We start from the raw sequence: 214,575 nt of genomic DNA on the forward strand, positions 1-214,575 counted from the left end.
GAAGCCGGACTCGCCACCACCGCCACCGGCACCCTGCTTCCCATCCGGGACCTGATCGCGATGGCCGGTGACGTCCAGCCGTGGTTGGCGATCTTCAAAGACGCCACCACCGTCCCGCTGCACTTCGGGCGGGGTAAACGTCTGGCCACCCGCGAACAACGACTCGTCTCCTTCGCCCGCCCCGACGGGGAAGTGTGTTCGGCACCCGGCTGCGATCAGCACGCCACCCACATCGAGCTTCATCACGCCCACAAAGATTGGGCCAAGGGCGGTCTCACCGACATCGACGACCTCGCACCCGCCTGCCCGCGCCACAACCGGATGGTCGGCGACGCACCCGGCCAGTACACCACCCGGATCGTCCGGTCCGGACCCGACGAAGGCCGCTGCCTCTGGCGACTCAACGCCGAACCCGGCGCCCCACCCAACCCCGAACACATCAACCGCCGACCCGACATACCCAAGCGGTTGCAGGCACACCTCGAACAAGTGCGGCGAGAGATCCACGGACGCAACACGTCCGGCGATCAGACACGCCCCCAGCAACAACCCGTATGGCCGATCGTCGACTACTGGCCAGCGGCCCTCCCGCCACTGCGCCCGGGCCAGACCTATACGCCGGTCGAGGCGTGTCTCGCCGAACTTCTGGTACGAAACTGACCGCGCAACAACAGGACAGCACCCAAGAACTTCAAGCCCTACAGTGCGGGATTCGTATCGGTTCCCGTTACGAATCCCGCACTGGCGTGGAGTCAGACCGGGCGCGGGGTGAGGATACGGGGTCCGTCGGCGGTCACCGCGACGGTGTGTTCCCAATGGGCGGAACGCGAACCGTCGTCGGTGACGACTGTCCAGTCGTCGTCGAGGACGGTGGTGTCCGTGGTGCCCAGCGTCAGCATCGGCTCGATGGCCAGGGTGGAGCCGATCACGAGCGTCGGCCCCTTGCCGGGTTCACCCTCGTTCGCCAGGAACGGTTCCATGTGCATCTCGCGGCCGATGCCGTGGCCGCCGTAACCGTCGACGATGCCGAAGGGCCGGCCGAACTTCTTCTCCGCGGCGCGCGTGCCGAGTTCGATGGCGTGGGAGATGTCGGTGAGGCGAGCGCCGTCGACCATGGCCGCGATCCCCGCCTCCATCGACAGCCGCGTCGCCTCGGAGAGTTCCTCGTCGGCGGTGGACAGTTCCCCGACCCCGAAGGTCCAGGCCGAGTCCCCGTGCCAGCCGTCGAGGATGGCGCCGCAATCGATCGACACCAGATCGCCGTCGGCGAGAACGACGTCCGCGGACGGGATGCCGTGGACGACGACGTCGTTCACCGAGCTGCAGATGGATCCGGGAAAGCCGTGGTAGCCCTTGAACGAGGGCACCGCCCCGGCCCCCCGGATCACGGATTCGGCGACCTCGTCGAGATCGAGGGTGCTGACCCCCGGCTTCGCCGCATCGCGCACCGCGACGAGCGCGGCCCCGACGACCGCGCCCGCCGCGGCCATGGCATCGAGCTCGCCCGCACTGCGGAAGGGGACGACGCGCTTGCGCTTACGAAAACCCATGCCCTACAGCGATTCCTCGGTTGTCAAAGACTGTGCGGTCAGAACGCAGCGGGTCAGGAGACGCCGGCGCCGAGCGCGCTCAGGACGCGCTGGTGGACGCCCTGGATGTCACCGACCGCGTCGATCGTCTTGACCTGGTCGCCGTAGTACGCGAGCAGCGGCGCGGTCTCCCGGGTGTAGACGTCCATCCGGTTGCGGATGACCTCTTCGGTGTCGTCGGCGCGGCCACGGGCCAGCATGCGCTCCACGACGACGTCGGTGTCGACGACGAACGAGAGCACGGCGTCGAGCGAGGCGTCGAGATTCGCCAGGATGTCGTTCAGCGCGTCGGCCTGCTCGGTCGAGCGCGGGAAACCGTCGAGGATGAAACCCTTCGACGCATCCGGCTCGCCGACGCGGGCGCGGACCATGTCCACCGTGATCTCGGACGGGACGAGGTTGCCGGCGTCGAGGTACTTCTTGGCCTCCACACCCACGGCGGTGCCCTGGGAGATGTTCGCGCGGAAGAGGTCGCCGGTCGAGATGTGGGGGATCCCGAGTGCTTCGCTCAAAAGCTCCGCCTGGGTGCCTTTACCTGCTCCGGGCGGGCCGAGAATGACAAGTCTCACTTCAGGAATCCTTCGTACTTGCGTTGCATCAACTGACTGTTGATCTGCTTCATCGTGTCCAGACCCACGCCGACCATGATCAGTACGGCCGTACCACCGAACGGCAGGTTCTGGACGTTGCCGCTGTTACCGATCTCGAGGAACAGGTTCGGGAGTACCGCGATGATACCGAGGTAGATCGAGCCCGGCAGAGTGATACGACTGAGCACATACCCGAGGTACTCGGCCGTGGGCGCTCCCGGACGGATGCCCGGGATGAATCCACCGTACTTCTTCATCTCGTCGGCGCGCTCCTCCGGATTGAACGTCACCGCCACGTAGAAGTACGTGAAGAAGATGATCATCAGGAAGTAGACGGCGATGTAGACGCCGTTGCTCGGATCGGTCAGGTACCTGGTGACGTATTCCTGCCAGGTCGACTGCGTCCCATCGGGATTGCGCGTGAGTTCGACGATCAGCTGCGGCAGATACAGCAGCGACGAGGCGAAGATCACCGGGATGACGCCGGCCTGGTTGACTTTCAGCGGCAGGTAGGTCGACGACCCGCCGTACATCTTGCGGCCCACCATGCGCTTGGCGTACTGCACCGGGATGCGGCGCTGGCCCTGCTCGATGAACACGACGCCGGCGACGATGATCAGCGCGGCGACACAGACGAGGGCGAAGACGAGTCCGCCGCGGCTGTTGAGGATGGTGCGACCTTCGGCGGGGATACGCGCGGCGATACCGGCGAAGATCAGCAGCGACATTCCGTTGCCGATGCCGCGCTCGGTGATGAGCTCACCGAACCACATGACGACACAGGCGCCGGCGGTCATGACGAGCACGATGATCGACAGACCGAAGATGCTCTGGTCGTTGAGGACTTCACCGCTCTGCGCACAGGACTGCGGAAGGAGCTGGCCACGGTCGGCGAGGGCCACGATGCCCGTCGACTGCAGGAGTGCGAGGGCCACGGCCAGGTAGCGCGTGTACTGCGTCATCTTGGCCTGGCCGGCCTGGCCCTCCTTGCGGAGTTGCTCGAAGCGCGGGATGACCACGGTCAGCAGCTGCACGATGATGGCCGCCGTGATGTACGGCATGATGCCGATCGCGAACACCGACAGCTGCAGCAGCGCGCCGCCGGAGAACAGGTTGATCAGGGAGTAGACCGAGCTCGACTCACCGGACGAGACCTCGTCGAGACACGCCTGCACGGCCTGGTAGTCGACACCCGGCGACGGGACGGTCGCTCCCAGCCGATACAGGATGATGATGCCGAGAACGAAGAGGATCTTCTTCCTCAGATCCGGCGTCCGAATGGCCGCGAAGAGGGGGGAAAGCACTAACTCCTCCTAGTAACGACCACGCGAGGTCTACGTTCCGGGTCGGTGCGACCCGACCCCCGTGTGCTCGGCAATCGACGATGGTCTTTCGGGATGCGGCAGTCTTGGGCGTGTCCGGCAGGACAACCTCTGAGACTCTAACAGTCACACCGAAACGCCCCGGTCGGGCGGCAGCGATGCTGCCGCCCGACCGCGGTGTGTGTCCGTCAGAGTTCGGTGACGCTGCCACCGGCAGCGGCGATCTTCTCCTTGGCGGAGGCGGTGAACTTGTCGGCGGTGATGTCGACCTTGACCGACAGGTCACCGTCGCCGAGAACCTTCACCAGCTTGTTCTTGCGAACGGCCCCGGCCGCGACGAGCTCGTCGACGCCGATGGTGCCGCCCTGCGGGAACAGGCGGGCGATGTCGCCGACGTTGACGACCTGGTACTCGACCCGGTTGCGGTTGGTGAAGCCCTTGAGCTTCGGCAGCCGCATGTGGATCGGCATCTGGCCACCCTCGAAGCCGGCGGGCACGTTCTTGCGTGCCTTGGTGCCCTTGGTGCCGCGCCCGGCGGTCTTACCCTTGGACCCCTCACCGCGACCCACGCGGGTCTTGTCGGTCTTCGACCCCGGAGCGGGGCGAAGGTGATGGAGTTTGATGGTCATGCTTGAACCTCTTCGACTGTCACGAGGTGACGAACCGCGTTGATGAGGCCGCGGTTGATCGGCGTGTCCTCGCGGGTGACGGTCTGGCGGATGCCCTTCAGTCCGAGGGTCCGCAGGCTGTCACGCTGGTTGCTCTTGGTACCGATGGTGCCCTTGACCTGGGTGATCTTCAGCTGAGCCATGATCAGACCCCCTGTCCTGCGCGAGCGCGGAGCATACCGGCCGGAGCGACATCCTCGATCGGCAGACCGCGGCGGGCCGCGACCTCTTCGGGACGCTGCAGCATCTTGAGTGCCGCGACGGTGGCGTGCACGACGTTGATGGCGTTGTCCGAGCCGAGACTCTTGGCGAGGACGTCGTGGACGCCCGCGCACTCGAGTACGGCACGCACCGCGCCACCGGCGATCACACCGGTACCGGGGCTGGCCGGGCGGAGCATGACGACACCGGCGGCGGCCTCACCCTGGACCGGGTGGGTCACGGTGCCGGCGATCAGGGGCACGCGGAAGAAGTTCTTGCGAGCTTCCTCGACACCCTTCTGGATCGCGGCCGGGACTTCCTTGGCCTTGCCGTAGCCGACGCCGACCATGCCCTGGCCGTCGCCGACGACCACGAGAGCGGTGAACGAGAAACGACGTCCACCCTTGACCACCTTCGAGACGCGGTTGATGGTCACCACGCGCTCGAGCTGGTTGCGGTCCTGGTCGCGGCCGCCACGATCGCGACGGTCGCCGCGGCCACCGCCGCGACGGTCGTTGCCGCCGCCCTGGTTGTTCTGGTTGTTGTCGTTACCGGCGGGTCCGTTTCCGCCGTCACGCTGACGTCCGGGCATCAGAGGTTCCCTCCGGTCATGTGGGTGTAGCTGTTCGAGATGGTCATCAGAAGCTCAGGCCTCCCTCGCGGGCGGCGTCGGCGAGCGCGGCGATCCGGCCGTGGTAGTCCTTGCCACCACGGTCGAACACGACGGCGTCGACGCCGGCAGCCTTGGCGCGGGCGGCGATGAGCTCGCCGACCTTGCGGGCCTGCGCGGACTTGTCGCCGCCGGCCGCACGCACATCGGCCTCGATCGTCGATGCCGCGGCCAGCGTCTTGCCGGCCAGGTCGTCGATCAACTGCACGTGGATGTGGCGCGAGCTGCGCTTGACCGCGAGACGCGGACGGGCCGGGGTTCCGCTGACCTTCTTGCGGAGGCGGAAGTGACGGTTGCCGGTCGCCTTGCGACGACGCGTCGAGACGTCCTTGCCGATCGGTTTGCGCACTGTCTTGGTAGCTGAATCACTCATGGCTTACTTACCCGTCTTTCCGACCTTGCGACGGATCTGCTCACCCTCGTAGCGAATGCCCTTGCCCTTGTAGGGGTCCGGACGACGCAGGCGGCGGATGACCGCCGAGATCTCGCCGACTTGCTGCTTGTCGATACCCGAGACCGAGAACTTCGTCGGGGACTCCACGGCGAACGTGATGCCCGCCGGGGCCTCGATCGGCACGGGATGGCTGTAACCGAGCGCGAACTCGAGGTCGCTGCCCTTGGCCTGCACGCGGTAACCGACACCGAAGATCTCCATCTTCTTGGTGTAGCCCTGCGTGACGCCCACGACGAGGTTGTTCACGAGCGAACGGCTCAGGCCGTGCAGCGCGCGGCTGCGACGCTCGTCGTTGGGGCGGGTCACGACGATGGAGTTGTCCTCCTTGGCGACCGAGATGGGCTCGGAGACGGTGAGCGAGAGCTCACCCTTGGGGCCCTTCACGGTGACGTTCTGGCCGTCGATGGTGACGTCCACGCCCGCGGGGATCTCGATGGGGTTCTTTCCGATACGCGACATGTGTTGTTACCTCCCCTACCAGACGTAGGCGAGGACTTCGCCGCCCACGCCCTGGTTGGCTGCCTGGCGATCGGTGAGCAGGCCCGACGACGTGGAGATGATGGCCACGCCGAGGCCGCCCAGAACCTTGGGCAGGTTGGTGGACTTTGCATAGACCCGGAGGCCGGGCTTGGAGACGCGGCGCAGACCGGCGATGGAGCGCTCGCGACTCGGGCCGTACTTCAGGGAGACGACGAGGTTCTTCCCGACCTCCGCGTCTTCGGTGCGGTAGTCGGTGATGTAGCCCTCGCGCTTGAGGATCTCGGCGATGTTCACCTTGATCTTCGACGAGGGCAGTGTCACCTCGTCGTGGTACGCCGAGTTGGCGTTACGCAGACGCGTCAAGAAGTCTGCGATCGGGTCAGTCATGGTCATGGGTGACCGTCAACCTTTCTCGTAGCGGTTCCCATACAGCGCCGGTGGCCGGAAAAATCCCGGTGACCTGCGGTGGGCCTTCCACGAAGTGGATAGTTGTTTCTGAAGGTTCTCGCCGCCGATGCCCTTGGCTTTTCGCCGGCACCGGAGACTATTCAGTTGTGTCCCGGACACCTGAGGTGCACAGGCAACCGGTCTAGTGTAGGGAATCCGCAGCGTAGACCCAAATCGGTACCGGTCGGCAGTGGCGACCATCAGGCACCATCGAGGGTATGGATCGACGCAAACTCCTCAAAACGGGCCTGCTCGGGGCCGGGCTGCTCGGCATCACCGGTACGTCGCTGGTGACCGGGTGCGCCACCGACGATCCGCCGACGCGGGATCGATCCGGCTCGGGTCCGACGGGCACGTCCGCGGACGCCGCGTCGGTCGAGACCGTCGCATCCGGGCTGAACGTGCCGTGGGCGCTGGCCTTCCTCGGTGACGGCGGTGCCCTCGTCACCCAGCGTGACGACGCCACGGTCGTGCGGGTGTCCCCAGGGGGCGAGGTCCGGACCGTCGGCGAGTTCGCTGACGCCGCTCCGCGCGGCGAAGGCGGGTTGCAGGGCATCGCGGTGGCGCCGGGCGACGAGAGCGCGGTGTTCGTCTACTACACGACCGCCACCGACAACCGGCTGGTGCGCCTGGACTTCGACGGCGGCCGGCTCACCCGTCCCCGACCGCTGATCACCGGACTCGACGCGGCCTACAACCATCACGGCGGCGCCCTCGCCTTCGGTTCGGACGGAAGCCTGTTCGTCGCGGTCGGCGATGCCGCCGTACCCGAGGTCGCCCAGGACGTCACCGCGTTGAACGGCAAGATCCTGCGGGTGGACCGGGATGGCCGCCCGTGGCCGGGCAACCCGTTCGGCAACGAGGTCCACTCGTACGGGCACCGCAACGTCGAGGGCCTGGCCTTCGACGGCGCAGGCCGGCTGTGGGCCAGTGAGTTCGGACAGAACCGTCGTGACGAGCTCAATCTGATCCGACCGGGTGGCAACTATGGGTGGCCGGAGGTCGAAGGCGATTCCGATGATCCGCGGTTCGTCGCGCCGGCCGCCACCTGGACCACGCAGGAGGCGTCCCCGGCCGGGCTGGCGATCATCGGCGACCGCGCCTACATGGCCGCGCTCCGCGGCCGGCGGCTGTGGGAGATACCGCTCACGGAGTCGGCCGCCGGCGAGCCGGTGAGCAGGTACGCCGACGAGTTCGGCCGGCTGCGCGTCGTGGCCGCCGCGCCCGACGGCTCACTGTGGTTCGGCACGAGCAACACCGACGGACGCGGCCGGCCGGCCGACGGCGACGATCGTCTGCTCCGGATGCGGCTCGGCTGACCCCAGTTCGGCGCGCGGACCCGAAGCCATCCGACGGGCGCCGATCGGTTCTGTCCGGAATCGACAGTTCGATTCTCAAACCATTTCGCGGAACCATTTTCCGAAATCGTCTCATCGCCCGACTCTCATGGGTGCGAGCCCGTCATCACCGGGTGTTTTCGCAACGATTGTGTGGCCTATTCCAGGCGGCAGGATCACCGCGTCGGTCGACAGCGGAACAACGAACTGGCCTCGATCCGCCGAACATCACCTCGTCGCCGCGCCGCGATGTCATGGTGGAACACGTGGATTCGACTCATCTGCCCGAGCTCGTCGACGAGCTCCTGTCCTCGGCCCGCGAAGCATCGAGCCAGCGGGCCTCTCATACGTTGCACGGCAACTCTTCTCGCCACCTTCGACAAACGGTGATCGCACTGGTCGCGGGCGCGGCACTGTCGGATCACGACAGTCCCACCGAGGCCACGCTGCAGGTCCTGCGCGGGCATGTCGTCCTGACCTCGGCGGACGGCGACCCGGCCGGACGGTGGGAGGGCGCCACCGGCGACCTGGTGACCATTCCGTCGACGCGTCACGGCCTGACCGCACAAGAGGACTCGGCGATCCTGTTGACGGTTGCCACGCGTTGACCGAAGCGACCAAATTGTTTCCCGAATGACCGACGGGTGTATTTCCCACAAACGTTTTCGGCATATCTGATCGACTTTGCGATTCGGGAAGAAACAATTGCCGACCCTCCGTATGGTGTCGCTCATGGCCCGGTCAGAAGATGTACAGGGTTCTGCAGCCACCGCACTGTTGGACATCGGCAGGTTCTTCACCCGATGGGACGAGACCGACGATCGTCGTGTCGTCTTCCGGGACGGCGGTCGGGCGGGCGACGTCTTCTACCGGGATCGATGGAGCCACGACAAGATCGTGCGCTCGACACACGGCGTGAACTGCACGGGCTCCTGCTCGTGGAAGGTCTACGTCAAAGACGGGATCATCACCTGGGAGACCCAGGAGACCGACTACCCCTCGGTGGGCCCGGACCGGCCCGAGTACGAACCCCGCGGATGCCCGCGGGGCGCGGCCTTCTCCTGGTACACCTACTCCCCCACCCGGGTCCGACACCCGTACGCCCGGGGCGTGCTGGTGGAGATGTTCCGCGAGGCGAAGCGCCGGCTGGGCGATCCCGTGCTGGCGTGGGCCGACATCGTCGGCGACCCGCTGCGCCGACGCTCCTACCAGCGCGCACGGGGCAAGGGCGGGCTCGTTCGCGTCTCCTGGGACGAGGCCGTCGAGATGGCCGCGGCAGCGCACGTCCACACGATCAAGACCCACGGCCCGGACCGGTGCGCGGGTTTCTCCCCGATCCCGGCCATGTCGATGGTCAGCCACTGCGTCGGCACCCGGTTCATCCAGCTGATCGGCGGGGTGATGACCTCGTTCTACGACTGGTACGCCGATCTGCCGGTGGCCAGTCCCCAGGTGTTCGGCGACCAGACCGACGTCCCGGAGTCCGGGGACTGGTGGGACGCGACGTACCTGATGATGTGGGGTTCCAACGTCCCGGTGACGCGGACCCCGGACGCGCACTGGATGGCCGAGGTGCGCTACCGCGGCACCAAGGTGGTCTCGGTCAGCCCCGACTACGCCGACAACACCAAGTTCGCCGACGAATGGCTGCCCGCGCAGGCCGGCACCGACGGGGCGCTCGCGATGGCGATGGGACACGTCATCCTCACCGAGTTCTTCGTCCGGCGCTCGACCCGTTTCTTCGACGACTACGCGCGCCGCTACACCGACCTCCCGTTCCTGATCCACTTGGACGAGGAACCGGGCGGACCGGACGGCGACTCGACCGGCACCGACGTACCCGGGAAATTCGTTCCCGGGAAGTTCGTGACCGCCGACGAGTTGCCCGGCGCGGAACAAGTTGCCTCCGAGGACGTCTGGAAGACGGTGTGCTGGGACGAGGCACGCGATGAGCCGGTGGTGCCCAACGGCTCAATGGGGTTCCGGTACGCCGACTCCGGTGCGGGGCGATGGAATCTCGATCTCGACGACGCGCAACCCGCGCTGTCACTCATGAGCGATGCGGCCGAATTCGTCGAAGTCGCGTTCCCGGTCTTCGATGCCCCCGACGGCAGCGGCGCCGTGGTCCGCCGAGGTGTCCCCGCGCGGCGGATCGGGGGACGGCTCGTCACGACCGTCTTCGATCTGATGCTCGCGCAGTACGGCGTCACCCGGGACGGGCTCCCCGGCGAGTGGCCCACCGGCTACGACGACGCATCGGCGCCGTACACACCGGCGTGGCAGGCCGAGATCACCGGCGTGCCGGCCGCGGCGGCGATTCGCGTCGCGCGCGAATTCGCCGCCAACGCCGAAGAATCCGGCGGCCGCTCGATGATCATCATGGGCGCCGGGATCTGCCAGTGGTTTCACGGTGACGCGACCTATCGGGCGATCCTGTCCCTGCTCATCCTCACCGGATGCATGGGCCGCAACGGCGGCGGTTGGGCGCACTACGTCGGGCAGGAGAAGTGTCGTCCGATCACGGGCTGGATCTCGCTGGCGAACGCGCTGGACTGGACGCGCCCGCCGCGGACGATGACCGGGACCTCGTACTGGTACATGCACACCGGGCAATGGCGCAACGACGGATACTCGACATCCTCACTCGCCTCTCCGCTGTCGCGCGGCACGATGGACCACGAGCACACCGCCGACGCCATCGCCCAGTCGGCGCGGCTCGGCTGGATGCCCTTCTATCCCCAGTTCTCCACCAACCCTCTCGACGTCGCCGACGAGGCTACCGCTGCGGTCGACCGCGGTGACGCCGCCGATCCGGCGTCCTACGTCGCCGAGCGTCTGCAGAACGGCGAACTGACACCCGCGATCACCGACGTCGACGCACCGGAGAACTGGCCCCGGACCCTCGTGCTGTGGCGATCCAACCTGCTCGGTTCGTCGGCGAAGGGCAACGAGTACTTCCTCCGGACCCTGCTCGGCACCCACCACAACGTGCTCGGCGCCGAGAAACCCGAGACCCCGAGGCCTGCCGAGATCCGTTGGCACGACGACATTCCGGAGGGGAAGCTCGATCTGCTGCTGTCGGCGGATTTCCGGATGACCTCGACCACGCTGCTGTCGGACATCGTTCTGCCTGCTGCGACCTGGTACGAGAAGCACGACCTGTCCTCGACGGACATGCACCCGTTCGTCCACGCGTTCACGCCGGCGATCGACCCGCCGTGGGAGGCGAAGTCCGACTTCGACCTGTTCCACCGGCTCGCACGCAAGCTGTCGGACCTGGCACGCACCCACCTCGGTACACGGCGCGATCTCGTCAGCGTCCCCCTGCAGCACGACACCCCGGGTGAGGTTGCACAACCGCACGGCCGGGTTCTGGACTGGCGACACGACGGCGTTGTCGGACAGCCAGGCCGGAACATGCCGAACTTCACGGTGGTGGAACGGGATTACACCGCGATCGCGGACAAGCTGGCGTCCATCGGACCGCTCGCGGACACCCTCGGCTTCACCGTCAAGAACGTGACCTACCCGCTCGAGAAACAAACACGCACACTCGGCGAAACCAACGGCGTGATGCTCGGCGGCGCCGGCGACGGCCGACCGGCCATCGACACCGACGAGAAACTCGCCGAGGCGATCCTGACGTTGTCGGGGACCACGAACGGCGAACTCGCGGTGGCTGGCTTCGAACAGCTGCAGCAACGCGTCGGCTTCCGCCTCGACGACCTCGCGCGCGGTTCGGAGGAGAAGCGCATCCGCTTCGCCGACACCCAGAAGGCACCCGTGCCGGTGATCACGTCGCCGGAGTGGTCCGGGTCGGAGACCGGCGGCCGCCGGTACGCCCCGTTCACGGTGAACATCGAGCGGCTCAAGCCGTTTCACACGCTCACCGGACGGATGCACTTCTATCTGGACCACGACTGGATGATCGACATGGGCGAGTCGCTCCCGATCTACCGGCCGCCGCTGGACATGCACCGCCTGTTCGGCGAACCCAAGCTCGGCGCCGACGGGTCGCGGGAGATCACGGTGCGGTACCTGACGCCGCATTCCAAGTGGTCGATCCATTCCGAGTATCAGGACAACCTATTCATGTTGTCGCTTTCCCGCGGCGGGCCGATCGCCTGGCTGAGTCCCCAGGACGCCGCCTCGATCGACGTCGCCGACAACGACTGGATCGAATGCACCAACGTCAACGGCGTTTTCGTGTGCCGTGCAATCGTCAGCCATCGCATGCCGGCCGGGGTCTGCTACGTCCACCACGCCCAGGAACGCACGATCGACGTCCCGAAGTCGGAGGCGACGGGCCGCCGGGGCGGCATCCACAACTCGCCGACGCGGCTGCTGGTGAAACCGACCCACCTCATCGGCGGTTACGCCCAGTTGTCCTACGCCTTCAACTATCTCGGACCGACCGGCAATCAACGCGACATGGTCTCGACCATCCGCAAACGCAGCCAGGAGGTGACGTACTGATGCGGGTCATGGCCCAGGTCGGGATGGTGATGAACCTCGACAAGTGCATCGGGTGCCACACCTGCTCGGTGACCTGCAAGCAGGCGTGGACCAATCGGTCCGGCACCGAGTACGTGTGGTTCAACAACGTCGAAACCCGTCCCGGACAGGGGTATCCGCGACGGTACGACGACCAGGAGACCTGGCAGGGCGGCTGGGTCCTCAACCGCAACGGCAGGCTGCGCCTGCGCGCCGGCGGCCGCGTGCGGAAGCTGTTGACCCTGTTCGCGAGTCCGGTCCAGCCGACCATCGAGGACTATTACGAACCCTGGACCTACGACTACCAGACCCTCATCGACGCCCCGCTCGGCGACGATTTCCCGGTCGCCCGTCCCAAGTCCCTGCTCACCGGCAAGGACACCAAGGTCACCTGGTCGGCGAACTGGGACGACAACCTCGGCGGTGCACCGGAACTCGCCGAGCGCGACCCCATCGTCGAAAAGCTCCGGCGCGAGTCCGAGGACGCGGTGAAGTTCGGCTTCGAGCAGACCTTCATGTTCTATCTGCCGCGGATCTGCGAACACTGCCTCAATCCGTCATGCATGGCGTCGTGCCCCTCCGGTGCGATCTACAAACGCAGCGAGGACGGCATCGTGCTCGTCGACCAGGACCGCTGCCGCGGCTGGCGGCAGTGCATCACGGGCTGCCCGTACAAGAAGATCTACTTCAACCACAAATCCGGCAAGGCCGAGAAATGCACGCTGTGTTACCCGCGCATCGAGGTCGGGCAGCCGACGGTGTGTTCCGAGACGTGCGTCGGCCGGCTTCGCTACCTGGGCATCTTCCTCTACGACGCCGACGCCGTGACTGCGGCCGCCTCGGTCCCCGATGATCGCGATCTGTATGAGGCGCAACTCGATCTGATGCTCGACCCCGAGGATCCGGCGGTGATCGCCGCCGCTCGACGCGACGGCATCCCGGACGACTGGCTCGAGGCCGCGCGCCGATCGCCGGTCTACGCGCTGGCGAAGAAGTACCGTGTCGCGCTCCCGCTGCACCCGGAATACCGCACGATGCCGATGGTCTGGTACGTCCCACCGCTGTCGCCGATCGTCGACCTGCTCGCCGAGCAGGGTCACGACGCCGAGGGCGCGGGAACGCTGTTCGGCGCGATCGAGGCCCTTCGGATTCCGGTGGAGTACCTGGCCGAATTGTTCACCGCCGGTGACACGGTCGTCATCGACACGGTGTTGCGCCGCTTGGCCGCCATGCGCTCGTACATGCGCGACGTGACCCTGGGCCGTGAACCCGACGCCGGAATACCGGCCGCGGTGGGGATGACCGAGGAAGAGGTGTACGAGATGTACCGCCTGATGGCGATCGCGAAATATGAAGAGCGATACGTGATCCCCACGGCTCATCTCGAACAGGCCGAGAAACTGGACGAGATGGGGTGTTCGCTCGACTACGACGACGGGCCCGGCATGTTCGACTCGTCGCCGTTCGGCGAGGCCAGCGGTCGTCCCGCGCCGGTGTCGGTGGAGACGTTCCATGCGCTGCGTCAGCGTCAGACCACTGACACGGCGGCCGGCGAGCACACGATGGCGGGCCGGACCAACCTGCTCAACTGGGACGGCAACGGGGCCCCGCCGGGCCTGTTCCCCGAACGCGTACCCGGGCCGTCGACTCCCGACGAGGAAGCACGATGAGGGGACCACGGTTGTTCGCACGTCGCTCGCGGGCGACCGACGAGGGCACCGTCATACGGTTGATCGCGTCCTGGTGTCTGAGCTATCCCGACGACGAGGTCCTCGGCCGCGTCGATCTGATACGGGCCGCCCTCGCCGAACAGGACGACTCCCGCGCGACAGAATTGCTGCGACAGACCGTCGATCACCTCGGCGGTGGCGATCCGGCAGCGCTGCGCCGCGAGTACATCGAGCTCTTCGATCTCTCGAAACGGCACACGCTCTACCTGTCGTACTGGTCCGATGGCCACACCCGGCGTCGGGGCGCGTCGCTGGGCGAGTTCAAGCAGGCCTACCGCGACAGTGGATTTCTCGTGGACCTGCGCGGTGAACTGCCCGACCATCTGCCGATCGTGCTCGAGTTCAGCGCGCGGGCCGATCCGGGCCGCGGCGTCGAGCTGCTCGAGAAGCACCGTGCAGCACTGGAATTGATCCGGTTCGCCCTGCTCGGCGCGGAGTCGCCGTACGCCGGGGCGGTGGCGGCGGTGTGCGCCACCCTGCCCAGTCCCTCCCCACCCGACCGGGCCACGGCGCTCGCGATGTGCGCACCCGCACCGACGGAGACCGTGGGCCTGGAACCCTTCGACCCCCGCCTGCTGCCGATCAACCCGACCCGAGCGTGAGGTGACCCGTGGACATCTTCCTGTGGGGCGTGGTGCCCTACGCGACGCTAGGACTGCTCATCGGTGGAACCATCTGGCGCTATCGCTACGACAAGTTCGGGTGGACGACGCGGTCATCGGAGCTCTACGAGTCCCGCCTCCTGCGGATAGCGTCGCCGCTCTTCCACTACGGCGTGCTCGTGGTGATCATCGGCCACGCGATCGGATTGTTGATCCCGGAGTCGTGGACGGAGGCCATCGGCGTCTCGGAGACGCTGTACCACTGGGGTGCCGGGGGTTTCGGGATCCTGGCGGCCGTCGCCACCCTCGTCGGGGTCGCGATGCTGGTGTACCGCAGACGGACCGTCGGCCCGGTGTTCATGGCCACCACGCGTAACGACAAGGCGATGTACCTGGTGCTGGTCACGGCGCTGGTGGCAGGCACCTACATCACGCTGATCGGCACGCTCGACCCGCACGCGCCCGGCGTGAACTACCGCGAGACCGTCTCGCCCTGGTTCCGTTCACTGTTCGTGCTGCAACCGGACGTCACGGCGATGGCGGCGGCGCCCTTGCGTTTCCACGTGCACATCCTGATCGGGATGCTCCTCTTCGCGATGGTCCCCTTCACCCGGCTGGTGCACATCTTCACCGCGCCGGTGCACTACCTCTTCCGTCCCTACATCGTGTACCGAAGCCGCGACCGACGTGTCGCGCCGGGTAACCAGCCCCATCGGCCGGGGTGGGCGCCCGTCGGAGTGAAGGATCGTGATCGATGAGCACCGACACCACGACGCCCGCCATCAGCTCGCGTGCGCAGACCACGAACCTCGCTCTCGCGACACTCGCGTTCACGATCAGCTTCTGGGCCTGGAACCTCATCGGTCCGCTCGGGGTCGTCTACACCGACCAACTCGACCTGAGCGCCACCCAGAAGTCGATCCTCGTCGCCATCCCGATCCTGGTCGGCTCGCTCGGGCGAATCCTGACCGGCGCACTGACCGACCGCTTCGGCGGCCGCCTCATGTTCACCGTTCTGCTGGTCGCCACCATTCCGTTCGTCCTGCTGGTCGCCGCCGCCGGACATTTCGACAGCTACGCGTTGCTGCTCGTCGCCGGCTTCTTCCTCGGCGTCGGCGGGACGACGTTCGCCGTGGGCATCCCCTTCGTGAACGCCTGGTACGACAAGTCCCGGCGCGGGTTCGCGACCGGCGTCTTCGGAGCCGGGATGGGCGGGACGGCGTTGTCGGCCTTCTTCACCCCCCGGTTCGTGTCGTGGTTCGGATACATCGCGACGCACATCATCATCGCCGTCGCGCTCGCGGTGGTCGCCGTGGTCTGTTGGTTGTTCATGCGCGACTCACCCAGGTGGGCCGCGTCCCACGACTCGGTGGTCCCCAAACTGATCGGTGCGGCCAAACTGCCGATCACCTGGCAGCTCGGTTTTCTCTACGCTGCGGCGTTCGGCGGCTTCGTCGCCTTCAGCACCTACCTGCCGACCTACCTCAAGGACGTCTACGACTTCGACCTCCAGGCGGCCGGCACGCGCACCGCCGGTTTCGCGATCGCGGCCGTCATCGCCCGGCCCGTCGGCGGTGTCCTGTCCGATCGCTTCGGACCGCGCATCATCACCGTGATCTCCTGTGGCGGTGCCGCCGTGCTCGCCGTGTGGATGATCACCAAGCCGCCCCTCGAGATACCCGCCGGTCTCGACTTCGTCCTGATGGCGGTCTGCATGGGACTCGGTTCGGGGTCGGTCTTCAGCTGGGTCGCGCAGGCCGCGCCCGCCGAGCGGGTCGGTTCGGTCACCGGGATCGTGGGTGCCCTCGGCGGGCTCGGCGGCTTCTTCCCGCCCATGGTCATGGGGGCCACCTACGACGCGACCACCCACAGCTACACGATCGGGCTCGCACTGCTGGTCGTCTTCGCCACGTGCGCGGCCCTGTTCACCGTGTTCGGCATCCGACGCACGGCGAACACCTGACGCCCGCCTCCCCGGCTGCGGCGTCGGGAGAATTGTCGGGGCCTCGTGTTCTGATGTTCGCACCCGTCGAACAAAGGAGCGATCCATGTCAGACCACGCTGCCGCGATCCGAGGTCTGCCCCGGTGGCATCCCAATCCGCTCATCCGTTCCACCATCGAGACCATCCGGCGCTGCGGCTGGCAGGTGACCTCGGTCGGCGAGGCGGACGCCGAGTTCGACGCACCGCCTGCAGGTGCTCGAACCGAGTGCGGGTTCTCCTACACCTCCGGACTCTCGCTGCACTCGATCCCGGAGCTCTCGATCTACGGCGTCGATCCCCTGACCGCGACGCACGTGCTGAACGAACTGGGCGCCCTGCTCCACCAGGAGGACTGGCGTGATCTCGTCGCCGCGCAGTCCGACATCCCGTTGCAGACGGTCGCCGTGACCGTCCGACTCATCGAGCAACTCGACCACGACGAGCTGCTCCTGGCCAACCTGTTGTTCCCCGACCACCCGAAACTGCAGGTGGTCTGGCCCGACGACCACGGCCACCTCCCGTGGGAAGACGGCTACACCCTGCTCCCGATGCACCAGCCGGTGAAGGGGATGCCGCAACTCCTGGATCCCCCGCGCCCGCAACCACGCCTTCTCACAACCGAATCCGGGCCCGACCGAACCCGCCCGCGACGGGCACGTCGCATCTCGGGTCACTGACCTGCGGCCGGCGGCCTCCCGGCGTGTCCGGGGCGACATGTGTCCGTGTTGCCCCGGACAAACGGAGCCCGGAGATGCCACCATGGTTGGTCTGGGGGCTCGAACAGACCACGGGGGCACGTGGAAGGCAGGTCGGCGTGGCGCACCTCCCGGTCGTGGTCGCTGCACTCGTCGCCCTCGTCCTCGCGGTCGCCTTCGTCGCCGTCATCTACCGGCGTCCGCAACGCGGTCTCCTGGTCTTGGCCGCGCTCACCCCCCTCGACGGTCTCCTCGACATCGCCCCGTTGCCCGGCGTCGCCTCGGCGTGGAAGGAGGGCGTCCTCGCGCTGACGCTGATCTGCGCGGCCAATCGCCGGGTCCGGCCCGCCGACCGGACGGACCCGCCGTTGCAGCTGCCGTGGTGGCCGGCCGCGGCCGTGCTGGTCGCGTTCGGGGTCGTGTCGGCGCTCTACGTCTACGGCCCCATCGGGCTGTACGGCGTCAAGGTCACCTTCTTCTACCTCTTCGTGGTCCTCGCGCTCTGGCTGACGCCGTTCGACACGCTCGACCGCGACCGACTGGTCTCGATCATCATGGCGCTCGGGGTGCTCACCACCCTCGTGGGCATCGGCCAGCAGCTCCTGGGGCCGGCGCGGCTGGTCGAACTCGGCTACACCTTCGGCGAGCAGGTGCGGACGAGCGGTCCGCTGTTCCGGACGTTCAGCACGTTCAATCAGCCCTTCGGTTTCGGACTCTTCGTCATGCTGGCCCTGCTCGTCGGCGGAGCAGTGGCGCTGTCGGACACCGCCCGCCGGCGCAACCGGTTGTTCCTCGTCTGCTGGCCGGTCATGGCGATCACGATGGCCACGTCGGTGGTGCGGGCGGCGATCCTCGGCCTCATCGTCGGTGTGATCTGGCTTGCGGCCCTTCGCTTCCGCCGCCTCATCACCCCGCTGCTCGCAGTCGGGGTCGTCGCCGTCATCTCGCTGCCGTTCCTGCCGTCGAACATCACCAAGGTGTTCTTCTCGTCGAGCAGCCTGAGTCAGCGCGGCTCCGGGTGGGGTGAGATCTTCGCGAGCATCTGGGTGCACCCGCTCGGGACCGGCCTGGCGTCGAGCGGATCGGCGGCCGACGCGATGTCGGCGGCCCAGGGCGACACGACGCGGACGATCACCGCCGGCGCCGGCGGTACCGTGCAGCAGTTGTCGAAGAACTACCAGCCGGACAACTACTACGTGAAGCTGCTCATCGAACTCGGGCCGATCGGGTTGTGGTTGTTCCTGGCCCTGATCGTGACCGCGATCATCTGGTGCGTGCAGTACTCGCGCCGGATGCCCGACCCGGATGGAGCCCTCGTCCTGGGTGTCAGTGCGTCGATGGTCGCGGCGATGGTGGCCTGCCTGGTCGCCACCTACTTCGAGATCTTCCCGCTCGACTTCTACTTCTGGTTACTGTTGGGAGCTGCTGGATGCGCGACGGCACAACACGAATCACGTACGGTGCGCTTGCACTTCGTCCCGGAGGCAGCGGCGTCCAGACCTACATCCGCGAACTCCTGAGGGCACTGCCCGGCCACGTCGACGGCGCCGCCCTGTCCGCAGTCGTGCAGACCGACGCGGTCGGCGAACTGCCCCCGGCGATCACCCCGGTGGAGCGTCCCGTCGCCGACGGTGTCCGACGGGCGGTGTTCGGCGTACTCCCCACCCGCTCGGGCGGCGTGTTCCACGGTCTCGACGTCGACCTACCGGTCGCCGGCCCCGCCACCACGGTCGCGACCGTGCACGACCTGTCGGTGCTCGACATGCCGTCCGCGTCGAGCCGGTTTCGCGCCGCGGGCGAATCCGTACTCGTCCGCTCGACCCTCCGTCGGGCCGACGTGCTGATCGCCGTCTCCGACTTCACCGCCGAACGAATCCGCGAGACCTGCGGACGGGATGCCCACGTCACCGAACTCGCGCCCGCCGACTGGGCCCGCCCACCCGCGCCGGCCGATGTCGAACGGGTTCGGGCGAAATACGATCTGCCGGAACGCTTCGTGATGCAGATCGGCACCGTCGAACCCCGCAAGAACGTCGAACTCGTCGCGGCGGTCGCCCGGCGCCTCGACATTCCGTGCGTGCTCGGCGGCGCGGGTTCGACGGGCCCGGATGCCCCGTCGTCGGCGGTCGGGCTCGGTTACGTCGATGTCGGGGATCTGCCGGCGCTCTACGCCGCGGCGACCGTGACCGCCTACGCCTCGTTCTACGAGGGTTACGGCCTTCCGCCCGTCGAGGCGATGGCCTGTGGCGGTGCCGTCGTCGCGAGCGCGGTGGGCGCGCTGCCCCAGGTCGTGGGTGACGGCGCGACTTTGGTGCAGGGCCATGACGAGGACGACTGGGTCCGTGCCCTCGAACCCCTCGTGCGCGACGACTCGGCGCGCACCGAGCTCGTCGCCGCCGGCACCGCGGTCGCGTCCGCCCTCAGCTGGGACACCACGGCCCGCCGGACGGTCGAGGCCTACCGGGCCGGCGGCATCGACATTCCCGGTGCGGGGCGCCATGAGCCCTGACGTCACCGGCCCGCTGCCGTCCGATGCGATGGTGGATCAGCAGGCCGAAGCCGAGCTGCTGGCCCGCGCCACCGGCGCCGGGAGCGCAGCGAGCGGGCCGAGAATTACCGGCGCCGGGAGCGTAGCGAGCGGGCCGACGACTGCGCCGGCCGCCGAGCCCGGCGCGTACCCCGCCTCGGATGCGCGGGCCGCCACCCGTGCCACCATCGCGATGCTGACCAGTCGCGTGGTCATCGCCGCCCTCGGCTGGGCCGGGAGCGTCCTCATCGCGCGCACCCTGTCCCCGGAGGACTGGGGCACCTACTCCTTCGTGTTCGCGCTGCTCGGTCTGACCGCGATCTTCACCGACCTCGGGGTCGGCCGGGCGGTGATGGCCCGGCTCATCTCCGACGACCCCGACGATGTCGCGAAGACGTCCTCGGCGTTCATCGCCCTGCGGGTGGTGCTCGGCCTTCTCGGCTACCTGATCGCCGTCGCCTACGTGATCGTGCTGCAGTATCCCGGCGACGTGATCCGCGCGACCGCGATCGCCGGACTCGTCGTCGTGTTCGCCACGCCCGCACAGGCACTCACGGTCATCTTCCAGAGCCGGCACCGCCTCCTGCTCACCGCGATCGCCGAGAGCCTGGGCCAGGTTCTGCAGCTGGCGCTGACCATCGCCGCCGTGCTCGTAGCGCCGGCACTGCTGGTGTTCGTGCTCGCCCCGGTCGCGAACGAGATCCTGTCGCTGATCATCAAGGTCGTCGGGATCGCGCGCCGGTCGTCGGGACTGCGGCCGTCGCGGGTCGTCGAATGGTCGCGCTGGAAACCGATGCTCTCCGATGCCCTTCCGCTCGCACTGGGCCTCGCCCTGACCATCGCGCTGCAGAAGGTCGACGTCCTGCTGCTGAGTCTGCTCGATTCGCTCGACGCGGTCGGCATCTACAGCATCGGGTACAAGTTCTCCGACATCATGGACACCTTCATCCTGGCCGCGATCGGACCCGTCAGCACCCTGCTGGTCGCCGCCTGGCCCGACCAGTCGGCGGTCCTGCGCCAGCGGTGCCGGAGTGCGGCGGTGGTGTTCGCCGCGGGCGGTGCCGTGGCCGTGGCCGCCTTCTGGCCGAGCGCCGGCCCGATCATCGGACTCTTGTACGGCGACCGGTTCGTCGTCGGGGCCGACGCCGCGCGGCTGCTCGTTCTGGGCGCGGCGCTCACCGCCTTCATCGTGCTAGGCATCTTCCTGCTCGCGGCGACCGGTCGGGCGAATCGCTACCCGTGGATCGCGGTCGGCGGCCTGGCACTCAACGTGGTGCTCAACCTGATCCTGATCCCGCGGTACTCCTATGACGGGGCCGCCTTCTCCACCGTCATCACCTTCGCCCTCGCGGTGGTGGCACTGTGGGTCGTCATCGGTCGGACGCTGCCCATCACGGGTCTGCTCCCACTCGGCGCACTCACCACGTTGACCCTGTTGACGGTGGCGGCGTGCGCCATCGGGGTCTGGCTCGCAGATTCGGTTCCCTGGCCGGTCATCTCGGCCGGTACCGCACTGATCGTCGCCGGACCCGCGGTACTGCTCACCCGGGCGGTGACCACGCCGCCCGGACGACACACGAAGGTGGTCCGATGACCGATTCCGAGCACCCGTGCACGATCGTCTTCGTCGCGCACACCGGCCAGGTCTCCGGGGCGGAGAAGGTGATGCTCGATCTGATCGACGTCGCGCTCGAGCGCGGCCACCCGGTGCGGGTCGTCAGTCCCGACGGCCCCCTGGTGGGACGACTCCCGGTCCCGGTCGACCATGTGTCCATCCCGCCGCTCGGCCTGAGCGGCGAGCGCGGTGTGGCGCGCCTCGCGGGTGCCGGTCGCCTCCTGCTCGACTGGGTACGCGCTGGTCGCACCCTGCGCCGGGTGACACGTCGGTCCGACACCTCGACGATCGTCAACTCCTTGTTCGCACTCCCCGCCGCACGCGTCGCGCAACCGACGGGCCGCGTCTCCTGGCTCGTGCACGACACCCTGACGTCGGGGCGGCAGCGCGCCGTCATCCGCGTCAGCGCACCCGTGATCCGGCGCGCCGTGGCGGTGTCGGAGGCGACGTCGGTCCCCCTCGCGGACCTCGGTCTGCCGGTCGTCGTCGCCCACAACGGGGTCACCTGGCCGGTCCCCGCCCTGCCCACCGAACTCCACGACCCACCGGTCGTCGGGATGCTGGCTCTGCTCACGCCCTGGAAGGGGCACACCGTCGCGCTCGACGCGGTCGCCGGGTTGCCGGACGTCGAACTGGAGTTCGCCGGGGGCTCCTTCCCCGGGGACGCCGATCACGTTGCCGCACTGCATGCCCGGGCCGCCAGACCGGATCTCGCCGGACGCGTCCGGTTCCTCGGGCACACCGATCTCCGCGCCGCCCTGGAGCGGTGGGATGTCGTGCTCTCGGCGAGTGTGACGCCCGAGGCCGGACCGCTCTCGGTCCTCGAGGCGATGGCCTACGGCACACCGGTCATCGGCACGGATCACGGCGGCACCACCGAGTTCCTACGGGACGGCGCCGGAGTCCTCGTCCCGCCGTCGGATCCCGCCGCGCTGGCCGCGGCGATCAGCCGCGTCCTCGACGACGCCGACCTGCGCCGTTCGCTGACCGCGGAGGCGCGTCGTCGGATCGCGGACGGACACGACAAGTCGGCGACCCTACCGCGTATGCTCGACGAGTTGTTGTCCGGCTGAGGAGAAGTCCACCGCCGGCACCTGCCGCGCGCGATGCGCGTCTCGTCAGATAGGCACCATCCATGACACGGTCCCTGCACGGTCGGGCCACCCGGTCGGCCCTCGCATACGTGTGCATCCTCGTCGCAACCCTCGCCGCGATCGTATGGGTCCGCAGCGACGCGCATTCGGCGCCGGCTGCGTGCTCACTCGCCAACGGCGAGAACAAGGTCGCGGCGTCGCCGGGTGCCTCGTTGCTCGGTGCGTCCGATGAGGACCTCAATCGGGAGCTGTCGGTCGCCCAGGACCTCGGTATGTGGGCGGTGCGACTCGACGTGGACTGGTCGGTCGTCGAACCCCGGCGCGGACAACGGAACTGGGCGCCCATCGACCGGGTGGTCAACGCCGTGGTCGCCCACGGGATGTGTCCGCTGGGGCTGGTGACCTACACACCGCTGTGGGCGGCACGCGCGTCCGACTTCCCGCGCAACAGCCACTACCGGCCCGCCGACCCCAACGTCTTCGCATCCTTTGCCGCGGCCGCGGCGCAACGGTACGCCGAATCGATCGCGGTCTGGGAGATCTGGAACGAGCCCAACCTGGCGAACTACTGGCTGCCGAGGGCGAACTCGGCCGAGTACGGCCGCCTGCTCGCTGCGTCCTACGCGGCCGTCAAACGCGCGGTCCCCGGCGTCGCGGTGATCTCCGGAGGGCTCGCACCCGGCACCGACAACGGCCGCGACATCGCACCGCTGACCTTCGTGCGCAATCTGTATCAGGGCGGATTCAACCGCTCGCTGGACGCACTCGGCGTGCATCCCTACACCTATCCGGCTCTGCCCAACGACCCCGCCGCGGCATCGTGGAGCACCGCGGCACGGATGTGGGACATGCGCGACGTGATGGTCGCCGCGGGCGACGGCGACAAGAAGATCTGGATGACCGAGTTCGGCGCACCGACCGGAACCGGCACGAACGCCGTCACCGAGGAGGTCCAGGCACAGAGCATCGCGATAGCCATCGGCGCCCAGAGCGACGCGCCCTGGCTCGGACCGCTGTTCGTGTACTCGCTGCGAGACGCCGGCACCGACCCGAACAATCTCGAGCACAACTTCGGCCTGGTGCGCCGCGACTGGTCACCGAAGCAGGCGTACTCGATGCTCGCCTCGCGGTGACCTCCGAAATCGTTTCTCGCACACGCCACGCCCGCCGGTGCCGACCACGATTGCCCGCTTCCTTCGTTATGGTGAACTGACAGCTGATCGACACTGCAATGTCCGGGGATGGTCGGGGGGCATCCGACACCACAGGAGTTAGGCGTGACCTCCAGCTTCGATGCCGCCGGGCGACGTGATGCGCCGCCCTCGGTCGACCTGTTCGGGCACTTCGGTGATCTCGTCCGTGTCGCCGTCCCCGCGATCCTGATCGGCATCCTCGTCGGCGCCTCGGTGTTCGCGCTGCGGACCGCATTGGTCCCGAAGGAGTACTCGGCCACGGTCATCACCGAGATCACGCCGGCCGGCACGATCATTCCGGGCGACGCCTTCGTCGAACAGTTGCGTGCCCCGTTCGTGGCGCTGTCCACCGACGAGAACGTCCTGCAACAGGTGCTCACCCAGGTCGACACCGGATGGACGACAAGCGAGTTGAGCTCGCACGTCACCACGACTCCGGGAACGGCTCCCACACTGATGGACTTCACCGCCACGGCGCCGACGAGTACCCAGGCCGAAGACGTCGCCCGCGCGATGGTCACCGCCATCTCCGCCGCGTCGCTGTCCACCCATGCCCGCGACATCACCCGGCAGATCGATCAACTGCGTGCGCAGGTGACCGCCGAGCGCGTCCGCAACCGCGCACTGCCCGACCGCAGCGAGGCGAAGGTCGAATCCGATGCGACCCTCGCCGATCTCGACTCCCAGCTCACCCGGTTGCAGAACTCGTCGTCGGACACGCTCACCATCCTCGCGGCACCGTCGGCGAGCGAGGTGCCTGTCAGCCCCAAACCGGCCCAGGAGGGTGCGGTCGCCGGCATCGCCGCGACGATCATCGCGGCGGAGCTGCTCGCACTGCTCCGTGGGCGGGTCGGCCGGAAACCGAACCCGATCTGGGCCCGCCGCGCGGCGCACCGGTACGGCGCGGAGCTCACCTACGGACAGCGGGGCGAGCCGGCGCTGCCGGCGAATCTGCTGCCCGCGTTCGCGCAACGCCATCGCCGCGCCCAGGTCGCGCTGATCCTCACCGGCGACCACATCGACGCCGCTCGCGCGATCGACGACATCCGTCACCCGGAGGACGACGCGACCACCGGGCACCGTCTGCGCATCGTCCGGTTCCCTCTCACCGAGCCCTGGTGGCAGAGCGTCGATCCCGGGGACGTCGCGCTCGCGGCTGTGGTCGTCTCGTCTTCTGGACGTGATCGCAAGGCGGCCGACCGGGCGCTGTCCCAGCTCGCGACCATCGGGTCGACCCGTCATCTGATCGTGCAGCGCACGGGGAAGCAGCCTTCCGCGCCTGCCCTGTCCACCGCCGCGGACCCGGTCCCCGACAATCGTGCCGGGGGCGAAAGTGCCGGGGCCACAGCCGCATCGAGAGCCGAGGTTGCCACACCCATGACACCCCAGCCGCCGTCTGACGATCGACGAGGCGCGACACTCGATTCCGACCGGTTCCGCACCGCGCCGGGAGATGTGGGCAGCAATGCCCGGTGACCGCGTCGCCGTCGTCCACGAACGACTCACGGAGATCGCCGGGTCCGAGCACGTCGTCGAACAACTCGCCGCGACGTGGCCGACGGTCGAGGTACACGCGCCGATCTCACGGACCGAGGGGGTACCGGCCGGATTGGCCGAGCCGCCGATCACCTCGTCGCTCAATCGCGCCTACCGCCTGCTCGGCGAACGCAGCTACGCCCCGTTGCTCCCGCTGATGCCACTGGCGTTCCGGCGGATGCCGCTGCGGGATGCCGACGCGGTCGTCACCAGCCATCACGCCTTCGCCACCCAGGCGGTGCACGCGACCGACGCCCCGGTCATCGCCTACGTACACAGTCCGGCCCGCTGGGCATGGGATCCGTCGCTGCGCGCGGGCGAGGGCGGCGGGGCAGCCGGCGCCGCGATCCTGTCGGCGCTGTCGGTGGTCGCCCGGCGCTGCGAAGTCGGCGCCGCGCCCCGTCTGCACACCGTCGTCGCGAACTCCTCGGCCGTCGCCGAGCGCATCCGCGAGCACTGGGGACGTGAGTCGGTCGTCGTGCACCCGCCGGTGGACCTCGACGGCTTCACACCGGATCCCGCGGTGCCCCGTGAGGACTTCTACCTCCTCGCCGGACGACTCGTCCCCTACAAGCGACCCGACCTCGCGATCGCGGCGGCCGCCCGCGCCGACGTCCGGCTCGTGGTCGCGGGAGACGGACGGGCCATGCCGCAGTGTCGCGAGCTCGCCGGGCCGAAGACGACGTTCCTCGGCCGCGTCCCCCACGACACCCTGCTGAACCTGCATCGCAGCGCCCGCGCGGTCCTGATGCCCGGGATCGAGGACTTCGGCATCGTGCCCGTCGAGGCGATGGCCACCGGCACGCCCGTCATCGCGCTCGGTGAAGGCGGCGCCCTCGACACCGTCGTACCCGGATCGACCGGTCTGCTGATCGAACCGGGGACCGACGACGAGATCGTCGAGCGGCTGGCCGCGTCGTTGCGCGACTTCGCCGTCGACGACTACGACCGATCCGAGATCCGCGCCTGGGCCGAGCGCTTCCGGCGCGAACGGTTCCGCGACGAGATGCGCGAGGTCGTCGATGCCGCGCTCTGAGAACGCCGCGACAGCCGGGGCGCAGCGTGCCTCCGTCCTCGACCGCGCACTGGCCACGTCCCGCACGATCTCGGTGACCGGCCCGATGGCGCCGCTGGATCTCGAGGTCATCCGGACCCGGCTGACCCGGGCATGGACACCGACGTCGAGACTGAGTCTCGTCCCCGATCCGGCGTCGGCGAGCTGGGCCCACGACGTGGCGACCCTGCCGCGGGTCGTCGAGCGGCCCGACCTCGCCGACCTGCCGATCGGCGACATCATGACGCGCCTGCGGAACCGTCCCGAGCCGCTGCCCCGACTCGAGGTGCTCGTGTGTGGTCAGTGGCTGGTCATCGACCACACCCACGGCATGGGCGACGGCCGCCTCGGCATCGAGCAGATCGCCGGTCTGGCCAGCCACCACGAGTTCCCGATGACCGAGCGGTTCGAACGCTCGCTGCCGCCGGACGCCGCCTGGCAGGCGTTGCGTCGTCACGTCCTGCGACACCCCAGACGTCTGCGCGACATCATGCGCCTGCGCGCCGCGAACGTCTCGCCGCCGACCCACGGACCCACGCGCGTCATCGAGGACTGGCATGCCACCCGCTGCGCCGTCACCGCCGCGATGCGCCCGGGACAGACCGACGAACTCAAGCGTGCGATCGCCGACACCGGTGTCCGGATGTCCTCGGCGGCGGTGACCGTCGCGCTGTGGCGCGCCGCCCTGTCCGCGCAGGGCGTTCCCCTCGACGAGCGCACGCAGATCCTCTTCGACTGCCGCCGCTATCTCGACGCCGGGCACGCCGAGGACCATGGCAACTTCGCCGTGGGCATACCACTGCGCTTCCCACGCGACGCGACGCCGATGGAGATCGGGGACCGCATCCGTGCGGTCGCCGAATCCGGCTGGCCCGCGGCCGTTCTGGCCGCGGGAGAACTCCGGGCGCGCCTGCGTCGATCGTCACCCGAGGAGCCGCCCGTCCCGCGCCGGGTCGAGGTGCCCGACCGGTTACGACTGTCGGTCAGCGACCTCGGGCGGATCGGGATCTTCGGTGATCTGCCGTGGGATCTGGCGGCGGCCTCGCATCACCTGTTCGCCTATGTCGAGCCCGATGGCCCGGATGCGGCGAGCATGCTCGTCAGCGAGATCGACGGTTCGCGCAGTTTCACCGCGACGTTCTGCAGCGATTTCGTCGGTCGCCCGGTCATCGAGGCGGCCCTCGACCACCTCTGCGAAGATCCGGTGTCCCTGCTGGATCGGCTGCTCACGCGCTCATGAGGACGGTGTCGCGGCGCGTCAGGCGCCCGCCTGCGACCGTGCTCGTGGCCGTCCTGCTCGTCACAGCACTGCTGACCGCCGCATGTTCGGCCTCCGCCGGCCCGGCGTCTGACGATGCATCGCAGAGCTTTTCGGCACCGCCGGGGGCGTCGGCCGGCGATCTGGTGGGATCACCCATACCGACCGACGCCTACATCTCCCTGCGGCGCATCGTCGACCGCACCGTGCGGTTCCGCTACCTGTCCACCGACCCGGTCAGCGGTGCGCTGGTTCCCGTCTCGGCCGCGGTGTTCGTGCCGCGCGGCCGGACACCGGCGGGCGGATGGCAGATCCTGGCGGTCGGACACCCGACGACCGGCATCGCGGGCAACTGCGCCCCGTCGCTGCACGGCAACCTGCTGGGCACCGTCGGGCTCATCGCGTCGCTGCTCGAGCAGGGATTCGTCGTCGTACAGACGGACTATCGAGGACTCGGCACACCAGGACCCCACCGTTATCTCGACCCGGCGCCCGCCGCGAACGACATCATCGACTCGGTGCGTGCGACGCGGATGATCGTCGACGGCACCAGCGATCAGTGGTGGGGCTTCGGGGTGTCACAGGGCGGGCACGCGGTGTTCCACGCCAACGAGATCGCGCCGACCTACGGTCGCGGTCTGCGACTGCGCGGGACGGTGAGCATGAGTCCCGCGCTCGACGTCGCGCCGTTGGCCGACGCGATGGATGCCGGCACCCTCACCCCGGAGCAGATCGCGTTTCTCCCGCTGGTCCTGACGGGATTGAAGGCGATCCATCCCGAACTCGTCATCGACGACTACGTGCACGGACCGCTGCGTGAGGCGTTCGGCGTGTTCCTGGAGTGCAACGACGCCGCGATGGTGCAGAAGCAGGCCATCGTCGAGGAGGTGCGACCGGAGGACTATCGCCCGGTCGACGACGTGGCCACCGACCGACTCCGGACGTGGCTGCGCGAGGTGAGTCTGCCCCAGGGTCGGGCTTCGGCCCCGATGCTCGTCGCCTACAGCGACGCCGACGACGTCATCCCGGCCCCGTGGACGGCGGGAGCCATCGATCGGGGATGCCGGCTGGGCGATGCGATCACCGCGATCGAGGTCCGCGGTCAGCCGCACGGCATACTCGACATCGGCTCCGCGGCGACCGACTGGGTCCGGGCCGTGCGGTCAGGACAGCGTCCGCCGAACACCTGCGCGTGAGCTGTGTGCCGACCGGGTCGACCCGGGCAGCGAGAGGAGTGACGATGAGTTCGAACACCGAGGACGGTGCGAACACCGTGAACCCCGTCGACGACCCCACTCCGGATGGCGAGCCGACCACGGACCCAGCCCAGCTCGCCGCACTCTTCGACACGTCACCCGAGGCCGGCGTGCACGCCGTCCTCGAAGCGGTGCGCGGGCGCAACCCCGACATGGCCCGGTCGCTCAGCGCGATCCTGTCCGATCCGGAGCGGATGCGTGCGCTGAAGGACAGCGGCCTGCTCGACGACCCGCCGACCCACAGCCTCGACGAGACGATCCGGCTCACGATCGATGCCGTGGGCGTCCCGCACGTCGCCGTCAACCTCATCACACCGGACGAGCAGGCGACCGCCGCGATCGCCTTCCGGTCCGGGAGTCCCGACGGTCCCAGCACCCGGTCGCTGGTCAACTCCCTCTGCGTCCTCCCGGTGGTCAGCGGTTCACCCCTCATCATCGACGACATCGCCGACCACGCGCTCCTCGCCGACCACCCGACCGCCGTCAGCGGGGAGGTGACCGCCTACCTCGGCATCCCGCTCGCCGACGACGACGGACATGTCATCGGCACGTTCTGCGCCTGGGACTCGGAGGCGCATCACTGGTCCACCGCGGAGGTCCAGCTCATGTCCGATCTCTCGATCCTGGTCCAGGAGCTCATCTTCGGGCGTTGACACGGTCGCGTGCCCTCGTGACCTGGCGGTGAGCATTCGGTACCCAACACGTGGCCGGTAGGCGCACGCGGGACCGTCGTGTACACCTACAATCGTCGGGACGGGGGGCTGTTCTTTCGGATGGAGTGGACTTGTCGACCCGTGTATCGCAGGCCGAGTTCCCGCAGACCACGAGGCGCACCCCGGTGTACTCGTCGCCCAACGGTCGGCGCACCTTTCACGAGCTGATCCGCGACGATCCCCTGAGCACGATCGTGACCGTGTCGATCGACGTGTTGTCCGCGACGATCGCGGTGGCCGCCGGGATCTGGTGGGTGAGGAGTGGCAGCGGCGCGAACCCGCCGTTGTGGACACTCGCCACCTTCGTGCCGACCCTCGTGATCGTCTTCTCCTTGCGCGGGGTCTACCGTCGGGGGCTCAATCGCCGGTTCCTCGACGAGGTCGGCCGGGTCATGACCGGATGCACGATCACCGCGATGATCCTGCTGTGTTCTCTGCTCCTCTCCTACTCCGACGACAGACCCGGCGCCGCGGTCACCAAGGTGTGGGTGTCGGCGCTGTTCTGGGTTCCGTTCGGTCGTCTCATCCGCGACATCATCCAGCGGAGTCTGCGCAAGAACGGTCATCTGCTGTCCCCCACGCTGATCATCGGCGACGGGCCGATCACCGCACAGGTGGTCGGCCGCATGGTGGCCGCGCCGGAGCACGGTCTCCGGCCGGTCGGCATCCTGGCCGCCGGCGCGCCACCCCGCGCCGATCGGGACGAGGGACCCACCAACGAGATCGCGCAGCTCGGCGGGGTGGACGAACTCGACGACGCGATCCGGGCGACGAAGGCCGAGGTCCTGGTCGTGGCCTTCGCGGTCACCAATGTCGAAAGGCTCACCGCCGCCGTCCGTATCGCCCACCGGCACGGGGTCAAGGTGTGGATCGTGCCGCGCATGTTCGACGTCGTCGGACGCCGCAGCCGGGTCGACCACATCGGCGGGCTGCCCCTGATGTCGGTCCCGCACACCAACCCGCGCGGTTGGCAGTTCCGTACCAAGCACATCGGGGACCGGGTGGTCGGAGCCCTGATCCTCGCCGCGATCTCACCGCTGTTCCTCACGCTCATGCTGCTGGTCCGGCTGAGCTCGCCGGGCCCGATCTTCTTCGCCCAACCGCGGGTGGGTCGCGACGCGCGGGTGTTCAACTGCCTGAAGTTCCGCTCGATGCGGCCCGAGGACCCCGCCGCGGAGAAATTCCGGCCGACCGCGGGCAGCGCACCCGGCGGCGTCGAGGGCGTCGACCGCCGCACCAGGATCGGCAAGATCATGCGCTCGACGTCGATGGACGAACTACCCCAGTTACTCAACGTGATCCGCGGGGACATGAGTCTCGTGGGTCCACGCCCGGAGCGTCCCGAGTACGTCTCGCTGTTCGAGGTGCAGATCCGGCGATACGGCGAACGCCACCGGGTGAAGGCCGGGGTCACCGGCTGGGCGCAGGTGCACGGCCTGCGCGGTCAGACCTCCATCGCCGACCGCGCCGAGTGGGACAACTACTACATCGAGAACTGGTCACTCTGGCTCGACGTCAAGATCCTGCTCCTGACCGTGCTCGCGGTGCTCAAACGGGCGGAGTAGCCGCGGCCACCCACCCGCCTCGTCACATCGTCGGACGTCGGGTGTCGTACGCGGGGCGATACGGCACCCGTCCCCGCTCGTCGCGGATGGTGACGATCAACGTGCGGGCGATGACGACGAGCAGGATGATGCCGCTGACGATCGCGAGGAGCAGTGCGGTCATGACTACCTCCTGACGCCGGAACATGGTGTGCCGGCATTCAATCGCCGATCACGACCTGGTGGTAGATGCCAACCGCGCATCGTTGGACTCAACTGCCCGCCCATGGTGACGCGACTCCGCCGGGCGGCGCCACTGATTTTCTCCGGCGGGCCGGTGCGGGGGTCTGGCGACGGCATCGCCGACGGACAGCATCATCCGGCACACCGCCGAGAAGTGCGGTGCGGCAACGACACGCAGTCCGCGACGGTCTATATCTCTCACGCCGGGCGCGTCAACGCGTCCGGCGCCCCCGGGCGATCAAGTGATGCCCATACGTCCCGCAACACGTCGACGCCGGCGGCGAGGTCGTCGGCATCCTCGGTGAACGGAACGCGAATGTAGCGTTCGTGCGCCCCGTCGACGCCGAACTTCGGTCCGGCGCTGATCCGCACACCTCGGTTCAGGGCGGCGGCCGCGAGCGCGGAACTCAGCGGCGCCCCGAGCCCGACCCACATCGCCAACCCACCGTTGACGTCGGGACTCTCCCACTCCGGCAGGTGTTTTCGCAGAAGTCCGGTGAGCGTGTCCCGGCCGATACGAAGCTGCGCGGAACGAACGGCGAGCAGGTCGTCGTAACCGGCCAAGACCTCGGCGGCGATCTGCTGGTCGATGATCGGCGAACCGAGGTCACCGGCGGGTCTCCGTCGGACGATCCGGTCGACGATGTCCTCGTCGGCACGAATCCATCCCACCCGCAATCCACTCCACACCGTCTTGCCCAGCGATCCGATCGTCACCACCGGCACCGAGGACCTCACCGGCGCATGCGCGGCGAACGGGAAATGGTCCGTCCGACGATCGATGTCGAGCTCGGCAGTCGTCTCGTCGACGAGCAGCGCGGTCCCGGCCCGGCGCGCCGCGTCGGCGAGTCGCTCTCGATGGGCGGACGGCATCGAGGCGCCCGTCGGGTTCTGGAAATCCGGTATGCAATAAGCCATCTCGGGTCGCATCCGGTTGAGGATCTCGAGGAAGTGGTCCATGTCCCAACCGGCCGCGGTGACCGGCGTCGACACGAGCCGTCCACCGGCCTCGGCGATCGCCTCGTAGGCGTGCGGATAGGTCGGGGTCTCGACGACCACCCGGTCGGCTCGCCGGAGCAGGGTCCGCGCGACGAGTGCGATGGCGTGTTGCCCACCGAGGGTCACCACGATCTGCGCCGGGGTCGTGGGCAGTCCGCGGTCGGTGTATCGATCGGCGATTCGTCGGCGTAGCAGCGGATCGCCCACCAGGTCGAGTCCGGGCCGGCGCAGCAGGTCGGGCACATTGCCCGTGACCCGCTCGATGATCGCCTCGAGACCGGGCACCGGTTCGGGAACGGCGTGCGCGAAGTCGATCTCGGCAACCGCGCCCGGACCCCTCCGCGGGAGCATCGCGACGGAGCCGGATCCCCGGACGCTGACCAGATAGCCGGCCTCGCGCAGCGCTCCGTACGCCGACACCACCGTGGTCCGACTCCGCCCGAGCGCATCGGCGAGGATTCGCTCGGCGGGCAACCGCGTGTATGTCGCGATCCGGCCGTCGTCGATGAGGAGTCGGATGCGGGCGGCGAGGGCCGCGTAGGCCGCGTCGCCGCTCTCCCACTCACCGAGCAGCGTGACAAGTTGCTTCACCCCGAGGTTCGAGCGAGCCACCGGCCGGCCGATGGCTCGCGGTGCACCCACAGAATCCTCCTCACCGGTCGCCAGGGTCCAACGACGCCCTGCGGCCGTCGACGTCCAGTCAAACGCAGTGCCCGCGGGCACCACAAGGTCCAATCCGCGGTCGGTGGACTGCCGTCGAGCGGTGGTGGCGGTCCACAGATCACCCGTGACCACCGGGCGGCTGTCGGGTTCGGGCGATATCGTCGGCGTCGATGAACATCCGCCCGTCAGCTCTCGACGCGGCCGTGCGTCCCGGGCACGTGCTACGTGTCGATGACGTCGACGGCCTCGCCCTGGCCGACCTCGTCGACTCGGTCTCGGCTGACCTACCGGTGTTCCTGGACCATCGCGGGCCCGGCGATCGCACCGCCCGGGAGGTCGTCCGGGAGGTCCTCGACGCGCTCGAGGACATCGTCGTCGCCCTCTTCCCGGTCTGGCTCCCGGGCCATGAGCCGGGCCTGCCGGTCGACGCCGACGACGCCGAGGCCACGGCGCGCCTGCTGTGCCGGGACGCCGGCTTCCCCTCGCCCGCCGTCATCCATCTGGCCCGTGCGGCCGCCGGCGCGCGACGTCCCGGCCCCGGCCCCGCCGACGACGCCCGGGCGGCCGCGCTGACATTCCTCCTGCGACGGGGATACGGACGGGGTTCCGTGGTCCTGGCCGTGCGCGCGGACACCACATTGGCCGAGCGGGCCCAGCACGCGGCGGCCGCCGCGTACGAATGGCTGGCCGACCGCGCGGCCCTCACCGTGTGGCTCACCGCCGACGCCCTGCCCGCGGTCACCAGGGTGCCGGCCATCCGGATCGGGGTACCCGCGGGGCGGCGATTCCCGCCGTCCGGTCCGGTGGAGGCGCTGCACGATCCGTCATCGGCCTCGGCGAGACCCGTCCTCGTCGCCTCCCGTCCGTCGGGGAGACCGGCACCGCACAGCGATGCCGAGCAAACCCTCGAACGCGCCCTCGCGCGTGCACCGTGGGCTCGCGACCGACAGTGGAACCGGAGTCCGCGCGACCTCGATCCGCTCCACCCCGCGGTGATCGTCGACCTGCTGTGGCCGAGTGAACGCGTGGTCGTGGAGGTCGACGGCGCGGATCATCGCGGCCCGGTAAAGTACGCGCGAGATCGACGTCGCGACAACATGCTTCAGCGTGCCGGGTACCTCGTTCTGCGTTACACGAACGACCACGTTCTCGACGACACGTCCCTTGTCGTCGCAGAGCTGGCCGCCGTGATCGCCGAGCGCTCCCGACACCCGGCGCCGTCCCGACCGACGCCCGCCCGACCCCCTTCGACCCGCGAGGAGCATCCGTGGACCACGCCCAGCTGACGCCGATCCAGAGTGCGGCGCTGTTCGTCCTGCTGGCCGAGTCCCGAGAGCTCTCCAACCCAGAGTTGAAGGAGTTCGGTGCCGCGCTGGACAAGCCTGCTCGCAACCATCTCAACGCCCTCGGCCTCGTCGACTCTCGACTCGGCGCGCGCCGCGCGTACTTCCACACCCTGACCGACCGCGGGTGGGCCTGGTGCGCGGCCGAACTGACATCCGAGCCACCGAAGAGGTCGACCGCACCGACGAAGGCCATGTACGCGGTCCTCGCCGGCCTCGCCCGGTACCTCGACGACGAGGACCTCCGTCTCCACGAGGTGTTCGGCCGTCCCCGACGCCCCACCCACGAGGAGCCCGGGACCCCGATCGCAACGGCTACGTCCGACCCGGCGTCGTCCACCGTCGATCCCCGGGACCAGATCGCGGCCGCCTACCGCGCCCGGGCCGCCACAGCGGGCGACTTCGTCCTCGTCACCGATCTGCGCGCAGACCTGCCCGGGATGAGCGACGAGGTCTTCGACGCCACGATGGTGGAGTTCCAGCGCGCGCCGGGGGTCAGCCTCATCCCGCAGGAAGACCAGGCGTTGCTGACTCCGGCCGACCGGGCGGCCGCGGTGACGGTGGGCACGCAACCGTGCCATCTGTTCGCGATCGAGGAGAGCTGATCCGATGGACGCCGACGCCCGTCACGCACTGGAATCGATCCGCCTCAACTGGGCCGACACCCCCGACGACGTGTGGGGCACCGCCGACCCCTTCCACGTCGGGGGCCTGCACGAGGACACCATCGTCGACATCATCCGTTCGTTCGACGACGCCCGTCGTTCGCCGTCGGGGAGTCCGATCGGGGTCACGGTGCGCGGTCCGGCCGGATCCGGCAAGACCCATCTCCTGGGCCGGGTCCGGCATCGTGTCCAAGAGGAGGGCGGGTACTTCTTTCTCGTCAAGCTGCTCGACGCCACCGACTTCTGGCGTTCGGTGCTCGTGGCGATCATCGAGGACCTCGGCCGACCGACGCCCCGCCACCGCTCGCAGCTGAATCAGCTCCTCCACCGCCTCGCGATCGACGCCGGGGTCTCGGACGGGACACGTGACGCCGTGACCGGCGGCGCGTCGCTGACACCCGCCGCTCTCGATGACTTCGTCCACGGCGTCTACACCCGCCATTCGCGGCACCGACGCCGGTCGCAGCACATCCTGCGTGCGCTCGTACTGCTGGAGTCCGACGACTTCGCGGCCAAAGACCTCGGCGAGGCGTTTCTGCACCTGGACATCGACGACGCGGAGGAACTCGCCGCCTGGGGCATCCGCAATGCCCGCCTCGGTTATCAGGAGATCGTCGAGAACATCTCGCGGATCATCGCGTTCGACGATGCGGCGGTTCTCGCGATCGACCAGATCGACACCCTGATCGAGGCCGGCAAGACCGCCGAGCCGGGCGAGGAATCACAGGTGGAGAAACTGGCGCACGGCCTGATGTCGGTGCGCGACACCATGAGTCGGACCACATGTGTGGTCTCCTCGATCACCGCCGCGTGGGAGTACCTCGCCGGACACGTCATGCGATCAGCGGTTGATCGGTTCCGGTTGCCACCCACCCTGCAACGGCCCGCGAGTGCGGACTTCGGCCGGCTCCTGCTCGCCCGGCGTTTCGCGCCGGGTTTCGCCGGCGTCGGATTCACGCCGCCCCATCCCACCTGGCCGGTCACCGACACCGCACTGACGGCGGCCACCGATTACACCCCGCGCGAGCTGATGGTGACCGTGGACCGCCAGATCGCCGCGATGCTCCGCAGCGACACGTTCGCCGAGATCACCGACCTCTCCGGCGCGACGTCCACGAAGACCTCCGCCGGCCAGGGCACACTCCCCCTGATCAACCATTCCCGCACCACGACAGACGTTCCTGAAACGGGAGCGTCCGCTCGAGGGCGCTCGTCGTCTGCGGGATCGTCGTCTGCAGGGTCGTCGTCTGCGGGGTCGTCGTCTGCAGGGTCGTCGTCTGCGGGGTCGTCGTCTGCGGGGTCGTCGTCAACCGACTCGTCGTCGACGACCACCTCGCACAATCCCGCGTTCGCGAAGCTCGACCAGCGGTACGCGGAGTTGATCCGGCGTGCCGACCCGCTACCCGCATTGGTGCCCGACACCGAGGACCGGATCGTCCCCTCGCTGCTCCATGCCGGATTGGCGACGTGGATCCAGGCACTGTCCCGCGACGCCGACCGCTGGCAGCTCGATGCCCGGCCGGGACCGAAGAGTCCGCTGCACGGGCGGATCCGACAACTCGTCGACCCGAACCGGGACATCGAGCAGTCCTGGAGCTTCCGTGCCATCGCGGCATCGAACGCGCGTGCCGTCCAGACGCGCCTGTCGAGCGCGACGACGACCTCCGGTTTCACCCTCGGCGACATCGAACGCACCCTGGTGATCCTGCGGCGGGATCCCTGGCCCACGGGGCCCAAGACCCGGCAGATGGTCGAGGAACTGCACGATCGGGGCGGGCGGGTCGTCGCCTGGACCGAACAGGACATCAAACGGCTGAGCGCGCTGGCACAACTGCGGGCCGAACGGCCCTCGCATCTCCGGGAGTGGATCTCCGACCGCAACCCGGCTGCCGAGATCGCCTTTCTCACCGACATCCTGGGCTCCGCGCTCGAAGCGCCTGCGCCAGGCTCGCAGTCACCGGACTCACCCGCAACACCCTTGGTGACGCCTGTCAGACGCCACGAGCCCGGCACCGCGGACGAACGCTCGACCACGCCGCCACCCCGCGAGCCGACGACGGACGAGTTCCGGTCCACCGACCCTCGGTCGGGGTCGGCGGGGTCCGACACCGCCGAGTCGTCGTCGCGAACCACACCCGCCGACGAACAGTCGATCACCCTCGGGCGAAGTGTCGCCACCGGCGAGGCGGTGACCGTCTCGCTGCTCGCCCTGCGCAAGCACGTGGCGCTGTTCGCCGGATCCGGTTCGGGGAAGACGGTGTTGATTCGGCGCATCGTCGAAGAGGCTGCCTTGCAGGGAGTTTCGTCGATCATCCTCGACGTGAACAACGACCTCGCACGCCTGGGGACACCGTGGCCGGACGCCGACCCGCGTCCGTGGACGTCCGACGACCGCGAGCGCGCCAAGCGCTACCTGCACGACACCGAGGTCGCGGTCTTCACCCCGGGTCGGGCATCGGGGCGGCCATTGAGTTTCCAGCCGCTACCCGACTTCAGCACGGTGGTCGGCAACCCCGACGAGTTCCGTGCCGCGGTCGACTCCGCCGTCGGCGCCCTGATCCCGCATGCCCGGGCCATCGGGACCAGCGCGAAAGCCTATCGGCAGCAAGCAGTCCTGCAACAGTCCATGGAGGCCTTCGGACGACGCGGCGGCGGCGCCCTGCAGGCTTACGTCGGATTGCTGACCGAACTGCCCGACGACGCGAGCACTCTCGCCGACGCCCCGAAGCTCGCCGCCGAACTCGCGGAGAACCTCAAGGCCTCGATGGCGATCGATCCGGTCTTCGGGGGTGACGCCGCCCCGGCCGACCCCGGGTACCTGCTCACTCCCTCACCGGGTTTCCGGGCCCGGGTGTCGGTCGTCAACCTCGCCGGCCTCGGCACCGACGACCGGCGGGCCGGTTTCGTCAATCAGCTGCAGATGGCGCTGTTCGCCTGGATCAAGAAGAATCCGGCCGCCGACCGGCCACTCGGCGGACTGCTCGTCATGGACGAGGCGCAGAACTTCGCCCCGTCCGTCCGGATGACCGCGGCGTCGAAGAGCACGAGCGCATTGGCGTCGCAGGCTCGCAAGTACGGCCTCGGGCTCATCTTCGCGACCCAGTCGCCCACCGGCATCGACAACAAGATCTCGGCCAACTCCTCGACCCAGATCTTCGGCCTGCTCAATCATCCGACGCAGATCGAACGCGCCAAGGAACTCGCCGCCAACAAGGGCAGCAGGATTCCCGACATCGGCAAGCTCCCGGCGGGGACGTTCTACATCGCGAGCGAGGGCGGGCGGTTCGCCAAGGCCGAGACGCCGCTCTGCCTCACCTACCACCCGTCGAGTCCGCCGACCGAGGACGAGGTCGTCGAGCTGGCGCGCTCCACGACACCGCGCCCACGGTGACGGCCGGGCCCGACTTCGCCGACGGCCGAAGACGATGGTTGGCACAATGGACACCGTGCTCACGCTGACCGCCGGGGAGAACCGTCCGCTGCCGTCGACGGCCGTGACCGTCTCGGTGCGCTCGGCATCGCCGGTCAACACCTCGGCGATCCTGCTCACCGATGCCGGTCGCGTCCGCTCCGACGCGGACCTCGTCTTCTACAACCAGCCCAGCGGCCCCGGCGTCGGATACCGTTCTGCCGGCTCGGCCGACATCATCTCGGTCGACACCGCCGCGCTGCCTCGGGAGATCGCGACGGTCGTCGTCGCGGCGAGCCTCGACGGGACCGGACCCGCGAGTTTCGCGACCGCCGGCGCCCTCACCGCGACGCTGACCGGCGGCGGCACCGAACTCGTCTTCAGCCCCTCCGGTCTCACCAGCGAGGCGGCCGTCGTGTGCCTCGAGATCTACCGGCGCAACGACGTCTGGAAGGTTCGTGCCGTCGGCCAGGGATACGACGCCGGTCTCGCGGGCCTCGCCACCGCCTTCGGCATCGAGGTCGACGACGAGCCCGCGACGCCGCCTCCTGGTCTGCCTCCGCGAGTCACCGATCCGCAGCCCTGGCCGCCGGCCGCGTCGACGCCAACCGCGCCGCCGCCGACACCCGAACCACCGGCCCCGCAATGGAATACACCGTCCGCACCGCCGCCTCCGCCCCGGCCCCCGGTCACCGCCCAACCACAGGGAGTTCCCATGCACAGCGATCTGTTCGCGCCGTCCCACGCCGAGGTCACCGGGCAGGGCATCCAGAAGCAGGGCAGCAAGATGTGCCGGGTCGGCCTCGCCGGTGAGGTCATGGCCCGCACCGGCTCGATGGTGGCCTACCAGGGCAACCTGAAGTTCGAGGCGCTCGGCTCGGGCGGCCTCGGACGGATGATGCGTCAGGCGATGACCGGCGAGGGCGTTCCGCTGATGAAGGTCACCGGACAGGGCGACCTGTTCCTGGCCGATGCGGCGTCGGACGTGCACCTCATCGACCTCGACGGTTCCGACGGCCTCACCATCAACGGCGCCAACGTCCTCGCCTTCGACTCCTCGCTGTCCTACGACATCGCCCGTGTGCAGGGTGCCGGCGCGATGAGCAACGCCGGACTGTTCAACTGCGTCTTCACCGGGCGCGGCCGGATCGCCATCACCACCGACGGCACCCCGGTCGTCCTCAACGTCGACGCCGCGACCTATGCCGACCCGCAGGCCGCGGTCGCGTGGTCGTCGAGCCTGCGCACCTCGGTGAAGTCCAACGACTCGTTCAACCTCGGCACCCTGATGGGACGCAGCACCGGCGAGCGGTTCACCCTCGAGTTCTCCGGCCGCGGGTTCGTCGTCGTGCAGCCGTCCGAACTCCCGCCCGGCGGGTTCGTCGGCGGGACCGGCGGCGGCGGGTCGGCCGGGTCAGGGGCCGGCGGCGTGTTGGGTGGCATCCTCGGTCGCTGACGAGGCGGAACTCGGCACGTCTTCCGAAGTTGTCGGTGCCGACTGCTCTACTACGCTCCACCTTCGAACAACAGGAGCGAGCATGACCCACCACTTCTCCGATCTGCGGGGTCTGCCTCGCTGGCACCCCGACCCGCTGGTACGCGAGACGCTCGACCGCATCCGGCGCTGCGGCTGGGCGGTGACGGCCGTCAGTGACGAGTGCACGTGTCACTCTCCCGAATGTGAAGCACCTGACTGCTCTTTCGCGTACACCACCGGCCTGCGCTTACACGACCTCCCCGAGTTGGCGGTGTACGGACTGGATGCACGAACGAGTGCATCGGTTCTCAACGAGCTGGGCAGCGTGTTCCACACCTATGACTGGCACTCGATCGTGTCGAATTCGGTTCCCATACAACTGGATTCGCTTGAGGTTCCGGTCACCGTCATCGAAATGGTGGACAAATCCGATCTCATCGTCACCAACGTCCTCTACCCCGACGCTCCGGTCTTGCAGGCGGTGTGGCCTGACGATCTGGGCAGCTATCCGTGGGAAGAGGGTTACACCCTTGCACCGGAACACCAATTCGTGATGGGCGTGCACGACCAGCGAGCGACCGGTGGCGACAGTCCGCGCGTCATCTACCCGCACCCCGGAATGAACCGGGCCCAGCGGCGCAAGGCGGCCCGACGCCGACGCCGACGCTGAGCAGGCGAGCGGCCAGGTGATCAGCCTGAGTTGCGGGGGCCATCGACCGTTCTCTCCTTGTCGGTGCCCCCGGATACAGTGAGTTCCTAGAGGCCACAGATGAAAGACGCACATCGGCGAGCGGTTACGCCGGTGTCGAACCAACGATGACGAGAAGCCCTACCTCCAGTTCTGTCCTGCGATGTGGAAGGTCCGTCATGACAACAACACTCGCCACCACGCCGCTGTCGGAGCTGCCACGCTCGACCGTCTCGGTGTGGCCCGACAGGCAACCGGCAAGACGTCCACCCTGTTGATCACAATGGGCGCAGCACCCGCAATCGCGCACCGCTGGTTGCGGATCGGCAACGCACACGCGTGCCTATGTCGGTTCAACCGCCGCACCATGACTCTCGATGATCGGGCCGCAGCCTGATCGATCCACCTCGGTGATCGATGACCGGCTCGCCTACGCGAGCGGCCGGAGAAAACCCGGCGTCAACACTGCTGACGCAGGATCCCGACGAGGACGACGCCCTGCTCAACACCTTCGCGCACCGATCCATCGGGCCGCGCATGCCCTTTGAGAACTCCATAGTGTTCGCGACCGGCCTGTGGTGCGGGCGAAAAGCGATGTCATAGAACATACTTGGCTACCGAATCCGGCGGGCGGGTAACGTCGAGGCCATGCCCGAAGCCAGTGCGACCGTCCTCGTCCGACAACCCCTCACCACGGTGTGGGAGTACTGCCTCATCCCGGAGCACGTCGCGGCGCTGACGCCCGGCGTGATCGGCGTCGAGACCGTCACCGACGGGCCGGTCTCGGTCGGGACCGTCTGGCGCGGCCAGATGAAGGGGCTCGGCCGCGCCGTCGAGTGGACCGGCGAGTTCACGCGGGTGGATGCGCACACCGCCACCGAGTTCTCCTCCACGGAGTCACCGCTCGAGTTCGCCATCTCGGCCACGTTCGCGGAGGTTGGTCGCGGCGTCGAACTCACCTATCGCATCCGCAACGCCGGCGTCGGCGGGGCGGTCGGGAAGCTCGCCGACGCGCTGGCGATCCGCGCGTATCAGCGATCGCTCGCCGCGAACGCGAAGAAGCTGCCGCGCCTGGTCGACGAATGGGCCGCCACCCGCTGACGACGACGCGGTCCGAGGAGTGCGATGTCGGGCATCAGTCCACGAGCGATCGATCTCCGACGGAGAAATCCATGACGACGACGGTCATGAAAGTCTTTGTTAGACATACGTATCGGGGACAATTCGGACGTAGCCTTCGGGCCGACGGGGAGTACTCTGACCGGCGGATGCATCTCGTTCGGACCGTGCACCACCCGCCCCGAGACGGTGTGCGGCGTGGCTCCGGCCCTGCCGACCCACAATCGTTCGCACACAAAGGGTTCCGTCATGCCCGAATCCAGCGCATCCGTCACAGTCCAGCAACCACTCGACATCGTCTGGGAGTACATGTCCGCTCCCGAACACACCACCGCCTACCTACCGGGAACCGTCGAGGTCACTCCGCTGTCCGATGGGCCACTCGCCGTCGGCTCTCAGTGGAAGGGTAAGACGGCCGTCCTTGGTCGGACGGTGGACTGGCGGGGAGAGTTCACCCGCGTCGACACCTGTGAGGAGACGGAGTTCCAGACCGTCGAAGCGCCGTTCCCGTTCACCACGCACATCTCTTTGGAGGAGACCTCCGACGGCGTCCGGGTGACGTGTCGGATCACGTCCTCGACCGGTTTCGGCGGGGTGTTCGGCAAGATGGCCGATCCCATCGTCAACCGCATCTATCAGCGTTCGCTCACCGCGTCGATCGAGAGCGTCCCCGATCTCATCGACGAGTGGCTCGCTCAGCAGTGACACGACAACGGCCCCACCTCGCCGAAGCGAGATGGGGCCGCTGGGGAATCGGTAGTGCGAATGCGCTCCATGAGCGCATTCGTGCTACGAAATCCGTCGGGTGAGAGTCACCAGCTGGACTTCTGCACGCCCGGCAGCTCGCCGGCGTGTGCCATGTCGCGCAGGCAGATTCGGCACAGGCCGAACTTGCGGAACACCGAGTGCGGGCGGCCGCACTTGTTGCACCGGGTGTAGGCCCGCACGGCGAACTTGGGCTTCTTGTTGGCCTTGTTGACCAGAGCCTTCTTTGCCATGTCAGTTGTCCTTAACGTTGTTGTCCTTGAACGGGAAGCCCAGGGCACGCAGCAGCGCCCGGCCTTCGTCGTCCGTGGTGGCCGACGTCACGACGGTGATGTCCATACCGCGGGGCCGGTCGATGTTGTCGATGTTGATCTCGTGGAACATCGACTGCTCGTTCAGGCCGAACGTGTAGTTGCCGTTGCCGTCGAACTGACGGTCCGACAGGCCGCGGAAGTCGCGGATACGCGGGAGGGCGATGGACACGAGACGGTCCAGGAACTCCCACATGCGGTCGCCACGGAGGGTGACGCGCGCACCGATCGGCATGCCCTCGCGCAGCTTGAACTGTGCGATGGACTTGCGAGCGCGACGGATCTCCGGCTTCTGGCCGGTGATCTTGGCCAGATCCTCGACGGCGCCGTTGATCAGCTTCGCGTCACGGGCGGCGTCGCCGACGCCCATGTTCACGACGACCTTCACGACGCCCGGGATCAGCATCACGTTGGGGTATTCGAACTCTTTGTTCAGCGTGTCCTTGATCTCCTCGCGGTAGCGAGTCTTCAGGCGCGGCTGGATCTTGTCGGCGGAGCTTGCGGAGCCGCCGTTCACAGTTTCAGTAGAGGTCATGTCAGATGTCCTTCCCGCTCTTGCGCGAGATCCGGACCTTCTTGCCCGTTTCCTCGTCGACGCGGTAGCCGACGCGAGTCGGGTTGCCGTCGGAGTCCACGACCATCACGTTCGAGACGTGGATCGAGGCTTCCTGGGTCACGATGCCGCCGGAGGAGGCACCGCGCTCGTTGGCCGACGCGGCGGTGTGCTTCTTGATTCGGTTGACGCCCTCGACGAGGACACGCTGGGTCTTCGGGAAGGCCTGGATGACCTTGCCCTTGGCGCCCTTGTCCTTGCCCGAGATGACGATCACGGTGTCACCCTTGTGGACCTTCATGTCAGATCACCTCCGGTGCCAGCGACACGATCTTCATGAACTTCTTCTCACGCAGCTCGCGGCCGACCGGGCCGAAGATGCGGGTGCCGCGGGGGTCGCTCTCACCCTTGAGGATGACGGCGGCGTTCTCGTCGAAGCGGATGTAGCTTCCGTCCGCACGACGGCGCTCCTTGGTGGTGCGCACGATGACGGCCTTGACGACCTCACCCTTCTTGACGTTGCCGCCCGGGATGGCGTCCTTGACAGTGGCGACGATGACGTCGCCAATGCCGGCGTAGCGCCGCGAGGAACCGCCGAGCACGCGGATGCACAAGATCTCCTTGGCACCGGTGTTGTCGGCGACTCGCAGGCGGGATTCCTGCTGAATCACTCGTTAGTCTCCTTGACCTGGCTTCTTATGTACGGCGGATTTCCGACCCGACGCACACGGTCTGCTGCCATCGAACACACGCCTGCCTGGGGTTTTGACCAGGTTGTGACACCCGGGCCGTCCGCCCCAGTGGGTTCGTGAGCCGATTCGCGACACAGCGGTGCCGCAGGCAACCCCACAAGTGTAGGGGAATGCCCAGGTCCCGGCCAAATCGATGGTCCTGGCGACCGCCCGGGGTTTCGGAGGACGCCGGGCCGGGAAAGTTTTCCGCGCACTGACCCATCTGGGGTGCACCGCCACGCGAAGCACCCATGAGACGAGATCGACCAGACACAAGCCCGTCCGGCGAGCAATCAGTGCGAGCCGGAAGGGAGCGAAACACGGGGGGCGTGTCAGCGCCGGGGGTAATTCTCGGCTGCCGATCGTGAGCCGAACGGTCACCATGCTCCCCGGGCTCCGCAGTTCAGTCCGACAACCGCGGCCTGACGGCAAGTCCTCGACTCGGGGCCACCAGCCCCGTGAGCGATGACCGGAGTTCGAATCCCCCAGTCCGAGCCGGGTTCGACGCTGCCGTGCGGGCACGCACTCACAGGGGAGGCACGCGTGACCACAGACGACGCGGTCCGGAACACCGTTGCTACCGACATCGACACCGACCTGACGATCCCGATGACCGCCGCTCAGCGCGGCATCTTCTACGCCCAGCAGCTCGAGCCGGACGTGCCGATGACCATCGACGCGTTCGTCGAATTCCGCGGCGACACATCGGGTCCGCAGGGCGAGAGCGGTGACGACCCACTCGTCGACGTCGATCCGGACATCATGCAGCGTGCGGTCACCCTCACCGAGAGTGAGACCGAGGCCCCGCTGCTGCGGCTGATCCCGACCGACGACGGCGAACCGATGATGGTTCTCGACCGGTCGCAGCACGTGGTGCTGGGTCGACAGGACTTCTCTGACGCCGAGGACCCGCGCGCGGCCGCACTGGCCTGGATCGACCGCCGGCGCAGTGCCAGCTCCGACGTCTTCGCCGACAACATCCTCGAGACACACCTGCTCAAAGTGGGTCCCGGACACTCGATCTGGTATTGCCACGGTCACCACATCGGCTTCGACGGCTATGCCGCGATGTACATGATGCTTCGTGTCGCCTCGCATTACACGGCGATCGTGAACGGAACGCCGCCGCCGATCGCGGACACCGCGTCGATGGTCGACATCGCCGAGTTCGACCGCGAGTACCGTGCCTCCGCCAAGTTCGCCGAGGACCGCGAGCACTGGGCGTCCCATCTGGCCGATATGCCCGAGATGACCACTCTCACCAGCCTTTCCGCTCCGGCCGCGCCGTTGTCGGTCGTCCGATCGGCGGTCCTCGACGACACCCTCGTCGCCCGGATCCGCGAGCTCGGACACAGCCACCGGGTCCGGCCGGCGTCGGTCATCACCGCTGCGGTGGCCGCCTACGTCGCGCGCTACACCGACCGCGACGAGGCCATGCTGAGCCTGCCGGTCGCGGCCCGCGACCGCGACGTGCTGCGCACCTCGGCGGGTCTGACCTCCAACGTCGTCCCGTTGCGTATCGCGCTCCACGACGATTCCGCCACCGTGACCGATCTCCTGAAATCGGTCAACGCGGAGATCAAGGCCGCCGTCCGGCACCAGAAGTTCCGGCACGAGGACATCACCTCCCAGATCCTCGGGGCAGCGGGGGCGCGGCGTGGCTTCTTCGGCCCGCTCGTCAACGTCATGCTGTTCTTCCAGCACATCGACTTCGGCCCGCTCAAGGGCGAATTGCACGTCCTGTCCACCGGACCGATCGAGGACCTGTCGGTCAACGTGTACGACAGCCTCGACGGCGGGATGACCCTGGACCTCGAGGCGAATCCGAACATCTACCCGGACGACGACATCACCACCCACCACCGTCGTCTCGTCGACTTCGTGACCGCCTTCGTCGGTGCGCCCGGCGACACGAGGATGTCGGACCTGCACCTCCTGACCGACGCCGAACGCGAAGCGCTACCCGAGCGCATGACCGGGGAACGGGTCGACCACGGCACCACCACCCTCGTCGACCTGCTCGACGACGCGACCCGGGCCCACCCTGACGACACCGCGCTCACCGACGCGCAGGACGGGCGATCACTCACCCATCGCGAATTCACCGACGCGGCAACACAGCTCGCGGCGGCACTCACCCGGCGCGGGATCGGTCCGGAGAGCGTCGTCGGCGTTCAGCTGCCCCGCAGCACGGACCAGATCCTGGCGCTGCACTCGGTGATCCGTGCCGGCGGCGCATTCCTGCCGATCGACCCGGCCGAGCCGGCGGACCGGCTCGGGCACATCCTCGAGGTGGCCGCCCCCGACCTCGTCATCACCGACACGGTGCTGGCCGAACTGCGTGCCGACGAAGGGGTCGCCGCGGCGACAACGCCCCCGGGCCCCGACACGGCCGCGTACGTGCTGTTCACCTCCGGTTCCACCGGCAAGCCGAAGGGCGTGGTCATCACCCACCGCGCCATCGTCAACCGCCTCGCGTGGATGCAGGCCCGCTACGAGCTCGCACCGGACGACCGGGTGCTGCAGAAGACCCCGTCCACCTTCGACGTGTCGGTCTGGGAGTTCTTCTGGCCGTTCACCACCGGCGCGGCACTGGTCGTACCGACTGCCGACGGTCATCGCGACCCCTGGTATCTGCGTGACGTGATCGCCGAACACCGCGTCACGACACTGCATTTCGTGCCCTCGATGCTCGCCGCCTTCACCGCGGCACTCGACGCCGACGATGCATCGGAGCTGACGAGCCTGCGCCGCATCTTCACCAGCGGTGAGGCTCTGACTCCCGCGACGGTCGGTGCCGCCGCGATGCTGACGTCCGCTCCGATCCACAACCTCTATGGCCCCACCGAGGCCGCGATCGACGTCACCCACCACGACCACTGCCGCGCCGACGTCCCGGTGATCCCGATCGGCTCCCCGGTGTGGAACACCGGTGTCCACGTGCTCGACCACCGCCTGCGGCCGCAACCGCCCGGCGCGATCGGCGAACTCTATCTCGGCGGCATCCAGCTGGCCCGCGGCTATCGCTCCCGCGCGGACCTGACCGCATCACGGTTCGTCGCCTCGCCGGCCGTGCCGGGCGAACGGCTCTACCGCACCGGCGATCTCGTCCGTCTGAACGCCTCCGGCGAGCTGGAGTACCTCGGTCGCACCGACTCACAGGTCAAGATCCGCGGCCAGCGGGTCGAACTCGGCGAGATCGAGTCGACCCTCAGCCGGCTGCACGGCGTGACCGCCGCGGGCGTGGTCATCCGGGACGATCTGGTCGCCGGTGAGCCCACGATCGTCGGTTACGTCACCGGCACCGGACTCACCGACAAGGACCTGCGAGCCGAACTCCGAACCGCGCTACCGGATCACATGATCCCCACCGCGATCATGGTCCTCGACGCACTGCCCACCACCGCCAACGGCAAGCTCGACCGCCGTGCGCTGCCGCGGCCCGACCTGCGGACCCACCGCGAGTTCGTCCCCGCGCGTACCGCGCTCGAACGCTTCGTCGTGGCGTCCGTCGCCGATGTGCTCGACCTGCGCGACGGCATGTCCGACGAGGTGGCGAACGAGGCTCCCGCCACGGCTCCGGCGTCGGTGTCGCTGAGCGACAACTTCTTCGAGATCGGCGGGACGTCACTGTCGGCGACACGGCTGGCCTCGCGGCTGTCTCGCGCCACCGGCCATCGGATCGGGATCCGTACGGTGTTCGACGCCGACGACCTCGCCGGCCTAGTAGCGGCCCTCTCCGACCTGGGCGTCGACACCTATGAGCCGGCCGTCGGCTCCGCCTCGGTCCCCTCCGACGACACCGCCGGGCGGACCGTCTCCGGAGCCGTGCCGCTGTCCCCGGCCCAGCATCGGCTGTGGCTCGCGACACGGTTGGACTCCGCGTCCTCGGCGACCTACAACATGCCGTTCACCGTCCGCTTCGTCGGCGCACTCGACACCGACGCACTCCGGACGGCCCTGGTCGACGTCGTCCGCCGACACGAGCCGCTGCGCAGCGTCGTCGCCGAGATCGACGGTGTGGCATGCATCTCCGCGATCGACCCGGACGCGGTCGACGTCGACCTGCCGGTCCTCGCGACCGGTGACGTCGCCCAGTGCCCGGACCGCGACTTCGCCTCGCTCCCCTTCGATCTGGCCGCCGAGATCCCCGTCCGTGCGCGCCTCGTCCGTACCGCCGACGACGATCATCGACTCACGATGGTCGTCCATCACATCGCGGCCGACGGCTGGTCGCTGGCCCCCCTCGCCGGCGACCTGGCCACGGCCTACCGCGCCCGCCGCGACGGCATCGAGCCCGAATGGTCGCAGCTGCCGGTCTCCTACTCGCAGACCAGCGCCGCACGTCACGCATGGCTCGACGAGAGTCCGCATGCCGCGGCCGAACTCGAGTTCTGGCGGGACACCCTCGACGGGGCGCCGGGCGAGACCGAGCTGCCCCTGGACCGTCCCCGAGGCCGGGATTCGGAGGTGACCGGTCGGTCCGGATCGTCGGTGACCTCGACCATCGACCCCGACACCTACGGCGCGATCCGGACCATCGCGACCGAGGCCGACGCCACTGTCTTCATGGTGCTCCACGCCTCGGTGGCGCTCCTGCTCCGTTCCCTCGCGCAGTCCTCGGACGTCATCATCGGCACACCGGTGTCCGGACGCGGCGACGCCGACCTCGACGACCTCGTGGGCATGTTCGTCAACACGCTGGCGTTGCGCACCGTCGTCGACAAGGACCTGCCGTTCGCCGACCTGGTGGCACATGTCCGGGACACCGATCTGAACGCGTTCGACAACGCCGACATGCCGTTCGACCGACTGGTGACCGAACTGAACCCGGCCCGTTCGGGCAATGTCCACCCGTACTTCCAGGTGTCGATGGCCCTGGAGGACCGTTCCGCCATCCGGCTCGACTTCGCCGGGCTCTCGGCGACCGCATCCCGCGTGGACACCGGTCGCACCACCTTCGATCTGCAGTTCACGTTCACCGAGGTGCGCGGGGCGACCGGCGAGCCCGCCGGCCTCACCCTCGAGATCGGTTACGCCACCGCTCTCTTCGACCGGGACACGGTGGCCGGACTCGGTTCGCGCCTGGTCCGCATGCTGGAGGCGGCGACCGCGGACCCGAGCGCCCCGATCGGCGACCTGCCGGTGCTCGACCTGCACGAGCGTCTCGATCTCGTCCCGGCAGTCGGCGAAGGCCGCCGTCCGGTCGAACACCTCACCCGGCTGCTGTCGGCGGCCGCGGAGTCCTCGCCACACCGCGTCGCGGTCACCGACGGCACCCGGTCGCTGACCTACCGCGAACTCGACGCGGCGTCGAACCAGCTGGCGCGGGCGCTCATCGACGGTGGCGCCGGGCCTGAAAACCATGTGGCCGTGGCACTTCCGCGCAGTGTCGAGTGGATTGTCGCGATGTGGGCGATCGCCCGCACCGGAGCCGCCTGGCTCCCGGTCGATCCCGCGTATCCGTCCGGCCGCATCGAACACATGCTGACCGACTCGGGCGCACGACTGCTCGTCACCGATCGGTCGTCCGATCCCGGCGCCGGGCCCGCTCTGAGCACAGTCGTCCTCGACGACCCCGCGATCCGCGAATGGGTCGAAGCCGAATCAACGGAGCCCATCGCGGACTCGGAGCGACGAGGCGTCCTCGACGTCGACCAGCCCGCCTACCTGATCTACACATCGGGGACCACCGGCACGCCCAAGGGCGTCGTCGTCAGCCACCGCGGACTCGCCGACTTCGGCGCGCAACAGGTCACGCAGTACGGGATCACGCCCACCAGTCGGACGATGCACATGGCGTCGCCGAGTTTCGATGCGTCGGTACTCGAGATCCTGATGGCGATCTCCGCCGGGTCGACCATGCACATCGTGCCGCCGGGGATCGTCGGCGGCACCGAACTCGCCGAGCTGATGCGCGATGCGCGGATCACGCACGCGTTCCTGACCCCGTCGGTGCTGACGACCATGTCCCCGGACGACGTCCCCGATCTCGAGGCACTCGTCATCGGCGGCGAGCACCCGAACTCCGAGGTGGTCCGCACCTGGTCGACCGGCCCGAAGCTGTTCAACGCGTACGGTCCCACCGAGACCACCGTGGTGGCCGCGGTGTCGGCGCCGATCAGTCCCGACTACACGACGCTGACCATCGGCCGGCCCATCCGCGGCATCTCCGCGCTGGTCCTGGATGAGCGCCTGCGTCCGGTCGCCCCCGGCGCGATCGGCGAGTTGTACATCGCCGGTGAGCATCTCGCCCGCGGGTACCACGGCGTCCGACCGCTGACATCCAAACGCTTCATCGCCAACCCCTATGGCGATCCCGGCGAGCGCATGTACCGAACCGGCGACCTCGTCCGGTGGACCTCCGATCACGAACTCGAGTTCCGCGGGCGGGCCGACCATCAGACCAAGATCCGCGGGCATCGCATCGAACTCGGTGAGATCGACGCCGCCCTGGTCGCCGACGAGTCGGTGCGGGCGGCGGTCACCACCACGCACGGCGAGGGCGACCGCGCCCATCTCGTGTCCTACGTGACCGTGACCGCGGGCGCCCACGGGCAGGCCGCTGCGGTGCGAGACCGATTGGCACAGCGCCTGCCGCGGCACATGATCCCGTCGACGATCATCGAGCTCGACGAGATCCCCACGACCCCGATCGGCAAGGTCGACCTCCGGGCACTGCCCGCGCCGGAGCCGGGATCGGTGGACGGCGACGTGGCGTTCGTCGCGCCGCGCAACCCCCTGGAGCAGGCAGTCGCCGATCTGATCGCCGAGCGTCTCGAGCTGGAGCCGGGCACCATCGGCCGCGATCATGACTTCTTCGATCTCGGCGGCAACTCGTTGCTGGCGACCCAGATCGTCGGCGCACTCGAGAGTCTCACCGGGCGACGAATCCCCGTCCGCGAGGTCTTCGACCACTCGACCGTCGCCGGCATCGCCCGGCTCGGCGGCGCCGACGAGGGTGACACCGCCCTCGTCGAGGCGCGGACGCTCGCCGACCTCCGGCACGATCCGGACAGCCCGGCGCGACCGGGACCCGCGCAGCAGCAGCTCTGGTTCCTCAACCAGCTCGCGGGCGGTGCCGAGGCCGATCCGGGTCTAGCCGACTCCGACAACGGTTCGTCGACAGCCGATTACGCCATCGCCTTCGCGCTGGATCTGCGTGGCGATCTCGACGTGGACGCCCTCTCCGGCGCGCTCCGATACGCCGTCGACCGCCACGAGATGCTGCGCACCGTCTATCCCGAGCACGACGGGCGCCCCGACCTGGACGTACGTCCCACCGACGAGGTGCAGACCGAACTCACCGTCGTCGAGACGACTTCGGCGGAGTGGCCGGCCCAGGCGCAGGCGCTGGCGCGTCGTCCGTTCGACCTGACCGTCGACGTACCGCTGCGCGTCGCGCTGCACCGGATCGACAGTGACACCGCGCATCACAAGCTGACCCTCGTCATCCACCACATCGCGGCCGACGGTTGGTCGATGGTGCCGCTGCACCGCGACATCACCACCGCCTACGCCGAACTGCGGACGGCGGCCGAGAACGGTACCGAAGCCGCGGTCACCGCCGCTCCGCCGGCCCTGGACTATCGCGACTACCTGCGCTGGCAGGCCGATCACCTCGAGACCCGGACCGATCTGGCCGACCGGTGGCGACAGGACCTGGACGGGATCGATGTCGGTCCGATCCTCGTGCCCGACGCGCCGAGCGGGTCCGCCCGCACCGCGGGCGTGGTCGAGGTCGACTTCGACGCCGAACTGCGCAGCCGCCTGTCCGCACTGGGCGGCGGCCGGGCGACCGAATTCATGTGCGTGCATGCGGTGTTCGCCGCGCTGCTGCATCGGCTGAACGCCGACCCGGAGGTTCATGTCGCCGGTTCGGCGTCGGACATCGTGATCGGCACCCCCGTCGCCGGACGCGCCGATCCCCGGCTCGCCGACATCGTCGGCATGTTCGTGAACTCGGTCGTCCTCCGGACCCCGGTCGACGGGAGCCAGGGGTTCGCGGCCCTGCTCGACTCCGTCCGCAGCCGCGATCTGGACGCGCTGGCGGGCGCCGACATGCCGTTCGAGCAGATCGTCTCGATGCTCAATCCGCCTCGCACGGACCGGCATCCGATATTCCAGATCGCGCTGGCGTTCGACGCCGGGGTCTCTGACACCCTCGAACCGGACCACACCAGGGTGGATCTGCCCGGCCTGCAGGTCGTCGCCGAGGAGATCGAGACCGCGGCCGCCCGGTTCGACCTCGAACTGCGAATCCGCAATGGGCGCGCGCGGTTCACCTATGCGACCGATGTCCACACGCACGAGCGCGTCAGCGAACTGGCCCGGATGTTCGTCGATCTCGCACGCGAGGTCGCCGCGGATCCGTCGACACCGCTCGACGACCTCGCCGGGGCCGCTGATCTCGCGGCCACCGCCGATCCGGCTGTGCGCGACCACCGCTCGATCGAGCCGCGGCATCTCGCCGACATTCTCGCCGACACCGTCATCGACCACTCCGATCGCGTGGCGGTCGAGGACGGAGACCGCACGCTCACCTACGCCGAGATCGATCGGATCTCCGCGCGCTGGGCACTCACCCTGCGCGATCTCGGGGTCGGAACCGAGGACGTGGTCGCGATCGCCGTCGATCGCAGCCTGGAATCGGTGATCGCCACGTGGGCCGTGACGAAGGCGGGCGCGGCCGCACTGCCGGTCGACATGCGTTATCCGGCCGAGCGGATCGCCCACATGATCGCCGATTCGGGCGCCATCCTCGGCATCAGCAGCGCCGACCACCGTCGCGATGTGCCGCACGACATCTGGTGGCTGACCCCGGAGGATCTGCGCACCGGCGAGCGCGCTGGCTTCCGGCCCCCGGCCCGGCACCCGGATTCGATCGCCTACATCGTCTACACCTCCGGCTCCACCGGAAAACCGAAGGGCGTCAGCGTGTCCCACCGCGGCCTGGCCGCATTCGCCCAGACCCAGCGGGAGCGGTACGAGGTCGGCCCCGGCGATCGCACCCTGCTGTTCGCCTCCCCCTCGTTCGACGCATCGATGCTGGAGTTCCTCCTCGCTGTCGAGTCCGGCGCGACGATGGTGGTGGCACCGACGACGATCTACGGCGGCGACGAACTCGTCGAGTTCCTCGACGAGCGCGAGGTCACCCACGCGTTCATCACGCCGTCGGCCCTCGCCGCCGCGGCACCCCATCCGCTCCCCCACCTTCGGACCCTCGGCGTGGGCGGCGAGGCCAGCACTCCGGAACTCGTGGCGCGCTGGGGAACCGGCCGTCGCTACATCAACTCCTACGGACCGACCGAGACGACCATCGTCGCGACGATGTCGGCGCCGCTGCACCCGGGTGAGCCGATCACCATCGGCACGCCGGTCCACGAATGCACCGCACTCGTCCTCGACCACCGGTTGCGCCCGCTGCCCGACCACGTCCCCGGCGAGCTCTACCTCACCGGGCCGGGAGTGGCACGGGGCTACCTGGGGCGGCGCAGCCTGACCGCCGGCCGGTTCGTGGCCTCCCCCGACGGAAACGGCGCCGTCATGTACCGCACCGGTGACATCGTGCACCGCGACGCCGACGGCGCGCTGACCTACCACGGTCGCAGTGACAACCAGGTGAAGGTCCGCGGTTTCCGCATCGAACTCGACGAGGTGAGTGCGGCACTGGCGGCCGTGGACGGAATCGACTTCGCCACCACCGTCGTCCGCGGCGAGAGCGCATCGGCCACCCTGGTCGGTTACGTGACGCGCTCCGCCGGGGCGGCCGGCGACCCCGAGTCCGCAGACGCCCCGGAAACAGTGGACACCGCACAGGTGTTGGAGTCGGTCCGCAGCCGCCTGCCGCGCCACATGATCCCGTCCGCGATCGTCGTGCTGGACGAGATCCCATTGACCGGCAACGGCAAGCTCGACCGGCGGGCACTGCCGGAGCCGTCGGCGAGCAGCATGTCGTCCGTCGGTCGCGCACCGCGCGGTGATGCCGAGACCGCGCTGGTCGGCATCGTCGCCGACGTGCTCGGCCTCGCTCGCGAGGAGATCGGTGCCACCGACGACTTCTTCCTGCTGGGTGGCACCTCGCTGCAGGCGACCACCCTGGTCAGTCGGATCAACCGGGTGTCGGCCGACGGCCGCCTCCGCGTCCGGGACGTCTTCGACCACCCGACCGCCGAAGCCCTCGCGGACCTGATCAGCCTGCCGGCCGACTGGGCACCGACCGCGGAGTCCGACGAGTCGTCGGGTCGCCCGGTCCGACGGGAGACATTCCCGCTCGCGCCGGTCCAGCGCCGCCTGTGGTCGCTGGCGGCGGCCGACCCCGCGTCGACCGAATACCTGATGCCCTTCGTCCTGCGACTGACCGGGGACATCGATCTCGCGGCCCTCCGCGGCGCACTCACCGATGTCGTCGCCCGGCACACCAGCCTGCGGACGGTCTTCGAGGCGGTCGACGGGACACCGACGGGCCGGGTGCTCGACGATCCCGCGGCCGTCGTCGGCTCGCTGACCCCCGTCCTCCCCGCGGACCCCGACGCACTGATGAGCGAGATCGCGCGCCTCGCGTCGACGCCCATCGACCCGACCACCGAGGCGCCGCTGCGTGCCGCGGTCGTCGCGGACCCCGGTGCGCGTGGCGAGACCGCGACGCACATCCTGCTGCTCGTCGTGCATCACATCGCCGCCGACGGCGCGTCGTTGCCGACCCTCGTCGGCGACCTGGCGCAGGCCTACCGAGAACGACGCGCCGGCCGCGCCGACACCTGGGATGCGGCCGCTCTCGACTACCGCGACCACGCCGTCGAAAGTGCGACAGCGCCCGCGGCGACCGACGAGCTGGGATTCTGGACCGAACACCTCGCGGGTGCGCCCGCCGAGAGCACGGTCGAACCGGTCGGCGGCGGCAGACGCGGTTCCGGTGCCCGGTCGGTGAGTCTGCCGCTCCCGGCACACACCCGGGCGGGACTGACCGCCTTCGCCCGCGAACAGTCGACGACGCCGTTCTCCGTCCTGCATACCGCACTGGCGATCCTGCTGCACCGTCTGGGCGTCGGCGACGACCTGGTCATCGGCAGTCCGGTCGACAACCGCACCGGTATGACCGGCGTCGACCGCGACTACAGCGGCGTGGTCGGCATGTTCGTCAACATGGTGCCGCTGCGCAGCCACCTGCGCAGCGCGGAGACCGTCGCCGCACTCGTCCGCCGGACCCGCGACACCGACATCGACGCCCTCGATCACCGCGGGGTGCCCTTCGACGACATCGTGACCGCGCTCAATCCCGAACGCGCGCACGGTCGACACCCGCTCTTCCAGGTGGCGTTGTCGGTGCACGACTTCGCCGGTGGCGCGCCGACCCCGGTGGGCGGTGCGGATTCCCTTGCCGGGACCGCCGTTCCGATGGACGACGACCTGATGGCCGAGGTGGCCGAATTCGAGTCCCTCGCAGCCAAGTTCGACCTGCAGTTCACCGTCACCGGCCTGGGCGCGACCGACTCCGACACCGACGCCGCCGTCCAGATCACCTACGACGCGGCGCGATACGGCCACGACGACGCCCAGATGCTGGGAACGCGGCTCATGCGCGTGTTGCGCGGCATGCTCGGCGACCCCGGACGCGCGATCGGCGACATCCGCATCACCGACCCCCTCGAGGTGGCCGAGCGCACCCCCGCTCTCGGACCGCGCGGCAACGCACCGACGACGCTGGACGTGCTGATCGCCGATGCGGTGCGGCGGCACCCCGACGGGCTCGCCGCGATCGGGCAGCCCACCGCGGACGGCGAGGGCCCTGAGACGCTCACCTACGCCGAACTCGACGCACGCTCGAACCGGCTGGCCCGGGTCCTCCTGGGCCGCGGGGTGGGGGCCTACTCGCGCTCGGACGACGAGCCGGGGACCGAGGGTCCCGACGTCCGGTCGTCCCGCGAACCGGTGGTCGCGATGGCGATCAGCCGTTCCATCGACTCCCTGGTGGCGATCTGGGCGATCGTGAAGGCCGGCGCCGCATACGTTCCCATCGACCCCGAGTATCCCGCCGACCGCATCGCGCACATGCTCGGCGACAGCGGCGCGCAGCTGGTCGTGACGACCTCGTCGTCGTGGGAACGCATCGCGGAGAGCTCGGCCGGGAGCGAGATACCGACCCTCGTCCTGGACGCCGCGTCGACCCGGACCCGCATGAAGCACTCCTCGCCGGCGCCGATCACCGACGCCGAGCGGGCGTCGACGATCCGCCCGGATCAGTTGGCGTACATCATCTACACGTCGGGATCGACCGGTAAGCCCAAGGGCGTCCTGGTCCCGCACAGCGGGTTGCGCGCGGTGCACGACGAACTCGCGGAACGGATGAACCCCGGACCCACGTCCCGCGTGTTGCACTTCGCCTCACCGAGTTTCGACGCCTCCCTGCTGGAGATGCTGCTCGCGCTGGCCGGTTCGTCGGCACTGACCATCGTCGAACCCCACGTCTACGGCGGCACCGCGCTCAGCGATGTGATCAGGGCGCGCCAGGCGACGCATGCGTTCATCACCCCCGCCGCGGTGGCCAGCATGGATCCCGCCGCCGTGCCGTCACTGCGCGCACTCGCGGTCGGTGGCGAGGCCTACGGAACCGACCTCGTGCGGCGCTGGTCGCCCGGTCGCACGATGATCAACGTCTACGGACCCACCGAGACGACGATCATCACGACCGGCAGCCGGTCGCTGACCCCGAACACGCCGCTGACGATCGGCACGCCGAACAACGGCGTCGGCGCGCTCGTCCTCGACGATCGGCTGCACCCGGTGCCGCCCGGCGTCACCGGCGACCTGTACCTGACCGGCGTGCAGCTCACGCGCGGTTATCACCGTCGGCCCGGCCTCACCGCGGTCCGGTTCGTCCCGGCTCCGATGGTCACCGGGCCCAGGTTCGCCGGCCAACGGATGTACCGCACCGGCGACCTGGTCCGCTGGACCGGTGACGGGCAGCTCGTCTACGTCGGCCGCAGCGATTCCCAGGTGCAGGTCCGCGGATTCCGCATCGAACTGGGTGAGATCGACGACGCGCTCGCCGCCGAACCCGACGTCGACTTCGCCGTGACACTCGTGGACGGCACCGGTGCCCAGGCGATCCTGCGCAGCTACGTGACCGCGACCGGCGGGCACCAACCCGATCCCGCCGACCTGCGGCGCCGGGTGGGACGACGGCTGCCGCGGCACATGGTGCCGGTGTCCGTCTCCGTGCTCGAGGACATTCCGCTGACCCCCACCGGCAAGCTCGACCGCGCGGCGCTGCCGACCCCGGCCGTCTCCGCCTCGGGCCGAGCGCCGGCCCCCGGGACCGAGACGACCATCGCCCGCGTCTTCGCGGAGGTACTCGAGGTCGACCTCGACGCCATCGGCGCCGACGACGGATTCTTCGACCTGGGTGGCAACTCCCTGATGGCCACCGCCGTGACCGGCAAGCTGAGCGAGCTCACCGGACAGCACCTGGCGGCGCAATCGCTGTTCGGGGCCCCGAGTCCCGCCGAACTCGCCGAGCTGCTCGACGGCGGGGCACACTCCGACGGGGACACCGGACCGTCGGCCTCCGGTCTCGACACCCTCCTGCCGTTGCGCCGCACCAGCAACGACGCCGGAAGCGATGCTCCCGCACCGTTGTTCGTGGTCCACCCGGCGATCGGACTGTCCTGGAGCTTCACCTCCCTGCTGCCCCACCTGCCCGCCGACCGCGCGGTCTACGGCCTACAGCACCCGGCGCTCGCCGGTGATCCGTGCCCGCAGACGATCGCCGACCTCGCCCAGGTGTACGTGGCGAAGCTGCGCACGGTGTCACCGGAGGGGCCGTACCATCTGCTCGGGTGGTCGCTGGGCGGGTTGATCGCCCACGAGATGGCCGTGCAACTCCAGGAGGCCGGCGAGACCGTCGAGCAACTCGTCGTGCTCGACAGTTACGTCGTCGCCGAACGGCCCGACCTCGACACCGAGGCGTCGATCGCAGAACTCATGCGCGAGTTCGGACTCGACGTCCCCGAGGGTGGCGAAGAGGGCACCGAGCCCTCGGTCGCGGACGCGTTCCGTGTCATCTCCGCGGCGGGCGGCGCGCTCGGCGGCTTGTCCGAGGAGACGCTCACGACCGTGCACGAGGTGTTCCGCCACGCCTCACCGCTGGCGCGGAACTGGCAACCCCGGGTCTTCGACGGCGACCTCACCTTCGTCACCGCGACCGTGGACGCGCACGACGGTCCGCCGGCGGTCGCCGACTGGCACAGCAAGGTCACCGGTCGCGTCGTCGAGGTCGAGGCGACCAGCACCCACGCACGCATGTTGCTGCCGGAGAACGTCTCCGAGTGGCTGACCGCAATCGAATCCGGCCCGATCGAATCAGACCCGGGCACACCGGGAATCGCAGCACAGGAGGAGGAATCATGACGAACCCGTTCGACGACACCGAGGGGACCTTCCACGTCCTCGTCAATCACGAGAACCAGCATTCCTTGTGGCCGGACTTCGCCCCCGTCCCCGACGGTTGGACCGTCGTGTTCGGTCCGTCGGGTCACGACGAGTGCCTCGAGTACGTCGAGGAGAACTGGCGAGACATGCGGCCCGCCAGCCTGATCCGCGCGATGGAACGTTCGCAGAACAGTGAAAGGGAGGTCACACATGGGGCGGCACAGTATGGCTGACACCACGTCGGCCGAAACCACTCCGGGGACCACAGCGTCGCCGTCCGGTCCGGTCACGACTCCCGGCGAGACGTCCACCGATGGCGTCTCCCCCGCCCGCAACGCCCTCGAGCTGCGCGGCCTGCGAAAGACGTTCCGCACCGGGCTGTTCGGCCGGGGTCGCCGCGTTCATGCCCTCAACGGCCTGGACCTGACCGTGCCCGCCGGCACCGTGCACGCGCTGCTCGGCCCCAACGGAGCCGGCAAGACCACCACCGTCCGCGCGGTGGCGACGCTGATGAAACCCGACGAGGGCAGCGTCGTGGTCGACGGTGTCGACGCACTCGCCGATCCCGGCGCAGCCCGCAAGATCATCGGCGTGTCCGGGCAGTACGCCGCCGTCGACGGGAACCTGACCGGTTTCGAGAACCTGCGGATGGTCGGTCAGCTGTACGGACTCTCCCGGGGCGAGGCCTCGGCACGGGCGCGCGAACTGATCGCCGACCTCGCCCTGCAGGACGCCGCCGACCGCCCGATGCGTACCTACTCCGGCGGCATGCGCCGGCGGCTCGATCTCGCCGGCGCCCTGATCAACCGACCGTCCCTGGTCATCCTCGACGAACCGACGACCGGGCTGGATCCCCGTGGGCGACGCCAGATGTGGGAGGTCATCACCGAACAGGTCGCGAACGGCGCGACGGTCCTGCTCACGACGCAGTACCTGGAAGAGGCCGACGCCCTGGCCGACGAGATCACCGTCATCGACCACGGGACGATCCGGGCCCAGGGCAGTGCCGCCGACCTCAAGGCCTCCACCGGTGCGTCGATCCTCACCATCGAGGTGCGTTCGGACGGGACCGCTCACGACGAGCTGGTCGCCACGACCCTCGCCGAGGTCGGACTCGGCATGCCCGAACGACTCGACGAGTCGGATCGCCCCGACCCGGCACACACCGACAACTCACGGTGGTCCCTGCCGGTCAGCGACGGGAGCCGCAGCGCGGTCGCCGCCGTCCGGGCGCTCGACGCCGCCGGGATCGTCGTCGTCGACGCCACCGTCGCGACGCCGACCCTCGACGATGTGTTCCTGGCCCTCACGGAGCGGGACACGCCGGACAACGATGGCGGCAGTGACCACGGCGGCGAGACATCGGCCACGGCCGATGCCGAGACCACCGTCATCCCGACGGTGGCCGACGCCGATCCCGATCTCTCCCACGCCCCGACGACCCGAACGGATCGACTCCATGCTCACTGACACCGCAGTGCTGGTCGAGCGAAACCTGCTCACCGTCAAGCGAATTCCCACCCTGCTGATCAGTGCCACCATCCAGCCGCTGATGTTCGTGTTCCTGTTCGCCTACGTCTTCGGCGCGACCTTCGGCGGGGGTTCCTACCGGGAATTCCTGATGGCCGGCATCTTCACGCAGACCGTCGTCTTCAACGCGGCCTTCACCACGGTCGGCCTGGCCAACGACACCTCCGACGGCATCGTCGACCGGCTGCGGTCGCTACCGATGTCCCGGTTGGGCGTCATCAGCGGCCGTGTCACCTCGGACATGCTCCTGGGCGTCGTCGGCCTCGCGGTGATGGTCGCGTGCGGGCTCGCCATCGGCTGGCGGGTCCAGGGCAGTGCCGGCGACGCCGCCCTCGCCTTCGGCATCATCGGATTGTTCGCGCTCGCCATGGCGTGGGTGGGTGCGGTGACCGGTCTCGCCGCGCCGAATGTCGAAGCCGCACAGAGCATCGGGTTCTTGTGGATGTTCCCGGTCACGTTCCTGTCGAGCGCGTTCATCTCCGCCCAGAGCCTGCCGGGTCCGCTGCGCGCGATCGCCGAGTGGAATCCGGTGACGGCAGTGGCGACCGCGTCCCGGCAGCTCTTCGGCAACGAGGCACCGCCGACCTTCCCCGAGGCCACCGGATGGGTCGCCGACCACGCGGTCGGATACTCGGTGGGATCGGCGCTGGTCATACTGGCGGTGTGCATACCCGCCTCGCTCATCCTGTACCGCCGCGCCGCCAACCGGTGATCTGCAGGTCAGTGATCCATGGATTCGCGATCGGTAGCCCCGGGATCGACGATCACCCGAGAAATCCCTACGTCTTCGTTACCGTGGAACCGTGACACCGGACGATGGCAGCGCGGCCACCGACGCGCACCACGGACGCGGGGGCGAAGCACAGATGCTGCGGGAGTTGCTGGCCGCAGCCGCGACAGGCGACCGGACCGCGTTCTCCACGCTGTACGACCGCACGAGTTCACGGATCTACGGACTCGCGTTCCGCGTCGTGCGGGACCGTCAGTACGCGGAGGAGATCGTCCAGGAGGCGTACCTGCAGTACTGGCAGAAGGCCGGCGAGTACCAGCCCGGGCGCGGTTCGGTCATCACATGGATGATGACCATCGCCCACCGGCGGGCCGTCGACCGCGTCCGATCCGAGGAGCTCCAGCAACAGCGCATGTCGCAGTACGGCGCGGTCTCGGTGGAGACACCGCGGAACATACCGCTCGAGGTCGTTGTGCAGACCGACGAGGCGCGTACGCTACGAACATGTCTCGGCACGCTCACGGAACTGCAACGGAGCTGCATCGAGATGTCGTATTTCGGGGGCCTGACCTATCCCGAGGTCGCCCGGCACACCGATACCCCCTTGCCCACCATCAAATCTCGGATTCGAGATGGCCTGCGTCGGTTGAGAACCTGCCTGAGGACGCACGAGGACGCCTGATCCCACAATGACCACATCCGATACGACCGGGGACCGCGGGGCCACCTGGCTCGACGACCACGTCGAATTGTTCGCCGTCGGCGCGCTGACCCCCGACGAGACCAGACGCGTCGAGTCAGAACTCGCCGCACTTCCACCGCACGAGCGGGCGGAACACGACGCCCAGATCGCCGACATCCAAGCGGCCATGGCGGGTTTCGCGACGACCTATGCGCTCGACGCACCGCCCGAACTCCGGGACCGGGTGCTGCAGCACGTCTTCGAGGGTGCGGCGCTGACCCCGGAGGCCTACCTACCCTCAGGCATCGAGCCGGGTCCGCAGAACCCGGCCGCCGCGGTCGATCCCGTCCCGCCGGTCGCACCCGCGGGAACGGGCCGATCCGGCGAGAGCGACCTCGCGCCGCCACCGCCGCCGGTCGAATTGCGGCCCCGCGACTCGCGCCACGGACAGCATCGATCGGGTGGGACCGCGCGGCGCCCGGCACGCGCAACGGCGATCCTGGCGGCCGCGGCGGTGACCGTGGCCGTGGCGCTCGGGGCAGGCGTGCTCATCGGTCGCACCACCGCCCCCGAGTCGTCCACCTCGTCGACGGCGCTCAGCGACTCCCAACGTGAGGTGCTCGGGGTACTCACCGCCGCGGACGCGTCCGTGAGCGTCGAGCCATTGGCCGACGACCGGGGCACCATCGCGGTGGTGACGTCCGAATCGGCCGACCAGGCGGTCGCGCTCCTGCGGGACCTGCGCACGCCCATCCCGGCCGACAGCACCTATCAGTTGTGGCTGGTGGGCGGCGCACCGCAGCCGGTGCCGGCCGGACTGATCCCCGGAGACGACACCGCACCGGTGGTGGTGGACGACGTGCGCGGGTCGAGCGTGCTCGCGGTCACCATCGAACCGGCCGGCGGTTCGCCGCAGCCGACGACACCGATCCTCGCCCAGGTCGCCCTCTAGGCCGGCGAGAATTCGATCCTTCGGGTGACAGCCCTGGCGATCTCCGCTCGTATTGTTCTTCTGTGTGCGGGCGATCCATAGACTGTGGGGCCGGCATGTCGGCGCGTCCGATCCGACGGGATCTCGAGAACGAGTGGGTGCGATGTGAACGGAATCGGTCGTCGGGAACAGCGGCAGCGACATCCCGGCGGGTGGAGAGTCCTCGCCGGGTTGCTGTCGGTGGCTGCGGTCATCGCGGGCCTCGCGACCGCTCCCGGGGCCCCGGCGATCGCCGCGCCGTCGTCCCCCGACGGTTCCCGCATCGTCGACTCCTACACCGATGACCCGCAGCAGGTGACGCTGCTCGTCCACTCCGCCTCGATGAACCGAACGGTCCCGGTCACGGTGCTCACGCCGCGGGATCGGACCCGGCCGGCGCCCACCCTGTACCTGCTCAACGGCGCCGGTGGCGGGGAGGACTCCGCGACCTGGGACGCACGGACCACCTACAAGCGGTACTTCGCCGACCGGCACGCTTATGTCGTCACCCCGATCGGTGGCGCCTACTCGTACTACACCGACTGGCAGCGCGACGATCCCGCTCTCGGGCGCAACAAATGGCAGACCTTCCTCACGAAGGAACTGCCGCCCCTCATCGACGACGAATTCGACACCACCGGCGTCAACGCGATCGCCGGGATCTCGATGGCGGGGACATCGGTGCTCAATCTCGCCATCGCCGCCCCCGGTTGTACCGATCCGTCGCCGCCTTCAGCGGGTGCGCTCGGACCAGCGACCCGGCCGGCCAGCAGTACATCCGGCTGGTCGTCGAGGACCGCGGTCAAGCGGACATGACCAACATGTGGGGCCCGCTCGACGGTCCCGGCTGGCGAGCCAACGATCCCTACCTGAACGCGGCGAAGCTGCGCGGCAGCAAGGTCTACATGACGACCGGGACGGGAGCACCGGGTGTCCACGAGCAGCTGACCGACCCGAGTATCGCGGGCGACGGTTTCACGCTGGCGAACCAGGCGATCGTGGGCGGCGGGATCGAGGTCGCCATCGACATCTGCACCCGGCAGATGGTCGAGCGTATGCGTGCGCTCGACGTCCCGGTTCAGGTGAACTTCCGCCCGACCGGTACCCACTCATGGGGTTATTGGCAGGACGACCTGTACCAGACCTGGCCGCGTATCGAACGCGACCTGCGCTGAGCGCTCACTATTCGAGGGCCGGGCCTCACCACTGGTCGAGACCGGTGTAACCGTCCTGGAGTGCTCGCGCGAAAAGGTGGGTTTTCGTCGGCGCACTTCGCCCGACCGCGGTGTACTTCGCCCGGATGCGCGCAAGGTGCGTGCTCACCGTGGACGCCGAGATGAAGAGTCGTGCGGCGGCATCTTCTTTGGACTCGGCGGCTAGCCAGGCGAGCAGAACCTCGACCTCCCGGTCCGACAGACTCGGACGTGTCACTGCCGCTGAGCGTTCGACGGGAACCAGGTAATCAACCGGCTTGGAACGTTGCCGTGGCACGACTCCGTGCCGCGGTGCGGCCGCCGTCCTGGCTCGGAAGATATCTGAAGTGACCGTCATTGTTCCCATCCCCTGTTCAGACCGGCGCTATCTCGTGTGTCCCCGACGCCCCAAATCAATCTGTTCCAACGTTAAGACGGCGTAGTAACTGTCGGTAGACCCAGAAATGGGGACTCGACTCCCGCTGCCATGCCGTCAGCCATGTTTCGTTCGCCCCCAGGCCCCGTCAGGTGTTGACCGTCCCTCGTGCCGGTACCGCTGCGGCACCGGGAGCCATCCGTCTTCGACGGCACGCTTGAAGAGATCCACCTTGGTGCGCGTCGGCCGCCCGGCGTCCGCATACTTCTGGCGAATCCGCTTGAGGTACTCGTTGACCGTCTCCGCGGAGACCCCGAGAGCAGCCCCGACTCGGGCCGACGTCTCGCCGGACGCGTACAGCGCCAACACTTTCTGCAACTGAGGCGACAGGTCGACAGTCGCCAGCTCGGGGTCGCCGTCTATGGCGGCAGCCCATTCTGTGGTGAGGACCGCCCGGCCGTCGGCGGCCGCCCGGATGGCGTCGATGATGACCGACTCGTCCGCCGACTTGAGCACCACGCCGAGCGCTCCGGCGCGCGCCGCCGATCTCAACAGCGCCGGATGCTCTCCAGAGGTGTACACGACGGTGGCCACTCCGGCCGCCGACAATGCGTTGACGTTCTCGCGAGGCGTGGTGCCGTCGTCGAGACGGAGGTCCAGCAGGACCACGTCGAGCTGCATGACACTGAGCACGCCGGCAACCGTCGTCGCCGAGCAGACCAACGAGATGTCCGAAACTGTGTCCAACACTCGTTCGATTCCCCAGATCGGGGACCGATGGTCGTCGACCATCCCAACCCGGATCGCCGCATGACCCTCCGACGAATCCTCGTCGATCGAGGTCGTCTGCTCGTCGTTCACCAACACCCCCACGAGGCACATGCGAGACTCTCAGCCTTTACTCAGCTTCACGTTACTGAAACCTCGATCAAAGCTACGTGTCGAGTCGGACATATCACCCGTCGGAGCGCGAAACTGCACCAACTGGTCCCGATCTGACAGCTGGCGTGTCCACATTCTTGGGGACACCACCCGGATGGGTCCCGCCGGGAGCGAAGGCATGCAAGACTAGAACATGTTCTAAAAAGGGTGATCGTGCCGGCGTCGGCCGGCGACAAACCGACCAGCCCCCGACCAGACCCGACCCGATCCGACCCGCAGGAGCAGAACAGGTGAGCGCACCTTCGACGCACGATGTACTCGGCACCCCGGTGACCATGCCGGTCGAGATCCGGCACGCACGGTGCTTCGTCGCCGGTTTCACCGCCGACACCCGGGCCGTGGCACGAGCGATCGACGTCGAATCGGCACAGCCCGGGACGCTTCGCCCGTTGCGCATCCGACCGGGTCGCACCATGTGCATGCTCGTGTTCGTCGACTACGTCGACGGCGACCTCGGACCGTACAACGAGTTCGGCGTGTGCTTCCTCGTCGAGGATCCGACCACCCCACCCGCCTCACCGATCCGCGCATTGCGCTCCCTGCTGAAGGGGGACGCGCGTGCGCTGGTGCACCGGCTCCCCGTCGATGGCGACTTCACCCTGGCCGCCGGGCGCGGCATCTGGGGATTCCCGAAGACACTCGCCGAGTTCGAGGTCGATCACTCCTCCGCCACCAGACGCGGCCGCCTCGTGTCCGACGGCGCACTCGTCGCCGACCTGAGTGTGAAGCCGGGGCTCAAGGTCCCGGACTCCACCGCCGACACCGTGTTGCACGCCTATTCGCAGCTGGACGGGATCACGCGGATGACACCGTGGCGGCTCACCTCGACCACCGGGACCCGCACCCGCATCGGCGGCGCGCGCCTGACCCTCGGCGACCACCCCATCGCCGACGAACTCCGATCCCTGCAGCTGGGGCGGCACGCCCTGATGTCGAGCTCGGTCGATCGGATCACGATGCGTTTCGAGAACCCCACGCTGGTCTGACCGCGATCTCCGCCGGGTTCGCGGACGTCCGTGCCGCGGTCGCGGACAATGGTTCCATGAGCAATCTCGAGACGGACCCGGTCGAGGTCGAGTGCCATGCCGATGCCGGCGTCGCCGCGGGCCCGGGCCTCCTCCACATGGACGTCCTGACCGCGCGCGACGTACCGCTCGGCGGCCCACGCGCGATGACGGTGCACCGGACCCTCCCGCAGCGGTCACGTTCGCTGATCGGAGCCTGGTGCTTCATCGACCACTACGGCCCCGATGACGTCGCGAGCAGCGGCGGGATGGACGTGCCACCACACCCGCACACCGGACTCCAGACGGTCAGCTGGCTGTTCACCGGCGAGGTCGAGCACCGCGACACGATGGGTAACCACGCGATGGTCCGCCCCGGCGAGATCAACCTCATGACCGCCGGGCACGGCATCGCGCACACCGAGGTCTCGACACCCGACACTACCACCCTGCACGGGGTGCAGCTGTGGGTCGCGTTGCCGGCCGAGAACGCCGACACCGCACGCGACTTCGCACACCACCGGCCCGATGCTCTCGACCTCGGCGGGGTCACCGCCAGGGTCTTTCTCGGCGAACTGTTCGGCACCCGTTCGCCGGTGCACACGTTCACGCCGTTGACCGGCGCCCAGCTCGACTTCGCACCCGGCGCCGCCGTCGACATCGACGTCGACCCGGAACACGAGCACGGCATTCTCGTCGACACCGGAAGCGTCGAGGTCGCCGGCGCCGACGCCGCACCGCTGGCCCGCACCGAGCTGGGCTACATCGGGTTGGGCGCAAGGCGGATCACGCTCACCAACGTCGCCGAGACCGACGCCCGGATGATCTTCCTCGGCGGCGCACCGCTGGCGGAGGACATCGTCATGTGGTGGAACTTCATCGGGCGCACACACGACGACATCGTCGGCTTCCGGGACCAGTGGGAGGCGCGCAGCGAACGCTTCGGGCAGGTGCAGGGTTACGTCGGTTCGACGCAGCACCTGCCCGCGCCGCCGCTGCCGCACTCACGGCTGCGCGCCCGGGCCAACACCCCGGGGCGCGCCGCCCCCGAGTGAGGGCGCATCACGCCGTTCCGAGCAACCTCGCGAAGTTCGCGATCCCCGCGGCCTCGACCGCCTGCTGCCTGCCGTCGGCCACGGGCGCGCGCGGCGGTTCCCCGTTGCCGCCGGCATTCCCCGGGCCCGTGCCACCCCTCGGTCCGAGGAGCGAGACGAGTTCGGCTGCGGCACGGCCGATCCGGTCGTTCAACGACGCGGTGTCCCCACCGGCGCCCGCCCAGTCCGCCGACGCGGCGTAGACGCCGGTCGGCAGGACGACGGCACGTAGGTAGGCGAACAACGGTCGCAGCGCGTGGTCGAGCACCATCGAGTGGCGCGGGCTGCCGCCGGTAGCCCCGATCAGCACCGGTTTGCCCGACATGGCGTCGATGTGGACGAGATCGAAGAACATCTTGAACAGGCCGCTGTACGACGCGTTGAAGACCGGGGTCGCCACGATCAGGGCATCGGCCCCCTCGACCGCGTCGAGTGCCGCGCGTGCCCGGCCCGAGGCGAAGCCGACCGTCATCGCCTGCCCCAGGTCGGCGGCGAGGTCACGCAGGTCGACGATCTCGACGTCCGCGCGGCCCGCCCCGAGTCCTTCGGTGACGGCGGCGACCATCCGGTCGACGAGCAGTCGCGTCGACGACGGTTCGGAGAGACCGGCGTTCACCGCGACGATCCGCAGGGCGGTCACGAGGACACCTCCACATCCTGATCGGCTTCCTGGCGGGCGGCGACGAGCGAGGCGTGCGTCGGCGCGTCGGGAACGTCGTCGGGACGTCCCTCCGCAAACCCGGCGCGCAGGTCCGGTAGCACCTCGCCCAGCAGGTCGAGCTGCTCCAGCACGGTCTTGAGCGGCAGTCCCGCATGATCGACGAGGAACAGCTGACGCTGGTAGTCGCCGAAGGTCTCCCGGAAGGTCAACGTCTTGTCGACGAACTCGGCCGGGCTGCCGACGGTCAGCGGCGTCTGCGAGGTGAAGTCCTCGAGCGACGGACCGTGTCCGTACACCGGCGCGTTGTCGAAGTACGGGCGGAACTCGCGCACCGCGTCCTGCGACTTCGGCCGGATGAAGAACTGTCCGCCGAGCCCGACGATGGCCTGGTGGGCCTTGCCGTGGCCGTAGTGCTCGTACCGTTCGCGGTAGAAGTTGATCAGCCGCTGGAAGTGCTCGTTGGGCCAGAAGATGTTGTTCGCGAAGAACCCGTCCCCGTAGTAGGCCGCCTGCTCGGCGATCTCGGGACTGCGAATCGAACCGTGCCAGACGAACGGTGCCACGCCGTCGAGCGGGCGGGGCGTCGAGGTGAAGGACGTCAGCGGGGTCCGGAACTGTCCTTCCCAATCCACCACATGCTCGGTCCACAACCTATGCAGGAGGTGGTAGTTCTCGATCGCCAGCGGGATCCCCTGGCGGATGTCCTGGCCGAACCACGGATAGACCGGACCGGTGTTGCCGCGCCCGAGCATCAGGTCGACACGCCCGTCCGCCAGATGCTGAAGCATCGCGAAGTCCTCGGCGATCTTGACCGGGTCGTTGGTCGTGATCAGCGTGGTCGCGGTACTCAGCTGCAGGCGCTCGGTCTGCGCCGCGATGTAGGCCAGGGTCGTGGTGGGAGACGACGAGAAGAAGGGCTCGTTGTGGTGCTCACCGAGCGCGAACACGTCGAGCCCGATGTCCTCGGCTTTCTTGGCGATCTGCACGATCGCCTTGATCCGCTCGTGTTCTGTGGGCGTCGTGCCCGTGGTCGGGTCGGTGGTGATGTCACTGACGCTGAAGAGTCCGAACTGCATGTCGCGCCTCCTTGCGATGGTTACATCGAGCATAACCGGACCGCGGTCCGATTAATTCCGGTGGCCGGTGAGTTAGTGTTGGCTCACTGCGGAGAAGCGCCGCGGATAGACAACTGCATCGAGGAGAGTCGCATGAAGATCCGGAAGTCCGTCGCTGCCGTCACCCTCGCCGGGGCCGCTTTGTTCGTCGCCACCGGTTGTTCGGAGTCCACCGACACCGTCGACGAGGCGACGAGCGCGGTGTCCACCGCCGTCGAGTCCGCGGCGAGCCAGGTCGAGACCGCCGCCAGCGACGCGGTCGACGAGGTCACCGGGCTCAGCAATGACGACGCACAGGAAACACTGCGCCAGGCCATCGACCCGAACACTTCCTCCGAGGAGCTCGACCAGGTCATCGACGTCACCAACCCGGCCACCAAACCGGCCGCGATGGCTTTCGCCAAGGGCGCCTCCGCCGCGGGATACACCCCGGACGCGTTCTCCGTGAAGGAGGTCACCGAGGACGGCGACAAGGCCACCGCGACCGTCGCGGTGAAGAGCCCGCATTCTTCGACGCCGGTCGACATCCAGCTCGGCTTCGTCAAGGTCGACGGCGACTGGAAGCTCAGTGGTGACGCCATTCAGCAGCTGATCAGCATGGGCAGCGGCCAGCAAGAGGGCAACTAGACCCACGGCGTACGTCGCCTCCTCGCCTACACTCGGACGGGTGCGGTTCCGACCCGGAGCCGGGCGGCGAGGAGGTGTACGTGCGTACCGATCAACCCACCCAACCGTTCGCTCCACCGGTGACCCAGCGGCACGCGCGGTGGCCGCTCGTCAACGATCTCGACGACACCGAGTTGCCGGCTGCGGCCGAACCGACCGGCACGCGGGTCGACGTGTGCGTCGCGGTACCCACGTCGCCGAAACTGCCGACCAAGGTCGAGCCCGCGGCGGAATCGTCACCGCGGATGGTGACGCGCAACGCCGGCCGGCTGCCGGCACGAGAGCATGCCGCATTGCCGCCGGTGGGCGACTACTGGGACCTGGAGAACGCCCGCCGGGCACCCCTTGCCGCGATGCCGCTGCCCGCGCGGACCTTTCCGGCGCGTCCGGCGCCGTACCTGACCAGGCCCGTCGGCGGCCGTTCCGTCGCACCGGCTGCCTCGCTGGCGCTCACCACGGGGCTGATCTCCATACCCCTGACTCTCCTGCTGGGACTGGGCGCGATCCTCGGACTGATCGCCGTCGTCGCCGGCGCGGTCGGAGTCAGGCAGGTTCGACGCGCCCCCGCGGACCGCAAGGGCACCGGTCGCGCGATCACGGGCATCGTGACCGGCGCCGGCAGCGTGATCGTCGGCGGCCCGATCCTCTTCCTCGTTCTGCTCCTCGCCGGACTGTAGCCGCGGGCGCATTCTTCGAGGCCTGTCGCCGCCACGCTTGTCGCCGCCACAGTCGCACGACCGCAGAAACAACGAGACCCGCCTGTCGGCGGGTCTCGTCGGGTATGTCGGTGCGGGTCTTTAGCTGACCGCGCGGAGTCGGGGCCGGACCGAGGCGACCTCGCCGCGCTCGCGGCCGAGCCAGGCCTGGATCTCGCCGATGACCTGCAACCGGGAATCGACCGGGTCGATGTCCACGAGAGACGGCATACAGTGCATCAGGGCGGCGTAGAACGCCGAGGTCGGCGACATACCGTACTCGGCCAGCACGCTGCCGTAGTCCTCGACGCGATCGGCGAGTTCACCGTAGGTGAGAGCGTCATCGCCCAGCCGAACAGCGGTCAGGTGGGGCGTGATCGCCCCTCGTGTCTGGATGTCATCCAGTAGTAGCTGGTCCATGATTACTGCCTTCCCGCCCGTGGAGCGTCGATCGCTGTGTCCCCGCCTCCCCTGACGTTGGTACTCATGCGATCCTTCAACCAAGTGTGCCCTACCTCATTCAACTAGTAGAACACTGACTCAACATGTGTGGGATATTCCACAACAATTTCGGTAACTGTGCTGCAATCCGATGTTACGGCTGTGACTGCAGTTGCGACAGGTCACCACTGGGTTGATTCTTTACCTGTTATCCACGTGCAACTGTCCCGACATTCGAGCACGACCGACTTTCGCGATCGCGAGTGTCGGGGCCCGTCACCGACTCAGGCGTCGCCGCTCTTGTCCGCCTCCATCGCCTCGATGAGGCTCTTGGGCCGGAGGTCGGTCCAGTTCTGCTCCACGTACTCCAGGCACGCGGCGCGGCTGTCCTCGCCGAAGACCTTGGTCCACCCGGCGGGGATGTCGGCGAACGTCGGCCACAGCGAGTGCTGGTTCTCGTCGTTCACGAGCACGTAGAAGCGGCCGTCCTCGTCGTCGAATGGGTTCGTCATGGGTGTCCTTTCTCCATCGGCACGGCGACTGTCGTCACCCGCCTGCTTTGTTGTTGTCGAACGTAGTGGCTCGCCGCCCGGATTCACGCGAGGTCAGGTCGATGATGTCACGCAAATCCCCTCATTCCGGTGTCCGCTCGCCGGCGCCGTCGACCTGCGACAGCTGGGCATCGAGCGCCGGTCCGACGACCGCTAGGGCGTCGGCGTTCGCCATCCCCAGGTGGTGGGTGGCCACGTCGACGTTGTCGACGGCGCCGGTGACGAACGGCCGCCAGGCCGCGGCCAGGGTCGACGGGTCGTCCTTGTCCTCGGTCGCGGTGAACACGTGTATGTCGCCGGCGAAGACATCGGGCCGGTAGTCGAGGACCACCTGGGTCGAGGACTCGAAGCTGTCCATGATGCGTTCCACCTGATCCTCCGCGAGCAGGCCCATGCCGGAGATCTGCTGCCGGATAATCGCGGTGACCTCCTCGGAGGTGGACGCCTGCACGTCGTCGCCGAGATCGAAGAGATCCCGCCAACCGCCGAGGACGTCGACCACGGTGGACGCGTCCGGCTCGATCGCCGGCCCGGGCTCCGCCGCGGCTGCCTCGACCGGCTCCCCGTGCTGCGGCACGTCGTGGACGATCACCGGTTCGTCCTCCGGCCGCGAGTCCATGATCCCCAGGTAGGCCACCTGCTCCCCGAGTTCGACGAGGTGTACGGCCATCGCGTGGGCGATCACGCCGCCGACCGACCAGCCGAGCAGATGGTAGGGGCCATGCGGCTGGACCCGCCGGATCTCCTCGACATAGCGCCGGGCCAGCACCCGCGCGTCGGTCACGCTCGGCTCTCCGGTCACCACATGCGGGTCCTGGAGTCCGTAGATGGGCCGATCCCGCAGGTGCGGTGCCAACCCGCCGTAGAACCACGCCAGGCCGCCGGCCGGGTGCACGCAGAACAGCGGCGGCCGCGAACCCTCGCCGCGGAGGCTGATCACCACGTCGTTGCTCACCGCGTTGTCCTCGGCCAGTCGGCGGGCCAGGCCACGCACCGTCGGATCGCTGAACAACCACGCGAGTTCGATGTCGAAGCCGTTGCGGTCGCGCAGCGCCGCCGCGACCCGGGTGGCCGAGAGGGAGTTGCCGCCGAGGTCGAAGAAGCTGTCGGTGGCACCGATCTGTTCGACGCCGAGGACCTCGGCGTAGGCATCGGCGATCGCCTGCTCGACCGGGGTGGCCGGGGCGACGAATTCGACGGAAGCCACCTCGGGAGCCGGCAGCGCCGCTCGATCCAGCTTGCCGACCGGGGTCAGCGGGAACTCGTCGAGCACCGTGATCGAGGCAGGCACCATGTGTCCGGGCAGCTGCGCGGCCAGCAGACCACGAAGAGCGTCCACCTCTACACCGTCACCGACGACATAGGCGGCGAGGCTCGACGCCACCGAACTCGGGGTCCCCGACGAGCCGATGCCGACGACGACCGCGGAACGCACCTCGGGCGCCGAGCGCAGCACCGCCTCGATCTCGCCGAGTTCGATGCGCAGGCCGCGGAGCTTCACCTGATCGTCGCTACGACCGGAGTACTCGAGGGTGAGGTCGCCCGACGGTGACTCGCGCCAGCGCACGACGTCGCCGGTCCGGTACATGCGGCGTCCGGGTCCGGCGAGGGGACTGGCGACGAACCGCGCGGCGGTCAGGCCGGGCTGGTCGAGATAGCCGCGCGAGAGTGCGGGGCCGAGGACGTAGAGCTCCCCCGCCACACCGACCGGCACCGGCCGCAGGTGGGCGTCGAGCACGAGGAACTCGAGGCCGGGCAGCGGACCACCGAGGCGGACCGGGTCGCCGGGCGTCGCCGCGTCGGAGACCGCGACCATGATCGTCGTCTCCGTCGGGCCGTATCCGTTGTGGATGCGCGTGTGCGGCGCCCAGGCGTCCATCACCGACTGCGGCACGGCCTCGCCGCCGACGGAGACCGCCTGCAGGCTGGGCAGCGCGGCCGGGTCGAGCGTCGACAGCACCGACGGCGTGAGGAAGGTCGTGGCGACTTCGTGTCGCTGCATGAACTCCTGCAGCTCCGCACCGCCGACCGCGGTCGACGGCCGGTAGACGAGCGTGCCGCCGTTGACCGTCGCGAGGAGGTACTCGAGCACCGAGGCGTCGAAGCTCGGGGACGCGAATCCCAGGACCACCGCCCCATCCTCGGTTCCCAGCGCCCTCGACTTCGCCACGGCGAAGTTGCGCAGTCCCGAATGCGACACCGCGACGCCCTTGGGGCGTCCCGTCGACCCCGAGGTGTAGATGACGTAGGCGACGTTGTCGGTTCTGACCGGACCGGTCTGCTCGGCCGGGTCCACCGGGGCATCCGACGTGGCGTCGAGTTCGGCGGACACCGCGGCGTCGTCGAGGCGGAGCCACTCGAAACCCTCGTCCGGCAACGCGCCGACGGCGTGGACCGACAGCCCCATCCGGGCGCCGGAGTCCTCCACCATCGTCGCGACCCGTTCGGCAGGGTAATCCGGATCGATGGGAACGTAACCGCCGCCGGTCTTCGCGACCGCCCAGATCGCGACCAACAGGTCGACGGACCGGGGAATCGCAAGCGCCACCAGTGTTTCCGCACCGACGCCGCGACCGATCAGCCAGCGCGCCAGGCGGTTGGACCGGGCGTGCAGCGCGGAGTACGACAGGGTGGCGCCCGAGGCGTCGACCACCGCGGTACGACGCCGGTACCGCGTGCCGGCCTCGGTGAACAGCTCGCCCAGCAACACGGCCTCGGCGGCCTGGCCGCCGTGTACCGGCACCAGCGACTCGGCCTCACCGGCCAGCAGGATGGGCGCCGCGGCGACCGGGGCGCTCGGGGTCGCGGTGAGCGCGCCGAGCAGGTTGACGAATCGGGCCGTGAAGCCGGTGGCGGTGGATTCCGCGAACAGATCGGTTGCGTATTGCAGTGCCGCCGACCAGGTCTCGCCCGCCTCCGCCTTCGCGATCGAGAACAGCAGATCGACCTTTGCCGGCACCTCGCCCGCATCGAGCGGGCTGACCGAGATGTCGCCGAGATCGGCCGACAGCGACTGTCCGGCGAGCTCGGGGACCACGCTGCGATCCAGGGTCAGCCACACCTGGGTGAGCGGGGCGAACGCCTCGGAACGAACCGGGTTGAGCCGGTCGACGAGGGTCTCGAACGGCAGATCGGCATGGGCGAAGGCATCGAGGTCGACGCGTCGGACGCGACCGAGAACGTCGACGAACGTGTCACCGGCCGCGTGGGCGGTACGCAGCACGAGCGTGTTCACGAACATGCCGACCAGCGGATCGAGTACCGCGGCACCACGTCCGGCGATCGGCGTGCCGATCGCCACGTCGTCGGTTCCCGACAGGTCGGCGAGCAGGACCGCCAGCGCCGCGTGCAGCACCATGAACGGGGTGACCCCGAACTCGTCGGCGACGGTGTCGATCCGGGTGGTGACGTCGGCCGGGATCGTGAACGGCACGCGGGCGCCACGCTGCGACGCGACTGCCGGGCGTGGTCGGTCGGTCGGCAACTCGAGCAGATCCGGCATGCCGGCCAGGTGCGCGCTCCAGTACTCCAGTTGCGCACCCATCACCGACGCCGCGTCGTCGACGTCGCCGAGGGCGCGGCTCTGCCAGATGGCGTAGTCGGCGTACTGGACGGGCAGCGGCTCGAACGACGGCTGTGTACCGGCGGCCCGTGCCAGGTAGGCGGCGGTGAGATCGGTGACCAGCGGCCCGAGGGATTCGCCATCGGACGCCACGTGGTGCAGGACCACCGCGAGAATGTACTCGGCTGCCCCGGAACCGGTGTCGATCTCGATCAGCCTGGTCCGCACCGGCCACTCGACGGCGAGGTCGAATCCGGTTGTGACGGCGGCCAGTACGACCTCTGCCCCGTCGCGCCCGGCTGCGGTCGGCACGAACTCGTGGTCGAGCCGGGTCGCGATGTCGGCCACCGGGGCGATCAGCTGTACCGGCTGACCGCCGGTCTCGGGATAGGTGGTGCGGAGGATGTCATGGCGCGCGACGACGTCGGCGATCGCGGCGCCGAGCGCGGCCGGATCGAGATCACCGGTCAGGCGCATCACCGCCGGGATGTTGTAGGCCGCCCGCGTCGGATCGAAGCGGTTGATGAACCACATCCGCTGTTGAGCGAAAGACAACGGAATCCGCTCCGGCCGCGGCGACACCGCGACGATGGGCGGGAGTCCGCCAGTACGGTCGCCGAGGCGTTCGGCCAGCAGGCGCGGAGTCGGCGCCTCGAAGACGTCACGCACCGTCACGTCGACACCGAGAGCGTCTCCGAGCCGGGCCGCCGCCCGCATCGCCGACAGCGAATTGCCACCGATGTCGAAGAAGTTCGTGGTGGCGCCGACATTCTCCGGCGACATCGACAGCAGCTCGGCGAAGACTGACGCCGCCGCCGCTTCCCGCGGGCCGGCGACCGGCACGATCGCGGCGGCGTCGATGGTCGGCGCGGGCAACTGCTGCCGCACGATCTTGCCCGCGCTGCTCAGCGGCATCTCGTCGATCAGCATCCACATCCCGGGACGCATGAACTCCGGGAGCGCCAGCGCCACCGAGTGCTTGACCGCGTCGAGGTCCGCCGAGGCCGGCGTCAGGTAGGCCACGAGCTGCTGACCCGCCGGGGTCTCGACGACGGCCGCCGCCGCGTACACGACGCCCGGCGCCGCCGCGAGGGCCGACTCGATCTCGCCGAGCTCGATCCGCTGGCCACGCAGCTTCACCTGGAAGTCCGTGCGGCCCTGGTACTCCAGCTCACCGTCGGCTCGCCAGCGAACCAGGTCACCGGTCCGGTACAGGCGAGACCCCGGCACGCCGTACGGGTTCGGCACGAAGCGTTCGGCCGTCAGCGCGGGTCGCGAGGTGTATCCCCGGGCCAGCTGGACACCGCCGAGGTACAGCTCGCCGGTGAATCCCGGTGCCACCGGGCGCAACCGATGGTCGAGCACCAGCGCGGTGGTGTTCGCGACGGGCCGCCCGATGGAGACCGCGTCGCCCGCGACCCGCGCGACGGTCGCGTAAATCGTCGCCTCGGTCGGTCCGTACTGGTTGTGGATCGGCGCGTGCGGGATCAGCTCCCGTACCGTCTCGGCGACGCTCTGCGGAAGCGCCTCGCCGCCTGTATGCAGGTAGCGCAGCCGTGAGAGACCGCGCAGCTGTTCGGGATCGGCGACCTCGGTGAGCACGGCGAGCATCGAGGGCACCAGCGTCGCCGACGTCACGCCGAAGTCCGCGAGGTAGCGCAGGACGGCGACCGGGTCACGATGCGCACCCGGCTCCATGACCACCAGACGGCCACCCGACAGCAGCGGACGGAGGATCTCGCCGACCGACGGATCGAAGGTGAGTTCCAACACCTGCAGGAAGACGTCGTCGGGGCCGAAATCGTAGGCGCCGCGGTCGTAATCGAGATGGGCGCGCAGGGTTTCGTGACTCACCGTGACGCCCTTGGGACGACCGGTCGAACCCGACGTGAAGATGGTGTACGCCGGATTCGCGCCGACGACTGCCGACGAACGCTCCGCCGGCGCGAAGAGCGACGCCGGCTCACCGGCGTCCGAGTCGTCGTCGACGGCCACGACGGTCACACCGGGGTCGAGGGCCTCGATGCCCGCCGGGACCCGTCCCGGACCGATCAGCACCGCCGCGACATCGGCGGTGCGCGCCAGATAGTCGATGCGGTCGGCCGGCGCGGCCGGGTCCATCGGCACGAATTGCCCACCGGCGGCGAGAATCGCGTGGACGGCGACGATCATCTCCGTCGACCGCGGGATGCACACGCCGACCGCGACCTCCGGTCCGACCCCCAGACCCACGAGCCGTCGGGCGAGAACGCTCACCCTGCTTCCCAACTCGGCATAGGTCGATTGCGCGCGGGTCGAGGCCCCGACCGGACTCTCCACCGCGATCGCGTCGGGCGACGCGGCGACGCGCTCGAGCAGGAGATCGGCGACATGGGTGCCGGACGGGACCAGCTCCGGGCCGGTCGACCACGTGTCGAGGCGGGCCTCGTCGTCCTTCGACATCGGTGGGATGTCGGCGATCCGGGTCTGTGCGTCGCCCGCGATGGCCTGCAGGATGCGCTCGAGGGACCGCGCGAAGACGGCGATCTCGTCGGTGGCGAAGGCGTCGGGAAGGTAGGTCAAGCGGACCGCGATGCCCGACGCGGTCGGCGAGGTCGCGAGGTTGAGCGGGTAGTGCGTGGCGTCGGAGACCTCGACGTCCCGGATCGCCAGTCCCACTGCCGCACTGGCGGCACCGCCGGCCAGTGAGTCGTTGTCGACGGGATAGGACTCGTGCACGGTCAGGGTGTCGAACAACTGCGGCCGTCCGACGGCGGTGAGGATCTCGGGCAAGCCGATGTGCTGGTGATCGAGCACGGCGGTCTTGTCCGACTGCAACCGGCCGAGGACCTCGGCGATCGTCGCATCCGGGTCGACGTCGACGACGGCGGGCAGCGTGTTGATGAACAGGCCGACCATCGACTCGACGCCGTCGAGTCCGGCGGGACGTCCGGACACGGTCTCGCCGAAGGTGACCACCCGGTTGTCGGTCAGCCGGGACAGCAGCACCGCCCAGGCGAGCTGCAACACCGTGGCCGTCGTCGAACCGGATTGCCGCGCCGTCCGCTCCAGGCCCGAGACCAGGTCGGGTTCGAGGACCCAGCGATGCTCGCGCGGCAGATGGTCTGCCGCGGAGTCGTTCTCGGCATCCTCGACGGCGTGGCCGGTGAGTCCGGGGGCGACCAGGGTCGGCTCCTCGACCGGTTCGAGGACTCGTCGCCACGCCGCGAGACCGGCGTCGAGGTCGGTGTCGGCGATGCGGGCCAGGTAGTCGGCGAAGTCGGTGCGTTCGGTCGTTCCCTGACCGGTGAACGGGGTCCCGGTCGCGTAGAGCGCCAGCAGGTCGGCCAACACGAGCGGCCCGGACCAGCCGTCGAACAGGATGTGATGGTTGGTGATGACCACGCTCGTGCCCTGTGCGTGGCGCACGACCACCGCTCGCAGCAGCGGCGGGTCGGCGAGGTCGAACGGTTCGGTGCGCTCGGCCGCCGACACCTCGTCGACGGCAGCCCGGACATCCACCTCGGCGGTGGTCGGCACGTCGAGCACGCGCCAGCGCAGCGGCACCGTCTCGGGCACGACGGTGACCACGTGCCCGCTGGGCACCCGGACGAACCCCGATTTGAGGGTGCGGTGGTGATCGAGCAGTGCGACCACCGCGGTGCGCAACCGCTCGAGGTCGACCTCGCCCTCGAGATGCAGAACCGCTTGCGTCACATACACATCGAGTTCGTCGGTGCCCGCGAGTTGGGACTGGAAGTACAGCCCGCGTTGCAGCGGCGACAGGGCCCAGACCTGCGCGCCGGGGAACCGCTGCGCCACGATGTCCAAGTCATGCTGGGTCACCTCGGCGCCCGGGACATCCGACGGCGAGCGGCCGACGTCGACGCCGTCGGTGACGAGGCGGACGACGTCGGCGAGTTCCGCGGTCCACCGTCGTGCGATGTCGCGGACATCCTCCGGCGACAGGATCGCCGCGGGGAACTGCAGATCGGCCGAGAGCACACGCCCCTTCGAAGACGCACCGGTGCTCGCGTTGACCGTCAGCACGCTCATGGCCGCCACCCCGTCGGACACCGTGGCCGGCAGGAACGGCGCGTCGGGTGCGGGCAGGAAGCCCGCGCCGACCGGTGCTGCGGTGTCGGACGACGGGGCGACCGACGAAAGGCGGTCGGCCCCGTCCGGGGTCGTCGGGTCCTCGCTCTGACCGGTCGTACCGCGGGTCCCGAGATAGTTGAACGCGATCGTCGGCAGCGGACGCGAATGCAGTTGCGCGGCCGGGTCGCCGGGGCCGCGGCCGTCGGCGGCGTAACGCAGCAGGCCGAAACCGATCCCGGAGTCGGGCATGCCGAGACGTTCTTCCTTGGCCGCCTTGACCGCGTGGACGACGTCGTCGGCCGGATCGAGTGCGAGCGGGGCGATCGAGGTGAACCAGCCGACCGTGCGCGACAGGTCGGCGCGCCGCGGGTCCGGGCCGGCGAGCAGGACGTCCTCGTATCGGCCGTGCCCCTCGGTGAGCACGGTGACGGGAGCGGCGTCGGCGATGCCGCGATCATGTTGCCAGGAGCGGACCGCGCGCGCGAGGGTGCCGAGCAGTACGTCGACCACCGACGCCGAGAAGGCGTCGGGCACAGTCGTCGTCAACGGGTCGACGATGGCCGGGTCGACGCGGTGGACGATCGAGGTAAGGGTGCCGTATCGGTCGCGGTCGGGGTCGAGCGGCGCGCCGAAGTCGGTCGGAAGGGCTGGGGACCGGTCGAGCCAGTACCCGATCTCGCCACGCCGGGCGTCGAGCTGCGCGGTGAGTGCCCGCTGCCACGCACGTTGCGAGGTCTCCTCGGCGCGGACCGTCACGGGCTGCCCGGAAACCAGCTGGGCGTGGACGGTGAGCAGATCCTCGATCAGGATCGGCCAGGACACCGCGTCGACGGCGAGGTGGTGCAGTACCAGCACTATTCGTACGGACCGATCCGCCTCGTCGGGAGAACCCTGCGGGGCGGCGCCGCTGACCACCGTCGCGGCGACCAGCCGCCCGGCGGTCGGGTCGAGGCGGCGCGCCGCCTGCGCATGCGCGTCGACCAGCGCATCGGCGAACCCGGCCTCGCCGGGTACGGTGTCCGTCGCCACCGACACGATCGAGGCGCCGGGATCGAAAGGTGTTCCGGTGGTGAGGGTCCAGGTGTCACCGGTCTGGGTGCCCCCGGTCTGGGTGTCCCCGGCGGACTCCAGGCGCGCACCCAGCATCGGATGCGCGTCGACGACCGCGCCGAGCACCGCGCCGAGGTGGGCGACGGTGAGTCCGGCCGGTGCCGTGAGCACCATCGACTGGTTGAAGTCGGCGAGGTCGGCCGGCGTCCGCGCGGCGTCGACGAGCCAGGACACGATCGGCGGGAGATCGACCCGTCCGGCCGGATCGTCGGTGGGCTCCGCGAGCATCGGGGCCCGGTCCCCACCTGCCGACGCCACCCGCGCCATCGCGCGAATGGTCTTCTGCTCGAAGATCTCTCGCGGCGACAGCGACAACCCGGCGGCCTTCGCGGCGGACGCGAGCTGGATGGACATGATCGAGTCGCCGCCGAGCGCGAAGAAGGACTCGGTGACCGAGACGGTGTCGAGACCCAGCAGCCCCGCGACGATCGCCGCGAGGGTCTCTTCGGCGGTCGTCGCCGGTGCGACGTATCCGTCGGCGGGCGTGGTGAACTCGGGCACCGGCAGTGCGCGCCGGTCGAGCTTGCCGCCCGGGGTCACGGGCAGCTCGTCGAGCACCATCGCCGAGTGCGGGATCATGTGTCCGGCAAGCCGATCCGCCGCCCCGGCCAGGACGGCGTCGGCGTCGAGGCGGTCGCCGGCGGTGTCGTCGCCCACGAGGTAGGCGACGAGCCGGGTGCGACCGTGGTCGTCGTCGACACCGGTCACGACGACCGAGCCGACGCCCGGCTGGTCACCGAGAACGGATTCGATCTCGCCGAGTTCGACTCGCTGGCCGTTGATCTTGACCTGGTGGTCGGCGCGCCCGGCGAACTCGATCGCGCCGGTCGCGGTGATCCGCACCAGGTCGCCGGTGGCATACATGCGGTGGCCCGCCTCGCGGGCGAACGGGTCGGCCACGAACGAAGACGCGGTGAGGCCGGGGCGGCCGAGGTATCCGCGCGCCAACGAGTCGCCGCTCGACAGGTAGAGCTCACCCACCACGCCCTGGGGTACCGGGTGCAGACGGCCGTCGAGCACGTAGGCGGCGAAGCCGCGGACCGGTCGTCCGATGGTCACGGGCGCGCCGGGCCCGGATCGTCCGGTGGTCGCCCAGACGGTGGCCTCCGACGGGCCGTAAAAATTGAACATCCGGCGGCCGGATTGCGGTGTGGCCCACCGCGCGATCAGCTCGGGCGGGCAGGCCTCGCCACCGGTAACGAGGTTGCGGACGGTGCGGCCCCGGCGGGGGTCGACGGTCGCCAGCACCGTGGGGGTGATGAGGGTGTCGGTGACCCGATCGCGCTCGAGGATGCGGCCCAGTGCATCGCCGGCGTACTCCGACGCGGGCGCCACGACGAGGGTGTGTCCGACCGCGATCGACCACATCATCTCCAGCACCGAGGCGTCGAAGCTCGGGGAGGCGACGTGCAGGACACGGGTGTCGGGGGCCTGCGCCGGCGTTCCGGTGACCTCGGTCAGCGCGGCGACGAAGTTCGCGATGCCGCGATGCGGAACCCCGACCGCCTTCGGCCGTCCGGTGGAACCGGAGGTGTAGACGAGGTAGGCCAGGTCGTCGAGAAGGACCGGCCGATGACGCTCGACGTCGGTGACGGGTCCACCGGCGACGGCCGGATCGTCGAGCGAGGCGAGTTCGAGCCATTCGCAGGATGATTCTCCCAACCGGTCCCGCGTCGGCGCATCGGTGATGCCGAGGCGCACACCGGAATCGGCCACCATGAACGCAATGCGGTCACTCGGGTAGGCGGGGTCGATCGGCACGTAGGCGGCACCCGCCTTGATGACACCGAACACGGCGACCACCGACCCGATCGACCGCTCGAGGCCGACGGCGACCACGTCGCCGGGCCCGACCCCACGGGAGATCAGCTGGCGTGCGAGACGATTGGTTCGTTCCTCGAACTCCGTGTACGAGATCTCGTTGCCGTCGTAGACCAGTGCCGGACGATGCGGGTCGAGGGCGCGCCGCGCGAGGAGTTCGGTGAGGGTCACCGGCTCGGTGACCCCGCCGTCGGCGGCCGGCGCCGTCTCGCCGATGGAGTTGCGGCTCGGCGCGCTGAGGGTGGCCGCGTCGATGCCGACGATGTCGACGTCTCCGACGGGCAGCGACGGGTCGGTGGCCATCGCGGCGATCACCTGCAGCCAGACCTCGGCGAAGCGGCGGATGGTCGCGGCATCGAACAACGAGGTGGCGTACAGGAAGTCGGCCCGCATCGGCGACGACCCGGTCCGCTCGGACACCGAGACGGTGAGGTCGAACTTGGCGATCGGGGCGGCGGCCCCGAGCGGTTCGGCACTCAGACCCGAGAGCTCCACCCGGTCGATCTCCTCCGGCTGTCCCCCGGCGGCGACGAGGGTGTAGGCGATCTGGACCAGCGGCGGATAGGCCGTGGACCGCTCGGGCGCGAGTTCCTCGATCAGATCATCGAATTGCACGTCGGCGTGCGCGAAGGCATCGAGGTCGGTGGCGCGGATCGTGGCGATGAGGTCGTCGACGGTCGATGCCGGGTCGACGTCGGTGCGCAGCACGAGCGTGTTGACGAACATGCCGACGAGGTCGTGGAGCGCGGCGTCGGGGCGGCCGGCGATGGGTGTGCCGATGACGACGTCCCGGGTCGAGGCGAGCCGCGCGACGGTGACGGCGAGTGCCGCGTGCAGCACCATGAACACCGTGACGTCGCGGTTGCGCGCCAGGTCTTCCAGGGCGGCGGCGAGCGCGTCGTCGACGGTCACGGACTCGACGGCGGCCGCGGTGTCGAGCACGGCCGGCCGCGGGCGATCCATCGGCAGGTCGGTCACTGCGGGCAGATCCGCGAGGACCTCGCGCCAGTGCGCGAGCTGACGCCCCATCGGTGCGCCGGGATCATCTGCGGCGCCCAGGTATTCGCGCTGCCACAGCGCGAAGTCCGCGTACTGGACCGCGGGCGCGGCGACCGGTGGTGCGGCGTTCGTCCGGGCCAGGTACGAACCGAGCAGGTCGCGCACGAAGATCGGGGTCGACTCACCGTCGAAGGCGATGTGGTGCACGGTGACGACGACGTCCACCGCCTCGGCATCGCGGCGCAGCACCCGGACCCGGAGGGGGAACTCGGCGGCGACGTCGAAACCGGTGGTCGCCGAGACGAACAGGTCCTCCTCGGTCTCCACCGCCTGCCAGTCGAGGCGGGCGCGGGCCGTGTCGGCATCGGTGATGAGCTGGAACGGCCCCTGCTCGTCGCTGGGGTAGGTGGTGCGCAAGATCTCGTGGTTGGCGACCACGTCGCCGACCGCGGCCTCGAGCGCGTCGAGGTCGAGAGTTCCGGTGAGACGCAGCGCCATCGGGATGTTGTAGGCCGCCGAGGCGGTGTCGAACTGGTTGATGAACCACATGCGACTCTGCGCCGTTGACAACGGCAACCGCGCAGGCCGCGGCATCGCGGAGACCCGCGGGACGCTCCGGCCGCGTCCGGACACCAGGCCGGCCAGATCCCGCACCGACGGCGCGTCGAACAGGTCGCCCACCGACACGTCGACGTCGAGCAGGTCGGCCACACGCGCCGCGACCCGCGCCGCGGACAGCGAGTTGCCGCCGAGGTCGAAGAACGACTGCGTCACGCTGACCCGGTCGGTGCCCAGCACATCGGCGACGATGGCCGCGATCGAGGTCTCGGCGTCGGACTCGGGTGCGGCGAATTCCTCGACGGTGAGTTCGGGGACCGGCAGCTTACGCCGGGCGACCTTGCCCGCACTGTTCAGCGGCAGCTGCTCGAGTGCCATCCACACCGTGGGCCGCATGTAGGCCGGCAGTGTCCGCGCGACAACCGATTTCACCGCGTCGATGTCGACCGACGCCGGCGAGACATAGGCGACGAGGTGTGATTGCCCGGACACCTTCGCCACGGTGGCGGCCGCGTGGAGGACACCCGGCGCCGACATGAGGACGGACTCGACCTCCCCCAGCTCGAGTCGCTGTCCGCGAAGCTTGACCTGGAAGTCCGTGCGGCCCAGGTATTCCAGCTGGCCACGCGCATTCCAGCGGACGAGATCGCCGGTGCGGTACAGACGTTCGCCGGGTTCACCGAAACCGTCGGTGGTGTCGGCCGCCTCGCCGCGCGCGGGAGCCGCGAAGGGACTGGCGACGAACCGTTCGGCGGTCAGGCCGGGCTGCGAGGCGTAACCGCGGGCGAGTTGCACGCCCCCCAGATACAGCTCCCCGGGCACGCCCGAGGGCACGAGCTGCAGTCGCGAGTCGAGGACGAAGGTGGTGGTGCTCGGCACCGGGACGCCGATCGGCACCGACGTCTCCCCCGCCCGCACCTGATGAGCGGTCACGTCCACCGCCGCCTCGGTCGGACCGTACAGATTGTGGACCTCGTTGCCCGGCAACGCCGCCACCAACGCCTGCGCCACCGGCGCGGTCAACGCCTCACCCGAGGTGAACGTCAACCGCAACGACGACAGCTCACCCACCCGATCGCCCAGGACATCCAGGAACACCGACAACATCGACGGCACGAAATGGATGACCGACACCCGCTCAGCCGTGATCAACTCCGCCAGATACCGCGGATCACCATGCCGCTCCGGCTCGGCCACCACCAGCGTCGCCCCCACCGCGAACGGCAGGAACAACTCCCACACCGACACATCGAACGTCACCGGCGTCTTCTGCACGAAGACATCCGAGTCCTTGATCGAATACCAGTCCCGCATCCACTCCAGACGGTTCACGATCGCCGCATGCGACACCGTCACACCCTTCGGCCGACCCGTCGACCCCGACGTGAACAACGTGTACGCAGCATCGGCGGGCTGCAGGGGCGCGAGCCGTTCGTCGTCGGTGACCGGTGCTGTGGCGAGATCGACCTCGGCGGTCGTGTCGACCACGACCGCGGTGACGTCCGCCGGCAGCTCGACGGCGGAATCGGCGGCGACGAGGACCAGCCGGGCGTCCGCGGTGTCGAGCATGTACCGGGTGCGGTCAGACGGCGCGTCGATGTCGAGCGGAACGTAGTGACCGCCCGCCGCGACGACGCCGTGGATGGCGACGAGAAGCTCGACCGACCGCGGGATGGCGACCGCGACGGCGACGTCGGGTCCGACACCGATGGAGATCAGATGACGAGCCAGTGAGTCGACCCGTGCACCGAACTCGGCGTAGCTGACGCGACGCGAACCGAACACGATGGCCGGTACGTCGGACCTCGTCGCCACATGCACCACATCGGTCACCGTTGGGCCTCCATCTCGCCTCGTCGCCTGCCGTCTCGTCCTGCGTTCCCCATTCCCCCCGTGTGTTCGCTGCGCCCCGGGTGTTCTCTCCGCTCAGTCATCCCCACCGGGACCACTGCCGTCGGAACCATCGTCACCGTAGCGACCCGCGTCCCCGTTCAGGCCGTTGTACCCGCCGCGACCGTTGTACCCGACCTCGCGGCCGGTCACACCGTTCTCGCCGACTCCCGGCTCCCCCGCGCCGGGCTGCCGGGATCCGATGATGCCCGGCAGGGTCGCACCGGTCGGCCGCGTCGCGGCACCCGCCGACCACGCCAGCACGCGATCACGTTCCGCGGGCGTCACGAGCGGACACTCCCCGACCGCGGCATCCGGTCGGGCGGTGAGCCCGTCGAGGAGCGTAACCAGGCGCTGCGCGAGCAGTTCGACGGTCCCCTCGTCGAACAGATCCGTCGCGTACACCATCGACGCCGACCAGGACCGGTCCGGCCGCGCGAGGACCGCGACCGTCAGGTCGAGCTGCGACGACGTGACCGGCGACTCGAGTGCCGCGACCCGCAGCCCCTCGGCCTCAAGCACCGGCGACCCGCTGCCCGCGTTGGTCAGCGTGAGCATGACCTGTGCGAGCGGCGAGAACGCCCTCGACCGCGTCGGGTTCAGACGTTCGACGAGCGTCTCGAACGGCACGTCGGCGTTCGTGAACGCATCGAGGTCGACGACCCGGGTCTCCTCGAGCAGTTCCGCGAAACTCATCGACGGGTCGACCTCGGCACGCAGGACCAGGGTGTTGACGAACATGCCGATCAGCTGGTCGATCTCGGCTCGTCCCCGGCCCGCGATCGGCGTCGCCACCGCGATGTCGTCGGTCGCGGTGACACGTGCCAGCAGTACTGCCAGGCCCGCGTGCACCACCATGAACGGCGTCATCCCGCGCTCACGCGCCAGGACCGAGATCCGCGTCGCGACCTCGTGCGGGATCTCGAAGTCCACCCGCGCGCCCCGCATCGAGGCCACGGTCGGGCGAGGCCGGTCGGCGGGTAGCTCCAGCACGTCGGGCACCCCGGCGAGCTGTCGCAGCCAGTACGACAGCTGCCGGCCGACCACCGAGGTGGGATCGTCGACCGCCCCGAGCTCGCGTTGCTGCCACAGCGCGTAGTCGGCGAACTGGACCGGCAGCGGCGGCAGGTCCGGTGTCCGGCCCGCGGCCCGGTCGCGGTAGGCGGTCACGACGTCGGCCATCAAGGGCCGCATGGACTCACCGTCACCGACGATGTGATGCAGTACCGCGAGCAGGACCCACGAACCCTCGCCGCGTTGCCACAACCGGATCCGGACGGGCACCTCGGTGGTGACGTCGAAACCGACCGACAGCGCGTCGAGAAGCTCGGCCTCCGAGGCACATTCGACGAGCCGGGGCAGCGCGGCCGGACCGTCGGCGTCGTGGACGACCTGCGTCGGCCGGCCGTCGACGGCGGGGAAGGTGGTCCGCAGGATCTCGTGCCGGGCGACGACGTCGCCGATCGCCGCGCTCAGGGCCTCGACGTCGAGCTCGCCGCCGAGTTCGACACCGATCGGCAGGTTGTACGCCGCCGACGCCGGGTCGAGGCGGTTGATGAACCAGATCCGCTGCTGCGCGAACGACAGCGGGATCTCGGCCGGTCTGGGCTCGACCCGGATCACGGGAGCGCGCAACCCGCCGCGGTGTTCTCCGAGAGCGGCCAGGGCCCGCGGGGTGGGCGACTCGAACACGTCCCGGACGCCGATGTCGGCGTTCAACGCGTCGCCGACGCGTGCGGCCAGTCGGGTCGCCGACAGCGAGTTGCCGCCGAGGGCGAAGAAGTCACCCGTCACTGACACCGCGTCGACGCCCAGCAGGTCGGCGAAGACGGCCACGACGCGCGCCTCGGCCGCGGTCTCCGGGGCCACGAGGTCGTCCGCCGCGATCTCCGGGGCGGGCAGGGCCTGCTTGTCCAGCTTGCCCGTCGGGGTGAGCGGCAGGGCGTCGAGGACCGTGATCGTCGCCGGGATCATGTACGTGGGCAACTGATCCGCGAGATGGTCGCGCAGCTCGCCGACGTCGACGGCAGGCGCCTCCGACGCCGACACCACGTAGGCGGCCAACGACGACGCGACCGACCCGCCGACCCCGAGCACCACCGCGGTCTTCACCGCAGGATGCGAGGTCAGCGCGTTCTCGATCTCGCCGAGTTCGATGCGCAGGCCGCGCAGCTTCACCTGGTCGTCCGACCGTCCGAGGTACTCGAGCACCAGCTCACCCGACGCCGAGCGCACCCACCGGACACGGTCGCCCGTGCGGTACATGCGATCGCCGGGCACCCCGAACGGGGACGCCACGAACCGTTCGGCGGTCAGTTGCGGGCGCCCGAGGTAACCGCGTGCCAGCGAGACGCCGGTGGCGTACAGCTCGCCGGCCATCCCGACGGGCACCGGCGCCAGGCGCTGGTCGAGGACCAGCAGACCGGTACCCGGCACGGGCGCGCCGATGGTCACCGGTCCGTCCGGATCGAGCGGACCGCTGATGGTGACCGCCACCGACGTCTCCGTCGGACCGTAGGCGTTGTGGAACGCGACCCGGTGCGACCACGCGCGGACGAGTGCGGCCGAGACCGCCTCGCCACCCGAGGCGAGCATCCGCAGTGCGGGCAGCTCGTCGGGTTCGACCGTCGCCAGCACACTCGGTGTCAGGAACACGTGCGTCAGCGCGTGCTCGCGGAGGAATCCGGTGAGCACCTCGCCGCCGACGGCCTCGTCCGGCCGGTAGACCAGCGTCGAACCCGAGGTCGAGGCGAGCAGCCACTCGAGCACCGAGGCGTCGAAACTCGGTGAGGCGTAACCGAGTACACGTGAACCCGGACGGATACCGAACCGCTGCGCCTCGGCGACCGCAAAGGCGTGTGCACCACGATGGGTGACCGCGACACCCTTGGGCACACCGGTCGAGCCGGAGGTGTAGATGACGTAGGCGAGCGCGTCGAGACGCGGGGCACCCGACACCTCACCCGGGGTGAGCGGACTGCCATCGACCTCGCGCACCGCCTCGGAGAGGGTGTGCACATCGATCGACTCGACGTCGCCCGGGACGTCGACGCCCGAATCCGGTCCTCGTCGATCGGACGTGATGACCAGTCGCACACCGGAATCGGTGATCATGTGCGCGATGCGATCGGCGGGCAGCGTCGGGTCGACGGACAGGTACGCCGCACCCAGCTTCGCCAAGGCCCACTGCCCGACCAGACGGTCGACGGAGCGTCCCGCCGCGAGCCCCACCACGTGATCGACGCCGATCCCCCGACCGGTCATCCACCGCGCGAGACGATTCGAGCGCTCGTCGAGCTCGGCGTAGGTGAGCGATGCGCCGGTGCCGTCGGTGACCGCGACGGTATCGGCATGCGTGGCCGCGATGTCGGCGAAGACCTCGCCCAGCAGTTGCGGCTCCGGCGCCGCCGGACCGTTCACCGGGGCGAGTTCGGCGGCTGCCGCCGCGTCGAGCAGGGCGATCGCCGAGGTCGGCCGATCCGCATCGTCGACGGTCGTCCGCAGGATCTCGCGCAGTGCCGCACCGAACACGCGCACCTGGTCGTCGGCGAAGGCCGACGGCAGGTACTTGAGCTTCAGCAGCAGGCGGTCTCCCGACGGTGACGACGCGAGGTTGAGCGGATAGTGCGTCGCGTCGTCGGCATCCACGCCGACGATCTGCAGACCGCCGGCCAGCGACGTGTCCGCCGTCGACAGCGAGTCGGAGTCCACGGGGAACGACTCGAACACGGTGAGGGTGTCGAAGAGGGCACCCATCCCGGCCAGCGCGGTGAGGTCGGCGAGGCCGACGTGCTGATGGTCGAGGACAGCGACCTTGTCGGCCTGCATCGCGGCGAGCACGTCACCGATGGCGGCGTTCGGGTCGACGTCGACGACGCTCGGGACCGTGTTGATGAACAGGCCGACCATGCCCTCGACACCGTCGAGGTCGGACGGGCGGCCCGACACGGTCTCACCGAAGGCGACGACCCGGTTACCGGTCATACGCGACAGCAGTACCGCCCACGCGAACTGCAGGATCGTGCTGACCGTGACGCCGCGCTCGCGGGCGACCCGGTTGATCGCGGCCGTCGTCTCGGCGTCGATCCACTCCTCGTGGTTGCGCGGCAACGAGGTGGTCGTGGCCTCCTCGACGCCGGACACCAGCGTCGGTTCCTCGAGCGGCGACAGCACCTCCCGCCACGCGGCGAGACCCGCGGCCCGGTCGGTGGCGGCGAGACGCCGGACGTGATCGCCGAAGTCGGTCTCCGCGGCGATGGTGGCCGTGTACGGGCCGACCCCGGCGTAGAGCGCGAGCAGGTCCGCGAGGACCAGCGGCCCGGACCAGCCGTCGAGCAGGATGTGGTGGTTGGTCACGATCAGGCTCAGTGTCGTCTCGGAACCGGCGGCGTGCTCGACACCGACGAACCGCATGAGCGGCGGTGCCTCGAGGTCGAACGGCGTGATCCGTTCGGCGTCGGCGATCTCACGCACCCGTCGTGCGACGTCGACGTCGTCGAGACCCGGGTCCAGGGACACCTCGGACCACGGCAGGTCGGCGCGCGGGGGCACGACGGTCACCAGCGCACCACCGGGGGTACGCACATATCCGCTGCGCAGCACGCGATGATGCGCCACCAGTTCCGCTGCGGCCGACCGCAATCGCGATCGGTCGACGTCGCCCCCGAGATGCAGGACGGCCTGGGTGACGTACACGTCCACGCTGCCGGCTCCCGCCGCGGGCACATCGTCGGCGCCCGACGGGTCGCGCGCCGCCATCTGCGACTGGAAGTACAGACCCGCCTGCAGCGGCGTGAGCGGCCAGACGTCCGCACCCGGGAAACGCACCGCGAGGGCGTCGAGTTCATCCTGCGTGACCGGCGTGCCCGGCACGTCCGCCGGCGACCGGCCCGGGTCGCCGACCGTCGCGACGTGCTCTGCGACAGCGGCGAGTTCGGCCGCCCACAGTTCGGCGAGTGCGGTGATGTCGTCGGTGCCGAACAGAGCCGACGGGAAGGTGAAGTTGGCAGTGAGACGACGGGCTTCGCCGTCGCTCCGCGTTCCGACGTTGACGCTCAACGGGTTCAGCGCGACCATCGCGCCCGACACCGACGGCGGCATCCCCGGTGCGCTCGGCGCGCCGGTGAATGGGATGACGTCGTGCGCGGGTTCGGCCGCGGGACGTCCGGCTCGGCCGGCGCCGAAGAAGTTGAACCCGATGCTCGGCAGCGGACGCTGGGCCAGCTCGGTGTCGGCGCCGTAGCGCAGCACACCGAATCCGAGCCCGCCGTCGGGTTGCCCGAGGCGTTCTTCCTTGGCCGACTTCACCGCATGGGTGACGTCGGCGGACGGATCGACGGCCACCGGGGCGATCGTGGTGAACCAGCCGACCGTGCGGGACAGGTCGACGGCGCGTTCGCCGTCGGCGGTGACGATCTCGTCCTTGCGACCGTGGCCCTCGACCAGGACCGTCACGGGTGCGACGTCGGCGATGCCGCGCGCGGCCTGCCACGACCGGACCGCCCGTGCGAACGTTCCCAACAGGACGTCGTTGGCGTTGCCGCGGAACGCTTCCGGCACCGAGGTCAGCGCGGCCTCGGTCACCTGCGCGTCGAACGAGTGGACCACCGACACCTCGGTGGCGAACCGGTCCCGCGACGCGTCGAAGTCGATCCCGAGATCAGTGGGCCGGGCCGGGAGCCGCTCGAGCCAGTACGGCAGCTCGGCGGCGCGCCGGTCGGCCTGTGCGCCGACCGCGTGGGCCCACGCCCGCTCGGACGTCGCCTCGGCACGCAGGGCGATCGGCTGACCCGCTGCCCGCTGCGCCCATCCGGTCACCAGGTCCTCGACGATGATCGGCCAGGACACCGCGTCGACACCGAAATGGTGGATCGCCAAGACGACTCGGCCGACGCCGTCGACGTCGGTGACGATGCCCGCCGCGACGAGTACACCGGTCGACGGATCGAGGTGTGCCAGCACCTCGCCATGCGCGGCGCGCACATCCTCGTCGTGGCCGGGGGTACCCACCGACGAGGCCGAGGACCGCGCGAACACGTACGGCGCTGCGCTCGGGCCATCGGTTCCCGAACCATCTGGGCTCACGCCGGAACCGGCGACGAGTCGCCAGCGGTCACCGTTGCGGGTGAGACGCGCGGACAGCATCGGGTGCACCGCGATGAGCTCGGACAGCAACTCCGACAACGCGTCCACGGTGAGCCCCGACGGTGCATGAAGCACCCGGTACTGCGAGAAGTCCGCGAAATCGCCCGGCTCCGAAGAGTGTTCGATCATCCACGACATCACCGGCAGCAGCGGCAGGTCGCCGTGCGCGCCGCCCGCGGGTTCGTCGAGCGCCGGCAGGCGGTGGGCCTCGCCGGCGACCACGCGGGCCATCGCCCGGATGGTCCGTTGCTCGAAAATGTCTCGCGGTGTCAGCGTGAACCCGGCCGCGCGAACCGCCGAGGCGAGCTGGATCGACATGATCGAGTCGCCGCCGAGCGCGAAGAACGACTGGGTGACCGAGACCCGCTCCAGTCCGAGCAGACCCGCCACGATGCTCGCCAGGGTCTCCTCCGTCGCGTTGGCGGGCGCGACGTGATCGGCGTCGAGCCCCGCGAAGTCGGGGGCGGGCAGGGCGCGGCGGTCGAGCTTGCCCGCGCTGTTCAGCACGACGTCGTCGATCGGCATCCACAGTGTCGGACGCATGTACTCCGGGAGTGCCTGTGTCACCGCGTCGCGCAGGACCTCGAGGTCCACGGTCGACGGCGCGACATAGGCGACCAGATGCTGTCCGCCCCCCGGCGCGTCGGCCACCGTCACCGCGGCGTGCACGACGCCGGGCGCGGCCGCGACGACGGACTCGATCTCGCCCAGTTCGATGCGCTGGCCGCGCAGCTTCACCTGGAAGTCGGTGCGGCCGAGGTACTCGATCTCCCCGTCGGTGTTCCACCGCACGAGATCACCGGTTCGGTAGAGCCGCGAGCCGGGCCGGCCGAACGGGTCGGCCACGAAGCGCTCGGCGGACAATCCCGGTTGCGCGGCATACCCGCGTGCCACCTGATCGCCACCGAGATAGAGCTCACCCGGGACTCCCGTCGGGACAGGATTCAGTCGCGCGTCGAGCACATGGGTGGTCGTGTTCCAGACCGGCACGCCGATCGGCACGACCGACGGTGCCCGGGTCACGTCGGCGTAGGCCACCTCGACCGCCGCCTCGGTGGGACCGAACAGGTTCACGATCCGCACGTGTGGCAGCAGCTCGTGGGCACGGGCCACCACCGCGGGCGGTAGCGCCTCACCGGAGGCGAACAGCCAGCGGAGCGTACCCAGGCGCGAGATCGTCTCGGCCGGTACGACATCGAGGAACACCGACAGCATCGACGGGACGAAGTGCACCGAGGTGGCACCGCTGGACGCGATCAGGTCGGCGATGTAGAGCGGGTCGGCGTGACCGCCCGGTTCGGCGATCACCATCGTCGCCCCGGTCAGCAACGGCGCGAACAACTCCGGCACCGAGACGTCGAAGGTGTACGGCGTCTTCTGGATGATGCGATCGCCCAGGGTCCAGGGGTACTCGTCGAGTCCCCACCACAACCGGTTGGCCACGGACGCGTGCGAGACGGTGACGCCCTTTGGCCGTCCCGTCGAACCCGAGGTGAACAGGGTGTACAGCGCGTCGTCACCGCGGATCGGCCGCACGCGCTCGGCGTCGGTGACCGGCGGAGTCGACGGATCGATGTCGCGGGTCGAATCGACGGTGACGCGCTGGATCCCGTCGTCGAGACCGGACAGGTCGGCCGCCACGGGCCGCGGTCCGACGAGGAGGACCCGCGCGCCCGCGGTCTCGACCATGTAGCGCACGCGGTCGCCCGGGGCCGCGGTGTCGATGGGCACGTACTGTCCACCCGCCGCGGTCACCGCGTGGACCGCCACGACCATCTCCACGCCGCGATCGATGCACACCGCCACCGCGACGTCGGGACCGACGCCCAGCGCCAGCAGCTCGCGCGCCAAATCTGCGACCCGGGCTCCGAATTCGCGATAAGACAGCTCACGGTCAGCGAAGGTCAGCGCGATCGTGTCGGGATGCCGGGTAGTGCCGGCCTCTACCCCGGCGACAACGGATTCCGCTGCGATGACGATCTCGGTGCCACGGGACCGACGCAGTATGTCCGCAACCTCGGCGGGTTCGAGGAGCGCCGCCTCGGCCACCGGCGCCTCGGTCCGCGCCGTCAGCTGATCGAGGATCGCGACGAACCTGCGGGCCAGCTGAGCCACGGTGTCCTCATCGAAGAGGTCCCGGGCAAACACGAATTCAAGCGGCCAGTCGCCGTCGCCCTCGGGGACGGTGACACCGACGGTGAGGTCGAGTTTCGCCGGCGGGTCCGCGGGCGACATCGGTTCGATGTCAAGACCGGCGACCGAGGCCGGCGCCGTGTCGGCTCCCATCTCAGGTATCGCGGTCTGGCCGAAGGTCAACATCACCTGTGCGAGGGGTGCGAACGCTTCGGATCGCACGGGGTTGAGTCGTTCGACGAGCGTCTCGAACGCGACGTCGGCGTTGGCGAACGCCTCGAGATCGGTCTCGCGCGCCTGCTCGAGGAGTTCGGCGAACGTCATCGACGGGGCGATCTGCGTGCGGAGGACGAGGGTGTTGACGAACATACCGACCAGCGGGTCGAGGACACGCTGGCCGCGTCCGGCCACCGGCGTCGCAATCGCCACGTCCTCCCCCGCCGACAGACGCGCCAGCAGAACCGCGAGCGCCGCATGTACCACGATGAACGGCGTCGCGTCGGCCTCGCGAGCGAGGTCGCGCACGCGGTCGCCGATCTCGGCCGGTATCACCGCACCGACCCGGCCGCCCCGCTGCGAGGCGACGAGCGGCCTCGGCCGATCGAACGGCAGCGTGAGCACCTCGGGCAGATCGGCGAGTTTGTCTGCCCAGTAGGACAACTGGGCGCCGATCACCGAGTCCGGGTCGGACCCGTCGCCGAGGACATCGTGCTGCCAGAGCGCGAAGTCGGCGAACTGGACCTCGAGCGGTTCGAAGTCGGGTGCCCGCCCGGCGACCCGCGCGTCGTAGGCGTTCATCACGTCGGCCAGGAGCGGATTCATCGATTCGCCGTCGGCTGCGATGTGATGGACGACCACTGCGACCACGGACCGCCCCGATTCGACCGGCCAGACCCGCACACGGACCGGCCAGTCGGCGCTCACGTCGAAGCCCGCGACGATCGCGCTCTCCAGTTCGTGCTGATCCGCCACGATGCCCCAGTCGAGGCGTTCGGCGATCTGCTCGCGCGGGTGGATCAGCTGATACGCCGCCCCCTCGACGGACGGGAAGGTGGTGCGCAGGACCTCATGGCGCCCCACCACGTCGGCCATCGCCTGATGCAGTGCGCCGGTGTCCAGAGGTCCGGTCACCTGCAACACCACCGGGATGTTGTAGGTCGGCAGCGACGGATCGAACTGGTTGATGAACCACATCCGCTGCTGCGCGAACGACAGCGGGACGAGTTCCGGCCGTTCGGCATTCGCGACGATCGGGGGCAGCGCCTCCGCGTGTCCGGACACCTCGCCCACCAGCGCACGCACAGTCGGCGCCTCGAACAGGTCGCGCACCGAGGTCTCGACGCCGAGCACCTCGCCCACCCGGGCGGCGACGCGCGTCGCCGACAGCGAGTTGCCACCGAGGTCGAAGAAGGACTCGGTCACGCTGACCTGGTCGATGCCCAGGACCTCGGCGAACACCGCGGCGACCGCGGCTTCCTGGTCGGTCTCCGGGGCCACGATCTCGCCGACCTCGATCACCGGTGCGGGGAGCGCCGCCTTGTCGAGCTTGCCGACCGGGGTGAGCGGGAGCTCGTCGAGCACCGCCACCGATGCCGGCACCATGTGCGCCGGAAGTCGTTCGCCGACGAATGCTCTCAGCTCGGCCGGATCGACGTCGGCGCCCGTGGCGACCACATAGGCGGCCAGCGCGGTGGCGACCGACCCGCCGACACCGACGACCACGGCCGAGCGGACTGCCGGGTGCTCGGCGAGAACTGCCTCGATCTCACCCAGTTCGATGCGCAGCCCGCGCAGCTTCACCTGGTCGTCGCTGCGCCCGGAGTACTCGATGACCGGGGCGCCGGTGGAATCCTGTTTCCACCGCACGATGTCACCGGTGCGATACATCCGGTCACCCGGGTGCCCGTGCGGGTTGGCCACGAACTTCTCGGCGGTCAGGCCAGGGCGGTCGAGGTATCCGCGCGACAGCGCACCGCCGTTGACATACAGCTCACCCGCGACCCCGATGGGGACCGGACGCAACTGCGCGTCGAGCACCATCAAGCCCACGCCGGCGAGCGGGCCGCCGAGCGAGACCGGCTCGCCCACCGCCATCGGCGCACTGATGGTGACGCCGATCGTGGTCTCGGTGGGGCCGTACAGGTTCTGGATCCGCCGGAACGGAGCCCAGCTGTCCTTGAGCGCCTGCGGCACGGCCTCGCCACCGGCATACACGACCCGGAGGGCCGGGACCGCCTGCGGTTCGATGGTCGCGAGCACGGTCGGCGTCAGGAACGTGTGGGTGATCGCCTGTCGCATCATCAGGTCCTGCAGCGGCGGGCCGCCGACCGCGTCGGCGGGGCGGTAGATCAACACGCCGCCGGACACGATCGCGAGCAGGTACTCGAGCACCGACGCGTCGAAGCTGGGCGAGGCGAAGCCGAGCACCCGCGAGTACTCGTCGGCGCCCGAGCGCCGGATCTCCTCCGCGGCGAAGTTCGCCAGACCCGAGTGGGTCACGGCGACACCCTTCGGTCGCCCGGTGGAGCCGGAGGTGTAGATCACGTAGGCGACGTTGTCCACCCGTACCGGCGCACGACGATCCGCAGCGGTGATCGGCGCATCGGACAGTGCCTCGATCTCGGCGGACAGGGTGGCGTCGTCGAGACTGAGCCACGAGAAGCGTTCCCCGGGCAGGGTTCCCGACGCCTGGACGGCCAGGCCCAGGATCGCGCCCGAGTCCTCGACCATGTTCGCCACCCGTTCGGCGGGATAGTCCGGGTCGATCGGCACATACCCACCACCGGTCTTGGCCACCGCCCAGATCGCGGTGAGCAGCTGCGCGGAGCGGCCGATCGCCAGTGCGACCAGCTTCTCCGGGCCGATGCCCTGACCGATCAGCCAGCGCGCCAGGCGGTTCGACCGCGCGTCGAGATCGGCGTAGGACAGCCAGACGTTGTCGGCGTCGACGACGGCCTGACGCGGACCCCACTTCGCGGCGGCCCGGGCGAACAGATCGCCCAGGACGACCGGCTCGGTTCCCGGTCCCCCGGTGACGACCGCGTCGGAGTCGGCGATCGACACCGTTGTGCGCTCCGGCTCGGGTTGCGCTGCGGCGCGGGCGAGTTCGGCCAGCGACATCGTGTCGCCGAGGGTGATCTGCCGCAGCGGGGTCCGGGGATCGTCGACGGCCTCGGTCAGCAGTCCGACGAGCTGCTCGCCCAGGCGGACCGCGGTCGACTCGTCGAACAGGTCCGTGGCGTAGGTGATGGTGCCCGCCCACTCCTCGCCGCGGCCCGGCTGGGTCATCCCGATGAGCAGGTCGACGCGCGCCGGGGTCTGACCGGTGTCCACCGCACTCACCTGGAGGCCGGCGACCTCTCCCACCGACAGGTCGGCGCCGGCGAGCTCCGGCAGGGTGGATTGGTCGAAGGTGAGCCAGACCTGGGTGAACGGAGCGAAGGCCGCCGACCGCTGGGCACCGGCGGCATCGACGACGATCTCGAAAGGCACATCGGCATTCGCGAACGCGCCGAGATCGGCCTCCCTGGTGGCCTCGAGCAGGTCGGCGAAGCCGCGGTCGAGGTCGACGCTGGTGCGCAGCACGAGCGTGTTGACGAACATGCCGATCAGCGGATCGAGCACGCGTTGACCTCGACCCGCGACCGGGGTGCCGATCGCGATGTCGTCGGTCGCCGACAGGCGCGAGAGCAGCGCGGCCAACGCCGCGTGCACGACCATGAAGGGCGTGGCGCCGGTGTCCTGCGCGACGCGCGCGATCCGGTCACCGACCTCGGCCGGCACGGTGAAGGAGACGCGTCCGCCGCGCTGGCTGGCACGAGCCGGGCGGGGCCGGTCGGTGGGCACGTCGATCACGTCCGGCAGACCGGCCAACCGCTCGACCCAGTAGGCGAGCTGGCGACCGACAACGGATTCCGGATCGTCGGGCGAGCCGAGCACGTCGTGCTGCCAGATCGCGAAGTCGGCGAACTGGACCTCGAGTTCTGCGAAATCCGGGTCGGCATCGGCGGTTTCGGCCAGATAAGCGGTGACGACATCGCTCACCAGGGGCATCATCGACTCACCGTCGGAGGCGATGTGGTGGGTGACGACCGCGAACACGTGCTCATCCGGCGCCACCTCCCAGATCCGGGCGCGGATCGGCCAGTCGCGCGAGACGTCGAAGCCGGCCGACACCGCGGCCTCGATCTCATCTTGCGAGGAGACCACATCCCAGTCCAGACGCGCGGCGACCGACGACGCCCGGTTGATCTTCTGATACGGCGTCCCCTCGACGGACGGGAACGTGGTCCGCAGCGACTCGTGTCGCGATACGACATCGATCAGAGCGGCGTGCAGGGCGTCTTCGTCGAGGGAACCGGACAGACGCAGCACCACCGGGATGTTGTAGGCCGGCGACGTGGTATCGGCTTGGTTGACGAACCACATCCGTTGCTGCGCAAAGGCCAGCGGGATGCGTTCCGGACGCGGACTGACCGCGACGATGGGCGCCCGGGCTGCGTCGAGATCGGCGCTGGCACGGGCCAGTTCCCGCACGCTCGGCGCGTCGAACAGGTCGCGGACCGAGATCTCGCTGCCGGTGACCTCACCGACGCGCGCGGCCAACCGCATCGCCGACAGCGAGTTGCCACCGAGGTCGAAGAAGGAGTCGGTGACGCTCACGCGGTCGAGGCCGAGGACGTCGGCGAACACGGCCGCCACCGCGGCCTCCGACTCATCGGCGGGCTCGACGTACTCACCGGCGGAGAACACCGGCTCAGGCAGTGCACGACGGTCGATCTTGCCTGCGGTGTTCAGCGCGATGTCCTCGACGGGCATCCACACGCTGGGCCGCATGTACTCCGGGAGCGACGCCGCGACAACGGACTTCACCGCGTCGATGTCGAGACGCTCGCCCGGGACCCCCGCCACGTAACCGACGAGGTGTTCGCCGCCACCGGGCGCCGTGGCCACCGTCGCCGCAGTGTGCACGACGCCGGGCGCCGACGCGATGACCGCTTCGATCTCACCGAGTTCGATGCGCTGTCCGCGCAGCTTGACCTGGAAGTCGGTGCGGCCGAGATACTCCAGCACGCCATCGGGACGGCGGCGCACCAGGTCGCCGGTGCGGTACAGACGCGAGCCCGGCTCGCCGTACGGGTCGGCGACGAATCTCTCGGCAGTGAGGTCCGGGCGGGCGGCGTAACCGCGGGCGAGTTGGACCCCGCCGAGGTAGAGCTCGCCGGGCACGCCGGGAGGGACGCGGCGCAACCGCGAATCCAACACCACTGCAGACGAATTCCAGACCGGAACGCCGATGGGCACCGTCGGATCATCCGCGGCGACGGAGTGAATCCGCTCGAACGTGATCTCCACCGCGGCCTCGGTCGGGCCGTACAGGTTGAAGAACCAGGCATCCGGCCACAGTTCGCGCACCGGTGCCGCGACCGCAGGCGGCAACGCCTCACCCGTGGTCGAGACGATCCGGAGGGTGTCGAGCGCGGCGAGCTGTTCGCGGTCGACGACCTCGAGGAACACCGAGAGCATGGACGGCACGAAGTGCACCATCGTCGTGCCGGTGCGGGCGATCTCGTCGGCCACCTGCCGCGGATTGAGGTGACCACCGTCGGCGAGGACGACCACGCGCGCGCCGATCGCCAACGGCGCGAACAGTTCCGGCACCGAGCAGTCGAAGGTGTACGGCGTCTTCTGCATCACGACGTCGTCGGGGCCGATCGGCAGCGCGTCCAGGCCCCACCACAGGCGGTTGAGCACGGCCGCGTGTGAGAGGGTCACACCCTTCGGACGCCCGGTCGACCCGGAGGTGAAGAGGGTGTATGCCGCATCGTCCGGGCGCAGCGGCGCGAGTCGCTCCTCGTCGGACACCGGGGCAGCGGACGCCGCGTCGACGTCCAGCAGTGCCGAGGCATCGACGGTCATGACACGGACCCCGGCCTCGTGCGCGGCGTTCACCGCGCCGGGTACCCCGTCCGCGTCGGCGACCAGCAGCACTCGCGCACCGGCGGTCTCGTACATGTAGCGAACGCGGTCCGCGGGTGCGGCCACGTCGACGGGTACGTACTGACCACCGGCGGCGACGACGGCATGGATGGCCACCATCATCTCGACCGATCGCGGAACACACAGCGCCACAGCGACATCGGGACCGACCCCGGCGGCGATCAGGGCACGGGCGAGCGTGTTGACCCGGGCCGAGAACTCCGCATAGGTCACCTCACGCTCACCGAAGACGAGCGCGGTCGCGTCGGGTGTGCGTCGGGCCTGCGCGGCCACGGCGTCACTGACCGTCTGCACGGCCGGCAACTCCACGGGATCGCCCCATTCGGCGGTCTCGATCTCGGCCACCGTCGCCGGCGCGACGAAGGGCGCGTCGCCCACTGCGGTTCCCGGAGCCGCGGTCAACGCGGCGAGCAAGCGGGTGAAGCGGTCGGCGAACTCGACGACGGTCGCTTCCTCGAAGAGGTCGGTGGCATAGGTGATCGACATCGGCCATACCTGGCCGACCGGGCGAGACGACACCGTGATCCACAGGTCGGTCTGCGCCATCGCGGCCACGTCATCGTACGGCGTGACCGTCAGTCCGCCGGCCTCGCCGAGAGCTTCGGTCACCGACGCGGCCGGGTCGAAGGAGAAGATCACCTGCGCCAGTGGCGAGAACGCCTCGGAGCGAACCGGGTTGAGTCGGTCGACGAGGGTCTCGAACGGGATGTCGGCGTGAGCGAAGGCGCTCAGGTCGGTCTCGCGAACATCCGCGAGGAATTCCTGGAACGACCGGCCACCGTCGACGCCGGTCCGCAGGACGAGCGTGTTGACGAACATGCCGACCAGCGGATCGAGCGCTTCCTGGCCTCGACCGGCGATCGGCGTGCCCACCGCGACGTCGTCCGTCGCCGAGAGTCGTGCGAGCAGCACTGCGAGGGCAGCATGCACGACCATGAAGGGAGTCACTCCACCCGCACGGGCGAGATCGGCGACAGCACTGGCGACATCGGCCGGGATGTCGACGCCGACGCGCGCACCACGACCGGATGCGACGGCGGGCCTCGGCCGATCAGCGGGTAGTTCGAGGACGTCGGGCAGGCCTGCGAGCTGAGTTGTCCAGTAGGCGAGTTGACGAGCAACCACGGATTCGGGATCGTCGACCGAGCCGAGCACCTCGTGCTGCCAGATCGCGTAATCAGCGAACTGCACTGGGAGCGGGGCGAATTCGGGCTGCTGACCGGCGGCCCGCGCGGTGTAGGCGGTGACCAGGTCGGACACCAGCGGCGACAGCGACTCGCCGTCCGCGCCGACGTGGTGCAGGACGATGGCGAGGATGTGCTCATCGTCGGCGACGGGGTACAGACGGGCACGGATCGGCCATTCGGAGGTGACGTCGAAGCCGGCGGTCGCCCCGTCGACCAGGTCGGCCTCGGAGTCGACGACAAGCCAATCGAGGTGCTCGACGACCGAGGACTCGGGATGGACGAGTTGATATGGCACACCGGCCTCGTCCGGGAACGTGGTTCGCAGCACCTCGTGACGAGAGACCACATCCACCAGTGCCGTACGCAGTGCCTCGACATCGAGGCCACCGCGCATCCGCAGGACCGCGGGGATGTTGTGCATCGCCTCACCCGGTTCGAACCGGTTGATGAACCAGAGCCGTTGCTGCGCAAAGGACAGCGGGATCCGATCCGGCCGCGGCGACACTGTCGTCACTGGTGGAAGATCTGCGCCGCGATCAGCCACTGCGGCGACGAGTTCCCGCACCGACGGCGCATCGAATACGTCGCGGACGGTCACTCGGGTACCCAACGCGGCCGCGACCCGTGACGCCAGGCGGGTCGCGGACAGCGAGTTACCACCCAGGTCGAAGAAGCTCGTCGTGACGCCGATCGCCTCGAGACCGAGGACCCCGGCGAACACCTCCGCCACCTCGGCCTCGAACTCATCCGCCGGTGCGACGAACTCGGCGGCCGATGCCGCGACGAGCTCGGGCTCGGGCAGTGCGCGTCGATCGATCTTGCCTGCGGTGTTGAGCACCATCTCCTCGACGGGAACCCAGATGGTGGGCCGCATGTACGCCGGAAGCGATCGGGCCACGACGTCCCTCACCGCATCGAGGTCTACCCGTGATCCGTAGGCCCCTGCCACGTAGGCGACGAGGTGTTCTCCGGTGTCCGGTGTCGAGTACACCGTCACGGCAGTGTGCACGACTCCAGGTGCGGTCGCGATGACCGACTCGATCTCGCCCAACTCTATGCGCTGTCCGCGCAACTTCACCTGGAAGTCGGTACGACCCAGATACTCCAGCTGCCCTTCTGTATTCCAACGCACCAGGTCACCGGTGCGATAGAGACGTTCTCCGGTCCAGCTGAACGGATTGGCGACAAAACGCTCGGCGGTCAGTCCCGGCCGTGCGGAGTACCCGCGCGCGAGTTGCACTCCGCCGAGGTACAACTCGCCCGGCACGCCCGCCGGTACGCGTTGCAGCCGCGCATCGAGAACGAATGTCGCGGTGTTAGGCACCGGTACGCCGATGGGCACGACATCCTCGCCCGGTTGCACGTGGTGGGCGGTCACGTCGACCGCAGCCTCCGTCGGACCGTAGAGGTTGTGCAACTCGTTGCCCGGTAGCGCGGCGAGCAGCGATCGGGCGGCCGCCACCGTGAGCGCCTCACCAGAGGTGAATGTCAGTCGCAGCGACGCGAGGTCACCCGTCCTGTCCCCGAGAACGTCGAGGAACACCGACAGCATCGACGGCACGAAATGAATGATCGTGACCCGTTGTGTTCCGATCAGATCGGCGAGGTACTCCGGGTCGCCGTGCCGGCCGGCATCAGCAATCACCAGGGTCGCTCCGACCTCGAACGGAAGGAACAGTTCCCACACCGAGACGTCGAAGGTGATCGGCGTCTTCTGCACGAAGACGTCTGCCTGTCCGATCGCGTACCAGTCGCGCATCCAGTCCAGGCGATTCACGATCGCGCGGTGCGAGACCGTCACGCCCTTCGGCCGACCGGTCGAACCGGAAGTGAAGAGGGTGTAAGCCGGGTCGTCGCCGCGGATCGGTCGGACCCGGTCGGCGTCGGTGATCGGCGCGATGTCCGACCCGGGGTCGCGAGCGGTGTCGACGGTGACAAAACGGACGTCGTCGAGGCCGGACAGATCGGTGTCCACCGGGCGCGGTCCGATGAGGACGATCCCGACGCCTGCGGTCTCGAGCATGTAGACGGCGCGATCACGCGGCGCGGCGGTGTCCACCGGCACGTAGTGCCCGCCGGCCGCAACAACGGCGTGAATAGCCACCAGCATGTCGAGTCCGCGGTCGATGCATACTGCCACCGGCACCTCGGGTCCGACACCGAGGCCTAGTAGTTCACGCGCGAGACCTGCTACGTGAGAGTCGAATTCGCGATAGGTAACCCGTCGGCCGCCATGAACCACCGCGATGCCCTCGCGGGCGGCCCGTCCGTGTCGGCCCAGGGCTTCGGTCAAGGATGTGACCGGCATCGCCAAGTCGATACCGCGCGAGCGCGCGAGTATCTCGGTGACTTCTTCCGGTTCGAGCAACGTGGCCGTAGCCACAGATGCCGAGATGTCGGTCACGAGCTGTCCCAGAAGGCCGACGAACCGTCGGACGAGCCTGGTCGCCGACTCCTCGCCGAACAGATCACGGGCATAGACGATCTCGAGCGGCCAGTCGCCCGCACCTTCCGGAGCCGTGACGCCGACGGTCAGGTCGACCTTGGCAGCTGGGTCGGGGTCGGTGACCGGTTCGATGAGCAGACCGGCAACGGAAGCGGAGGTGGTGTCGGTGGCCAGTTCCGGAATGGCGGTCTGTCCGAAGGTCAACATGACTTGTGCAAGCGGGGCGAAGGCCTCGGAGCGCACCGGGTCGAGTCGTTCGACCAAGGTCTCGAAGGTGACGTCGGAGTTGGCGAAGGCTTCGAGATCGGTCTCGCGGACCTGCTCGATCAGTTCGGCGAAGCTCATGTTCGGTCGGACCTCGGTACGCAACACCAGGGTGTTGACAAACATGCCCACGAGCGGGTCGAGCGCGCGCTGGCCGCGTCCGGCGATCGGCGTCGCGATCGCGATGTCCTCGGTCGCCGACAGGCGCGCCAGGAGGACCGCGAGCGCGGCATGCACGACCATGAACGGGGTGACGCCCGCGTCGTGAGCGAGAGCGCGAATTCGTTCGCCGACGACTGCGGGGATCGTCTCTCGCACGCGTCCGCCGTGCTGCGAGGCGACCAGCGGGCGGGGACGGTCGAAGGGCAGTTCCAGGACCTCGGGAAGGCCTGCGAGTTTGCCCGTCCAGTAGGTCAACTGCCGGCCCGTCACCGAGGTGGGATCGGACCCGTCGCCGAGAACCTCGTGCTGCCACAGGGCGAAGTCGGCGAACTGCACCTCGAGCGGCGCGAACGCGGGCTCGACTCCGTTTGCCCGGGCCTCATAGGCCGTCAGCACATCGGTCAGCAGAGGCCTTGTCGACTCCCCGTCGGAACCGATGTGGTGCAGCACAACGGCCAGGATGTGCTGGGTTTCTCCAGACTCCCACACGCGGACGCGGATCGGCCAGTCGACGGTGACATCGAAGCCGGACATGACCCGGACGAGTTCTTCTTCGGAATCAACTACGGCCCAGTCGAGTCCAGCGTCGACGCGTACCGCGGGCGAAACCCGCTGATAAGGCAGACCGTCGTACTCGGGGAACGTAGTCCGCAGGACCTCATGGCGCATCACGACATCGACGACGGCGGCACGCAGCGCAGTCACGTCCAGGTCGCCCGTCAGGCGGACAACCACGGGGATGTTGTAGGTGACGGAGTCCGGGTCGAGGCGATTCAGGAACCACATCCGCTGCTGAGCGAAAGACAACGGCACAAACTCCGGGCGATGCGCGCGGGCGACAATCGGCGGCAAACCCTGCACATGCCCGGACACCTCAGCCACAAGCGCACGCACCGAAGGCGCGTCGAACAAATCACGCACCGACGTCTCCACACCAAGCACCTGACCCACCCGAGCGGCAACCCTCATCGCAGATAGCGAATTACCACCCAGGTCAAAGAACGACTCGGCCACGCTGACCTGATCGACCCCCAACACGTCAGCGAACACTGAAGCAACGCGTTCTTCTTCCTCCGTCTCCGGCGCCACATACTCGGCGGCCGCGAACTCTGGTTCCGGCAACGCCTTTCGATCGATCTTGCCCGCGCTGTTGAGTGCGATGTCGTCGAGGACAACCCAGACGGTCGGACGCATGTACTCCGGCAACGCATCGGCCACGACAACCTTGACAGCGTCGAGATCGATACCCGAGACCCCGGCGGGCCCGGCGATGTAGGCAACCAGATGCTGGTCCCCGGTAGGTGCGTCGATGACCGTAGCCGCGGTGTGCACCACCCCGGGCGCAGTGGCGATCACCGCTTCGATCTCACCGAGCTCAATGCGCTGCCCACGCAACTTCACCTGGAAGTCGGTGCGGCCCAGATACTCGATCTCACCTTCGGTATTCCATCGCACAAGGTCGCCGGTGCGATACAGCCGAGACCCGGGGGGGCCGAAAGGACTGGCAACGAAACGCGCCGCAGTCAGATCCGATCTCGAGGCGTACCCGCGTGCCAGCTGGATACCACCTAGGTAAAGCTCACCTGGAACACCGACCGGTACCCGATTCAGACGCGAATCCAGGACCCAGGTCGCAGTGTTCCATGCCGGACGACCGATTGTTACCGATCTACCAGGCTCATTCTGCGCTGAAGTGAGGTCAACGGTGGTTTCCGTCGGACCGTAGTGGTTCAGCAGCCGCAAGTTCGGTTCTTGGTGGTGCACTTCCGCTGCTAGAACATCGGATAGAACCTCGCCGCCCGTGAAGAGATACCGCAAAGGGCTCGTTCCGGTCTCTTCGCTGTCGGCCAGTTCTATGAACAACGCAAGCATCGAAGGGACGAACTGAACAGCTGTGACAGCTTCCTGGGCGATCAACTTGCGTAGGTAACGCACATCCCTGTGCCCGTCTGGAGCTGCTACGACGATTCTTCCGCCAACCATCAACGGCCAGAACATCTCCCACACCGAGGCGTCGAATGTGTACGGAGCCTTCATCAGGATGACTTGCCGATCGGCTTCCATGAGAAGGGATCCCCGCCAAGCCATAAAACCCATGAGTGCCGTATGAGAGACCGTGACGCCCTTAGGCCGTCCGGTGGATCCCGAGGTGAACAGAGTGTATACAGCGTCATCACCACGGATCGGACGAACGCGTTCGGCGTCGATGATCGCCGGCGTATCCAAATCGACGTACCGGGAGCAATCCACAGTAATCAATCGGAGATGACCGTCGAGACCAGACAGATCGGCAGCCACGGCGTCGGACGTCAGAAGAACTATCCCTACCCTCGCCGTCTCGATCATGTACCGCACCCGGTCATTAGGGGCGCCGGTGTCAACGGGAACGTACTGCCCACCCGCCGCAACCACGGCATGGATAGCTACCACCATGTCGATACCACGTTCCATACACACAGCCACCGCAACGTCCGGGCCAACGCCCGATGCCAGCAACTCACGCGCGAGGCCGGCAACCCGGGCGCCGAACTCGCGGTAGGTGACTTCACGACCTGCGAAGGTCAGCGCAGTTCTGTCCGGAAAATGGTCGACACGAGACGACACAGCGTCGGCAACTGATCTCGTCGGAATCGCTACTTCTGGGCCCTCCGCCCATCGGAGCACCTCGTCGACTTCAGCAGGTTCGAGGAACGAGGCGTCGGCCACAGCCCCGTCGATACGACTTGTGAGCTCATCTAGCAGGCCAACGAATCGGCGCGCCAACTGAACGACGGTGCCCTCGTCGAAGAGGTCCCGCGCAAACACCAGTGAGAGCGGCCAGTCGTCTCCGTCCGCGATGGAGATGCCGACGGTGAGATCAAGCTTTGCCGGCGGGTCCGCCGGCTGCATAGGCTCTATCTGAAGACCTGCGACCGAGGCAGGCGCGGTCTCCGCTCCCATCTCGGGCAATGCGGTCTGGCCGAACGTGAGCATGATTTGTGCAAGCGGGGCGAACGCTTCAGATCGAATTGGGTTGAGGACCTCGACGAGATTCTCGAATGCCACGTCGGCGTTGGCGAACGCTTGCAGGTCAGTTTCTCGCGCCTGCTCCAGCAACTCGGCAAATGACATGGACGGGGCCACCCGGGTCCGCAGGACGAGCGTGTTGACAAACATGCCCACGAGCGGGTCCAGTACGCGCTGCCCGCGTCCAGCCACCGGAGTGGCGATTACCACGTCCTCGCTAGCCGACAACCGTGCGAGCAGCACGGCGAGCGCCGCATGCACGACGATGAATGGGGTCGCGTCGACCACACGTGCAAGCTCGCGGATCCGGTTTCCAATCTCGGCCGGGATCACGGCCTCGACGCGTCCGCCTCGCTGTGAAGCCACGAGCGGCCGGGGCCGGTCGAACGGCAGGTTGAGCACCTCGGGCAGATCGGCGAGTTTGTCTGTCCAGTAGGCCAACTGAGTGCCTATGACCGAAGTCGAATCCGACCCGTCACCTAGGACCTCGTGCTGCCAGAGGGCATAATCTGCGAACTGAACCTCGAGGGGCACGAAATCAGGTTCAGTTCCAGACACCCTGGCGTCGTACGCCGCAAGGACGTCGACTAGCAGCGGGTTCATCGACTCGCCGTCGGCGGCAATGTGATGGACAACGACCGCGACCACCGCTCGCTCCGCGTCGACCTCCCAGACCCGCACGCGGATCGGCCAATCAACAGCGACGTCGAACCCGGAGACCACCGCATCCTCAAGCCCGAGCTGGTCGGAGGCGATCCCCCAGTCCAGGCGGTCGGCGATCTGATCGACCGGATGCACTAGCTGAGAAGCGACTCCGTCGACCGACGGGAAGCTAGTCCGCAGGACCTCGTGGCGTTCCACCACGTCGACGATCGCCAGGCGCAGTGCCTCAATGTCGAGAGCGCCCCGCACCTGCAACACAATCGGAATGTTGTAGGTCGGCAGGGACGGATCGAACTGGTTGATGAACCACATCCGCTGCTGAGCGAAAGACAACGGCACAAACTCCGGGCGATGCGCGCGGGCGACAATCGGCGGCAAACCCTGCACATGCCCGGACACCTCAGCCACAAGCGCACGCACCGAAGGCGCGTCGAACAAATCACGCACCGACGTCTCCACACCAAGCACCTGACCCACCCGAGCGGCAACCCTCATCGCAGATAGCGAATTACCACCCAGGTCAAAGAACGACTCGGCCACGCTGACCTGATCGACCCCCAACACGTCAGCGAACACTGAAGCAACGCGTTCTTCTTCCTCCGTCTCCGGCGCCACATACTCGGCGGCCGCGAACTCTGGTTCCGGCAACGCCTTTCGATCGATCTTGCCCGCGCTGTTGAGTGCGATGTCGTCGAGGACAACCCAGACGGTCGGACGCATGTACTCCGGCAACGCATCGGCCACGACAACCTTGACAGCGTCGAGATCGATACCCGAGACCCCGGCGGGCCCGGCGATGTAGGCAACCAGATGCTGGTCCCCGGTAGGTGCGTCGATGACCGTAGCCGCGGTGTGCACCACCCCGGGCGCAGTGGCGATCACCGCTTCGATCTCACCGAGCTCAATGCGCTGCCCACGCAACTTCACCTGGAAGTCGGTGCGGCCCAGATACTCCAGGACCCCGTCGCGACGTCGACGAACGAGATCGCCGGTGCGGTAGAGACGTTCGCCACGACCGAAGGGACTGGCGACGAAACGCTCCGAGGTCAGATCCGGCCGGGCGGCGTAGCCGCGTGCCAGCTGGACGCCTCCGAGGTAGAGCTCACCCGGGACACCGGGCGGCACTCGCCGCAGTCGGGAATCGAGCACCACGGACGACGAGTTCCACATCGGAATGCCGATCGGCACCGACGGATCCTCGAAATGGACCGCCTCGATCCGCTCATAGGTGATCTCGACCGCAGCTTCGGTCGGGCCGTAGAGGTTGTAGAACAACACCTGCGGCAACCAGTCGCGCACCCGACCGGCCGACGCCGGTGGCAGAGCCTCGCCGGTTGTGGAGATGATGCGCACCGATTTCCAGGCCCGTACCCGCTCCTCGCCGGCGACCTCGAGGAAGACCGACAGCATCGACGGCACGAAGTGGACCATCGTCGCCCCGGTCCGACTGACCTCGTCGGCGACGTAGACCGGGTCCAGGTGGCCGTCAGCTTGAAGGATGACCATCGACGCGCCGACCATGAGGGGCGCGAACAACTCAGGCACCGACACATCGAACGTGTACGGGGTCTTCAGCACCACACGGTCGACGGTGCCGATGGGCAGTTCGTCCAGGCCCCACCAGAGGCGGTTCAGCACCGCGGCATGGGTAAGCGTGACACCCTTCGGACGTCCGGTGGACCCTGAGGTGAAGAGGGTGTAGATAGCGTCGTCGCCGCGGATGGGACGGACGCGTTCGGCATCGGTCAAGGGCGGCGTGGACAGGTCGACCGCCGCGTCGGCACTGATCGCGTGCATCGTCACGAGGTCGCCGAGTTCGGCGACGGCGGGCGGCGTCCGGTCCCCGCTGACGAGCACCACTGAGGCACCTGCTGTCTCGACCATGTACCGCACGCGTTCAGCGGGCGCCGACGTGTCGATCGGAACGTACTGCCCGCCTGCGGTGACCACCGCGTGAATCGCGACGACCATCTCGACCGAGCGCGGAATACACAGGCCCACTGCGGTATCCGGTCCGACGCCCAGGTCTCGCAGCGCCCGGGCGAGGGTGTTGACCCGCGCGCCGAACTCGACGTAGGACACCTCACGCTCGCCGGCGATGAGCGCGGTGCGACCGCTGTCCCGGATGACCGTCCGCATCACCGCGGCATCCACAGAGACGACATCCGGCAGCGTCACATCCGGGCCCTGCTCGAACCCGCGGACCGCGGCGACCTCGTCGGGCGACATCAGTTCGACGTCGAGGACTCCGATCGCCGGGTTCGCGATGACGTCCGAGAGGAGACGCAGGAACCGTTGCCGCAACAGGACTACAGTCGGCTCGTCGAACAAGTCGGTGGCGTAGACGATGGATCCGCGCCACGGCTGGCCGGCGGCCGCGGCCGCGAGCCCGATGGTCAGATCCACTTTCGCCGGGGTGACTTCGTTGTCCACGGCTTCGACGGTCAGACCGTCCACCACGACCGCGCCCAACTCTCCACCGAGTTCCGGCAGCGTCGCCTGGTTCAGGGTGAACAGGACTTGAGCCAATGGGGCGAAGGCCTCGGACCGGACCGGGTTGAGGTGGTCGACCAGACGCTCGAAGGGCAGGTCGGCATTGGCGAAGGCATCGAGGTCGGTGTCGCGGGTCTGCTCGAGGATGTCGAGGAAGGTCGCGGCGGGATCGACACGGGTACGCAACACCAAGGTGTTGACGAACATGCCGATGAGCGGATCGAGTTCGGGCTGACCGCGCCCGGCAATGGGCGTCGCGATGGCCACGTCGTCGACCAGCGACGTACGGCTCAACAACACCGCCAACGCTGCATGGATCACCATGAACGCTGTCACCCCGTGCTCGCGGGCCATCCCGTTGATCGCGTCGCCCAGCTCCCCGGGGACCTCGATCGGCAGGTGCGCACCGTGCTGACTCGCGACAGCCGGCCGCGGTCGGTCGGCGGGTAGATCAATGACCTCCGGAAGGCCGGCGAGCTGCTGTTCCCAGTATCGGAGTTGTTGCGACACCGGCGAAGTCGGATCATCGGCGTCGCCGAGCACTTCGTGCTGCCACAGCGCGACGTCAGCGACCTGCACGTCGAGAGTGGGAAATGCGGGCGTCTGTCCGACGCGCCGCGCGGAATAGGCGGTCATCAGGTCGCGGGCCAGGACCGGACGCGACTCACCATCGGACGCGATGTGGTGCAGGACGATCAGGAACACATGTTCGTGGTCACCGGTCCGCGTCAGTCGCGCACGCAGGGGCCAGTCCATGGCGACGTCGAACCCCGTTGCCGCCGCGGCGAGCAGATCGTCGGTGGTGCCGACCACAGCCCAATCGAGTCGGCCGTCGACCTCGTCGGCGGAGTGGACCACCTGGTGCGGCACCCCGTCCGCGGACGGGAAGGTCGTACGGAGAACTTCATGGCGACGTACGACGTCGGCGAGTGCACCGCGCAGCGCCGCGCTGTCCAGATCGCCACGCAGCGTAAGAGCGATCGGGATGTTGTAAGTCGCCTGCCCGGGGTCGAGTTGGTTGATGAACCACATCCGCTGTTGTGCGAAGGTGAGGGGCAGACTTTCCGGACGTGGACGGTACGCCGCCACCGGGGCCAACGCTCGTCCGCGTCCACCTGCACGACCCACGAGTTTCCGCACCGTCGGCGCGTCGAACACATCGCGCACCGAGACATCACGCCCCAACGCATCCGAGACACGCGAGGCCAACCGCATCGCCGACAGCGAGGTGCCGCCGATGGCGAAGAAGTCGTCGGTCGCGCCGACCCGCTCGACATCGAGCAGGCCGGCGAAGATCTCGGCCACCTCGGTCTCCTGGCCGTCGGCCGGCGGGACGTACTCGCCCGCGGTGAACTCGGGCGCCGGGAGCGCACGACGATCGACCTTGCCCGAGGTGGTCAGCGGCATCTGGTCCAGGACCATCCACGTGGTCGGGACCATGAACTCCGGGAGTCCCCGCCGCGCAACGTCTTTCACCGTGTCGGCGTCGAGATCGACGCCCGGCCCGGCGGCCAGGTAGGCCACCAGCTGCTCGCCTCCCCCGGCGGGGGCGGCGACCACCACGGCGGTGTGCACGACACCGGGGGCCGATCCGAGCACCGACTCGATCTCGCCGAGTTCGATGCGCTGGCCGCGCAGCTTCACCTGGAAGTCGTTGCGGCCCAGGTATTCGAGTTCACCGGCGGCGTTCCAGCGTCCGCGGTCACCGGTGCGGTACAGGCGCGCGCCGGCCGGCCCGAACGGGTCGGCGACGAAGGTCTGGGCGGTCAGGCCGGGCCGCGAGGCGTACCCGCGTGCCAGCTGGACTCCGCCGAGGTACAGCTCACCGTCCACGCCGACGGGTACCGGACGCAGCCGCGCGTCGAGCACGCGCACCGACGAGTTCCAGACCGGGGTTCCGATCGGGATGTTCTGCGGCGGCGGCCCGGTGACGGCACCGTAGGTGATGTCGACGACGGCCTCGGTGGGACCGTACTGGTTGACCAGCAACGCATTCGGAAGTGCGGCGGCCAGTCCCGAGGCCAGACCCGGGAGCAGCGCCTCGCCGCCGGAGAAGATCCGGCGCAGGCTGGCGAGCCGCTCGATGCCGACACCGGTGGCGCCGTCGAGGAAGGCGGCGAGCATCGAGGGCACGAACTTCACCGTGGTCACGCCATGGCGCTCGATGAGCCCGGCGAGATGACGCGGATCGCGGTGGCCGCCCGGTTCGGCGACGACGACCGGCGACGCGTTGAACACCGGTCCGAAAAACTCCCAGACCGAGGCGTCGAAGGTGTACGGGGTCTTCAGCAGGAAGCGATGCGGCCCTTCGCCGTTGGATTCGCTGAACCACGCGAGGGTGTTGCGCAGCGCGCCGTGGGTGACGGTGACACCCTTCGGGCGTCCCGTCGATCCGGAGGTGAAGATCGTGTAGACGGCGTTGTCCGGGTGGACGACCCCGAGACGGTCGGCCTCGGTCACCGGCGGTACGGGCGCGTCCGGGAGCGGCGTCGAGGCGTCGACACGCACGATCCGGCCCCCGAACTCGTCGAGGACCGACGGGACCGTTCCGGGACCGACGACGACGGTGGCCACCTGTGCGGTGTCGAGGATGTACTGCCCGCGTTCGGCCGGGCTCTCCGGGTCGACGGGTACGTAATGCCCGCCGGCGGCGACGATTCCGTGTACCGCGACCATGATCTCGACCGACCGGTCGAGACAGACGCCGACCGCGACGTCCGGGCCCACCCCCGCGTCGATGAGCTCGCGCGCCAGCAGTGACACGCGGGCGGCGAACTCGGCCTGGTCGACCACACGGTCGGCGAAGATGACCGCAGGGGCTTCGGGAGCCGAGGCGGCGTTCGACGCCACGAGGTCGGCCACGGTGTGCGGCGATCCCACCTCGACCCGGGCGCCGGTCGCGAAGTCGTCGAGACGCGACGACTCGTCCGGCAGCACGAGCCCGGCGTCGCCGACGGGACGCGACGGCGCGCTCAGGACTCCGGTCAGCACGGCGACGAGTCGACGGGTGAGGGTGTCGATCGTGGATTCGTCGAACAGGTCGGTGGCATAGATGACCGATCCGGCCCATCGGCGCCCGTCGTCTCCCCGGTCGATCGCGAAGTTCAGGTCGACCTTCGCACCCGGTGCGGCCGGGGGAAGGGGCTCGAAGCCCAGGTCGCCGATGGAACTGCTCTGTTCGGCGTCGATCGCGAAGTCGGCCGAGGCCGACTGGTCGAAGGTGAGATTCACCTGGGCGAGCGGCGCGAAGGCCTCCGTCCGCACCGGGTTCAGCTTCTCCACGAGGGTCTCGAACGGCACGTCGGAGTTCGCGAACGCGTCCAGGTCGGTCGCCCGGACCCGGTCCAGCAGCGACTCGAAGGACTCGGCACCGTCGACCGGGACCCGGAGCACCAGCGTGTTGACGAACATGCCCACGAGCGGGTCGAGCGCGGCCTTGCCGCGCCCGGCGATCGGGGTACCGACGACGATGTCGCCGTCGGACGACAGGCGTGCGAGCAGGACCGCGAGGGCCGCGTGGACGACCATGAACGGGGTGACGCCCCGCTCGGCGGCCACGCGTTCGATCGCGGTCCCGATCTCGGCCGGGATGTCGAAGTCGAACCGAGCGCCGCGTTGCGACGCCACCGCCGGACGCGGCCGGTCGGTGGGCAGTTCGAGGACGTCCGGCGCTCCCGCGAGGCGCTGGACCCAGTGGTCCAGCTGCGCGGCGATGCGCGAGTTCGGGTCGCCGGCGGAGCCGAAGACCTCGTGCTGCCAGATCGCGTAGTCGGCGAACTCCACCTCGAGCGGCGCGAAGACCGGGTCCCAGCCCTCGGCGCGTGCACCGTAGGCGGTGATGAGGTCGGCGAGCATCGGCCTCATCGACTCGCCGTCGGCGGCGATGTGGTGGACGACCACCACGAAGACGAACTCTCCCGCGCTCACCGGCCACAGGCGTGCGCGGATTGGCCACTCGGCGGTCACGTCGAAGCCGTCGGTGACCGCGGCCTCGATCTCGGCCTGCGAGCCGACGACCGCCCAGTCCAGTCGGTCGACCTGGTCCGGACCGTCGATGCGCTGGTGGGGAACCCCGTCGACCTCGGGGAACGTGGTGCGCAGCACGGCTTGTCGTGCGACGAGGTCGGTCACCGCGGCGCGCAGCGCGTCGGTGTCGAGGTCGCCGCGCAAGCGCAGTGCGATCGGGATGTTGTAGGTCGACGACGCGGGTTCGAACCGGTTGATGAACCACAGGCGCTGCTGAGCGAACGACAGCGGGATGCGCTCCGGGCGGGGCGACACCGCCACCACGGGTGGCAGAGTGCTCCCGCGGCCGGACACGGCGTCCACCAGGTCCCGGACGGACGGTGCCTCGAAGACGTCTCGAACCGACACGTCGGTACCGAGTGCATCGGCGACGCGCGAGGCGAGGCGGGTCGCGGACAGCGAGTTGCCGCCGAGATCGAAGAAGCTTGTCGTGACCCCGATCTCGTCGACACCGAGGACCTCGGCGAAGACCTGGGCGACGGCGGTCTCCTGCGGGCCCGCGGGCGCGACGACCTCGTCGGCGACGGTCGCCGCGTCCGGAACCGGAAGCGCCTCCCGGTCGAGTTTGCCGTTCGCCGTGAGGGGCAGGACCTCGACGTCGACGATCTGGTCGGGGACCATGTACGACGGCACCGCACGTCCGGCGATGCGCCGGACCTCGGTCGCGTCGACCGCGTCCTGCTCGTCGCGGACCAGGTAACCGATGAGTTGCTCACCGCGACCGGGGATGTCGAGGACACGTGCCGCTGCCGCGCTCACACCCGGCACCGCCAGCAGCGCCGCCTCGATCTCGCCGAACTCGATCCGGTAGCCACGCAACTGGACCTGCGCGTCACCGCGCCCGAGGTACTCGATGTCGTCACCCACGCGACGGGCGAGGTCGCCGGTGCGGTACATGCGGGTTCCGGGCTCGCCGTAGGGTGACGCGACGAAACGCGTCGACGACAGCCCGGCGCGCTTCAGGTAACCCTGCGCCAGTTGCCCACCGGTGACGTACATCTCGCCCACGACACCCTCGGGGACCGGCCGCAGCCGGTCGTCGAGCACGTGGATGGCCAGCGACGACAGCGGCCGGCCGATGAAGCTCGCGTCGTCGGCCGCCACCGATTGCGGGTCGAGCGGCCGGAAACTGACGTGCACGGTCGTCTCGGTGATGCCGTACATGTTGACCAGCGTCGTGGTCTCGTCCGGATGGTCGTCGAACCAGCGCCGCACCTGCTCGAAGCTGAGCGCCTCGCCGCCGAACACGATGTAGCGCAATGACAGCGGGGTGTCGTGGCGTCGTCGGGTCTCGGCGAGCTGGTAGAACGCCGACGGCGTCTGGCTCAGCACGGTGACCCGTTCGCGGGCGAGCAGATCGAGGAACTCCTCCGGCGCCCGCGCGAGATCCCGGTCGACCAGGACCAAGCGGCCACCGGTCAGCAGCGGTCCCCACAGCTCCCAGACCGAGAAGTCGAACGCGTACGAGTGGAACATCGTCCACACGTCCGTCTCGTCGATGTCGAAATCATCTGCGGCGGTGTCCATCAGGGTCACCACGTCGCGGTGGGTGACCTCGACACCCTTGGGCCGGCCCGTGGAACCCGACGTGTAGATCACGTAGGCACGCGAATCGGGATGAACCGCAACCGGTTTCGGAGTCGCAGCGGCACCTTCAGCGATCAGCTGCGCGACCGGCACCACCGGCGTGGTGCCCAACTGGGACCACAGTTCGAAGTCCGCGGTCGTGTCGTCGATGATCACCGCGCTCGGCGCGGCATCGGAGACGATGAAACGCAGGCGGTCGACCGGATTGGTGGTGTCCAGCGGCAGATAGCCGGCGCCGGACCGCAACACACCCAGGATCGAGGAGACGAGATCGACGCCGCGGGAGGTCGCCACGGCGACGAGATCGCCGGTGGAGACTCCTCGCGCACTCAGGGCCGCGGCGACCGCGGCGGAACGTTCGTCGATCTCGCGGTAGTCGAGTGTGGACGTGGTGTCGGTGACGGCCGGACGATCGGCGTGGGTGCGCGCTGCCCGCGCGAACAACTCGGCGAGCGAGGCGTCGGTGTTGCGGGTCCGGGTCACCGGCGGCGTGAGCTCGCTCCGGTACTCGGCGTCGTCGAGCAGGGAGATGGCCCCGACCTCGGTGGCCGGGTCGGCGACGAGGGTCGTGAGGATGCGGATCAACGCATCCGAGTACACCTCCACCTGTCGCTCGTCGAAGGAGGCGGGCAGATACTTCAGTTTCAGCTCGATCTGGTCGCCGACCACGCCGGTCACCAGGTTGAGCGGGTAGTGGGTCGAGTCGGTGGCGTCGAGATCCTCGATCCCGATGCCGCCGGCGTCGGCCCCCTGCTTCAGGGACTGGGCGTCGACCGGGTAGGACTCGTGCACCGCGAGGGTGTCGAACAGCTGTCCGCGACCGACGAGTGCGGTCAGCGCGGGCAGTCCGAGGTGCTGGTGGTCGAGCACCGCGACCTTCGAAGCCTGCAGCGCGTCCAGGACGTCGGCGGCGCGGGCGCCCGGGTCGACGTCCGAGACCGCGGGCAGGGTGTTGATGAAGAGGCCGACCATCGTCTCGACGCCGTCCAGATCGGCCGGACGTCCGGAGACCGTCTCGCCGAAGACGACCGTGCGCTGACCGGTGATGCGCGAGAGCAGCACCGCCCAGGCGAACTGCATCACTGTCGAGACGGTCACTCCCCGTGCGCGCGTGAGGTCTTCGACGGCGGAGGTGATCTCGGCCGGGAGCAGCACGCTGTGATCGCGCGGAAGCTGATCGGAGGTCGCCTCGCGGCCGGAGCCGACGAGGGTCGGCTCGTCGACGGCGGACAGCACCGACCGCCAGGCCGCCAGTCCCGCTTCGGTGTCGGAGGCGGCGATGTACCGCAGGTAGTCGAAGTAGTCTCCCCGAGCCCCGGATTCGGCGGCGACGGTGCCGGTGTAGGTCTGACCGGTGGCGTACAGCGCGAACAGGTCGGCCATGATCAGCGGGCTCGACCAGCCGTCGATCAGGATGTGGTGGCTGGTGACGACCAACGTCGAGCGCGTGCCACTGCGGACGAGGACGAACCGCATGAGCGGGCCGGACTCGAGGTCGAACGCCGTCGCGCGTTCGACCTGCGCGACTGCGGCGATCGCATCGTCGCCGCTGTTGGCGTCCACTGTCCGCCAAGGGATCTCGACCGTCTCCGGAACCACCGCGACGACCTCGCCGCTGGGTACCCGGACGAAACTGGAGCGGAGTACCCGATGGCGGGCGAAGACCTCGCGCACGGCCTCGGCGAGACGGGTGGCGTCGACCTCGCCCTTGAGCGTGAGAACCGCCTGCGCGGTGTAGACGTCGACCGCCCCGGCTTCGCGGCCCGCCGCGGCGAGTTCGGCCTGGAACTGCAGGCCGCGCTGCAGCGGCGACAGCGGCCACACGTCGGCGCCCGGATACCGCCGGGCCAGGTGATCGAGATCGTCCTGGGTGACGCGCGCACCGAGGACATCCGACGGGGAGAGTCCCGGATCGCCGACGCGGGCGACCTCGTCGACGATGGTCGCGAGCTCGGCGTCCCAGCGCCGCGCGAGGTCGTCGACCGCCTCGGTGTCGATCGCGCCGCGCGGGAACGTGAATCCCGCGACGAACTCGCGACCGCTGTCGCCGATCGCGGTTCCCGCGTTGATGCTCAGCAGGTTCGGCACGACCATCGCGCCGGTGACCGTGCCGGGCAGGCGCGGTGCGGCGGGGTCGGGCAGGAACGGCATGCCCGACTCGCCCACGGCCGAGGCGTTCTCGCCGCCGGCCCCGGTTCCCGTGACGTTGCCGAGGTAGTTGAAGCCGATGCTCGGCAACGGTCGCCGGGACAGCTCGGTGTCGCCGTAGCGGAGGAGTCCGTAACCGATCCCGTTGTCGGGTTGGCCGACCCGCTCCTCCTTGGCGAGCTTGACCGTGTGGACAGCGTCACCGCGGACGTCGACGGCCATCGGCGCGATGGTCGTGAACCACCCGACGGTCCGGGACAGATCCACGGTCCGCGGATCGGTTCCGTGCAGGAGGGATTCCTCATATCGGCCGTGACCCTCGAGCAGGATGGTCACCGGCCGGTCGTCGGCGATGCCCCGGGCCTGCTGCCACGACCGGACGGCGCGCGCCAGAGCAGCCACGAGAGCGTCGTTGACGTTGCCGCGGAAGGCGGTCGGCACTGAAGTCAGCAGCGCCTCGGTCACCGACGAGCCGACCGAGTGCACCACGGTCTCAGTGGTCGACATGCGGTCACGCGCGCGGTCGACCTCCGCCCCGAGGTCGGTGACCCGTTCCGGCGACCGTTCGAGCCAATAGCGCAACTCGTCGGATCGCCCGGCCCGCTGGGCATCGAGCGCGGCGGTGAAGGCGCGCGCCGAGGTGACCTCCGGTCGCAACGAATACGCCTGACCGCCTTGATGTTGCGCCCACGCGGTCAGCAGGTCCTCGATGATGACCCGCCACGAGACGGCGTCGACGCCCAGGTGGTGGATCACGACGACGAGCCGTGCGGCGGCGTCTGGGGCGGTGACCAGAACGGCCGCGACGAGCTTCCCGCTGGTCGGGTCGAGGCGCCGGGAGGCGTCCTCGAAGGCCGCGACGACGGTGTCGGAGAAGCCGGGGTCGCCGACGAGCGCGGGAGAAGCGAGCGCGGTGACCGCACCGGGCACCAGTGGCGCGACACCGGTGCGCATGCGCCACTCACCATCCGGCCCCGATTCGACGGCCGCGGCGAGCATCGGATGAACGGACACGACCTGCCCGAGGAGTTCCTGCGCGATCTCGACGGTGAGTCCGGCCGGCGCGGTCAGCACCATGGACTGGGAGAAATCGGCGAAGTCGGTGACCACGTCGGTCTGATCGAGGATCCACGAGACCACCGGCGGCACGGCCATCGGGCCGATCCCGCCGCCGGCCGGTTCCTCGAGGGCGGGCACCCGCTCGCCACGGGCGCCGACGGCGCGGGCAATCGCCCGAACGGTCTTGTGCTCGAAGATGTCTCGAGGCGACACATCGATCCCGGCGGCCCGCGCGGCCGAAGCGACCTGAATGGACATGATGGAATCGCCGCCGAGGGCGAAGAAGGAGTCGCTGACGCTGACGCGTTCGAGACCCAGGAGTCCGGCGATGATCGTGGCGAGCTGCTGCTCGACCGGCGTCTCGGCGTCGACGTGATCGGAGTCGACCTCGATGGTCGGCGCGGGGAGTGCCCGACGATCGAGCTTGCCCACCGGGGTCAGCGGCAGTGCGTCGAGCACGACGATCCCGGCCGGCACCATGAACAACGGCAACCGGTCGGCGAGATGCTCACGCAGCGTGGCGATGTCGACTGCGTCGCGCAACACCACGTAGGCGGCGAGCGCCGAGACGACCGACTGTCCACTCGCGGCGAGCCCGCCGTCAGAGTCGACGCCGACGACGACCGCGGAGGCCACCGCGGGGTGACCGCCGAGCGCACTCTCGATCTCGCCGAGTTCGATACGCAGACCGCGAAGCTTGATCTGGTCGTCGCTACGACCGACATAGTCCACCGAGAGCGACCCGTCGCGGTCACGGGCCCAGCGGACGATGTCCCCGGTGCGATAGATCCGGTCGCCCGGCGCGCCGAAGGGGTTGGCGACGAAGCGCTCCGCGGTCAGACCGCGGCGCGCGAGGTAGCCGCGCGCCAGGGCCGGGCCGCTCACGTACAGTTCGCCCGCCACCCCGACCGGAACTGGGCGAAGCCGGGAGTCGAGCACCAGCAGGTCGACGCCGCCGATCGGCGGTCCGACGAGGACCGGTTCCTCGACCCGCATGGGCGGGCCGATCGCGACACCGATCGTGGTCTCGGTGGGTCCGTAGAGGTTCTGGAAGCGCACCAGTGGTGCCCAGCGGTCACGCAAGGTGTCCGGGACCGCCTCACCGCCCGCGTAGACGGTGTGCAGATCCGGGAGGTCGGCCGGATCGAGGGAGGCGAGCACTGTCGGGGTGAGGAATGTATGGGTCACGCGGTGCTCGCGCATGAAGTCCGCGAGCGGTGCACCGGCCACCGCGTCGCGGTGCCGGTACACGACGGAGGCACCCACGGTGAAGGCGAGCAGATACTCGAGTACGAAGGCGTCGAAACTGGGTGAGGCGAAACCCAGGACACGTGAGTCCGGGGTGATGCCGGATTTCTCCGCGGCCTCGACGCCGAAGTTGCGCAGGCCGCCCGCGGTGACCTCGACGCCCTTGGGCGTACCGGTCGATCCGGACGTGTAGATCACGTAGGCCGTGTCGTCGGCCCCGACCGCGCTCGGCCGGTCGGCGTCGGTCACAGGCGAATCACTGGCCGCCGCAACGGCTTCGATGAGCTCCGGCGCGTCCAGTTCCAGCCACTCGCTGCCGGGAATCCCGGGCCCGGCCACGTCGCCGAGCGTGAGCCCGAGCCGCGCACCGGAATCGGTGATCATGTGCGACACGCGATCCGCCGGGTAATCCGGGTCGATCGGTACGTACCCGGCCCCGGTCTTGGCCACCGCCCAGATCGCGACCATCAGTTCCGCCGACCGCGGGATGAGCAGCGCGACCAGGGTGCCGCGGCCGATGCCCCGATCCAGCAGGTGACGAGCCAGCCGGTTCGACGCGGCATCGAGCTCGCCGTACGTCAATGACCGCTCGGGGTCGACGACCGCGGTCCGGTCCGCTCCGCCGCGCCGGACCGCGGCGGCGAACAGCTCGGCCAGCGGCACGGCCGGCGTCGCGGGCTGACGGCCCACGGGGGTCAGCAGCTCGCGCTCGTCGGTGTCGAACAGGTCGGCGTCACCCACCGGCACGGTCGCGTCGGTGACCAGCTCGTGCAGCAACCGCGCGAATCGATCCATCATCCGCGCGACCGTCGCCTCGTCGAACAGGTCCGTGGCGTAGTTGACCCGGCCGATCCAGGACCCGGCGCGACCCCCGCGGAGTCCGACCGTCAGGTCCACCTTGGCCGAGTTCTCCTCAGTCTCCACCACTTCCACCGCGAGCTCGTCGATGTCGGCGACGAGAGTGGACGGATCCGCGGGAGTGGGGTCGACGGTCAGCAGGATCTGCGTCAGCGGCGCGAAGGCCTCCGAACGTGACGGCGCGAGTGCGTCCACGACCGCCTCGAAGGGGGCATCGGCGTGGGCGAAGGCGTCGAGATCGGTGACCCGCACGGCGTCGAGAAGGTCGGCGAACCGCTGCGCCGGGTCGACCACGGTCCGCAGAACCAGGGTGTTGACGAACATGCCGACCAGCGGATCCAGGGCGGCGTCGCCGCGTCCGGCGATCGGGGTGCCGATGGCGATGTCGTCGGTGGCCGAGAGTCGCGACAGCAGCACGGCCAGTGCCGCATGGATGACCATGAACTCGGTGACACCACGCTCGGTGGCGAGATTTCGGACGAGATCTGCTGTCGCCGAGTCGATCTCGAAACCGACTTCGGCGCCGGCCATCGACGCGACCTTCGGACGCGGACGGTCGGCGGGGAGTTCGAGCACCTCGGGAAGCCCGGCCAGCGCGGTGCGCCAGTAGTCGACCTGCGCCGAGACCCGCGAATCCGGGTCGTCGATCGAGCCGAGCTCACGACGTTGCCAGAGCGCGACGTCGGCGAACTGCACCTCCAGCTCCGCGAAGTCGGGCGAACGACCCTGGGAGCGCGCGACATACGCTGTCACCACGTCGGTGACGAGCGGGCGCATCGATTCGCCGTCGCCGGCGATGTGGTGGATCACGATGAGGACGATGTGTTCGAGGTCGTCGACGCGATGCACGCGGATGCGGATCGGTCGCTGCACGGCGACATCGAAACCCGTGCCGGCGGCGGCGAACAGGTCGGATTCCTCGTCGACGACAGCCCAGTCGAGTTCGGCGCCCACACCGGTGGCGTCCCCGATGACCTGTCGCGGTGCGCCGTCGATCGACGGGAACACCGTGCGGAGCACTTCCTGACGCTCGACGACGTCGACCATCGCGGCACGCAGCGCGGCGAGGTCGAGCTTGCCGCGCAGGCGCAGGGCGATCGGGATGTTGTAGGCCGCCGAGCTGGTGTCGAACTGGTTGATGAACCAGATGCGTTGCTGCGCATAGGACAGCGGGATCTCATCCGGGCGCGGGCGTACCGCGGTGACCGGCGGTAGGCCGGGTACGCGGTCGGCGACGCGTTGCGCGAGCTCGCGCACGCTCGGTGCGTCGAAGAGGTCGCGGACGCTGACCTCGACGCCGAGCGCCGCACCGGCGCGGGCCGCGACCCGCATCGCGGCCAGGGAGTTGCCGCCGAGATCGAAGAAGGAGTCGACGACCGAGACCCGCTCGACCCCGAGGACCTCGGCGACGACAGCGGCCAGGGCCTGCTCGGCCGGCGTCGTCGGCTCGACGATCTCGGACTCGGACACGGTGGGCGCCGGCAGCGCGCGCCGGTCGACCTTGCCGGAGGCGTTACGGGGCATCTCGTCGAGGACGACCCACAGTGTCGGGCGCAGGTGGGTGAGCAATCGTTCCGCGGCGAAGGCGCGGACCGTGTCGACGTCCACGGTGTCGCCCGGATGGCCCGTCAGGTAGGCGACGAGCGCATCGCCCGCGGAGGTGGTGGTCACCGCGGCAGCAGCAGCGACCACGCCCGGCGCGGCGGACAGGACTGCCTCTGTCTCGCCGAGTTCGATGCGCTGTCCGTGGATCTTGACCTGGAAGTCGGCGCGGCCGAGATACTCGAGTTCACCGTCGGCGCGCCAGCGTGCGAGGTCGCCGGTCCGGTACAGCCGCGAGCCCGCTGGGCCGGCCGGGTCGGCGACGAACGCCTGGGCGGTCAGCGCCGGCGCGCCGGCATACCCGCGGGCCATCTGCGCGCCACCCAGGTACAGCTCGCCGGGAACGCCGGGCGGCACCGGGCGGAGGCGGTTGTCGAGGACCCGGGCCGTCACGCCCGGTGCCGGGCGGCCGATGGTGACGACCTCGACCGGTTCGACCAGGGGCCGGATCGTCGCGTCCACCGTCATCTCGGTCGGCCCGTACTGGTTGACGACCACCGCGTATGGGGCGGCCGCAAGCGTCTGCTGCGTCACCGCGGGGGTGAGTGACTCACCGCCGGTGAAGATCTGACGCACCGAGGACAGACCGGTGGCGGGATCGAAGCTCTCGTCGAGGAACACCGCGAGCAGCGACGGCACGAACTGCACGGAGGTGACCCGCTCGTCGGCGATGACCCGGGCGAGATGCGCCGGATCACGGTGGCCGTCGGGTGCTGCGACCACGGCCGTGGCGCCCGCGACGAACGGCCAGAACAGCTCCCAGACCGAGGCGTCGAAGGTGTAGGGGGTCTTCACCAGCACCCGTTCGTCCGCCGGGTCACCGGTGTAGGCCCCGAACCAGGACAGCATGTCGTGCAGGCCCCGATGGGTGACCGTCACGCCCTTGGGCTGACCGGTCGAGCCCGAGGTGAACAGCGTGTAGACCGGGTGCCCGGCGCGCAGCGCCACCGGACGCTCCGCGGGCGTGACGGGAGCCGACGCAGCGGTCGCTAGCGCGTCGAGATCAACGGTGACGAAGGTTTCCGGAACGGTGGACGCGGCCTCGGCCCAGCTCGGACGTGCCCCGGCGACGACCACCGTCGACGCACCGGACAGCGCCAGCTGCCGGCGGACGACCTCGGCCGGCGCCTCCGGGTCGATCGGCACGTAGGTTCCGCCGGCGAGCACGATCCCGTGGATCGCGACGAGCATCTCGACCGACCGCGGAACGGCAACCGCGACTGCCACATCCGGCCCGACACCCTGCTCGAGCAGTCGTCGTGCGAACGCGTGGACCAGCGCCCCGTACTCGGCATGGTCGTAGGTGCGCCCGCCCGCGCGAACGGCGGGGCGGGACGCGTTGCGGGCGAACGAGTCCGCCAGCGCATCCGCGACCGTGACGACCTGCCCGGGACCGGCGTCGGTGTCAGCCGCACCGACCCATCGTTCGATCGCCTCGTGCTCGGCCGAGGTCATCAGCTCGGCGTCGCCGACAGGCGCACCCGGGTCCGCGGTCAGGGCGTCGAGAAGGCGTACGAACCGATCGGCGAACAGGCGCACCGATTCGGCGTCGTACAGGTCGGTCGCATAGAGCACCGAGCCCTGCCAGTTGTCGCCGTTGTCGGCGATGCCGACGGTCAGGTCGACGCGCGCGGAGAGTTCGTCCGGTTCGGCCGGGGTCACGGCCAGGCCGCCGGCCTCGCCGATCGTCCCCCCGCCGATCGTCAACGTCTGCGAGGCCAGGTCGGCGATGGCCGACTGGTCGAAGGCGAGCCACACCTGCGCGAGGGGCGCGTAGGCCTCGGTGCGCAGCGGGTTCACCCGTTCGACGACCGCCTCGAAGGGGATGTCCGCGTTCGCGAAGGCCTCGAGATCGGTGCGGCGGACGTCGTCGAGCAGTTGGTCGAAGCCGGCCGAGGAGTCGACGCCGGTCCGAAGGACCAACGTGTTGACGAACATCCCGACCATCGGGTCGAGGATCGACTGGCCACGACCGGCGATCGGCGTCCCGACGGCGATGTCCTCGGTCGCGGACAGACGCGACAGCAGGACCGCGAGCGCCGCATGCGCGACCATGAACGGGGTCAGCCCGCGATCGCGGGCCAGGCGCGCAACACGCTCCGAGACCTCCTGCGGCACACTGAATTCGACGCGCGCACCGCGCTGTGAGGCCACGGCCGGACGTGGGCGGTCGGTGGGCAGCTCGAGCACGTCGGGCGCGCCGTCGAGTTGCCGCGCCCAGTACTGGAGCTGTGCCCCGATGAGCGAGGAGTCGTCGGTGGCGGCGCCGAACACCCGACGCTGCCACAGGGCGACGTCGGCCATCTGGACCGGCAGCGGCCGGAAGTCGGGCGCGTTCCCGGCCACCCGTGCGGTGTACGCGGTGATCAGGTCGGTCACCAGCGGCGCCAGGGATTCGCCGTCGCACGAGATGTGGTGCACCACCATCCCGAGGACCGCCTCGGTGTCCGAGATCCGGGAGAAGCCGACGCGCACCGGCAGTTCCGCGACCAGGTCGAACCCGCCGAGCATCACCTGCGGCAGCGCCGCTTGCGGCACCTCGCGCCAGTCGAGCATCGCAGCCGCCGCCGAGGGGTCGTGGACGAGTTGGTAGGCGTCGCCGTCGGCTTCGGGATAGGTGGTCCGCAGGACCTCGTGGCGGGTCATGACGTCGAGCAACGCCGCACGCAGCGCGTCGGCGTCCACGTCGCCCGACAACCGCAGGACCATCGGGATGTTGTAGGCGGGCGAGGCCGGGTCGAACCGGTTGATGAACCACATGCGCTGCTGTGCAAGCGACAGCGGGATGCGGTCCGGACGGTCGGCGACGGGCTCGATCGGGGGCAACCCCGGGCGCTTCGACGCCGCGGCCAGTGCGAGGTCGCGAACCGTCGGGGCGTCGAAGAGGTCACGGACGGTGAGGTCGACGCCGAGCGTCTCCGCGGCGCGGCCGACGATGCGGGCGGCCAGCAGCGAGTTACCACCGACGTCGAACACCGACTCGACGACACTGATGTCCTCGAGACCCAGTACCTCCGCGAAGATGTCCCGCAGGGCCGCCTCGGTGTCGTTCTCGGGCGCGACGAACTCGGTCGTCGACGCCAGCACCGGCCGCGGCAGTGCGCCGCGATCGAGTTTGCCGTTCTGGGTCAGTGGCAGCCGCTCGACCGTCATGACGACGTCGGGGACCATGTACTCCGGAACCGTGGCCGCGACTCGGCGGCGCACGACCTGTTCGTCGACCTCGGCGCCCTGCTCGGGAACCACGTAGGCGGCGAGGATCTCACCCCGGTCGGGCAGATCCACGACGTTCGCCGCACCCGCCGCGATCCCGTCGACACCGACGAGTGCGGCCTCGATCTCGCCGTACTCGATACGGAATCCGCGGAGCTGGACCTGGGCGTCGCCCCGACCGAGGTACTCGATGTCGTCGCCGACGCGGCGCGCCAGATCGCCGGTCCGGTACATCCGGTCACCGGAACCGTTAGGCGCGAACGGGTTCGCGACGAAACGCGTGGCACTGAGGCCGGCCCGGCGGAGATAACCTTGCGCGAGTTGCGTTCCGGTGACGTACATCTCACCGATGACGCCCTCGGGCACCGGCCGCAGCCGCGAGTCGAGGATGTGGATGTCCAGCGACGACAGCGGCCGTCCGATGAACGACGCGTCACCCGCCGACACCGCGTCGCGGTCCAGCGCGCGATAGCTGACGTGCACCGTGGTCTCGGTGATGCCGTACATGTTGACCAGCTGCGCACCGTCGGCCGGGTTGTCGTCGAACCACCGCCGGACCTGTTCGAAACTCAGCGCCTCACCGCCGAACACGATGTAGCGCAGCGCAAACGAGGCCTGCTTCTGTCGCTGGGCGGTGATGAGCTGGTAGAAGGCCGACGGCGTCTGGCTCAGCACCGTGACCCGCTCGGACTCGAGCAGCTCGACGAAGGCGTCCGGATCGCGCGTGGTGTCCTGGTCGACCACGACGACGCGCCCGCCGGTGACCAGCGGTCCCCAGATCTCCCAGACCGAGAAGTCGAACGCGTAGGAGTGGAACAGCGTCCACACGTCGTCCGGACCGAACGAGAACTCCTCCGCCGCGGCCTTCATCAGCGCGACGACCTCGTGATGCGAGACGACGACGCCCTTCGGCTGGCCCGTCGAACCCGAGGTGTAGATCAGGTAGGCCGGCAGCCGCTCGTCGAGGGGTTCGGGCTGCGCTCTCACCGCTCCCTGAGGAGTCCCGGCTGCCAACTCCTCGGGCGCCGCGAACCGCACGTCGATGACGCCCCACGCCGCGGCCAGGTCTGCGTCGGCGAGCACCAGCAGCGGCGCGGCGTCGTCGATGATCGACTGCGCGCGCGCAACCGGCTGGGAGCGGTCGAGCGGCAGGTACGCCGCCCCGGTCTTGAGGACGGCGAGCAGGGCCACGATCAGCTCGGCACGGCGCGCGAGCGCGACTCCTACGAGGCGGCCCGGACCTGCGCCGGTGGCGCGGAGTGCGCCGGCCAGCACCTCGGACCGCTCGTCGAGCTCGCGATAGGACAGTACGGTGCCGGTCGCGTCGCTGACCGCGGGCCGGTCCGCGTGGCGGGCCACCGCGGAACGGACGAGACCGGGCAGTGAGCCGAGGTCGGTGCTGCCGATCAGCTCCAGGGCCCGCTCTCGGATCAGCGCGATCGCGCGCCGGGTGGCGTCGGCGATCTCCGCGGGTGCGCGGCCGGCGGCGGCCTCGGTCTGGGTGACCCCGGCGCCGACGGCCGCCTCGGTGTCGAGCCCCTGCGCGATGAAGATCTGGGCCGTTGCCGAGACCCGTGCGTACAGCTCACCGAAGGTGACCGGACCGGACGCCGCCTCGTAGGCGGTCTCGGAGGGTGCGACGCCGGCCGAGAAGGCGATCAGGTGCAGTGTCGAAGGCCGCGAGCCCCAGGTGAGAGAGATGTTGGAGGCCGTTGAATCGACATCGGTCACGTCTGAGTCATTCCTTTGGTCGACTGCACTGCTTCGTTCCCGCGGGACCCGCCTCCGGTCACGGCGCGCCATCCAGAACCCGGAGTGCGTTGGTGCGGAGCTCTCCCAGTACGTCACCGAGTGCGTCGGGCCCCGACACCGCGAGGCCGGGCAACAAGCTCATCAGCGCGGTGGTGAGGGCAGAGTCCGGGTCAGGGAGTGCGGCAGCCATCGCATCACTGATCGACGACAGCACCATGAACGTTACCTGCGAATCCTGATGTGCGGCCGCCACCGCATCCGGCTGTGCGGCCGTGGCACGGGCGACCAGATCGGGGAGCGAGACGGCGCGTTCGGCGTCGGCGATGTCACCGGCCGCCGCCTGTTCGGCCGCGGTGACGATGTCGATGTCGCCCACCAGCACCTGCGGGTTCTCCGACACCTCCTCGAGTACTCGCAGGTACCGCTGCGCATAGCTCTCGACCGTGTTCTTGGTGAAGATGTCGGTGGCATAGATCAACTGGCCCGTCATTGAATCAGCGTCCTTTGCTGCCGGTGCACCGAAGTCGTTCGGGAACAACGTGAGCTGGAGATCCACCTTGGCTGGGGTCAACTGCTCGGATACCGGTGCGATCGTCATCGAGTCCATGTCGAGCGAGGGGATGGTGAAGTTCTGGTAGGCGAACATCACCTGATAGATCGGGTTGTAACTGGTGGGCGGCGAGGAGAGAACAGATGAAACGATCGTATCGAACGGGATCTCGGCGTTCGCCATGTCCGCCAGGTCCTCGTCGCGGACCCGCTGCAGGAGCTCGGCGAACTTCTCCTCGTCCTGGAGCCGCGAGCGCAGGGCCAGGGTGTTGACGAACATGCCGACCATGCCGTCCAGTTCGGGCTGACCCCGCCCGGCGAACGGGGTGCCGATCACGATGTCGCGCTGGGTGGTCAGCCGGCTCAGGAGCACCACCAGTGCGGTCTGCATCACCATGAACAGTGTCGCGTTGTGCTGGCGCGCGACCGCCTCGAGCTTGTGCACCAGGCCGCCGTCGATGTCGAAGCGCACCTCCTCGCCGACGAAGGACGGCGTCCGCGGGCGGGGACGGTCGGTCGGCAACTCCAGCCGGGCCGGCGCGTTGTGGAGCCGGTCGGCCCAATAAATGAGCTGCCGGTCCGCCTCGGTCGTCCCGTCGGGCCCGGGGACGGCGAGTGCCTCCTGCTGCCACAGCGTGTAGTCCAGGTACTGGACCGCGAGCGGCTGCCACTCCGGCCGGCGGCCGGCCACCCTCGCCGAATAGGCGGTCATGACATCGGTGGCCAGTGGCAGCATCGAGGCGCCGTCCGCGGTGATGTGGTGGACGACGAAGACCAGGATGTGCTCGGACTCGGTGAGCCGCAGCAACATCATCCGCAGCGGCGGGGCGATCGTGACGTCGAAGCCACGGCCGGTGAACTCCGCGATGGCCGACACGGGATCGTCGTCGACGTCGACGACGCTGCGCTCCAGCAATTCGAGTGCCGCGTCCCGGTCGAGCACGAGTTGGATCGGCTCGCCGTCGACCAGCGGATAGCGCGTCCGCATCGACTCGTGGCGGTCGATGAGGTCCTCGATGGCGCCGCCGATGGCGCCGGTGTCCAACTGTCCCGACAGTCGCAGCGCCATCGCGACGTTGTAGGCCGGCGACGCCGGATCGGCCCGGTTGATCAACCACATGCCGCGTTGTACGGCGGACAACGGCGCGCGGTCCCCGTGCGTGCGAGCCACCAGACGTGGCCGGCGCGAGGGAGTTCCGTGGTCGCTGGCGAATGTCGCCATCGCGCGCACCGACGGCGCGTCGAACACCGCGGCGACGGGGATGTCGACCTCGAGGTCGGCCGACAACCGGGCCGCGACCTTGGTCGCGCTCAACGAGTTCCCGCCGAGGTCGAAGAACGACTCGGCCACGCTGATCCGGTCCACGCCCAGGACATCGGCGAACACCCGGGCGATGACCCGCTCGGTCGCGGTGCTCGCGGGCACGAATTCGGCGGTCTCGATCACCGGCGCGGGCAACGCTTTTCGATCGACCTTGCCCGCCGAGTTGAGCGGCATGTCCGACAGCGGTATCCAGATCGTCGGCACCATGAACTCCGGCACCGTCCCGGTCAGATGCGACTGGGCCTCGGCCGGGCGGACGGAGTCGGGCGAGTAGTAGGCCACCAGGCTCTGTCCGGCGGCGAGGTCGGCGACCGTCACCGCCGTGTGGACGATGCCCGGCACCGACATCAGCGCCGACTCGATCTCGCCGAGCTCGAGGCGCTGACCCCGAAGCTTGACCTGGAAGTCGTTGCGGCCCAAGTACTCGATCTCTCCGGCGGGGCTCCACTTGCCGAGATCCCCGGTGCGGTAGAGCCGCGACCCGGACGGCCCATACGGGTCGGCCACGAAGCGTTCGGCGGTGAGCCGGCCCTGCGAGACGTATCCACGCGCCAGTTGGACGCCGCCGAGATAGATCTCACCGGGCACTCCGACCGGGAGCGGACGCAACCGGTGGTCGAGGACGTGGACCGTCGTGTTGGGCACGGGTCGCCCGATCGGCACGACCGTCTCCGAACCGCGGACGTTGTGCTCGGTGACGTCGACCGCGGCCTCGGTGGGCCCGTACAGATTGTGCAACCCGACGGCGGGCAGCGCGGTGCGCAGGCCACTCGCGGTCGAGGTGGTCAATGCCTCCCCCGAGGTGAACACCTGACGCAACGAGCTCAGTTCGGCCAGCCGGTCCGCACCGACGACGTCGAGGAAGGTCGACAGCATGGACGGCACGAAATGCAGTGTGGTCACGTCCGCGTCCTGGATGATGTCCACGAGGTACGACGGATCCCCGTGCCCGCCGGGCTCGGCGACCACCAGCCGAGATCCGGAGATGAAGGGCCAGAACAATTCCCACACCGACACATCGAAGGTCACCGGCGTCTTCTGCAGAACCACGTCGCGCTGGGTGAGCGTGTAGTGCTCCTGCATCCAGTCGAGGCGGTTGACGATCGCGCGATGGGACACGACGACACCCTTGGGGCGTCCGGTCGACCCGGACGTGAAGATCGTGTACGCGGCGTTCTCCGGACCGAGCGGCCCGCGACGCTCGGTCGAGGCGAGCGGCGCCGCGTCCGAGTCGACCTCGGCCGCGGCGTCGACCACGGTGACCGTGACGCGGTCGGCGAGGTCGTCGACAACGGCGGGGCGGGGCCCCGGTCCGACGAGTACGCGCCGGGTACCGGCGGTCTCGAGCATGTAGTCGGCGCGGTCGACCGGCGCCTCGGTGTCGAGCGGCACGTACTGACCACCTGCCAGCACGATGGCGTGCACCGCGACGAGTAGTTCCACCGAGCGCGGAATGCACACGGCCACCGCGACATCCGGACCGACACCGTCGTCGATCAGCTGTCGTGCGAGCGCCGTTGCACGGGAAGCGAATTCGCCGTAGGTGACCTCGCGGCCGGCGAAGACCAACGCCACCGCGGCAGGATCCCGGCGATATCCGGTCAGCAGCGCAGCCGACAGATCAGGCGCGGAGAGTTCCCGTGCGGCGCCGCGGGACCAGCCCCGGACCGTGTGCACCTCGGCGTCGGGGAACGCGAAGAGATCATCGACGCGCAGCGCTGGTCCGGCATCGTCACGCCCGAGCGAGCCGGCGATCGTCCCCAACACATCGTGGAGGTAGCCGGCGAACCGTTCGATCGTGCTCTCGTCGAACAGGTCACGCGCATACCCGAACGCCACCGAGATCTGACCGGCGTGGTCGCCGGTATCGGCGTACTCGACGACACTGAGTGAGAGGTCGTACTTGGCGAACGGTGCCCGGGCGTCGATGAGGCTGATGCCGGCCTCGTCCTCGAAGAGCCGCTCGACCTGATCGCGCTGCATCACCAGCTCGACCTGGAAGAGCGGCGAATGCGCGGTGGAACGGCGCGCACCCACCGCGTCCACGACCTGCTCGAACGGCACATCGGCGTTGCTGAGGGCCTGCGCGCGAGTGTGATTGGCCTCGCGCAGCAGACTGTTGAGGTCGGTGTCGGGATGCACCCGGGTGCGGAGCACGAGGGTGTTGACGAACATGCCGATCAGGTCGGCGAGTTCCGGCTCTTCCCGCCCGGCGATCGCGGTCCCGATGGCGACGTCGTCGCTGCCGGACAGGCGCGACAACACGACTGCGAGCGCGGCGTGGAAGATCGCGAAGACGGTCACTCCGTGCTGTGCGGCCACCGCGTGCAGCCGGGCGACGGTGTCGGCGTCGAGGAGGGTGTCGACGTATCCGCCTGCGCCGGAGGGCCGGATGGGCCGCGCCCGGTCGATGGGCAGCGAGATGAGCTCGGGCATCCCCGCCAGTTCGGCGCGCCAGAAGTCGAGTTGCGCCGACATGAGCGAGGTGTCGTCGGCGGCCTCCCCCAGGACGTCGCGCTGCCACAGCGCGTAGTCGGCGTACTGCACCGGCAGCGGGCGCCATGCGGGCTGCTCGTGGGCGAGCCGCGCGGCGTAGGCCGTCAGGACGTCGGTGATCAAGGGTCCCAGCGAAGCACCGTCGCCAACGATGTGGTGCATGACGACGATCAGAACGTGATCGAGCGTTCCGTCGGGCGCCACGGAGCGGAAAAGTCGTGCGCGGACCGGATATTCGTAGTTCAGGTCGAAACCGGTCACCGCGAAGTCGGCGAGCCTGCGTTCGGTGTCCACGGGTGCCACGTCGACCACGTCGAACAACCGGGCCGCGGCCGCCGCCTGCGCCGAATGGATGAACTGGTAGGTCTCCCCGTCCTCGTCGGGGAACGTCGTCCGCAACGGCTCGTGTCGTGCGATGACATCATCGATCGCCGCGGCGAGCGCGGCGGCGTCGACGTCGGCGCCGAGCCGCACCGCCCCCGGGATGTTGTAGGCCGGCGAGGTCGGGTCCAGCCGGTTGATGAACCAGAGACGACGTTGGCTGAAGGCCAACGGAATCCGGTCCGGGCGCGGCTGCGGCACCAGCTCCGGCCGGCGCGCGGCGGCGTCGTCGGTCACCGGTGTCGCGACCCGGATGATGTCGCCGAGGCTCTGACTCTCGAAGACGTTGGCCAGCTTGATGTCGAGCCCGACGACGGTACGCAGGCGCGACGCCAGCCGGGCAGCGGTGAGCGAGTCCGCGCCGAGGGCGAAGATGTTGTCCTGCAGCCCGATCGGCTCGATGTCGAGCAACTCTTCGACGATGGCGACCACTTCGCGTTCCCGCGGAGTCGACGGCGCGACATAGGCGACCCGTTCGTCACGCGCGAACACCGGCGCGGGCAGCGCCTGCCGGTTCAGCTTGCCGTTCGCGGTGAGGGGCAGCTCGTCGATCAGCATGACGGTGTCGGGCACCATGTATCCGGGCACATGGGCGCGGACCTGCTCGCGGATTTCGGCTTCGTCGAGCTCGCAACCGTTTTCGGCGACCGCGTAGCCCACCAGTTTCGCCCCGCCGACCGATGCCGCGTCGGTGACGACCGCAGCGGCCGCGGCGACGCCGTCGACGGCACGCAGCGCCGTCTCGACCTCGCCCAGTTCCACACGGAATCCCCGCAACTGCACCTGGGTGTCGGCGCGCCCCAGATACTGGACATCGGTACCGATCCGCCGGCCGAGATCGCCGGACCGGTACATCCGCTCGCCGGTGCCGTACAGGTCGGCGACGAATCGGGTCGCCGTGAGGCCGTGGCGGTTGCGGTACCCGCGCGCGAGTTGTCCGCCGACGACGTAGATCTCGCCGACCGCACCCTCGGGCACCGGACGCAGGCGGTTGTCGAGGACCCGCAGGCCGAGCGAGTTCAACGGACGGCCGATGAGGCTCGCACTCTCATCGCGCACCAGATCGGGATCGAGCGGACGGTAGGTCACGTGGACCGTCGTCTCGGTGATGCCGTACATGTTGACGAGTTCGATCTCGTCACCGAACGCCTCGTACCAGTTGTGCACCTCGTCGAAGCGCAGCTCCTCGCCACCGAAGACGATGTAGCGCAACGCCAACGACGTTCCCGTCCGGCGCCGGACGTCGGCCACGATGCTGAACGCCGAAGGCGTCAGGGACGCCACGGTGATCTGCTCGTCGGCGAGCAACTGCAGGAACTCGGCGGGCGCGCGGGCGACCATTCGGTCCACGATCACGGCACGACCGCCCGTGAGCAGCGGGCCGAAGATCTCCCACACGGAGAAGTCGAAGGCATAGGAGTGGAAGACCGACCACACGTCCTCGGGCGTGAACTCGAAGTCGGCCGACGCCGCGTCGAGCAGCGTGGCGACGTTCCGATGAACGATCTCGACACCCTTGGGCGCCCCCGTCGATCCGGAGGTGTAGATGACGTAGGCCGTCGCCTCCGGGGTCCGCGGGCCGCGCGGTACCGGGACCGCGGCGACTTCCGGAGTCCCCGCCTCGTCGAGCAGTTCCCCGGCCTCGACGACCTCGCACTCCCCCGCCCACCCGGGCCGATCGCCGTCGGAGACGATCAGGCACGCCGGCGCGGCGTCGTCGACGATGTAGCGCAGACGCTCTTCCGGATTGCCGGTGTCGAGTGGCAGGTATCCCGCTCCCACCTTCAGAACGGCCAGCATCACGACGACGAGACTCGAGTCGCGCGCCGTCGCGACGCCGACCAGGTCGCCTGCTCCGATACCGCGAGCGTGCAACGCTCGCGCCATCGCGTCCGAGCGGCTCGCGAGTTCGGCGTAACTGAGGGTCGTGCCGCCGGCGTCGGAGACGGCGCCCCGGTGACGATGAGCGGTCGCGATCTCGTCGAACATCTCGACGAGGGTCGGCGTGGTCGCCCGCGGTCGTGGCTGTGGAAGAGCCTCGAGCAGACGGCGATCGGTGTCCACGAGCAGGCCGACGTCGGCGACGGGGGTGTCGAGTGCCTCCTCCGACAGGAACCGGTCCAGGAACGTCAGGAATCGCTGGTGCAGAGCGTCGAGTTCGGCCGGTGCGTACAGATGCGGGTTGCCGTGCAGGTCCACGACGAGCGGTGCGCCGGGGCTCGACTGGTACAGGTTGATCAGCAGATCCTCGAGGATGCCCGAGGTCAGGATCCGGTACTCCATCTCGGTGCCGTCGATGGCGACCTGCTCGTCGAAGAACACCATGTTGATGGTGGGTCCGAACGAGACCGAACTCTGATCGAGACCGGCGTCGCGGCGGATGTCGTCGGAGCGGTAGCGCTGGTGCCGCAGTGCGCCGGTCAGTTCGAGCTGCGCGGTCTGGATCAGCTCCCGCACCGACTTCGAGGCCACCCCACGCAACCGGATCGGCAGGATGTTGGACACCATGCCACCGGAGATCTTGATCTTCGCGGTGGCCCGGCCGGTGACCGGGAGGCTGAGGACGATGTCGTCGTGGTTGCTCATGCGCGCCAGGAACGCGCCGAACGCCGAGGTCATCAGGACGGCCAGCGAACTGTTCAGCTCACCGGCGAGGGCCTCGTACCGGCGTTGCCGGTCCGGGTCGAGAGCTGCACTGGCCACGACATTGTCGAACGACAGCGAACCGGTGGTGCCGACCTTGGACAGCGTCACCCGCTCCGGCAGGTCCGCGACGCGCTCGAGCCAGTGCGCGCGGTCGGTTTCGCGCCGGGTGCTGCCCTGGTACGCCTCCTCGTAGGCGACGATGTCGGCCATGGTGGCCGGCGACTTGTCGCGCGGTTCGTCTCCCCGGCGAAGAGCATTGTAGCGGTCGACGGTGCGCCGCATGATCGACAGCGCGGCATAGCCGTCGATGATGATGTGGTGGGCGCGGTTGTACCAGAACGTGCGATCGTCGGAGATCAGCAGGATCGAAACGATGATGAACTGGTCGGTGAGGAGATCCACCGGCTGTCGGTACTCGGCCTGCATCCACGCCATCGCCGCGGCGACCGGGTCGGCCTCGGAACGGAAGTCGAGAATGTCGACGGTCTGATCGAAGTCGACGTCGACGTACTGCATGGGGATGCCGTCGATCTCGGTCAGACGGACGAAGGGCGACTCGACGAGTTTCCCGACCTCTTCACAACAACGGGCGAAGAGGTCGATGTCCAGTCCACCCGGCGCGTGGCGGATGTCCACGTACTGAGCGATGTTGACCGAGTACTCGGACGACAGCGACTCGGCGAACCACATGCCGCGCTGCGCCGCGGTGAGCGGGAGGACCTGAATGGTCTCGTCCACGTCACCCGGCGTACCCGCACGGTAATCGGCGATTGCCACGTCCTCTGAACTCTCCCTCGCTAGTCCTGCAGTCGATTAGACCTCACGACACTGCCGTTGGTAATCGTTCAGACCCTCCACATCGGACGCCGACACAGAATCTCCATCCTATTTCACGCGAGGGGGTCTCATGAAACCGGGATGCGGGGCCAGCCTCTGAGAATGCCATCGCCGACGCCACCTTCCTTGTTACCTGCCGCGGCGTGTCCAGGCCCGGCGAGACAACCGCCCCCGACGGGCGTCGCGCTGGGCGCATAGGACTCTGACCAGCGTGGATGTGCGCGCGGCCGATGGTGGGGCGGTCCACGTCGGCGCGGCTGAAGCCATACCGAGCGTCATTCGTTACCCGGACGCCACTGGATCGGTTCGCGGTCATCGGTCCCTTGCGGCCTTTCGATAACCGCGAAGAGCTGGATAGATGGAAATGACCAGAATCACCACGGTCCAAACCGCGACTTTCACCAGATTCTCGGCGAGAGGACCGCCCGCGGCCAGCGCACGCATGGCTTCGATGGCCGGGGTCATCGGTTGATTAGCGACGATCGGCTGCAGCCAGGTGGGATAAGCGCTTATCGGCGAGAAACCGGAATTGAAGAACATCAGCAGACTCGATGCCAGTCCGAGATAGGGCACGATCGGCGCTCCCGGCCGGGCGCTGACGGCGAGTGCGAGGGTGAGGGTGGCGAACGCGGCGCCGTACGCGAGAGCCACCAGTACCAGTCCGATCGCCGATCCGAACCCCTGGGTGAACCGAAAACCGATCAGGTGGCCGGCGGCGAGCAGGATGAGCGTCGTCACGAGGATGCGGACCAGCTCGGACATCACCCGCGAGGTGAGGTCGGCCGCCCGATGGATCGGCAGGACGTACAGCCTGGCCAGCAGACCCGTGGCCCGTTCCCGGTTCAGCCGAGTCGCCGAGGCGATCGAACCGAACATCGCACCGACGAGGATCACCAGCGGCACCGTGCCATAGGCGCTGTTCTGGCCGGTTGCCGACCCGATGGTGTCGCCGAGTACGACCTTGAACATGATCATGCTCAGCGCTGGGAAGAGCAGCGCCTGCATCAGGGTAGGGACGTCGCGGACGAACACCACGATCTGTCGGCCGGCGAGCGGGAGACTCTGGTGCCACCACGCCCGGAACGACGACTCCCGCGGCACGTCGGTGGCTGCGGTCGTCAAGAATTGTCGCTGGACGCCCGGTTCCCCGACGGTCGCCGTGCTCACGTCGACGGCGCTCATCAGCGCGCCCTCCGCGTACTGATCGCCAGCAGAAGCAGCGCGGTCGCGGCCAGGCCGGCGCACCACCACAGCGACGGCTGCAGTTGGTGCCATGTGGCGGTCCCGGCGTCGAGAGCGCGCATCGAATCCGCGAACTGCGAGATCGGCTGGTTGCGCACGAACGGCTGAATCCACTCCGGGAACTGGGTCAGCGGCACGAACCCCGTGGACATCATGCCCAGGATCAGCGTCGGCAGCGCCAGCGCCTGACTGGTGGCCTCCGGACTTCCGGCCACCAGTCCCAGGCCGTCGGCCGCCCACGAGAACAGGGCGCCGATCAGGAACGCCAAACCGAACAGCCCGACGGTGCCCCACAGACCGCCGCCCGGACGCCACTCGATGATCAGGCAGGCCACCGCCGCGCAGACGAGCGAGATCACCAGCAGGACACCGTTGGTCGCGGTCCGCGCCAACATCGGGATCACCGGCGACATCGGCATCACCCGGAACCGGGTGTTGATCCCCTGGACGCCGTCGAAGGCCGCACGCATCGCCGCCGAGGACGCAGCGAAGTTCACCGACTGCAGCACGATGATCGGCATCAGGAACTGCCCGTAGTTGATCCCGGGCGTGACCTCGACGATGCTGCGCAGCGGTAGGTAGAAGCAGATCGCGAGGAAGGCCGGGGACACGAACGCGAAGATCACCTCGCCGCCCCGGAACACCTTCGAGATCCCGCGACCAGACAGCGCCCACCACTGCTGGACGGGCCGCACGCGCGGCTCGGTCAGCACGGTTGTGACCGAGCCCGACGACATCGCCCCCGATCGCAGTACGTCAGAAGTCGTCATGTCAGGTCGAACTCCGGTCCCGGCGCGGATCGGTCAGCGCCAGGAAGACCTCGTCGAGCGATGGCCGCCGCATCGCGACGTCGGACAGCGGGATGTCGGCCGCCGCCGTCCGGCGGATGACCTCGACGAGGGTCTCGGGGCCGTCCGGCGCCGGCACCGCGACGAAGTGGTCGTCATCGCCCTGGACGTGATCGGCGATGAGATCGGCGAGGGTGTCGCGGAGCCGGGCACGGTCGGCGGGGTCGGCGGGTGTGACCTCGCAGTAGGCCGCACCGGTCGACGCCTTCAGCTCGTCGGACGTTCCTTCGGCGATGACCCGCCCCTTGTCGATGACGACGATGTTGTCGGACAGGACGTCGGCCTCTTCGAGATACTGGGTGGTCAGCAGGATGGTGACACCGGAGTCGCGGAGCTTCTCCACGAGCGACCAGACCTCGAGGCGGCTGCGCGGATCGAGCCCGGTCGTGGGCTCGTCGAGAAAGACGATCCGCGGCGCGGTGACAAGTCCACAGGCGATGTCGATTCGTCGGCGCATACCGCCGGAATACTCGCGGACCCGCTTGCCGCCGACATCGGTCAGCGAGAAGGCGTCGAGCAGTTCGTCGGCGCGGGCGCGGGCAGCCGACTTGTCGAGGCCGAGGAGACGACCGAACAGAACCAGGTTCTCGCGGCCGGTCAGGGCCTCGTCGAGGGCGGCGAACTGCCCGGTCAGCATGATGGACTTCCGGACCGATGCCGCGTCGTGTGCGACATCGTGACCGTTAACGGTGGCGGTGCCGCCGTCGGGCTTCAACAGGGTGCAAAGCATGTTGACCGTCGTGGTCTTACCCGCGCCGTTGGGCCCGAGCAACGCGACGATGCTGCCGGCCGGGACGGTGAAGCTCACGTCCTCGACGGCGACCATGTCCTTGAATTTCTTGTGCAGGTTCCTGGCCTCGATCGCGAGCCCTGATGGGGCCGCGGTGGTCGGCGGGGGCGGCTCCGGCGACGGCACGTCAACTGTCGGCGATCCGGACCCATCGGCCGGAGGTCGATGCCACTGCGGAACCATCCGCGCCGGTGTATCGAACGGTGCCGTCTCGACGACGTGGCCGTTGTGATCCGGGGATGCGAAGTCTCGCTGGTCGGCCCGTTCATCGCCGCCGCCACGCACCCCATCAACAGGGCGCTCGCCGACGAGGGCCTCGTCCTCGGGCGGTGCGGCGCGATAGGGGGCCCGGGCGGCCGGGCCTGCGGTATGGCCGTTGGGTGAGGTGACGTCCGAATCCGCGTCGTCCGCGGTCGGCGTCGAGGGACTCTCCCGTTCGGCACGCCAGCGCCGAAGTTGCTCCGCTACCGGGTCCGGCAGTACGAACGGGTCCTCGGGCAGTGGCGGAAGGGGCGGGTCGTGCCGTTGATGACGCGGCTCGTAGGACGCGACTGAGGGTCGCTGACCACTGGCCTCGGACATGTCTTCCTCTACGCGTCGACGACAGGACAACACGGACAGCCCGCTCGTCAGCCGAGAGTCCGCAGGGCGGGGCACGACCATCTGAAGCTAGGCATCCACGACAACAAACTTACGCACGATTCGCCGTTTCGGACGAATTTGACCCGGTCCGTCATTCACGAATTTGTCGTCGGGCCGCGCGGAAAGGTTACGCGGGCGTTCGCGACCCGCCGCACGCCATCACCGCGGTCACCGGTCGTCGGCGCGGCGTTCACAGGTGACGAGGGCGCGGCGCCGTTCGAGCGGCATGAGCAGTCGGTGGGGGCGCCAGTTGTGCTTCTCGTCATCCCAAGGCCGGAACAACAACCACATCACGGTGAATCCCAAGAATCGGAACGGCCGATCGACCCGGAGCACCTTCACCGCCGCATCGTCGCCCCGCCGCGCGGCCGTGCGTACACCACCGGCGATGTAGGAGCGGTTCTGCCACGGTGAGTGACGTAACTGTCGGCACGAGGTGTCTACCTGGACGCGCGGGTCGAAATACATCATCAGGCCCCAGTCGGACAAAGCCAGACTCAGGTCGAGTTCCTCCCAGATGTCCGGGTCGGACCTCAGCGAATCCCGCACTTGTTTCCATGCGACCTGACGGATCGCGTAATTAGGGCCGCTGAGACCCCCGATCTTTCCCCCGTCGGCCAATGCGCCCAGCGTCAGGGTCACGAGACGATGCTGCAGTGCGCGCGACGGACCGTCCCAGGTGAGTACCACGCCCGTCAGACCGTCGTAAGCCTGTCCTTCCTCGGAATCGAAGAACGTCACGATCCGCTCGGCCCAGTCCTCCCGCACGAACGAGTCCGCATCGGTTTTTGCGATGATGTCCGACGTGGCGGAATCGAATCCACAATTGCGCGCCGGGATGACCCCGGGCCGAGGCTCGACGATGCGCCGGACGTTGTCGTTGTGTTCCGCGAACTCGTCGACGATGGCCGCGGTCGCGTCCGTCGACGAGTTGTCGACGACGATGATCTCGTCGACGTGCCTGGTCTGGGTGATCAGATGGTCCAGGCATCGTCTGATCGTGTCGGCCTCGTTATATGCCGGAACGATCACCGAAAGTGTACTCACAACGCCCCCACCACCAAATACGGACCGACACTGACCAACGTTCGTACACCTTGCGGGCATTCATGAAATCGTTTTTGCAAGTTGATTTGGTTGTGTTCTCCTAACACGACCGCAAGCGCCAGACAATGATGCTTGCTCGAGTACACATGGATCAACGATTGCAAATCGGCAAGAGCATCAGATTTGTGAAGCGCAGTATTCATTGGCCGCAATGATACCGAGAAATGCACGAACGTCTACATCAAATAGCGTGTTTCCGACATTCTTTTTCGTCGAGGTGAAAGGGAATAGCAGCAATTAACCGGTTCTTCACCGAAACCTTCGAGCCATATTCGCGCCCCGGTTCGCATCGCGTCCCCTCGGCGTAAGACCCGAGTCGGTGTGCCACTCGGCTCCCGGCGCCGCGGGCGCTCTGGAAGAGTGTCCCCATGACCACTCCATCTCCCGAGCGCGAAGTTCTCACCTGGGAGCTCAACGGCATAGCCTGCCGTGAACTCGCCGAACAGGTGGCCGCCGACGCGTTCGTCCCGGACATCATCCTCGGCATCGCCCGCGGCGGCCTGATCCCGGCCGGCGCGCTCGCCTACGCCCTGGACTGCAAGCTGATGATCTCGTTGAACGTCGAGTTCTACACCGGCGTCGGCGAGACATTGTCCGAACCGGTGATGCTGCCCTCGCTGCTGGAGTCGAGCGGTCTGACCGACCAGCGGGTGCTCGTCGTCGACGACGTGGCCGACACCGGCAAGACCCTCAAACTGGTCAACGATTTCTGCCAGGAGCAGGGCCGGGTCGCCGAGGTCCGCAACGCCGTGCTCTACAAGAAGCCGCACACCATCACGATCCCCGACTACAGCTGGCGGACCACCGACAAGTGGATCGACTTCCCCTGGTCCGTGCACGGCCCGATCGCGGCGGTGCAGTAATGACCGCGGACAAGACCGGCGCCGAGACCACGGTGCGCGACAACCCCGCCGAACACCGCTACGACATCCACGTCGACGCGCCCGGTGGTGTCGCACTGGCCGGCTTCGCCGAGTACCGCGACCGAGTCTCCGGGACCGACGACGCTCCGGCGACCGAGCGGGTGTTCTTCCACACCGAGGTCGACCCGGCATTCGGCGGCCGCGGTCTCGCGACGATCCTGGTGCGCGAAGCCCTCGACGACGCCCGCGCACGCAACCTCACGATTGTCGGCGTGTGCCCGCTGGTGGCCGCGTTCCTGAAGAAACACCCGGAATACGCCGACGCGACCGCTCCGGTGACGCCGGCCGTCCTCGAGTGGTTGCGCTCCTGATCCGGACTGATCCGAATCTCGTCCTCACGTGCCCGAGACGCTCCGCACCACCTCGCCCTCTGCGGTCATCTCGATCCGACGCGTGCAGTCTCGCGACGAGACGACCACGGACGCCGCCACCGGTCGGCCCGGCGGCATGATCCGGGCTGTCACCCGCTCGTTGTCGGCAGCCAACTCATCGAGCAACAGGCGCGCCATCCGATCGCGTGACGAAGCGCGGTCTTCTTCATCGAGCGATTGCAGCGCCCCGTCGTCGAGCAGGATCACCACCGCCCCGCGGGCTCGCGCCGCCCACACCGCATCCCGGATCGCGGGCGTGTCCCAGTCGGGTGCCCGGATGCCGTCGCGGAGCTGGGCCTCGAGCAGATGCACCTCGGCGATCTCCGACGACGAGAACTCGTCGTTTGCGGCGATGCGCTCCAGGACCGGGCGCGCACGCTGCTCGAAGTCCTCGAAATTGCGCCGGCGCTCGTCGGCGGCCGCCTCCGTCGATGCTGCGTCGAACGCCTCCCGGAGGGACCGGGCCCGCAGTTCGGCATTCTGATCGGCCATCGGCCGGAGGATGAGCAGGAACAGCGCCGACAGGACGAGAACCGGGTATGCCCACACGGTGATCGTCACGCCGGGAACGAAGCCGATGCCCCGGTCGAGACCCCACAGCCCGCACAGCACGCTCATCGCCACTGCGCCGGCCCACGCGATTCCCGGCTGCCCACGCACCGCGACGAGCGTCAGCACCACGATTCCTCCTGCGGTCGCCGGGCCGTTCTGCAGCGTCATGTACTGCTCGGCGGGCAGCGACCACCACGAAATCCCGGTCGCGGCGAGCACCGCGACGGCGGCCGCAACGGCCGACCGTCGATCACATCGGCCGTCCGGGAGTCGCACCACCCGTCGTGCCGTGACCACCAGCAGCCCGAATGCCACGATCAAGCCTGCCCATCGACGGGGTGAGGTGATGTGCAGGCCGGTTCCGACGGTCACTGTCACGTACGCGACCGCGAATCCGACGAGCGCGACAAGCACTGCGCGGGATCGAAACCCGAAGAAGTCGTCGTCCTGACCGCCGGTCCCGGCGGCCGCGCAGGCAGTTGCGGCGGACGCCTGGATGCCTGCGCCGCTCATCTCGGCGACCATGAGAGCCTCACCACCGTCCCGCGGCCGGGAGCGCTGCGCACCTCCGCGTCGCCGCCGATCGCGCGCATTCGACCGATGAGTCCGGCGTCGATGCCGAAGCGCGACGAGTCGAGATGTCCGGGGTCGAACCCCACTCCGTCGTCGGCGACGCCCACCCAGAGCGCGTCGGCCGCGAGTTCACCACCGACGACCCGCTCCGCGTGGTCCCCGGCATGGCGCACGCTGTTGCGCATCGCCTCCGACAGAGCGGCGAGCACGGCCTCGACGACCTCCGCTGGATAGGTCTGGCCGTTGTCGACGACGTGGACGGTGAATTCCACGTCGTCGTCGATCTGTGCGGTCGTCAGCCGGACTTTCCGGAGCAACTCTGTCGGGACGACGTCACCGCCCACATCGCGGTCGCCGCGACGCCAGGCGTCGATCTCGCCGAGAGCCTGTCGGGCCTGCTCGGCCACCCGCTGGTCCCGGGTCGACGGCCGCAGCGCGAGGAGGCAGGCGATCACATGATCGTGTATCAACGCGTCATAGCGGGAGCGTTCGGCTTCCCGTGCGACCGCCGACGCGGTCACCTCCGCCGCCCGCACCGCGGTGGAGCGCGTCTCCCCCAGCTTCTGAGCGGTTCGCATCGTCACAATCCCCACCGCCATGAACACCCCCGTCAGCCCGATGGTCAGGGCGGTACTCGTGTACATCGTCGCCCGGACACCACCGAACACGGCCAGCTGATTGGCGGTGTGCACCATCGCCGTCGCCACCACGAGATAGCCGATCGCCGAGCCGAACCGGAGCGCGATCACCAACGCGAGCCCGGGGACGCCGGGAAACTGCACCAGCCACACCGGCCACCGTCCGTACCCGCCCGCGGTGTCGGGGTTCCATGCGACGAACCACAATGCCGTCGCCAGGAGGTAACCGGCGGCGCTGCAGATGCCCGCCGGCAGTATCCATCCCGTCGTCGGACGGAAACTACCGACGAGCAGTGCGATCGCGGGTCCGACGATGAGTGCTGCACTGAGCGGCGGCCACCACGAAGCCGTCAGCGAGGCCGAACCGATCAGAACCGGCAGCATCGCCGCGGAGTAGGCGATCACGCCCGCTCCGACGAAGCGAGCCGCATAGTGTTGTGCGCGTACCAGATCGGCGTTGGTCTCGATGGGTTCCGCGTCGGTGGCGGCGCCGTCGTCGACCCTCCGTGCGCTAGGCGTTCTCAGCACGTGCCTCGCGCCCGATTTCGGTGCGGACCAGCACACGGGGGTGGAACTCGACCCGGTGAGAGACGTGGCTCGCGTCCACTCCGACCGACGCGAGCGCGTCGCGACCAGGTGGTTGGATGCGTACCGTCACGCGGCCGTCCTCGACCTCGTCCAGCAGCTCGGCGACCGCGTTCGCCAGCCGTTCGCGCGCCACGGCCGCGTGCGCGTCGTCGAGCGCGGCCAGCCCGCCGTCGTCGAGCAGAACGACGCGCACACCCCGCTGACGCGCCCGCCACGCCGCGTCCCGGACCATCGGGAGGTCGAGCCCGGAGGCACGGATGCCGTCGCGTAACTGCGCCTCGAGCAGTCGGGCCGTGGCCACCTCGTCGGCGGTGAAGGTCTCGCGGCGCGCCATGCGTGTGAGGACGGGGCGTGCGCGTTCGTCGAGGGCGGCGAGACGTCGGTCCCGCACCTCGGTGGCCGCAGCGGCGGCGGCGTCGAGCGCCGCCTGGCGTTCGTTGGCCGCGCGTAGTTCGTAGATGTTGCGGGCCATCGGGCGCAGCATGACGGAGAACAGCGACCCCATGATCATGATCGCGTATCCCGGCAGGGTGATCGACAGTCCCCAGACCGCTCCCGCGGTCGAGACGGCGCCCCACACGCCCGCGATGACGCTGATGCAACCGCTCGCGAGCCACGCCGCCAGGGGACGACCGCGCACCGCGACGAAGGCCAGGATGATCACCGAGGCCCCCATCGGCGGCCCGGTCTGCATCACGTGCGACGGCGGCGACGGCAACGAGAACAGCGTCACGGCCACGGCCGAGACGGTCATCGCGGCGATGCCGGAGGTCGTCGACCCGGGCAGCGGATCACCGGGCGAATCGAGGATCGTCATCCCGGCCACGACGAACAACACGAAACCGGCGAACACCCCGGTCCACTGCCACCACCCGGTGATGGACGAGTCGGCATAGAGCGTCACGGCGAAGTAGCCGCATGCGAACGCGCCCATCATCAGCCACAGGGGCCGCGACCCGATGCCGAACGCATTGACGACCTCGCCGCGTTCGGCGTCGTCGACGCCGCGAGAACACTCTCGTCTCACGGCCGCTCCCATCGGATCTGAACCGTGGTCCCCCGCCCGGCGCGACTGTGCACCCGCGCGTGGCCGCCGGGCAGCCTCGCGAGACGACCGCGGATGCTCACCGCGATTCCCAGCCGGCCGACCGCCACCGACTCCGGATCGAACCCGACGCCGTCGTCGACGACCGCCATGCTCAGGGCGTCGGATGCCAACTGCACGATGACGGCGCATTCGGCATCGTCCCCGGCGTGGCGCAGCACGTTCCGCAACGACTCCGACATCGCCTCGACCACCGCATCGAGGACCTCGACGGGATACGAGGCGGGCTCGGCACGCCGAACCTCCACGCCGTCCTGGTCACCGGGGTCCTGGTCACCGGGGTCCTGGTCACCGGGGTCCTGGTCATCGGCGTTCTGGCCACCCACGACCTCCACGTCGAATCGTTCGGAGATGTCGGCGGCGGCCGACCTGATGCGACGGACCACCTCGACATCCGGAACGGTGTCCGCATCCCCGGGTCCCGGCACCCGGGCGAGTTCGTCGAGGGCCGACGCGGCCTGGGCGGCGAGCCGCTCATCGGGACGCCCCGGCCGGACGGCCAGGAGTGAGGCGATGACCCGATCGTGCACGATGGCGTCGAACCGCTCCTTCTCCACCTCGCGGGCCGACGCCGCGGCCACGTTGGCCGCGGTGCGGTAGGTCTCCTCACGCGTCTCGTCGAGCTCACGGCCGGTGCGGGTCGCGACCAGCACGACCGCGAGGAAGACACCGGTGAACACCAGCGACCACAGGATTTCCACGGGCGCATCGGAAGTCACCTCACCGAATCGGCCGAGCTGCTGGGAGATGTGCGCGAGGGTCGACGACACGAGCAGACCCGCCACCGCGAGACGCGGCCGCACGAGCATCAGCACCATGCTCGGCATACCGCAGAAGGCGACCATCCACTGCGCCGAGTCGTCGGGATTCGTCAGGGTCGTCCCGTTCCAGGCCACGAACCACAGACCCAGGCCGAGGATGTACCCTGCCCAGGTCGTCAGGGCGAGCGGGGTGAGCCACGCCGTGCCCGGTCGAAAGGTCGCCGCGATCAACAGGATTCCCGGTCCGACCGACAGCAGGATGCTCAGCGGTGGCCACCAGGCGTCGGTCAGCGGCGCCGAGGCGAGAATCGACGCCGCGGAGACCACGGGGTAACCGATGAAACCCAGGCCCAGGAAGCGGGCGCCCACCCGGCGGACGCGGTCCAGATCCGGCTCCGCCGAATCCGATTCGAATGCGCGCCGCACCCACGCGGGTCGTGCGGGGGTGTCGCCGCTCGCGAGATCGGTGGTGGGCATCGCGTCTCAGCCTCACACTGTCCGGCTCGACCGGTCAATCCCCTGTTGAGACCAACCCTTCGTGACGCTCCTCCGCAAGCTCCGGAGCTCCTCAGGGATCGGAAGCAACACGCTCCTCCGCAAGCTCCGGAGCTCCTCAGGGATCGGAAAGCAACACGTCCTCCGCAAGCTCCGGAGCTCCTCAGGGATCGGATACACGAAACCGGCCCGCCCCCTGTGGGGAACGGGCCGGTGACGGTAGAACTCGTTGGGAGAGGGCCTACTTGGCCTTCTCCAGCACCTCGACGAGACGCCAGTGCTTGGTCGCCGACAGCGGGCGGGTCTCCATGATCCGCACGCGGTCACCGACGCCGGCATCGCCGTTCTCGTCGTGGGCCTTGACCTTGCTCGTGGTCCGGATGATCTTGCCGTAGAGCGGGTGGCTCTTACGATCTTCCAGCTCGACCACGATGGTCTTCTGCATCTTGTCGCTGACCACGTAGCCGATGCGCTCCTTGCGGCGTGCGCGCACCTCGGTCTGGGTTTCGGTCACCTTCTGGTCCTCACTCATGCGTCATCACCATCCGGTCCGGACGCCAGGCCCAGCTCCCGTTCGCGCATCACGGTGTAGATACGCGCGATCTCGCGACGCACGGTCCGCAGGCGACGGTTGTTGTCGAGCTGGCCGGTGGCCATCTGGAACCGAAGGTTGAACAGTTCTTCCTTCGACTCTTTCAGGCGATCGACCAGATCAGCGTCGTTGAGCTCACGAAGCTCGTTCGCAGCAACTCCGAGTGCCATCAGAACTGCTCCTCTCTGGTCACGATCCTGGTCTTGATGGGGAGCTTGTGCTGCGCGCGACGCAGGGCCTCGCGAGCGATCTCCTCATTCGGGTAGGTCATCTCGAACAGCACGCGACCCGGCTTGACCGGGGCGACCCACCACTCGGGCGAACCCTTACCCGAACCCATGCGGGTCTCGGCCGGCTTCTTGGTCAGCGGGCGGTCCGGGAAGATGTTGATCCAGACCTTGCCGCCACGCTTGATGTGCCGGTTGATCGCGATACGAGCGGACTCGATCTGACGGTTGGTGATGTACGCGCCTTCCAGAGCCTGGATGCCGTAATCGCCGAACGTCACCTTGGTGCCGCCCTTGGCCTGCCCCTTGAGGCTGGGGTGGTGCTGCTTGCGGTGCTTGACCCGACGTGGGATCAACATGGCCTAGCCCTCCTGCTTCTCAGCCGCACCAGCGGTGGCCTCGGCGGGAGCGGCCTCGGCCGCGCGAGCGGCGTCGGTGCTCGTCGCAGTGGTGCCCGAGGCACCGCTACGCCGGGGCCGGCTGGGCCGGCGCGGACGGCGATCCTCGGCTGCCGGAGCGGCCGCGGCCAGCTCACGACGTCCACCGACGATGTCGCCCTTGTAGATCCACACCTTCACGCCGATCCGGCCGAAGGTGGTCTTGGCTTCGTAGAGTCCGTAGTCGATGTCGGCGCGCAGCGTGTGCAGCGGCACGCGACCCTCGCGGTAGAACTCGCTGCGGCTCATCTCAGCGCCGCCCAGACGACCCGAGCACTGGACCCGGATGCCCTTCACGTTCGGCTGACGCATCGCCGACTGGATCGCCTTGCGCATCGCGCGGCGGAACGCCACCCGGTTGCTCAGCTGCTCGGCGACGCCCTGGGCCACCAGCTGGGCCTCGGACTCGGCGTTCTTGACCTCGAGGATGTTCAGCTGGACCTGCTTACCGGTCAGCTTCTCCAGGTCGCCGCGGATGCGATCGGCCTCGGCGCCACGGCGACCGATGACGATGCCCGGACGCGCGGTGTGGATGTCGACGCGAACCCGGTCACGGGTGCGCTCGATCTCCACCTTGGCGATGCCGGCCCGCTCGAGCCCCGTGGAGAGGAGCTTGCGGATGGCGACATCCTCTTTGACGTAGTCCGCGTACTGCTTGTCGGCGTACCACCGCGACTTCCAGTCGGTGGTGATGCCCAGACGGAAGCCGTGCGGGTTGATTTTCTGGCCCACTACTAGGCTCCCTTCTTCTTCGGCTGACGCGAACGGCCACGGCCGCCGGCTGCCTTCTCCGGCAGGCTCTCCACGACCACGGTGATGTGGCTGGTGCGCTTGCGGATACGGAACGCACGACCCTGCGCGCGCGGCTGGAAGCGCTTGAGGGTCGGGCCCTCGTCGGCGAACGCGGTGGCGACGACCAGGGTCCGGCGATCCAGATCCAGGTTGTTCTCCGCGTTGGCCACGGCACTCGCCAGGACCTTGTACACGGGCTCGGACGCCGACTGCGGTGCGAACCGCAGGATGTCGAGGGCCTCGTCCACGTTCTTGCCGCGGACCAGGTCCAGGACACGACGCGCCTTCATCGGCGTGACGCGCACGAACTTGGCGGTCGCCTTTGCTGTCGGATTATCGGTCTGCGTAGTCATTACCGGCGCTTCGCTTTCCGGTCATCCTTGATGTGACCCTTGAAGGTACGGGTGGGGGCGAACTCGCCCAGCTTGTGCCCGACCATCGAATCCGAGATGAACACCGGCACGTGCTTGCGGCCGTCGTGGACGGCAAAGGTGTGACCGATGAAGTCGGGAATGATGGTCGAACGACGGGACCAGGTCTTGATGACCTGCTTGGTGCCCTTCTCGTTCTGGACATCCACCTTCTTCAGGAGGTGGTCGTCGACGAACGGGCCCTTCTTGAGGCTGCGTGGCATTCTCTTACCTCCTCCTGTTATCGCTTGTTCTTGCCGGTACGACGGCGGCGGACGATCAGCTTGTCGCTGGCCTTGTTCTTGCGGGTACGTCCCTCGGGCTTGCCCCACGGGCTGACCGGGTGGCGACCACCGGAGGTCTTGCCCTCACCACCACCGTGCGGGTGGTCGACCGGGTTCATGACGACACCACGGACGGTCGGGCGCTTGCCCTTCCAGCGCATACGGCCGGCCTTGCCCCAGTTGATGTTGCTCTGCTCGGCGTTGCCCACCTCGCCGACGGTGGCGCGGCAGCGCACGTCGACGCGACGGATCTCGCCGGAGGGCATACGCAGGGTGGCGTAGGTGCCTTCCTTGCCCAGCAGCTGGATCGACGATCCCGCGCTGCGGGCCATCTTCGCGCCGCCACCCGGACGCAGCTCCACGGCGTGGACCTGGGTACCGGTCGGGATGTTGCGCAGCGGCAGGTTGTTGCCGGGCTTGATGTCGGCGGTCGAGCCGCTCTCGACGACGTCACCCTGCTTCAGGCCCTTGGGCGCGATGATGTAGCGCTTCTCGCCGTCGACGTAGTGCAGCAACGCGATCCGCGCGGTGCGGTTCGGGTCGTACTCGATGTGAGCGACCTTGGCGTTGATGCCGTCCTTGTCGTTGCGACGGAAGTCGATCAGACGGTAGGCGCGCTTGTGGCCGCCACCCTTGTGACGAGTGGTGATGCGGCCGTGAGCGTTTCGGCCACCACGCCCGTGCAGCGGACGCACCAGCGACTTCTCCGGGTGGTCACGGGTGACCTCGGCGAAGTCGGAGCCGCTGGCCCCACGACGACCCGGGGTCGTCGGCTTGTACTTACGAATAGCCATGAGTCTCTAGTCCTTCTCTGGGCGCCCCGGTCAGCTGACCGAGCCCCCGAAGATCTCGATGGGCTTGCTGTCTGCGGTCAGCGACACGATGGCGCGCTTGGTGGACTTGCGCTGGCCGTAGCCGGTGCGGGTCCGCTTGCGCTTGCCCTGTCGGTTCGCGGTGTTGACGCTGGCAACGCTGACACCGAAGATCTTCTCGATCGCGATCTTGATCTCGGTCTTGTTGGACTCCGGGTGCACCAGGAAGGTGTACACGTTGTCCTCCATGAGCCCGTAGGACTTCTCCGAGATCACGGGCGCCAGGATGATGTCGCGCGGGTCGGCAACGGTCGCCATGTCAGGCCTCCTCTGCTGTCTTCTCGACGGCAGCCTTGGCATCCGCCGTGTTCTGCTCGATGAAGGCATTGAGCGTCTCGACGCTGAACACCACCTCGTCCGAATCCAGGACGTCGTAGGTGTTGAGCTGATCCGGCGCGATCGGCAGCACGTTCTGCAGGTTCGCGACACTCAGCCACGCCGTCAGGTCCTCGCGGCCGAGGACGACCAGGAACTTGCGGCGATCGGAGAGGCTCTCCAGGAACTGACGCGCCGACTTGGTCGAGGGCTTCTGCCCGGAGACCAGTTCGGTGATCACGTGGATGCGCTCGTTACGAGCGCGATCACTCAGCGCACCGCGCAGTGCGGCCGCCTTCATCTTCTTGGGGGTGCGCTGGCTGTAGTCGCGCGGCTGCGGGCCGTGGACGGTGCCACCGCCGGCGTACTGCGGGGCGCGGGTCGAACCCTGACGCGCACGGCCGGTGCCCTTCTGGCGGTACGGCTTGGCGCCACCGCCGCGGACCTCGCCGCGGGTCTTGGTGGAGTGCGTGCCCTGGCGTGCCGCGGCCTGCTGGGCCACGACGACCTGGTGCATCAGCGCGATGTTGGCCGGGGCGTCGAAGAGCGCGGCGGGCAGGTCAACGGTTCCGTTGGTCTTGCCGTCGGCGGTCTTGACGTCCAGCGTCAGCTTGGTAGCCGTCTCGGTGCTCACTTGGCACCACCCTTCACTGCGTCGCGAACCATCACGATGCCGCCCTTGCGACCCGGGATCGCTCCCTTGATCAGCAGGAGACCGGCCTCGGCGTCCACCTTGTGGACGGTGAGGTTCTGCGTGGTCACCTTGTCGTTACCCATGCGGCCTGCCATGCGCATGCCCTTGAACACGCGACCCGGGGTGGCGCAGCCACCGATCGAACCCGGAGCGCGGTGAACGCGGTGGGCACCGTGGCTGGCGCCCAGACCGGCGAAGCCGTGGCGCTTCATGACGCCGGCGAAGCCCTTGCCCTTGGAGGTGCCGGTGACATCGACCAGCGCGCCGTCGGCGAAGATCTCGGCGGTCAGTTCCTGACCGACCTCGAAATCGGCGACGTCGTTGACGCGGATCTCGGCCAGGTGGCGGCGCGGGGTGACCCCGGCCTTGCCGAACTGACCGGCGACCGGCTTGGTCACCTTGCGGGGATCGACGGCGCCGTAGGCGAGCTGGACGGCGGTGTAGCCGTCACGGTCCGCGGTGCGGAGCTGGGTGATCACGTTCGGGCCGGCCTGGATGACAGTCACCGGGACGACGCGGTTGTTCTCGTCGAAGACCTGGGTCATGCCGAGCTTGGTGCCCAGGATGCCCTTGGTCGAACTCTGATTGCTCATGTGTTATCTCGCCCCCGTCCTACTGGATGTTGACGTCGACGCTGGCCGGCAGGTCGATGCGCATGAGCGCGTCGACCGTCTTCGGTGTCGGGTCGAGGATGTCGATGAGTCGCTTGTGGGTACGCATCTCGAAGTGTTCGCGGCTGTCCTTGTACTTGTGCGGCGAACGGATGACGCAGTACACGTTCTTCTCGGTGGGCAATGGCACCGGGCCGACGACGCGTGCCCCGGTACGGGTCACGGTCTCCACGATCTTGCGCGCCGAAGCGTCGATCGCCTCGTGGTCGTAGGCCTTGAGCCTGATGCGGATCTTTTGTCCCGCCACGCTGTGTCCTCTTCCGTCAGTTGTTCTCGACAGACAAACACCGCGTGATCTGGACCGACCTCTCGCCGGCTGAGCACATGACCACCGTGTGAGATACGGCAATCGACGCTGTTCATCTGTCGTTGTACGTTGGCTCGCACCTGGTACGAGCCGGTTTGCTCCGGCACCCGCGGTCGGGCGTGTCGGGACCGTGAACCGATATCGGGGCACGCGTTACACGCCCAGTCCCCGTAGACCGGGCCTGGGAGTCATTCACCTGATCGCGACCGCGGGTCTGGCACATGGCACAACCTGCGTCCGCCGGTCAAGGCAACCCGAACAGTATGCATCAGGTCGGGAGCACGATCAAATCAGCGCCGGCGACCGTCGGCAGAACCTTACCTGACCGATGAGTAAGATGCCGCCATGAGTTCCACGAACCCCACCTTCGCCCTGCGCAAGAAGCTGCCCGCCACTCCGCTGGGCAACGTCCTCTTCTCACTCGGCATGGTCGCGAAGGTCCCGTACTTCGGCACCGTCCTGCCTCTCGTGCAGGAGATGGAGCCCGGCTACTGCAAGGTCACCGCACCCAACTGGTTCGGCGTCCACAACCACATCGGCACCTTCCACGCGATCGCGGCGTGCAACCTCGCCGAGGCCGCGATGGGGATGCTGATGGAGGCCACCACGCCCACCACCCACCGTTGGATTCCCAAGGCGATGCAGACCAGCTATCTGACGAAGGCCACAACGCGCCTGACCGCCGAGGCGCGACTGGCCGACCCCGTCGACTTCGACGCGATCACCACCGGCACCGACGTCACCGTGTCGGTGAGCATCGTCGACACCGAGGGCGTCGAGGTCGTGCACTGCGACATCACCACCTGGGTGACGCCGAAGTAGTCGCCCCGCCCGGGGTGCCGTCCCGACCGGCTGCTCCTAGGGTGGGAGGATGCCTCCGCCCGGGGCACCAGGGCACCAGCGGCACCGGAGTACGACAGCTAACGAGGAGGACCACCGACCCATGTGCGGAATCTGCGGCGAGATCCGGTTCGACGGGACGGCTCCGGATGTCTCGGCGGTCGACGCCATGACCTGCGAGATGACGCGTCGCGGCCCTGACGGCTCGGGCGTCTTCTCGAAAGGCGCTGTGGCGCTCGGTCATCGGCGCCTGAAGATCATCGACCTGACCGAAAAGGGCAGTCAGCCGATGATCGACCCGGCACTCGGCCTGGCGTTGGTCTTCAACGGCTGCATCTACAACCACCACGAACTGCGCGCCGAACTCGAGGGCAAGGGCTACACGTTCTTCTCCCACGCCGACAGCGAGGTCATCCTCAAGGCGTTCCATGCCTGGGGCCCCGACTGCGTCGACCACTTCATGGGCATGTTCGCGTTCGCCGTCGTCGACACCGACACCGGCGTGGTCACCCTCGGACGGGACCGGCTCGGCATCAAACCGCTCTATTTCGCCGACACCCCCGGTCGACTCCGGTTCGCCTCGTCGGTGCAGGCACTCCTGCGCGCCGGCGACGTCGACACCTCCATCGATCGGGTGGCGTTGCACCACTACTTCAGCTTCCATGCCGTCGTCCCGGCACCGCACACCATCTACAACGGCATCCGGAAGCTGCCGCCGGCCACCGTCATGACCATCCAGCCCGACGGACGCCGCACCGAACGCCGTTACTGGGAACCGGCTTTCGAACCGCATCCCGACCGCCGGGACTGGGACGAGAAGCGATGGCAGCACGAACTGCTCGACTCGCTGCGGACGTCCGTGCGCCGGCGGATGGTCGCCGACGTCCCGGTCGGTGTGCTGCTGTCCGGGGGCGTCGACTCCTCGCTGGTCGTCGCGCTGCTCGCCGAGCAGGGTCAGACCGACCTCGCGACCTTCAGCATCGGATTCGATTCCGCGGCCGGGGAATCGGGGGACGAGTACGCCTACTCCGACCTCATCGCCGACACCTTCGGTACCGACCATCACAAGATCCACATCGGGACCGACCGGTTGCTGCCCGCGATCCCGGACACGGTCGCGGCGATGGGCGAACCGATGGTCAGCCACGACTGCGTCGCGTTCTATCTCCTGTCGCAGGAGGTCAGCAAGTCGATCAAGGTGGTCCAGTCCGGTCAGGGCGCCGACGAGATCCTCGGCGGGTACAGCTGGTACCCCCCGCTGCTGGACGTGACCCGGGAGAAGACGACGCGCGCGTACGCCGACGTGTTCTTCGACCGCGACGACGTCGACATCCGCGGCATCCTCGCCGACGACTACCTCACCGAGGCCGGTTACGACCCCAGCTTCGAGTTCGCCTGGGCCCACCAGTCCGCACCGGGCGCGGCCACCGCCGTCGACGCCGCCCTCCGCCTGGACACGACCGTCATGCTCGTCGACGACCCGGTCAAACGCGTCGACACCATGACGATGGCCTGGGGTCTGGAGGCCCGCGTCCCGTTCCTCGACCACGAGTTCGTCGAACTGGCCGCCACGTGTCCCCCCGATCTCAAACTCGCGCACGGCGGCAAGGGCGTCCTCAAGGAGGCGAGCCGGGCGCTGCTGCCGTCGGCGGTCATCGATCGCACGAAGGGGTACTTCCCGGTGCCGGGTATCCGCCATCTGACCGGCGGTGTCCTCGATCTCGTGTCGGACACCCTGCGGTCGAAGGCGGCCCGAGATCGCGGCCTGTACCGTCCCGAGGCCCTCGACCGACTGTTCGCCGATCCCAACGGGATTCGCACGAGACTCGACGGCAACGAACTGTGGCAGGTCGCCCTGCTGGAGATGTGGTTGCAGACGATGGAAGCGAACGCCCGACGGTGACCACACTCCGTTTCGACGACCGCGGCTGGAAGACCTACGGCGCCTCGCTCTCTCCCGACGGGAGCGCCTTCGCCTACATCGTCGACGAGGGCACCGGTTATCCGCGGGCCGCGCAGCGATCGCTCTCGCGGGACGGCGTCGGCGAGTTGCGCTGGGTGCAGCTCCGATCCACCGGTCCGGTCCGAAAGGTGGTGCACTCCACGGACGGTCGCTGGCTGGCGGTGGAGATCGCGCCGAGCGGCGGTGAGCACCACCAGGTGTGGGTCGTCACCACCGATCCCGACGACGACACCGCCCATCGCATCGCCGCGACGCGACCCGACGGGCGATCGTTCGGCACGGTGGGTCTGGTCGGCTGGGACACCGACTGGGTCCTGATCACCGCCATCGATCAGGACGGCACCTCCCACGCGCTCCGCGTGCATCCGGGGACCGGGACGACACTCACCCTCGATCAGCGCGTCGGCAGCGTGCTGATCGACTCGTGGAAGGGTGCCACCCTCGTCCGAGTAGGTCCGCGGGGCTATCACGACATGCTGCTGCTGCGCCGCCGCCCCGAGTCGGGTGACGACGAGATCACGATGACCCCGCTGCTGCCACAGGATCCGGGCGCGGTCACCGACCAGGGTTACCTCCTCGACCAGGGTTTCGACCACTCCTCCCTGGTGTTCGTCCCCGCCCCGAACGAACCGGCCCGCGACCTCGACAGCGTCCAGGCGCTGGTGCGCAGCGATTTCGACGCCAAGTTCCCGCGGCTTCTGGGAGTCGAGGTCAGCAAGTTCGGCGTGCGCTTCCGGGTGATGGCCCAGCGCGTCGACATCGGCCTCGACGAGTTCGCGGTCAGCCACGACCAGTCGACCGTCGCCCTGCTGTGGAATGTGCGGGGCTGCAGCGAGTTGCAGATCATGACCCTGCCCGATCAGACCCTGCACCCGCCCATCGACCTGCCCGGCGAGGTGGCCTCCGATCTCTCGATCAGTGCCGCCGGGTCGGTGGTGACGGTGACGGTGTCGAGCCCGCAGCACTCCCCCCTCGTTCATCTCGTGGATGTCGCCAACCGGCAGGTGTTCCCGGTCCGCGACGACGTCGTCGCCGGCGAGGGGCCGTCGTGTCTGCTCCGGCCCGAACTGATGGAGTTCTCGGCGCGCGACGGTATGCCGTTGTCCGGCTTCCTGTTCCGCGCCAAGCGGACCGCCGGCACGGCCGCGCCCGGCCCCACCCTGCTCTACTTCCACGGCGGACCCGAGGGGCAGTCGCGCCCGGACTACCAGTTCTTGTTCGGTCCCCTCGTCGACGCCGGGATCACGGTCTTCGCCGCGAACGTCCGCGGGTCGTCGGGATACGGCCGGTTGTTCGCGCACGCCGACGACCGTTACGGACGGTATGCCGGGATCGACGACGCCGCGGACTGTGCCGAGTTCCTGTGTCGACAGGGCATCGCCGACCCCGACGCGGTCTACTGCTCCGGCCGTTCGTACGGCGGTTATCTGACCCTGGCATGCCTGACATTCCATCCCGAGCTGTTCGCCGCCGGGATCGCCATCTGCGGCATGAGTGACCTGGAGTCGTTCTTCCGCAACACCGAACCGTGGATCGCGGTGGCGGCCTACACCAAGTACGGACATCCGGAGTTCGACCGTGAACTCCTCGCCGACCTGTCGCCGATCCACCGGATCGACGCGGTGCGCGCGCCGCTGCTCGTCGTCCACGGAGCGCACGACACCAACGTGCCGGTGAGCGAGTCGCAACAGATCGTCGCCGAACTCCAGGCACGCGGCGCCGTGGCCGAGATGCTGATGTTCGACGACGAGGGTCACGAGATCGTCAAGCGGCACAATCAACATCGGCTCACCGAGGCGGTCGCCGACTGGATCGCGCGTCACCCGTCCCGGAACCGGTCGTCGCGATGAACCGGCGGATGACCGACCGCCTGCTCGCCCAGCTCGCCGAGACGCGTTCGGCCAACACACGTGCGAATGTGCTCGAGGAACTACGTCGACTGATCCTGTCGGGTGGCGCGCCCCCGGGGACCCAACTCCCGCCGGCCGAGATCGCCGACGCCTTCGATGTCAGTCCGATCCCGGTCCGCGAAGCTCTGAAGACGCTGGTCGGCGAAGGCCTGGTGGTGCACCGTCCCGGAGCGGGGTACCGGGTGAGTCAGCTGTCCACCGAGGAGCTACGCGAGATCTACTTCGTCCGAGGCACTCTCGAACAAGCAGCACTCGCCCGGTCGGTCGGCTTGATCGACGAGTCCTCCCTGGAGACCGCACGCGCACACCACATTGAGCTGCTCGCGGCGGTGAAGTACAACGACGGCAAGGCTTTTCACGACATCTCCCGCGAGTTCCATCGCGCTCTCACCGAGCCGTGCGCGATGCCGCGGCTGCTCAACATGTTCGAGGCGACCTGGAATCTCACCGAGCCGTTCCAGGTGATGAGATCGGTGACCGCCGAGACCCAGCAGGCACTCAACACCGACCACGCCGACCTGCTCGCGGCGTTCGGCGACCGAGACACCACTTCGGTCCTCGACGTCGCGCACCGTCACCACCAGCGCCTAGAGAGCGCCGTCATCGAGACCGCCGCACTCCTCGACGTCCGCCACGACTGAGCCCCGGCGAAATATATCTGCCCGTTCATCGCGGGGTAACAATCCGTTCTTACATTTCTCCCATCAGCGTGCGCCCCGTACGACTTCCGACCCCGGCCGCTGACCAGGACCAGGAGAACGCAATGTCCACACCACCCTCCGGGACGCCCGGACCGCAGGCACCCGCGGCCACGTCTCACACCGGCGCCGCCGGTGAGAGCGTCATCAAGTCCACCTACGACGACCGGCTCACCAACACCGATCTCGCGCCACTGAAGGAACAGAAGTGGACGTGGTACAACATCTTCGCCTTCTGGATGTCCGACGTGCACAGCGTCGGCGGATACGTGTTCGCGGGCAGCCTCTTCGCGCTGGGCATCGCGGCCTGGCAGGTGCTGGTGGCGCTCGTGGTGGGCATCGTGGCCGTCAACATCCTGTGCAACCTGGTCGCGAAGCCCTCCCAGATGGCGGGCGTTCCCTACCCGGTGACGACCCGGGTCTCCTTCGGCGTCAAGGGCGCCAACATCCCGGCCATCATCCGCGGCGTGATCGCGGTCGTCTGGTACGGCATCCAGACCTACCTCGCCTCAGTCGCTTTCGGCCTCCTGGCGCTGAAGTTCTGGCCCGGACTCGAGCCCTGGGGCGAGGTCGAACAGCATGGTTTCCTCGGATTGTCCGCGCTCGGCTGGGCGGGTTTCATCCTGATGTGGATCCTGCAGGCGTTCGTGTTCTGGAACGGGATGGAGACCATCCGGAAGTTCATCGACTTCTGCGGTCCCGCAGTGTATGTCGTCATGATCGCGCTGGCGGCCTACCTGGTCGTCGAGGCCGGTTGGGACAACGTCAGTCTCGACCTGTCGGTCGGCGACGGACTCTCGGGATGGTCGTCGTTCACGATGATGATCAGCGCGATCGCACTCGTGATCTCCTATTTCTCCGGTCCGATGCTCAACTTCGGTGACTTCTCGCGTTACGGGCGCACTTTCGGCGAGGTCAAGAAGGGCAACTTCTGGGGCCTGCCGGTCAACTTCCTCTTCTTCTCACTCCTCGTGGTGTGCACGGTCTCCGCGGCGGTCACGGTCATCGGCACCGACGAGGACGGCAACATCATCACCGATCCGGTGCACATCGTCGATCGCATCGACAACACGACCGCCGCGGTGCTGGGCGTGCTCACCTTCGCCATCGCCACGATCGGGATCAACATCGTCGCGAACTTCGTCTCGCCGGCGTTCGACTTCTCGAATGTCGCGCCCACCAAGATCAGCTGGCGAACCGGCGGCATGATCGCGGCGGTCGGCTCGGTGCTCATCACGCCGTGGAACCTCTTCAACAATCCGACCGCGATCCACTACACGATGGACACCCTCGGCGCGGTCATCGGTCCGCTGTTCGGCATCCTCATCGCCGATTTCTACCTCGTCAAGAAGCAGAAGATCGAGGTGGACGAGCTCTTCACCATGAGGCCCGAGGGCGCCTACTGGTACCGCAACGGCTGGAACCCGGTTGCCGTCGGCGCCACCGCCATCGCGTCGATCCTCCCGATCGGTGTCGTCATCTTCGGCACCGTGTATCAGGCCAGCTTCACATGGTTCATCGGCGCGGGCATGGGCATGCTCCTCTACTGGCTCGGGATGAAGTTCGTGCCGACCCGCCTGATCTACGGACCCGCGGCGCTCGCTCGCATGACCGCTGACATCGAAGTGATGTCGGCGGAGCCCGAGACCGCGGGAACGCCGACCACAGAAGCCGCGTCCACCGTGCCCGGGGGCAGCACCCGGAACTGACGGGCGGTGAACCACCGGGCCGCGCGAGCATCTCGCGCGGCCCGGTCTGCTGTGTGTGCGGCTCCCGAACCCACCGCCCACCCCTGACGCATCCATTGTGCCATTGACAAATGGTACGGTTGCTGATGGTGTGAGTTGATGCACACCAGCACGACTCCGACCCCGCTGCCGACCCGCGCGTCGGCACGGGCCACCGTGACCGCCCATGCGACGAGGTGGGGGCTCGGCACGTTCACCGGCGCGATTCCACTGAATCCGCTGGGCATCCGACTCTCGCGCGGTCTCATCGCCGCGATCATGCGCACGCTCGGACGTACGCCATCCGGAACAACCGTGTATCCGGTCCGCGAGAACGGCATTCGCGGCGAGTGGGTTCTCGGACCGGATGTCCGACGGGGGCGCCGCGCGATCTACTACGTCCACGGCAGCGCGTACAGCATCTGCTCGGCTCGCACACATCGGTCGCTGGCCGCGCGGCTCTCTTTCGCGACCGGGATACCGGTGTTCGTCGTCGACTACCGTCTGGCGCCCGAGCACCGATTCCCCACCGCCGCCGAGGACGTCGCCGACGGCTTCGACTGGCTGCTCCGCCAGGGCTTCCTCCCTTCCGACATCGTGGTCGCCGGCGACTCCGCCGGCGGTCATCTGGCCTGCGATCTGACCCTCCGGCGCGCGGACGGCGGCGCCGCCCAACCCGCCGCGGTCGTCCTGTTCTCCCCGCTCATCGACCTCACCTTCGAGCTGGCGCGCACCCAGGAACGCATCCGGCGCGACCCGGCGATCACGGCTGCGGCGGCCGCCCGCCTGGTGGCGCTCTACACCCGCGACGTTGCCGCCGACGACCCGCGAGTCGCGTTTGATTTCGCTGCGGCACGGCACCTTCCACCGTTCCTCATCCAGGCGGGCGGCGCCGAGATGCTCAGCGCCGACGCCCGCCACCTGCACGAGCAACTCCGCGCGCACGGCGGTGACAGCCGGCTGGAGATCTGGCCGGGCCTGATGCACGTCTTCCAGGCCCTCCCTCGACTCGGCCCCGAGGCCGACGCCGCACTGCGGCGGGTGGCGCAGTTCCTGGGCGACCAGGCGGCGAACCGGCCGTCTCCGGCGACGGCCCCGGCTTCGCCCACCGAGGCGGACGCGTCATGATCACCGCGGTCGACGGAATCCGGCGCCGGTTCCTCCGGAATCCGTTGTCGCAGAATGCCCGCGCCCTCGTCACCGGTGCCGGCAGCGGGATCGGTCGCGCATTCGCGCTCGAACTCGGCCGACGCGGCGGCGAGGTGATCTGCGCGGACATCGACGAGACACGCGCCGACGAGACCGCGTCGCTGGTCACCTCCCGGACCGGGCGGGTGGCCCATGCGTTCACCTGCGATGTCGCCGACCGTGCCGCGATGACCTCGCTCGCGGCGTTCACCCGCGACACCTTCGACGGTCCACCGACTCTCGTCGTCAACAACGCCGGGGTCGGCATCGGGGGCCGCCCGGTCGGCGACATCGGGTTCGACGACTGGGACTGGACGCTCGGGATCAACCTCTGGGGTGTGGTGCACGGGTGCGAACTCTTCGCGCCGATGCTGCGCGAAGCGGGCCGCGGGGGGATCATCAACGTCGCGTCGGCCGCAGGGTTCGCCGCCGCGCCGGTGATGGCGCCCTACAACGTGTCGAAGGCCGGTGTGGTCTCGCTGAGCGAGACACTCGCCGCCGAGCTGGCCTCCGCCGGCGTCGGTGTCACGGTTCTGTGCCCCACGTTCGTCAAGACCAACGTGGCTCGCGACGGTCGGATCACCTCGGACGCACAGGATCTCGCCGGGACGCTGATGCGCTGGACCGGGGTGTCCCCGGCCGGCGTGGCCGCATCGACACTCGACGCCCACGATCTGGGGCGTCTCTACGTCCTGCCGCAACTGGACGCGCGCGTGATCTGGCATCTCAAACGACACTTCCCGGCGTCCTACGTCCGCGGACTCGGACTCCTCAACCGCCTCCTGCCGTCGTCCTGACCCGGCGACCTCAGCCCACCGACCACTCGAAAGGACCACTCTCATGGCCATCGACCTCGACAACATGCTGCAGAAGATCAAGGACCGTCAATGGGCCCTGATCGACATCGATTGGGACGCACCGGGCGCCGAGCTCATCGACCCCGACCTCCACGCCAAGCTCAAGCCCTTCATGAGTGACCTGATGTGGATCGAGAACGTCGGCGCACGGGGCTTCGCGGCCATGGCCAAGAAGGCGCCGACCCCGACGCTGAAGAGCATCTACGAGCACTTCCACGCCGAGGAACAGAAGCATGCCAACGCCGAACTGGCACTGATGCGCCGGTGGGGCATGCTCGACGGCGACGAGATCCCGTCACCGAATGTCAACGTGCAGCTGGTGATCAACTGGCTCGACCGACACTCCGACGACATGTCCCTGTCCTTTCTGGGAACTGTGATCCCGATGCTCGAGGTCGCGCTCGACGGCGCGCTGATCAAGTTCATCACCGACGAGGTCAAGGACCCGGTGGCCCAGGAGGTGTTCAGACGGATCAACTCCGATGAATCGCGGCACCTCGCAGTCGACTTCGAGGTGATGGAGATCCTCGGACACGCGGGGTTGCGCAAACGGACGATCGATTTCGTCGGCGGGTGGGTCAAGCCGACCTTCCTGATCGGAGCTCTCAGTTATGTACCGCTCCTGAACAAGATGCGCGACAACATCGTCGCGATGGGGGTCGACGAGGAACGGCTGTACAGCGCGATGAAGCGCTACCGGGCGGTGGGAGATCGAAGTGAGTACGTGCGGCGCCTGCCCATGTTCCAGGTGGTCGCGTACCACGGTGCGGCGGTGATCAATCGAGGCAACGTGCCCTACCACCTGTTCGCCGACTCGATGGTGAAGCTCACCGATCGCATCCCGTTCGGGCTGGTCCACCGAACACCCACGTGGTCGCAGGAACTCACCTACGAGCCGACGGCCTGAGGCGGCGGTGATGCACACCTCGGTGGCCATCATCGGAGCCGGATTCGCCGGTATCGGCGCGGCGATCCGTCTCCGGGAGCACGGAATCGACGACCTCGCGATCTTCGAACGCGACGACCGGGTCGGCGGCACGTGGCGCGACAACACCTATCCGGGTGCCGCGTGCGACATCCCGTCGCGCCTGTACTCCTACAGCTTCGCGCCCAACCCGGACTGGTCGCACACCTACTCGCGCAGTGCCGAGATCCTCGACTACATCCGGTCGATGGTCGACGACTCCGGGATCGGACCGCACATCCGGTTCGGCCACACGGTGACCGGGATGGAGTACAACGCCGACGACGGTCTGTGGACCATCACCTTCGACGAAGGGCACGAACCGGTACGGGCGCGCGCCGTCGTCCTGGCCTCGGGTCCGCTCGCGAACGCCTCCTTCCCCGACATCCCCGGCATCGAGGACTACGAGGGGCACAAGATCCACAGCGCACGTTGGGATCACGACTACGACTTCACCGGCAAGAAGGTCGCTGTCGTGGGCACCGGGGCGAGCGCGGTCCAGATCGTGCCGGAGCTGGTCGAGACCGCCGCGTCGGTGAAGGTCTTCCAGCGCACGCCCGGCTGGGTCCTGCCCCGCGCGAACGTGCGGACCCGTGCGACGACCAAGCGGCTCTATCGGGCGGTGCCCGGCACCCAGCGACTGGCGCGTTCACTCTGGTTCTGGGGTCACGAGACGGTGGCGCTGGGCGTCGTCTGGAACACTCCCCTGACCCGCGTCGTCGAGGCGGCCAGCAAAATGCACCTGCGGTCGCAGGTCGACGACCCGTGGCTGCGCCGGCAGCTCACCCCCGACTTCGCCGCGGGATGCAAACGACTGCTCATGACCAGTGACTACTACCCCGCGCTCCAGCGACCGAACTGCACACTGGTGACCTGGCCGATCGCCCGCATCGCCGAACGCGGCATCCGCACCGTCGAAGGTGTTGAGCACCAGTTCGATTGCATCGTGTTCGCGACCGGGTTCGACGTGTCCAAGACCGGGACGCCGATCCCGATCACCGGCCTCGACGGCCGCGACCTCGCGTCCGAGTGGGGCCGGGGCGCGTTCGCGTACCGCAGCGTCGCCGTGTCCGGCTATCCCAATCTGTTCTTCACGTTCGGACCCAACTCCGGCCCGGGCCACAGCTCCGCGCTGGTCTACATGGAGGCCCAGATCGACTACATCACCGAAGCGGTCACCCAGCTGCTCGAGAACGACTGGAAGGCTCTCGACGTGCGCGCCGAGGCGCAGGAGCGATACAACCAGGACATCCAGCGTCGACTGACCTCGACCACCTGGAACTCCGGATGCCAGAGCTGGTACCTGACCGACGACGGGTTCAACGCGACGATGTACCCCGGCTTCGCGACCCAGTACGTCAATCAGCTGCGCCGCGTCGAACTGCGCGACTACCGGATCCTCGTTCACCAGGACGCTCGGACTCCGGCCACCGCAGCGTTACAGTGAGGGGATGACCGAGTACCGGATCGACGACCTGGCGCGCGTGTCCGGGACCACGACCCGGAACATCCGCGGCTATCAGGAACGCGGGCTGCTCCCCCAGCCGCTGCGGCGCGGACGCGTCGCGATCTACACCGAGAAGCACCTGCGTAACCTCCGGGCCATCAACAAACTGCTCGGGAGCGGGTTCACCCTCAAGCACATCGCCACCTTCATGACGAACCCCGGCGCCCGCATCGGGGATGCGTTGGAGCTCAACGAGATCCTCGACGAGCACTGGTCGAGCACGTCACGCCCGGAGATCACCCGCGACGAGCTCGACGAGAGATTCGGTCCGCTGGACGATGCCCAGGTCGCGGCTCTCGTGCGAGCCGGTGTGATCTCCGAGACCCCGCGCGATGGGGTGTACGAGGCCATCGACCCGCGCATCATCGGAAACCTGGCGAAACTCGTGCGACGGGGCGTGCAGATCACCGCGCTGGCAGATGTCCACGAACGGTTCACCGCAAAGATCAACGAAGCCGCCGAGATCCTGCTCGCTGCCGCGCATGACGAGGTGGACCGACGCAAGGGCCCGGGCTGGCTGCCGGAGAACGACGACGACGTCGCCTGGGCGGTGAACCTGCTGGGGATGATGCGCCGAGTCGGAACCGAGAACGCCCACGCCGCACTCGACCGCGCCCTCGACACGGCGCTGGACCGGGAACTCTCGGCCCACCAGAGCGCCGTCGACGAGCGCGCGGACGCCGACGCGCCGCAGCCCGGCCGGGAATCCGTCGAGCCCTCAGCCGGACCCGTTGTGCCGCTTCAGCAGAACGACCAATGAGGCGAGGAAGAAGCAGATCGCTCCCACGAACGTACCGACCGTCGCGGCCACCGCGTCGGCGGTGACGCCACCCCTGGTCACGAATGCTCCGACGGCCGACACCCCGAATGCGACACACCCGATCCAGTTGATCAGCACCGACCACCAGTCCCGATCGCGGAGATCCCACCGGCGTCCGGTGGCGCGGGTGTAGCCGGCGAAGGCGACCGCGCCACTGATGAGGAAGGCGATGGACCCGCCCGCGTCCGGGGTCCAGACCAGGTGCCGGTCGCCCCAGATCGTATGCGCGACCAGAGCTCCCGTGGTCGACACGTTGAACAGGATCGTACCCACCGATTGCGTGGCTGCTGTGAGCCATTCGGCACGGATGACCGAACCGGGCGCCGACGACCGCAGTTCGGCCACGGTACCGCTGCGGATCAGCTGGATGAATCCGGCTGCGGTGAAGAACCAGGCGCCGACGAAGTAGCAGCTGTTGGCGAACCCGGCGCCCATCAAGTGGGCCAGCCCGGGGGCCGACCCCAGCGCGAACAGCGCCGACCCGATCATGAACCCCCAGCACTGCTTGGGCAGCGTCGGCGTCAGGAACGCATGTGTGCGGTCATGCAGTGACATCAAGGCTCGCGATGACCTTGCTCGGCTCGATCCAGATCCCCAGCTCGCCGGGGACCCCGTTGCGGGCTCCGAACTCCTCGGCCCGCTCGGCACCCATGTATCGCGCCCCGCACATCGTCGCGATGCGACGCACCTCGTCGAGGGCTTCGGTGACCCGCGCGATGCCTTGCACCTGCACGAACCCGAACGGCGGTTCGGGCAGGTCGACTGCCATCACGACACGTGGATCACGCAACAGCGCACGGCCTTTGGCAGTCGTGGCCCCGGTGTTGAACGCGATCCGGTCGCCGTCGAGGACGAACCACACCGGAACGACGAGCGGTCGACCATCGGCGGCGGTGTATCCGAGGTGCCCGGTCTTCGTGCCGCTGGTGAGGAATTCGCGGACGGCCGGGTCGGACAGCGTGGGCGCAGACATGCCTCTCACCCTAGAGAGACCCGGCCGCAACCGCGAGGTGTTCGGACCCGACCGCCTCACCGTTGCGCGAGGACATCACCGATCCGGCACGCCATCATCATGATCGTCGCGTGCGGGCCACTGCGCCCGCTGGTGGGCAGAATGGACCCGTCGACGATCCGGAGTCCGCGAACCCCGTACACCCCGCCGAGCCAATCGGTCCGGACGCCCATCGGCATCGTCCCCCACGCGTGCTGGGAGAACCCCGCCCGATCGGCGATCCGCACGCTCCCCGGGACGACGACGTCGGCGAACTCGGGCGCCCGCAGCATCTCCACGACTCCCGCGGCCGCCGTCCGCAACGCGATGGCGGTAGCCGGGTCGGGTTCGTCGAACTCCATCCGTACTGCGGCGCCGTCGGCGGCGATCCGTACCGCCGAATGCCTCATCGCGGTCACCTCGACGATTGGACCCCACGCGCGCAGACCACGAATGTACGAGGCGAAATCATCTCGATAACAACGTATTTCGAGACCGCTGTCGGTGTGCACCACGGTCGGCAACACCATGCCCGGCCCCGCCGGTGTCCGCCTGGCGTACGACACCGCCAGGCCTCGATGCTCCCCGGCACCCAGCGAACGGGCACCTGCGCGACCCTCGATGGCAAGTGCGGGCAACTCCGAACGCAACAGGATCCCCGCGGTGCCGAGGGTGCCCGCGGCGAGGATCACCTCGCCCGCGCCGACCGTGAGCGAGCCCGCGTGCACGCCCGTCACCGTCGTACCCCCGGCCGACGCCACACGGTCCACCGTGCAACCGGTCACGACCCGGAGGTTGGGTCGCGACAGCGCCGGGACGAGGTACGCGTCGGCCGCCGAGCGGCGCGCGAGCCCGCTCCGATTGATCGGCACCCGGTTGAGCCCGACCACCGGCCACCGCTGCGCGAGCGGACGGACCGGTGCCCGCGCCGTCCAGTAGCGCTCGAAAGCGGTTCCGGCGTCTCCGAGTTCGTCGTCGGCGACGGGTTCGACACCCATGGTGCCGCCGAGCGCGTCCAGTTCGTCGTACGCATCGGCGATGGCGTCAAGCCCCCACCCGGCCGGCCACGTTCCGAAGTCGTCGCGATGCCACCTGAGGAAGTACCCGCCGTTCACCGCCGACGAACCGCCGAGAGCCGACCCGCGGGCAGCCGACACCCCGAGGTTCGTGTCGTGGCGGACCGCGTGCGGGGCGGCGTCGTCGATCGGTAGCCGAGACAGCTCGAGGTCCGCGGGGGTCGGCAGGCCTCCCGGACCGCGTTCCAGCAGCACGACCGCACGGTCGGGGTTCCGCGAGAGCCGCTCGGCGAGCACGCATCCGGCGCTGCCGGCGCCGACGATGACGACGTCAGCGGTGAGCGACCGGTCGGTCGTCGTCATCGAGAGATGACCGGGCGCAACGCTTCCGGGTCTCGGTGGGTGATGACGCCTTGCCACAGGCCCGCACCGTAGGCCAGGTCGTCGAGCCGGTGCATGAGGATGTAGCGCAGCGGACCGAGCGTGGGCGGACTGGTCGGATCGGCGAGCAGATCCCGGACCCAGGACACCACCCCCTCGACGATCGCCACCTGCACGGCGAGGGTGCGGAAACGCTTCGACACGAGGGCGAGCAACACCGCCACCGGCCAATAGTGACGGCAGATGGCGTCCGCGGCCTGTAACAGTCCGAACCCGGCCGCTCGTCCGGTCATCTGCGCCGACACCAGCGGGGCCGACGGCAGATCGCCCAGCCGGCGCCGCATCCGAACCGCCAGATGGGTGAGAATGATCATCGCCAGGGCGGCACCGAACCGCGTCCGCGACAGCAACGCGACCACCGCGGCGGCCATCGGAACCGACATCTTCATCGGCGCCGCCCGGTCACCGTGCCGGGAGGCCAGGTGCGCGGCGCCGGTGCCGTAGAAACAGCGACGCGAGAGCACCGAGCGCAGGTCGGCGCGGTGCTCATGGGCCACACGAGCCACCGGGTCGTAACGGATCCGCCACCCCTCCGCGTGCATCCGCCAGCACGCGTCGACGTCCTCGGCCACCCGCAACGACTCGTCGAAACCGCAGAAAGCGCTGCGCCGCACCACCATCGCGGCGCTGGGCACATACGGGGTCCGGGTCGAGGGCGCCACCGCGGACTCCTCGGGTCCCATGTCCAGGGAGGACCACCCGTTCTCGTACCGCTCGGCCAGCGAGGACGCCACCGCCGCGTCGGACTGCAATCCGACGATGCGCGGCGCGACGAGCCCGACCGTGGGGTCGGAGAAGTGCGTCAGCAGGATGGTGAGCCAATCCGGGTCGGGTACGACGTCGGAGTCGAGGAATGCGACGAAGTCGGTCGTCGCGGCCTCCGCCCCCGCGTTGCGCGCCGCGGACGGACCACGGTTGTCGTCGAAGCGCAGGACCCGCGCCGTGGGCCGGTCCGCCACGATCGGGGTCGCGGAGCCGTCGTCCACGACGATGACCGTCAGCCCGTCGAGGGCATCGAGCAGGCGATCGATGCCAACCTGGTTGTCCCGGACCGGGACGACCACGGTCACGTCCTGCGGCTGCGGCCCGAACATGGGCCGGGGATTGGCGATCCCCGCGTCCAGCAGTGCGCGCGCCAGTCGTCGGGTCACGTTGTCGCACACCTCGATCCGACCGTCCTCGGAGGTCATCCCGAGTGCGGTGTCGGACATGCGCAGCAGCCGCGTCGGCGAACCGCCGACCAGATACCGGAAGTCGCCCGCCTTGGCACAGCGCAGGTCGATCTGCACCTGGAAGCCGTCGGGCAGATCGGTGCGCGGCCCCGGAGGCGCGTCGGCGTCCGAGTGCGCTCCGGGTTCGACGGACTCCGAGTCGTCCCGGGCGGAGGCGTCGTCCGCGTCCTGGTTCCCGGCCCAGCGTCGTGGGGCCGAGTCGTCGAGGGCCGTCATCCCAGGCGCCCCAGATCGTCGATCTGCCACGACTCCAGGGCGGCCCACAGGCGGTCGGTCACCCCGTCGACCAGACCCGCCCCCGTCTCGGCGCTCGCGCCCTCCGGGTCGCCGAGGACACCGTTGGGACTCACGGCGGCGACACCGCCCGACCGCATCGCCCCCATCAGCGCCCCCACCGGCTCCCGGTTGCCCGCCACGGCACGGTCGGGATCCACGACGGACGGCGAAACATGCAGCAGCACAGATGTTTCGGTGAATCCCGCGTGGGCGTCGGCGCCTTCGAAAGCGCACGGGAACCAGGCGACGTCCCGGCCCTCGTAGCGGAGTCGGGTCACCGCCTCGATCAGCGTCCGGGTGTTCCCGCCATGTCCGTTGACGAACACCACGCGCGCCGCCCATCGGCACGCACTGCGGCCGTACTCGACGAGGAGGCCGCGCAACGCCTCGTGTCCGATCGAGATGGTCCCGGCGAAGCCCTCGTGTTCGCCGCTGGCGCCGTAGTTCAGATCCGGTGCGCACAGGAGTCCGGAGGCCTTCGATCGCCCGCAGACGCGCTCGGCGATCGCCGACGCGATACGCGTGTCGGTGTCGAGCGGGAGGTGGGGCCCGTGCTGCTCGACCGAACCGAGGGGCACCAGCAGGGTGATCACCTGCCCATCGAGGTCTGGCCAGTTGCACTGCCCCAACGCCGATGGCACCGTCATTCGACCAATGCTAGCGACGGTGCCTGCGAGTGTGTCGGTCTCGCCCGAAAAACGGAGCGAAAAACGCGTCCAGATGTCGCGAACCACCACTCTGACGAGCGTTCGATCGGTTGTGGAATGCTGAGAGCATCCAGTGACACCTGACACAGTGCGCGAACAACGATCGGGAGGACGACACCCATGAGCAGTGCCACACCACACGACAGCGGCAAGCCCGGCCCTCTGAGTTCGATCCGGGTCATCGAGTTCGCCGGTATCGGCCCCGGTCCGCATGCCGCCATGCTGCTGGCCGATCTCGGCGCCGACGTCGTGCGCGTTCAGCGCCCGGGGTCGCTGCCCAAGCCCGGCCGCAATGCCGATGCTCTGCTCCGCGGCCGACGCGTCGTCGAGGCCAACCTCAAGGACGACAACGACCGGGAGACCATTCTCGGCCTCGTCGCCAAGGCCGATGTGATCCTCGAGGGTTTCCGTCCCGGCGTGATGGAACGGCTCGGACTCGGACCCGACGACCTCGAGAAGGTCAATCCCGGCCTCGTCTACGGGCGCATGACCGGCTGGGGACAGGACGGACCCCGTGCCAACCTCGCCGGCCACGACATCAACTACATCTCGCTCACGGGCATGCTGCACGCCATCGGACGCAAGGACGATCGTCCCGTGCCCCCGCTCAACCTGGCCGGTGACTTCGGCGGCGGTTCGATGTTCCTCGTCGTCGGTGTGCTCGCGGCACTGCTCGAGCGCGGGGTGTCCGGCCGGGGGCAGGTCGTCGACGCGGCCATGGTCGACGGCGCTTCCGTTCTCGGACAGATGATGTGGGCGTTCCGCGGCACCGGACTGTGGAGCGACACCCGGGGTGTGAACATGCTCGACACCGGCGCTCCGTACTACGAGGTCTACGAGACCTCGGACGGCAAGTACATGGCGGTCGGCGCGATCGAACCGCAGTTCTACGCCGAGCTGCTCAAGGGCCTCGAACTCACCGACGCCGACCTGCCGGACCAGAACGACATCGCCCAGTGGGGGAAGCTGAAGGAGATCTTCACCGAGACCTTCAAGTCGCGCACCCGCGACGAATGGGCCGCGGTCTTCGAGGGCACGGACGCCTGCACCTCGCCGGTCCTCACCTTCGCCGAGGCACCTGCCGACGCCCACATGGCCGCCCGCGCCAACCTCGTCGACATCGACGGCGTGACCCAGGCCCAGGTGGCACCGCGCTTCTCGCGCACCAAGCCGGAGACCCCCACGGGCCCGACCACCGAGGCGACCGATCCGTCGACGCTCTGGGCCGACTGAGGGTCCCGCCACCGCTTCTCCGTGCGGGAGAAGCGGTGGCGACCCGCCCATTGCTCCCCGAGGTTCCAGGAGCGAAAGCCGCCGGGCCGAGCAAGCGACGAAGGAGCGCGTCGAGGTCGACGAGCCACGAAGGGCGACAACTCACGTCGCCCTTCGTGGCTCGCTTCGCTCGCACCTCAGGGAGCAGATGAATCGGCCACTCGCCCTCGAACGCAAGGGTTCTTCCGCGGCCGCGCGGCGTCAGACCTTCGAATGCCCCATGTCGATCTGGAACTCGGCCGCGGTGATCCCCTTGGCACTGTCGGACGCGAGGTAGAGGACGGCGTCGGAGATCTCGTCGAGCGCGGCGACCGGATGGTAGTCGAGGATCGACGTGAAATGCGGGTTGACCCAGGGGATTCCGAAGATCCGGTGGGCCTCGGTGTCAGCCACACCCATCGGGGTGTCGACCGCGTACGGGTGCACGCTGTTCACCCGGATGCGATGGTGACCGAGCTCTTTCGCGGTCGTCTGGGTCAGTCCGACGAGTCCGTACTTCGACGCCGAGTACGACGCCTGCAGCGGCATCGCCTTCAGCCCCGCGACGGAACTGATGACGGTGATCGAGCCCCCGTTGCCCGCCTCGAGCATCTCCGGAATGGTGGCCTTCAGCGTCTTCCACGCGCCGACGAGGTTGATGTCGACGACGTCGGTGAACTGCTCTTCGCTGAGCTCCCAGACCTTGCCCCAGGTCAGCACCCCGGCGTTGGCGACGACGTGGTCGAGCCGACCGAACTGCTCGACGGCGTCGGCCACGAGCTGCTGCTGGAAAGCAAGATCGCGCGTATCTCCCTGCCGTGCAAGGATCTTGCCGCCGACGCCCTCGACGAGACGAATCGTCTCGGCGAGGTCGTCGGCCGTGGCCGCGGGGTAGGTCGCGTGGTCGATGATCGGACCCGCGATGTCGAGGCCGACGATCGCGGCCCCCTCACGGGCGAACCGGATCGCATGATTGCGACCTTGACCTCGGGCGATGCCGGTGATGTAGACGACCTTGCCGTCGAACTGTCCCATGGCAGAACTGTAACACGTTCTAGTTCTGCTCCCCAGTGTTCGCCGGGGCCCGACGAACGGTTCAGGCGTGCCCGAACGCGCGGGTGAAGCCGTCGGGTACGACGAGGTCGGCGGCCGAGAGCTCGTGCACGCTCTTGTGGCCGAGACCCATCAGCACGCCGTCGAGTCCCATGCGCATGAGGTCCAGCACGTTCTCGACACCGGCCTGGCCGTTGGCGGCTAGACCCCAGAGGTACGCACGGCCGATCATGACCGCGCGGGCACCGAGTGCGAGCGCTTTGGCGACGTCACTGCCGCGACGGATCCCGCCGTCGAGCAGGACCTCGATGTCGTTGCCCACCGCGGCCGCGATGTCGGGAAGGAGGCGGATCGTCGCCGGCGTGCCGTCGAGATTGTTGCCCCCGTGGTTGGACACCGACAGTGCCGTCGCGCCGATGTCCACTGCCCGCTTCGCGTCGTCGAGACGGGTGATGCCCTTGACCATGAAGGGGCCATCCCACTGCTCGCGCAACCACTTCAGGTCCTCCCAGGTGGGCGGCGGCGTGTTCATCCAGGACCCGTAGGCCCCGAAGAACGTCGGCCCGGGCACCCCCTGCGGTGTGAGGTTCGGCGCGGTCAGGTCGGGGATGTTGATCTTCCCGCCCTTGACCCAATCGAGTGCGTACCTCGGCTTGACCGCGATCTCCGGCCCCAGACGGAGAAGCGCCTTGAGGTCGACCTTCTCGGGGATCTCGGGGCTGCCCCAGTCGCGTCCGACGTTGAAGACCCAGTCGGTCGTGACGATCAGCCCCTTCGCGCCGGCCGCCTTCGCGCGCTCGGCTCGCGCGAGGATCTCCTCGCGGCTGCCCAGCCAGTAGATCTGGAAGAACACCTTGTCATTGACCGCGGTGACCTCCTCGACCGCGTGCGAGGCGAAGCTCGACAGCCCCATCGCCGTTCCGCGGGCCGCGGCGGCGCGGGCGACGGCGACTTCACCCTCCGGGTCGACGGCCTGCACGCCGGTCGGCGAGATCATCACCGGGAACGAGATCTCTTGCCCCATCACCGTTGTCGTCATCTCGCGGTCGGACTGCACACCGACGACGTGCGGCGCCCAGCCCAGTTCGGAGAACGCGCGGACGTTGTCGTCGACGGTGACACCGGCCTGCGTACCGGCGACCAGCGACGAGTACACCGATTTGGGCAGCCGCTTCTTGGCCCGGCGCTGCGCCTCGGTGACGGTCTCGAACCAGGGATTTCGGGCCCAGGGGTTGGCAGACATGTTCTTCCTACTCATTGATCCATCCATGGAGACCGGTTGGCTCTCATGGAGACGGGGCGCCGGTTCCGACGACGGCGCGCCCCGTGGTGTACCGCGGGCGATCTACCGCGCGGCGGGGGTGAACCCGGCGAGCGGGTTCTCGTCACAGGACTTGGTGGGACGCGAGGCCACCGGGGTCAGGTCGCCGTCGGGCCGCCGGGTCATCAGGGTCAGCGGCGTGCCGCGTGAATGGTCCTTGTTGGCGGTCGGTTTCGTGCGGTCGCCGGCGAGGAGTTCCTCACCGTAACCCTGCACGCACTCCGGGTCCGGGCCGGCGAGCGGGAGGCCGGTGAAGAACTTCGCGGCCATGCACCCGCCGCGGCAGGCGTCGAAATGCGCACACTTCGTGCAGGCGCCGGCGTTCTGCGGTTCGCGCAATTCGGTGAACAGGTCCGACCGCTGCCAGATCTCCTGGAAACCGCCGTCGGACAGGATGTTCCCGGCGAGGAAGTTCTCGTGGATCGCGAACGGGCACGCGTACACGTCACCGACCGGGTCGATGAGGCAGACCACGCGTCCCGCACCACACAGATTGAGGCCGGGGAGGCCGCCGCCGGAATCGGAACCGAACGCCGACAGATGGAAGAACGAGTCACCCGTCAGCACTCGATCACCGTGTGCGACAAGCCAGTCGTAGAGTTCGCGCTGCTGGTGCGGCAACGGATGCAGGTCATCCCACACGTCGGCGCCCCGGCCGGAGGGACGCAACCGGGTGATGCGCAGCGTGGCGTTGTAGCGGTCGGCGAGCGCCTTGAACTCGTCGAGTTGCGCGACGTTCTGTCGCGTCATGACGACGCTGATCTTGGCGTCGGCGAAACCCGCCTCTGCCAGGTTCTCCAGCGCACGGACGGCCATGTCGAACGAACCCGGACCGCGGACCGCGTCGTTGACCTCCGCGGTCGCCCCGTCCAGCGAGATCTGGACGTCGACATAATCCGACGCCGCGAGTCTCGCGGCCACCTTCTTGTCGATGCGCAGGCCGTTGGTGGAGAACTTCACCCCCACCTGATGGCTGGTGGCGTAGTCGACGAGCTCCCAGAAGTCCGGGCGAACGGTCGGTTCGCCGCCGCCGATGTTGACGTAGAAGACCTGCATCCGCTGCAACTCGTCGATGATCGCCTTGCACTGTTCGGTGGACAGCTCGCGGGGATCGCGTTTGCCCGACGACGACAGGCAGTGCACGCACGCGAGGTTGCACGCATAGGTCAGTTCCCAGGTGAGGCAGATGGGCGCGTCGAGACCCTTCTCGAACTGGTCGACGAGCCGGCCGACCTTCGGCACCTCGCCGGCGGTCGGTGCGGGCGCCCGGAGTGCACTCGCGAATTCGGTTGCTGTGGGCGGCATCTCGATGGTCGTCATCGTTGAGGTCCTTGCATTCGGGGCTGTCGGTTCGGGACTGGGACGTCCGGGCCGGGACGTCGGGCCTGATCGCTCAGGAGCGGGGCACGATCATGCCGCTGTCGGCGAGGGCGGTGAGCGCCTGCAGGTACAGGGGACGTTGGGCGGGCGAGATCCCGGCGGCGAGGAGGGCGGCCTCCGCCGAGTCGTGGTCGGCGAGTGATTGCACGATGCCGACGACGGTGAGGTTCTTGAGGAACGACAGCTTGCGCGTACCGAAGTGGTACAGCAGCGCGCCGAACGGTTCCGGCCGCAGAGCGACCTTCGGATTGAGCCGCCACGGCTCGAGCGTGTCGAAACCGGGCGCCTCGGCTGGGGTGTCGAACCGGACCCCGGCGACCGCGGAACGGTCGCCGGAGATCGGATTCGATGTCGGGGCTGACATCAGTAGACCCCGCACATCCCGTCGATCGAGACCTCTTCGACGAGTGACTCGGCGAGGAGTTCGGTGTCGTTCGAGCTGTGACTGGTCGCAGCGGACTGATCTGCCATGATCCATACCTCCTGGTTGGTGGGTTAGTGATGTGGATCACGACAGACTCTAGTGGCACTCGGTGCAGAAATCCAGCGTTCGCGAGCGAACTGCCCGAATGGCCAGGTGGACGGTTCTGTCGATCCGGACGACACCGGTCCCATAGGCTGAGGTCCCGATGACCACGAAGATGCGCGGTGACGAGCCCGCACGTACCCCGCCGGGCCGGCGCCCCATCACGTCGCGTGCGCAGATCAGCGCACTCGCGATCCGCCTCTTCACCACCCAGGGCTTCGAGGACACCAGCGTCGACGACATCGCCGAGGCGGCCGGGATAGCCCGGCGCACACTGTTCCGGTATTACTCGTCGAAGAACGAGATCCCCTGGGGCGAGTTCGACGACCATCTCCTCGAACTACGCACTCTCCTCGCCGGCATCCCGCCCGAGACGCCGATGGCGCAGGCCCTCGTCGACGCCCTCGTCTCGTTCAACCGGGTGCCCGCCGAGGAACTCGACAACCATCGCCGACGTATGTCCCTCCTCCTCGGGGTGCCTGCGCTGCAGGCACATTCGATGATCGTCTATGCCGACTGGCGTCAGGTCATCGCCGAGTTCTGCGCGACCCGGCTGGGCGTCGATGTCCGCGATCACCTGCCGCAGACCATCGGCTGGCTGTGCCTCGGTGCCGCCCTCGCCGCGTACGAGAAATGGCTCGACGACCCCGATGCCGACCTGGAGACGCTCATCGAGTCCGGCGCGCGCACCGTGGCCGACGGCGTGGCCGCCCTGGCGTGACTACGCTGGCAACGGCCGCAAGTGATCGACCGCAAGCCCCTCGTGGGAACACCGGTCGTTGCGCTAGGCTGAAGTAGAACGTGTTCTAATTTGGGCCGGGGTGCCGGTCCTCGACGGCGGAGACTGCGCACATGTCTGACCTGACCCCTCACGGTTCACGCAGCGTGATCCTCACGGTGTCCGAGGTGATCGACGAGACGGCCGAGGCCAAGTCCATCGCCTTCGAACTACCCGAGGCCTCGCCGAAGCCGTTCACCGATTACAAACCGGGGCAGTTCCTCACGCTACGGATTCCGAGCGAGCAGACTGGTTCGGTCGCGCGCTGCTACTCCCTCGCGTCGTCGCCGTTCACCGACCCGCAGCCCAAGGTGACCGTGAAGCGCACCGCCGACGGCTACGGATCCAACTGGGTGTGCGACAACCTCTCCCCCGGCACCCAGGTCGAGGTGCTGCCGCCATCGGGCGTGTTCACCCCGAAGTCCTATGACACCCCATTGCTGCTCATCGCGGCCGGCAGCGGTGTCACGCCGGTGATGTCGATCCTCAAGGCGGCCCTCGAGAAGGGCGACGCACCGATCGTCTTCTTCTATGCCAACCGGGACGTCGCCGACGTGATCTTCGCCGCCGAACTCCGAGAACTCCTGGCCGCCCACCCAAATCGGCTCACCCTCGTCCACTGGCTCGAATCACTCCAGGGTCTGCCGAGTGCGGCCGCTCTGGCAACGGCTTTCGCGCCCTACGCGACGTCGCACGTCGCCTACATGTGCGGACCGGGCCCGTTCATGGATGCCGTCCACAAGGGTCTGTCGGACGCGAACTTCCCGCACCACAACGTCCACACCGAGGTCTACAACTCGCTGTCCGGCGACCCGTTCGCCGACGTCGAACTCGGCGAGGTGAGTGAGGAGGAGCAGGCGGGTGCCGCCACCGTCGAGGTGGAGCTCGACGGTGAGACCCACACCCTGACCTGGCCTCGCTCACGAACTCTCGTCGACATCATGCTCGCCGCCGGACTCGATGCCCCGTATTCCTGCCAGGAGGGTGAGTGCGGTTCGTGCGCCTGCACTCTCACCGAGGGCAGCGTCGACATGGACAACGCCGGCGCGCTCGACCCCGAGGACATCGAGGACGGGTACATCCTCGGCTGTCAGGCGCATCCGACATCGGACACGCTGAAGGTCGAATTCTGAGAGAGTGGTTCGAGTTCGTGCAGTCACCGGTCCATCGAAGGAGAACGACGACGTGAGCACCATCCGCGGTTCCCGGCTCGACCCCGTCCAGCTCGCCCGTGGCCTCGCCGCGATGCTCATCAGCATCGGAGTGCTCCACTTCGTGGCACCCAAACCGTTCGACGAGATCATCCCGGAGGAGATCCCCGGCGACCCCCGCACGCTGACCTACGCTTCCGGTGTTGCCGAGATCGGTTTGGGCGCGGCACTTCTCGCTCCGAAGACCCGACGCGCCGCCGGCGCGGCGTCGGTGCTGCTGTTCCTCGCCGTCTACCCCGCCAACATCAACATGGTCCGGCTGTGGTGGGACCGGCCGCTGCCCTACAAGATCGTCGCGCTGGCCCGGTTGCCGTTCCAGTTCCCGATGATCTGGGCCGCTGCGAAGGTCGCACGCGAGGGCTGACCCTGTCGTCACAGATCCCGGAGGGCGCGGTAGTGGGCACGCTCCTCCGGGGTCCGGTGTTCGAGCGCGTATGACAGTGCGGTGCGGCCCATCCGGGCAGCGTTGTCGTCCAGGTAGCCGAGCAGGACGCTCTCGTCGACTCGTTTGCCGACCTCCCGCAGCATCCAGCCGAATGCCTTCTGGATGAGACCCCGTCGGTCGTCGCGGACGAGCGGCGCCACCGCGAGCAGTGCCGCCGGGTCGCCGTGCTTGATGAAGGCGAAGGTCGCGATCACCCCCACCCGGCGCCGCCACAGATCGTCGTCCCGCGCGTGTTGCAGGACGAGATCGAGTTCGCCGCTGCGCCGGCAGTATTCGCCGAGGACGGGATCGGCGGACGAGTCGACGAGATCCCAGTTGTTCACCCGGCCGCGGCGCACGGCGTCGAGGTAGAGGTCGACCCAACCCTTGCCGTCGCCGCCGCGGCGTAGCTCGCGTTCGAACTCCTCACGCAGGAGGAACAATGCGATCAGGCGATGCTCGTGGATCGGTGAGTCGAGCAAGTCGACGACCTGATCCGACGCGATGCCGCGGAACCCCTTCGCGAGCTTCCGTTGTACCGGTACACGGATTCCGAGGAATTCGTCACCCTCCCCGTATCCCCCCGGTCGGGCCTGGAAGAACGCAGCCTGGCCGAGCGCGAGCTGCGGGTCGGCCACCTCGGCCGCGGCGTCGCGCACCCGCGTAGCGGTGGGCGTATCCGTCACTGCGTCACTACAGCAGATCCGCCACGGGAGTGGGGGTCTGCAGCTTCGGCCGGGTCTTCATCACGGCACCCACCTTGCCGGCGCCCACCACCCCGGTGAGCACGCCGTCCCGGCTGTAGTAGGCAACGAACTTCTTCCCGTCGTCGTCGACGACGTGGACCTCGTCATCGGCGCGCGGGGAGCCGAGTACCTGGATCTTGACGTCGAACTGGTCGCTCCAGAAATAGGCGACCGACGCGGTGACCGCGTCGCCACCGGTGATCTGGTGCGCGACGACCGAGGCCTGCTCGACCGTGTGGTTCCAGTGCTCGACGCGTTTCGGCCGCCCGTCCTCGTCGAGCCAGTTCGCCACGTCACCGAGGGCGTAGACGCTCTCAGCGCTGGTGTGTCCGGTTGCATCACAGGCGATTCCGCCCCCCACCTCGCGTGCGGCGAACTCGATACCCGACCCGTCCAGGTACCCGGTCACCGGGGTCGAACCGATACCGACGACGACGATGTCGGCGGGCAGGGTGGTGCCGTCGGTGAGTTCGACCGCGCTGACCCGCCCGTCGGACACGTCGATCTTCGCGACCCCGACCCCGGTCCGCAGATCGATGCCGTTGGCCACGTGCAACCGCGACACCAGGGCGCCGATCCGCTCCCCCAGCGCCACGGCGAGCGGCGTCGGAGCCGGTTCGACGAGGCTGACCGCCAGTCCGCGGGCCGCGAGGCCGGCCGCCACCTCGCATCCGATGAAGCCGGCGCCGATGACGACTGCGGTGCTCGCGGAATCGATCTCGCGACGCAGCGCCACCGCGTCGTCGTAGGTGCGGAGCACGTGCGCGCCACGGACGTTCTCTGCGAGACCGGGAAACGGCCGCGGATCGAGCCCGGTCGCCAGTACGAGAGTGTCGTAGGCGACGGTGGCGCCGGAGGCCAGTGTGATCGTCCGGTCCGTCGGTGACACCGCGGTCACCGCTTCACCGAGTCGCAGCGTGATGTCGGAGTCCTCGTAGAACTCCGCGGGTTTGAGATCGACGCGGTCGTCCTTGCCCAGCAGCACCGACTTCGACAGCGGCGGACGGTCGTACGGTGGATGCGCTTCGGCTCCGACGAGGGTGATCGGATCGGTGAAGCCGTTGTTCCGCAGGTTCTCCGCGACCCGGATTCCGCCGAGTCCGGCTCCGACGATCACCACACCCGCGCTCGATGCACTCATCTCTGGTCCCCTTTTCGTCATCCCACCCCGCGAGCACCCGTCTGCGCCGGCGGTCGCGCGGACCGCCCGGGGCCGGGCATCTCGTGTCTCAACGGGTCACGTCGCCGACCGGTTGCAGGTCGGACAGCAGCCAATTCCCGTCGACCTTACGCATAAGTGCCCACCGGGCGATAGAGGTCGTCTCGGCCGGTGGACGACTCGCGGCACCCGGTGCCGGTGAACCGGACCCGGCTGTCACCCGCTGGTCGGCGAAGACGAGCACCCGGGCGCGTTCCGAGTCGCCCTCCTGCAGTCCGGCACCGACGACCTCGCCGGTCACCGACAACGCTGATGCACGGACGCCGGGAACCACGACGTCGGTACCGCGGTTCCGGTACTCCAGGCGTAGCGGGTCGGTCAGCAACGCGTCGGTCGCCTGCCGCCGGTCGGCGGGGTCGTCGGGCGAGTAGGTCAGAAGCGCACTCACGGCAGCCGCAGCCGCGCTGAGGATCTCGCTGCGTTGCGCCTCGGTCGGGTCGGGATCGGGGCGCAGGGTCGCGGCGCCCGCGATCGCCGCGACCACCAGGGATACCGCCGATGCGGCGATGAGAAGCCGCATGCGGATGCGTTGGGTTCGGGTCGGCCGTGCCGGTAGCAGGACCCGGTCGTGAGCGGTGGTCATGGACGCCTCGCCTCGGCGATCTTCCAGCCGCCGTCGGTGCGCGTCATGGTGATCAGCGCCGTGATCCGCTCCCCGGTGGTGTCGATCTCCGAACCGTCCCCCGACCCGCCCAGGAGCGCCGGGTTCGTCGCGTCGGCGACGACGAGCACGTCCACGCTTCCACCGATGTCGTCGGACGACGGATCGGTGACGAGCCCGGCCGAGATCACTTGCCCGACACTCGAACCCCGTTTCCCGCCCACCTCTGTCATCAGTGCCTCCCGGGCGGCGTCGATCCGTTTCAGCTGCGGTCCGGTGCTCACCTCCGCCACGCGTGTCACGTAGCCTTCGGGGTCGGCCGGGTCGGCGGTCAGCATGACGGTGACGGCGCCGCGGGCGGATGCGAGCACGTCGTCCTGCAACTCGGTCGCCGCCTGCTGGCCGCGGATCTGCCAGGCAAGAAAGCCGGCGACGCCAACGAGGACGACCACCGCGATCGCTGCTCCGACGAGAGTCCGGCGCACCGTCTGTGTCCGGCGTGCCGCACGCGCCCGGAGCGCCGGCGCGGCGACGATCCGGGCGGTGCGCGCCCGTCGGGTCGCCGCGTCGACCCGGGCGCGGGCGAGTTCGATTCGCGTGGTGATGGTCTCGGTCATCGTCGCACCCGCAGATTCCGATGGACGGTCATCCGATCACATCCGCCGCCGCGAGGAGCCATGTGTCGTCCGACCGCGCGTAGCGGGCCAGGACCGTGCGTTGAACGGTCGTCGCCGGCCCCGCGGCCGGACGTACTGTCACCACGACACGCAGCAGCGCCTCCCCCTCCGCGGCGTCGACCGCGACGATGCTGACGACCTCGGGGCGCCAGGTCACCGACGACGTCCCCTCGGGCGGGGGCCGATCGAGCTGGGCCCCGTAGCTGTCGGTGAACTCGTCGGCGACCCGCTCCCGCGCCCGCGTCCGGTCCTGCTGCCAGCGGTCCGCATCGACCGAGAAGACGTCCGCGACGATCGTTCCCGCCTGTGCTCGCAACTGGTCTCGGCTCTCCGCGACGTCGGAGCCGGTACGGTGCGAGTTCCACAGGGCGAGCACCACGACGAGCGTCGCGACCAGGACAACCGCCGCGATCGCGAGGCGGATGGCGGCACCTCGCACCCCGATGGGCCGGGTCGTTCCGCGTCCCGGGACCGGCTCGACGCCCGGGGTGTGAGTCGGTGGCGTCATGGAAGGTACTGCACCGCACTCAGTTTCAGCGTGTCGTCGGCCGGTGTGATGAGCACCCGCAACCGGAATCTGCGCGCCTGGTCGCCGGTCTCGGCCGGCGCCGCCCCACCGGTGAAGACGACGGTGGCCGCAATGAGGACCGTGGCGGTGTCGCCGGTCCGGACGGAGATCCCCGTGCCGTCGACAGAGGACTGCGCGACGGTGCCGTTGGCCCGGATGAATTCGGTGTAACTGTCGGCGGATTGGGCGAACTCGTCGTAGAAGGCGCCGGTGGCGCCGGCCAGGATGCGCTGGGCGCGCCGATCGTCTCGGCTGTCCGGGGCGATGAGCACCGCAACCCGGTCGGCCGCCGCGGACTGGAGTTCGGCATCGGAGTACCGCTCACGGTCTCGCTGCCACGCGGTCACCGCCACCCCCGCGAGCACGAGCGCGACGACGAGGACCACCACCGCGACGACCCACCGGAGCCGCGACAGGCGCCGACGGAGTCCGGCCTCGACCTCGAGGGCGTGCAGATCGTCCAGTGCCTCGCGCAGCTCGCGCCTCGCCGCCCGGTCGGCGGACACCTCCCGCACCCCCGACCGAGCACCCATGCCGTCCCTCTTCACGACGACAGGGGCGTGCTCTCCTGGGGCTGCGTCAGACTGTCGCCCGGCGCCCGGGTGTCGACCTTCTCACCGCGGATCCGGCTGGAATATGCCGCGCGCGCCTGCTGGTCGGGGCTCAGGAAGATCGAGTCCAGCTTGGTCAACCGGCGCGACCACCGCTTCATCGCCTGCGGGAACAACGCGCCCGACTCCGCCCACCGCATCGACCGGGGCGCGTAGACGCGGACCACCGGCCGCGCGATCGTCTGCACGACGATCGACGCCACCTCGCCGGGCTCGACGGTCTGGATGAACTTGTTGGTCTGCAGGCCGGAGATCAGGGCGGTTCGCGTGAACGTGGGGAGTACCGCGCTGACGGCGACGCCCTTCGGCTCCAGCTCGGCGCCCAGCGCCTCGGAGAACTCGATGACGGCTGCCTTGGCGCCGTTGTAGATGGTGAGGCCGGGGGTCGGTATGCGCCCGGCCGTCGATGCGATGTTCACGATGTGGCCGGTCCTGCGGGGCGCCATCCGGCGGGCCGCCTCCTGGCATCCGATGATCACGCCCAGGACGTCGATCTCGTAGGTCCGGCGGATGATCGTGTCGTCGTAGGAGAGGAACGGTCCGACCGGCATGATCCCGGCGTTGTTCACGAGCACGTCGATCGGTCCGAGCCGGTTTTCGACCTCGGTCAGGAACGCATCGAAGGACTCGCGTTTGGTCACGTCCACCTCGATGCCCTCGCAACCGAGGTCGGCGGCGGCCTTGCCCACCGCCTCGGAATCCACATCACCGATCGCGACCCTGGCCCCCGCCTCGGACAGCTGGGTCGCGGTCTCGAATCCGATGCCACGCGCGCCGCCGGTGATGACCACGACCTTGTCCCGTAGCGCGGCGCGGATCGCGTCGTGGTCGGGTGTGCGGGACAGCTTGTCACGCAGACTCATTGGATCTCCTTCGGTGGATGCGGACTTCAGACGAGAGGAACGGGGCCGGCGTGGCCCGTCATCTCCGGTGGGGTTTCACCAGATCATCGGTGAGAGGAACTTGGCGGCGAAATCCCGAACGCGCTGGGGTTCGTTGCGAGCAGGGTCCGACGGCGGCGTCTCCAGCAGTGAGATCACCAGTCGCACATGGATCTCGACGGCTTCCAGCAGATCCTCGACGGGCATCTGCGCACCCTCGTCGCGGAGTGTGGCCGCGACCCGGTCGGTGACCATGTCGATGAACAACGACGTCATCGTCGCCGTGACGCTCTTGATCTCGGAGTCGGTGAGGACGATCCGGCTCAGCAGCGGATCGGAGTTGACCCACTCGGCGCCGACGGCGAACGCCTCCACCAGCGCGGCCTTGGGTCCGAGCCCCTTCACCGAGGCCTCGAGTTTCTGCATGCCCGTCTCGTAGGCGTCGTTGGCCACCGCGTAGAGCAGCGCATCCTTGTTCGGAAAGCGCCGGTACAAGGTGCTGCGGCTCACTCCAGCCCGCGCGGCGACCTCGTCGATGTTCGCGCGGCGGACACCGACCTCGGCGAACTCCGCCCCGGCAGCCGCGAGGATCGCGGCTTCCTGGTCGGCCGGGCTGGCGGTGTTGCGGACCTTACGCGTCGAGGTCCGATTCCCGCTGTCGGCCTTGGTTCCGGTGCCTGCCACGGTCATCGCCGCCGACGGGTGGCGGGCAGCGAGTCCTCGGGTGCCGACCAGTGGTCTTCGTGCAGCCGGCGATGTCTGATCTCCGTGATCTCCATCTGGTCAAAATACAGCCCGGCGGTCCGGTGTCCGCGGGCACCGCGACCCCGGCCGACGTGCAACGGGGTTCCGTCGCGGTCGGGAGACGGGACGCCGACCGAATCGACTGCTGCCGGCACTGTCGCCAGAACCGAGGCCATGATCGTCTCCCTCCCGCAACGGCCGCCCCGGGTACGGACGGTCGGCATGTGACCCACATCGCATGATAGACCACGTTGAGACAGATCGGAGAATGCGTTCCTATCCTCGCCCGCGACCCGTGGGCGACCCGTCCATCGTCAGCAGGCGGTGACACCGCCGCAGACGCTCGCGCCACCAATGCTGACGCTCTTCTTCGACCGCGAGTCCGCGCACGTCGACCGAGGCGTCGGTGCCGAACCATCGCGTTCCCACCGAGCCGTCGACCATCTGGAAGGACGCGGCGACATCCGCGGCGAGCAACGACCCGGTGCCCAGCCCGCACGCAAGCTCCAGGCGCGGTAGCGCGGCCGCGGCAGCCACGCCGGCGGCCATCCCGATCGCGCTGTCGAGGGCACTCGAGACCACGATGTCGAGTCCCAGGTTCTCAGCGAGCTGGAGGGTTGCGCGCATGCCGCCGAGCGGCGCGACCTTGACCACCGCCACGTCAGCAGCGTCGGCCGCGACGACACGGTAGGGGTCCTCGGCCTTCCTGATGGATTCGTCGGCAGCGATCGGCACCTCGACCGCCCGACGCACGGCCGCCAGTTCTTCGACTGTGCGACAGGGCTGTTCGGCATACTCGACCTCACCGATGGCGCGCAGGGCGGCGATGGCCTCGTCGACGGTCCAGCCGCCGTTCGCATCGATGCGCACCCTGCCGATGAGCTCCCGCGTCGCCGCGACCCGGGCGACGTCGTCGTCGAGGGTCTGCCCCGGTTCGGCGACCTTGACCTTCGCGGTTCCCGCGCCGGGGTATCGCTGCAGCAATGCGTCGACCTCGTCGGCGGGGATGGCGGGCACGGTCGCGTTGACCGGGACGGTGTCGCGGACCGCGGCGGGAGGGCCGACCCAGGCGGCCTCGATGCCGGCCCGCAGCCACGAGGCCGCCTCCGGGTCGTCGTACTCGACGAACGGACCGAACTCCCCCCAACCCGCCGGCCCCGCGAAGACCATCGTCTCGCGCGTGGTCAGGCCGCGGAATCTCGTACGCATCGGCAGGCGCACCGCGACAGCGGAAGCGAGGACCTCCTCGACGTCGGGAAGCGCCCAGTCCGGTTGCCTGCCCCGCATCGTCCGTCCTCCCTCTCCGCATACAGATCACCCCGCGTCGTTGGAACAACCTTCCAAATTTGTTCCAAGTGCGATATTCTCGCCGCCATGTCAGTCAACCAGGGATTCGACGCCGGTATCCGCGAGGCAGAGCCGATGATCGTCGACGACACTCCGGACACCGCGGGCGAGGTCGCCTCGCCACGTCTGGGCGCCGACTCGCTCGTGTGGAAGTTCTACGGCGACAACCGCGGACTGCTGGGCTTCCAGCGTCTGGCCGGCACCGAGAACTGCATCGAACAACTCGGCCAGGCCGTGCTCGACCACTCGGTCATCTTCAGCGACTTCCTCGGCCGGGCCAAGCGGACCGGCCCCCCGGTCATGCGGACCGTGTACAGCACCGAGCCGGAGAAGTGGGGGCGCACGGTGCGCGACTTCCACCGCGACATCAAGGGCACCATCAGCGACGGATCGCGGTACCACGCACTCAATCCGGAGTTGTTCTACTGGGCGCACGCGACGTTCGTCGACCAGGTCCTCTACATCACCGACACCTTCATCCGACGCCTGAGTTACGCCGAGAAGGTCCAGATTTTCGAGGAGAGCAAGGTCTGGTATCAGCTCTACGGGGTGAGCGATCGCGGGCAGCCGCAGACCTACGAGGAGTTCGTCCAGTATTGGGAAGACATGCTCGACCGGTTCGTGCCGCACAAGACGATCGTCTACGCCACCGGTTACATCCGGCAGGGGCTCCCCCGCCCCAAGAAGATCCCCGCGCCCGTGTGGAAGATCCTGTCGCTTCCGTTGAACGCCTTCATCCGCACCGTTGTCGTCGGAACGCTGCCCCAGCAGATGCGTGACGTGTGCGACCTCGAGTGGAACGACAGGCGCGAGAAGAACTTCCAACGGTTCGCCGCCCTCATGCGGGCTGCCAACCCGTTGATCAACCGCCTGCCGCTCAAGTACCTCTACGTCCCCTGGGCCTACGACGCATGGCGCAAGGTCGGGATCGACCCGCGACCGCTGCACAACAAGCCCGCCTGACCCGCTCCGCTCTCTGAGCTGAGGAGCACCATCCCCCGCCCCCGGAGGAGCACCATCCCGCCCCGGACAAGCGCGATCCCCCGCTCCCTGAGGAGCACCATCCCGCCCCGGAGGAGCACCATCCCGCCCCGGACGAGCGCCATCCCCCGCTCCCTGAGGAGCGAGCTTGCGAGCGTCACGAAGGGTCTTGGTGACATTCGTGGCAGACCCTTCGTGACGCGCCCTCCGCAAGCTCCGGGCGCTCCTCAGGGAGCAGTGGTGGGCCAATGGTTTCGCGGTTCTCTCGGATCAGGAACCAGCGAGCCGGAGATGACGCCGGCAGGCGTCAGTGCCCGAGGAACCCGTCGACGTGGGTGACGAACTCCTCGGCGCGGTCGCGGTGAACGCTGTGCCCCGCCTCGATGGTGACGAACCGCGAGTTCGGCAGGGCGTCGCTGAGGGTCCGCAGGTGGCGCGGCGGCAGGAAGCTCTTCTCGCCACCGGAGATGACCATGGCGGTGGCCTGCACATCCGGCAGCTCCGACCACCAGTGCGGCGCGCAGACGTCGAATTCGGCGACGATCTGGTCGCCCATCCGGCCGTCGTAGCGGATGACCGGAAAGGGGTTGCGCGCGAGCGCGATCAGCCCACGAATCTGCTCGCCCAGGGTGGCGCGCATGGCGATGCCCTCGGACAGATCGGCCTCGTCGCGGGGCATCGGCGGCACCTCTTCGAGCACCAGGCGTCGGATCCTCGTCGGCTCACGCATGGCCACTCGCAGCGCGGTGTGGGCACCGAGCGAATGGCCGACCACGTCGGCGACCGCGATCCCGAGGGTGTCGAGGACATAGGCCAGGTCGTCGCGGAAGTCGTCGAGCCGGTAGACCTCACGGGCCCGGCCGCTGCGACCGTGTCCACGGAGGTCCACGCTGATCACCGCACGCCCGCGGGCGCGGAGTGCCGTCGCGAGCCGGCGCCAGGTCGAATGGTCCGATGCCATCCCGTGCACGAGGACGACCGGTACGCCCCGGTCGGCCTCCCCCGCGATCCGGACCGCGAGGTCGGGGTCGCCGCTTCGACGCAGAACACGCATGACCGTCAGCTTACGAACGTCGGCCGTGCGGGCGCCGTCACACTCCACCCGGCCGTCCGCGCAGACCGCACCTCACCGGTCGTCGTCACCGGTCGCGGAACCAGCCGCTGTTCTTGGCGCGCCACACCATGTCCTCCCAGTACCCCCAGGCGTGTGTCCCGACGGACGGAAAGTCCGTCGTGACCGGGATGCCCTGCAAAGCGGCCGCGACTTCGAACGACCGGGTCTGCGCGAGCGACACCACCTCCAGCGGTGTGCCCTTGACCGAGGCCACGGCGTCGGCGTTGTGCGGACCCCACGTCGCCGAACCGGACCCGATGCGGATCTTCATCCCCCGCATCCGCGGCAGCTGGACGAGTGCATCGTTGCGCGTCCACCGGTCACTCCAGGGCGGTCCCCACATGGCGTCCGCGCTGAACGGACCGACCCCCGCCCCGACACCGGCGTCGATCAACGCGAGCCGAACAGCCTCTCGCATCGTGGGCGCGGACAGGTTCAGGTAGCCGGACATCGAGAAGACGTGCGAGATGCGCTTGCGGTGGTACGCCCCGTAGACCATCGCAGCGTTACCGCCCATGGAGATGCCCATGATCGCGTATTTGCCCAGCGGGCCGACTGCGAGTCCGCGCGCGTCGAGTTCGCGCACGATGGTGTCGAGTCGGCACGTCCACCGATAGCGGTATCCGACCTTGTTGGCCGGGCTCGCCGCTTCCCAATCGGTGTAGAAGCTCGCGAGACCTCCGACCGGTTGGATCACGTTGACGCCGGAGTCGGCGATGCGGTGGACACGCGTGTCGCGACGCCAGCCACTGATGTCACCGGTCGCGCGAAGACCGTCGAGAGCGATGACGGTTTTGCTGTTGCCCCACCGAGTCCAGGTGTCGACCGGGGTGCTCGGCATGCCGCAGCCGGACACATGGAACCTGCCGAACGCGGCCGACGCGGATGCGTTACCCGACCCGATGGTGACCACGCCGACCACCGCGAGGAGCGCGAGGGCGAACGCGAGGGCTCGACGTCGGCGGGCAAGCCGACGCGGCCGTAGTGAAAGCTGCACCGACGAACTGTAATTCGACGACCATCAGCAATGCCACGGCTGTGACCCTAGGGCATCGACATCGATATCGAGTGGTGACCAGAGTGACTAGAGTGAATCAAGTGGCGTATGTGGCAGAGGATTCATTTTGTTACAGACGATCCACGCAGCGTCAGAGATCGTCGACGATGCGCTGACGCGCCCGCGCGTACTCCTCCTCGGTGACCGCGCCGGTGCGGCGCAGTTCGTCCAGCGACGCGAGCCGTTCGGCCGGCGAACGGCCCGGGTCACCACCCCGGCCCGACCCGCCACCGGCCTTGGTGAACGACGGGGGGTCCATCCGAGACGAGCTCGCCGAATCCGCCCGGACTCCCGCCCAGCCGCGCACGACCTCCATGACCTCCGCTCGGGCCGCGGGATTGGACCGCAGATCGATCACGCCACTGCCCGCCACCCCGTGACGCCCCAGGATCTGCAGGATCTCCCCCAACGGTTCCGCCTGACCGGTGAGATCGTAGGTCCGGCCGTCCTCTTCGGAGGTGAACCTGGCCGGCACCGAACCGGCGAGCAAAGCGGTTGCCTGCCAGTCGATCTCGAAGTCCTGGGACTCGGGATCGACCATCACGGCCAACCGACGGGCGTGAAGCAGCGGCTGCTGGTAATGCGGCACGACCTTCCTCGTCGACACCTCGAACGGAGCGAGTCCCTCGGCGTGGATCCGGAGCCCGAGCTTCATCAGCGGCTGGTCGTTGATCTCGACATTCGTCTGACCGATCGAGGTGATCTCGGCGATGCCGAACACTCCGGCGGCGCGCAGGCGTTCCAGCTTGGCGCCACCCCGATAGTTGAACCACGCGATGGCAACGCCGAGAACGATATCCAGCACGGTGATGCCGATCCCGGTCCACAGCATCCACTCCGTGTCGGGTGCATCGATCACGAAGTAGGCGACGAGGAAGATCGGACCGACGATCCCGCACAGCATGACAAACGCGAAAGTGCCCACGGCACTCCACACATGGGCAGGAACACGTGGCCCGGTCCCCGACTCTCCGAACATGGTCATGCGCGAACTCTATGCGCGGACCTGCGGCGACGGAAGTTCGAAGGCCGAGGCGTCCCACCTTGGAACGACATGGAAGCGCCACCGTTCGCAGTCGGCGCCGGATACGAGTAGTTCGCCGCACTTTCCCGGGTCAAAGTTGCCTGATCTGCGGTTTCGGCACGACCCGGAGAGTCTCGGTGGCACACTCTGCGCTCAGATGAGCACGCCGAGGCTCACCACCGAGAGGTTCCCCATGGACGACACCCGCTCGCATCGGTTCACCCGGCTCCTCTCGACGATGGCCGTCACCGCCGCCATCGTCGCGAGCTCCGCCCTGAGTGGAGGCGGGGTCGCCTCGGCCGCACCACCGACGCCGACCCAAAAACTCTGCGGCCAGAGCACCGACGATCCCGCCACCGATAAGTTCCTGCTTCTCTGGGGAAAGGTGAAGGGCACCAAGCCCGGTCAGATCGGCGACAACATCGACGTCATTCAGCCGGGTCCCCAGTACCAGCCGAACCCGAAGTACGTGAAGTACTAAGCAATCCGTCGAGGTGGTGACCACAAAGGTCACAACGATGACTTCCTGCTCCTACCCACCAACCGGATCAGGGGCATCGAATGCCCCTATCTGTACAACGGTTCCGAGTTGAACCTGTGGAGCGCGGCGTGGCTGCAGGCGGGCAAATTGGTCGCCAAGAATCCCACTCGACCGATTGCGATAGGGGTGAACTCCGCCACGGCGCGCTCGCAAAACCAGCTGCACATTCATCTGGCGCAGGTGAATCCCACCACGCTGGCCGACCTGAGGGCGATCCCCAACCCGGAGACGCATCTGGACAACTGGACGAAGACCGACGTCGTCTTGAGGCTCAACAAGACCAAATCGAAGATCCCCCGGCACTTCCGCGTCGTCAAGTACACCGGCGGTCTGCCCGATCTGTTTCGTGTCCTGAAACGTCAGCTGCCCGCCACCGAGGACATGGCGGACCAATCGATCGGCGTGGTCGATGCCGGCCAGCCCAACACCTACTTCGTCCTCACCAGCAATCCGAAACTGGGTGGTGCCGGGACGGGACTGATGGACATGATCTACGGCTGGGGCGTCTGACCCTCGGCAGGATCAACGACAAAGGCGCCCGGCCACTTTCGTGGCCGGGCGCCTTCGACTCAGTGAGTCAGTGAGTCAGTGAGTCAGTGAGTCAGAACGAGATCACTTGGTGATCTTGGTGACTCGACCCGCACCGACGGTGCGGCCACCCTCGCGGATGGCGAAACGCAGGCCCTCGTCCATGGCGACCGGCTGGATGAGCTTGACGCTCATCTCGGTGTTGTCGCCCGGCATGACCATCTCGGTGCCCTCGGGGAGGGTCACGACGCCGGTCACGTCCGTGGTACGGAAGTAGAACTGCGGACGGTAGTTGTTGAAGAACGGGGTGTGACGGCCGCCCTCGTCCTTGGACAGGATGTACGCCTGGCCCTCGAACTCGGTGTGCGGGGTCGTGGTGCCCGGCTTCACGATGACCTGACCGCGCTCGACGTCCTCACGCTTGAGGCCGCGGAGCAGCAGACCGGCGTTGTCGCCTGCCTGTGCCGAATCGAGGAGCTTGTGGAACATCTCGATACCGGTGACGGTGGTCTTGGTGCTCTTCTCGCGGATGCCGACGATCTCGACTTCCTCGTTCACGTTGACCTCGCCGCGCTCCACACGACCGGTGACCACGGTGCCGCGGCCGGTGATGGTGAAGACGTCCTCGACGGGCATGAGGAACGGCTTCTCGGTCTCGCGGACCGGGTCCGGGATCGACTCGTCGACGGCAGCCATGAGCTCTTCGACCGACTTGGTCCACTCGGGGTCACCCTCGAGGGCCTTGAGAGCCGAGACCTTGACGACCGGGGCTTCCTCGTCGAACTCCTGGGCGGCCAGCAGTTCGCGGACCTCCATCTCGACGAGCTCGATGATCTCGTCGTCGTCGACCATGTCGGCCTTGTTCAGGGCGACCAGGATGTAGGGCACACCGACCTGGCGGGCCAGCAGCACGTGCTCGCGGGTCTGCGGCATCGGGCCGTCGGTGGCGGCGACCACGAGGATCGCGCCGTCCATCTGGGCAGCACCGGTGATCATGTTCTTGATGTAGTCGGCGTGACCGGGGGCGTCGACGTGGGCGTAGTGACGCTTCTCGGTCTCGTACTCGACGTGCGAGATGTTGATCGTGATACCGCGAGCTTTTTCCTCGGGAGCCTTGTCGATCTGATCGAACGCGAAGCTCTTGTTGAGGTCCGGGTACTTGTCGTGCAGCACCTTGGTGATGGCCGCGGTCAGCGTGGTCTTGCCGTGGTCGACGTGACCGATGGTGCCGATGTTCACGTGCGGCTTGGTCCGCTCGAACTTCGCCTTCGCCACTTGATTGTCCTCCTGGACTTGTTGCTCTACTGGGCGGATCCCAGCAGGGGTTTTCTTCTTACGTTGGTGCGCAGAACTGGTCGGCGCATGTCGCTAGGACCGGATTTACTCGCCGGTGGCCTTCGCGATGATTTCCTTCGACACGTTCGCGGGAACCTCCGCGTACGAATCGAACACCATGGAGTAGTTTGCCCGGCCCTGGGTCTTCGACCGGAGGTCTCCGATGTAGCCGAACATCTCCGACAGCGGCACCTGTGCCTTCACGACACGCGCACCACTGCGCTCCTCCATGGCCTGGATCTGGCCACGGCGGGAGTTCAGGTCGCCGATCACGTCACCCATGTAGTCCTCGGGAGTCGTGACCTCGACGGCCATCAGGGGCTCGAGGATGACCGGACCGGCCATCCGCGCAGCTTCCTTCAGGGCCTGCGAGCCGGCGATCTTGAACGCCATCTCCGAGGAGTCGACGTCGTGGTACTGACCGTCGAGCAGGGTGACCTTCAGGTTCACCAGCGGGTATCCGGCGAGGACACCGTACTGCATGGCGTCCTGGGCACCGGCGTCCACCGACGGGATGTACTCGCGCGGGACGCGGCCACCGGTGACGGCGTTGGCGAACTCGTAGGTCGCACCGTCCTCGGCGTCCACCAGGGGCTCGAGCTTGATGATGACCTTCGCGAACTGGCCCGATCCACCGGTCTGCTTCTTGTGGGTGAACTCGTGCTTCTCGACCGTCTTGCGGATGGTCTCGCGGTAGGCCACCTGCGGCTTGCCGACGTTGGCCTCGACCTTGAACTCGCGCTTCATGCGGTCGACGAGGATGTCGAGGTGGAGCTCGCCCATACCGCCGATGACGGTCTGGCCGGTCTCCTCGTCGAGCTGGACCGAGAAGGTCGGGTCCTCTTCGGCGAGCTTCTGGATCGCGGTGCCCAGCTTCTCCTGGTCGGACTTGGTCTTCGGCTCGATCGAGACGTTGATGACCGGGTCCGGGAAGCTCATGGACTCGAGCACGATCGGCGACGCCGAATCGCACAGGGTGTCACCGGTGGTGGTGTCCTTGAGACCGATCATCGCGTAGATGTGGCCCGCGGTGGCGTCCTCGACCGGGTTCTCCTTGTTGGCATGCATCTGGAAGAGCTTGCCGACGCGCTCCTTCTTGCCCTTGGTGGCGTTGAGCACCTGGGTGCCGGCGTTGATCTTGCCGGAGTACACGCGCACGAAGGTGAGCTTGCCGAAGAACGGGTGAGCCGCGATCTTGAACGCGAGAGCCGAAAACGGCTCGTCCGCGGACGGCTTGCGCGAGAGGATCTCCTCCTCGTCGCCCACGGCGTGACCCTCGACCGACGGCACGTCCAGCGGGGACGGCAGGTAGTCGATGATCGCGTCGAGCATGGGCTGCACGCCCTTGTTCTTGAACGCCGAGCCACAGATCACCGGGTAGAACTCACGGGCGATCGTGAGCTTGCGGATCGCGCCCTTGATCTCCTCGGTGGTCAGCTCTTCGCCGCCGAAGTACTTCTCGAGCAGTGCCTCGTCGGTCTCGGCGACCGTCTCGAGGAGCTTCTCGCGGCACTCCGCAGCCTGGTCGACCAGATCGGCGGGGATCTCCTCGATGGTCGGCGCAGCGCCGATCTCGACGGTTCCGCGCCAGGTGATCGCCTTCTGCTCGATGAGGTCGACGACGCCGTCGAAGTTGTCCTCGGCGCCGATCGGCAGCTGCAGGACCAGCGGCTTGGCGCCGAGGCGCTCCTCGATGGTGCGCACGGTGAAGAAGAAGTCCGCACCGAGCTTGTCCATCTTGTTGACGAAGCAGATACGCGGGACGTCGTACTTCTCCGCCTGACGCCAGACCTGCTCGGACTGCGGCTCGACGCCTTCCTTGCCGTCGAACACGGCGACCGCGCCGTCGAGCACGCGGAGGCTGCGCTCCACCTCGACGGTGAAGTCGACGTGGCCGGGGGTGTCGATGATGTTGATCTGGTTCTTGTTCCAGAAACACGTCACCGCCGCGGAGGTGATGGTGATCCCCCGCTCCTTCTCCTGCTCCATCCAGTCGGTGGTCGAGGCACCGTCGTGGGTTTCACCGATCTTGTAGTTCACACCGGTGTAGAAGAGGATTCGCTCGGTGGCGGTGGTCTTGCCGGCATCGATGTGGGCCATGATGCCGATGTTGCGAACCTTGTTCAGGTCGCTGAGCACTTCCTGTGCCACTTAATCGCCTCGCATTTTCGCTAGAGGTGTTGGGTCTGAGGTGGAACCGTCCGCGGCGTCGTGTTCCCCGACGCCGCGGACGGTTGGTGTCACCAGCGGTAGTGCGCGAACGCCCGGTTGGCCTCGGCCATCTTGTGGGTGTCCTCGCGGCGCTTCACCGAAGCACCGAGACCGTTGGACGCGTCCAGCAACTCGTTGGCGAGACGCTCGACCATGGTCTTCTCACGACGCTGACGGCTGAAGCTGACGAGCCAGCGGAGCGCGAGGGTGTTGGCGCGATTCGGCTTGACCTCGATCGGCACCTGGTAGGTGGCACCACCGACGCGGCGGCTCTTCACCTCGAGGGTGGGCTTCACGTTGTCGAGAGCGCGCTTGAGGGTGACGACCGGATCGGTGCCGGTCTTGTCGCGAGCCTGCTCGAGGGCGCCGTAGACGATGCGCTCGGCGGTCGACTTCTTGCCGTCCAGCAGGATCTTGTTGACCAGCTGGGTGACCAGCGGCGAACCGTAGACGGGATCGTTGATGAGGGGGCGCTTGGGAGCGGGTCCTTTACGTGGCATGACTTATCAGTTCCCCTTCTTGGCGCCGTAGCGGCTGCGAGCCTGCTTGCGGTCCTTGACACCCTGGGTGTCGAGCGAGCCGCGGATGATCTTGTAGCGCACACCCGGGAGGTCCTTCACACGACCGCCGCGGACGAGCACCATCGAGTGCTCCTGCAGGTTGTGGCCTTCGCCGGGGATGTAGGCGGTGACCTCGACCGAGCTGGTCAGGCGCACACGGGCGACCTTGCGCAGCGCCGAGTTCGGCTTCTTGGGGGTGGTGGTGTAGACGCGGGTGCACACGCCACGACGCTGCGGGCTTCCCTTGAGGGCCGCGGTCTTGGTCTTGGCAGCCTTGTCGTGACGGCCCTTGCGGACCAGCTGATTGATGGTTGGCACTAGGTGTTCGTTCCTCTTTGTCATCGGTTGTGGTTGGTGCTCCGGGCAAGCACGAAGTGGCTCGCAGGCCTGTTTTCGCGGCTTCCACAACTCGCCCCACCAGCACGTATGTGCTGGTCAGTACATTTTCGCTACCCCGAGGTCGGGCGTGTCATACACTCGACAGCGGATCGCCTGTCAGCCCCTCTGCCGGCCGTACCCCGAGATGCTCGGCGGCTCGAGAGCCGTAGGGCAGGCATGCGGACTGGCCCAGCATGGGCCGGGCACCGACGATCCACTCTACCGATCGGGTTTACACAGGTCAAAAAACGGATCCTGCACGCAACCGGCAGGTGAACGGGTCGTGCGCGATCGGGTCCGGGTCACGCTCGTGCTCGGCGTGCCCCTCTCACTTCTACACCGTGAAACCGCATGCGTCGAGGGCGCGAACTGCGGGTGCGACCATTCCGTCATCCGCGCTGCACGGGTCGCCTGAGCTGCTCGATCACGGGTGCGGACGGGCTCTCGGGGTCGCGCGGTCGACGCGTCGGCGAGGACTGGCCGCCGAACCACCGGTCGACGATCGTCGCCTGCCGTTCCACCTCGCCCCGGCGCGGCATGTGGTGGTTCTCACCGGCATCGCGCACGCCGTACACGTCCTCGCCCAGTTCGTACCGGGCCTGGTCGGCCAGCGCATCGGCGAGGAACCCGGCAGGCGAACGGGCAGCGGCGATCTGCCAGGCGTGGACCAGTTCGTGGATGAGCAGCTGGCCCGGCACCGGGTATGCCCTGGTCCCCGGCCCCAGGGTCGCGTCGAGGTGCGACCCGAGATTGCAGAGGATGCGGCCGTCGACCGCGGGCACCGTGAATGCGCGCCCGCCCCGACCGGCGAGATCGGTGAGGACGACGTCATCGAGCCACCCCGCGTCCCCGAAGACCGCCACGGCCACGCTTCGCTCGGCCGGGGTCAACCCGCGATGACGCACGCGACGGCGGATGACGCTCGACGTGACGAGGCCCGCGCCCAGCACGACGACGAACCCGAGCGGGCCGAGCCAGATCGTCACCGGCACCAGGTGCACCGCGAGGAGCACACCCGCCGTGGCCGCCGGGGCGTCGCCGAGTCGTCCCGCCCCGAGCCGGCGGGCGACGGAGAGCACCGTGCCGAGCAGGCGCCCATAGGCCCGGGCGGCCGCGATGACCGGACGGCGCAGGCGCGTCGCGGACGCCGGGCGGGGCATCATTCCGGCGTCTGCGGCAGTTTCACCTTCGTCGCACCGGGTTTCGCCGGATTCGACGGCGGCGGGACCACCGGTCCGATGTCGCCATCCGGAGCCTCGTCGAGGTCGACGATGACCGGCGCGTGGTCACTCGGCTTGCTGCCCTTGCGTGCTTTCCGGTCGATCCAGGCGGCCGCGACGCGATCGGCAGCGGACGCTCCGGCGAGGATCAGGTCGATGCGCATCCCGAGGTCTTTGTGGAACATGCCGGCGCGGTAGTCCCAGTAGCTGAACACACGCTCGCCCGGCCACCGGTCCCGGACGACGTCGCGCAGGCCCATCGATTCGAAGGTGGCCAGCGCGGCCCGTTCCGCCGGAGTGACGTGGGTGTGTCCCACATACGCGGCGGGGTCGAACAGGTCGGCGTCGGCCGGCGCGATGTTCATGTCGCCGCACAGGAGTGTCGTGGCCGGGTCCTCCACGGCACGGGCCAGCGCCGCGAGCCACTCGAGTTTGTAGGTGTAGTGGTCCGAGTCCGGGGTCCGGCCGTTCGGCACGTACAGCGAGTGGATCCGCAGTCCGCCGCACACCGCCGACACCGCCCGCGCCTCGAGAGTCGACGGGTCGGGGTATCCGGGCATGCCGTCGAATCCGATCCGGACGTCGTCGAGTCCGACCCGCGACAACAGCGCCACCCCGTTCCACTGCCCCTGTCCGGCGTGCGCGACCTCGTATCCGCGGTCGGCGAGATCGGTGCCGAGTGACTCGTCGAACGCGGCGTCGGAGAGTTTGGTCTCCTGCAGGCACACCACGTCGGGTCGGCGCTCGTCGAGCCAGGGCAACAGGCGCGGGATGCGCTGCTTCACGGAGTTCACGTTCCAGGTCGCCACGCGCATGCGACCACGGTAGTACCCCGCCATCAGGGCCCGGCCACCGCCGATCGCCGACCCGGCCTTTCGTTCCACGGTGACGTGTGTCACGTTGGTGGGTATCGACACGTTGCACCGCACCTCCGATTCGTCGCCCCGACGGCCCGTCATCGAGTCGTCGTGGCGTCGGTCGGAGCTGTCCGGGGTCCGCCCCGAGGACCGGACGCCGACGCAGGTCCAGGACATCGCTGCCGCCGACCCGCTGCTCGACGCCGCCCGCCCGGTCCTCGATGACGCCGCCGCCCGACTCGCCGACACCGATGTCTCGCTGCTGCTCGTCGACCACGAGTGCCGGATGGTGACGCGGGTGGCGTTCGGCACGACCGTGGAGCGCCGTCTCGACGCGATCGGCGCCTCGCCGGGCGTGCCGTTCGGCGAGGACGTCGTCGGGACGACAGCCCTCGGTACCCCGGCGGAGACCCGGGGCGGGATCGTCGTGAACAGCTCCGAGCACTACCTGGACCAGTTCAAGTCGATCAGTTGCTTCGGACAGCCGATCATCCATCCCGCGACCCGCAGGCTGGCCGGGATCATCTGCATGTCCGAGATCGCCGATCGCATCAACCCCTTGGCGATCCCGGTCGTCAACGGGATCGTCGCCGACATCGCCGACCGCCTGCTGGACCGGTCGCGAGCGCACCAGCGATGCGTCCTCGACGCGTTCCAGCGCGCCGCACCGCGTCGCGACCTCGCCGTCGCGGCCATCGGCGACGACCTCCAGCTCACGAATGCCCTTGCTGCCGAACTGCTCTCCCCCACCGACATCGGCGCGATGCGGATCGTCGCGACCGATCCCGCACTGCGCGCGACAGTACTGCCGCTGACCCTGGTGTCGGGCGCCGAGGTCGAGGTCGCCGTCGAACCCGTGCCGGGCGCCTGCGGCGCGGCGCTGTTCCGCTTCCGGCCGGTCAGCGAGCCGCCGCCGAGGCGGTCCGCGCCACCGACCGCCCCGTCCCGCACCAGCGTCGCGATCACCGGCGAACCGGGGACCGGACGCAGCACCCACGCCGCTGCGCTCGCCGCCGAGACCGACTCGCCACCGGTGATCGTCGATGTCGCCGACGAGATCATCAGCGGTCGTCGCCCCGACATCCCCGCGTTCGTCGGACGCGCCCGATCGATGAGCACGACCCTGGTGATCGACGGCGTCGACCTCCTCGACCTGCAGTCGGTCGCCCTACTCGGGCGCGTGGCGGTGTCGAGCTCGCCGGAGTCGCCGCTGATCGTCGTCGGCGGGCCGCGCGACCAGGCGAGTCCGGGAGTCGCCGCACTCCTCGCCCGGTGCGCCACACGGGTCGATCTCGCTCCACTACGTCATCGGACCTCGGAGCTGGCGTCGATCGCGAGCAGCGCACTGACAGACATCGACCCGGAGCTCACGCTGTCCGGACTGGCGACGGACGCCCTGCTGTGCGACGACTGGCCGGGCAACCTCACCGAGCTCAACTCGGTGCTCCGGCAGGCCGCCCTGACGTGCCGAGCGCGCGCCGCGCGGGTCGTCGAACCCGCCGACCTGCCACCCGCCTATCGGACGACCAGCCGGGCCGCGCACCTGTCCGGCCGAGAGCAGGCCGAGCGCACCGCGATCGTCGAAGCGCTGGACCGTGCCCGGGGCAACAAGGTGCATGCCGCAAGGGATCTCGGCATCAGCCGGACGACGCTGTACTCGCGGATGCGCGCACTGGACATCTGAGCGCGCCGGCTACTCCGGCACCGTGGTGCGGGGCACCGGGTCCCGCAGCGTCTGCCGTGCGAGCGCCGCGATGAGGTCGGTCCGGGTCACGATGCCGACCAGGGTGTGCCCCTCCAACACCGGGACCGCGTCGCATCCGCTCTCGGCGAGCAGCGGCAACAGCGCCCCGACCGGCGTGCCCGGGGTCGCGACGGCCGGTTCCGCCGACATCACGTCCGCGGCGCACAACTCGACGTCGTCCGAACGCATCAACCGCCGCACGAGATGGATCTGGAACACCACACCGACGAACATGCCGTCGTCCGACGTCACCGGCAGCGAGGTGAAGCCGTACTCGTCGAAGAGGACGGCGACGTCTCGCAGCGGCGTCTCGGGGTTCACGGTCACCAGGTCTCGGGACATCACGTCCGTCGCGGCGAGCGGGCCCGCGCGATGACCGGCAGCCTGCAGTTCGGCGGCCCCGATCAGTCTCGCGAGGTCGGCGACACCGAGGTTGAGCGACTGCTCGTACCGGTCGAGGATGCCGGTCAGTTCGTCCTCGTCCAGACCGAGCCGCGCAGCGGGCGGGGGCGCCGCGTCGAACCGGCGATACGGGTAACGCCGTCCGGTCAACCGGGCGTATCCGGCGGCGAGGACCACCAGCAGGAGTGTGCCCGCGAGGACGGGCGCGAGGACGAACCGGAACCCCAGCGACTGGATCGTCTCCGGACTGAGCGCGGCTGTCATCGCCACCGCGCCGGCAGGCGGATGGACCGCGTGGCACCCGATCATCAAGGCCACGGACAGACCGACCGCGAGCGCCACCCGAAGCGCGGGCTGGCCGATGGTGAGGGTGGTCGCCACCCCCACGACCGCCGACACCGCGTTGCCGACGGTCGCGGGCCACGGCTGCGCCAACGGACTGTTCGGCGCGGCGAAGACGAGCACGGCGGTCGCCCCGAACGGCGCGATCAGGAAGAGTCCGAGCCGCAGGTCGACCCCCGACGCGGCGAGCACCAGACCGACGAGTCCGAGCGCCACCCCGGCCCCTGCTCCCGCCCGGAGGGCCTCACGGATCGAGATACCCCCGGTCACCGGGCCGAGGCCACGCAGGGCGGCGCCGACCCTGCCCGCTGGGCGCACGTTCACTCTGCTCCTCCGAAGGTCCCTGACTTGTCCGGCGTCTCACGGTAGCCACGCGGTGACGGCCGGTCGCCGCGACCCCTGTACAGCCCAGGTGTTCAGTTTCTGGACACGGCGACACGTCGGAACGGTGAGAGAAATAAGTCAGGTCGAATATGACCGAGATCACTCCACCGACCACATCACCGCCGGCACCACGCCGACCAGGAGGCCCCATGACCGCCGTCGTTCCCGACACCGCCCTGCATGAGCGCGTTCGCGATTTCATTTCCGCCGACCGTCCGATGCTGATCGGCGGCGAGTGGGTGTGGTCGGCCTCGGGCCGCACCTTCGAGACCATCGATCCCGCGACGGCGCGTCCGCTCACCTCGGTCGCCCACGGCGACGCGGCCGACATCGATCGCGCGGTCCGCGCCGCGCGCCAGGCCTTCGACGACGGCCCGTGGACCCGGATGAAGCCGAATGAACGCGAACGCCTGCTGTGGCGGGTCGGCGACATCCTCACCGAACGCGCCGAGGAGTTCGGCCAGCTGGAGGCGCTCGACAACGGCAAGGCGGCCACCATCGCCGCCGCGGTCGACACCAACTGGTCGGCCGACATCTTCCGCTACAACGCGGGCCTCGCCACCAAGATCACCGGGTCGACGGTCGACGTCTCGATGCCGTTCGTGCCCGGCGGCGAGTTCCACGCGTACACCCTGCGCGAGCCGGTCGGAGTCTGCGGCCTGATCGTGCCGTGGAACTTCCCGCTCCTGATGGCCGCGTTCAAGCTGGCCCCCGCATTGGCGGCCGGCAACACCGTCATCCTCAAGCCGGCCGAACAGACCCCGCTGACGGCCCTGCTCCTCGGCGAGGTGTTCCAAGAGGCCGGCTTCCCACCGGGCGTGGTCAACATCGTCACCGGTTACGGCGAGGCCGGCGCGGCGCTCGCCGCGCACGACGACGTCGACAAGATCGCGTTCACCGGCTCGACGGAGGTCGGCAAGAAGATCGTCGACGCCGCGAAGGGCAACCTCAAGAAGGTGTCGCTGGAACTCGGCGGCAAGAGCCCCAACATCGTCTTCGCCGACGCCGACTTCGAGAAGGCGGTCGCCGGGTCGGTCGCGGCCTGGATGTTCAACCACGGACAGTGCTGTGTCGCCGGAACACGTCTCTTCGTCGAGCGGCCGATCTTCGACGACTTCACCGCGGCCGTCGCGGAGGCGGCCTCGCAGGCCAAGATCGGACCCGGCCTCGACCCGTCGACCGAACTCGGACCGCTGGTCAGCCAAGAGCAGTTCGATCGCGTCTCGGGATACCTGGCGGCGGGCCTCGCCGACGGCGCACGGGCACTGACGGGTGGAAAGCGTTGGGGCGACGAGGGATTCTTCATCGAACCGACCGTCTTCGTCGACGTCGATCCGAGTTTCTCGATCGTGCAGGAGGAGATCTTCGGTCCCGTCGTCGCCGCCATGCCCTTCGATGCCGACACCGGGGTCGCGGCCGCGGCCAACGACTCCATCTACGGTCTCGCAGCAGGCATCTGGACCACGGATCTGTCCAAGGCGCACCGGACAGCTCGACAGATCAAGGCCGGCTCGGTCTGGGTGAACCAGTACAACGGCTTCGACACCGCCATGCCGTTCGGCGGTTACAAGCAGTCGGGATGGGGGCGCGAACTCGGCTCGTCGGCCATCGAGCTCTACACCCAGACCAAGGCCGTCAACATCTCGCTCTGACCCTCATCCGCCCTCGAGTACACCCAAGGAGCACGATTTCATGTCTCTCACCACCAAGGCAGCCGTCCTCACCGGACCCGGAAAGCCGTTCGAGATCGTCGAACTCGACCTCGACGAGCCCCGCGAAGGCGAGGTGCTGATCAAGTACACCGCGGCCGGCCTGTGCCACTCCGACCTTCACCTGACCGACGGCGACCTCCCGCCCCGCTATCCGATCGTGGGCGGCCACGAGGGTTCGGGGATCATCGAGGCGGTCGGCCCGGGCGTCACCAAGGTCAAGCCCGGCGACCACGTGGTCTGCAGCTTCATCCCCAACTGCGGCACCTGCCGCTACTGCTCCACCGGCCGGCAGAACCTCTGCGACATGGGCGCCACCATCCTCGAGGGATCGATGCCCGATGGCACATTCCGATTCCACGGTGGCGGTGACGATTTCGGAGCCATGTGCATGCTCGGCACCTTCGCCGAACGCGCGACGATCTCGCAGCACTCGGTCGTCAAGGTCGACGAGTGGTTGCCGCTCGACAAGGCAGTGCTCGTAGGTTGCGGCGTGCCCTCGGGCTGGGGCACCTCGGTGTACGCGGGCGGCGTGCGTGCCGGCGACACCGTGGTGATCTACGGCATCGGCGGCCTGGGCATCAACGCGGTGCAGGGCGCGGTGTCGGCCGGGGCCAAATACGTCGTGGTCGTCGACCCGGTCGCGCTCAAGCGCGACACGGCGCTCAAATTCGGTGCAACACATGCCTTCGCCGACGCCGCCGAGGCCGCGGAGAAGGTCAACGAACTGACCTGGGGGCAGGGTGCCGACCAGGCCCTCATCCTCGTCGGCACGGTCGACGCGGAGGTCGTGGCCAACGCGACCGCCGTCGTGGGCAAGGGCGGGACGGTCGTCATCACCGGTCTCGCCGATCCGACGAAGCTGACCGTGCAGGTCTCCGGAACCGATCTGACCCTGAACCAGAAAACCATCAAGGGCAGTCTGTTCGGCTCGGCCAATCCGCAGTACGACATCGTCAAACTGCTGCGCCTGTACGACGCGGGGCAGCTCAAGCTCGACGAACTGGTCACGCAGACCTACACCCTCGACCAGGTCAACGAGGGCTACCAGGATCTGCGGGACGGCAAGAACATCCGCGGGGTCATCATCCACGCGGAGTGAATACCCGGTCGGTTCGCCCGAGGTGCCGTCTCCCTCGGGCGAACCGGCCACCCACGTCGCCGGGCGGACTTTCCGGTCCGCGCCCGCACGAGGTGCTTGAATCACACATGTGACCGTGACCTGGTGGATACGTCTGCTCCGCATCGCCTTTGCCGCCCTGGGCGTCACCGCGCTCGTGTATCAGGCGGTGCTGCGCTCCGGCGACGCCGGCTTCACGCTCGCGAACTTCTTCAGCTACTTCACGGTGCTGAGCAACATCTTCGCCGCGCTCATCCTGCTCGTCGGCGGACTGCTGGCCCCGGCAAGCCCGGCCTGGGAGTGGTGCCGCGGGGCGGCGACCACCTGCATGGTCATCACCGGGATCGTCTATGCGCTTCTGCTGCAGGGCATCGACGTCGATGTCACCTACGCCTGGGTGAACGACGTGCTGCATCGCGTCATCCCGCTCGTCATGCTCCTGGACTGGATCGTGGTGCGCGCCCGGCGACTACCCGAACGGGCGTGGCTGTCCTGGCTCACGATCCCGCTCGTGTACGGCGTCTACACGTTGATCCGCGGGCCGATCGCGGACTGGTATCCCTACCCGTTCATCGATCCGCGCGGGCAGGGTTATCTGTCGATGACGATCTCGCTCGTCGTCGTGTTCGTCGGCATGGCCTTCATGTCGTTCGGCGTCTACTGGGTCGGCACCGCGGTCGGCGACCCGATGCGCCGGAGCCCGGACAGCCCGCCGCCGAACGCGGTTAGTCCGCGCCCGGCCGGTCCGCGGGCGCGCTCCCGAACGCCGCGACGAGCTGCGCCGACCAGGTGTCGACGACCAGCGCACGCCGGGCGGAGTCATCGGACAGCGTGTCCGCCAGGCCGAGTCCGCGCGCCATGTCCAGAGTCGCCTGCACCAGCCGGTAACCGGTCTCGTCGTCCGGGGCCACCCCCATCGCGGCCATCGTCCGCTGATGGGCCGCGCGGGCGAACTTCGCTTCGAGTGGCAGGATGAGCCGCCGCAGCGCCGGGTCGGACGCGGCGGCGGCCCAGACCTGGAGTGCTGCCTTGAATTCGGTGCCGGTGTAGACGTCGACGGCCCGCTGGACGGCGCGGATGACCCGGTCCGGGGTCACTTCGTCCGCCGCCTCCGGCGATGCGTGCGGATCCCCGACGGCAGCGCGGGTCATGTCCTCGAAGACCTGCTCGAGTGCCGCGGTGATGAGGGCTTCGCGCGTCGGGAAGTGATGTTGCGCCGCACCGCGGGACACGCCGGCACGTTCGGCGACCGCGGCCACGGTCGCGGCGGCCCAGCCGTCCGCGGCCAGCGCGTCGACCGTGGACCGCAACAGGCGCTCGCGGGTCAACCGCGAGCGTTCCTGTTGCGGGGAGCGGGTGTTCGCCGACGACGTGGTCACCGCGAGCCTCAGTAGGACTTCGGCAGCCCGAGGCTGGTCTGCGCGACGAAGTTGAGGATCATCTCCCGGCTCACCGGGGCGATGCGGGCGATCCGGGCGAGGCTCAGCATCGGCGCCAGTCCGTACTCGGTGGTCAGACCGTTGCCGCCCAGGGAGTGCACGGCCTGGTCCACGACCTTCACACAGGCCTCGGCGGCCGCGTACTTCGCCATGTTGGCCGGCTCGGCGGCGCCCCAGTCGTCGCCGGCGTCGTAGAGGGTCGCTGCCTTCTGCATCATCAGCTTGGCCATCTCGAGCTCGACCTTGCCCTGGGCGAGCGGGTGCGCGATCGCCTGGTGCGCACCGATCGGCGTCTTCCACACCGTGCGCTCCTTCACGTACGACACCGCCTTGTCGAGCGCGAACCGGCCCATCCCGACGGCCGACGCCGCGGCCATGATGCGTTCCGGATTGAGCCCGGCGAACAGTTGACTCAGGGCAGCGTCCTCGGAGCCGACGAGCGCGTCGGCGGGCAATCGCACATCGTCGAGGAAGAGCTGAAACTGCTTCTCTGGGTTCTGCAGTTCCATGTCGATCATCGTGTACGAGAAGTTCTCGGAGTCGGTGGGGACGATGAAGAGCGCGGGCTTGAGGTTGCCGGTCTTCGCGTCTTCGGTGCGGGCGACGATCAACACGGCCTGCGCCTGGTCGACGCCGGAGATGTAGACCTTCTGGCCGGTGAGCAACCAGTCCGAGCCGTCCCGACGGGCCGTGGTGGTGATCTGGTGGGAATTGGAGCCGGCATCGGGTTCGGTGATACCGAACGCCATCGTGATCGACCCGTCGGCGAGACCCGGCAGCCACCGCTGCTTCTGCTCGTCGGTGCCGAAACGGGCGATGACGTTGCCGCAGATGGCCGGTGAGACGACGAGCATCAGCAGTCCGGTGCCCGACGCGGCGATCTCCTCCATCACGATGGCGAGCTCATACATCCCGGCACCGCCGCCGCCGTACTCCTCGGGGAGATTGACCCCGATGAAGCCGAGCTTGCCCGCCTCGGCCCACAACTCGTCGGTCTTGCGGCCGGTGCGCGCGCACTCGCGGAAGTACTCCTGTCCGTACTTCGCGGCGAGTCCGGCGACCGCCGCGCGCAGCTCGGCGCGTTCGGTGGTCTCCACGAACGGATTGGTGTCCACGGTCATGTCGATGCTCCCTGTCTCGGTCTTCGATGTGGTTCGGCGGCGGACGGTTTCGGCGGCCGGTCAGGCCTGGTAACCGAGCCGTTTGGCGGCCAGTCCGTTGAGGATCTCGGTGGTGCCGCCACCGATCCCGATGATGCGCATGTCGCGGTATTGCCGTTCGACCTCGGTGCCGGTCATGTAACCGAGGCCGCCGTGCAGCTGAACGGCTTTGTTGGCCACCCACTCCCCCGCCTCGACCGCGGTGTTCTTGGCGAAGCACACCTCGGCGATGAGGTCGTCGGTGGAGCTGACCTTCCGTTCGACGAGGGCCCGCGTGTAGGTGCGGGCGATGTCGATGCGGCGTGCCATCTCGATCAGGGTGTCCTGCACCGACTGCCGGGCGATGATGGGTTTGCCGAAGGTCTCACGGTCGCGCGCCCACTGCAGGGTGAGGTCGAGGCAGCGTTGCGCACTGGCGTACGCCTGCACCGCCAGACCGGACCGTTCGGTGACGAAAGCGGTTGCTATCTGCGAGAATCCGGAGTTCTCCGGTCCGACCAGGTTGGTGACCGGCACCCGCCCATCGACGAAGGACAGTTCCGCGGTGTCGGAACTGCGCCACCCCATCTTGTCCAGCTTCCGCGTGACCTCGAAGCCGGGTGTGCCCTTCTCGACGACGAGCAGTGAGACGCCCGCGGCTCCCGGTCCTCCGGTGCGGACGGCGACGACGACGAAGTCGGCGCGGACCGCGGAGGTGATGTAGGTCTTGGAACCGTTGACGACGTAGTGGTCCCCGTCGCGCTCGGCCTTCGTCGTCAGGTGGCCGACGTCGCTTCCGCCGCCGGGTTCGGTGATCGCCAGGCTCCCGATCTTCTCGCCCGCGAGCGTGGGCCGCACCCACCGGTCGATCTGGTCGGGGTCGCCGGCGGCGATCAGGTGCGGCAGGGCGATGCCGTGGGTGAACAGCGACGCGAAGACGCCACCGGCCGCGCCGGCGTAGTGGAGTTCCTCGCCGAGGATCGTGCTGTCGATCAGATCACCGCCGGAGCCACCCACCTCCTCGGGGACCCCGAGCCCGAACAGACCCAGTTTGGCCGCCTCGATGTGCAGTTCACGGGGGATGGCACCCTCGCGCTCCCAGTCGTCCTGGAACGGGAGGATGTGTTTGTCGACGAATCGGCGCACGGTGGAACGCAATTCGAGGCGTTCGGGCGTCTCCCAGATCGGACTGGCGATGGGCATCGTGTTCTCCTGTCGGACTGCGTGCGACTGCGTGCTGCTGCGATCGGACGATTCGGCGGCGTAAGGGGGCGGTGGACGTCAGCGGCGGACGGTGACGACGACGGGCGTCTCAGCTCGCCCGCGGTTCGCGACCCGGCCCGGGCGGACCTGCGAAACACTGTGCGATACCCGACCATTCGACCGCGTCGGGTCCGGTGAGCTCGAGTGCGAGGTCGGCGAGTGCGCGTCGCTGGGTCACCAGGAAGCAGAAGTCGAGTGCTGGCCCGCGCACGCTGTTCGACGCGTCGTCCGGGCCCCAGGTCCAGATCTCGCCCGACGGCGCGGTGAGCGCGTAGTGGAACGGCTCGGCCGGGGGCGTGCGGCCGTTGACGATGTAGGCGAAGTCGCGTGTGCGGACGCCGATGTGGGCGACGCTGCGGATCCGATCGGTCGGCACGACGGGAACACCGAGGGCGTCGGCGACATCGAGGCCGTGCGCCCATGTCTCCATCAGGCGCGCGGTCGCCATCGACGCCGCGGACATCGGTGGTCCAAACCACGGGATCTTGACGCCGGCCGGTACCTCGCGCAGCGCGTCGGCGAGACGGTCGCGCGCCGCCCGCCACCCGGCCAGGATCTCGTCGGCCGGCGCGGCGGCCCCCGCTTCGGCGGCGTCGTCGACGTAGGTCGCCACGCTGCTCGCCGCCTCGGAGAGCAGTGCGCCGAACCGGTCCGGGTCGGTGGCCGCGACCGCCGCCACCTCGTCGGTCCACGCCAGATGCGCGATCTGGTGCGCGATCGTCCACCCCGGCGCCGGCGTGGGGGTGGCCCAGCCCGCATCGTCGAGACCCGCGACGAGCGTGTCGAGCTGCGCGGATTCGGCTTCGAGGTCGGCGACGACGCCGATCACGGCTGCTTGTCCCTCAGGCATGCGATCACCCTCACACACGGCCTCAGAAGAATCAAGCGCGCTTGATTGTTTTTCCCGCAGGGACGACCCGGCGCCTTCACCGCCGGTGGTTGAGCCGGCACCGAGCGGAGCGAGGCGCCGAGTCGAAGCCACTCGGCGACCTGCCCCCACCGCTGGTTGAGCCGGCACCGAGCGGAGCGAGGCGCCGAGTCGAAGCCACTCGGGGACCCGAGCCCCACCGCTGGTTGAGCCGGCACCGAGCGGAGCGAGGCGCCGAGTCGAAGCCACTCGGCGACCCGGGCACAAGAGGTGACCTCGACCGACGCGGCAACCTCGCCACGCCCGATAGACGCTGCTCGGCCGGCTGACGACCCAACTGCGGTCAGCAGTAGTGGATGTCGACCGTGGCTCGGCTCAGCAGGATGTCGTCGTAGGAGGTCATCGTCGCCTCGAAGGACGAGATGCGGCGGCCGAGTTTGATCGGCGTCACCTCGACCACCACTTCACTGCCGTCGACAGCAGGTGAACGGTAGAAACCGATCGCCATGTCCCCGATCGAGTACTCCTGCCCGGCACCGGCATGCAGATGCCCGGCGAACGATGCCGCCTGGCCGGCGATGGTGGCGATGACGCCGCCGTGCATGGTGCCGAACATGTTGCCCATCCACGGTTCGGTGGCGCTGCGAAAGCGGATGCCGGACTCACGGTCGGTGGTGCCGTCGATCACCTCGACGCGGCCGTTGAGCATGTCGGTGAGCGGGCCGGGTTCCCGCATCTTCGACGCGATCTCCTCGACCACGGCCCGCCCGGACAGCGCGGCGGGTATGCGCTCGGGCAGGACGGACCCGTCATCGTCGCTGCATTGCGGTGTCGCGTGGCCGATCTCGGCGGACGGGGTGGCACCGGTCGGGGCACGGCCAACTCGGACGTTGCGTGCGGTCCCGACGCAGCACAGGTCCCCGGTACCGGTGCGGATCTCGACCGACGTCGAGCCCCAGTCGTCGTCGTGCATGACCACCTCGGCCCGTGCGGCAACCAGGTCGCCCACTTCTGCGCGGCCGTGCGTGGACATCGTCAGGCGTGCCTGGAGGGTCGCCGCGGCGGGGTCGTCGTGGATGCGATGGAACGGGATACCACCGCAGTGATCGAACAGCACGGCGAGCGCCGGCAACTCGATCACGCCGCGATGGTCGGCGAACCGCGCGCACAGCCGCTGCGAGGCCCGCACCCCCGACTCCGACACCGAGATGTCGCCGAGGTGGAACGCGGACAGGGGATCGTGCGGCTGGCTCATGAAATCCCTTCTATCAGCGATGTACCGCCGATCTCGCATTGGAGAGTCCAATCTCACTCCCGTAGTCTGGCTGCGTACGTGTCCAAAGTGACGGGAGATACAGATGCGACGCACAACTGTGGCGACGATCGGGGCGATTGCGGCAGTGGGAGCGTTCGGCGTAGGAGCAGGCACCGCCTTCGCCGCACCCGCGGAACGACCCCTCAGCGTGGAGCAGGTCCCCAACGCCGGAGTCACCGTCGGCGCGAACGGCATCACGGGCGGTTTCGTGGCGAGCATCCTCGCCTCGGCCACCGAACCCGGGGTCACGCTGATCACGCTCAACACGACGCCCACCGAGTCCTGCGCCACCAACCTGAAGGATGCGCGCGTCGGGATCACCTGGAAGAACACCTCGACCGGCGCATCCGGCGACGAGGTCTTCGCCGCATGTGCGGACGGACGTCCGTCCGACGGGGTCGCCGTTACGACCGGAGCGGGATCGGTCGAGTTCACCACGACGATCCTCGGCCAGGGCGACCAGACCTTCACGGTCGTCCCGGGCAGCGGATCGTTCACGCGCTGACGCCGAGCCGACCACAACCTACTCTTCGCTGAGGTGCGGGACGTCCACGACGGACCGACAGACGTCAACTCGACCCCCAGACCTCGATCGAAGTCTGCCGGTCGAGTTGACGTCTGCCTGTTGCCCAGCCCACGCCCTCCGGCACACGCAGTAGACAATCTCGCAAATCTGTATACACGTGCGGTGAACACGTTCTAGATTTGCCGCATGGCCGAGACAGTCACCCAGCTCCTGCAGGCACGCGCCGACGACGACAACCTCGCGATCACCTACGAGGGTCGGCAATGGACGTGGCGCGAGTACATTCGCGACGCCGAACGCGCCGCGTCGGCGATTCTCGGCATCGCCGACACCGAGCGTCCGCTGCATGTGGGTGTGCTGCTCGGGAACACGCCGGACATGCTGGTCGCCCTGGCCGCCGGCGCGCTGGGCGGTTACGTGACGGCGGGGATCAACAACACCCGCCGCGGTGAGGGCCTCGCCGCCGACATCGTGCGCGCGGACTGTCAGATCCTGCTCACCGACGCCGAGCACCGCCCTCTCCTCGATGGCTTGGAGCTACCCGGCGTGACGGTGCTGGACACCTCTACTCCGCAGTGGGCCGAGATGCTCTCCGGCGCCGCGGAGTTGACCCCGCATTCGGTACCCGGGGCGATGGACACGTTCATGCTGATCTTCACCTCGGGGACCAGTGGAAACCCCAAGCCGGTCCAGTTCGCGCACATGATGATGCCGTTCGCGGGCCCGGTGCTCGCCGACAAATACGACATCGGCCCCGGCGACGTCTGCTACCTTTCGATGCCCCTGTTCCACAGTGCCGCACTCATGGGGGGTTACTGCGTCGCACTGTGCGGCGGTGCCGCGATCGCGCCCGCCAAGTTCTCCGCCTCGACCTTCCTGGCCGACATCCGCCGCTACAACGCGACGTACATGAACTACGTGGGCAAACCGCTCGCCTACATCCTGGCCACCGAGGAGAGGCCCGACGACGCCGACAATCCGCTCCGGGTGGCGTTCGGCAACGAGGCCACCGACCGCGACATCGACGATTTCTCGCGCCGGTTCGGTTGCACCGTCTGGGACGGCTTCGGTTCCACCGAGCTGGCGATCATCATCACCCGCGAACCCGGCACCCCGCACGGCTCGATCGGCAAGGGTTTCCCGAACGTCGCGGTGTACAACTCCTCGACGCTGACCGAATGCCCGCGTGCCGAATTCGACTCCAGCGGAGCGCTTCTCAATGCCGACGACGCGATCGGCGAGCTGGTGAACATCGAGGGCGGCGGCATGTTCATGGGCTACTACAACGATTCCGACGCCACCAGCGAGCGTCTCCGCCACGGGATGTACTGGTCGGGCGACCTCGCGTACAAGGACGCCGACGACTGGATCTACCTCGCCGGCCGGACCGGCGACTGGATGCGCGTCGACGGCGAGAACCTCGCCGCCGGACCGATCGAACGGGTGCTGTTGCGCGTTCCCGAGATCAATCGCGTTGCCGTGTATGCCGTTCCGGACGACCACGTCGGCGATGCGGTGATGGCCGCCGTTGTCCTGCAGGACGGCGTCGAGCTGACCCCGGAGTCCTTCGCCGAACAGCTTGCCGCACAGGCCGACCTGTCGCCGAAAGCGTGGCCGACGTATGTCCGGATCGAGGACGACCTGCCCACGACCGCAACGAACAAGATCCTCAAGCGCACCCTGAAATCCGAGGGCGCCGTCCCCGGCACGGGCACACTCTGGGTGCGCGAGCCCCGGTCCCGCGTGTATCGACAAGCCGTCGCCGCACAGGCATGACCTCGACCGCGGCCACCACACCGACACCGGAATCCGTCCCGCAGCACACGCTTCCGGAGATCGGCTACTACGCCCTCTCGCGCCATCCGGTCGATCCCGCCGAACTCGCCGACGAAGCGGGGCTCGCCGACCGCGCGGGCTTCGGTGCCGCCTTCGTCTCCGAGCGGTTCAACGTGAAGGACGCGGCCGTACTCGCGGGCGGTCTCGCGGCGGCGAGTCGCCGGATGGGCGTCGCCACGGCCGCGACCAACCACAACACCCGTCACCCCATCATCACCGCGTCCATGGCCGCCACGTTGTCGACCATGACGGATGGTCGCTTCGCGCTCGGCCTCGGTCGTGGATTCGCCGCACAGTGGCAGGTTCTCGGGGTTCCCGATGTCACGAGCGCCCAGCTCACCGACGCCGCCTCGGTGTTGCGCACCCTTTGGCGCGGCGAGATGATCCTGGGCCACGACGGCCCGCTCGGCACCTACGACTACCTCAACCTCGGTGTCGCGGTTCCACCGGTCCCCATCCTGCTCGTGACGATGTCGCCCAACACCTTACGTCTTGCCGGGCGCATCGCCGACGGTGTCGTCCTGCACACGTTCTTCTCCGACGAGGCCACCATCGCCGCGGTCGAGACCGTCCGGGCGGCGGCCGCCGAGGCCGGTCGGGACCCCGCTTCGGTGCGCATCTGGTCGGTACTGGCCACCGTGCCCGACCATCTCGATGATGACGACCGGTTGCGACGTCTGTACGGCCGGCTCGCGACCTATCTCCAGGGGTATCCGGACGTCCTGATGCGTGCCAACGGATGGCGTGGGGACGATCTCGAACGAATCAGAGACAGTCCGGCTTTCGCCGGCGCCCGCGGACCCATCGACGCCACTGCCACGGCCGACGAACTGGCCCGGCTCGCCGAGGTCATCCCGGCGTCGTGGGTCGCCGACAGCGCGGTCGGCAGTGCCGAACAGTGCGCGGCCGCCGTGGCGCGCCAGTTCGACCTGGGAGTCGACTCGGTCATCATGCACGGCGCCGCGCCGTCGGAACTGTTGTCGGTGCTGACGGCGTACCGGTCGATACGACCCGCCTTGCCGGCTCTGCCAGTGAACCCGGGTTCGGTTGCGGGACCACCGGTTCAGTGACCGTCAGTCGGGCACGCCGGGTGGCACCGAGTTCAGCAACGCGCCCGCCTCGACCCGGAGCTGTTGACCGGTCACGTACCGGGCGGCATCGGACACCAGGTAGAGAACCGCCTCGGTGACATCCTCCGGCGCGAGCAGGTCCACCGGCATCGCGTGCAACGACGCGAAGACGTCCTTGACGTCGTCGTAGACCGGCTTCTCGAGATCGGGTCGGAACAGCCGGTAGATCTCGTCGTGATGCACCATCGCGGTGTCGACGTTGCCGGGATGAATCGCGTTGACGCGAATACCTTTCGGCGCCAGGTGCCGGGCGAGGTCGTTGACGAGTCGCGCCACCGCTCGTTTCGAGTGGCCGTAACCGCCTGCACCCGGCCCGGCCTGCGCGGACTCGAACGACGGCATGAACGCGGCCATCGAACCGATGCAGACGATCGATGCACCCGCTTCGAGGTGCGGCAGAGACAACTCGAGGGTGTTGATCACCCCACCGAGATTCACCGACACCGTGTTCAGCCAGGTGACCGAGGGACTCTCGGGCCCGAGCGGGCTGATACCGGCGTTGGCCACGACGATGTCGAGTCTGCCGAACTGCGCCACCGCGTCGTCGATCGCGGCCTGCAGGGCGTCCCGGCTGCGGACGTCGGCGATCTTCGCGATCACCCGACTGTCCGTCGCGTCGACCATCTTCGCGGTCTGCTGCAGGTCGTCCGGCGTGCTCATGGCGTAATTGACCGTCGTGATCTGATCGCAGATGTCGATGGCGATGATGTCGGCGCCCTGCTCGGCCATCCGCACGGCGTGGCTGCGCCCCTGACCCCGTGCCGCGCCCGTCACGAGGGCGACCTTCCCGTCGAGTCTGGTACTCACTCGCACTCTCCTCGTCCCGGCGACCACGAGTCCGGCCGCCGCGTCTCCGCGCAGCCTAGCCGACGGCCATCCTTCGTGTGGCGGAATGGATTTGCTGTTCGCAAGGTCGCCCGGCGTGGCCGGCCTGCACAGCTGCACACCGCCGCGCCGGTTCCCTGGACACCAGTCCAATTCCTCGGTAGTGTCCGATCAGCGGCCTGGGTGAGCCCGGTCACATCGGCCCGGCCCACGCAGCTCGATCGAAAGGGCGTGCCCGTGCCGGACACCGTTAGAATCCCGACTTGCATAGACGAACTCACCCCGACGTGGTTGACCGCGTTCCTCGCTTCCCACGGTCACGACGTCAGCATCGAGTCGGTGGGTGCCGAACCGGTGGGAACCGGTCAGATGGCCGGTTCCTATCGCCTCCACCTCGGGCACGACAGCCCAGCGACATTGCCCGACACCATGATCGCGAAGCTCGCGACCGGGTCACCGGACCAGCGCGAGTTCGGATCGGGGGTGTTCCGCAACGAGGTGCGCTTCTATCGCGACCTCGCCGCGTCGTTCACGGTGCCGATGCCCGACTGCTTCGCCGCGACCATCTCCGATCGCGGCACCGAGTTCGTACTCTTGCTGGAGGACATGGGCGCAGCCGTGCAGGGCGATCAGATCGCCGGCTGCACACCCGCGCAGGCCGAGGCGGTAGCCGTGGCGACTGCTGGTCTCCACGCTCCCCGGTGGAACGATCCGACCCTGCTGGCCGAGATGCCGTTGCCCACCGACGCCGACCGGGAGGTGATGGAGTCGATCCTCGCTCCGATGGCGGAGGTCTACCGCGAACGCTTTTCCCCTATCGGTCCGTCATCGGCAGCGGTCGACTGGCTCGTCCGTGAAGCCGGCCAGTGGCTGGTCGCCCCGCTGGACAATGCCACCCTGATCCATGGCGACCTCCGGGTCGACAACGTCCTGTTCGGCCCGTCCGGTGAGGTCACGGTGATCGACTGGCAGACGATCACCACCGGTAACCCGCTGCGCGACATCGCCTTCCTGCTGAGTACCAGTCTGACCACCGACGACCGGCGCCGGCACGAGCGCGGCATCGTCGCCTCGTATCATCGGGCGTTGGTCACCGCCGGCGTCGGCGACTACACGCTCGACGACTGCTGGGACGACTACGTCGGCAACCTCATCCAGGCGCCGCTGATCATCGTGTTCGGCTCCGCTGCTGCACAACCCACCGAGCGTGGCAACGCGATGTTCGATGCGATGCTGTCCCGCAGCGCAGCCGCGATCGACGATCTCGCACCCGGAGGGCTGTGAACCGTGCCGTCACTGGTCATCGGGGGCAACGGGTTTCTCGGTTCTCATCTCGTTCGGCAGCTCGTGGACGCGGGCGAGGAGGTGCGGGTGTTCACCCGGCCCACGAGTGACCTCCGGCCCCTGGCCGGTCTCGGCGTCGATCACGTGACGGGCGATCTCTTCGACGCCGACGCCGTCGCGCGGGCGATGACCGGTTGCGACGTGGTGTTCCACTGCGCGGTCGACACGCGCGCGTGGTTGCGCGATCCGGCACCGCTGTACCGGACGAACGTCGAGGCCCTGCGTTCGGTGCTCGACGTCGCAGCCCGGATGCCACTGCGGAAGTTCGTGTTCACCAGCACCGCGGCGACCATCGGGCGGGTGAACGGCCGTCGGGCGACGGAGGACGATGTGTTCAACTGGGCCGCGCGGGCTCCCGCCTATGTGCGCAGTCGCGTGGCCGCCGAGGACCTGGTGCTGCGTCGAGCGCAGGACGACGCGGTACCCGCCGTCGCGATGTGCGTCGCCAACACCTACGGACCCGGCGACTGGCAACCAACTCCCCACGGCGCATTCGTTGCCGGTGCGGCGCTGGGCAAGTTACCGTTCACCGTCCGCGGCTGTCGCGCCGAGTCGGTCGGCATCGACGACGCCGCGCAGGCGCTGCTCCTCGCGGCGGACCGCGGCGAGGTCGGCGAACGCTACATCGTCTCCGAGCGGTCCATCGACACCGGTGAGATCGTGGCCATTGCCGCCGCGACCGCGGATCGTCAGCCCCCGCGCGTCGTTCTCAACCGCGCGGCGCTGTACACCTTCGGGGCGGTGGGTTCCGCCCGTGGGGCGCTGACGCGCAAGCCGGTGCAGTTGACGATCCCCTCGGTCCGGTTGATGCACTTCATGTCCGAGATGGACCACGGCAAGGCCGAACGCGACCTCGGATGGCATCCACGCCCGGTGACCGAGGCCATCGCCGACGGTGCCCGCTTCTGGCTCGAACGACGCGCCGCGCGCCGCGCTGGTTGAGCCGACACAACCACCTCGCTGGTTGAGCCGGCACCGAGCGAAGCCGCCGGGCCGAGCAAGCGACGAAGGAGCGCGTCGAGGTCGAGGCGCCGAGTCGAAGCCACTTGATGACCTCGACGAGCTCGGTCAGCGGGCGAGTCAACCCGCCCTGCTCCCCAATCCCCAAGAACCGCAAAAGCACTGGTCCCTGAGGTGCGACGAGCGCAAGCCGCCGGGCCGAGCAAGCGACGTAGGAGCGCGTCGAGGTCGACGAGCCACGAAGGGCCTGGTGGGGCACCTTGCGAGCCCTTCGTGGCTCGCTTCGCTCGCACCTCAGCCTGAATCTTTCACGGGTGGGTAGGGTTTCGCCGATCGGTTGTCGGTGTCGCCTTTTGATGGTTGGTGCTGGTGT

General features: G+C 68.6%; 142 protein-coding genes and 3 pseudogenes. 66 read left to right on the plus strand and 79 right to left on the minus strand.

Features of this window, described 5'->3' with window-relative positions; all coding sequences use genetic code 11:
* Positions 1-660 (plus strand): annotated as a pseudogene (locus B1818_RS14025) (HNH endonuclease); the annotation flags it as partial.
* A gap of 92 nt (positions 661-752) precedes the next feature.
* On the opposite strand, the gene map reads toward B1818_RS14025, so the two are convergent.
* The 9 genes from map to rpsH all read right to left on the minus strand — a co-directional run bounded on the left by map (position 753) and on the right by rpsH (position 6,367).
* Positions 753-1,550, minus strand: a complete 798-nt coding sequence (gene map, locus B1818_RS14030) for a type I methionyl aminopeptidase (RefSeq protein ID WP_058251973.1) — start codon at positions 1,548-1,550, stop codon at positions 753-755.
* 53 nt (positions 1,551-1,603) lie between these two features.
* Positions 1,604-2,158, minus strand: a complete 555-nt coding sequence (locus B1818_RS14035) for an adenylate kinase (RefSeq protein WP_004023564.1) — start codon at positions 2,156-2,158, stop codon at positions 1,604-1,606.
* Positions 2,155-3,483, minus strand: coding sequence for a preprotein translocase subunit SecY (secY, locus tag B1818_RS14040; RefSeq protein WP_058251974.1), 1,329 nt, complete (start codon positions 3,481-3,483; stop codon positions 2,155-2,157). The genes B1818_RS14035 and secY overlap by 4 nt, the downstream gene beginning before the upstream one ends.
* Positions 3,484-3,689: 206 nt before the next feature.
* Positions 3,690-4,130, minus strand: a complete 441-nt coding sequence (gene rplO / locus B1818_RS14045) for a 50S ribosomal protein L15 (RefSeq protein ID WP_058251975.1) — start codon at positions 4,128-4,130, stop codon at positions 3,690-3,692.
* Positions 4,127-4,312: a 50S ribosomal protein L30 gene (rpmD, locus tag B1818_RS14050; protein WP_058251976.1), complete on the minus strand. Its 186-nt coding sequence runs from the start codon at positions 4,310-4,312 to the stop codon at positions 4,127-4,129. The genes rplO and rpmD overlap by 4 nt, the downstream gene beginning before the upstream one ends.
* 2 nt (positions 4,313-4,314) lie before the next feature.
* Positions 4,315-4,962 (minus strand): 30S ribosomal protein S5, encoded by a 648-nt coding sequence (gene rpsE / locus B1818_RS14055; protein WP_058251977.1) that lies wholly within the window; start codon positions 4,960-4,962, stop codon positions 4,315-4,317.
* 46 nt (positions 4,963-5,008) lie between these two features.
* Complete coding sequence (gene rplR / locus B1818_RS14060) at positions 5,009-5,413, minus strand: 50S ribosomal protein L18 (protein ID WP_058251978.1); 405 nt, start codon at positions 5,411-5,413, stop codon at positions 5,009-5,011.
* 3 nt (positions 5,414-5,416) lie between these two features.
* A complete protein-coding gene (gene rplF, locus B1818_RS14065; protein WP_058251979.1) occupies positions 5,417-5,953 on the minus strand; it encodes a 50S ribosomal protein L6 in 537 nt (178 codons plus the stop codon).
* Between the two features lie 15 nt (positions 5,954-5,968).
* The gene (gene rpsH, locus B1818_RS14070; protein WP_004023571.1) at positions 5,969-6,367 is read right to left on the minus strand and encodes a 30S ribosomal protein S8; all 399 of its coding nucleotides are present in this window, start codon (positions 6,365-6,367) and stop codon (positions 5,969-5,971) included.
* 272 nt (positions 6,368-6,639) lie between these two features.
* Between rpsH and B1818_RS14075 the strand changes: the two genes are divergently transcribed.
* The 19 genes from B1818_RS14075 to B1818_RS14165 all read left to right on the plus strand — a co-directional run bounded on the left by B1818_RS14075 (position 6,640) and on the right by B1818_RS14165 (position 31,073).
* On the plus strand, positions 6,640-7,740 hold the full coding sequence (locus B1818_RS14075) for a sorbosone dehydrogenase family protein (protein WP_078113082.1): 1,101 nt from the start codon (positions 6,640-6,642) through the stop codon (positions 7,738-7,740).
* 284 nt (positions 7,741-8,024) lie between these two features.
* Positions 8,025-8,366, plus strand: coding sequence for a LuxR family transcriptional regulator (locus tag B1818_RS14080; RefSeq protein WP_078113137.1), 342 nt, complete (start codon positions 8,025-8,027; stop codon positions 8,364-8,366).
* A gap of 124 nt (positions 8,367-8,490) precedes the next feature.
* The gene (locus B1818_RS14085; RefSeq protein ID WP_078113138.1) at positions 8,491-12,234 is read left to right on the plus strand and encodes a nitrate reductase subunit alpha; all 3,744 of its coding nucleotides are present in this window, start codon (positions 8,491-8,493) and stop codon (positions 12,232-12,234) included.
* Positions 12,234-13,922, plus strand: coding sequence for a nitrate reductase subunit beta (gene narH / locus B1818_RS14090; protein WP_078113083.1), 1,689 nt, complete (start codon positions 12,234-12,236; stop codon positions 13,920-13,922). The genes B1818_RS14085 and narH overlap by 1 nt, the downstream gene beginning before the upstream one ends.
* A complete protein-coding gene (narJ, locus tag B1818_RS14095; RefSeq protein WP_078113084.1) occupies positions 13,919-14,584 on the plus strand; it encodes a nitrate reductase molybdenum cofactor assembly chaperone in 666 nt (221 codons plus the stop codon). The genes narH and narJ overlap by 4 nt, the downstream gene beginning before the upstream one ends.
* A gap of 8 nt (positions 14,585-14,592) precedes the next feature.
* Entirely contained in the window at positions 14,593-15,342 is a 750-nt protein-coding gene (gene narI / locus B1818_RS14100) for a respiratory nitrate reductase subunit gamma (protein WP_058251983.1), read from the plus strand.
* Positions 15,339-16,547, plus strand: a complete 1,209-nt coding sequence (locus tag B1818_RS14105; protein ID WP_078113085.1) for a NarK/NasA family nitrate transporter — start codon at positions 15,339-15,341, stop codon at positions 16,545-16,547. Before narI ends, B1818_RS14105 begins: the two co-directional genes overlap by 4 nt.
* Positions 16,548-16,632: 85 nt before the next feature.
* Positions 16,633-17,244: a DUF4262 domain-containing protein gene (locus B1818_RS14110; protein ID WP_058251985.1), complete on the plus strand. Its 612-nt coding sequence runs from the start codon at positions 16,633-16,635 to the stop codon at positions 17,242-17,244.
* Positions 17,245-17,318: 74 nt separating this feature from the next.
* On the plus strand, positions 17,319-18,782 hold the full coding sequence (locus tag B1818_RS14115; RefSeq protein ID WP_254859680.1) for an O-antigen ligase: 1,464 nt from the start codon (positions 17,319-17,321) through the stop codon (positions 18,780-18,782).
* A gap of 32 nt (positions 18,783-18,814) precedes the next feature.
* Complete coding sequence (locus B1818_RS14120) at positions 18,815-19,771, plus strand: glycosyltransferase family 1 protein (protein ID WP_078113139.1); 957 nt, start codon at positions 18,815-18,817, stop codon at positions 19,769-19,771.
* Complete coding sequence (locus B1818_RS14125; RefSeq protein WP_078113140.1) at positions 19,761-21,383, plus strand: flippase; 1,623 nt, start codon at positions 19,761-19,763, stop codon at positions 21,381-21,383. Before B1818_RS14120 ends, B1818_RS14125 begins: the two co-directional genes overlap by 11 nt.
* The gene (locus tag B1818_RS14130) at positions 21,380-22,477 is read left to right on the plus strand and encodes a glycosyltransferase family 4 protein (protein ID WP_078113087.1); all 1,098 of its coding nucleotides are present in this window, start codon (positions 21,380-21,382) and stop codon (positions 22,475-22,477) included. The genes B1818_RS14125 and B1818_RS14130 overlap by 4 nt, the downstream gene beginning before the upstream one ends.
* Before the next feature lie 62 nt (positions 22,478-22,539).
* Positions 22,540-23,631: a cellulase family glycosylhydrolase gene (locus tag B1818_RS14135; RefSeq protein ID WP_058251989.1), complete on the plus strand. Its 1,092-nt coding sequence runs from the start codon at positions 22,540-22,542 to the stop codon at positions 23,629-23,631.
* A gap of 144 nt (positions 23,632-23,775) precedes the next feature.
* Positions 23,776-25,167 carry a hypothetical protein gene (locus tag B1818_RS14140; protein ID WP_078113088.1) on the plus strand — a complete coding sequence of 464 codons (1,392 nt, stop codon included), beginning with the start codon at positions 23,776-23,778 and terminating at the stop codon, positions 25,165-25,167.
* On the plus strand, positions 25,157-26,263 hold the full coding sequence (locus B1818_RS14145; RefSeq protein WP_068972023.1) for a glycosyltransferase: 1,107 nt from the start codon (positions 25,157-25,159) through the stop codon (positions 26,261-26,263). The genes B1818_RS14140 and B1818_RS14145 overlap by 11 nt, the downstream gene beginning before the upstream one ends.
* On the plus strand, positions 26,250-27,521 hold the full coding sequence (locus tag B1818_RS14150; protein WP_058251992.1) for a hypothetical protein: 1,272 nt from the start codon (positions 26,250-26,252) through the stop codon (positions 27,519-27,521). The genes B1818_RS14145 and B1818_RS14150 overlap by 14 nt, the downstream gene beginning before the upstream one ends.
* A 38-nt stretch (positions 27,522-27,559) precedes the next feature.
* Positions 27,560-28,735, plus strand: a complete 1,176-nt coding sequence (locus B1818_RS14155; protein ID WP_231742422.1) for a lipase family protein — start codon at positions 27,560-27,562, stop codon at positions 28,733-28,735.
* 44 nt (positions 28,736-28,779) lie between these two features.
* Positions 28,780-29,448: a GAF domain-containing protein gene (locus B1818_RS14160; protein WP_078113141.1), complete on the plus strand. Its 669-nt coding sequence runs from the start codon at positions 28,780-28,782 to the stop codon at positions 29,446-29,448.
* 131 nt (positions 29,449-29,579) lie between these two features.
* Complete coding sequence (locus B1818_RS14165; protein ID WP_058252031.1) at positions 29,580-31,073, plus strand: sugar transferase; 1,494 nt, start codon at positions 29,580-29,582, stop codon at positions 31,071-31,073.
* Between the two features lie 22 nt (positions 31,074-31,095).
* Here the strand turns inward: B1818_RS14165 and B1818_RS24190 are convergent, their stop codons facing one another.
* Both B1818_RS24190 and B1818_RS14170 read right to left on the minus strand, forming a co-directional pair.
* Positions 31,096-31,236 (minus strand): hypothetical protein, encoded by a 141-nt coding sequence (locus B1818_RS24190; RefSeq protein WP_175404324.1) that lies wholly within the window; start codon positions 31,234-31,236, stop codon positions 31,096-31,098.
* A gap of 257 nt (positions 31,237-31,493) precedes the next feature.
* Complete coding sequence (locus B1818_RS14170) at positions 31,494-32,936, minus strand: PLP-dependent aminotransferase family protein (RefSeq protein WP_254859682.1); 1,443 nt, start codon at positions 32,934-32,936, stop codon at positions 31,494-31,496.
* Between the two features lie 191 nt (positions 32,937-33,127).
* Between B1818_RS14170 and B1818_RS14175 the strand changes: the two genes are divergently transcribed.
* The 7 genes from B1818_RS14175 to B1818_RS14215 all read left to right on the plus strand — a co-directional run bounded on the left by B1818_RS14175 (position 33,128) and on the right by B1818_RS14215 (position 42,363).
* A complete protein-coding gene (locus B1818_RS14175; protein WP_078113089.1) occupies positions 33,128-34,243 on the plus strand; it encodes a DUF559 domain-containing protein in 1,116 nt (371 codons plus the stop codon).
* Positions 34,225-34,905, plus strand: a complete 681-nt coding sequence (locus B1818_RS14180; protein WP_078113090.1) for a MarR family transcriptional regulator — start codon at positions 34,225-34,227, stop codon at positions 34,903-34,905. The genes B1818_RS14175 and B1818_RS14180 overlap by 19 nt, the downstream gene beginning before the upstream one ends.
* A 4-nt stretch (positions 34,906-34,909) precedes the next feature.
* Positions 34,910-38,356, plus strand: a complete 3,447-nt coding sequence (locus B1818_RS14185; protein WP_078113091.1) for a DUF87 domain-containing protein — start codon at positions 34,910-34,912, stop codon at positions 38,354-38,356.
* Between the two features lie 46 nt (positions 38,357-38,402).
* Positions 38,403-39,830, plus strand: a complete 1,428-nt coding sequence (locus B1818_RS14190) for an AIM24 family protein (RefSeq protein WP_078113092.1) — start codon at positions 38,403-38,405, stop codon at positions 39,828-39,830.
* 82 nt (positions 39,831-39,912) lie between these two features.
* Positions 39,913-40,521, plus strand: coding sequence for a DUF4262 domain-containing protein (locus B1818_RS14195; protein ID WP_078113093.1), 609 nt, complete (start codon positions 39,913-39,915; stop codon positions 40,519-40,521).
* Positions 40,522-41,187: 666 nt separating this feature from the next.
* Positions 41,188-41,640 carry an SRPBCC family protein gene (locus B1818_RS14210; protein ID WP_078113096.1) on the plus strand — a complete coding sequence of 151 codons (453 nt, stop codon included), beginning with the start codon at positions 41,188-41,190 and terminating at the stop codon, positions 41,638-41,640.
* A gap of 267 nt (positions 41,641-41,907) precedes the next feature.
* Complete coding sequence (locus B1818_RS14215; protein WP_078113097.1) at positions 41,908-42,363, plus strand: SRPBCC family protein; 456 nt, start codon at positions 41,908-41,910, stop codon at positions 42,361-42,363.
* Positions 42,364-42,470: 107 nt separating this feature from the next.
* Here the strand turns inward: B1818_RS14215 and B1818_RS14220 are convergent, their stop codons facing one another.
* From B1818_RS14220 to rplN, 4 genes are read right to left on the minus strand one after another with little or no spacing between them, the layout of a single operon-like run.
* On the minus strand, positions 42,471-42,656 hold the full coding sequence (locus B1818_RS14220) for a type Z 30S ribosomal protein S14 (protein ID WP_004019490.1): 186 nt from the start codon (positions 42,654-42,656) through the stop codon (positions 42,471-42,473).
* A 1-nt stretch (position 42,657) separates the two neighbouring features.
* The gene (gene rplE, locus B1818_RS14225; RefSeq protein WP_004019491.1) at positions 42,658-43,269 is read right to left on the minus strand and encodes a 50S ribosomal protein L5; all 612 of its coding nucleotides are present in this window, start codon (positions 43,267-43,269) and stop codon (positions 42,658-42,660) included.
* A gap of 1 nt (position 43,270) precedes the next feature.
* The gene (gene rplX, locus B1818_RS14230; protein WP_005197643.1) at positions 43,271-43,588 is read right to left on the minus strand and encodes a 50S ribosomal protein L24; all 318 of its coding nucleotides are present in this window, start codon (positions 43,586-43,588) and stop codon (positions 43,271-43,273) included.
* A gap of 1 nt (position 43,589) precedes the next feature.
* Positions 43,590-43,958: a 50S ribosomal protein L14 gene (rplN, locus tag B1818_RS14235; RefSeq protein WP_004019493.1), complete on the minus strand. Its 369-nt coding sequence runs from the start codon at positions 43,956-43,958 to the stop codon at positions 43,590-43,592.
* Positions 43,959-44,561: 603 nt separating this feature from the next.
* On the opposite strand from rplN, the gene B1818_RS14240 reads away from it, so the two are divergent.
* The 7 genes and pseudogenes from B1818_RS14240 (at position 44,562) to B1818_RS14270 (ending at position 63,535) form a co-directional block, all read left to right on the plus strand.
* A complete protein-coding gene (locus B1818_RS14240; RefSeq protein ID WP_078113143.1) occupies positions 44,562-58,427 on the plus strand; it encodes a non-ribosomal peptide synthetase in 13,866 nt (4,621 codons plus the stop codon).
* On the plus strand, positions 58,424-58,681 hold the full coding sequence (locus B1818_RS14245) for an MbtH family protein (protein WP_058251999.1): 258 nt from the start codon (positions 58,424-58,426) through the stop codon (positions 58,679-58,681). The genes B1818_RS14240 and B1818_RS14245 overlap by 4 nt, the downstream gene beginning before the upstream one ends.
* Complete coding sequence (locus tag B1818_RS14250; RefSeq protein WP_078113098.1) at positions 58,674-59,918, plus strand: ABC transporter ATP-binding protein; 1,245 nt, start codon at positions 58,674-58,676, stop codon at positions 59,916-59,918. The genes B1818_RS14245 and B1818_RS14250 overlap by 8 nt, the downstream gene beginning before the upstream one ends.
* On the plus strand, positions 59,908-60,690 hold the full coding sequence (locus B1818_RS14255) for an ABC transporter permease (protein ID WP_058252001.1): 783 nt from the start codon (positions 59,908-59,910) through the stop codon (positions 60,688-60,690). Before B1818_RS14250 ends, B1818_RS14255 begins: the two co-directional genes overlap by 11 nt.
* 91 nt (positions 60,691-60,781) lie before the next feature.
* Entirely contained in the window at positions 60,782-61,390 is a 609-nt protein-coding gene (sigK, locus tag B1818_RS14260) for an ECF RNA polymerase sigma factor SigK (protein WP_058252002.1), read from the plus strand.
* 7 nt (positions 61,391-61,397) lie between these two features.
* Positions 61,398-62,342: an anti-sigma factor gene (locus B1818_RS14265; RefSeq protein ID WP_058252003.1), complete on the plus strand. Its 945-nt coding sequence runs from the start codon at positions 61,398-61,400 to the stop codon at positions 62,340-62,342.
* 231 nt (positions 62,343-62,573) lie between these two features.
* Positions 62,574-63,535 (plus strand): annotated as a pseudogene (locus tag B1818_RS14270) (alpha/beta hydrolase).
* 25 nt (positions 63,536-63,560) lie between these two features.
* Here B1818_RS14270 and B1818_RS14275 read toward each other — a convergent pair.
* Both B1818_RS14275 and B1818_RS14280 read right to left on the minus strand, forming a co-directional pair.
* Positions 63,561-63,920 (minus strand): response regulator transcription factor, encoded by a 360-nt coding sequence (locus B1818_RS14275; protein ID WP_091344374.1) that lies wholly within the window; start codon positions 63,918-63,920, stop codon positions 63,561-63,563.
* A 126-nt stretch (positions 63,921-64,046) separates the two neighbouring features.
* Positions 64,047-64,721, minus strand: coding sequence for a LuxR C-terminal-related transcriptional regulator (locus tag B1818_RS14280; RefSeq protein WP_058252036.1), 675 nt, complete (start codon positions 64,719-64,721; stop codon positions 64,047-64,049).
* Between the two features lie 380 nt (positions 64,722-65,101).
* On the opposite strand from B1818_RS14280, the gene B1818_RS14285 reads away from it, so the two are divergent.
* On the plus strand, positions 65,102-65,857 hold the full coding sequence (locus B1818_RS14285; protein WP_078113099.1) for an acetoacetate decarboxylase family protein: 756 nt from the start codon (positions 65,102-65,104) through the stop codon (positions 65,855-65,857).
* Between the two features lie 56 nt (positions 65,858-65,913).
* Positions 65,914-66,930: a pirin family protein gene (locus B1818_RS14290; RefSeq protein ID WP_078113100.1), complete on the plus strand. Its 1,017-nt coding sequence runs from the start codon at positions 65,914-65,916 to the stop codon at positions 66,928-66,930.
* Positions 66,931-66,937: 7 nt separating this feature from the next.
* Here B1818_RS14290 and B1818_RS14295 read toward each other — a convergent pair whose 3' ends face one another.
* On the minus strand, positions 66,938-67,609 hold the full coding sequence (locus B1818_RS14295) for a CE1759 family FMN reductase (protein ID WP_078113101.1): 672 nt from the start codon (positions 67,607-67,609) through the stop codon (positions 66,938-66,940).
* Positions 67,606-68,706, minus strand: a complete 1,101-nt coding sequence (locus tag B1818_RS14300) for an LLM class flavin-dependent oxidoreductase (protein WP_078113102.1) — start codon at positions 68,704-68,706, stop codon at positions 67,606-67,608. Before B1818_RS14300 ends, B1818_RS14295 begins: the two co-directional genes overlap by 4 nt.
* 132 nt (positions 68,707-68,838) lie before the next feature.
* On the opposite strand from B1818_RS14300, the gene B1818_RS14305 reads away from it, so the two are divergent.
* Positions 68,839-69,372: a DUF4878 domain-containing protein gene (locus tag B1818_RS14305; RefSeq protein WP_006360231.1), complete on the plus strand. Its 534-nt coding sequence runs from the start codon at positions 68,839-68,841 to the stop codon at positions 69,370-69,372.
* 80 nt (positions 69,373-69,452) lie between these two features.
* Positions 69,453-70,088, plus strand: a complete 636-nt coding sequence (locus B1818_RS14310; RefSeq protein WP_078113144.1) for a hypothetical protein — start codon at positions 69,453-69,455, stop codon at positions 70,086-70,088.
* A 120-nt stretch (positions 70,089-70,208) separates the two neighbouring features.
* Here B1818_RS14310 and B1818_RS14315 read toward each other — a convergent pair whose 3' ends face one another.
* The 9 genes from B1818_RS14315 to B1818_RS14355 form a co-directional block, all read right to left on the minus strand.
* Positions 70,209-70,526 (minus strand): hypothetical protein, encoded by a 318-nt coding sequence (locus B1818_RS14315; protein ID WP_006360233.1) that lies wholly within the window; start codon positions 70,524-70,526, stop codon positions 70,209-70,211.
* A 305-nt stretch (positions 70,527-70,831) separates the two neighbouring features.
* Positions 70,832-71,059: an MbtH family protein gene (locus B1818_RS14320; protein ID WP_006360234.1), complete on the minus strand. Its 228-nt coding sequence runs from the start codon at positions 71,057-71,059 to the stop codon at positions 70,832-70,834.
* Positions 71,060-71,180: 121 nt separating this feature from the next.
* Positions 71,181-85,058 carry a non-ribosomal peptide synthetase gene (locus B1818_RS14325; RefSeq protein ID WP_078113103.1) on the minus strand — a complete coding sequence of 4,626 codons (13,878 nt, stop codon included), beginning with the start codon at positions 85,056-85,058 and terminating at the stop codon, positions 71,181-71,183.
* 93 nt (positions 85,059-85,151) lie between these two features.
* Positions 85,152-127,085: a non-ribosomal peptide synthase/polyketide synthase gene (locus B1818_RS14330; protein ID WP_254859689.1), complete on the minus strand. Its 41,934-nt coding sequence runs from the start codon at positions 127,083-127,085 to the stop codon at positions 85,152-85,154.
* Between the two features lie 58 nt (positions 127,086-127,143).
* On the minus strand, positions 127,144-135,279 hold the full coding sequence (locus tag B1818_RS14335; protein WP_058252330.1) for an amino acid adenylation domain-containing protein: 8,136 nt from the start codon (positions 135,277-135,279) through the stop codon (positions 127,144-127,146).
* Positions 135,280-135,651: 372 nt separating this feature from the next.
* Complete coding sequence (locus B1818_RS14340; RefSeq protein WP_058252331.1) at positions 135,652-136,521, minus strand: ABC transporter permease; 870 nt, start codon at positions 136,519-136,521, stop codon at positions 135,652-135,654.
* Positions 136,521-137,351, minus strand: coding sequence for an ABC transporter permease (locus B1818_RS14345; protein WP_058252332.1), 831 nt, complete (start codon positions 137,349-137,351; stop codon positions 136,521-136,523). Before B1818_RS14345 ends, B1818_RS14340 begins: the two co-directional genes overlap by 1 nt.
* 1 nt (position 137,352) lies before the next feature.
* Positions 137,353-138,801 carry an ATP-binding cassette domain-containing protein gene (locus B1818_RS24195; RefSeq protein ID WP_175404338.1) on the minus strand — a complete coding sequence of 483 codons (1,449 nt, stop codon included), beginning with the start codon at positions 138,799-138,801 and terminating at the stop codon, positions 137,353-137,355.
* A 228-nt stretch (positions 138,802-139,029) separates the two neighbouring features.
* Complete coding sequence (locus B1818_RS14355; RefSeq protein WP_254859690.1) at positions 139,030-139,893, minus strand: glycosyltransferase family 2 protein; 864 nt, start codon at positions 139,891-139,893, stop codon at positions 139,030-139,032.
* A 443-nt stretch (positions 139,894-140,336) separates the two neighbouring features.
* Between B1818_RS14355 and B1818_RS14360 the strand changes: the two genes are divergently transcribed.
* Both B1818_RS14360 and B1818_RS14365 read left to right on the plus strand, forming a co-directional pair.
* Entirely contained in the window at positions 140,337-140,831 is a 495-nt protein-coding gene (locus tag B1818_RS14360; protein WP_058252334.1) for a phosphoribosyltransferase, read from the plus strand.
* Positions 140,831-141,202, plus strand: coding sequence for a GNAT family N-acetyltransferase (locus tag B1818_RS14365; RefSeq protein ID WP_058252335.1), 372 nt, complete (start codon positions 140,831-140,833; stop codon positions 141,200-141,202). Before B1818_RS14360 ends, B1818_RS14365 begins: the two co-directional genes overlap by 1 nt.
* A 24-nt stretch (positions 141,203-141,226) precedes the next feature.
* Here the strand turns inward: B1818_RS14365 and B1818_RS14370 are convergent, their stop codons facing one another.
* The 15 genes from B1818_RS14370 to rpsJ all read right to left on the minus strand — a co-directional run bounded on the left by B1818_RS14370 (position 141,227) and on the right by rpsJ (position 151,515).
* Positions 141,227-142,327 (minus strand): hypothetical protein, encoded by a 1,101-nt coding sequence (locus B1818_RS14370; RefSeq protein WP_139114213.1) that lies wholly within the window; start codon positions 142,325-142,327, stop codon positions 141,227-141,229.
* Positions 142,324-143,553 carry a sensor histidine kinase gene (locus B1818_RS14375; RefSeq protein ID WP_058252336.1) on the minus strand — a complete coding sequence of 410 codons (1,230 nt, stop codon included), beginning with the start codon at positions 143,551-143,553 and terminating at the stop codon, positions 142,324-142,326. The genes B1818_RS14370 and B1818_RS14375 overlap by 4 nt, the downstream gene beginning before the upstream one ends.
* On the minus strand, positions 143,537-144,640 hold the full coding sequence (locus tag B1818_RS14380) for a hypothetical protein (protein ID WP_254859692.1): 1,104 nt from the start codon (positions 144,638-144,640) through the stop codon (positions 143,537-143,539). The genes B1818_RS14375 and B1818_RS14380 overlap by 17 nt, the downstream gene beginning before the upstream one ends.
* Positions 144,637-145,956, minus strand: a complete 1,320-nt coding sequence (locus B1818_RS14385; protein WP_078113107.1) for a sensor histidine kinase — start codon at positions 145,954-145,956, stop codon at positions 144,637-144,639. Before B1818_RS14385 ends, B1818_RS14380 begins: the two co-directional genes overlap by 4 nt.
* Before the next feature lie 259 nt (positions 145,957-146,215).
* Positions 146,216-146,506, minus strand: a complete 291-nt coding sequence (rpsQ, locus tag B1818_RS14390) for a 30S ribosomal protein S17 (RefSeq protein ID WP_058252339.1) — start codon at positions 146,504-146,506, stop codon at positions 146,216-146,218.
* A complete protein-coding gene (gene rpmC, locus B1818_RS14395) occupies positions 146,503-146,736 on the minus strand; it encodes a 50S ribosomal protein L29 (protein WP_004020547.1) in 234 nt (77 codons plus the stop codon). The genes rpsQ and rpmC overlap by 4 nt, the downstream gene beginning before the upstream one ends.
* Positions 146,736-147,152, minus strand: a complete 417-nt coding sequence (rplP, locus tag B1818_RS14400) for a 50S ribosomal protein L16 (RefSeq protein ID WP_004020548.1) — start codon at positions 147,150-147,152, stop codon at positions 146,736-146,738. Before rplP ends, rpmC begins: the two co-directional genes overlap by 1 nt.
* A 3-nt stretch (positions 147,153-147,155) precedes the next feature.
* Complete coding sequence (gene rpsC / locus B1818_RS14405) at positions 147,156-147,962, minus strand: 30S ribosomal protein S3 (RefSeq protein WP_004020549.1); 807 nt, start codon at positions 147,960-147,962, stop codon at positions 147,156-147,158.
* A gap of 2 nt (positions 147,963-147,964) precedes the next feature.
* Positions 147,965-148,375: a 50S ribosomal protein L22 gene (gene rplV / locus B1818_RS14410; RefSeq protein WP_004020550.1), complete on the minus strand. Its 411-nt coding sequence runs from the start codon at positions 148,373-148,375 to the stop codon at positions 147,965-147,967.
* The gene (gene rpsS, locus B1818_RS14415) at positions 148,375-148,656 is read right to left on the minus strand and encodes a 30S ribosomal protein S19 (RefSeq protein ID WP_004020551.1); all 282 of its coding nucleotides are present in this window, start codon (positions 148,654-148,656) and stop codon (positions 148,375-148,377) included. Before rpsS ends, rplV begins: the two co-directional genes overlap by 1 nt.
* Positions 148,657-148,673: 17 nt before the next feature.
* The gene (gene rplB, locus B1818_RS14420; protein ID WP_004020552.1) at positions 148,674-149,510 is read right to left on the minus strand and encodes a 50S ribosomal protein L2; all 837 of its coding nucleotides are present in this window, start codon (positions 149,508-149,510) and stop codon (positions 148,674-148,676) included.
* A gap of 30 nt (positions 149,511-149,540) precedes the next feature.
* Positions 149,541-149,846, minus strand: a complete 306-nt coding sequence (rplW, locus tag B1818_RS14425; RefSeq protein ID WP_058252341.1) for a 50S ribosomal protein L23 — start codon at positions 149,844-149,846, stop codon at positions 149,541-149,543.
* Between the two features lies 1 nt (position 149,847).
* Positions 149,848-150,537, minus strand: coding sequence for a 50S ribosomal protein L4 (rplD, locus tag B1818_RS14430; RefSeq protein ID WP_078113108.1), 690 nt, complete (start codon positions 150,535-150,537; stop codon positions 149,848-149,850).
* Positions 150,534-151,190, minus strand: coding sequence for a 50S ribosomal protein L3 (gene rplC, locus B1818_RS14435; RefSeq protein WP_078113109.1), 657 nt, complete (start codon positions 151,188-151,190; stop codon positions 150,534-150,536). The genes rplD and rplC overlap by 4 nt, the downstream gene beginning before the upstream one ends.
* Positions 151,191-151,209: 19 nt before the next feature.
* A complete protein-coding gene (gene rpsJ / locus B1818_RS14440) occupies positions 151,210-151,515 on the minus strand; it encodes a 30S ribosomal protein S10 (protein WP_003938093.1) in 306 nt (101 codons plus the stop codon).
* 405 nt (positions 151,516-151,920) lie between these two features.
* Between rpsJ and B1818_RS14445 the strand changes: the two genes are divergently transcribed.
* From B1818_RS14445 to B1818_RS14490, 10 genes are all read left to right on the plus strand, one after another.
* Positions 151,921-152,397, plus strand: coding sequence for a hotdog fold domain-containing protein (locus B1818_RS14445; protein WP_078113110.1), 477 nt, complete (start codon positions 151,921-151,923; stop codon positions 152,395-152,397).
* A 121-nt stretch (positions 152,398-152,518) separates the two neighbouring features.
* Entirely contained in the window at positions 152,519-154,318 is a 1,800-nt protein-coding gene (locus B1818_RS14450; protein ID WP_078113111.1) for an N-acetylglutaminylglutamine amidotransferase, read from the plus strand.
* Positions 154,315-156,228, plus strand: a complete 1,914-nt coding sequence (locus tag B1818_RS14455; protein WP_078113112.1) for a S9 family peptidase — start codon at positions 154,315-154,317, stop codon at positions 156,226-156,228. The genes B1818_RS14450 and B1818_RS14455 overlap by 4 nt, the downstream gene beginning before the upstream one ends.
* 8 nt (positions 156,229-156,236) lie before the next feature.
* The gene (locus tag B1818_RS14460) at positions 156,237-156,929 is read left to right on the plus strand and encodes a GntR family transcriptional regulator (protein ID WP_078113145.1); all 693 of its coding nucleotides are present in this window, start codon (positions 156,237-156,239) and stop codon (positions 156,927-156,929) included.
* A 122-nt stretch (positions 156,930-157,051) separates the two neighbouring features.
* A complete protein-coding gene (locus B1818_RS14465) occupies positions 157,052-158,695 on the plus strand; it encodes an NCS1 family nucleobase:cation symporter-1 (RefSeq protein WP_078113113.1) in 1,644 nt (547 codons plus the stop codon).
* Positions 158,696-158,833: 138 nt separating this feature from the next.
* Positions 158,834-159,841, plus strand: a complete 1,008-nt coding sequence (locus tag B1818_RS14470; protein ID WP_058252349.1) for an alpha/beta hydrolase — start codon at positions 158,834-158,836, stop codon at positions 159,839-159,841.
* The gene (locus B1818_RS14475) at positions 159,838-160,698 is read left to right on the plus strand and encodes an SDR family NAD(P)-dependent oxidoreductase (protein WP_058252350.1); all 861 of its coding nucleotides are present in this window, start codon (positions 159,838-159,840) and stop codon (positions 160,696-160,698) included. Before B1818_RS14470 ends, B1818_RS14475 begins: the two co-directional genes overlap by 4 nt.
* A 43-nt stretch (positions 160,699-160,741) precedes the next feature.
* Complete coding sequence (locus B1818_RS14480; protein ID WP_058252351.1) at positions 160,742-161,665, plus strand: hypothetical protein; 924 nt, start codon at positions 160,742-160,744, stop codon at positions 161,663-161,665.
* Positions 161,666-161,675: 10 nt separating this feature from the next.
* Positions 161,676-163,169: an NAD(P)/FAD-dependent oxidoreductase gene (locus tag B1818_RS14485; protein ID WP_078113114.1), complete on the plus strand. Its 1,494-nt coding sequence runs from the start codon at positions 161,676-161,678 to the stop codon at positions 163,167-163,169.
* 4 nt (positions 163,170-163,173) lie between these two features.
* A complete protein-coding gene (locus B1818_RS14490) occupies positions 163,174-163,989 on the plus strand; it encodes a MerR family transcriptional regulator (protein WP_242697054.1) in 816 nt (271 codons plus the stop codon).
* Here the strand turns inward: B1818_RS14490 and B1818_RS14495 are convergent.
* The 5 genes from B1818_RS14495 to mftE are packed head-to-tail and all read right to left on the minus strand — an operon-like array spanning position 163,948 to position 168,652.
* Entirely contained in the window at positions 163,948-164,604 is a 657-nt protein-coding gene (locus B1818_RS14495) for a hypothetical protein (RefSeq protein ID WP_176455926.1), read from the minus strand. The genes B1818_RS14490 and B1818_RS14495 overlap by 42 nt on opposite strands.
* Positions 164,591-165,022 (minus strand): PPOX class F420-dependent oxidoreductase, encoded by a 432-nt coding sequence (locus tag B1818_RS14500; RefSeq protein ID WP_078113115.1) that lies wholly within the window; start codon positions 165,020-165,022, stop codon positions 164,591-164,593. The genes B1818_RS14495 and B1818_RS14500 overlap by 14 nt, the downstream gene beginning before the upstream one ends.
* Before the next feature lie 56 nt (positions 165,023-165,078).
* A complete protein-coding gene (gene mftG, locus B1818_RS14505; protein WP_078113116.1) occupies positions 165,079-166,419 on the minus strand; it encodes a mycofactocin system GMC family oxidoreductase MftG in 1,341 nt (446 codons plus the stop codon).
* Positions 166,416-167,945 (minus strand): mycofactocin biosynthesis glycosyltransferase MftF, encoded by a 1,530-nt coding sequence (mftF, locus tag B1818_RS14510; RefSeq protein ID WP_078113117.1) that lies wholly within the window; start codon positions 167,943-167,945, stop codon positions 166,416-166,418. Before mftF ends, mftG begins: the two co-directional genes overlap by 4 nt.
* Positions 167,942-168,652: a mycofactocin biosynthesis peptidyl-dipeptidase MftE gene (gene mftE / locus B1818_RS14515; RefSeq protein ID WP_058252356.1), complete on the minus strand. Its 711-nt coding sequence runs from the start codon at positions 168,650-168,652 to the stop codon at positions 167,942-167,944. The genes mftF and mftE overlap by 4 nt, the downstream gene beginning before the upstream one ends.
* Before the next feature lie 180 nt (positions 168,653-168,832).
* Between mftE and B1818_RS14520 the strand changes: the two genes are divergently transcribed.
* The gene (locus B1818_RS14520) at positions 168,833-169,945 is read left to right on the plus strand and encodes a CaiB/BaiF CoA-transferase family protein (RefSeq protein WP_058252357.1); all 1,113 of its coding nucleotides are present in this window, start codon (positions 168,833-168,835) and stop codon (positions 169,943-169,945) included.
* A gap of 240 nt (positions 169,946-170,185) precedes the next feature.
* On the opposite strand, the gene B1818_RS14525 is transcribed toward B1818_RS14520, so the two are convergent.
* From B1818_RS14525 to mftA, 5 genes are all read right to left on the minus strand, one after another.
* On the minus strand, positions 170,186-170,998 hold the full coding sequence (locus tag B1818_RS14525; protein WP_078113118.1) for a mycofactocin-coupled SDR family oxidoreductase: 813 nt from the start codon (positions 170,996-170,998) through the stop codon (positions 170,186-170,188).
* A gap of 61 nt (positions 170,999-171,059) precedes the next feature.
* A complete protein-coding gene (gene mftD, locus B1818_RS14530; RefSeq protein ID WP_058252359.1) occupies positions 171,060-172,259 on the minus strand; it encodes a pre-mycofactocin synthase MftD in 1,200 nt (399 codons plus the stop codon).
* 102 nt (positions 172,260-172,361) lie between these two features.
* The gene (gene mftC, locus B1818_RS14535) at positions 172,362-173,657 is read right to left on the minus strand and encodes a mycofactocin radical SAM maturase (protein ID WP_058252360.1); all 1,296 of its coding nucleotides are present in this window, start codon (positions 173,655-173,657) and stop codon (positions 172,362-172,364) included.
* 73 nt (positions 173,658-173,730) lie between these two features.
* Complete coding sequence (gene mftB / locus B1818_RS14540) at positions 173,731-174,081, minus strand: mycofactocin biosynthesis chaperone MftB (RefSeq protein WP_058252361.1); 351 nt, start codon at positions 174,079-174,081, stop codon at positions 173,731-173,733.
* Complete coding sequence (mftA, locus tag B1818_RS14545; RefSeq protein WP_058252362.1) at positions 174,081-174,188, minus strand: mycofactocin precursor MftA; 108 nt, start codon at positions 174,186-174,188, stop codon at positions 174,081-174,083. Before mftA ends, mftB begins: the two co-directional genes overlap by 1 nt.
* Positions 174,189-174,346: 158 nt before the next feature.
* On the opposite strand from mftA, the gene mftR reads away from it, so the two are divergent.
* From mftR to B1818_RS14560, 3 genes are all read left to right on the plus strand, one after another.
* Entirely contained in the window at positions 174,347-174,964 is a 618-nt protein-coding gene (gene mftR / locus B1818_RS14550; protein ID WP_058252363.1) for a mycofactocin system transcriptional regulator, read from the plus strand.
* A 131-nt stretch (positions 174,965-175,095) separates the two neighbouring features.
* Positions 175,096-176,154: a ferredoxin--NADP reductase gene (locus B1818_RS14555; protein ID WP_058252364.1), complete on the plus strand. Its 1,059-nt coding sequence runs from the start codon at positions 175,096-175,098 to the stop codon at positions 176,152-176,154.
* Positions 176,155-176,206: 52 nt separating this feature from the next.
* Positions 176,207-176,596, plus strand: a complete 390-nt coding sequence (locus B1818_RS14560; RefSeq protein ID WP_058252436.1) for a hypothetical protein — start codon at positions 176,207-176,209, stop codon at positions 176,594-176,596.
* 8 nt (positions 176,597-176,604) lie between these two features.
* On the opposite strand, the gene B1818_RS14565 is transcribed toward B1818_RS14560, so the two are convergent.
* The 10 genes from B1818_RS14565 to B1818_RS14610 all read right to left on the minus strand — a co-directional run bounded on the left by B1818_RS14565 (position 176,605) and on the right by B1818_RS14610 (position 183,990).
* On the minus strand, positions 176,605-177,342 hold the full coding sequence (locus tag B1818_RS14565) for a DNA alkylation repair protein (RefSeq protein WP_078113119.1): 738 nt from the start codon (positions 177,340-177,342) through the stop codon (positions 176,605-176,607).
* Positions 177,343-177,349: 7 nt separating this feature from the next.
* Entirely contained in the window at positions 177,350-178,543 is a 1,194-nt protein-coding gene (locus B1818_RS14570) for an NAD(P)/FAD-dependent oxidoreductase (RefSeq protein WP_058252366.1), read from the minus strand.
* 88 nt (positions 178,544-178,631) lie between these two features.
* Complete coding sequence (locus tag B1818_RS14575; RefSeq protein WP_058252367.1) at positions 178,632-179,204, minus strand: hypothetical protein; 573 nt, start codon at positions 179,202-179,204, stop codon at positions 178,632-178,634.
* Entirely contained in the window at positions 179,201-179,839 is a 639-nt protein-coding gene (locus tag B1818_RS14580; RefSeq protein WP_058252368.1) for a hypothetical protein, read from the minus strand. The genes B1818_RS14575 and B1818_RS14580 overlap by 4 nt, the downstream gene beginning before the upstream one ends.
* Positions 179,840-179,867: 28 nt before the next feature.
* Complete coding sequence (locus tag B1818_RS14585; RefSeq protein ID WP_078113120.1) at positions 179,868-180,407, minus strand: hypothetical protein; 540 nt, start codon at positions 180,405-180,407, stop codon at positions 179,868-179,870.
* Positions 180,404-181,000 carry a hypothetical protein gene (locus tag B1818_RS14590; RefSeq protein ID WP_078113121.1) on the minus strand — a complete coding sequence of 199 codons (597 nt, stop codon included), beginning with the start codon at positions 180,998-181,000 and terminating at the stop codon, positions 180,404-180,406. The genes B1818_RS14585 and B1818_RS14590 overlap by 4 nt, the downstream gene beginning before the upstream one ends.
* 11 nt (positions 181,001-181,011) lie before the next feature.
* On the minus strand, positions 181,012-181,941 hold the full coding sequence (locus B1818_RS14595) for an SDR family oxidoreductase (protein ID WP_078113122.1): 930 nt from the start codon (positions 181,939-181,941) through the stop codon (positions 181,012-181,014).
* A gap of 75 nt (positions 181,942-182,016) precedes the next feature.
* Positions 182,017-182,649 (minus strand): TetR/AcrR family transcriptional regulator, encoded by a 633-nt coding sequence (locus B1818_RS14600; protein WP_078113123.1) that lies wholly within the window; start codon positions 182,647-182,649, stop codon positions 182,017-182,019.
* Positions 182,646-182,879 carry a hypothetical protein gene (locus B1818_RS14605; protein WP_078113124.1) on the minus strand — a complete coding sequence of 78 codons (234 nt, stop codon included), beginning with the start codon at positions 182,877-182,879 and terminating at the stop codon, positions 182,646-182,648. Before B1818_RS14605 ends, B1818_RS14600 begins: the two co-directional genes overlap by 4 nt.
* Positions 182,880-182,979: 100 nt before the next feature.
* Positions 182,980-183,990: an o-succinylbenzoate synthase gene (locus tag B1818_RS14610; protein ID WP_078113125.1), complete on the minus strand. Its 1,011-nt coding sequence runs from the start codon at positions 183,988-183,990 to the stop codon at positions 182,980-182,982.
* Positions 183,991-184,077: 87 nt separating this feature from the next.
* On the opposite strand from B1818_RS14610, the gene B1818_RS14615 reads away from it, so the two are divergent.
* The gene (locus B1818_RS14615; RefSeq protein ID WP_078113126.1) at positions 184,078-185,013 is read left to right on the plus strand and encodes an oxygenase MpaB family protein; all 936 of its coding nucleotides are present in this window, start codon (positions 184,078-184,080) and stop codon (positions 185,011-185,013) included.
* A 325-nt stretch (positions 185,014-185,338) separates the two neighbouring features.
* On the opposite strand, the gene B1818_RS14620 is transcribed toward B1818_RS14615, so the two are convergent.
* From B1818_RS14620 to B1818_RS14630, 3 genes are all read right to left on the minus strand, one after another.
* Positions 185,339-186,085 carry an alpha/beta fold hydrolase gene (locus B1818_RS14620; RefSeq protein WP_058252437.1) on the minus strand — a complete coding sequence of 249 codons (747 nt, stop codon included), beginning with the start codon at positions 186,083-186,085 and terminating at the stop codon, positions 185,339-185,341.
* A gap of 85 nt (positions 186,086-186,170) precedes the next feature.
* Complete coding sequence (locus tag B1818_RS14625) at positions 186,171-187,142, minus strand: alpha/beta hydrolase family protein (RefSeq protein WP_058252376.1); 972 nt, start codon at positions 187,140-187,142, stop codon at positions 186,171-186,173.
* Positions 187,143-187,293: 151 nt separating this feature from the next.
* Positions 187,294-188,187, minus strand: coding sequence for an SHOCT domain-containing protein (locus B1818_RS14630; RefSeq protein ID WP_231742459.1), 894 nt, complete (start codon positions 188,185-188,187; stop codon positions 187,294-187,296).
* Positions 188,188-188,383: 196 nt separating this feature from the next.
* On the opposite strand from B1818_RS14630, the gene B1818_RS24450 reads away from it, so the two are divergent.
* Positions 188,384-188,707, plus strand: a complete 324-nt coding sequence (locus B1818_RS24450; RefSeq protein ID WP_242697052.1) for a hypothetical protein — start codon at positions 188,384-188,386, stop codon at positions 188,705-188,707.
* Positions 188,708-188,752: 45 nt separating this feature from the next.
* The gene (locus B1818_RS24455; protein ID WP_323055852.1) at positions 188,753-189,277 is read left to right on the plus strand and encodes a CDP-diacylglycerol diphosphatase; all 525 of its coding nucleotides are present in this window, start codon (positions 188,753-188,755) and stop codon (positions 189,275-189,277) included.
* Between the two features lie 102 nt (positions 189,278-189,379).
* On the opposite strand, the gene tuf is transcribed toward B1818_RS24455, so the two are convergent.
* From tuf to B1818_RS14665, 6 genes are all read right to left on the minus strand, one after another.
* Positions 189,380-190,570 (minus strand): elongation factor Tu, encoded by a 1,191-nt coding sequence (gene tuf / locus B1818_RS14640; RefSeq protein ID WP_004020593.1) that lies wholly within the window; start codon positions 190,568-190,570, stop codon positions 189,380-189,382.
* 105 nt (positions 190,571-190,675) lie between these two features.
* A complete protein-coding gene (gene fusA / locus B1818_RS14645) occupies positions 190,676-192,781 on the minus strand; it encodes an elongation factor G (protein ID WP_078113127.1) in 2,106 nt (701 codons plus the stop codon).
* Between the two features lie 89 nt (positions 192,782-192,870).
* A complete protein-coding gene (gene rpsG, locus B1818_RS14650) occupies positions 192,871-193,341 on the minus strand; it encodes a 30S ribosomal protein S7 (RefSeq protein ID WP_004020595.1) in 471 nt (156 codons plus the stop codon).
* 6 nt (positions 193,342-193,347) lie between these two features.
* Positions 193,348-193,719 (minus strand): 30S ribosomal protein S12, encoded by a 372-nt coding sequence (gene rpsL, locus B1818_RS14655; RefSeq protein WP_004020596.1) that lies wholly within the window; start codon positions 193,717-193,719, stop codon positions 193,348-193,350.
* A 449-nt stretch (positions 193,720-194,168) separates the two neighbouring features.
* A complete protein-coding gene (locus tag B1818_RS14660; RefSeq protein ID WP_242697051.1) occupies positions 194,169-194,942 on the minus strand; it encodes a hypothetical protein in 774 nt (257 codons plus the stop codon).
* Positions 194,939-195,814: an exodeoxyribonuclease III gene (locus tag B1818_RS14665; RefSeq protein ID WP_078113148.1), complete on the minus strand. Its 876-nt coding sequence runs from the start codon at positions 195,812-195,814 to the stop codon at positions 194,939-194,941. The genes B1818_RS14660 and B1818_RS14665 overlap by 4 nt, the downstream gene beginning before the upstream one ends.
* 88 nt (positions 195,815-195,902) lie before the next feature.
* Between B1818_RS14665 and B1818_RS14670 the strand changes: the two genes are divergently transcribed.
* The gene (locus B1818_RS14670) at positions 195,903-197,540 is read left to right on the plus strand and encodes a sigma-54-dependent Fis family transcriptional regulator (RefSeq protein ID WP_139363025.1); all 1,638 of its coding nucleotides are present in this window, start codon (positions 195,903-195,905) and stop codon (positions 197,538-197,540) included.
* 9 nt (positions 197,541-197,549) lie between these two features.
* On the opposite strand, the gene B1818_RS14675 is transcribed toward B1818_RS14670, so the two are convergent.
* A complete protein-coding gene (locus tag B1818_RS14675; protein ID WP_078113128.1) occupies positions 197,550-198,668 on the minus strand; it encodes an HPP family protein in 1,119 nt (372 codons plus the stop codon).
* Positions 198,669-198,877: 209 nt separating this feature from the next.
* On the opposite strand from B1818_RS14675, the gene B1818_RS14680 reads away from it, so the two are divergent.
* From B1818_RS14680 to B1818_RS14690, 3 genes and pseudogenes are all read left to right on the plus strand, one after another.
* Positions 198,878-200,380, plus strand: coding sequence for an aldehyde dehydrogenase family protein (locus B1818_RS14680; RefSeq protein WP_065629673.1), 1,503 nt, complete (start codon positions 198,878-198,880; stop codon positions 200,378-200,380).
* A gap of 40 nt (positions 200,381-200,420) precedes the next feature.
* A complete protein-coding gene (locus B1818_RS14685; protein ID WP_058252381.1) occupies positions 200,421-201,539 on the plus strand; it encodes an NDMA-dependent alcohol dehydrogenase in 1,119 nt (372 codons plus the stop codon).
* A 109-nt stretch (positions 201,540-201,648) separates the two neighbouring features.
* Positions 201,649-202,230 (plus strand): annotated as a pseudogene (locus B1818_RS14690) (Pr6Pr family membrane protein); the annotation flags it as partial.
* Between the two features lie 52 nt (positions 202,231-202,282).
* Here B1818_RS14690 and B1818_RS14695 read toward each other — a convergent pair.
* From B1818_RS14695 to B1818_RS14715, 5 genes are all read right to left on the minus strand, one after another.
* Complete coding sequence (locus B1818_RS14695) at positions 202,283-202,936, minus strand: TetR/AcrR family transcriptional regulator (protein WP_065629675.1); 654 nt, start codon at positions 202,934-202,936, stop codon at positions 202,283-202,285.
* Positions 202,937-202,944: 8 nt separating this feature from the next.
* Positions 202,945-204,117 (minus strand): acyl-CoA dehydrogenase family protein, encoded by a 1,173-nt coding sequence (locus B1818_RS14700; RefSeq protein WP_010840516.1) that lies wholly within the window; start codon positions 204,115-204,117, stop codon positions 202,945-202,947.
* A gap of 60 nt (positions 204,118-204,177) precedes the next feature.
* Entirely contained in the window at positions 204,178-205,338 is a 1,161-nt protein-coding gene (locus B1818_RS14705; protein WP_078113129.1) for an acyl-CoA dehydrogenase family protein, read from the minus strand.
* A gap of 109 nt (positions 205,339-205,447) precedes the next feature.
* Positions 205,448-206,248 (minus strand): TIGR03084 family metal-binding protein, encoded by an 801-nt coding sequence (locus B1818_RS14710; protein ID WP_078113130.1) that lies wholly within the window; start codon positions 206,246-206,248, stop codon positions 205,448-205,450.
* A 361-nt stretch (positions 206,249-206,609) separates the two neighbouring features.
* Positions 206,610-207,521, minus strand: coding sequence for a PaaI family thioesterase (locus B1818_RS14715; RefSeq protein WP_078113131.1), 912 nt, complete (start codon positions 207,519-207,521; stop codon positions 206,610-206,612).
* Positions 207,522-207,624: 103 nt separating this feature from the next.
* Here B1818_RS14715 and B1818_RS14720 point away from each other — a divergent pair, with 103 nt between their 5' ends.
* The 3 genes from B1818_RS14720 to B1818_RS14730 all read left to right on the plus strand — a co-directional run bounded on the left by B1818_RS14720 (position 207,625) and on the right by B1818_RS14730 (position 211,013).
* Complete coding sequence (locus tag B1818_RS14720; protein ID WP_078113132.1) at positions 207,625-208,086, plus strand: hypothetical protein; 462 nt, start codon at positions 207,625-207,627, stop codon at positions 208,084-208,086.
* Positions 208,087-208,293: 207 nt separating this feature from the next.
* Positions 208,294-209,883, plus strand: coding sequence for a fatty-acid--CoA ligase FadD1 (gene fadD1, locus B1818_RS14725; protein ID WP_078113133.1), 1,590 nt, complete (start codon positions 208,294-208,296; stop codon positions 209,881-209,883).
* Positions 209,880-211,013: a TIGR03857 family LLM class F420-dependent oxidoreductase gene (locus B1818_RS14730; protein WP_078113134.1), complete on the plus strand. Its 1,134-nt coding sequence runs from the start codon at positions 209,880-209,882 to the stop codon at positions 211,011-211,013. The genes fadD1 and B1818_RS14730 overlap by 4 nt, the downstream gene beginning before the upstream one ends.
* 3 nt (positions 211,014-211,016) lie before the next feature.
* Here the strand turns inward: B1818_RS14730 and B1818_RS14735 are convergent, their stop codons facing one another.
* Positions 211,017-211,880: a mycofactocin-coupled SDR family oxidoreductase gene (locus B1818_RS14735; protein ID WP_068971220.1), complete on the minus strand. Its 864-nt coding sequence runs from the start codon at positions 211,878-211,880 to the stop codon at positions 211,017-211,019.
* 255 nt (positions 211,881-212,135) lie between these two features.
* Here B1818_RS14735 and B1818_RS14740 point away from each other — a divergent pair, with 255 nt between their 5' ends.
* Positions 212,136-213,182: a phosphotransferase family protein gene (locus tag B1818_RS14740; RefSeq protein ID WP_078113135.1), complete on the plus strand. Its 1,047-nt coding sequence runs from the start codon at positions 212,136-212,138 to the stop codon at positions 213,180-213,182.
* Between the two features lie 3 nt (positions 213,183-213,185).
* Positions 213,186-214,184 carry an NAD-dependent epimerase/dehydratase family protein gene (locus B1818_RS14745; protein ID WP_078113136.1) on the plus strand — a complete coding sequence of 333 codons (999 nt, stop codon included), beginning with the start codon at positions 213,186-213,188 and terminating at the stop codon, positions 214,182-214,184.
* Positions 214,185-214,575: the final 391 nt, after the last annotated feature.

The sequence above is a fragment of the Gordonia sp. IITR100 genome (assembly GCF_002009645.1).
Lineage (GTDB): Bacteria > Actinomycetota > Actinomycetes > Mycobacteriales > Mycobacteriaceae > Gordonia > Gordonia hongkongensis.

Excerpts from the sequence above, each read along its gene's own strand:
- B1818_RS14665 (WP_078113148.1), bottom strand. The coding sequence starts at position 195,814 with ATGCGCGTGGCGACCTGGAACGTGAACTCCGTGAAGCAGCGCATCCCG.
- fadD1 (WP_078113133.1), top strand. The coding sequence starts at position 208,294 with ATGGCCGAGACAGTCACCCAGCTCCTGCAGGCACGCGCCGACGACGAC.
- B1818_RS14590 (WP_078113121.1), bottom strand. The coding sequence starts at position 181,000 with ATGGGTGCTCGGTCGGGGGTGCGGGAGGTGTCCGCCGACCGGGCGGCG.
- B1818_RS14715 (WP_078113131.1), bottom strand. The coding sequence starts at position 207,521 with ATGAGCCAGCCGCACGATCCCCTGTCCGCGTTCCACCTCGGCGACATC.
- mftC (WP_058252360.1), bottom strand. The coding sequence starts at position 173,657 with ATGACGACCATCGAGATGCCGCCCACAGCAACCGAATTCGCGAGTGCA.
- B1818_RS14460 (WP_078113145.1), top strand. The coding sequence starts at position 156,237 with ATGACCGACCGCCTGCTCGCCCAGCTCGCCGAGACGCGTTCGGCCAAC.
- B1818_RS14110 (WP_058251985.1), top strand. The coding sequence starts at position 16,633 with ATGTCAGACCACGCTGCCGCGATCCGAGGTCTGCCCCGGTGGCATCCC.
- B1818_RS14360 (WP_058252334.1), top strand. The coding sequence starts at position 140,337 with ATGACCACTCCATCTCCCGAGCGCGAAGTTCTCACCTGGGAGCTCAAC.
- mftB (WP_058252361.1), bottom strand. The coding sequence starts at position 174,081 with ATGTCAGCCCCGACATCGAATCCGATCTCCGGCGACCGTTCCGCGGTC.
- rpsH (WP_004023571.1), bottom strand. The coding sequence starts at position 6,367 with ATGACCATGACTGACCCGATCGCAGACTTCTTGACGCGTCTGCGTAAC.
- B1818_RS14580 (WP_058252368.1), bottom strand. The coding sequence starts at position 179,839 with ATGACCGAGACCATCACCACGCGAATCGAACTCGCCCGCGCCCGGGTC.
- B1818_RS14345 (WP_058252332.1), bottom strand. The coding sequence starts at position 137,351 with ATGACGACTTCTGACGTACTGCGATCGGGGGCGATGTCGTCGGGCTCG.
- B1818_RS14465 (WP_078113113.1), top strand. The coding sequence starts at position 157,052 with ATGTCCACACCACCCTCCGGGACGCCCGGACCGCAGGCACCCGCGGCC.
- B1818_RS14195 (WP_078113093.1), top strand. The coding sequence starts at position 39,913 with ATGACCCACCACTTCTCCGATCTGCGGGGTCTGCCTCGCTGGCACCCC.
- B1818_RS14445 (WP_078113110.1), top strand. The coding sequence starts at position 151,921 with ATGAGTTCCACGAACCCCACCTTCGCCCTGCGCAAGAAGCTGCCCGCC.
- B1818_RS14575 (WP_058252367.1), bottom strand. The coding sequence starts at position 179,204 with ATGACCACCGCTCACGACCGGGTCCTGCTACCGGCACGGCCGACCCGA.
- mftR (WP_058252363.1), top strand. The coding sequence starts at position 174,347 with ATGACCACGAAGATGCGCGGTGACGAGCCCGCACGTACCCCGCCGGGC.
- B1818_RS14135 (WP_058251989.1), top strand. The coding sequence starts at position 22,540 with ATGACACGGTCCCTGCACGGTCGGGCCACCCGGTCGGCCCTCGCATAC.
- B1818_RS14370 (WP_139114213.1), bottom strand. The coding sequence starts at position 142,327 with ATGAGCGGCGCAGGCATCCAGGCGTCCGCCGCAACTGCCTGCGCGGCC.
- B1818_RS14085 (WP_078113138.1), top strand. The coding sequence starts at position 8,491 with ATGGCCCGGTCAGAAGATGTACAGGGTTCTGCAGCCACCGCACTGTTG.
- B1818_RS14710 (WP_078113130.1), bottom strand. The coding sequence starts at position 206,248 with ATGCCTGAGGGACAAGCAGCCGTGATCGGCGTCGTCGCCGACCTCGAA.
- mftE (WP_058252356.1), bottom strand. The coding sequence starts at position 168,652 with ATGACGGTGCCATCGGCGTTGGGGCAGTGCAACTGGCCAGACCTCGAT.
- mftD (WP_058252359.1), bottom strand. The coding sequence starts at position 172,259 with ATGTCTGCCAACCCCTGGGCCCGAAATCCCTGGTTCGAGACCGTCACC.
- rplR (WP_058251978.1), bottom strand. The coding sequence starts at position 5,413 with ATGAGTGATTCAGCTACCAAGACAGTGCGCAAACCGATCGGCAAGGAC.
- B1818_RS14220 (WP_004019490.1), bottom strand. The coding sequence starts at position 42,656 with ATGGCAAAGAAGGCTCTGGTCAACAAGGCCAACAAGAAGCCCAAGTTC.
- B1818_RS24190 (WP_175404324.1), bottom strand. The coding sequence starts at position 31,236 with ATGACCGCACTGCTCCTCGCGATCGTCAGCGGCATCATCCTGCTCGTC.
- B1818_RS14320 (WP_006360234.1), bottom strand. The coding sequence starts at position 71,059 with ATGACGAACCCATTCGACGACGAGGACGGCCGCTTCTACGTGCTCGTG.
- B1818_RS14605 (WP_078113124.1), bottom strand. The coding sequence starts at position 182,879 with ATGGCCTCGGTTCTGGCGACAGTGCCGGCAGCAGTCGATTCGGTCGGC.
- B1818_RS14610 (WP_078113125.1), bottom strand. The coding sequence starts at position 183,990 with ATGCGGGGCAGGCAACCGGACTGGGCGCTTCCCGACGTCGAGGAGGTC.
- rplV (WP_004020550.1), bottom strand. The coding sequence starts at position 148,375 with ATGACTACGCAGACCGATAATCCGACAGCAAAGGCGACCGCCAAGTTC.
- B1818_RS14385 (WP_078113107.1), bottom strand. The coding sequence starts at position 145,956 with ATGCCCACCACCGATCTCGCGAGCGGCGACACCCCCGCACGACCCGCG.
- mftA (WP_058252362.1), bottom strand. The coding sequence starts at position 174,188 with ATGGCAGATCAGTCCGCTGCGACCAGTCACAGCTCGAACGACACCGAA.
- B1818_RS14245 (WP_058251999.1), top strand. The coding sequence starts at position 58,424 with ATGACGAACCCGTTCGACGACACCGAGGGGACCTTCCACGTCCTCGTC.
- B1818_RS14160 (WP_078113141.1), top strand. The coding sequence starts at position 28,780 with ATGAGTTCGAACACCGAGGACGGTGCGAACACCGTGAACCCCGTCGAC.
- B1818_RS14300 (WP_078113102.1), bottom strand. The coding sequence starts at position 68,706 with ATGCAGTTCGGACTCTTCAGCGTCAGTGACATCACCACCGACCCGACC.
- B1818_RS14600 (WP_078113123.1), bottom strand. The coding sequence starts at position 182,649 with ATGACCGTGGCAGGCACCGGAACCAAGGCCGACAGCGGGAATCGGACC.
- B1818_RS14525 (WP_078113118.1), bottom strand. The coding sequence starts at position 170,998 with ATGGGACAGTTCGACGGCAAGGTCGTCTACATCACCGGCATCGCCCGA.
- B1818_RS14185 (WP_078113091.1), top strand. The coding sequence starts at position 34,910 with ATGGACGCCGACGCCCGTCACGCACTGGAATCGATCCGCCTCAACTGG.
- rpsQ (WP_058252339.1), bottom strand. The coding sequence starts at position 146,506 with ATGAGTGAGGACCAGAAGGTGACCGAAACCCAGACCGAGGTGCGCGCA.
- mftG (WP_078113116.1), bottom strand. The coding sequence starts at position 166,419 with ATGACGACGACCGACCGGTCGCTCACCGCTGACGTCGTCATCGTCGGC.
- rplB (WP_004020552.1), bottom strand. The coding sequence starts at position 149,510 with ATGGCTATTCGTAAGTACAAGCCGACGACCCCGGGTCGTCGTGGGGCC.
- B1818_RS24450 (WP_242697052.1), top strand. The coding sequence starts at position 188,384 with ATGAGCACGCCGAGGCTCACCACCGAGAGGTTCCCCATGGACGACACC.
- B1818_RS14470 (WP_058252349.1), top strand. The coding sequence starts at position 158,834 with ATGCACACCAGCACGACTCCGACCCCGCTGCCGACCCGCGCGTCGGCA.
- B1818_RS14660 (WP_242697051.1), bottom strand. The coding sequence starts at position 194,942 with ATGATGCCCCGCCCGGCGTCCGCGACGCGCCTGCGCCGTCCGGTCATC.
- B1818_RS14620 (WP_058252437.1), bottom strand. The coding sequence starts at position 186,085 with ATGCGTGTTCTGCGTCGAAGCGGCGACCCCGACCTCGCGGTCCGGATC.
- B1818_RS14685 (WP_058252381.1), top strand. The coding sequence starts at position 200,421 with ATGTCTCTCACCACCAAGGCAGCCGTCCTCACCGGACCCGGAAAGCCG.
- rpsS (WP_004020551.1), bottom strand. The coding sequence starts at position 148,656 with ATGCCACGCAGCCTCAAGAAGGGCCCGTTCGTCGACGACCACCTCCTG.
- B1818_RS14215 (WP_078113097.1), top strand. The coding sequence starts at position 41,908 with ATGCCCGAATCCAGCGCATCCGTCACAGTCCAGCAACCACTCGACATC.
- B1818_RS14250 (WP_078113098.1), top strand. The coding sequence starts at position 58,674 with ATGGCTGACACCACGTCGGCCGAAACCACTCCGGGGACCACAGCGTCG.
- B1818_RS14305 (WP_006360231.1), top strand. The coding sequence starts at position 68,839 with ATGAAGATCCGGAAGTCCGTCGCTGCCGTCACCCTCGCCGGGGCCGCT.
- rplE (WP_004019491.1), bottom strand. The coding sequence starts at position 43,269 with ATGACCTCTACTGAAACTGTGAACGGCGGCTCCGCAAGCTCCGCCGAC.
- B1818_RS14570 (WP_058252366.1), bottom strand. The coding sequence starts at position 178,543 with ATGAGTGCATCGAGCGCGGGTGTGGTGATCGTCGGAGCCGGACTCGGC.
- rpmC (WP_004020547.1), bottom strand. The coding sequence starts at position 146,736 with ATGGCACTCGGAGTTGCTGCGAACGAGCTTCGTGAGCTCAACGACGCT.
- rpsG (WP_004020595.1), bottom strand. The coding sequence starts at position 193,341 with ATGCCACGTAAAGGACCCGCTCCCAAGCGCCCCCTCATCAACGATCCC.
- B1818_RS14210 (WP_078113096.1), top strand. The coding sequence starts at position 41,188 with ATGCCCGAAGCCAGTGCGACCGTCCTCGTCCGACAACCCCTCACCACG.
- B1818_RS14475 (WP_058252350.1), top strand. The coding sequence starts at position 159,838 with ATGATCACCGCGGTCGACGGAATCCGGCGCCGGTTCCTCCGGAATCCG.
- B1818_RS14490 (WP_242697054.1), top strand. The coding sequence starts at position 163,174 with ATGACCGAGTACCGGATCGACGACCTGGCGCGCGTGTCCGGGACCACG.
- mftF (WP_078113117.1), bottom strand. The coding sequence starts at position 167,945 with ATGACGGCCCTCGACGACTCGGCCCCACGACGCTGGGCCGGGAACCAG.
- B1818_RS14520 (WP_058252357.1), top strand. The coding sequence starts at position 168,833 with ATGAGCAGTGCCACACCACACGACAGCGGCAAGCCCGGCCCTCTGAGT.
- B1818_RS14730 (WP_078113134.1), top strand. The coding sequence starts at position 209,880 with ATGACCTCGACCGCGGCCACCACACCGACACCGGAATCCGTCCCGCAG.
- B1818_RS14150 (WP_058251992.1), top strand. The coding sequence starts at position 26,250 with ATGCCGCGCTCTGAGAACGCCGCGACAGCCGGGGCGCAGCGTGCCTCC.
- narH (WP_078113083.1), top strand. The coding sequence starts at position 12,234 with ATGCGGGTCATGGCCCAGGTCGGGATGGTGATGAACCTCGACAAGTGC.
- rplX (WP_005197643.1), bottom strand. The coding sequence starts at position 43,588 with ATGAAGGTCCACAAGGGTGACACCGTGATCGTCATCTCGGGCAAGGAC.
- B1818_RS14115 (WP_254859680.1), top strand. The coding sequence starts at position 17,319 with ATGCCACCATGGTTGGTCTGGGGGCTCGAACAGACCACGGGGGCACGT.
- B1818_RS14130 (WP_078113087.1), top strand. The coding sequence starts at position 21,380 with ATGACCGATTCCGAGCACCCGTGCACGATCGTCTTCGTCGCGCACACC.
- B1818_RS14630 (WP_231742459.1), bottom strand. The coding sequence starts at position 188,187 with ATGACCATGTTCGGAGAGTCGGGGACCGGGCCACGTGTTCCTGCCCAT.
- B1818_RS14555 (WP_058252364.1), top strand. The coding sequence starts at position 175,096 with ATGTCTGACCTGACCCCTCACGGTTCACGCAGCGTGATCCTCACGGTG.
- B1818_RS14495 (WP_176455926.1), bottom strand. The coding sequence starts at position 164,604 with ATGTCACTGCATGACCGCACACATGCGTTCCTGACGCCGACGCTGCCC.
- rpmD (WP_058251976.1), bottom strand. The coding sequence starts at position 4,312 with ATGGCTCAGCTGAAGATCACCCAGGTCAAGGGCACCATCGGTACCAAG.
- map (WP_058251973.1), bottom strand. The coding sequence starts at position 1,550 with ATGGGTTTTCGTAAGCGCAAGCGCGTCGTCCCCTTCCGCAGTGCGGGC.
- B1818_RS14145 (WP_068972023.1), top strand. The coding sequence starts at position 25,157 with ATGCCCGGTGACCGCGTCGCCGTCGTCCACGAACGACTCACGGAGATC.
- B1818_RS14190 (WP_078113092.1), top strand. The coding sequence starts at position 38,403 with ATGGACACCGTGCTCACGCTGACCGCCGGGGAGAACCGTCCGCTGCCG.
- B1818_RS14450 (WP_078113111.1), top strand. The coding sequence starts at position 152,519 with ATGTGCGGAATCTGCGGCGAGATCCGGTTCGACGGGACGGCTCCGGAT.
- B1818_RS14255 (WP_058252001.1), top strand. The coding sequence starts at position 59,908 with ATGCTCACTGACACCGCAGTGCTGGTCGAGCGAAACCTGCTCACCGTC.
- B1818_RS14480 (WP_058252351.1), top strand. The coding sequence starts at position 160,742 with ATGGCCATCGACCTCGACAACATGCTGCAGAAGATCAAGGACCGTCAA.
- B1818_RS14075 (WP_078113082.1), top strand. The coding sequence starts at position 6,640 with ATGGATCGACGCAAACTCCTCAAAACGGGCCTGCTCGGGGCCGGGCTG.
- rplW (WP_058252341.1), bottom strand. The coding sequence starts at position 149,846 with ATGGCGACCGTTGCCGACCCGCGCGACATCATCCTGGCGCCCGTGATC.
- B1818_RS14125 (WP_078113140.1), top strand. The coding sequence starts at position 19,761 with ATGAGCCCTGACGTCACCGGCCCGCTGCCGTCCGATGCGATGGTGGAT.
- B1818_RS14265 (WP_058252003.1), top strand. The coding sequence starts at position 61,398 with ATGACCACATCCGATACGACCGGGGACCGCGGGGCCACCTGGCTCGAC.
- rplP (WP_004020548.1), bottom strand. The coding sequence starts at position 147,152 with ATGTTGATCCCACGTCGGGTCAAGCACCGCAAGCAGCACCACCCCAGC.
- B1818_RS14105 (WP_078113085.1), top strand. The coding sequence starts at position 15,339 with ATGAGCACCGACACCACGACGCCCGCCATCAGCTCGCGTGCGCAGACC.
- B1818_RS24195 (WP_175404338.1), bottom strand. The coding sequence starts at position 138,801 with ATGTCCGAGGCCAGTGGTCAGCGACCCTCAGTCGCGTCCTACGAGCCG.
- rplO (WP_058251975.1), bottom strand. The coding sequence starts at position 4,130 with ATGACCATCAAACTCCATCACCTTCGCCCCGCTCCGGGGTCGAAGACC.
- B1818_RS14275 (WP_091344374.1), bottom strand. The coding sequence starts at position 63,920 with ATGGGAACAATGACGGTCACTTCAGATATCTTCCGAGCCAGGACGGCG.
- rpsE (WP_058251977.1), bottom strand. The coding sequence starts at position 4,962 with ATGCCCGGACGTCAGCGTGACGGCGGAAACGGACCCGCCGGTAACGAC.
- B1818_RS14175 (WP_078113089.1), top strand. The coding sequence starts at position 33,128 with ATGAACATCCGCCCGTCAGCTCTCGACGCGGCCGTGCGTCCCGGGCAC.
- rplC (WP_078113109.1), bottom strand. The coding sequence starts at position 151,190 with ATGAGCAATCAGAGTTCGACCAAGGGCATCCTGGGCACCAAGCTCGGC.
- rplF (WP_058251979.1), bottom strand. The coding sequence starts at position 5,953 with ATGTCGCGTATCGGAAAGAACCCCATCGAGATCCCCGCGGGCGTGGAC.
- B1818_RS14705 (WP_078113129.1), bottom strand. The coding sequence starts at position 205,338 with ATGCCCATCGCCAGTCCGATCTGGGAGACGCCCGAACGCCTCGAATTG.
- B1818_RS14315 (WP_006360233.1), bottom strand. The coding sequence starts at position 70,526 with ATGGACCAGCTACTACTGGATGACATCCAGACACGAGGGGCGATCACG.
- B1818_RS14595 (WP_078113122.1), bottom strand. The coding sequence starts at position 181,941 with ATGAGTCTGCGTGACAAGCTGTCCCGCACACCCGACCACGACGCGATC.
- B1818_RS14700 (WP_010840516.1), bottom strand. The coding sequence starts at position 204,117 with ATGACCGTGGACACCAATCCGTTCGTGGAGACCACCGAACGCGCCGAG.
- B1818_RS14485 (WP_078113114.1), top strand. The coding sequence starts at position 161,676 with ATGCACACCTCGGTGGCCATCATCGGAGCCGGATTCGCCGGTATCGGC.
- B1818_RS14365 (WP_058252335.1), top strand. The coding sequence starts at position 140,831 with ATGACCGCGGACAAGACCGGCGCCGAGACCACGGTGCGCGACAACCCC.
- B1818_RS14585 (WP_078113120.1), bottom strand. The coding sequence starts at position 180,407 with ATGACGCCACCGACTCACACCCCGGGCGTCGAGCCGGTCCCGGGACGC.
- B1818_RS14615 (WP_078113126.1), top strand. The coding sequence starts at position 184,078 with ATGTCAGTCAACCAGGGATTCGACGCCGGTATCCGCGAGGCAGAGCCG.
- B1818_RS14280 (WP_058252036.1), bottom strand. The coding sequence starts at position 64,721 with ATGGTCGACGACCATCGGTCCCCGATCTGGGGAATCGAACGAGTGTTG.
- B1818_RS14720 (WP_078113132.1), top strand. The coding sequence starts at position 207,625 with ATGCGACGCACAACTGTGGCGACGATCGGGGCGATTGCGGCAGTGGGA.
- B1818_RS14340 (WP_058252331.1), bottom strand. The coding sequence starts at position 136,521 with ATGAGCGCCGTCGACGTGAGCACGGCGACCGTCGGGGAACCGGGCGTC.
- B1818_RS14290 (WP_078113100.1), top strand. The coding sequence starts at position 65,914 with ATGAGCAATCTCGAGACGGACCCGGTCGAGGTCGAGTGCCATGCCGAT.
- narJ (WP_078113084.1), top strand. The coding sequence starts at position 13,919 with ATGAGGGGACCACGGTTGTTCGCACGTCGCTCGCGGGCGACCGACGAG.
- B1818_RS14500 (WP_078113115.1), bottom strand. The coding sequence starts at position 165,022 with ATGTCTGCGCCCACGCTGTCCGACCCGGCCGTCCGCGAATTCCTCACC.
- B1818_RS14680 (WP_065629673.1), top strand. The coding sequence starts at position 198,878 with ATGACCGCCGTCGTTCCCGACACCGCCCTGCATGAGCGCGTTCGCGAT.